Origin of the sequence: Yokenella regensburgei, assembly GCF_003634235.1 — a bacterium.
Lineage (GTDB): Bacteria > Pseudomonadota > Gammaproteobacteria > Enterobacterales > Enterobacteriaceae > Yokenella > Yokenella regensburgei.
Genome location: NZ_RBIZ01000003.1, coordinates 1,085,664 through 1,316,349 on the forward strand (window position 1 = coordinate 1,085,664; position 230,686 = coordinate 1,316,349).

The window sequence follows — 230,686 nt, forward strand, 5'->3', positions numbered from 1 at the left end:
GGCGTGATGCTGACCTGCTCGGCGCGGACTTTCCCGTCGCGCGTCCAGGGGGATTGCATGTAGTAGTTCCAGACCAGCCAGATAGCGATGATAGCGACGGCTGCAACCAAAAGCGTTGAGAAGTATTTTATTCTTTTCATTAAGTTAGTATCACCAGGAGACGATTAAAACCAGCGCCAGACAAACGGAAAGCGCAAACAGGGAGAGATCCATCAGCATGGGATGCCAGATTTCACCGGCGTACATCCAGTCACGTAGCTGACGATGCGCTACCAGCCAGATAAGAAATCCGAGCAGAACCGCTTTAAAAATGGGGGGAAAGTAGATGGACGCGCCTACCACCAGATCCTGAAGGGGTAAACCAGAGGCGTTCAGAATCGACTTCACGAGCAAGTTTCCTTTGCATGGGAGGAGTAATACGCAAAATGTGAGATCCACATCGGCGAAACGGTCTTATCGTTACTAGTAGTGTAAATCATTGCCTCGATTTGCGAGTTTTTGGCAATACAATTGTGTTGATATGTTAAATACTGCACACTATTCTAAAATCAGCATAATAACTTAGCAAGCTAATTATAAGGAGATGAAATTGGAATCGCCATTAGGTTCTGATCTGGCTCGGTTGGTGCGGATCTGGCGCGCTTTGATTGACCATCGCCTGAAACCTCTGGAATTGACGCAGACGCACTGGGTAACGTTGCATAACATTCATCAACTTCCCCCTGAGCAGTCGCAGATTCAACTGGCCAAAGCGATCGGCATTGAGCAACCGTCACTGGTTCGTACACTTGATCAACTGGAGGAGAAGGGACTCATTTCTCGCCAGACATGTGCGAGTGACCGACGCGCCAAGCGTATCAAACTCACCGAAAAGGCTGAGCCGCTGATTGAAGAGATGGAGACCGTCATTCGTAAAACGCGCGGCGAGATCCTGGCCGGGATCTCGGCAGAAGAGCTTAACATTTTGCTGGATCTTGTTTCGCGTCTTGAACAAAACATCAATGAGCTTCAGTCCCGCGATTAATCGTTGTCGGCGCCGAACAAAGAAGGGCCCTGCAAACGCAGGGCTTTTTTTTATCCCCAGACGACGACACGGTTACGCCCGGTCTCTTTTGCCCGGTACATGGCCTGATCGGCTCGCTGAACACACTCTTCGGCGCTAAGAGCGCTGCTGGTGGTCGTAAAGACCCCCATACTGATGGTCACCGGCTCCGGCAGGTGGTCGTTACTGCTCTGGGCATCCTGCTTTTCGATAGTGACGCGAATGCGTTCGGCAATGCGCTGTGCCTCTTCAGAAGAGACGTTCATCAATAGCAAAGCAAACTCTTCTCCGCCAATTCTGGCAGCGACGTCTTCCACACGAGCAGCGTTCTGCAGGACACGTGCGACGTACTGAATCACCTTATCACCCTGTAAATGCCCGTACTGGTCGTTGATGCGTTTGAAACGATCGAGGTCGCTGACTATAACGGATATCGGGGTGGCGGGGGTCGTGGCGCGCAGCTGGCTGGTCAGCGTGTCGTAGAAGAAGCTGCGGTTATACAGGCGCGTCAGTGAGTCACGAATCGAGTTCTGATAGGAATCCAGATACTTATCGTGAGAAGTGCGATAGAGGTGGAACACATCGCACAGCAGCACGAAGAACAGGAACAGGGTACAAAGGGTTTCAAAGAAACGGGCCTGATACCAGGAGTAACCTGCGCTGTGATCGGCAGTGAGTAGAATAATCAATGTCACAATATAGCAGGCGCAAAAGAAACCGCCGCTGAACCAAAATATATTCTTAAGCCGAGTAATACGTAATAAAACGTAGAGCGTCAGGAACCATAGTGAGACCAGCGCCCAACCAATGATATATCGCCATAAAGGCGTAAAGGTCAGCGTCAGATTATCAATAAAGCTGAGGTGGAATAACTCGTGGCCGCTGGCGTAAAGCCACGCCAGAATAATCATTGATGCCGTGAATGCACCAATGGAAATTAATATGGATGCATGTATTTTTCTTACGTGCATCGTACTCTTACGATAATAGTATAATACGGCAGCAGTAGTAAAAAGCGCCGCCATCATGATGTTGCGGAAGAAGTAGTAGATGATGGCATTGTTATAATTGACGAGTCGCCCTGAAGTGCACATATACCACTCGGGGTAAGTGCTCAGGGTTCCTGCCAGTAGCAGGGCAGAACCGGCAAAGGCGCACGCAATGGGCATCAGGTACAGACGTCGCTTTTCGCAGATATACTTCATTATCATGAAGGCTGCGATCATCATATGAAAAACAAATAAAAAAATGGTCATCACCGGGAATGCGACAGGACCAGTGCCGGGCATTGCTTTAAACAATATGTGCGACGTGTAATAAATTAAAGAAATGGCAAACGCACAAATTACAAAGAATATGAAAAGGTTGCGCGTAACGCGTGGTGATTTTGCAAGCATAATCTACGTCTCAATATCAGTAGGCTACAAAAAGAGAGCCCAAAAGTTGCGGTTGTTAAACGTAATATTACTGAGTGTAATTCAGAAAAATGTGTCAAATATTGCGCCTGAACAAACAACTGTGGCGGTTTATATTTGCGAGGTAATTATGCGTTAATTAGATGAGAAGAAAGGTTACCAAAAGTCAGTTTTTGTCAGGGAAGGGTAAAAATATATCGCGTAACGCAGAGCGCGTTACGCGATAAGAAGATTAACGCGGGGAAACGGTAACCTGCTGGCCGTTGCTGGCAATTGCTACACGCTGGCCTTTAGAGAAGCGAGTATCGCCCTGTTTCTGCACAACCATAATGGTGTTGCCGTCGTCTTTGCGGATTTCCAGCTCAACACCCTGGGTTTTGTTCATCGCGCTCTGTACGCCCTGACCGGCTACGCCGCCTGCTACAGCACCTGCTGCGGTAGCGAGAGAACGACCGGTGCCGCCGCCTACGGTATTACCGAGGAAGCCACCTAAAACCGCACCGCCGATAGCACCGATCACGTTAGAATCGTCGCCGCCCTGGATTTGTACCGGACGGGTATTCACGATTGTCCCGTAGGCCACGTTCTGAACCTGTTTTGCTTCGGATGCGTTATATACGTCCCCGGACAGGCCACTGCTGCTGACACATCCCGCCAGCGATAAACCGATCATAGAAACGGCCAATACACGTAACATCATTTACGACTCTCCTGTTCACCATGAAACGCTCACCTGAGCATCCGTCATGATGCAATTATATGGCATTTACCTTACGCAGGTCATTTGTTCTGCATCGATAAGGCGAAAATTATATTCAGAAAAGGTTTAACCGATGTTAAACCATTGTCAAAGTCGGAGCGTGGCCGGAGCTGTCAACTTTTGTGGTCTATTGTTAAAATTTATTAGTACCTCATAGAATTGGCGCGAGCTTTATGGTGGAGTGTGGGGTCCGGAATGCCTAACCTCAGGAAAACATATGAAATCGGGTCGCTTTATTGGTGTTATGTCAGGAACCAGCCTTGATGGTGTTGATGTCGTGTTGGCCGCGATTGATGAACATCGCGTCGCGCAGTTGGCAAGCCTGTCGTATCCCATTCCCGCTCCGCTGAAAGAGGGAATTCTGGCTATCTGCCAGGGGCAGCAACTCACACTTTCCCAACTGGGAAGGCTCGACACCCAGCTAGGTCGCCTGTTTGCCGATGCGGTACTGGCGCTGATGAATCAGGAACGCCTGCTGGCGGAAGACATTGTCGCCATCGGCTGCCACGGACAGACGGTGTGGCACGAACCGACGGGAGCGGCACCGCATACCATGCAGATTGGTGACAACAACCAGATTGTGGCGCGGACCGGTGTTAGCGTGGTCGGCGATTTCCGCCGTCGCGATATGGCTCTGGGGGGCCAGGGCGCACCGCTGGTGCCTGCGTTTCACGATGCTTTACTATCGCATCCCGCCGAACGGCGAATGGTGCTGAACATTGGCGGTATTGCCAATCTCTCGCTGCTGGTGCCAGGCCTGCCGGTTCGTGGCTACGACACCGGGCCGGGCAACATGCTGATGGATGCCTGGATCTGGCGTCGCCGTGGTCTGCCTTATGATAAAGACGCGGAATGGGCGAATAGTGGCAAAGTGAACCTGTCGCTGCTGCAGGATATGCTGAGCGACCCGTGGTTTGCGCTGCCGGCGCCGAAGAGCACCGGCCGGGAGTACTTCAATCTGTCGTGGCTCGAAAGGCAGCTCGCCCGCCACCCGAATCTGCAGGCGCAGGATGTGCAGGCAACGCTGACGGAGCTTACCGCCGTCACGATTAGTGAACAAGTGTTGCTGAGCGGTGGCTGTGAACGTCTGCTGGTCTGCGGCGGCGGTAGTCGCAATCCGCTCCTGATGTCGCGTCTCTCTGCGCTGTTGCCCGGCACCGAGGTGACAACCACCGATGAAGCCGGGATCAGCGGCGACGACATGGAAGGGCTGGCATTTGCCTGGCTTGCCTGGCGAACCATCAATGGTCTGCCTGGTAATCTGACGTCGGTAACCGGCGCCAGCGAAGCGTCGGTGCTGGGCGCCATTTTTCCCGCCAATCCACTGCAGAATCAGAGTTAACTGAAATCCGGGCGAATTATCTGTCGCTAGAATAGGATCATTACGGAAGGGCGGATTGCCCTTCTGGCCCGGAAAGTCACCAGGAACGACTATGAAAAAGAAACTACTGATTGCCGTAATCCCTTTCATGCTCGCCGGCTGTAGCTACTACAACCAGTTTGTCGAACGTATGCAGACCGACAAGCTGGAATATCAGTGTGATGAGAAACCGTTGACCGTGCAGCTGAACAATCAGCGCCAGGAAGTCAGCTTTATCTATGACAACCAACTGCAGCATCTGAGGCAGGGTCTGTCCGCTTCCGGAGCGCGTTATACGGACGGGGTATACGTCTTCTGGTCGAAGGGTGATAGCGCCACCGTTTACAAACGCGACAGTATTGTCCTGAATAACTGTCAGTTACAGAATCCGAAGCGTTGAGATTTTTGGTCGGGCGGCGCACAATAACGCCACCCGATGACAATAAAAAAAGCTTACGCCATGTCTGATAACGATGATTTACAAGAACAAATCGCGCAATCGCGCCGTGAATACATCCGTGGCGGTCTCCGCCGCCGCGACCTTCCTGAACAACCGCTAGATCTTTTCGAACGCTGGTTACGCCAGGCCTGCGATGCAAAGCTGGCTGACCCGACCGCCATGGTGGTCGCGACCGTCGACGAAAACGGCCAACCGTACCAGCGTATTGTCTTGCTCAAGCACTACGACGAGAAAGGCCTGGTGTTTTACACCAACCTTGGCAGCCGTAAAGCCCATCAGCTTGAGCAGAACCCGCGCATCAGCCTGCTGTTCCCGTGGCATATGCTCGAGCGTCAGGTGATGGTGACGGGTAAAGCTGAGAAGCTTTCCACCCTCGAAGTTGTGAAATACTTCCATAGCCGCCCGCGCGACAGCCAGATTGGCGCATGGGTGTCAAAACAGTCCAGCCGCATTTCCGCGCGCGGGATCCTCGAAAGCAAATTCCTCGAACTCAAGCAAAAATTCCAGCAGGGTGAAGTACCGCTGCCGAGTTTCTGGGGCGGTTTCCGCGTCAATATCGAGCAAATGGAATTCTGGCAGGGCGGTGAACATCGCCTGCATGATCGTTTTTTATACCAGCGTGATAACGGTTCGTGGAAAATTGACCGCCTGGCACCGTAATCCCCACAAAATGTTGTTTTAAGCGCTGGCGCAAGGCGGGCTGGCGCTTTATTCTATGAAGCTTTCGTATCTGACGAAAAGTCGTGTACCGGCAGAGGTGCAGTCCGTATATATATGGAGAATTTGATGGCAAGCAGTAACCTGATTAAACAATTGCAAGAGCGGGGCCTTGTGGCTCAGGTGACGGATGAGGAAGCGTTAGCAGAGCGACTGGCGCAAGGGCCAATTGCACTCTATTGCGGCTTCGATCCGACCGCTGATAGCTTGCATTTGGGGCATCTCGTTCCCTTGTTATGCCTCAAACGCTTCCAGCAAGCGGGTCACAAGCCGGTAGCCCTGGTCGGTGGTGCCACCGGTCTGATTGGTGATCCGAGCTTCAAAGCCGCGGAGCGTAAACTGAACACGGAAGATACCGTGCAGGAGTGGGTAGATAAAATTCGCAAACAGGTCGCGCCGTTCCTCGACTTCGACTGTGGCGATAACTCTGCCATTGCTGCCAACAACTACGACTGGTTTGGCGGCATGAACGTGCTGACTTTCCTGCGTGATATCGGTAAGCACTTCTCCGTTAACCAGATGATCAACAAAGAAGCGGTGAAGCAGCGTCTGAACCGTGACGATCAGGGGATCTCGTTCACTGAGTTTTCCTACAACCTGCTGCAGGGTTATGACTTTGCCTGCCTGAATAAGCTGCACGGCGTGTCGCTGCAGATCGGGGGTTCCGACCAGTGGGGTAACATCACCTCCGGTATCGATTTGACCCGTCGTCTGCACCAGAACCAGGTATTTGGCCTGACCGTACCGCTTATCACCAAAGCAGATGGCACCAAGTTCGGTAAAACCGAAGGTGGCGCAGTATGGCTGGATCCGAAAAAAACCAGCCCGTACAAGTTCTACCAGTTCTGGATCAACACCGCCGACGCCGACGTCTATCGCTTCCTGAAGTTCTTTACCTTCATGGACATTGAAACTATCAATGCGCTGGAAGAAGAAGACAAAAACAGCGGTAAAGCACCTCGCGCTCAATACGTCCTGGCAGACGAAGTCACTCGCCTCGTTCACGGCGAAGAGGGTCTGGAAGCGGCGAAACGCATTACCGCAAGCCTGTTCAACGGTACGTTGAGCGACCTGAGTGAAGCTGATTTCGAACAGCTGGCGCAGGATGGTGTACCGATGGTTGAGCTGGAAAAAGACGCCGACCTGATGCAGGCGCTGGTGGACTCCGAGCTGCAGCCGTCCCGCGGTCAGGCACGTAAAACCATCGCCCAGAACGCTATCACCATCAACGGTGAAAAACAGTCCGATCCTGAATATACCTTTGCCGACAGCGATCGCCTGTTCGGTCGTTACACCTTACTGCGTCGCGGTAAGAAGAACTACTGTCTGGTCTGCTGGAAATAATCCAGTCAACCGTGAAGGGCGTGGGAAACCACGCCCTTCTTACTTTGTGCTCCAGGTAAGATATAACAAATGAAGAACATCCTCGCCATCCAGTCTCACGTGGTCTTTGGTCATGCCGGTAACAGCGCGGCAGAATTCCCGATGCGTCGTCTGGGGGTAAACGTCTGGCCGTTAAACACCGTTCAGTTTTCTAACCATACGCAGTACGGCAAATGGACCGGCTGCGTGATGCCGCCGTCCCATCTGACGGAAGTTGTGCAGGGTATCTCGGATATTGGTCAGCTAAAACGCTGCGATGCGGTGCTGAGCGGCTATCTTGGCTCGGCCGAGCAGGGCGAACATATTCTCGATATTGTGCGCCAGGTGAAGGCGGAGAACCCGCAGGCGAAATATTTCTGCGACCCGGTCATGGGACACCCGGAAAAGGGCTGCATCGTGGCACCCGGCGTGGCGGAGTTCCACGTGAAGTACGCGATGCCGGCAAGCGATATCGTGGCCCCCAATCTGGTCGAACTTGAGATTCTCTGCGGTCACGATGTGCATAACGTTGACGAAGCGGTACTGGCGGCACGTGAGCTTATCGAACAGGGTCCGGATGTGGTGCTGGTGAAGCACCTGGCGCGCGCGGGCTACAGCGTGGATCACTTTGAAATGCTGCTGGTGACCCGCGACGAAGCCTGGCACATCAGTCGTCCTCTGGTCGATTTCGGCACCCGTCAGCCGGTTGGCGTCGGAGATGTCACCAGTGGACTACTGCTGGTGAAACTGCTGCAGGGAGCTACGCTGCGTGAAGCGCTGGAACACATTACCGCCGCGGTTTACGAAGTGATGGTGACAACACAGCAGATGGATGAATACGAGCTGCAGGTGGTTGCGGCGCAGGATGCTATCGCGAAACCAGAACATTTCTTCAGCGCCACGCGGCTGTAAGAAAGGACCGGGCGGTTATTCCGCCCGGTTATTGCGTTACTTCAGACCTTCCGCGGCCATGGCCGCAGCAACGGCCGGACGCGCCGCAACGCGCTTCATATACGCTTCGATATTCTTAAACCCGTCCATATTCAGTTTAACCGCATACGCCCAGCGCAGTACGGTGAACAGATAGGCATCGGCAATGGTGAATCGGGTGCCACTCAGCCACTCGCCGCTTTTCAGCGAGTCGTCGACATACTGCATTTTCTTTTCGAGCTGTGCGCGAGCCGTTGGCTTGTAGTCTTCCGGCGTATCTGGGCGGAACAGCGGCGTAAAGCCCTTGTGCAGCTCGGTCGCAACATAGTTCAGCCACTCCAGCGTATGGTAGCGACCAATGCTGCCAACCGGCGCCAGTAGCTGCCTGTCGGGCACGCTGTCGGCGATGAACTGCATGATGGCTACACCTTCGGTCAACAGGCTGTTGTCGTCCAGCAGCAGGGCGGGAACCTGACCTTTCGGGTTGATAGCAAAGTAGTCGTCGCCGTTTTCCAGCTTCTTCTTCATTAAATCTACGCTATCGAGCGTGAAGTCTTTGCCGCTTTCGCGCAGCGAGATGTGTGAGGCAAGAGAACAGGCGCCGGGCTTGTAGAACAGTTTCATGACAAACTCCTGGTTGCAGGTATGTGGTTCTATCCTGGTACAAGTGGGTCTAAAAAAAAAGCCGCTAACATAAGGTTAGCGGCTTAAATTTATCTGTTTCCCGAAGACATTACGCTGTTGCGGTATCTTTCGCGGCAGCGCTCTGATCGTCGTCCTGAGTCATGCGGTTCAGTTTCGGCGCCAGCAGGATCATCAGCACAGCAATGACTGCGGTGGCGATACCGATCTGCAGGAACACGTGGCCGTATACTTCCAGAGACATCAGCGGGTCAGTAACGTTTTCCGGAACCGCCATCAGGTTAGCAATCTTACCGGCGATAATCGCCGCACCTGCGGTGGTCAGGAACCAGCTACCCATGATGAAGCCCATCAGACGCTGCGGAACCAGCTGTGCCACCATCGCCAGACCCAGACCAGAGATCATCAGCTCACCGATGGACTGCAGAGCGTAGCTCAGGATCAGCCAGTTAACGGAGACGATACCGGCGTCGCTGGCAAATTTGGTACCCAGCGGCAGTACCAGGAAGGCACCGGAGCACAGCACCATACCGATAGCGAACTTGTGCGGCATCGGCAGACGGTCACCCATCTTGTTATAGATAGCAGCAAGAATCGGGCTACCAATCATGATCCAGAACGGGTTCAGGGCCTGATACTGTTCCGGCTCAAAAGCGATACCCAGAATGGAGTGCTCAACGTTACGGATTGCGAAGAAGTTCAGAGACGTCGGCATCTGGCTGTACAGAACGAAGAAGACGATAGCCTGCAGCATCAGAATGAAGGCCACAATCATCTTACGGCGCGCCGCACCCTGCATTGCGAATGCTTCTTTACCGAAGATGCACACAATGATGAACGCAATCACGCCCAGCGCCATACGTGCAACACCCTGGTTATGCAGCAGCCAGGTCGCGATAGTGGCCAGGATGACAACACCGACGATAGTTGCCAGCAGTTTGCCAACGTGAACCGGCTCGAAATCCGGCTTAGAACCATACTGTTTTACCCACTTCTGGCAGAACGCGAAGTTCACCACGGTAATCAGCATACCTACAACGCTCAGTGCAAACGCCACGCTCCAGCCAAACTTCGCCGCAAGCCACGGCGTCGCCAGCATGGAGAAGAAGGAACCGATGTTCACGGACATGTAGTACATGGTGAATGCACCGTCCAGACGCGGGTCATCTTTCGCATAGCAGGTAGAGAGCAGGGAAGACGGGTTAGCTTTGAACAGACCATTACCAACGGCGATGGTTGCCATACCCATATATACGATTGCGGCATCGTGACCAGACCATGCGACCAGCGCATAGCCGATTGCCAGGACGATTGCCCCCAGCATGATGACGCGTTTAGTACCCAGAACTTTGTCGCCTAACCAACCGCCAATGGCCACGAGGCCATACACCAGCGCACTAAAGGAGGAGAACAAGGTGATTGAATCCGCTTCAGACATACCCAGTTGTTTTACCAGGTAAACGGCCATGATCCCTTGCAGGCCGTAGTAACCAAAACGCTCCCATAATTCTATAGAGAAAATGAGATAGAACGCTTTTGGCTGTTTGAAAGCGTTCAAACTGACGCTTTCTGCTGGTTTATTGTTTGCAGTTGACACATATACCTCTTTTTTTTCGACCCATATTAATGGGGAAGTTCTGGGCGTGGTGCTTAAAAAATGCACCCGCCTTATTGTTATATTTGGAGGGGAAACGCGGGGTAATGTTCACTATCCTGACCAGTCAGGCAAGGGGTTTGTAATATTCTGTTACACATAAACAGGGCGGTATAATTAGCCGGACATCTAAATGTTATTTAGCGTTAAATTTCACCGTTTAGCGGTTGTTGGTTTTTTCCTCTGAAAGATGGGGGTGAAATTGCGCTATTGGCGATATGTTCTGCTGCTGGCGTTAAAACATAGTGATATGACCTATGTTCTGAAAAATAGCCAGTGTATTGTCCGGTGGAAGTGAGAAAAGCCGCTGATGCAGTGGGTAAAATGTACCTTTTGCGCAACATGAAATTAACACCGTGTTGCGCCGGTGATCATGATCACAGAGTTATAGAATTTTTTCCGTGGAAAAAAATGATTAACCTGGCTGAACGATTAATAGCCAGTGAATGCGGCGGTATAAAAAGAGATCTATGGCACAAAAAATGGACGGACAGGGAGGGACGGGCGCCAGACGCGATAAAGATGCGCGTCCGGCGAGTTGTCAAATATCGACCTTCTCTTTGAATTCGCAGAGATCTTCAATCAGGCAGGAGCCACAGCGTGGTTTACGGGCGATACAGGTGTAGCGACCGTGCAGAATAAGCCAGTGATGGCAGTCGACCTTAAACTCGGCGGGGACCACTTTAAGCAGCTTCTCTTCTACCTGCTCGACATTTTTACCCGGTGCAAAGTTCGTACGATTACAGACGCGGAAAATATGCGTATCAACGGCAATCGTAGGCCAGCCAAAGGCGGTGTTAAGCACGACGTTAGCCGTCTTACGCCCCACGCCCGGCAGAGCTTCCAGCGCGGCTCTGTCTTCCGGCACTTCACCACCATGCTGCTCAAGCAGGATGCGGCAGGTTTTAATCACGTTTTCCGCTTTGCTGTTAAAGAGTCCAATGGTCTTGATGTACGATTTCACGCCATCGACACCGAGCGCCAGCATCGCCTGAGGGGTATTGGCCACCGGGTAGAGCTTTGCGGTGGCTTTGTTGACGCTGACGTCGGTAGCCTGAGCGGAGAGCAGCACCGCAATGAGCAACTCAAACGGTGAACTGAAGTTCAGCTCCGTGGTGGGGTGCGGATTGTTGTCCCGCAGGCGGGTGAGGATCTCAAGGCGTTTGGTTTTATTCATGACGCTTTCCCTGCGGTATCAGCCTGTGCCGGGCTGGCGACCACTTCTGCAGTCTGTGCTTTACGTTGTTTGGATCGCTCATCAATCAGATATTTCAGCGCGAGCAGCATCCCGAGGCCGATGAAGGCTCCAGGGGGTAGCATGGCCAGCAGGAACGGGGTGTCGGTATGGAATACCTCGATACGCAGCACTTTTGCCCAGTTACCCAGCAAACCGTCGGCACCGTCAAACAGCGTTCCGTTACCAATGATTTCACGCATTGACCCAAGTACAAACATCGCGCAGGTTGCCCCCATCCCGATGGAAAAACCATCCAGGGCGGAAAGGGCCGGTCCCTTTTTAGCCGCGAAGGCTTCAGCACGTCCTACAACGATACAGTTGGTCACAATAAGGGGAATAAAGATCCCCAGTGACTGATACAGGCCAAACGCGTAGGCGTTGATAAGCATTTGCACGGCGCTGACCACCGAGGCAATGATCATCACGTATACCGGAATACGGATCTCGGCTGGCGTCCAGTGACGGAGTGCTGAGATGAACAGGTTAGTGAGAGTCAGCACCAGCGTGGTGGCAAGCCCCAGGCCAAGGGCATTGGTTGCCGTCGAGGTGACAGCCAGCAGCGGGCAAAGCCCCAGCAGCTGGACCAGCGAGGAGTTGTTTTTCCATAACCCCTGAACAATAACGTCTTTTATTTCGCTCACGGTTTATTCTCCACAGGCACTGAGTTCAGGAAGCTGCGCAGGCAACGTTTGCGCAAAGATCCCGGCGCGTCTGACCGCATTGACCACCGCGCGGGGGGTGATCGTGGCGCCGGTAAACTGGTCGAAGTCGCCGCCGTCTTTTTTCACCGCCCAGTGGCTGTCATCAGGACCGTTGATTTTTTTACCCGAGAAATGGGTTATCCAGTCCGACAGGCGTAGCTCTATTTTATCACCTAATCCCGGCGTTTCATGGTGTTCGATAACGCGGGTGCCAAGCACCGTGCCGCTGAAGTCGGCACCGACAAGCAGACGAATAGCGCCTGAGTAGCCGTCCGGTGCGGTGGCTTCAATGACCGCTGCTACCGGGGTATCACCGTTACGGGCGATATAGACTTTGTGAGCACCTTTGCCCAGCGATGCATCGGTCACCAGATAGCAGCTGCCCTGCAGATTATTGGTGTACAGATTCGGCGGGATGACCTGATCGAACAACGCCTTTTGCTGCAGCGCGGCCTGATCGGCAATAGTGCTTTTGGTTAACAGGTTAATGGCGGCCGTTAATCCCGTTGACCCCGCGGCGAACAGCGCCAGGATAAGACCGTGTTTCTGCATTGTCTTTAACATGGGCGTTCCTTAACGGTGACCGTACGGGCGAGGACGAGTGTAGTAGTCGATAAGCGGTACCGTAATGTTTGCCAGCAGCACGGCGAACGCCACACCATCCGGATAACCGCCAAAGCTACGAATAAGCCACACCAGCAGGCCGGCGAGGGCACCGAAGATCAGGCGGCCACGATTTGTCGTGGAGGCCGTAACCGGGTCCGTCAGAATAAAGAAAGCACCAAGCATGGTAGCACCGGAGAGCAGGTGCATTTGTGGTGAAGCCAGCGTCTGTGGAGAGAACAGCCAGCCAAGCGTCGCGCAAACCGCAAGGCTTACCAGGAAACTCACCGGGATGTGCCAGCGAATGGCACGCTGCCAGAGCAGGAACAGGCCTCCCACGAGCCAGGCCACGTTCACCCACTGCCAGCCGATACCCGCCAGTGCACCACCGAAAATCGGTAATTTGAGGATATGTTCGACGTTCTGCCCGGCATGCAGCGAGGTTTTGAACGTATCGAGCGGCGTCGCCTGGCTTATTCCATCAATGCCCATTCTGAGGCTGGTCATATCATGGCCGGAAGCAGCATGTCCGGTGAAGATGATTTGCACTGCATCGAGCAGGCTCGGCGTGGATGACGCAATCTCGTGCGGCGGCAGCCAGGAGGTCATCTGCACCGGGAAGGAGATAAGCAATACCACATAACCGATCATCGCCGGATTAAACGGGTTATGCCCGAGCCCGCCGTACAGCTGTTTAGCGATGATCACCGCGAAGGCGGTACCCAGCACCACCATCCACCAGGGGGCGAACGGTGGAATGCTGACCGCAAGCAGCAGCCCGGTCAGCAGGGCGGAGTTATCGGCGAGAGTACGCAGCGCATTCTGTTTGCGCAGGCGTAAAATAGCGGCTTCGGCAGCCCAGGCGGTAACGGCGGCAATCACTATCTGAATGAGGGTACCCCAGCCAAAAAACCAGCTCTGCACGGCGATGCCCGGGAGCATCGCAACCAGCACCAGCAGCATAATTCGTGAAGTCTGACGCTGGTTGTGGGTATAAGGGGAGCTTGCGATTCTGAAAACCATTTAATCCTCGTTCACTGCCTGCTGAGCGGCTCTTTTCGCCTGCGCGCGCGCGATAGCGGCGGCAATGGCGGCTTTGCGCGGGTCATCATTGGCCGCCGGAGCGGAAGGGGCGGCAACCTGTTGTTCTGCTTTACGTGCTTTCGCGCGGGCAATCGCGGCTTCTACCGCCGCTTTGCGCGGATCGATAGCCGTGGTTGCCGCCGCAGTCGATGGCGCTTGAGCTTCGTGATTGTCGGTCGGCGCAGTCGCTTTACGTGCTTTGGCTCTGGCGATAGCCGCTTCGACGGCGGCTTTACGCGGGTCAACCGCAGCTGGTTCAACGGTGGCTTCCTGCTGTTTTTCGGCCTGTCGCGCTCGGGCCTCGGCTTTGCGGGCCTCGCGAGCCGCTATCACTTCGCTGTTATCCGGAACCGTTCCGGCTTTGATAACCACTGGCTGCGTGGCCTGCTGCTGCTTTTCACGTACACGAGCGAGTGCAGCATCGATAGCCGACTTGTCGGTTTTACCAGGCTGAGCAGCAGACTGCTGATGGCGTGCCTGACGTGCGGCTTTATCACGCTCGAGCCGAGCCTGGCGAGCCTCAAAGCGGATTTTCGCCTCGGCTGCGCGTTTTTCTTCGTCAGCGATGGCTTTAATTTCTGCTTTTTCCTCACGGAAATACTGCACCAGCGGGATGTTGCTGGGGCAAACCCACGCGCAGGCGCCGCATTCGATGCAGTCAGCCAGGTTGTGGCTGGTCGCTTTGTCATGCTGCTGCCCTTTACTGAACCAGTAAAGCTGCTGGGGTAGAAGATCGGCCGGGCAGGCATCGGCGCAGGCGCTGCAACGAATGCAGCCTTTTTCTTCTGATGTCTCACCCATTTCGGTTGCTGAAGGGGCCAGCAGGCAGTTGGTTATTTTTACCACCGGAACGTCGAGCCACGGCAGGGTAAAGCCCATCAGCGGACCGCCCATGATGACCAACTGTTCGCTGCTGGCACAAAAGCCGGCCTGCTCCAGCAGATGACGCACCGGAGTTCCCAGTCGCGCCCAGACGTTGCCCGGATGGGCAACTGCCTCGCCGGTCAGGGTGACGACGCGTTCAGTGAGCGGTTCACCGTCGATAACCGCCCGTTTAACGGCGTAGGCGGTGCCGACGTTTTGCATCAACACGCCGATATCCGAAGAGCGTCCGCCGTGGGGAACCTGTTTGCCGGTGAGGATCTGCGTGAGCTGCTTCGCACCGCCGGAAGGATATTTGGTGGGGATTACCCGCAGGCTGATGCCGTGATGATGAGCCAGTACTGCACGCATCATCGAAATGGCCTGCGGTTTGTTGTCTTCGATGCCAATCAGCACTTCACGCGGCTGTAAAATATGCGCAAGAATGCGCACACCCTCGATAATCTGAGCGGCACAGTCCTGCATCAGCCGATCGTCGGCGGTGATGTAGGGCTCGCACTCGGCGGCGTTAATAATGAGGGTTTCGATTTTATCGCCACCGCCGTTGAGCTTGCTGCCCGTCGGGAAGCCTGCGCCACCGAGCCCCGCTACGCCAAACTGATGAATACGTTCAATCAGCTGCTCGCGGGTTTTATTCTGGTAATCGCTCCAGCCATCGCGCTCTGCCCAGCGGTCTTCGCCATCGGCATCAATGATGATGCTGAGCTCTGCCAGCGCTGAAGGATGCGCGGTTGAGTGGGGGGCAATTGCCACCACTTTGCCTGACGTGGGCGCGTGAACCGGCAGCATGCGCCCGCGACCACGGGTCAGTGGCTGGCCACGCAGCACGGTATCGCCAACGCTGACGCACAGCTCGCCTTCAGCACCAATGTGCTGTTTTAACGGCATGATAAAACGCTGCGCCAGAGGGATCTGCCGCAGCGGGGTGCCGTTAGACTGGGTTTTCATCTCAGGAGGATGAATGCCGCCGTCAAAGTCCCAGATCTTATCTTTGCGGAAGGCAGAAAATAGCTTAAACATGTTGTTCCACGGGAATGATGTGTACCGGAATGGTCTGCAGATTCCATTTCCAGCTTTCTGTGGTGGTCGCGACCGGACGCAGGTCAATACAGCGCGTCGGGCAGGGATCCACACAGAGATTGCATCCGGTGCAAAGGTCGCTCATGACGGTGTGCATAGCGCGAGTGGCGCCAACAATGGCATCAACCGGGCAGGCCTGAATACATTTGGTGCAGCCAATACAGTTGGCCTCGTCAATGACCGCCAGCATGCGCACCGGTTCGGCAGCGGCAACGTCGCCATCAATAGGCTGCGGATCGACGTTAAGTAAGGCGGCAATTTTCAGCATCACGGCTTCGCCACCCGGCGCACAGCGGTTAATCTTTTCGCCCTGTGTCCCTACCGCTTCGGCGTAGGGGCGGCACCCAGGGAAGCCGCACTGACCGCACTGACTCTGCGGCAGCAGTTCATCAATTTTCTCGACAACGGGATCGTCCTCAACCGCGAAACGGCGTGAGGCATACCCCAGAATGACGCCGAAAATCAGCCCTAACAGGCTGATGGCGGCGACAGCAATCCACACAGCATTCATTACAACTTCACCAGACCACTAAAGCCCATAAAGGCCAGAGACATTAAGCCTGCGGTAATCAGCGCAATCGCGTTACCACGAAACGGGGCAGGTACATCAGCAACCACCAGGCGTTCACGGATGGCGGCAAACAATACCATCACCAGCGAGAAACCGACGGCGGCGGAAAATCCGTACAGCGCCGACTGCATGAAGTTATGCCCAAGATTGATATTCAGCAGCGCGACACCGAGCACTGCGCAGTTGGTGGTGATAAGCGGCAGAAAAATCCCCAGCAGGCGATACAGCGCCGGGCTGGTTTTGCGCACCACCATTTCGGTGAACTGTACCACCACCGCGATAACCAGAATAAAGGCCAGCGTGCGCAGATAAATCAGATTAAGCGGAATGAGGATCCAGGTATCGATGAGCCAGGCGCAGATAGACGCAAGCGTCATCACAAAGGTGGTCGCCAGTCCCATTCCCATCGCGGTTTCGAGCTTTTTGGACACGCCCATAAATGGGCATAAGCCCAAAAACTTCACCAGAACGAAGTTATTAACGAGGACGGTTCCAACAAATAGCAGTAGATAATCAGTCATTGTTCGACCTGAAAAAACAAAGCCGCCTATTATCCTTCATCTGGACGGCGGCGACAACAGAGTAATCGTGTGGATATTACGGGTTTACAAAGGTCCGTTTTACCCGCGCAGAGCGCTTAAAGTAAGGCACCAGCAGGGCGGTTGCCAGCAGCGGGAATACCAGCTGACGCAGGGCCATGGCGTCCGGAATGGGGGAAAAAGCAAACGCTTTAACCGCAAGCAATACCGAAATAAGCAGCCAGATAATATAGTGCTTAGGCACCAGTGCCCGGCGTTTAAAGAAGGCAATGGTGAGCCATAGGGTGTAGTACCACATGGCAATAGCAAACAGGCAGGACAAAACCCACAACCCAATATGTCCGGCGCTTTGGGCACGCAGAAGGGTGAAAGTTTGCGGTGAAGCCAGCGCGCTGGCATAAAGCACCACGGCTAAAGACGCGCTCAGCAGCGCGACTAATAACCAGGCAAGCGGGGCAAGAAGCCATCCACCAATTCGTTCAGCGGTTTTATCGGACATTACCTCTCCTGAAAATCAGCGCCAGTTTGTCTGCAAAAATGACAAGCCGTGAAGTATAAAGCAACTGGCGCCAGAGAGGACAGTATTTATTGTACGTAGCGCCAGACGGATTTAGGGACCTGGCCAACATCGAATAAACGGCCGCCGGAGACCAGCTCCGCGCGACGATGATCGGCTGCGCGATACATATTCACAATGTCGTTAGTGTCTGACAGGGAGTAATTCAAATGATCAAAGAGCTTTTCCAGACTTTCGAGTGAGTTGATCTTACGAAACTTCAGCAAATAGTCCTGAACGGTCATGTTTACACGTATCCATTTTATAATGTGAGTAGCATCGGTAAAGATGTTTTAAATATGAAACAACAATGGGTATGGCAGGAGTCAAAGGGCCTGATGGCGCCTGGGAGGGAAGGTTAACGCGCTTCACGACGGCTGGCAATAACGTTATGGTGCCAAAATAAACTCTTTTTACATTTTCTGTTCAGTTATTGATGGCGATCGACATTATCCTGCGAAATGTTTTCATATATCCACGACTATCACCTGATGAAATCAATAAGCGAGTAGCAAAAATATTACCGGATATTATCAGAACTTTCGCATTTTGAGCTTTTCCGTAAAGATATTTCAGATTATTGCCGTAGCTTTTTTAAGCTATTTCATGCGGGGATAACAAAATGGAAAGGGGGTGGTTGAAAAAGAATCAAGCAACCGGGGGTATCCGCCGGCTGCGTCCTTGCGGTGACGTTCAGAGAACGTTTATTTTTTCATGACTGCTGCGGTAGGTTCCGGAGACTGGTAGTTATCGATATGGTGAGCCGCAATCAGCAGCAACACAGAAATCCCCAGGATGACCCAACCAATCAATTCAACGATGCGAGTTAATACGGACGACATGATTTTCGAAGTAAAAGTGATAACAGGTGGCAAATCTTACTCATCGCGAGGCCAGATGCAAGTGTAACGTTTCAGCTCGCATTGTGAATGCCTTGCTATTAATCTGTTGTTACGCTCCCGGAGTTGTTGTGAAATAGAGAGACGTAATCGATGAGAGGCACTGTAAGATGAGCGACAATATCCGTGTAGGATTAATTGGTTATGGTTACGCAAGCAAGACGTTTCATGCCCCGCTGATAAGCGGGACACCAGGGATGGAGCTGGCTGTTGTCTCCAGCAGCGATGAGGCTAAGGTAAAAGCCGACTGGCCGTCCGTGCAGGTGGTGTCAGAGCCTAAACATCTGTTTACCGATCCCAGCATTGATTTAATTGTCATCCCAACCCCTAACGATACGCACTTCCCGCTGGCGAAAGCCGCGCTGGAAGCGGGTAAGCATGTGGTGGTGGATAAACCCTTTACCGTGACACTGTCACAAGCTCGTGAGCTTGATGCACTGGCAAAAAGCGCGGGTCGCCTGCTGTCGGTGTTCCACAACCGCCGCTGGGACAGCGACTTCCTGACGGTGAAAGCGCTCATCGCTGAAGGGGCACTGGGTGAGGTGGCGTTCTTTGAATCGCACTTCGACCGTTACCGTCCACAGGTGCGTAACCGCTGGCGTGAACAGGGCGGCCCGGGGAGCGGTATCTGGTACGATCTGGGACCACACCTTCTCGATCAGGCGGTTAATCTGTTTGGGCTGCCGGTCAGCCTGACCGTTGATCTTGCACAGTTGCGGCCTGGCGCGCAGTCAACCGACTACTTCCATGCCGTGCTGGCCTATCCACAGCGCCGGGTGGTGCTTCACGGCACGCTGTTAGCCGCGGCAGAGTCTGCACGTTATATCGTTCACGGGTCGCGCGCGAGCTATGTGAAATACGGTCTCGACCCGCAGGAGGAACGCCTCAAGAATGGTGAACGTCTGCCGCAGGAAGACTGGGGCTACGATATGCGTGACGGCGTTATCACCCGTGTTGACGGCGAAGAGCGCGTGGAAGAGACCTGGCTGACCCAGCCGGGGAACTATCCGGCCTATTACGCAGCCATTCGCGACGCTCTTAACGGTAACGGTGAAAACCCGGTTCCGGCAAGCCAGGCGATTCAGATTATGGAGCTTATCGAGCTTGGTATTGAGTCGGCGAAGCATCGTTCTACGCTCTGCCTGGCCCGCTAAAAAAGTAAAGCCGCTGATTCAGCGGCTTTTTAGGGTTACTTTTTGGTGACAGTGTCACGCAATGCTTGCTTCTCTTGCGGGCTCAAGAACGCCATTTCCAGTCCGTTTTTCTGCGCCTGGCGAATCTGTTCGCGGCTCAGACCGGCGGCCGGGGCGGCTACGGTGTACTCGTGAATAATATCGATGCCCTGAACCGCCGGATCGTCGGTGTTGATGCTTGCCATCACGCCGTGTTCCAGGAAGGTTTTCAGCGGGTGACCAGCGAGCGACGGAACCGTGCTGGTCTGAATGTTGGACGTCAGGCAGGATTCAATACCAATACGCTGGCTTGCCAGGAAATCCATCAGCGAGAGATCTTCCACCGCTTTTACACCGTGACCGATACGCTCAGCGCCCAGCTCACGAATCGCCTGCCAGATACTCTCCGGGCCAGCCGCTTCGCCTGCGTGAACGGTAATATGCAGACCCGCATCACGGGCGCGGTTAAAATGGCTCAGGAACAGGCTGCCCGGAAAACCAAGTTCATCACCGGCCAGGTCCAGCGCGGTAATCCCGTCGCGGTGTGCCAGCAGGGCATCGAGCTCCGCCAGGCAGGCGGTTTCACCAAAAGTACGGCTCATGATGCCGATGAGATTGGCCTTCACGCCGAAATCACGGCTACCTTCACGCACACCGGCGATAACGGCTTCGACCACGCCGTCGACAGGTAATCCATGGGTCATTGCCATATAGCCTGGAGAAAAACGCAGCTCTACATAGTGCAGGCCGTTACGTGCGGCATCTTCGATGTTTTCGTACGCCACGCGGCGGCAGGCATCAAGGGTTGCCAGCACTTTCACGCCCCAGTCAAGCTTCGACAGGAAACTCACCAGATCGGGTTCGTTGCTGGTGACCTGAACGTGCGGACGCAGGGCGTCCAGCGTATCAGCCGGAAGAGTCAAATTATGCTGACGGCCAAGATCGAGAATGGTTTGTGCGCGGATGTTTCCATCAAGGTGGCGATGGATGTCAGTTAATGGAAGGGATGTATCAATCATGGTCGCACTCTTTTTTAGTTAAAGTGCGGACCATTATAAAAACAAATGCGGGTAAAAAGCTATTTTGCGCAACGATTTTCACCGTTGCGCAAAATGTCAGCTCAGAGAACGGATGGCGGCAATCAGCCGCTGTACGCCCTGTTCGAGCTTGACTCTGGGACAACCGGCATTCAGGCGTACAAAACCGTTGCCTTCTTCACCGTAGGTGTAGCCCGGCATAATGGCCACTTTCTGCTGCTCAATCAGCGCTTTTTGCAGTGCACGGTCATCAATGCCTAACGGGTTGAGATCGATCCATGCCAGATAGGTCGACTCCGGCGGCTGCCATTCCAGCGCCGGGAAGGCCTGATTCAGCTCCTGTGCAATATACGTGAGGTTGTCCTGTAAATAAGCGCGTAATGCGTCGAGCCAGGGAGCGCCATCGCGATAGGCGGCAATATGTGCCACCAGCGCCGGAACCGACGGGGAAGAGAGCCCATCGCGGCCTTTCAGCGTGTTCAGATAGCCGAGGCGTGAAGTCTCGTCACCAATCAGGCCGTAAGCGCCGGTAAATGCCGGAATATTGAAGCTCTTGGAACCGGAGGTAAACAGCGACCACGGACCGCGAGCCACTTCGCACCACGGCGTATGGCGGTGATTTCCCCAGGCCATATCCATGTGGATTTCATCGCTAATGACTTTCACGTCGTGTTTTTCACACAAGGCAGCCATGGTTGCAAGCTCCTCACGCGTCCACACTTTCCCGGTCGGGTTGTGCGGGCTGCAGAGTAGCAGAATACGGTTTTGCGGCTGTGCGAGCACCTGCTCAAGGCGAGACATATCGCAGCTCCAGCCTTCCGTCGTTTTGCTGAGCGGAACCGCAACGATTTGGCGATCGTTACCTTCAATGGCTTTGTAAAAGGCATCGTAGGCTGGGGTATGTACCACGATGCCGTCACCCGGGGCAGACCACTGGCGGATCATTTCTGAAACCATGTAGATAACCGACGGGCCATAGACAATAGATTCTTTATCGATGGCACTGTTGAAACGGGTCGCGAACCAGTGGGCAATTGCACCGAGAAACTCGTCGTTCTTCCAGCGGCTGTAGCCGAATACACCGTGCTGCAAACGCTGGCTTACGGCATCGATAATGCAGGGGGCGGTGGCAAAATCCATGTCGGAGATGGTGAAGGGCAGCAGATCGGCTGCGCCAAAACGATCGGCGACATAATCCCACTGGGTGCACCAGGTGCCGTGTCTGTCGATGGGAGTGGAGAAATCAAACATCAGAACGTCCTTTACGTTGCACAAAAAACAGAACCCCCTTCAGGCGAAGGGGGTTGTGCGTATCAGGCCTGAACGGTGTTCATCAGGGTGGCCATTTCATCTTTCACTGACTGTACCTGCGGGCCAATGACCACCTGCAGGTTGTGCTGGTTAAGCTGAACGACCCCGATTGCACGGTTCGCTTTCAGCGCGTTGCTGTCGACCTTCGACATGTCATTTACCGACAGACGCAGGCGGGTAATGCAGTTGTCCAGGGTCACGATGTTCTCAGCACCACCGAGGGCGGCAAGGATAGCAGGCACGTTGTAACCCGATTTGCCAACGGTACCGGCCACTGCCTTCTCAACCGGGTTGGTGTCGATATCACGGCCCGGGGTCTTCAGGTTAAAGCGGGTGATGGCGAAGCGGAAGATACCGTAGTACACCGCAAACCAGATAGCCGCCACCACCGGCACCAGATACCATTTGGTAGACAGACCGTGCAGGATCCCGAACACCACGAAGTCAATAATGTTACCGTCGGTGTTGCCGATGGTCACGCCGAGAATAGCCATCACGGTGAAGCCCAGACCAGTCAACAGCGCGTGGATAACGTACAGCACCGGCGCGACGAACAGGAACAGGAACTCCAGCGGTTCAGTGGTGCCGCCGATAACACAGGCCACCACGCCGGAAATCAGCAGGCCTTTAATTTTATGACGGTTTTCAGGACGGGCGCAGTGGTACATTGCCAGGGCTGCACCCGGCAGACCGCCGAGGAAGGCGGGCATTTTACCCTGAGACAGGAAGCGGGTCGCGCTCTCAGAGAAACCGTGCGTGCTCGGGCAGCTCAGTTGGGTCTGGAAAATGGTCAGCGCGCCGCTGACGGTTTTACCACAGACGTCCATGGTGCCACCGGCTTCGGTGAAGCGGATCAGTGCCACGAGGATATGGTGCAGACCAAACGGCAGCAGCAGACGTTCACCGGTACCGAAGATCATCGGGCCAAAATCGCCGGCGCTGTTAATCAGCCAGCCGAGGGCGTTGATGCCTTTGGCAAAGATTGGCCAGATAAGTGGGATAGCCAGACCGACCAGACCCATCACCACGGTGGTGATGATTGGCACGAAGCGGGTACCGCCGAAGAACGCCAGCGCGTCCGGCAGACGAATTGAGTGGAAACGCTCGTGCAGCATCCAGACAATCACACCCGCGATAACCGCGCCGAGAATACCGGTGTCAATGGACTGGATCCCGAGGATATTCTGAATGTTGTTAGCCTTCAGGATCGCCGCGTCGGTGGTTGGAAGAATTCCTTTCGCCGTGAGCCAGAAGTTCACCGCCAGGTTCATTACCGCATAGCCGACAAAACCGGCGAAAGCCGCGACGCCTTTGTTCTCACGCGCCAGTCCCAGCGGGATAGCGATACAGAACATCACCGGCAGGAAGCTGAAGGCGAAGGAGCCGACTTTGCTCATCCAGATGAAAATGGCCTGCAGGATCGGGGTATCGAGCCACGGCAACAGGGTGGTGACATCATGGCTACTCAGCGAACTGCCGATACCCAGCATGATGCCGCAGAAGGAAAGCAGCGCCACGGGTAACATGAATGTTTTCCCTAGCTGCTGAAAAAACTCCCACAGAGTAACTTTTGGTGCTGCTTTGGTCGTCATAAAACGACTCCTTGTTGTAAAAATAATCGTTAGTGATGATGCAGCAGAAAGATAAAACGTTTTACCAAACTTTAGTGCGAAGCAAATCACAATTTCAAATGAAGATAAGGTTTATAACTACGGGGCGTTGATAAAACGTTTTATCTGACAATTTTACAGGGAGCCGGATGCCACCCATGGCAATCGCAAAGAAGATAACCATTAACGATGTCGCGCTGGCCGCGGGTGTTTCGGTCAGTACGGTCTCGCTTGTCCTCAGTGGCAAAGGGCGCATCTCTTCCGCGACGGGGGAAAAGGTCAATCAGGCGATTGAACAGCTGGGGTTTGTGCGCAACCGCCAGGCTGCGTCGCTGCGTGGCGCGGCAACGGGTGTGATTGGTCTGATAGTCAGCGATCTGCAGTCGTCGTTTTATGCTGAGCTCACCTCCGGGATCACCAACACCCTGGAGTCACAGGGCAAAATGGTCTTTCTGACCCAGGCCGGGCGGGAAGGCGAAAACATGGCGCAGCGCTTTGAAACGCTGATCTCGCAGGGTGTGGATGGCGTGATTATCGCCGGTGCCGTCAATCGTGGCGTTGAGCTTTGTGAGCGGGCGGAAGAGGCGGGTATTCCGCTGCTTTTTGCTTCGCGAGCCAGCTGCCAGGATGAAGTCGAGCTGATTCGGCCAGACAATATGCAGGCGGCGCAGATGGTCACCGAGCATCTTATCCGTCGGGGCCACCAGCGGATTGCCTGGCTCGGTGGTCTGAGTTCATCGCTCACCCGTGCCGAACGCGTGGGAGGCTACTGCGCCACGCTGCTCAAATATGGCTTACCTTTCCACAGTGAATGGGTGCTGGAGTGCGGCACCAGCCAGAAGCAGGCTGCAGAAGCCATGACCGGACTGCTGCGCCAGTATCCGATGATCACCGCGGTGCTTTGTTATAACAACGTCATCGCCATGGGGGCGTGGTTTGGCCTGATGCGCGCCGGGATGCAGAGTGGGGAAGCCAGCGTCGAGAGTTACTTTGAGCAGCGCGTTACTCTGGCGGCCTTTGCGGAAGTGTCGGAAGAGGCGCTCGACGATCTGCCGCTGACATGGGTTACCATGCCCGCACGCGAGATGGGCAAAAGTCTGGCAGAGCGCATTCTCCAGCGTATTGATACCGGCAGAGTAACCCTCAACAATCAGATAATGCCTCCGCGATTGATTACCCGGAAATAACGCCTTCTGGTATCACCAACTGACGCAGAAACAAAAATGCCAGTCAGCGGGCTGACTGGCATTGTCGGGGCAAGGGCGTTGTTACTGTGCCGGAGCCGGAGCCGGAGCCGGAGCCGGAGCTTCAGCTGGTGCCGGAATACCGAGATCCGGCATACCAAACATCCCGACGAAATCTTCCAGCGGCATTTTCTGCCCGTTCAGTGTCACCTGGCCGTTCGCATACTGCAGGCTGGTGCCGATGGTGTCGTTCTCAAGCGTAGTCAGACGGAACATCTGTCCCATCGCCGCAAGGCCTTTCACCTGCTGAACCGCAAGCTTCGCGGCTTCATCCTGCTGGTAACCTTCGATACGTGCCACCTGGGTCATGAACTCGGTGGCCATATCCATCGGGATTGCCAGTTTGCCATCCAGCGATTTCAGGGTGCGATCCAGACTCTCTGCGAGCGTTTTCGGCTCTCCGGTTGCCTTAGACGGATCTTTGAGCAGTATTGACAGATTGAAGCTGGTTTCGCCTTTGCTGTTTTTCCAGCTCAGCGGCGCAATGGTGATAGACGGATCGCCTTTCAGCAGGAGCGGCAGTGCGCCAAAGAAGGCGTCAGCGAGTTTCTGCTGGTAGAGTTCCGGGTTCTGGGTCAAATCAGGCTGTGCTAACAGCGCCTGAGCCTGCGCATTGTACTGCTGGCTGAACTGGTGCCAGGCCTGACCGTCAATCTGGCCGATTTTCAGCGTCAGTTTACCGGTGCCCATATCCTGACCCTGCAGCTTAAGGCTGTTGAGGGTGTAATCGAGCTGGGTGTTGACAGTTTTACCATCGTTAACCAGATCGGATTTGCCGTCGAGGGTCATGCCTTCCAGTAACGCCAGCTCTTTGCCTTCAACAGAAATCGCCAGTTTTTCCAGATTCACTTTCTGGTCACCGACGAACTCGTCAAAACCGGTCAGGGAACTGTTACCTTCGGTTTTCAGATTGTTGAAAGTTAGCTTAACCTTCTGGTTGTATTCGTTAACGGTGTCGATAAGGCCGCTTTGCGCTTCACCACTGAGGGCATAGGTTTTACCATCACCGCCGGCTTCGAAGACAAAATTGCCGCCGCTGAACGCAACTTTCTCGCCTTCAGATTCATAGTTCAGCGCTTTCAGGTCGATAGCAGAACGCGTGTCACCGTTGTAGCTGATGCGCGTGTTGATGTCGAAAGGTGACTGACCTTTAGCGAGATCAAACAGGTGTTTCGTCACGTCGTTATTCACCAGCACCGTGTGGACGGAAGCCATTGCCGGGATCAGGTTGAATGATTTCAATGACGCCAGCGGGAACGGACCGTGGTCGACATCTTCTTTCAGGATGACGCTTTGTCCGGGCTGCAGCCAGCTGTTAGCGGCTCCGGCGACAGGTTTGACGACCAGATCCAGCTGGCTCGAGAAGACACCACGCTGGTAGTTTTGATACCCAAGCTCTACTGCAGATTCCGGCGCGGTGCGTTTAATCTGCGCGTTAGCTTGCTGCACCATCTCTGAAATACGGCTTTCGAACTGTTTTCCGGTATACCAGGCACCGCCTGTCCATACCACGCCCAGAGCGATAATCACTCCGGCTGCTACCAGCGATTTTTTCATAGCGTTTATCCATAAAAAAGAAAACAGGCGGAACCGTCCGCCTGTGATGTCATGAGGCTGCTTTTCAGCTTAGCAATACTGCGGCAAAACTTCAGTATTTACTTCAGCTTATTGAACACCCTTGCCAGACGTCCGGTGCCGCTGACGCAGACCGGGGATTCTGCCGCGCTGACGAACGCGGATTCACCCGCTTTCAACGCCAGGCGTTTTTCGCCCTTACGCAGCACCGCTTCGCCTTCCACGCAGAAGAGAATTGCTGCACTGTGTTGGGCAATCTCGCTCTCCCGGGAGGAGAGGTCGTGCAGGGAGAACGCAAAGTCATCAACCGGGATTGGGAAATCCAGCTCGCTGCCATGTTTTTGCGGCTGCGTCAGCAGTTCTGCCGCCGGTTTGGCGACGAACTTGACGTTGGCTACGAGCTCAGGGATGTCGATGTACTTCGGCGTTAATCCGGCGCGCAGCACGTTGTCGGAGTTGGCCATTACTTCCAGCGCCACACCCTGCAGGTAGGCGTGCGGAGTTTCGGCGAACAGGAACATCGCTTCACCCGGGTTCAGTTTCACCACGTTCAGCAGCAGCGGAGAGAAGAGGCCGCTGTCGTCCGGGTAAAATTGAGCGATCAGGCGAATAGTCTGCCACGGCTCACCCTGCTGGCTGTCTACGGCGGCTTTCAGAATAGCCAGCGCACGGGATTTTTCTTCCCCCTGCATATTGAGGAGGCTGGCGAACAGTTCGCTCAGACGCTCAGCGTCAGGTGCCTGCAGGAAATGCGCAATCGCGGTGTGCGCTCCGGCAACGGGCTGCAGCAGAGACACAATTTCTGAGAATTCGCGGAAGGCGTTCATCGCAAGGAATGGGGTGAGGGCAAAGACCAGCTCCGGTTTGTGGTTCGGATCTTTGTAGTTACGCTCTGCGGCGTCGAGTGGGATCCCGGCGGCATTTTCTTTGGCAAAACCGATTTCAGAGGCGCGCTTATTCGGGTGAACCTGAATAGACAGCGGCTGTGCGGCACAGAGTACTTTGAACAGGAACGGCAGTTCACCAAAGCGTGAAGCGACTTCCTGGCCGAGTAAACCGGCTTTATCGGCATCAATCACCTCGCGCAGGGAATGCACCTGGCCATCGGCGCCTTCTATCTTCGAACTGCTTTTCGGATGCGCACCCATCCACAGTTCTGCCATCGGCTGGTGGTCAGGATTGGCGATACCGTAGAGTTCCGTTAACGCAGTTTGACTTCCCCAGGCGTAGTTCTGCACTGAGTTGATGAGTTTTTGCATTATCAAGCCCTGTATTCATATGGTTAATCTACGTCTATTAAACCAATAAACCGCCGGGTAAGTCACCTGTGTCGATAAAAAGTCGTCCTTGTCTCAGTTTTTGTTAAAAAATTGTGTAGGATATGCAAACTCGCTTTTGAACAGGGCAAATGGAAGATTTGCCGTAACCATAATTAGCCACGGTAGCAAGTGAGAGCATAATGTCGAACAAACCCTTTCATTATCAGGATCCTTTTCCCCTCAAAAAGGACGAAACCGAATACTATCTCCTCAGCACTGATCACGTTTCTGTAGCAGAATTTGAAGGTCAGGAAATTCTGAAAGTCGATCCGCAGGCGTTGACGTTGCTGGCGCATCACGCCTTCCACGACGCTTCCTTTATGTTGCGCCCGGCGCATCAGCAGCAGGTGGCCGATATTCTCAATGATCCGGAGGCCAGCGAAAACGACAAGTACGTGGCGCTGCAGTTCCTGCGTAACTCTGAGATTGCGGCCAAAGGCATTCTGCCAACCTGCCAGGATACCGGCACCGCCATCATCATGGGTAAAAAAGGACAGCGCGTGTGGACCGGCGGCGGCGATGAAGCTGCGCTGGCGCGCGGGGTGTATAACACCTATATCGAAGATAACCTGCGTTATTCGCAAAACGCCGCGCTGGATATGTACAAAGAGGTGAACACCGGCACCAATCTGCCGGCACAGATTGATCTCTACAGCGTGGATGGGGATGAATACAAGTTCCTCTGCGTCGCCAAAGGCGGCGGTTCCGCAAACAAAACGTACCTGTATCAGGAAACCAAAGCGCTGCTGACCCCGGATAAACTGAAAGATTACCTGGTGGCGAAGATGCGCACCCTCGGCACCGCGGCGTGCCCGCCGTATCACATCGCTTTCGTAATTGGCGGAACCTCGGCGGAAGCGACGCTGAAGACCGTGAAACTCGCCTCCACGAAATATTACGACGGCCTGCCGACGGAAGGTAATGAGCACGGCCAGGCATTCCGCGACGTACAGCTTGAGAAAGAGTTGCTGGAAGAGGCGCAGAATCTCGGCCTCGGCGCGCAGTTTGGCGGTAAGTACTTTGCCCACGATATCCGCGTGGTGCGCCTGCCGCGTCACGGAGCTTCCTGCCCGGTAGGCATGGGCGTTTCCTGCTCAGCTGACCGTAACATCAAAGCTAAGATCAACCGTCAGGGGATCTGGCTGGAAAAACTGGAAGATAACCCGGGTAAATTCATTCCGGAATCGCTACGTAAGGCGGGTGAAGGTGAAGCGGTACGGGTGGATCTTAACCGCCCGATGAGCGAAATCCTCAAACAGCTGTCGCAATACCCGGTTTCGACTCGTCTGTCGCTTTCCGGCACCATCATCGTTGGCCGCGACATCGCGCACGCCAAGCTTAAAGAGCGGATGGATAACGGCGAAGGGCTGCCGCAGTACATCAAAGATCACCCGATCTACTACGCTGGCCCGGCCAAAACGCCGGAAGGGTACGCCTCCGGTTCTCTGGGGCCAACCACCGCCGGGCGTATGGATTCTTACGTCGATCAGCTGCAGTCCGAGGGCGGTAGCATGATCATGCTGGCGAAAGGTAACCGCAGCCAGCAGGTGACGGATGCCTGCCACAAGCACGGTGGTTTCTACCTCGGTAGTATCGGTGGCCCGGCAGCGGTGCTGGCGCAGGGCAGTATTAAGAGCCTGGAGTGCGTTGAGTATCCGGAGCTGGGGATGGAAGCTATCTGGAAAATCGAAGTGGAAGACTTCCCGGCGTTCATCCTTGTCGATGACAAAGGAAATGACTTCTTCCAGCAGATCCAGTCTTCGCAGTGTACCCGCTGCGTGAAGTAAGACCCAGGCCGCCCTTCGGGGCGGTTTTTTATTGCTCCTCTTTAGCCGCCATCAATGGCGAGTGTCAGGCACAAACGCGATCGTTCCATGAATCACGATAGCTAATATTTCCATCCGTGTACTTCCAGCCGATCGCTTCATAGCGCAGCTCGAGCGTTTCCTGGTGAGTGCTGTAACGGTGGTGGATTTGGTGGGATTAAAGTTTACCCGCACGTCCTGACAACCCAGAACAAAAAAAAGAGCAATACTTAAACCTGATTGCAGGTGAGCAATGTCGAAACCATCACTTTGTATGTCAAGGAGAAAGTAATGACCACGATACGTCGCGAGAAAGACTCTATGGGCGCGATTGACGTCCCGGCAGATAAACTATGGGGCGCGCAAACCCAGCGTTCGCTGGAGCATTTCCGCATCTCAACGGAGAAGATGCCGGATGCGCTGATCCACGCCCTGGCGCTGACCAAGCGGGCGGCGGCGAAGGTAAATCAGGATCTGCATCTGCTGTCTGATGAGAAAGCCGGGGCGATTATCGCTGCCGCCGACGAAGTGCTGGCAGGCAAACACCCGGGTGAATTCCCTTTGGCTATCTGGCAGACCGGCTCCGGTACCCAAAGCAACATGAACATGAACGAGGTGCTGGCGAATCGGGGGAGTGAGCTTCTTGGTGGTGTACGGGGGATGGATCGTAAAATTCACCCGAACGATGATGTGAATAAGAGCCAGAGCTCGAACGATGTGTTCCCGACCGCGATGCACGTGGCGGCGGTACTGGCGGTGAATGAGCATCTGATCCCACAGCTGAAGGTACTGAAGCAAACCCTGGATCAGAAAGCGAAAGCCTTTGCCGATATCGTCAAGATTGGTCGTACTCACTTGCAGGACGCCACGCCGCTGACGCTCGGGCAGGAGTTTTCCGGCTGGGTGGCAATGCTTGAGCATAATCTTAAGCACCTGGAGCTGAGTTTGCCGCACCTGAGTGAACTGGCGCTGGGGGGGACGGCCGTTGGTACCGGGCTTAACACTCATCCGGAATATGCTGTGCGGGTGGCCAAAGAGCTGGCGGCGATCACCGGGCAGCCTTTTGTGACCGCGCCGAATAAGTTTGAAGCGCTGGCGACCTGCGATGCGCTGGTTCACAGTCACGGTGCCCTGAAGGGGCTTGCTGCTTCGTTGATGAAAATTGCCAACGACGTGCGCTGGCTGGCGTCCGGTCCGCGTTGCGGCATTGGCGAAATCGCTATCCCGGAAAACGAGCCCGGGTCGTCCATTATGCCGGGCAAGGTGAACCCAACCCAGTGTGAAGCGATGACCATGCTCTGCTGTCAGGTGATGGGGAACGATGTGGCGGTCAATATGGGCGGAGCGTCAGGTAACTTTGAGCTTAACGTCTATCGACCGATGGTTATCCATAACTTCCTGCAGTCCGTGCGTTTACTGGCTGACAGCATGGAGAGCTTTAACGAGCACTGCGCCGTGGGCATCGAGCCGAACCGCGAGCGGATTAATCAGTTGCTGAATGAATCTCTGATGCTGGTGACGGCGTTGAATACCCATATCGGCTACGACAAGGCTGCCGAAATTGCCAAAAAAGCGCACAAAGAGGGGCTTACCCTGAAGGCTTCCGCGCTGGCGCTGGGGTATCTCAGCGAAGCGGAGTTCGACCTCTGGGTACGCCCGGAGGAGATGGTGGGCAGCCTGCCGGTTAACCGTTAGCGAGATACAGGTGCAGCCGGGGGATCAGCAACGTCAGCGGCTGTGCCTGGGGTTTGTAACGGTACTGCACGTTATCTTCATCATAATTGAGTAGCTCACCGATTTCCGGCACGCTGACGCCACGAGTGCCGGAAATCAGTGCAATCAGCGGGCTTGGGCAGGCATGTTGAACCTGTTTTTGTTCTCCGGCATACCACACCCGGGCTATCGGCTGTACTTTCACCGGCCGCTTGATCTTCAGCGCGGCACGCTGCGGCAGGGCGGCGATATCCTGATACTCTCGTTCAAGCTTCGCCTGCCACTCTTCCCGGGTCCACGGCGGTACGGCGCGCGGCGAACGCAGGCTGTTTTCCAGCTGCTTTAACACCTCATCGCGGGTCAGATTTTTCATAAAGTGTTTATTTGCCCATCCGAAGCGCAGGGTGGCCGGGTCGTGCAGCAGCGTCAGCGAACGATAGGCTCCGAGCGTCATCAACCCTGGAAGATGACGATGTACCCACTCGAAGCGGGCGGCAGAAGGGAGACCCGACTCTACGGTGACAATCTTTTCAAAGGCCGCCTTGAGCTGGTTTATCTGCGCAACTCGTCCTGCAATCGCTTCCTGCTCGTGGAGCGTAGTTTGAAAACAGATAACGCCGGGCAGGCGCACCGCGGCCTTGCTGCTGCGCTTCTCGGACTGCTGCTGAATAAACAGATGACTGAAGTGTTTGAGAGCACGTTCAAGCGCCTCCTGTCCCACGTGCTGGGTTACCTCAATACGTGACAGCGGGCTGTGTTCCTGTTCTTTGCTGACCTCAGGCAGGGTAAAAGTCCGTGCGGCCAGCAGTCGACACTGGCCCAGTTCATCCTTCAGTAACTGGAGTTCGCGCTCGAGCTGACGGAAGGTGCCCGTCAGGCGTTCAATCGTATCGTACTGTGCCATAACCCCTCGTATTAGTTACAACATACTAATTTTTATTTTATCATACGCAGAGGTCAGCTTTTGTGCAAATCCTCGTCAGGACAGGGCGGTAAAGGAGATATTGTGGTACACCGGCCAGCTAAAACAGAAGCTGGCGCCACCAGACTCGCTGGCATCGCAGGAGACTTCCCCGGACATCGCCTGCGCGATTGAATGGACAATCGCCAGACCCAGCCCACAGCCCCCGGTCGCGCGGTCGCGGCTGGGATCCAGGCGCACAAACGGTTCGAAAACGCGTTCACGTTCGTCCTCGGCAATTCCCGGGCCATCGTCTGCCACACGCAGTACGGCGCGGGAGCCCTGGAGAGTCAGGCTAACATCCACGCGCGAGGTGCTGTAACGCAGAGCATTGTTCACGAGGTTATCAACAACGCGTTCCATGAGACGCATATCCAGCGCGCCATAATCACCCTGACTCAGTTGCGAAAGCGCCACGGTCCGTTGCGGGTTGACCGTCTGAATATCTTCCACATGGGCGGTTATCCATTGCGGTAAATCGGGTGTTGTCAGGGTGAGCTCGTTCTGTGGACGATCGAGGCGAGCATAGGTCAGCAGCTCTTCAATCAGAGCTTCCAGTTGGCTGATGTCGCGGTTAAGCGCCAGAGACTCCGCTTCACTCAGGTTCTCGCTCATTTCCAGCCGGTAGCGCAGGCGCACCAGCGGGGTTCGCAGCTCGTGGGCGATCCCATCGATAAGCTGCTTCTTGCTGGCGATCAGCGCATTGATATTGTCGGCCATCTGGTTAAACGCCACTCCCAGACGCTGGAAGCTGGACATACTGTCAAAATGTATCCGTTCGGTCAGGTGACCGTCACCGAAACGCTGTGCGGCGGCTTCCAGCCGTAGCATGTCCTCCCAGTGCGGACGCATCCAGACAAACACCGGAATGGCGAGCGAAAAGGCAATCAGCGCCATCAGCGCCACGTCCAGCAGACGCATTTCGTGCAGGAAGTAGAGATAGGGAACCGGTCCGACGGATAACACATAGTGGCTGCGGGGGATCCGCTGGATAAACGTATACTGATCTTCCAGCGCCACGATGTCACCGGCTTTCAGGTGTTTCATGGCGCTTTCGGAGAGCTGGTACTTATTCATCGGCTCAACCCGCAGGTCGAAGGAGAGGTTAAAATCCATCGCCTTGAGGGTTTTGCTCCAGTCCCGCGGTGGGATCTCGCGCAGTTCTGCACGCATCAGGAACAGTGAGCTTTTCATCAGGTCATCAAGAGACTGGCGTCCGGCGCGTTCGGCGGTGAATTTATAGACCAGACCGACCAGCATGGTCATCACCAGAAAACAGACAAACAGCAGCAGGTAAAACTGGACGAACAGCTTTTTCATAACATGACCTGTAAAAGGACCTTAGGATCAGTTGTCCCAGGCGTGTGGGGCAAAAAGGTAGCCTTTATTGCGCACGGTTTTAATGCGATACGGCTCCGTCGCGCTGTCGAGCAGTTTCTTACGCAGGCGAGAAATGGCCACGTCGACGCTGCGATCCATACCATCGTAGCTCACGCCACGCAGATTTTTTAGCAGCGCATCGCGATCCATAATCTGCCCGGCATGGGTGGCAAGTTCCCAGAGCAGGTCAAAATCGGCGGTGGAAAGGGCAACGATATCGCCGGTAAGCGTCACCTGACGGTTAACCGGATCAATTGATAGTGAGCCAAAGCGAATGGCTTTATGCGGCGTCAGTGGGGTTGCGCCAGACGGTTGAGGTGTAGCGCTTGTGGCAACATGCTGGCGTAAATGCAGACGCAGACGGGCCAGCAGCACCGCTGGCGGTGTGGTTTTCAGGATGTAATCGCTGGCACCCATCTCGAGCGCCAGAATATGGTTCATGTCGCTGTCGAGGGAGGTTAGCAGGACAATCGGGCCCTGCCACTGGCTGCGCAGGTCGCGGCACAGGGTCATCCCGTCTTTACCTGGCAGCATGATATCCAGCAGCACCAGGTCAGGCTTCTCACGAAGGATCACCGCTTCGGCGGTGTCGCCACGCGGTTCTACTAAGACATCGATATCATGCTTGCCCAGATAGGCGGCGATTAACGTACCGACTTCCGGATCATCTTCGACAAAAACGATCTTGCTCATATTGCGTCTATGCATTACCAAAAGGATAAACATACACCGGGCGCAGTCTGGCTTCCATTAATCTTTTATAAACAGTCAGCTTTCCGCTAAGCTGCATGCCACGAGTGACTGATTTATAAAGGTTGAAGTAATGGCATTGTTGATTAAGGCGGCGCTGGGTGCTCTGGTGGTGGTGTTGATAGGCATCCTGGCAAAAACAAAAAATTACTATATCGCCGGACTCATCCCGCTATTTCCAACCTTCGCCATGATTGCGCACTATATCGTTGCCAGCGAGCGCGGTATTGAAGCGCTGCGGGCAACGATTGTCTTTGGCATGTGGTCGATCATCCCGTACTTCGCCTACCTGTTGTCGCTGTGGTATTTCACCGGGTTTATGCGTCTGCCGCTGGCACTCGGCGGGGCGGTTGCCTGCTGGGGGCTCAGCGCCTGGATCCTGATTCTCATCTGGAGCCGTTTCCACTAGCAGAGCGGGCGGCCACCGTCGACGGCAAAGCTACGGCCGGTGACATAACAGCTCACCAGTAAATAATCGACCAGCTCGATGACCTCTTTTTCGCCGGGCGCGATTTTCATCAGGGATTTATTCAGCGCCTGCTGGCGATACTCTGCATCATCTTCTTCGTTAAACAGAATCAGCGCTGGCGCAATCGCGTTGACTTTGACCTCTGGCGCCAGCTTACGGGCGAAAGAACGGGTCATGTTGTCGAGCGCAGCCTTACTGGCGGCGTAGGCAATGTGCTTGTCACTGCCGCGCTCCACTACGTAATCAGTGAAATGGATAATATCGCCAGCGGCATGGCCATGACCGCGCAGCAGCGGCTCCAGAGCGTGGTTGAGGAGATAGGGGGCGTTGACGTGTATTTGCATCATCGCATTCAGCGTTTGTGCAAGCGAAGTACCCGGCTTTTCAGGAACCCAGGCACTGGCGTTATGCAAGATTGCCCGCAGGCCGTCGGTGTGGGCCTTAACCTGGTCTGCAAAGGCAAGAATACCTTCGTCAGTAGAAAAGTCGGCCTGAATGCAGTGCGCACCAGCTTCACGCAGGCCGTCTATCGACGGATAGTGGCTACGATAGCTAACGATAACAGGCTGTTTTTGATTGAGAAAATGGTGGGCAAGGGCGAGGCCGATTCGGCGGCCTCCACCGGTAATGAGGACTGGTAGCTGTCGGGTATTTCCCATCGTTGTCTCCTTGGGGTCAGCGATGGGGTTTTCGGAATATTACCCCACCAGCATCCATGTTGCCGGCACGGCGGCAACCAGTAAAAATCCAATTAACGCCATTTCACGGCGTTTCAACACCTGATCGAGCTGGTGCGTCCGGCGCGCATAGATGAAGACCAGCAGGCCTGGCGCATACAGTACGACGGACAACAACAGATGCATCGGTCCGGAGGCGTACAATAACCATAAGCCATAAATGCAGGCACCGATACCCACCGCCTGATGCAGAGGGCGGGTGGCAATCTTCAGCAGGAACGCGCCCACCAGGAAGTACGGCACCAGAATCATCTCTGAAGCGATGGTCAGTAGCGTATTATAGTCAGAACCGGTCAGCCAGATAAGTACCAGACAAACCTGGACACTGATGTTGGTCAGCCACAGAGAAGCCGAAGGCGCACTGTTCTTGTTCTGACGGGCGAAGATACGCGGGAACGCTTTATGCGTTGCGGCCAGCAGCGGAACTTCTGCCGCCATGATGGTCCAGCTCAGGTAAGCCCCGCACACGGAAACAATAAGCCCGGCCGCGATAACAATCTCACCCCAGCCACCCATCATTTTAACCATCAGGCCCGCCATGGATGGGTTACGCATTCCGGCGAGCTCCGGGCGTGCGACCACGCCTAAAGAGAGCAGGGTTACCAGCAGGTAAACGCACAGTGCGGATACCACGGCCAGGAGCGTCGCGCGCCCAACGTCTTTCTTGTTACGGGCGCGAGCGGAAACCACCACGGCACCTTCCACGCCGATGAAGACCCAAAGGGTGATCAGCATGGTATTTTTCACCTGTTCCCAGACCGGCACACCGAGTTCAAGACCGGTGAAGTCGAGCTTGAAGACGTCCAGACGGAACGCCATCACGGCAAGGATAACGAATAAACCCAGCGGAACCAGTTTCGCCAGCGTCGCAACCAGGTTGATGCTGGCCGCCGTCTGTACGCCGCGCAGGACGAGGAAATGCACCACCCACAGCAGCACCGAGGCCCCAATGATAGACTGCCAGGTATTGCCATCGCCGAAAAGACGCAGCTCCGGTGTGTCAGTAAAGAAACTCAGCGCCGAGAAAACGATAACCAGGTATGAGACGTTCGCAATAACCGCACACAGCCAGTAACCCCAGGCGGAGCAGAAGCCAATAAGCTCACCAAAGCCTTCGCGCGCATAGGTAAAGATACCGCCATCCAGATCCGGACGAATGCGGGTCAGGATAAGCATCGCGAAGGCGAGGAACAGGATCCCAACGCCGGTAATGGCCCAACCAATCAGCAGCGCAGCGGGGCTGGCAACGGCTGCCATGTTCTGCGGCAGGCTAAACACGCCAGCACCCAACATTGAGCTCAGTACCAATGCCGTTAATGCGCTAAGGCCAAGTTTTTTTTCCATGACAATCCTGTTGGTTAACGTCGGGATGGAAGAATATTTATTGTGCGAAATCGCATAAACATGGTGGATTACGCTAAGGCGCGGGATTTTACGAAGAGAGTGGCGGGCATGCAATGATGTATGCATAAAAAAATGAAAAAAGGCGGCAAAAAGCCGCCTTTTCTTGATGCGTATTGCTTATTTATACAAGTCGGCGCTGATCGTCATGTTACTGCCGCGTTCCTGCCACTGGCGGGTAATATGATAATATTTCGCGCCTTTCTTCGCGGCGCGCTTCGCAACCTGATAAGAAATTTCGGTCATGTTGCCGAAGTTTCCAGTGAACTGTACGCTGTCGAACGGCACCATCTGTGCAGCAGCAGCTTTATTCAGTTCTTCAATCTTGGTGCCATCAGGAAGCGTGACACTGTAACGACCACCTTTTGACGACTGAGTCTCGAAGAAGTTACCTACGCCAGTCCCCAGACCAACGGATGCTGAAGAGGCAACGCCTGGGATCTCAACTTTCTTGGCGGCGTCACCACCTTTGGCGAGAGCTGCGCGACCTGCATCAGAGTCTGCCGGAATGGCATCCGGGCTCTGCAGCGCACGTTTTTTAGCATCGGCTTTGTAGATGTAAGCCGTGACGCGCTGGTTACCGCCGCTGTTGGCATCTACCTGGCGCACGATGAAGAAGGACGCGGCACCTTTAGCTTTCGCGGCACGGGTGATGGCATCGTTAACGTCCGGCTGGCTACGGAAGAAACCCTGAACGGTAACGGTGTCGTAAGGTATCAGCGCCACGGCCTGATCTTTTGGTAATTCCACTACGCCATTAATGACGCGGTTTTTCGGCGTATCTGCTTTTTGTGCGTTTTCTTTATAGAAGTCAGCAGTGACGCGTTGGTTGCCGCCATTGCCGTAATCAGACATATCGACAACATAAAAAGACGCTGCGCCTTCTTTATCCGCTTTGCGGGAAACTGCCTGTACCGCATCACCGATGGCGTTAAAACGCCCGGTTACCACCACACGATCGTAGGGCTTCAGCGCCGCTGCTTGCTCCGGAGTCAGCTCGGTTGCTGCATTGGCAGACAAGGCCGCTGCAGAAAGGAGTGCTGACGCCAGGAGTGTATACTTAAGCTTCATAAAAATAATCCTTCGCCTTGCGCAAACCAGATACTGGTAATGTTGTTGAGTAAACTGGTTGATTATTGCATTTAATTTGTCTTGCTGTCTGCGGCATTTTTCACTTCCTGTGCGAACTCGATATCAGGGGAGGTACACTTTTAGGGATATGTTGAAAAAACAGCCGCTTGAACAGCGAAATCGATAATTGTTATCACTTTTATAAGTTAATGTAATGTTAAATCGGCTTTATTCACAGGCGATTGATCACGTTTTACCGCTTTACTGGAGCGAATTATCAGGCATCGCCATAAAATAGAGGGAAATAACGCTGCTGGAACGGCGAGCGATGACTTTTCCTCAATAAATTCATAAATACTTTTTTATCCCAGTAGATCACGGCCGTCATTTTCAGTAGGTTATAGCAAGTTTGTTACTGTTTTATTTTGTCAGGTTGATGTGCGATAAGCGGCAAGGGCCGCGAGCGTACTCAGCCGAAGAAAAATAAACCATCATCAAAAACCGATGGAAGGGAAAACTATGCGTATTGGTGTACCAAAAGAGAGGGTGGCGCTGGAGACCCGGGTTGCCGCGACGCCGAAAACGGTGGAACAGCTGCTCAAACTGGGTTTTGCGGTCGCGATTGAAAGCGGTGCCGGGAAGCTTGCCAGTTTTGAGGATTCGGCGTTTACCCAGATGGGCGCAGAGATTGTCACCGGAGATGCGGTGTGGCAGTCAGACGTCATTCTGAAGGTTAATGCGCCAACGGACGAAGAAATTGCGCTGCTCAACCCGGGAACGACGTTGATTAGCTTCATCTGGCCTGCGCAAAATCCAGAGCTGATGGAGAAACTGGCCGCCCGCAATATTAACGTGATGGCGATGGACTCCGTGCCGCGTATTTCCCGCGCGCAGTCATTAGATGCGCTGAGCTCGATGGCAAATATCGCCGGCTACCGCGCGATAGTAGAGGCAGCGCATGAGTTCGGCCGCTTCTTTACCGGCCAGATAACCGCTGCGGGTAAAGTGCCGCCGGCGAAGGTGGTGGTGATCGGTGCCGGCGTTGCTGGCCTTGCTGCCATCGGTGCAGCCAACAGCCTTGGAGCCATCGTTCGCGCTTTCGACACCCGTCCGGAAGTGAAGGAACAGGTTCAGAGTATGGGGGCTGAGTTCCTTGAGCTGGACTTCGAAGAAGAAGCGGGCAGCGGCGACGGTTATGCCAAAGTGATGTCCGAAGCCTTTATTAAAGCGGAAATGGCGCTTTTCGCCGCCCAGGCGAAAGAGGTGGATATCATCGTGACCACCGCGCTCATTCCAGGGAAACCGGCACCGAAGCTTATTACCCGTGAAATGGTGGATTCCATGACCCCGGGTAGCGTGATTGTTGACCTCGCGGCGCAAAATGGCGGGAACTGTGAATACACCGTCCCCAATGAAGTGGTCACCACCGCCAGCGGCGTAAAAGTTATCGGCTATACCGATTTGCCAGGACGTCTGCCCACGCAGTCCTCCCAGCTGTACGGTACTAACCTGGTTAACCTGCTAAAACTGCTGTGCAAAGAAAAAGACGGCAACATCGTTATCGATTTTGATGATGTGGTAGTACGTGGTGTGACCGTTATCCGTGAGGGTGAGGTCACCTGGCCTGCGCCGCCGATTCAGGTCTCCGCGCAGCCACAGGCGGCAAAAGTAGAAGCCGCACCGGTAGCGCCGAAAGCACCGGCTTCGCCATGGCGTAAATACGCGCTGATGGCGCTGGCGATCATCCTGTTCGGCTGGCTGGCGAACGTCGCGCCGAAAGAGTTCCTCGGACACTTCACCGTCTTTGCGCTCTCCTGCGTGGTGGGTTACTACGTGGTGTGGAACGTCTCCCATGCGCTGCATACGCCGCTGATGTCGGTGACAAACGCCATTTCGGGGATCATCGTGGTGGGGGCGCTGCTGCAGATTGGGCAGGGTGGCTGGGTCAGCTTCTTCAGCTTTATCGCGGTGTTGATTGCCAGCATTAACATTTTTGGTGGTTTCACCGTCACTCAGCGCATGCTGAAAATGTTCCGGAAGAACTAAGGGGTAACAAATGTCTGGAGGATTAGTCACAGCTGCATACATTGTTGCCGCGATCCTGTTTATTTTTAGCCTGGCGGGGCTCTCAAAACATGAGACCTCTCAGCAGGGCAACTACTACGGTATCGCCGGGATGGCGATTGCGCTGATTGCAACCATCTTCGGGCCTGACACCGGTAACGTCGGTTGGATCCTGGTGGCGATGGTCATCGGCGGTGCTATCGGGATTCGTCTGGCGAAGCGCGTAGAAATGACCGAAATGCCGGAACTGGTGGCGATTCTGCACAGTTTCGTGGGTCTGGCGGCGGTTCTGGTAGGCTTCAATAGCTATCTTTACCACGAACCAGGGATGGAACAAATTCTGGTTAACATCCACCTGACCGAAGTGTTCCTCGGCATCTTCATCGGTGCGGTAACCTTCACGGGTTCTATCGTGGCGTTTGGTAAACTGCGCGGCAAAATTTCATCTAAACCGCTGATGCTGCCTAACCGTCACAAAATGAACCTGGCCGCGTTGGTGGTCTCTTTCGTGCTGCTGGTTGTGTTTGTCCGTACCGAAAGCGTCGGGCTACAGGTGCTGGCGCTGCTTATCATGACCGTTATCGCGCTGGCGTTTGGCTGGCATCTGGTGGCGTCTATCGGCGGTGCTGACATGCCGGTGGTGGTGTCAATGCTGAACTCCTACTCAGGTTGGGCGGCAGCGGCGGCAGGCTTTATGCTGAGTAACGATCTGCTGATCGTAACCGGTGCCCTGGTGGGTTCTTCCGGTGCGATTCTGTCCTATATCATGTGTAAAGCCATGAACCGTTCCTTTATCAGCGTTATTGCTGGCGGTTTTGGTACCGATGGCTCCTCAACGGGCAGTGATGAAGAAGCCGGTGAACACCGTGAAATCAGCGCTGAAGATACCGCTGATTTGCTGAAAAATTCGCACTCGGTCATCATTACCCCGGGCTACGGTATGGCCGTTGCACAGGCTCAGTATCCGGTGGCGGAAATCACGGAGAAGCTGCGCGCACGTGGGATCAAAGTTCGCTTCGGTATTCACCCGGTTGCCGGCCGTCTGCCAGGCCATATGAACGTGCTTCTGGCAGAGGCGAAGGTCCCGTATGACATCGTGCTGGAAATGGACGAAATCAACGACGACTTTACCGATACTGATACCGTTCTGGTCATCGGCGCAAACGACACGGTTAACCCGGCGGCGCAGGACGATCCGAAGAGCCCGATTGCCGGGATGCCGGTACTCGAAGTATGGAAAGCGCAAAACGTTATCGTGTTTAAGCGTTCTATGAACACCGGTTATGCCGGCGTACAGAACCCGCTGTTCTTTAAAGAGAACACGTCAATGCTGTTTGGCGATGCCAAAGCCAGCGTAGATGCGATTCTGAAAGCCTTGTAAGGCTTGAAAGGTTAGTTAAAGCCGCCTCTTAGCAGGCGGCTTTTTTATACATTTAAATTGTTAACGCTCAAAAAATGTTCAGTCCGGTGTGCTATACTGGTCAGGTTTTAAACACTAAAGAGGATGATATGGATACCGAATTAACACCGGCACAGTTAGCCATCGAATACCTTCGCCGCGACGCCACCGTTTTGACGCCCGCTAAATACCTCAAAAAACTGAAACAGCTGGAGCTTGAGTTTGCCGATCTGATGGCGCTCTCTTCTAATGAGCTGAAAGAGGAAATTTATTTTGCCTGGCGTGTGGGTATCCATTGACGAATAGACGAAAAAAAGCCGCTTCGAAAAGCGGCTTTTTTGTGTTTGCAGGTTAGTCGTCTTCGTCATCCAGTTCGACCGGGGTCTGATAGGCTTCTGGCTTGATAGCCAGCAGATCGCAACGCAGGTGATCGATAACCTGCTCGGCGGTGTTACCAAGGAACGCCGCAGACAGGCCGGTACGACCAACGGTTCCGAGTACGACGATACCGGCATCAAGATGTTCGGCAAGATCAGGGATAACTTCTTCCGGCAGACCTTTCTCAACGTGAGTAAAGTTCTCGGCAATACCAAATTTTTGACGTAGCGCCTTCATGGCCAACAGGTGCTGACCGCGAATAGCATCGTTATAAACGCTTGGATCAAAATCGGGAAGTTCGATGGCGATATTGATAGGGGTGACAGGGTAGGCGCCGATAAGATGCACTTCGGTGTGGTTCACCTGTTCTGCAAGCTGTAGCGTCTCCTTCACCAGTTTTTCGTTCAGCGGGTCGTGGTAGCCTTCTTCACTGGCAAGGTTCACCGCCACCAGCGCACGACCACCTTCCGGCCACGGCTGGTCTTTCACCATCCACACCGGGCACGGGCATTTACGTAGCAGGTGCCAGTCTGTCGGCGTAAAGATAACGGCCTCAAGCTTGTCGTGCTGGTGTGCCATTTTCAGCATCAGGTCATGTTTGCCCGCGATCACTTCCTGAATGATCGCCTCGAACGGACGGTTATGCCAGACCACCTTTATATCAATGGGGATACCGGACTCGATGTAGTATTTAGCCTGCTCGCGGATCCACGCGGTACGCTGGCTGATAACACCCTGACGCATTGCGGTGCGCTCGTCCGGGGAAAGAAGCGTGGTCATCTCATACGAAAAATCGTAGATCGGCAAAAAGGCTTTAATACGTCCGCCAATGCGTTGATGCAGATAAACAGCACGTCGTAATGCAGGCTGGTCGTCCTGGTTTGGGTCGATAGCCACGAGCATGTTCTGATACTTTGCCATACAGGGTCTCCTTACAGCTGCAACCACAGTCTTTAGTAAAAGATAACTCATTGGGATGAAATGAAACAGTGAAGAGCCTTCGTCAGATCAACAAATCAGAAAAAATCTCGCGCAGGCTGTGCGGTATGCCGATGAACGGGAGTGCCGGGTGAATTCACCTCACCCGATGCACCTTCAGGTTACAAGGCAAGGAGTATTATGCGGAACGCCATACGGACAGTAGGGGAAGAGGCAGCGTGCTTCACAAGGACAATTAGTGAGGAGCTGGTTATTATTACCCGGACACTCTGTCCTGACCTGAAAATATAACCACAATGAGTTAGTATAGGGGAAGCAGCTAATTAGCTCGATATCCCGCTGGCGGCCATTGACAAATAAACCGAGATCGCTGGTTGTCAGCATGTTACCAGGGCGTAGAAAGTAAGAACCTTTATACCAAACAATGATATCAAGATCGCCTGGACTGGCGGCCACAGCGTATGCGGTACCGCTATCAGGACAAACGAGCATATTCTTAATTTCCCAGTTCATTTCTCCTCCTGTATTCACACCCCGAGATTAACACCTCGTTTTTTGCTGAGCTATAGGAAATTACATATATCTTTTTGAGGTCGACCGCTTTCGACGGATTATCATTCTTTTATCTGCGGGATGTAATATTAATTACGTATTGCTGATGCATTAAATATTAATGTATTGTCGGAGATGTTATGCGGGATTAAAAAAACCGGAACGTGATTGTTCCGGTCTGGGATTTAAGCTGCCGTTAAAGCATCAGGCAACGTTGCGCGCCTGGCCTGCGAGCGTGGCCAAAGCATCGCTGTTTTCGATGGTGATATATTTGCCTTTCACCGCCAGCATACCGCTTTTCTGGAAGCGGCCCAGCAGGCGGCTGATGGTTTCAACCGTCAGACCAAGGTAGTTACCAATATCACCACGCGTCATGGTCAGGCGGAACTCACGAGGGGAGAAGCCACGCTGTGCAAAACGACGGGAGAGATTATAGATAAATGCCGCCAGACGCTCTTCAGCGTTCTTTTTCGACAGCAACAGGATCATATCCTGATCGCCTTTAATTTCACCGCTCATAAGGCGCATCATCTGCTGGCGCAGATTAGGCATTTTGCCTGACAAATCATCCAGCGTTTCGAACGGGATCTCGCACACCATTGAGGTTTCAAGCGCCTGAGCAAAGCTCGGGTGGTGCCCGGTACCGATGGCGTCAAAGCCAACCAGGTCACCAGCCAGATGGAAGCCGGTAATCTGTTCGTCACCTTGTTCGGTGATGGTGTAGCTTTTGATGGTGCCAGAACGAATCGCGTACAGTGATTTAAGCTCATCACCTGCTTTGAACAGAGTCTGTCCTTTCTGGATTGGCTTTTTGCGCTCGATAATATTATCCAGCTGATCAAGCTCGTGCTCGTTCAGCGTGAACGGGATACAGAGCTGGCTGATGCTGCAATCCTGACAATGGATGGCGCAGCCGCCAGACTGAATGCATCGTATAATTCGCTTTTCCGGGATCATAGGTCTGCTCAAGCCGTAATTGATATTGGTCAATTTTAACATCTTTTTGGCGAGCAGGTAAGTCTGTTGATCCCGTTTCATACGATATATAAACGAGAAAATGCAAAAACCTTCATCTTTATGAAAAAGCTGAAGTTATTTGTGCCTTTTCTCGCTCGGAAATTGCCAGTCAGTTCCAGAAAGGCACGGATGGTCAAAGCAAAAGATAACCTTCGTGACGGAGCAGCCATTCTTTACGCTGAACGCCGCCGGCATAGCCGGTCATCGTGCCGTTGCGCCCAATAACCCGGTGGCAGGGAACCACGACGCTGACCGGGTTTGAACCGTTGGCGGCGCCGACGGCGCGTGCTGCGCCTGGTCTGCCGAGTTGCTCGGCAAGTTGGCCGTAATGCATCACTTGCCCACAGGGAATTTCACGCAACGCTTGCCAGACTTCGCGCTGAAAGGCGGTGCCGCCGGTTGCTGTTTTGAGCGTATCAATGATGGCGAGATTACCGGAAAAATAGTCATGCATAATATCGGAGAGGCCGCCTGGATTAGTCGCACTAATACGTTCGTAGCCATCATTACGATAATGAATATTCAGTAGCTGTTCCATGCGGTCGCTATGTTCTTCCCACTCAATAGCGCGCAGGGCAAACTGTTCATCGCAGAGGATCCATAATGGGCCGAGCGGGGTGGCAATTTTATCTTCAAGTAATCTCAGCATCGCTTGCTCTTGTACAGTCCAATAACGTAGCAACACGATACCATGTCCGGGAATACTTCGACATACCTAAAGAGAAGCAGGGAAGAATGGCAAGAAAAAATCGGGACCTGTCGACATCCCGGCAGGCCCCGCAGTACACACAGCTGTTCATTCCATAATTTGTGTCCACTTGTTACTCCATATGTGGATATATATAGTTATAGCGGCGCTGAAATTAATTTCCAGCGATTTTGATCGATTTATTTAGAATAAGCGTAATATTTATTCCGAATATTAACGTTGGTTAATTTTAGTTAAGTAGAGGTTAATTCATGAGTTGCGCTTATTCGATTACCCCTTCTGATAGTGTCTGTTTAATATGTGACCGCTAACAGGATATATCAAAACGCATTGAGCCTGTCCGGGAGCGCCGCTATAGTAGTGCGTCAGCAGTAGCCGGAGAAATCATGATGGGCATTGACGATAAATCACTTTTTCTTGAGGCAATGGAAGACGTCCAGCCGCTGAAACGAGGAAACGACGTGCTCTGGCAGCACAACCGCAATTCACGGCCACTTCAGCACATCGATACGTTGCAACTCGATAACCCATTAACGCTGGGGGGACTGGATATCGTTCCGCTCGGTACCCCGCTTGAATATAAAGCCGAAGGTGTGCAGAACGGCGTGCTGGAGAAGCTGCGGCAGGGAAAATACAGCCAACAGGCGAGTCTGAACCTATTGCGCCAGCCGGTGGAGCAGTGCCGCCAGCAGCTTTATGCCTTCATTCACCACTCGTCAGAGGCAGGGCTGCGCAATGTGCTGATCGTTCATGGCAAAGGCAAAGCCGATGAGTCTCATGCCAATATTGTACGTAGCTATCTGGCGCGCTGGCTGACGGAGCTTAGCGATGTACAAGCCTTTTGCGCCTCACTACCGCACCACGGCGGGGCCGGCGCCTGTTATGTTGCCCTGCGAAAATCGGCCCAGGCGAAACTGGAGAACTGGGAGCGCCACGCCAAACGTAGCCGATAAAATCTTCACAAAAATAGAGCATTACCTCTTTTCCGTCACTTAAGCATCGCTATACTGGATTACGATTGCACCTAAGTGATGAGTGAGTGGAGGCAGTGCTCCTCGATGATAAATTCATTTCCCCGCGCTGGCGTTGTGCTCACTACCTTACTGCTTTGGCAGACGGGTTATGCCGCTGATGGTAGCAACCTGAAACGGCGCGCCGATGCCGTGCTTGCGCTCATGAGCTATACGGTCGTTCCTGACGTAACCGCCAGCGACCTTAATATTGGTAGCGGAAGTAACGAGCAGAACAAGCTTTCGATTACTCAGTTTGGCGGCGGTGCCACGCTCAGTGAAGCGTTTCCTCTTTATCTTGAAGGAACGATGGGGTACAGCCGCTACGATCCGCAGTTTATTCTCTCTGACGGCAGCGAAAGCCGCCGTATTCCTACCAAATGGAACAGTCTGACAACCACCGGTGGCGTGGGCTGGGATTTTCATCTCTACAAAGACCGCTGGGGCGGTAACCTGGTGCTGCGCCCGATTGCTAACTTTATGCTCGGCACCATGGCAAGCGATCTGCGTATTGGTACCAGCGTTATCAAACACCGCACAGACAGCTCACTGGATTTTCTGGATGGCGGCAGGCTCAATGCTTACGGGCTGGGTGGTTCGCTGATGCTCGACTATGAGCTGTTCTCTGAACCCCGCGATATTGACGTTGAGCTTCGTTATTCAGCCATGAATCTGCAAACTTTTGGCAGCACTGCAGACGTGGTTAGCGGGCAGGCAAACGCTGAAAACCTGGGGCTGTATATGCGCTACCGGGCGCCTATTCTCGACTGGACGCTGCTGAAAAGCCCGGTGCGCTACGTGGTTGAAGGCGCGCATACGGAATATCTCGGCGTCCAGCGCGGTCAGCTTGGGTTCGACAATCTGAGTTCGCTCGGGCTGGGCTTTGAGCTCGACAGCAGTAAATACAACGTATTTGTCACCCGAACTCGTATCGTGGCGCGCTATATGTTCGGCGCCAACACCAGTGGGTATGGTATCGGCCTTGCGATGAGCTTTTAATTCCCCAATACGCAAGGCCTGCTCGCTTAGCTACCCCAGCGCGTACGCAGGTAGTTCACCGCTTCCTGCGTTTGCGGCTGGTCAAGGTAGTTTTCCCGGAACAGAATGGTTCCGCTGATTTGCGGCAGCGAATCATTCAAATCGAGCTGTTTCTTCAGCTCAGGAACACCGCCATTCACCGTCCAGTCGGGCTCTTTCTTCGACGGCTCACCCACTTTATACAGCGCCACGCCAATATACAGACGGGTATTGGTCGGTTTCACCACGTCAGCCCACCATTTCGCCAGAACGTCATAGCGGGCTTCATCGCGGGCAAACGGCCAGTACAGCTGCGGCGCAATATAATCCAGCAGCCCTTGCTGTACCCAACCGCGGGTATCGGCATAGATTTCATCATAGGACGATAATCCCCGGGTATCGGAACCCATCGGGTCATGGGAGCGATTTCGCCAGACGCCGACCGGACTGATACCAAACTCGACGTTTGGGCCAGCCTGTTTTATCGCTTTCGACACCTGAGCAATCAGCAACTGCGTATTATGCCTCCGCCAGTCCGCTTTCGAGGCATAGCCCTGGCCATACTGCTGGTAGGTGCGGTTGTCGTTGAGCGGAGAGGCGGCGGTTTCCGCATAGAAGTAGTCGTCAAACTGCACACCATCCACCGGATAATGGGCAACCACCTCGGCCACAATGTTAGTTATCCAGTCACGCACTTCCGGGATCCCCGGGTCCAGCACATGGCGGTCGCTAGCGGTACGGATCCAGTTGCGATGCACCACAAACACGCTTGCCGGCTGTAATGAGGCGGTGGCGTTGAGCGCCGCTACGGTTGAGGCATTTGTGTTCACCGTAACGCGGTAAGGGTTGAGCCAGGCATGAACTTTCATGCCGCGTTTATGGGCTTCATCAAGCATAAACTGCAGCGGATCGTAACCCGGATCTTCACCAATCTTGCCGGTCAGCATATCGGACCAGGGCAGAATTTTAGAGGGCCACAGCGCGGTTCCATCAGGTTTAATCTGGAAAAAAACGGTATTGATACCAAGGCGCTTGAGGTTATCCAGCTTATCGGTCAGCGCCTTTTTCTGCAGGAACATGCGAGTGGCCGGATCGGCGTTGACGGAGTTCTGCGGAGGCCAGTCCAGACGGGAGACGGTCGAAAGCCAGACACCACGCATCGGACCCTGTAACGATTTATCCGGCTGCGGGTGCTTCACCAGCGGGGGGAGAGGCGTCACCAGTGACTTAGGGGGCTGGGAGGAGCAGCTGACCAGTAACCAGGCACAGCCTGCCAGTGCCCCCAGCGTCAGGCGAGTCAGGGTTGATTTTTTTAGCATCATGAGTGGTTAGCTTTTCTTTGCACGGCTGTTTGCCCACGGGTCGAAGGCGGTGGCGTCTGGTGCCGAAGCGGGATGGTCTTCCAGTATCTCCAGATATAACGCTTCGACTTCAGCGCGCGCCCACGGGGTTCGACGCAGAAATTTTAGACTCGATTTGACGCTCGGGTCGCTGTTAAAGCAATTAATTTTTATGCGCTGACCGAGTTGTTGCCAGCCAAAATGGGCAACGAGGGCATTAACCTGCATTTCCAGCGTGATGCCGTGCAGAGGATCTTTTGAAGCGTGTGCTGACATGGGAAATCCGCGTAGTGTGAAGTTGTCATCCGAAGCTTGTACAGGGGAAGAGTACAAGAAAGCAGGAACGCCAGCAATGACCCGGTTCTGATGGGGGATAGCAGTAAAGATGCGGACCGCCGGGGATCCGCATTCAGGGTGTGCATTTTGTCAGGATCAGACTTTGTCTGGTGCAGTACCTTCAGCGTGAGAGACCACCGCTTCAATTTGGACTAACGCACCATCCGGTAGCCAGGAGACGCCGATCGTTCTGCGTGCGGGGGTCCCGGTAGGGAAGAAAGTGGCGTAGACATCATCGACGGCGGCGATATCACCGAGGTTTTTCAGGCAAATGTTGATTTTGACGATGTCCGCCAGTGAGTGATCAATGCTCTCCACAATGGCTTTAATGTTCTGCAGACATTGACGGGCCTGATCGTTTACGCCACCGGCCACCAGCTTGCCGTTTTCCGGCAGGTACGGGAGCTGTGCAGTAATATGGTTATAGTGTGAAAACGCAACGGTCTGCGTGGAGAAGGCATCTTTCGGCGCTTTGGCGGTGTTATGTGGCTTAATGACGATGCCATGGCGATCTTCGATGGCCTGCGGCGGAGTGCCGTCGCCGTGCGAGATAATCGCTTCTACCTGCACCTGCGCATCCATTAACAATGCCGGAACCACCGTAATACTACGAGCCGGGAAATAACCCACGGCTCTGGCAATGGCGGAGTCCGGGAAGAAGGTGGTGTACACCTCATTAAAGGCGGCGATATCGGCGGCATTGGTCATATAAACGTTGATTTTGACGATATCATCAAACGGCGCGTCAATTTTTTCCAGAATGGACTTAATGTTTTTTAAACACTGTGTCGCCTGTTCTTTAATCCCACCCGCAACCAGCTTTCCGGTTTCCGGCACAATCGGTAATTGCGCAGACAGGTTGTTGTAGTGGGAGAACGCTACCGTCTGAGTGGAGAGCATATTCCGCGGCGCATTTTCGGTGTTACGGGCAATTTTAATTAAATCTCCCGCCTGAGGCGCATCAGGGATCGTACCTTCGCCATTCGAGACCAGCGCCTCAACCTGAACCAGTGCGCCCATCGGCAGCGCCGCCGCAGAAATAGTTGTCAGCGCCGGAACATAGTCAGGGAAGAACGCGCTGTACACCCGGCTAACGGCGTCGAAATCGGTGATGTTTTTCAGAAACAGCGTGACTTTAACGATGTCATCCATCGGATGATGAATGTTTTCAAGGATGGCCTTAATATTTTTGAAGCACTGCTCAGCCTGAGCTTTGACGTCTCCGGTCACCATTTTACCGGTGCTGGGATCGATGGGGAGCTGTGCGGAAAGGTTATTGTAATGGGAGAAGGCGACTGCCTGAGAATAGGGACCGATGCTTTTTGGCGCGCTATCGGTATTAATGGCCAACACGCTGTTAAAGTTACTCATAGAAATGCTTACCCTTACGTTTTATTAAGTGTTAAATGGGCCGCAGAGCCGGGAACGCTGGCGGCGCTTATTAACCCTAAGCAATCAGTGTGCCAAAAAATAAAAACGTGACAGGTGGGCCTTCTCGCGTGAAAAGCCGCATATTTCAGCCGCTTTTACACTCCAATATGATAAGCATTACGCTAATTTTCTCATCATGAGAATGGGGATGTCTCACCAGCGGATTCACTTTCTGTGTAGGGGAGAGGGTGTCGACGCTGCTGGCTCAACTTGCGGTACTGCTGGGGTGGCATACCCACGTATTTGCTGAAGGTGCTGTAGAACCGGCTACTGGAACGAAAGCCCGCGGTCAGGGCAATATCGAGGATGGTTTTGTCGGTATCACTCAGCAGAGCGCGCACGTGGTTAATGCGCATCGCGGTGATGTACTGCTTCATCGTTTGCTGCATCACACGTTGAAAGATGCCCATCGCATAGTTAGGGTTCAATTTCACATGCTCGGCAACGGCATCAACGGTCAGAGCCTGATCGTAGTGTTCGGCAATAAACTCCAGCATCTGGCTGACATAAAACTGCGCGTGCCGTGAGACGCTGTTCTTTTGCGTTCGTGAGGTTTTGTTCACCAGAATCGGCTGCCAGCCCGCAAGGCATAGCCTTTTCAGCATCAGGGCAATTTCATCAATTGCCAGCTGGCGGATCTGCGGGTTGTCGCTGCTGAGCTCATGCTGCCAGCGCTGAACCTCAAAAGCGCTCAGCTGCTGTGCTGCCAGCGATTTAATTACCATTCCGTGGGTGACGTAGTTGATAAGCTCCCTGTCCAGCGGCCAGGTAAGAAACAGGTGCATTGGCAGGTTGATAATGGCCATCTGTTTGCAGTTGCCGGGGCGGGTGAGTTGATGCGGGGTACAGGCCCAGAACAGCGTGATATAGCCTTGTTTAATGCGCACTTGTTCGTTGTTAATTAAGTACTCAACGTCACCGTCGAACGGCACATTAATTTCTATCTGACCATGCCAGTGGCTGGCGGACATCGCGTGAGGTTGCCTCAGTTCGATATCCATCCGCTGATATTCCGAATAGAGCGTCAGCGGGCTGCGGGTTTGCTTCTCATCGCTGCTGCACATATGCGGGTCCGGAGGCAGCGGCGGCGTGGCATTTTCCTTCATCATCCTGTTCCTGAATCGTCAGATCGGGCGCTATAGCGCATCACTTAGGCCTGAGCTTAGATTAATCGACGGCCCATTTCCTGCACTTTTTCCGCGATTTACTCCCGAAAACTCAGATCGTTGACCTGAGGCGAGCCTATCTGAGTTTTCGGGAATGCTCCCACGGGAACAGGGCAGCGCAGCAAGGGAAGGGTATGCCACTCTGCAGGGGTTCAATGACCTGATGGAGTAATGATGATGTCTGCCCCCAAAATTACCTTTATTGGTGCCGGTTCAACGGTGTTTGTTAAAAACATCCTCGGCGATGTGTTTCAGCGCCCGGCCCTGAAATCAGCGCATATCGCGTTGATGGATATTGATGAGACCCGGCTTGAGGAATCGCACATTGTGGTGCGTAAGCTGATGGAATCGCTCGGTGCTAACGGTGAAATAACCTGTCATCGCGACCAGAAAGCCGCTCTCCAGGGCGCGGATTTCGTGGTAGTCGCGTTCCAGATTGGCGGCTACGAGCCCTGTACGGTAACTGACTTCGAAGTGTGTAAACGACACGGACTGGAGCAAACCATTGCCGATACCCTTGGCCCTGGCGGGATCATGCGCGCACTGCGCACTATTCCGCACCTGTGGCGAATCTGCGATGACATGACCGAGGTGTGCCCGAATGCCACGATGCTGAACTACGTTAACCCGATGGCGATGAATACCTGGGCGATGTACGCCCGTTACCCGCATATCAAGCAAGTGGGGCTGTGCCACTCCGTGCAGGGAACGTCGGAAGAACTGGCGCGCGACCTGGATCTGGATCCGGCGGACCTGCGTTATCGCTGCGCCGGCATCAACCATATGGCGTTCTACCTCTCGCTTGAGAAGAAAGTGGCCAACGGCGAGTACGTCAGTCTTTATCCCGAGCTATTGCAGGCCTATGCCGAAGGCAGGGCACCGAAACCGAATCTGCACGGCAACCCGCGCTGCGAAAATATCGTCCGCTACGAGATGTTTAAAAAACTGGGCTACTTTGTGACCGAATCCTCTGAGCATTTTGCTGAATATACGCCGTGGTTTATCAAACCCGGTCGAGAAGATCTGATTGCTCGCTATAAAGTCCCACTGGATGAATATCCAAAACGCTGCGTTGAGCAGGTGGCAAACTGGCATAAAGAGCTGGAGCAGTACCAGAGCAGCGAGCGCATTGAGGTCAAACCTTCCCGCGAGTATGCCAGCACCATCATGAATGCCATCTGGACCGGAGAACCGAGCGTAGTCTACGGCAACGTACGCAATGACGGGCTTATTGATAACCTGCCGGAAGGGTGCTGCGTGGAGGTGGCCTGTCTCGTGGATGCCAACGGTATTCAGCCAACGAAAGTGGGTAAACTTCCGGCGCATCTGGCCGCGCTGATGCAAACCAATATTAACGTTCAGACGTTGCTGACTGAGGCCATTCTGACGGAGAACCGTGACTATGTGTACTACGCCACCATGATGGATCCGCATACTGCGGCGGTGCTTGGGATCGAGGAGATCTACGCGCTGGTGGACGATCTGATTGCCAGCCACGGGAAATGGCTACCGGACTGGCTGTAGTAGCTGCGCCTCGCCGTCGGGTCCATGGGCCCGATGGTTTTCTGTCACTATCCCTGGAGGAGGCGCTGGTTGCAGCGGCCTTGAGACTATGAGTATTTCACTAACAACAAAACTCAGCTATGGATTTGGCGCTTTCGGCAAGGATTTCGCGATCGGTATTGTTTACATGTACCTGATGTACTACTACACCGATGTGGTTGGGCTCTCGGTTGGCGTGGTGGGTACGCTGTTTCTGGTGGCGCGTATTCTGGATGCTCTGGCAGACCCGTTAATGGGGTGGTTGGTTAACTGCACCCGCTCGCGCTGGGGCAAGTTTAAGCCATGGATCCTGATTGGCACCATCACGAACTCGATAGTCCTGTATATGCTGTTCAGCGCCCATCATTTTTCCGGCGTGGCGCTGCTGGCCTGGGTGTGGGTCACTTATCTGCTGTGGGGATTTACCTACACCATTATGGATGTTCCGTTCTGGTCGCTGGTGCCGACCATCACGCTTGATAAGCGCGAACGCGAGGAGCTGGTGCCGTACCCGCGCTTCTTCGCCAGCCTTTCAGGGTTTGTGACCGCAGGGATCACGCTGCCCTTTGTTAATGCCGTCGGCGGCGGGGATCGTGGTTTTGGCTTTCAGATGTTCACGCTTATCCTGATAGCCTTCTTTGTGGTCTCGACCATCGTGACGCTGCGTAATGTACATGAAGTCTATTCCTCCGACAGCGGAGTGAGTGAGGACTCAGGCGATCACTCTCTGAAGCAGATGGTCTCTCTTATCTATAAAAACAAACAGCTGGCATGCCTTCTGGGGATGGCACTTGCATATAACACCGCATCGAACGTGATCTCTGGCTTTGCTATCTATTATTTTACCTACGTCATTGGCAATGCGGAGCTGTTCCCGTACTACATGTCTTATGCGGGCGTCGCCAATTTGCTGACGCTCATCCTCTTTCCTCGGCTGGTGAAAGGATTGTCACGACGAGTGCTGTGGGCGGGGGCTTCAATCATGCCGGTACTGGGTGGCGGGGTCCTTTTTGGGATGGCACTTAGCGGGAGTTACCCGGTGGTGCTGATTGCCCTTGCGGGTATGTTGCTCAATGTAGGTACCGCGCTGTTCTGGGTGCTGCAGGTTATCATGGTGGCGGATACCGTCGATTACGGCGAATACACCATGAACATCCGCTGTGAGAGTATTGCGTATTCCGTGCAGACCCTGGTGGTGAAGGCCGGGGCGGCGTTTGCGGCCTGGTTTATTGCCGTGGTTCTGGCGGTGATTGGCTATGTGCCAAATACGGTGCAGTCAGCCCAGACTATCTTTGGGATGCAGGCGATTATGATTGTGCTGCCGACGCTGTTCTTTGCCATCACGCTGTTCCTGTATTTCCGTTATTACACGCTGAACGGCGACATGCTGCGTCGTATTCAAATTCATCTGCTCGATAAATATCGCAAAATCCATGAGAGCGAACCCGGCGAGGCGCTGCCGGTGGCGAGCCCAGCACAGGTGAAGGCATAAACATGGAATGGGTGAAAATCATTGGTTATCTTGCTGCGATGCTGACTACGCTCTCTTTTTTGCCTCAGGCGATAAAAGTGATAAGCACCCGTAATACGCAGGGGATCTCGCGGTTAATGTATATCATGTTTGTCACCGGTCTGGCGTTATGGCTGGTGTATGGCCTGCTGATAGGTGACCGGGCGGTCAGTATGGCGAATTTGCTCACACTTATCCTGGCATTACCCATTCTGCTGATGACGCTGCGTCGTCAGTAGTTATGATGAATCTCCCCGGCTGCCCGGGGAGAATTTTACCAGTGATAGCTTATTCCGGTATCCAGTTTGTCCGCACAATCAATGCCAGAAGCCTTATCCCGCACATTGTTAAATTTATAATCGACGAAAACCTGCACATTTTTATTGAAGTAGTAGCTGAACCCCAGCTCTTCGTAATCGAGGATTTGGGTACGCCTGCCAGCAACGGTTTGTGTCAGCCGGGTATAGCTGATGTCTGGCTGTAATTTGTCGGTCAGCATATATTTCGCCAGCGCTTCGTAGCTGACGGAGGAGGTGTTGTTATCACGGACCTGAGGATTAACGGCATTATTACTCTGCGTCAGGACGGCGGCCAGATACAGCTTTCTGCTGTTGTAATTAAGCCCCTCTGCGAAGGTACGAATGTCTTTCTGATAGCCCGCATTCTGTTGTTGATAAAAGGTGGTTGCGGAAGATGAAAGCGAAAATAGTGCACTCAGCTCGGGGGTAAAGTACCACACCAGCGAAGCACCAATGCCGTTGCCATTCTGCTGTTTTAAGGTGTGATAGTCGTTATTGCCTTTGAACTGGTACTGCAGGGCGACCTTCAAGGGATGTTGAAAGAGAGAGAACCTTTTACGCCATGTCATAAGATTAAGCGCCCGGCCGCGCATAAAATTATCAATATAGTTATATGACATCTCACGAAAGAAGGGTGAACGGTCGGTTAATGAGGTTACATCGTATAGCACTCCCCAGTTACGTCCGATATCCAGACTTCCCCAGTCGGGGTTGTCTATCCCGAGAAACGCCAACCGGGTTGCGTTTCTGCTGGCATCTGAAGCGCTGACCGTATATTCCCAGTGGGCGTAGGCCTGCCAGTGTCTGGCGAGATCTTTTTTCCCAATCAAACCAAAATAGAGATAACTTCGATCGCCATCGTCTTTCACGTTATTGCTGGTAAAACGTCTGGCGATAATTGTGCCGTAAAAATCGAGTTTTTTGCCGTCCTGGTTCACAAGATTAACCGCCAGAACCGCTGGCGAAAACAGTAGTGAGATGGCTACAAAGCAGTAGCGCGGAAATTGCAATGTCATGATAAATAGCCCTAAAGAAGATCTGACACCCAAATGGTGACAGGGGATAGATTTACCGGGACATATGCTCACTGCTGCATTCCAGTAGAATGAGCGGGTTATTATTATGCGGAAACGATTTGTTTACGACCAAAGTAGCTGACAATGCCATTGGTAATGGCGGAAGCAATCTTGTAGCGAAATGCCGTTGTGCCTAAAAGTCTTTCCTCCTCAGGGTTAGTGATAAACGAGGTTTCTACCAGCACGGAAGGGATATAAGGTGACTTCAGTACCACAAAAGCGGCCTGTTCCGTTTGCCGTGAATGCATAGGGTGAACGGGGGAGATATGGCGAACAATATGCGACCCCAGCAGCAGACTTTCCTTAATGGTTTCCGTCTGCTCGAGATCAAAAATGATCCTGTCCAGATATTTGTCTTTGTGCATAGCCCTATTGCCGGCAACTTCATCTGCCGCATTTTCACTTTTCGCAAGGTATTTTGCCATTGCGCTGCTGGCTCCCCGGGTTGAAAGGGCAAAGACGGAAGCCCCGTGAGCGGCAGGGCTGGTGAAGCCATCGGCGTGAATCGACATAAAAAGAGAGGCATTATGCGCGTGGGCGATCTGGACGCGGTCGTAGAGTGGAATAAACGTATCATCTGTGCGCGTCAGGAAAGCATCAATGCCGTGACCTTTTAAGAGGTTTTTAACGTTATTGGCAATCTCCAGCACAACATGTTTTTCCAGCGAACCTTCATGGCCCACCGCACCTGAATCAATGCCGCCGTGCCCGGGATCCAGCATGACCGTATATTTCCCACGACCATGAGTCGGGGAGGGGGAATGAGGATGTATTAACCGTTTTTGTGCCTGCGCATGAGCAAATGGTGTAACTAACGCATTGGCGGCGAGAGTCGCTAAACCAGCAAGAATGATCTGCCGGCGTGTCGTTTTCCTGTCCAAAACAATCACCTCGTTGTTGCATTTATTGTGATGTTATAACGTTTACCCTGGCCGGGATCGAGGCTTTGAATGTTATTTATTGTTGCTGTGGGTTACCTCGTGTTTTCACATAGCCTGCTAACCCGGTGGAAGCGCTAAAAATAAATAGCTTCGGAAAACCATATACTTCCCACCGAAACATATTGATATAGATCCTTTCAAAAGATAATTATTCTCATTTGAGAGTGTTATGTTATAACGTTTTTACTCATTGCAAACCCACACAACAGGTGATGATTACCCCATTGTTCAATGACTCATCCTGGGGAGGAATTATGTCTACCGAACTCGCTAAAGAAGAAAAATTAAATGTTGCTGCCGTACTGGCGGTTTCACTCAGCACCGTTATTGCCATGCTGGATAGCACGATTGCCAACGTAGCTCTACCGGTGATCGCCAAAGATTTTGCCGTTTCTGAATCCTCTTCCATCCTGATAATTAATGCGTACCAGTTTGCGGTTATTGCTTCGTTACTGGTTTTTGCAGCCCTGGGGAGAAAAGTCGGGAACAAGCGAATCTTCATTATGGGAGCGATTCTTTTTGCCTTCTCATCCCTTGGATGCGCGCTCTCTGACACGCTGAATATGCTCACCGTATTTCGTGTGGTTCAGGGATTTGGTGCGGCGGCGATTCTGAGTGTGAATGCGGCGCTAATAAAAGATATCTACCCGCCGAGGCTACTAGGGCGAGGGTTGGGGATTAATGTCATGGTGGTCTCTGTTTCCGCCGCCGCCGGACCTTCAATTGCCTCTGCCATTATGTCCGTGGCGAGCTGGAACTGGCTGTTTACCATTAACGTACCCATTGCCTGTATTTCGCTCGTGCTGTGTATGGTGTCGCTAAAATCGACTCAACGCATGGAAACCCGCTTTGATAAAGCAGGCGCCGGGTTGGTGTTTCTGACGTTTATTTCGTTTTCAACGCTGATGCTCGGAGTAACGAAAAATAACCCTATTGAAGTGGTTCTGAGTGCAATAATCCTGGCCGTGCTGGCGACAATTCTCTATGTCGATCAGAAAAGGAAGCATGATAGTGCATTGATACCGGTAGAAATATTCCACAGTAAAACCTTCTCATTGTCGTTACTGATGTCGACGCTGTCGTACAGCACACAGCTACTGGCCTTCGTCTCCCTACCGTTTTATTTCCATAACGTGCTGCACCGCAATGTTGTGGAGATCGGTATGTTGTTGACCGCATGGCCCCTGGCAACGATGTTGACCTCGCTGGTGGCCGGGGATCTTATTAAAAAACATGACCCTAACCTGGTCGCGCTTTCAGGGCTATCGCTGCTTCTCGTAGGTACGCTGCTTATGGTATGGCTTCCGGGCGAGCCTTCGAATCTGCAGATCCTCTGGCGAGTGGCCATTTGCGGGTTTGGTTTTGGGCTATTCCAGTCTCCTAACAATTATCTCATTATGACGTCGGTCTCGCATGAGAATAGCAGTATTGCCAGCGGGCTACTGGGGAGCTCCCGACTTGTCGGACAAATTATTGGTTCCGCGCTGGTGGCTGTTTTCTTCAATCTCTATGCAAGCCATGGCACAAATATTAGCCTGCTCGCAGGAGCATTTTTCTCGTTGCTGTCTTTGACCGTAAGTTATCTTCGATTCAAATCTGGCCATCAGGCACAAAATTTTAGCAATAAAGCAGTATGAGGTTATTAATGAAAATAAAGTCTATTAAGGTCATATTGTTTATGATTATTTTTTCAGTACTTTCTGGTTGTTCAACATACAATCCGGTCAATCTGCAGAAAAAAAGTATTGCACCAAAGAGCAGTTACTACGATTTTCAGCCAGCGATATACGTGGGTGACCATCTTAAATATGGTTTGCTGAACGGCGATCATGGAGAAATAACGGTAGCAAAAATTGAACCCAATCGCATCACGGGTGATAACGGTAGAGTGATCACTTTGTCAAAGTTATCATTTCTGGAGCGAAAAGATATTTCAACAGGTAAAACGGCGGCATTAGTTGGGGGTGGGGTGGCAGCGACAACGGTCATTGTCTTCCTGGCTGGTGTGACTATTATCGGCTTAGGCGCAGTAGCCGCCATTACATCATAATCAACAAATATCATTGAGGGATTAACTATGGCTAATACCAGAGCATTACCAGCTTTTATTGTATCATCGTTGCTTATTTTTCCGGTAATAAGTCATGCAAGTGATTTTATTCAGAACAAAAACACAACCAATACGGCACATGATCAGAAAGCTACAACATTAAAGTTCAACCGCATTGTTATTACCGGGAACTGTCCCTTCGGTGTGATTATGGCTAATAATCTTGCATATCAGCATGTTATTGGTGTAGGTCCGTGGGCGTTTCTGCATTCCAACATGAAGCTCCTCAGAGATATGAAACCAGATATAGATCGTATTACGACTGACTTTATTAATAAGGATTATGTGGTGAATATGGAGTCGTTGCTTAATCTACAGCCAGATATTATTTATTATTACGGTAAAAGTCAGGATGACAATCTGGAGCGAGCAGGGGTACCTACCGTAAATTTAGACGCCGGTGGCGATACGAAATTTGAGCCCATAGAGACACAGCTCTATTGGGAAAACACATTTAACCAGACGCTGGGTTTGCCACACAGCCATAAGTTTGCGGATGCGTGGAAAACAACGCTTGCTGAGGCAAAGCCGTATGTTGAGAAGATGAGAGGGCAACACATTCGCGCACTTTATCTGGAGCAAAGTGATGGTAAACAGCTTAAAGTCAGTGGACCTAAGACCTATGGTGATACATATCTTAAAATGGCGGGGATGGAAAATGTAGCCAGTAACCTGACTGTCAAAGGGGATGCTGGCAGGTATATAAATGTATCGATGGAACAGATCATTCAGTGGGATCCTGATATTATTTTTGTGGTTTTTGGTAGTGCGAAGGATATTCTTAATAATAAGAACCCTGGGCAGGACTGGAGTAATGTAAAAGCATTTAAGAATAAGAAGATTTTTTCCACTCCTGTTGGCCTGCATAACTGGGGAGGGCTGTCAGCTGAAACCGCGCTGTTGCCTTTATATATGATTAATAAATTTAACCCTGATTATATTAGTGATCAAAAAATGAAAGAGTTAACACGGCTACATTATAAAAAAATGTTTAATTATGCTATCCCTGATGCACTCCTTGATGACGAGCTCAGTCAACATTAATTAAATTAATTCTGGCAGGCTTACTATGCAGAAAAAAGAAAGATACCTTCTGGTGATGGGAGTGCTACTGACTTTATTATTATTAATGGCAATAGCATCACTGTTTATCGGGCGTTATACCATACCTTTTAGCGAGATGTTAAGAGAACTGCTGCATCATGATAGCCAGCATTGTTTGCACACCGGACTGTCCGTTATATCCAACCTCCGGTTACCAAGAGTGGTGGCGGTCATGATGGTTGGGGCAGGGTTATCGGTTGCAGGCTGTACCTATCAGGCAGTACTACGCAATGCGCTGGCGAGCCCGGATGTTCTTGGTACGTCATCAGCAGCGGCGTTCGGGGCGGCTTTAGGCATTTTGCTCGGCCTCCCGCTACAGCTCAGCGCATTTTCCTCCTTCATTTTTGGCATTGTCAGCCTCTGTTGTGTCATGGGGCTTTGTTATCTCAAGAAAAATAGCGGCGAGCTGACAACCATACTTTCTGGGATTATTGTCGCTTCGGTATTCATGTCTTTTGTTTCCATCATCAAATATGTAGCCGATCCTCAGGATCAGCTTCCGGCCATTGTGTTTTGGCTGATGGGGAGTTTTGCATCGCTGATAAAAGAACAGGTTTATGGGCTGATCCCACTGTTTGCGATTTGTTATCTGATAATTTACAGATTGCGATTTAAAATCAATGTGTTATCACTCGGTGATGATGAGGCGAAAATAGCCGGAATAAACCCGCAATGGCTGAAGGCGATATTGCTGATTACTGGTTCCATTCTGGTGGCGGCTTCAGTCACTATCGCCGGGGTAGTCGGCTGGGTTGGTCTGGTGATCCCACACCTGGTTCGAACCCTGGTCGGCTACAACCACGGAAAGCTGATCCCGGCATCTGCGCTGTGTGGGGCGGTGTTTTTACTGCTGATCGACGATATTGCCAGGACTGTGACGTATGCAGAAATTCCCATTGGTATTCTCACCGCGCTGATTGGCGCTCCTCTGTTTGCCGTGCTGTTCATTATGAGTAACCGTTATGATCGAAGTGAATGAACTGACGTTTGCCTTCAAAGGCAGCAAAAATACGTTTGAAAATGTAAGCTTTACTCTGGAAGATGGAGAAATCCTGTGTGTACTTGGGCCGAACGGCGTCGGGAAAACCACGTTACTTAAAACAATCGCGGGTTTGTATCAACCCGTCAGCGGCACCTGTCGGATCGGCAGAGTAGGGAACAGAGAGCCCCGTCTGGCTTATGTTCCGCAGGCGAAACGCGTTCACTTTTCTTATAGCGTACTCGATTTCGTCTCTTTCGGATGCCCGCTTCGCGGCAGAATGATGGCGTCGCCGGGAAGCAAAGACATTGAAAAATCATCACAAATGCTGGCTGATCTGAGTGCCAGCTACCTTGAGACTAAGGACATCAACCAGATTAGCGGCGGTGAACTGCAGATGTGTTATATCGCTAAAGCGCTGGTTTCCGAACCCGATGTTGTGGTACTCGACGAGCCAGAATCTAATCTGGATTTCAACAACCAGGCCCGTATCATTCGGTTATTGCGTCAGCTATCGCGTGAGAAGAATGTCACCGTTATCCTGAACACGCATTTTATTAACCATGCCAACAGCATCGCAGATAAGTGTTTGCTGATGAGTAGAAAGGGTTACTTTTATGGCGACAAGAAGACGGCTCTGGATGAGGATTTTCTGACTGAATACTTCCATGTTCCTGTAAAACGATGCCATTTTGAGCACCGAGGAGTGCAGGAAGAGTCATTCGTCATCGCAGCACCATGAGACACCGGGCAATAGGCACAAAATAACGTTCTTATCATCTGATAACCGTGGTATCAGCTGATTGTATAATTGCGCCTTATACGTTGATTTTTCTCAGGGATTATAAAATGAAAGCAGGAATCTGCTTCGCGCTGGCGATCGTGATAGCTGGGCCGGTGTACGCCATGGAACCCATCCAGTTTAAACCGGCAATTCTTAATGCCGCGTTGTTGTTCAGCCACGATCCAAGCGTTGGGCCGGTCAAGCAGAGTCTGCAATGGATCCGCAATAGTGAAGGGGAGTTAGTTGCCACGACCGACGTCCGCTACGATCGCGAGGGTTGTTTCAATCGCGCGAATATGGTCGATAAGCTTAACGGCGTTGAATTCCATCTGGAAAACAAGAACGGTGTTTTGAGTTCTCGCAACGGACAGCATATCTCCGGCAAGGTCAATCAGGCCTGTCAGATCACAGAACTGCATAATGACAGCGGGAGTTATACGCTCAGCTACAATGCTCGTGGATTACTCGAATCAATGACTAACACAAAAACAGGTGAAGTCAGCCAGCGTTTTGAGTATCGGTTTGGCCAGTTCCCGGTGCGCATACGAGAGTACGACAAACAGACAGATAAGGTTATCGCGTATCCGGCGGGGAATCCGCAGTTCCTCGATTTCGAATCGGCGATTGGTACCGACAAAGTGAACATCTGGCTGAAGCAGAGCTGTGCATACCGAAAAGACGGTAACGCAGGATTATGCTCATTAGTCACCGCGTATGATGAGAACTACCGGGAAGGTGCAACGGTCATGTTTTCAAATCATCAAACGCTGTACTACCAGGATTGATGCCGCCGGGCGGTGAAAAAGCAGGGAAGATGAGCAGGAACAACGAGGCGTCAGGCGTGTCGTTGCTCCTGATGTCTAATTTAACATAATATACATTATGCGCACTAACGTAGAATCAGACAGATTCCGGCGTTTTGTGGTCATGATTGCCCTGGTCGTTCAGTACCTCTGAAAGTTCTTTTTCCAGTGCGGAAACTAACAAACTCGCCATTTAGTAATGATGGCTTCCACCACGGTATATGGTACGTCTCCTGATAAGTGGCGGTTTCAATCGCCTCTTATCAGTTTCAAATTAGCCTGAAATTTTGCGCATGCGCAAATTAAGTAGGATCAGGCGCACTCATCCTGAGAAGTGTAGTGATAACCTCCACTACGATAGCCATAGCAATAGTCACTCACTTTGTTCTGTCGAATCCCGTTAAGCACCACGCCTGCAATGTCCACGCCGTGAGTCGCCAGCTTTTGCACGCTGAGCGCGGTCTCTTTCAGTGAAGTTTGCCCTGCTCTTGCCACCAGCAGCGTCAGGCATTGCTGTTTGCCAATAATTGCTGCATCGCTAACCGCCAGTACCGGCGGCGTATCGATAATCACCACATCATAGTGTGCTTTTGCCCATGCGACGATCTGAGCAAAACGTGATTCCACCAGCAGTTGGGAAGGATCCAGTTTGTGCATACCCCGGGTGATGACATCAAAGCCCCCCGCCGGAAAACACCGAACGATATCCTGTACCTCATGAGTACCGCTCAGTAGTGCGGAAAGTCCTTCCCCGCGATCCATCTTAAACAAGGTATGCGCATCACCGCGCCGCAGGTCGGCGTCAATAAACAACACCTTTTGCCCTGTCTCTGCCATCAGTGCTGCCAGCGAGGTACTTAAAAAGGTTTTACCGCTGTTTTCCGTTGCACTACAAACCATCAGCAGATTGTTGTTTCTCTCCTGCATTTCAAAATACAGGCTGGTTCGCAGGCCACGGATCGCCTCGACCGAAAGATCGGCAGGATTTGCCAGGCATAAAAAAGGACGCGGACCCTGTGCTGTCTGTTGACCCGACGGCCACAGAGCGCGAATCGACCGGCGTGAGCGTCGTTCAAGCCACCCCGAATGTGGTACGGCGGCACAGACCTGTAACCCTAAATCCTCGAGCTGCTCGGTGGTATCAACGGTCTGTTTTAGCATCCGTCGTAACAGTACAAGCCCGCAGGAAAACAGCGCTCCCATCAGCAATCCCAGCACAACGATCAGCGTTTTTTTAGGTCCGATCGGGACAACCGGTACGGTGGCGGTATCAATAATGCGGACATTCCCCGTCACGCCAGAGCGAGTGATACTCAGCTCCTGCTGACGGGTCAGTAGTTGGATATACACCTCGCGTCCCGATTCCACTTCCTGACTCAGGCGGAAAATCTCCTGCTGCACAGAAGGCATCTCAGAGACACGCTGATCAAGCTTGCGTTTCTCTTTTTCCAGGGTACGGCGTTTTTCCGCCAGCGCCCGATAGGTCGGGTGCTCTTTTTTGTACAACTGAGAGAGTTCAGCTTCTTCAAAAGTCAGCATATTCAACTGACTGTCAACGCCCGCCACCTGTTCCAGAATCGCTTTGGTTTCCAGACTAAGATCGATAGAGTCATTCCGCTGTCGGTAGCCGTTGAGTTTGTTTTCCGCTTCCGTCAGATTTGTGCGCACTTCCGCCAGCAGTTCCTGCAAAAAGGCGAGGCTTTTGGCTTCTTTATCGGTCTGACGAGCCACATTTTGCTGCAGATAGTTTTCGGCAATGATGTTCAGGGTCTGTGCAATTGCCACAGGCGATACCCCTTTCATCGTCAGGTCGATCATGCCGCTATCCCCTTTACTGGCACCGATCGTCATGTTTTTTTTCAGCTCCTGAATCGCTTCCTGCTCTGTCAGCCGGGATAGCGTAAACCGGCTTCCCGCCGGAGCATTCAGCGCACTAATCTCAAGAGTCAATCCTCCGTCCTGCAGCGGTTGCCCGACTTTCCCATCCAGGCGCGTTGTACCTTTCGTCAGGGTATAGTGTTTGCTATCAACAACCTGCAGAACCCTCGGTGACTGATCCGTTGTGATGTACTGGTGAATAGTCGGAAGTTTCACCATGTTATTCGTTAGCCTCGCCCATGCGTGTCCAACGACCGGGAAATAAACCGGATTCACTACCGTCTGCAATCCGGCATCACGTACCGTTTTGCCGAGGATCATTCGCGATCGCAAAAGCTCAGTCTCCGAGGCCGTACCAGTAGATAGCTCAGGCATGAGTGAATCTAACCCGCCCGGCAGCAGGCCGTTTTGTTTTTTCTCGACCTGGATCAGCACATCTGCCTGGTACTGCGGTGCTGCTGTCATGGCGAACAACAAAGCCATCAGGCCGGAGAGCAGGCTCAGCGCGACTATCTGCTTCCAGTGACTCAGTAACGTCACTACCAGATGAAGTAAATCGATCTCTTTGTCAGGTAACGACGTGGATAACGGGGTATTACTATTGGCAAGCATGAAGAGAACTCGGTAGAGAATAAGTATTAAGACGTCTGGCCCATTGCAGAGCATCCTGCTCCAGCAGACCAAACACAGATTCGAAAATGGCCACGCCACGTCGGTATGGGTCAGGAATGGTGCGGTGCTGGGACCAATGGCCAAACAGCATTGTCTTGCCCCTTGCCCAGGGAGCCAGTGCGCTAACCTGGCGGAGGTGCTCTGGTTCCATTACCAGCAAAAGGTCATACTGGCGTGCCATCTCCTGCGTCAGACTTCGGGGAACATGCCCCTCCAGCGTCAGGCCGCGCCCCAGCGATACATGCTGCGCCAGCGGATCCGCCTGGTCGGCGGCTACGGCGACAGTGCCAGCCGAATCCACCCGCAGATTGCCGCACGCGCGCCGCAACAGACGCTCTCCTACCGGTGAACGACACAGATTTCCGCTACAAATAACTAAGACTGACCTCACCATCAGTTTTCCCAATGATTCAGGCTACTCAGATCGCGCAGGCCGATGACAGAAGGCAGCATCTGTGAAATGACCCGGTTCCAGCGAGAGACGGGTGCCGTAGTGACCCAGACAATATCGTAAGGCTCAAGCCAGAACTCGGTGCCCAGCGCCATCGCCATCGCATCCTTCGCATCCAGTTGATACACGCTGGCAATTTTTCCCGCCGGACGATCTTTAAGCGCACGGATAACGAAAATACCGCTGGCATCCGCCACTTCCTGACGTACGCCATCGGCATTGCCGAGCGCCTCAGTCAGCGTCATACCGCTACGATCCATTTTCAGGGTACTTTGTTTACCCACTTCACCCATCACGAACACTTTCCGGGCGTCGTTACGCGGGACATACAGCAGATCGCCGGCAGCCAGCAGATGGTTTTGCGAAAGATCGCCCAGCTGAAGTAACGCGTATAACGACAGACGACTGTCCTGCCCGTTGCGTGTAAGGACGACGTTATGCCAGTCGGCGTCATTCGTCAGCCCGCCCGCAGCATTCACCGCATCCATTACCGTCAGCGGAATATTGGTTAACGGCTGTTGCCCGCTGCGTGCAACTTCACCGGTGATATAGACTTTTTGCGAACGAAATGCGGCCACGCTGACATCCACCTGTGGACTCTCGATAACGCTCTCAAGTCTGCTGGCAATAAGGTTGCGGACCTGCGACATCGTTTTCCCCGCCACTTTTATCCTCCCCAGATAAGGGTAAAAAATCGTGCCATCAGCCGCGACCCAATTCCCTGCTTCGCTGGCACTGCGGTATTGCCCGGCGGGGGTCGTCAGCTCTGGGTGCGACCAGACAGTGACAGTCAGAACGTCGCCAGGGCCAATGCGGTATTCGTAACGATTGAGTTTTTCATCAAGTGTTGGATTCGCTTGTGAGGTAATTACCTGCGGGCGAAGGGTTTCAACTAACGACGGTGTGATAGCGTAGACATTAACCTGCTGGCTGAGCTCGTCTGTCTGTGAAACCTCATTAGAGGAATGAGTAACAGAAATATGTTGGCCGGGAACAACCGTACAACCTGCCAACAAAATGATAAATAACGTCATCAGAGATGTACGAGAAAAAAGGATATTTTTCATGTCAGATAATAGTAAAGTAATATATAAGAGTGACTTAGTGCCTGTCCCATTAGGCTATGTTATTTGTCAGTTTGTCCATGCACAGCATTCAGTTTTTCCGTGCTGTCCGTGTCCAGTCTGCCTGTAACAATGAGGCCTTATGGGATAAGCCATTAATCTTTAATATTACAGAATACCCTTACCATTATTTAGTGGAAAATATAGTGAAAATAAGACATTCGAGACCAAAGCCGGGCGATTTTTTAACTTGCATTAACCCGCAGCAGATTTTCATGCGCCATTTCGTGATAATCCATAATCAAGTTCATCGCCAGGTTTAATGCTAATACATCGGTTGGTTCAATCTGCTCAAGACGGTTGTAGTAAGCATACATTTGAGGCAACTGACTGGTGTTTCTGACGCTGGATCTCAACTGGTGAAACACTTCTCTTCGTAGGCATGTTATTAACGCTCGCCGGGTTACTGCTTGTGAGTTATCCGGGAAAATGAGAATGACCAGATATCCAATCAGGCTCCCAATGAGTTGTCCCAGGGCTGCATCAATGAAGGCATTGAAGTTGAAAACCATTGGGTTGCTGAGCACCAGAAGATTCAGCACTCCCATCAGCGTCCCCATTGCACCGATGCGTTTTTTTTGCCCTTCCCAACCTATCACGAAGATGAGCAAAACCATGCTGATTAACAGCAACATCAGGTTTTGTTGCGTCATGGGTAATACGACTAAAAAATAGAACATTCCCAGCGGGAGTGCGATTAACATTCCCAGTACAAAATCCAGTCCTGTTTTTTGAGGGTTGGTTGTCCGCATCGCCAGTGAACACATCACGGCGATCACGACCATAAATCCGCTGGCTGAAGTCCAGCCGGTCCATCCCCAAATTGCAACGCATGTCATACTGGCGACAAATGCACGCAGTCCATTTATTGCCGATGAAAATTGCTCTGCACTTTTCACTATCGCGGGTTCAGTTTTTCGTAGCAATTTGCTCTCAACTGGAAGATACGCGCAATTACTGAAAATACCCCGAACCAATAGCCGATAGCGAATCATACCGCCTAGCCAGTACAGGATTTTCAGTTGCAGCGGGTTTGATTTGCTTGATAAGAGACTGTGATGTAACGATCTGAGTTGATGCCTAATCCCTGGGCTTTCATAGATTTTTGTCTCAAACTGACTGGACAAAGACTCTGCGAGTATCATTTTATTTTGTGACAAATCCCGCTGTACTTCATGTGAACAGGTCAATATAGACAGTGACAATGCATACAACTTTTTCCCACGATGCGCGCATTTTTCCCAACGCGAGGATTCTCGTGCCAGTAAGTTTAATGTCGACTCCAGCTTAATATGTAACTGATGAAGTACCAGCCACTGTTCTCGTGGTACATTTCCACCGAGAGATAAGCAAAGCGAACGCATTATCTGATAGTGTGATATGAAAATCTGCTCAACCAAATCATCAATGTCTGCTTTTGCGGATCGGGGCATGAATATAACCTCGGCGATAAAAGCACAGCAGATCCCAAACATAACCTCGCTAATACGTTCAATAACGAACTCTGGTGCCAGCGATAACGTTCCGGGTGTACTTGTTACTGTGACTATCAAAATAAGTACTGTATATCCTGATAGCGCCCAGGCGTATGCATATTCAACGCGTACCAGAGAGGAGCGCCAGGTGCAAACACCAATCCATAGACAACAAAGCAATAACATTACCACAGGAGCACGGGCTGCAAGGAACATAATAAGCAGCCCCACCATTCCTCCGAGCAGAGTGCCCACTACACGTAGTAAACTGCGATGAAATATTGCTCCAGAATAGGGTTCTTGCCCCGCAACAAAAGCTGGCCCCGCAATAACAATGACCGCAGTGACAACAGCCCAGCGAGGAATCTCTAGCTGAAAATAGAAGCCTGATGCTAAAGCTAGTGCGACAGCAAAACTGAGCTTCAGGGCACTGCGAAGTCTACATAATTGCACTACTCTCATTTATATACCACCAACACTTAAAATATTTATTTATATCTTATTGCTGATACAAGCAACATAAAAAAAGAAACTTAACATGTCTGAGTGTAAGCAAGTTAATTAATGTGATAAAACTGAATGCAGTATGATAACAAAATAAAGCGATTGCTAACGTGAGCTAATTACACTGTAGAGATAAAATGGTCATTTACAAAAATGTAATTCACCCTCCCCCTACTCTACTCAAGCCAGACTCGTCTCAATCTTCTTGCATAAATAAGTAACCGTGATTAACAGTTGCATTAAATAATATAATTGTTCGGTGCGGGTGTTTTTTGATGGTTATTTCGTAAGCTTGCACTCTGTTACACCGAGCTGATTCATTATCTGAGGCTATCTAATTAGATTACCGATTCCACTTTTTCATTTTAACTTTTGAGAAAGTAAACAGCAGTGGATAATGACATCGAGGTTTAACTATGAAACGTTCAATTCTTTTGTACCTGGTGCCGGTGATGTTAATACCGGGAGCCGTAAACGCAGCTGAGATCTATAACAAAGACGGCAATAAGCTAGATATATATGGTAAAATCGATGGCCTGCACTACTTTTCTAAAGATAAAAACGCTGACGGCGATCAGTCGTACGTCCGTGGTGGCTTTAGGGGAGAAACGCAGATCGATAACCAGATCACAGGCTACGGTCAGTGGGAGTACAACGTTCAGGCGAACAATACTGAAGGGTCCAGTAACCAATCCTGGACTCGCCTGGCATTTGCAGGCCTGAAATTTGGTGATGCCGGGTCGTTCGACTATGGCCGCAATACCGGTGTGGTCTACGATGTAACCTCATGGACCGACGTGCTTCCTGAGTTCGGAAGTGACGGGAGTAACGGCACCTATGATGCTGATAACTTCATGCAGTCTCGTGCTAATGGCCTTGCCACCTACCGTAATTCTGATTTCTTTGGTCTGATCGATGGCCTTAATTTTGCTCTGCAGTATCAGGGTAAAAATGGCAGTGCAGGTGGCGAAGGTGCAACCAATAATGGTCGGGACGCACTCAGTCAGAACGGTGACGGATTTGGTACTTCCGTCACCTATGACATTGGCGATGGCGTCAGCGCAGGTTTCGCATACTCGCATTCCCGACGTACTGACGATCAGAACAGGCTTGCGGTCGGACGTGGTGATTATGCCGAAACCTATACGGGCGGGCTGAAGTACAATGCCAACAACATCTACCTTGCCACACAGTTCACGCAAACCTACAACGCCACTCGTCTGAGCGGAAATGGCGCGCAGGACTCCATTAGTGGATTTGCGAACAAAGCGCAGAATCTGGAAATGGTTGCTCAGTATCAGTTTGACTCGGGTCTGCAACCTTCCATTGCGTACCTGCAATCTAAAGGTAAGAATATTGAAGGTTTCGGGGATCAGGATCTGTTGAAATATATCGATGTTGGTACGACGTATAACGTCAATAAAAACATCTCGACTTATGTTGACTATAAAATAAACCTGCTTAAAAACAATGAGTTCACACAACGCGCTGGGATATCAACGGATAATATTGTTGCCCTCGGGTTAGTATATCAGTTCTGAGTGCTTAACCTCCCAGTTCAACGACTCAGAGACCGGACTGGGGGGATTTTTGTAGGCCATCAAAGGATGAAAGGAAGAAGATGAGAACGCAGAAAAAATGTCTGGCGTATGTGTCTATTGTGGTTGATGACTATGATAAGGCTATTGACTACTACACCGGGAAATTGGGTTTCACTCTCATAGAGGATACGCCTCAGGAAGGTAAGCGCTGGGTTGTTGTGTCACCTAATCCGGAAAGCGACTGTAACCTGTTGTTATCCCGGGCGTCTAATGAAACGCAGAAAGCCTTTATCGGTAATCAATGTGGTGGCCGCGTCTTCTTGTTTCTGCAAACTGATGATTTTTGGCGGGATTACCACGCCATGAAGGCTGCTGGCGTACAGTTCTGCGAAGAGCCCAGAGTAGAAGAATACGGAACTGTCGTTGTCTTTGAGGATCTCTACGGCACGCGTTGGGATTTATTGCAAAACACCTAACCGTTGTAATATCACAGGCATGGATTACGCCATGCCTGCCTGCGAACTCTACCTCTACCAGTCATACCCCATACTGACAGATTCTTCTTCTTTCTCACCGGTGTACGGGTTGAACTTCGACGTGCCGCTAACGCTTACCTTGCCGTTTCTCGTCGTATAGGTTTCTTCCTGATTAAAATTACCGAACATCGATCTTTTTTCGGTAAACTCCGGTGAGCCCGCATTTTCATCATGCCACTTAAGCTCGTTCTTTTTATATTCAGTGACCGATGAAGATGCCGTGCTGGTTGGTTCAGGAGCAGTATAACCATATCGACCAGCAGGAAGATCGGCAATTGCGCCCGTCGCAAATGACCCTAAAATAATGGGGATAAGGATGTTGAAAATGTTCCTTTTGGTGTTGTGCATATCTGCCTTCCTTCCCAGAAGATTAAAACTAAAACACTGCATTGAATGAGTTGGCTTATTTACCAGCCGAAGCGTGCACCTCCATCAGTGCTATTATCCACGCGACCTCTTTCCTGGAGACGTTGCGCACGTTTCTGCCTGAAGTACTCTTTCTTCTGCTCTGCGCTCATGTGGTCTGTTTTGTTAGGACCGTAGGGGAAAGGTGAACAATTATATATATAAGTACAGGGACGGTTTCTGCTGGCATCCGTATTATAGGATCCTGTCTCACCTGAGTTACAGGCTGCCAGCATAAACAGAGGGATAGCCAAAAATCCCTTTCGTAAAACGCTCATGATGTGAGCTCCTTGTTAGTGTGCTGATTTGTATGTGAAAATCAGTATTGTCCAATCCCCTTTTTTAGGATGTTAACACCATCATCAGGTGATAACAATAATCATTACCAAATTTATAGCCCTTTAGAGATGAGGTCAGAGCAGTTCGCCCTACTCAATCGTCAATATTATCTGGTATTGGGTATCCTGCGCTGTTCAATACTTCATTTAACGTCAGAGATTCGCCGATATCAGGCCATTCGATGCCCTCTGGCGTAATTTTGTAATTTTTTAAATCAGCGATCCGTGCCTGCTTTAGCAATGGAAACCAATAATACGGAATCGACAGAATCAGTCCGTTTTTCAACTCCAGACAAATATGATGAGCAGTATAACGAGCTTTTTTCATTTCCAACATAGAATTTCCCTCAATAAAATATCAACAAAAATGGAAAAGTTCTGGAAAGCACTGTGACTCGTTAGATGCTACAAGGAAATATCGCCATGGTCAGCTTAAGATACTAAACGGGTGTTTTTTGATTAAAAACCGAATCCTCACAGCAGGATATTATCCCCTGCACTACCTTAGCGCTGAGGCGCTTATCCTTCGATATCGCCGTTTCTCACTGCCATTCTGATTGCCTCTACGGTCGTGGCGACGCCTAACCGCTGCCGGGCCGCACGAAGATGATTTTCCACCGTACGTGGAGAAATTCCCAGCGTCACTGCAATGTCCGCCTGTCTCCGGCCGGCTGCCGTCCATGCCAGAACTTCGCGCTCACGCTTCGAAAGCGTCCCTTCAGTTTGTTCACGTAAGTGGCCCTTCATCCTGCGCAACGTATAGAACGCCGTAACCGCTACCAGCTGGATGCTGAGGCGAGCCTCCGACGAGGTGTCGATTTTCTCTCCACCGAAACTTGCGGCCCCTTCCAGCCCATGCAAGCCAAAAACAGGGATTTGCAAACCGTGAACGCCACTTCCCTGCGGTTTGCGCACCACCCGATACTGCTCGCCGGTTTGTCCTGAACATTTGCTCCAGTAAAATGGTTCGTCGGTTTCTAATATATGCTGTGTTACCGGACAACGGTGCATATAGGTTAGCTCATCGACTTTTTCGCCGTTAAACCAGTCGCCTTCGACCCAAAAAATCCTGTCAATAATAGCGTCATGGTTAACAGAGGCGGAGTAAAAGACATAGCGGTTATAACCATACGATGTCGCGAACTGACGCACGGCAACCTGGACTTCCAGCGGATTTTTGCTGCTTTCGATCGTGATTGCCGTACGAATTGCGTTATTTTCCAGCATGAAGGCGCTCTTAACTGATTGCATCCAACAACGCTTTCGCGGCCAGTTTACCTAATGCGTTGCCGGCGAGTGGGCTGTCGCCGGTGAGCATTCTCCTGTCCTGATGCGTGGCGCCGCTGATATCCTTGTTTACTATCTCAAAACCGATGTTTTTCAACTGTTCGCCAAATTGCCAGGTTAAGTGTCCAGGCATATAACCAATATCCGGTGTCTGGGCATCCAGCGTATCCGGGAATGCGCAAATTTTATAACCGGCAAACAGGTCGTTACGCTCAACCGAAAGAAACGCGGCGGGTCCGTGGCAAAGCGAAATAATGAATTTGTCATTGGCCATGGCCCACTCGAGCACATTTTTCACTTCGGCGCTTGCGGGAAGCCCAATAAGCGCGCCGTGACCACCAGGTATAAATACGGCGAGATAATCAGAATCGTTGCCCAGCTCGGCACTGATGACATCCGCGAGTTTTAGCGGTGCTTTAAAGTGCTCATGGTATCTGGTAAACAGACCGGTAATCTCTTCATCCTCGGTTGGCATAGCCCAATATTCAAACTTCACTGGGTTACCAGAGAGTGTCGCAATGTCGAAGCTAAAACCCGCTTTATCAAGGTGATACATAGGCAACAGCGTTTCTACCGGATGGTTTCCCGTCGAGAAGAAAGTCCCGTTGTCCATCTGCAGATAGCGCTCATCGGCACATAACATCAGGATCTTCCAACGTCCTCCCGTGTAAGGCGAAGGATAGCTGGCACCGCTAAGATTTGACCGGGGGGAAGTAAACTGGCTGAGTGAGTATGGTGAAGGGAAAAAAGCATCATATTCAGCCGGATCTGGCGTTGGACGTTTATCATTGGAGGTATTCACAGTCATGGTATTCTCCTGTAATTAACGAGATGGCCTTCCCACTATAGAATGTTAACAATACATGTAAATAAGGGATTTCCCTCAGAGTCACGGTATCATGCTATTTAAGGCTGCGAATAACTCATTGTTTTACATTACACTCAGTGTTGTTACCGTCAGAAATAGATATCCATGACAACTGTGATGATTAGCTCGTCCATGAGCTAATCCCTACCCTCTTAAATTATGCGCAGGCGGCAATACGGTCATTGAGCGTGTCGCTTATCTTCTCAACCATCGGAGAAATACTTTCCTTGGTTCGTTGATTGCGCTCGATATTAATGTTGAAAATATCCGTTATTGTGCTGGGATGCCCGCCAAGCAGACATACACGGTCTGAAAGCATTACTGCCTCCTCAACGCTGTGTGTCACCAGTAGCATCGAGCGTGTTTTAATGACCCGGTTTTCCCACAACTCGATAAGATCCTGACGAAGTTTATTGCCCGTGAAAATATCCAGCGCTGAGAACGGCTCATCCATCAGTAAAAGGTCAGGCTCTACCGCCAGCGCGCGGGCAAAACCGACTCGCTGGCGCATTCCTCCTGAGAGCTCTCGCGGATAGGCTTTCTCGTAGCCGGAAAGACCGATGAGATCCAGCATATCCATCGTTCTTTTCCCAACTTCGTCTGAAGAAAGTCCCTGAGCCTGTAAGCCAAATGCGACGCTATCGAACACATTTAACCATGGAAAAAGCGCAAACGACTGGAAGACCATACTGGTATTTTTTCCCGGTCCGTTAACAGGCAGGTCACAGCAAACAATAGAACCGAAATCGGGTTCGACAAGGCCGGCAACCATACGCAGAAGCGTTGATTTTCCAGAGCCGGAACGGCCGAGTAACGCCACAATCTCATTCTCTTTTATCTCAAGGTTGATATGCTCCAGCACGGTGACTTTTTGCTTCCGCTCTTTATTAAAAAATTTAGAGACGTTTTTAACTTCTAATACCAATGGTGATTTTTTCATAGTAAATCCTGCGATCCGGTTATTACTCATTAGTCGAATTTGAAACGGTTTTCTGCGTAACGGTACATAGGTTGCCAGACGAAAATAATGCACAGCAGCACCATGAAGCACATTGCCAGACATCCCAGCGCTTGTTGTGGATTTTGGCCGGCGTCACCGGCAAGGGAAATAAAGGCACCGAGCCCATTGGTTTGTAGGGTGATTTTTCCCCAGTTCAGTACTTCGGCAGCGATAGCCGTATTCCAGGCCCCCCCGGCAGCAGAAATTACCCCTGTCACGATGTAAGGGAAGACAGCCGGAAGCGTGAATTTTGTCCACCACAGCCACCCGCGCAGATGAAAGACTTTACTCGCCTCCACCATCTGGCTGGGGATCATTGATGTCCCGGCAATCACATTAAAAAGTACGTACCATTGTGTTCCCAACATGATCATCGGGATGGTCCAGCTCCCCAAATCCTGGTGCCATGCCACAATCATGAAAGCAATCAGCGGATAAAAGACGTTGGCAGGAACCGCGGCTAATACCTGGATAATGGGCTGGAACAAACGTACCAGCTTGGGTCGCAGACCAATCCATACGCCCAGAGGCGTAAAGATAACCACGCTGAGTACCATAGCGGCAATCACCCGCGCGGCAGTTAATCCCATCCAGCCCGGGAGTGACGACAAATACTCCCGGGGAATGAACAACCACAGCTGGTGTCCGTAATAAATACAGCCAACGACGATTGCCAGATACCACAAACTGGACCACAGCCAGTTCATCTGGCTCAGGAAAGCAAAAACGCGATGCAACTTTAATCCGTACCATGCTTTCGGTAGTACAAACAGCCAGAACAAAGAGAACTGCTTACAGGCGCGACCCAGACCTTGCCCTATCATTGAATGGCTCAGGCATTGATAGAACCACGAGCTGGGCACTTTTCTGTCACTAACATCCTCATATTTAAACTGATGGGCGTAGCGAACCAGCGGGCGAAATAGCAGTTGGTCAAAGATAACGATATTAACGATAAGCGCTAACACACCACGGAGTATGCCTGGAAGGCTGCCGTCCTGTAGCGCAATACCAATATAAGAACCAACACCTGGTAAATTCGTACTGCCGTCCCCTACCGTCAGCATCTCTGAGGCAATCAACGCGAACCAGGCGGCAGACTGCGACACCATGGTATTCCACAGCAAACCCGGAAATGAATAGATGAACCCCAGTCGCCAGAATTTCTGCCACGGGTTATAGCGGAACGCTTCCGTCGCTTCTGCCAGCTCGTTGGGCACAACTCTGAGCGTCTGGTAGAGCGTCAGCATCATGTTCCACGCTTGCGCGGTAAAAACGGCAAATATTGCAAGCCCTTCCAGTCCCATTACGCTATGAGGATAAAGCCCAAGGAAAAACGCAGTGGTAAAAGTCAGGAAGCCCACTAACGGAACGGATTCCATAAAGTTAACGAAGGGCAAAATGACACGTCTCATCGGAACATATTTTGCTGCCAGTACCGCAAAGACGATTGAAAATATCATTGAGTAAAACAGCCCGATAATCAGGCGCATGGTGGTGCGAAGCGTGTAGTAAGGAAGAAAATGATAATCGAGGTTTAGCGCGGGTAAATCACGCCCATTGAATGCGCTATGCATCCCCTGCCAACCGTAGATAAATAAAAGAATACTTGCCACAAGAATAAATCCGACAACCACATCGTTAAGCACAGAAGTTGTCTTGCTTCTGTGATTTGTCAAAGCATGCATAATAAGAGTCTCCGCTCATTAATTCATGCGCAGGGAAAAATCTTCACTGAACATGAATGAATAATGCAAGATGAGAGTTACAAACCCAAATTAGCCATAGAGGAATGCAGGCGTCACCTGCCCTCTATGGCATATTACGAATTAAGGCAGCAGCGTGTCGATATAATCCTCAACAGCGCGCTGTCTTTTTTGCGCTAGTTTTTGCAGGAAGCCACTGACGAGATTTTTCCCATCAGAGAGCGTTTTATTAATGGAGAGTGGTGATGAATTTCTCGCTGGCTGACAGGTATCCGCCAGCGCTGAAAAATGAATTGTGCTATTAGCATCAACGTAAAACATATAGCGTTTGGTTGTGAGCAGCATGCTACACCTCACCTAAGTGCATAAAATGAAAGGTCAATATCTGACAGCTTTAAGGCAACTGCCGTGACCACCTCCATTGCATACACCTGATTTCAATGCAGATAGTCAGCCTGTGCTTAGCCCTCTCGATGGAGGTTCATCAGAAATGTTATGCGTCATAACGCTTCTCCTCTTGGAAATATGGGGTTAATTCGGGGATACCGGGATGATTCCGATGAGAACATCACGCTACCTCAATGTTTATTTTGAGGCGCAATCACATGATAAGTGGGATTGCTGCCCGCCGGGACCGGCAAGCAGCGACAGGAATTTTTGCGCTAGCTCGCCTTATTATTAAGTTCAGGATAACTGTCCAACGCATGACTCCTGTTTGAAAGATGCCTCATTATAGCTATGCGGCTTCAACGGTAAATTAAAAAATCACTTCCAGTTATGAATTGTTTAGCTATGACAAGATAAGAGTTAATGTTTCAAAACAATACGGCTTGTGCCTTTTCATGTATCTACCGTCGCCAGTTATCGGAACAGCGATTGTCGACGATAAATAATTACAGGGTTAAACGTGATGATACAGACTTTCACTGAAAATCGATTAAATAACAAAGTTAGGTAAAGTTAAAAGTAACCGTACAATATCTTACGCAATCTGTCTTTGTCACAAAGAAAAATTGTCATAGGTTTATCCGTCATCGTGTTTAAAACGGAGAGTAATATGACAGATAAAATGAAAGTTTCACGTCGAAAATTCTTGCTAGGATCCGGTGTCATTACGGCAGCAACGTTAGTCACTGCGCCAGAAGCATTAGCAAGGAATATAGTGACAGCGTCCCCTGAAGGTGCACCTCAACAACAAGGAGCTGCGTTATCTAAAAAGTATCACTATCAGTTTAGCGGAGAAATGCCCGATAAAATCCCCGAAGGCTATAATATCCTTTTCATCACATCGGATCAGGAGCGTCACTTTGATCCTTATCCGTTCCCCGTACAGGGCCGTGAGCGCTTAATGGAATCGGGAACAACATTCACCAACCATCATATTTGCAGTAGTGTTTGTACACCTTCTCGTTCGGTGTTATATACCGGCTTGCATATGCCAGAGACTAAAATGTTTGATAACCCCGGTTTTCCGTGGATGCCGGACAGCCTTGATCCTGAATTAGGTACCATTGGTAATATCATGAGCGAAATAGGTTATTACCCTGCATATAAAGGAAAGTGGCATTTAAGTACTTTAATGGAGGATCCTGTTGCTAAAAACGCTGATGGCAATACCGATATTGGCATGATCCCCAGAGTTAAGCTTCATGAAATCATGGAGGGTTATGGTTTTCACGATTATAGCGGAATTGGTGACATTATCGGACATAGTCATGGCGGATATTTATATGATGAACTTACGGCGGGAGAAGCGATAAACTGGTTGAGGGATAAAGGCAGTGAACTGCAAAGTAATAATAAGCAATGGTTTCTGGCTGTTAATCTGGTTAACCCACACGATACCATGTACATAGATACTGACACCGACGATGATAAAAACCAATGGCGCGGTGCTCTGATTCTGAACAGTAACTCTTCAACTCCCAATAAAGCGCCGCAGAACACGATTTATCGGGATTCATGGCCCGAAGTTCCGCTGGCTCCTTCCAGACACCAGGCGTTCAGCGAGCATGGCAGGCCACCAGCGCATCTTGAGTATCAGTTGTGTAATGGTTTGCTGGTTGGGAATATTGCCGATCAGGACCGTCGCTGGAGAATTCTTCAGGATTATTACTTTAACTGCATCCGTGATAACGATACTCAGCTGGTCAGGATCCTCGATGAGCTGGATGCGCTAGATTTAACCAAAAATACTATTATTGTTTATACTGCCGATCATGGTGAGTTATGCGGTGCTCATCAGATGAATGGCAAAGGTACCTGCACTTATAAAGAGCAAGTTCATGTGCCAATGATAATCAGTCATCCCGCATTTCCCGGTGGCAGAAAATGTGCTGCTCTGACCTCTCATTTAGATATCGCCCCCACTCTGGTGGGCCTGACGGGAAGTGCAAATAAATCCAGGAGTACCACCCTAAAAAACCGTAAAGGATATGACTTCAGCACTTTGCTATTTAATCCGGAATCATCCCCGATTGACGCGATTAGAAAGGGTATCTTGTATTGTTATGACATGTTGTTGTTTTCTGATGCTACCTACGTTGGCAACATGTTTAAAATAATCAGGAATGAAGCGCTAAGCCGAGAAGAAAAACAAAAACGCTTTTCTGTCCTCTCTCCGGACCTCAGCAAAAGAGGCGGTGTGCGGATGATGTATGATGGTCGATATAAATTTACGCGCTATTTTTCATTACAACAACATCATACCCCTCACACCCCAGATGAACTTTTTAGTCTTAATGATATTGAACTGTATGATCTGAAGTCGGATCCCCATGAGATGAACAATCTGGCAAATAACCAACAAAACGTGCCGTTGATTATGGCCATGAACGACAAACTCAATACTCTATTTTCAAACGAAATAGCGGGAAATGATGATGGAAGTTGGATCCCTCCCCTTCATGGGATTCAGTGGGATCTCGATCCAGAAAGAGTACATCGTTTGATGAGAGATTAATTCTATTGGGGGGAGAATATCATGTATCGTCAATGCCATGTTATGGCTAAACCAGGTGGTGCAAAATGCAATATTGATTGCAAATATTGCTTTTACCACGAAAAGCAGTCGTTGTACCCGCAGCGTAAGCAACACTGGAAAATGTCTGAGGAAACTCTGGAAGCGTATATTAAGCAGCATATTGCGGCACAGCATTCCCATCCGGTAACGTTCTCCTGGCAAGGAGGTGAACCGCTTCTCTTAGGCCTTCCCTTTTTTCAGCGAGTTATCCGACTGTGTCAGCGTTATGGTCAGGGGATGAAAATAACTCACACGTTACAAACCAACGGGATCCTGCTCAACGAAGAATGGGCGAGCTTTCTCTCGCAACATCGCTTTATGGTCGGGCTCTCTGTTGACGGGCCCGAAGACTTGCACGATCGTTATCGCGTCAGCCATTCAGGTAAAGGTAGTCATCGGTTTGCAATGAAAGCGCTGTCGCTGCTACGCCGCTTCCAGATAGATTTCAACACATTGACGGTTGTAGGACGGCATAACGTCGCTCACGCCGGTGAGGTCTATGAGTTCCTGCGGCGTAACGGCTCACGCTACATGCAATTCATTCCGCTCGTTGAACGAGTGAGTAGCGAACCGGATCCAACGCTCAGGCTGGTACCCCCCGAAATACAGCACGCGCGTCTGGCCCCCTGGTCAGTCCCTTCAAAGCAGTACGGTGAGTTTCTTAGTCAGATCTTTGACATCTGGATCCGTCGGGATATTGGCCATATCTCTGTGCAAATGTTCGATGTTGCCATGGCTGCCTGGTCCAGGCAGCCAGCCGTTTTATGCGTTCACGCCGAAACCTGCGGTCATGCTTTTGCATTAGAGGCGAATGGCGACCTGTATAATTGCGATCACTATGTGTATCCGGAGCATCTTCTGGGGAATATCCATCAACGTAGTATCGATGTCATCAACAACAGTGAAGCCGCAATCTCGTTTGGCCTGGCAAAAAAGTTAACCCTCACCGACGACTGCAAGGTCTGTCAGTTTCGCTTTGTCTGCCAGGGTGGGTGTCCAAAGCACCGCTTTGCGCGCTCGTCATCGGGAGCGGCGGGTCATAACTATCTATGCGCGGGCTATCAACATTTTTTCAAGCATATCCAGCCCGTTATGAATCTGTGGGCTGCATTACTGGCCCGTGGTTGCCCACCAGCGTCGCTGATTCAGTATTTGCGTGAGCAGCACCGATTCTCACTTCGTCGAGTGCGGTAAAGAATTGCTGCAATAGCCGTGAACGAGACTCCTGGCGGTGGAAAACCACCATCGGGACGGTGAGGGTTTCTATCAGTGGTACATAGGCAATCCCGGGCATTGAAATCAAACGGGCGGATGCAGGTGCCACGGTCATTCCGTAACCTGAGGCAATGAGCAGCAACGCTGAGTCGTACTGCTCTACCTCAATGATTCGCTGAGGTTTAACCTCGAGTGAGGTCAGCCTGGCGAGTAACTCATCGGCAAGACTGGGTCTTTTTTGGTTGGTATAAACGATGAATCGCCCCTCGCTAAACGCTGCTAATGGGACAGCACAGCCGCGTTGGGCCAGCGGATTCGTCTGCGGCAATACGGCGATAAGCTGTTCCTGATACAGCGTAGTTTGTTCTATGTCATCGGCAATAACATTGATTCGGCCAATACCGACATCGATATGTCCAGCACGTAGCGCCTCTACCTGCTGCACACTGTTCATCTCCACTATCTGCACTTCCACGTCAGGGCACATCTGCATGAAGCGCCTGACAACGGAAGCCAGGTGTGCATGAAAATTGGCTGAAACAAAGCCAATTTTGATAACGTTATCCTCCTGGTTGAACATGCGCTGTGCATACCCTTGCATCCGCTCTGCACGCTGCAAAATCTCTCTCGCTTGCTGATAAATGAGTTCTCCCGCTACGGTTGTCTTTAATGGCCGGGAACGTCTGTCGATGAGCAGTCCCCCCATTTCATGTTCCAGCTCCTGGATCCGCTGGCTTAATGGTGGTTGCGATATGCAAAGAAGTGCGGCGGCTTTGGAAAATGATCCTAATTCCACCACGGTAACAAAATACTTTAAACGCCGTAGATCCATCTATCCCTCCTGGGTCAGGCAAAATGATGAGGCTCTATATCAAGCTGATATTCTGGAGACCACAATGGTATTTCCTCTTGGGATTTTTTTAAAACATACTTTGAAGGTCGTTTAATCTCGGTATAAATATACGTAAGAGTATTTCAATATGAAAAATAAAATTGCATTAGAGGAACATTTCGCCATTCAGGAAACTACTGAAGACTCCCATGAGTATATCTACCCTGATAAATGGGAAGATATAAAACGTAATATTCAGGGAGTGGGTGAGCAGCGACTTCGTCAGATGGATAACGCGGGAATCGAGATGGCAATTGTATCATTAAATGCGCCCGCCATTCAGTGTATCCGCGATCCTGTTCGAGCCGTAGAGGTGGCCCTCAGAGCCAATGATGCGCTGGCGGAACACATTGAAAAACATCGTGACCGCTTTCGTGGGTTTGCCGCTCTGCCGATGCAAGTCCCGGATGCGGCCATTGAGGAAGTGATCCGATGCTTTGTGGATTTGGGGTTCGTGGGTGCACTGGTCAACGGCTTTTCCCAACATGAACGTGAGGATTCAGCCCTTTACCTCGATGATGCTCGTTATCATACATTTTGGGAGACATTTGCCGCCTTCCAGCGCCCTTTTTATCTTCACCCACGTAACCCACTCCCATCCCGGGCGCAGGCATATCAGGGGCATCCCTGGCTTCTGGGATCTGCGTGGGCGTTTGGCGTTGAAACATCGACACATGCTTTGCGCCTGATGGGCTCGGGATTGTTTGACCGGCATCCAGAGCTGCAGGTAGTGCTGGGTCACCTGGGCGAAGGCTTGCCAGCGCTTATCTGGCGAGTTGATCACCGGGTTGAGAATGAGCCCAGAGGCTATTCATGCCAACAAACGTTCCAGCACTATTTCAGCCATAATTTTCACGTCACCACCTCGGGGAATTTCCGTACCTCCGCCCTGCAGGTTGCCATCCAGGAACTGGGCGTCGAGCGCATCATGTTCTCTACGGATTTTCCCTTTGAAGAGATGGCGTGGGCATCGGAATGGTTTGATTCTGTCCCGCTCAGTGATAATGATAAATTGAAAATTTCTCGTCACAATGCGCTGAACTTATTTAATCTTCCTGACTAATAAAAGGGTGATGAGGTCTATGCGGGCCTCATTTTTAATATCCTCCGTTAACGTTTTATTGAGTTAATCAGGCATACCATCGGGCTAGTGTGACTTTTGTTTAAAGGATGAACTATGTCAATGATTCGGCTTGTCGGGATACTTTTAATTCCCGGGTTATTAGCGGGCTGTGTCGATTTGGACCAAATGGGTATTCATCCGGAACTGAGGACCACCTGGATTGACAGGCCCCGCCCGGACGTTGAGCAGTGCCTCATTAATGCGGCTAAAGCGCAGCAGTTAAACTTAACACCAGGCGGTACCCTTCCCGGTAATACCGACAGGTATCTGCTGCAGGGGATCCAACAGAAAAATATTGCAGAAGTCGATATCAGAGCGGGGGATAATAATGTAACAGGAATTGACTTCTATTACTTCCCCGATACAGAAAACCGCTGTGAGGATATTGAATCAATGCTCGCTGCATGCAAAACGTAAAGGAAAACGGAATATTTATGAAATTATTTACCCACTGTACCCTACTATCGGCACTCTGCCTTTGTGCCACTCAGGCTATGGCTTTTCAGAGCACATCGCCAGAGCTGCCCTTTTCTGCCGGACACCCCGTGCGTTCAGAGCAACAGCTTCAGCAGTATAGCTACTCTGAACGGCATGAGCCGCTGCACAAAACGCCGCTGGGGGGCTGTCACGCGAGTCCTGTACCGGGTTGTAACTATCCCGTCGCCCCCGTGAAGGAGTAGAGACCACCGCTTTCTGACATTAACCGGCGGTGGTCGCACAGCAGTTATTTTGCGGTCACCGGGTCGGGTGCAGGAAGTGCATCGTTTTCTCCCGGGTCGATCCCCGTACCGTTACGCTCCGCCAGCAGGCGGCAAATTTCCGCATGCTTGTCTTCGGTAAAGGTAAAACGCGACATGATGGCAAGACGCAGCACGGAACCCACGGCAGGCAGCAGACAAATGCCGAAGAAAAGCCCCTGCAGCACCCCTCCCGTCTGGCTCGTGGCCTGCGGAATATAGCCAATGAGCGTCAGAAATACGCCAATCAGCCCCCCACCGACGGCCACCGACATTTTGCCGGTAAAGGTCTGCCCGGAGAAGGTGATCGCCGCGCAGCGTTTATGCGTGTGGTACTCCGCGTATTCGATGGTATCGGCAATCATCGAAGAGGTCAGGATATTGGTCATCATCACGAAGATATTGCTGAGACCAAGCAGCAGGAACAGCAACCATGTGAACTGATATCCGGCAAACCACATCACTATACGCACCACGATATCGAGCCCGCAGAGCAGGATAAACAGTTTTTTCTTCTGCATCCTGCGGGTCAGCATCGGCCCCACCAGGCATACCACCGCGGCAACGATCCCCATCAGGCCTATCATCATCTGCAGGCTGCCATCGCCCATGTTGTAGATGAAGAAGTAGATATAAAGCCCATTGGCGACGTTGTGGAACACGCAGAAAAAGAACGACAGCAAAATAACAAACAGCGGTTTGTTATGCCGAAGATTGCGGAAGGTATCGCGAATAGTGACCTTCTCGCCGCTGGTTGGCACCCGCTCCTTTATCTGGAAAAAACCGTTAATCATCAACGGCAAGCCTGCCAGCATCATCACCAGCGCGGCCATGAAATAGCCTTTATCGTCACTGAACCGGGAGAAGAATGCCGCCAGTTTCGGAAAGAAAATGCTGGCGCAGGCGATACCGGCGTTAACCCCAAGCATAGCGGCGGTAACCGCACGGGTGCGTTGCCCGGAGTCGTTAGTCATTACCGAGGACATCGACCAGAATGGGATATCGGAGATAGCGTACAGCGTTCCCCATAAAATGTAGGTAACGCCGGCATAAAGGATCTTGGTGGTCGTGTCGGCTTCAATCTTATAAAACGACAGCAGCGTGGCGGCGGTTATCAGCAGCGGCGCAATCAATAAAAAGTGACGAAACTTTCCGAAGCGGCTGTTGATGGTGTCCATAATACTGGCAAACAGCGGATCGTGGACGGCATCCCAGGCTCGGGCAATCAGGAAAATAGTACTGGCGGCAAGCGCGGAAATGCCCAGCACATCGGTATAAAAATAGTTAATAAAAGAACCCACTAAACCAAAGCTAAAACACTGACCGAGCCCGTAGCCAAAATAGGACCACAGTTCGCGTGACGGTATGTTCATTGAATTTGCCATAGCGTGTACCTTCCGCAGATCCGGCAGCGCACTGCCGGATTTCCGGTTATTAATATTATTATCAACGTGCCGGGTGCAGACCAATCCGGCTAAGTTTACCCACCAGAGCCATTTCAGCCCGCGAGAATGGGATCCCGTTCTCTTCGAAGACGTCGTGGAACCACAGACGGCAGTAATCCGGAGAATTCACCATGACCACCGGCCACGGCAGCCAGGTTTGCGTTTTACCCCGTACCAGGCCCCACTGATAGGGTGCGACGTTGGCGGCGTGCATCAGCGGTAGCTGCTCCTCAATGGTGCTGCCCACGTGACGGGCCAGCCATTCGGTGCAGAACAGCGGCCTCCCCAGTTGCTCCAGCTGGTGAATAATCGCCACCATACGCGCGGTATTGGTGTAGGCATGGAAGCTGATGACGTCGGAAAGCGCCAGCGCCGTCTGATCCAGCGGGTGCTGGTAGAACACCTCGTTCTCCTGTTCCGGCGGCAAACGCCAGGCGCAGACGGTTAACGGCTGTTGTGGATCCTCATTCCGCACCCATTCGAAGGCGTTCTGCATCAATTCGTGGGCGTAGCGCTCCAGCTTTTCGTCGTACTGTACTTCAACGGTACCGGTCGCGAAAATACCGCGGTTGCCCGGCTCGTTATACAGATCCCACAGCAATACGCGCGAGTCGGTACGAAACTCGCGAACGATGTCGCGCACGTAGCGCTCGATCTGCGGCCAGTCGTCCCGATTACAGACCTTTGCCCTGCCCGGGCTCGCCGCCGCCTGGCTGTTGTGTTTGCCCGGCACCGGCGCCTTTTGCGGACCCAGGTACGGTTCATCGCCGGAAAAACCGCAGTCATCCATCAGCGTCAGCATGGTCCGAATGCCATAGCGGTCGGCAATCGTCAAAAACTGGTTAATACGCTGAATCAGTCCGTCGCGATCGGCCTCCCAGACGATAAACGGCAGGTTAATGCGCAGACTGTTATAACCTGCTTTTGCCGCCCAGCCCAGTTCGCGTTCGATGGTTGGCGCATCGAAGGTCTCCTGTTGCCAGATATCCGTCCAGTTCACCGCCGTTGATGGCAGATAGTTAAAACCGCACAGCCAGCCTTGCTGCTGATACCACGCCTGTGCCTGCTCCCGACTCCACTGTTTTTTCATTACTTGTCCTCACTGATAATGATTAGCTAATAATTATTAGCTGGTGATGAAATGAGCAAACACCTTTGTGGTGAAAAGCGATAGCAATCACAAAGAACATCAGCAATGACCAAAAATTGTGACTGTTAACACAGCCTTATCTCTGTGTGGTTTTTAGTAATGCAGAGTATGATGTGGCTAAGATAAGCCTTAAAGGTGAGGAAGTATGAAGCGGAAGAGCAAGGTCACGATGAATGATATTGCGCGCAGTGCGGGGGTCTCACAGGCCACTGTCTCCCTGGTGCTTAATGAGTCCCGCAATATCAAACTCAGTGAAGAGACCCGCCAGCGGGTGATTGCTATTGCCACCGAGCTTGGCTATGAGCGTCTTCCCGGCGTTCATACTCCGCGTAATCAGGAAGAAATTGCCCTGCTGGTAAGTTCCCTGCAAAGTTACGATCCGTTTATCGACGCCATTAGCCAGGCGCGGGAAGCGGCGTGGCGTAATGAAATTTTGCTGACGCTCTATGAATACGGTGACGATGCCGAGCTGGCGCTGAACATCATTCGCCAGCTGGAAAAACGTAATTGTGTGGGGCTTATCCTCGCCTCTCCGGTAACGACTCTTGTGGATATGACGGCATTTCTCGACTGTACCGCCATCCCACTGGTGCTGTTAAACCAGCAGGATCCGAACAACCCGCTGTTGCCGTCATTTATCCCGGATGACTTCGCTAACGCCTACCAGGTGACAAAGCATCTTATTCAACAAGGTGCCACGCGCATCGCCCACATCACCGGTGAAAGCTGGATGGAGGCCACTCGTCAGCGGCTGGCAGGTTATCAGGCTGCGCTGGAGCAGTTCGGCATTCCCCCCCGCGATGAGTGGGTTCAGCAAACTAACTGGCAGTTTAATGAATCCTATCAGGCCACCCTTTCGCTGCTGACGCTTGCAGAACGACCGGATGCGATATTCTGCGCCAGCGACTGGCTGACTATCGGCTGTTACCAGGCGCTGTCGACCCGTGGGGTTCAGATACCGGAATCGATGCTGGTAGCCGGTTACGACGACCAGAAGATCTCCGAGCAGCTGAACCCACCGCTGACCAGCGTTCAGCTCCCTTACGGTGAGCTTGGCCGTCTGGCGGTGGAATATCTCTGCCGTGCCGAAGATGCCCCCGCCCAGCTCAAACTGGCTGGCCGGTTGAAGGTCCGGCGTTCAACGAAGGCGGACTAGCGCAAAAAATCTTCGTCGCTGACTTTTTCAAGCCAGGTGACCGGGCTGCCGTTGAGGGATTCTGCAATCGCGATGTGAGTCATCGCGGTCGAGGCCGTTGCGCCATGCCAGTGACGAACATCCTCCGGGATCCACACCGTGTCTCCCTGATTGATGGTCTGCTTCTCTTCGCCCTCACATTGGATCCACCCCTGCCCGTGGACAACAATCAGGGTTTGTCCCAGCGGATGCGTATGCCATGCGGTGCGGGCGCCGGGTTCAAACGTTACCGTTGCGCCGCCCACCCGTGCAGGTGGTGTGGTGCTGAACGGCGAATCAATACGTACCTGTCCGGTAAAATACGCTTCCGGGCCTTTGGCGGAAGCAACGGTCGCGTTACGAATAATTTTCATCAGGGTTAACTCCAGGCTTATGAGGGAATGGCTAAAGTGTAGCGCCGCTACGCCTGGAGTATTAGTCGCTCAACGTGATTAGGACTTATGAGCTGTGCTCATGAATGCACTGACTGTTGAACACGCTTTTTATACAATACGTGCAGCGCCAGAGGGTGCTGCTCCGGTAGCGCCGGATGGAGAAATGTCCCCTGCCGCTGGAACCCCAGTCTTTGCATCAGCGTTTCCGACGGCGCGTTGTGGATAGAGGTAAAGGACACCACTTCCGCGAGTTTCAGGGTTGTGAAGGCATAGTTGAGCGCAGCTTCTGCCGCTTCGCGCGCCAGGCCCTGGTGCCAGTAACGTTTCTGTAAACGCCAGCCAATCTCCGTACAGGGGGAAAAGGCGAAACGGTCCGGCTGAGACAACAATCCAACGCCGCCAATAAAATCCCCGCTCTCCTTGTGCTCCACCGCCCAAAACCCCCAGCCCTGATTTTGCGCCACGATGGTTTTGAAGCGGTGGGCGAGCTGGTCACTCTCTTCTCGGTTCAGCGTGGCAGGGAAATACTTCATCACCTCGGGATCGGCGTTAAGCGCGGCGAAGGGTTCGAGATCGCTCTCCTGCCACTGGCGTAAGATTAAACGTGGGGTTTCAATCACTTTCCGTCTCCTTTAGCTGACTTTTACTATCCATAACACAATCATTTCTATAAAGAAATTGTACAGTCACTATGATTAAGATACACCGTGGTTTATTGCTCAGAACATTCATCACGTCTCAGGAGGAAGTATGGCCCCGGAATTATCAGGTATTGATGTCATGTTTGTCGCCGGCTTTGGCCCGATTACGCAGAGTACGCAGGCCAGTAGCGCTTTTTACAAAGAGACTCTGGGACTGCCGCTGAAAGCGATGGATGGCAACCCCGACTATCTGCTTACCGGGCACGATGCGCTGGGCGGCGTTAAGCACTTCGCGCTCTGGCCGCTCAGTCAGGCGGCTGAATCCTGCTTCGGGCAGGCGCAGTGGCCGGATTCTCACCCGCGGCCGCAGGCGTGGATAGAGTTTGAAGTCAGGGATATCACGCTGGCGACCCAGGCGCTGCTGGATAAGGGTTATGTGCTACTGGTGGCGGCCCGCGAGGAGCCATGGGGGCAAACGGTCACCCGCCTGCTGAGCCCGGAAGGCCTGCTGGCGGGCGTCACCGTGACGCCGTGGTTACGTGATAACACGCCATAACCACAGCGTCACGGTGGCGGTGAATTACAGCGCTTTGTCCTTCGAGGTTTTACGTAACCACCATGAAGAGGTGCTTCTTGTCAGCGGCGGCGCGTTATTAATCTCCTCCATGCTGAGGTGGGAGGTTTCGCGCAGCTGACGCGTACACCAGGCGAGTAATGCCAGCGCCAGTGCGCCATAAATCGCTACCCCGGTCGGATTCTGGTTACTCATGATAAGAATCGAGGTGGCGATACTGGACGCGGTCCCCCCTCCCAGCGCTGCACCAATCTGGTAGCTTGCCGAAATCCCCGAATAGCGCATCTCCTGTGGGAACTGCTCGCCAAGAAATGCCGGGATAGGCCCCTGCGTCGCCCCCATCAGCGTCCCGATCATCGCATAGGCAATAAGTGACATTGTCACGTGCATCGTGCGAACCACCGGGAAGAAGATAAAGAAGCCGATGGCCATGATAAAGCCGCCAAATACCATCACGTTACGCCGCCCGTACTTGTCCGACAGATGGCCAAACAGCGGGGCTGAAAGAATAATGGTGACCGAGGTCATAATGTCGAACAGCAGCGCGGTGTTATTGCTGTAACCCAGCTGCGTGGCGTAGGCCAGAAAGAAGGTACTGCCAATATAGGCGATGGTGACATAACCGAAGGCAATCCCGGTGCACAGCAACAGTTCGCGCGGGCGCTGGCGCCAGGCGGCGACAATCGGAAAGGTATCGTGTTTGGGGCCTTTCTGTACATCGTCGGTCATGTTACGCATCCTGGCATACAGCCCGAACAGCACCAGCACGCCGCCCAGCCAGAACGGGATACGCCAGGCAAACTCCGCCAGATTACCCCCCGAGGCGAGGCTGACCATGCCGAAGACCGCAGAACCGAAGATCCCGCCAATACCTATCCCCATGCTGGTAAAACTACCCCACAGCCCCCGGCGACCCTTTGGCGCGGATTCAATGCCAAACAGCGCGGCGCCGCCCCATTCCCCTCCGGCGGCCAGGCCCTGCAGCAGGCGCAGGAGAACCAGCAGCACTGGGGCCATAATGCCGAGCGTGGCGTGTCCCGGCAGGCAGCCAATCATAAATGTACTGGCGCCCATCAGGGTCATGGTGGTCATCAGCACCTTTTTACGGCTGAACTTATCACCGAAATGACCAAACAGGATCCCCCCGACGGGACGCGCGAGGAAGCCCGCGCCAAAGGCGCTGAGGGAAATCAATGTCCCCATCAGGCGGTCGATTTCCGGGAAAAACACTTGAGGAAACACTAATGCGGCAGCCGTGCCATAAATAATGAAATCATAAAATTCGAGGGCAGTTCCCAGCCCCGAAACGCAGAAGGTCTTAAGCGCCGTCAGTGACGACACCTGAGAGGATGATTCAGACATGGCTGGCTCTCTTCAGAAATGGATGGATCCGTTGTCGGCGAAGTATTGCGGGTGACCGGCGGCGTATTCGAGCTCGCCGCTCCTGCAATCTATCGCGATGGTCAACAGCGTTTCCCAGCGTTCCGTATCGGGTAAAGACATATCCGGAATGAAGCAAATGGGCGCTTCACTTCCCGCCATGCCGCACATGGCGGCGGCTCTCTGCCGCGCAGGACGGTTCTCCATGCTGTGCTGCGTCGCCCGCACATGCGCCAGTCGCTCATAGGTGGTCGAGACATCCGGCGTCCGCTCGCCGGGTTCCAGCTCCGGGGCCAGGAAATGGTTGGTATGCAGCAACCAGCTGTTCTGATTTGGTGGCACCACCGCCACGCGTGCCGGGCACATTTCAATGCTGGCGGCCCGCAGAGGTGCATCTTCGGCCGAAAACACGCTCAGCACCGTCGAGGCGCTGACGGCCGCGCTTCTGGCGATGTCGATGGCCTGCTGCACGCTGCTGGCCTCTTCGAGAATACGCCGGGCGATAGCATGCACCGGTACCCCGCCGCTGCCGTTGTCGCTTTCGTGATGCAGAATGTTGAAATGCAGGCCAATCCCGGCGCTATTCACGCCAATTTTCCCCAGGATGCCAAACTCGGTGAACAGTTTTACGTTAAATCCCGTGCGGGCGATAAACTGCAGCATCAGGCCGTGTGGCGTCAGGCTGTCGTGCCAGTCCCAGGTCTGAATGGTCTGCGGCGCGGCGCTACCTGCGGGCGCATAGATAGCGGTGGAACACTCGCCTTCCTGAGAGGCCGGCATGATGGCCATAATCTCGGTACGCGCATTGAGGCTCGCCAGCTGCCAGGTCGGCAACCCGGCACCAGCGGCAGTGGCAATCACTTCGCTTGCCAGGTGCGGACACCAGGCTTCAAGCGCCGATAGGCTGTCTTCCCCGATCCTTCTGACCTCTCTGGCATCGATACCGGTACGGGAGAAGAAGTCCAGGTACAGCGCGGTGGTGTGCTGGATCTCCTTCGCCCAGCGCTCACCGATGGCTTTACCTAACGCATGGGCAGACTGCTGTTCACTTCTGAACTCATAAACTTTCATTTTTTGCTTCCTTATTATGTGGTTGTGGCGCGGTATAGACTTCCTGTCCCGCGAAGTAGGTTTTGATGACCTGGGTATCACGTACGGCTTCGGGTGAAACGGTAAAAATATCGCGATCGAGGATCACCAGGTCCGCTTGTTTCCCTTTTTCCAGCGAGCCGATTTGCTTATCGAGACGCATCGCTTTGGCGGCATTAATGGTGTACGCCTGGAACAGGTCCATCCGATCCAGCTTTTCTGCAGGATCCAGCACACCTTCCGGCCCTTTGCGGGTCATCCCCTGATAGATGGCTTTCCACGGGCTTGGCGTGCTGACCGGCCAGTCGCTGGCGCCCGCAATCACCGCACCATCGGCAATCATCGAGTGCACCGGGTACTGATTTTCAAAGGCGGTGGTGCTGACATAAGGTTTAAACAAATCGACAGAGTTGGGATCGGCCGCCGCCCAGAACAGCTGCATCACGGCAATCACCCCCAGCGACTTAAATCGCGGGAAATCTTGTGGGTTGACGGTCTGCATATGGGTAATAGAGTGTGGGATCTGGCTGTCGCCCGCTTTTCGGGCTTCTTCTATGCCGTCGAGCGACGCGCGTACCGCCCGGTCACCAATCGCGTGAATATGTACCAGCCAGCCGCGCTTATCCGCCGCCGTCACCAGCTTGCCGAAGGTTGCCGGATCCAGCAGCAGTTCACCGTATTTACCGGTATTACGGTACGGCTCCAGCATTGCGGCCGTTTGCGCCGGGTATTCCGCCACCCCGTCGGCAAAGACTTTGATACCCGGAATTGTTAAATTCGGGACATTCAGATAACGCTGGCGGACTTTATCCAGCTCGTCGAGGTCGCGCGGGGTCGCTTTTGATGGGGCGAGCATCAACGCCGCCACGTGTGCGGTCAGTTCGCCTTTTTCCGCCAGCGCCTGATAAATTGGCAAGACGCCCACCGACGCGTTGGTGAACTTCACTCCCGGTGCATCGTTAGCAATAGGATCCATCCAGCCGGTGACGCCAAGTCGGTGATATTCACTGAGGGCTTCCCGGGCACCCTTCAGCAGTTTTTGCTGACTGTACGGTGGCAGGCGCTCCATCAGGCTGTACAGCCCGGCATCGGCCAGAAAACCGTTCGGCGTCCCGTCCTGGTGATGCCCAATGGTGTTGACGGCCTCGCCCTTCAGCGCTTTAACCTGCTCCGCCGTTACGCCATAGCGTTTCAGCAGCGTGTTATTCGCCCAGCCGGTATGCTGATCCCAGGCGACGAAAATGATGGGGCGGTCTTTCCACTCCCCCTGGTTAAAATGCTTATCAAGCTCATCGAGGTGACTCCAGTACGAAGAGGGAAAGCCGTTAACCAGCAGAATGTCTCCGCGCCGGGCTTTACCGCTTTTATCCCCCTCCCGCATCACGCTTTCCAGCGTAGCAATGCTTACCATCTGGCTGTCGATATCGGTAGAAAGCAGCTGTAACCCGCCGCGAATGGCATGCGAGTGCGCATCCAGAAGCCCCGGCATCATCACTTTTCCCTGTAAATCCACCACCCGGGTGCCGGGCTGTTTTAGCCGCAGAATATCCTTATCATCGCCCACGGCGAGGATCTTGCCGTTTTCAATAGCGATGGCTTCCTGCAGGGATTGTTTATCCTCAGCGGTATAAATTTTGCCACTGTGGAAAATGAGGTCGGCGCTGGAGAGCGCGGGTAAAGATGAGGTCATGCAACATACTGAAAGTACACAAGGAAAGAGAAAACGCATGGGCTAGAGTTCCTGGTTGGCGGGAATGCGATTTCCTTAATCTAGCGCATGTTAAAAAAAACACACGGGCGTTCAATTTTTTGATCATTTAATGTGAGTTTTTTGTGAACGATTTAGTGCGTTGATTTTTAAAGATAAAAAGTGAGGTTTTTTCAGAAGGTTTAGCAGCGGTGAAATATTGGTTCTTTGATAGCTTTCACAAATCATCGTGCAAAAAGAAGGGAAAACCGAGTTATGACGACATTTGCGCTAGTTTTTCGGCAGCGTTTGTGGCAACGCGCAGGCGCGCGGTAGCACTCCGCGTTTCACCATCCTCAAGAAACCAGACGGCGGAAAGACCACTCCAGGCGATAATCCACTGCAACAACCGGGAAGGTTCCAGTCGGGCCTGTTTTGCCACCAGCATGACCTGAGACGCGAGTCTTTCTGCTGAGCCAGACAGCACATCAGAGGGATTACAGAACAGATTAGCGTAGTCAAAACCGCGTTCGCCAAAGAGCCCTTTGGGGTCGATAGCAAGCCAACCCCGCCCGCTAAAATCGAGAATATTGCCGTGGTGAATATCACCGTGCAGTGCGATTTCCTCTTCCGGATTTTGCAGGAGCTGTGCCGCGGTGCGCGCACAAAGCGCGAGTATACCGTGCTGGGGTGTCGCCAGTAACGCCTCAAACCAGACGTTTAGCGGAGTGAGTTCTGGGATTGCGCCAGGTCGACTATGGTGAAGTTGAGCGACCGTCTGGCAGATAATGACACTGGCCTGCGCATCCTGACCTTGTTCAACCATCGTGACAAGCGATCTCCCTCCGGTGGCGCGCTCGAGCAGGACCGCATTGTCAGCCCGTCTGAATACGCGTGCCGCGCCGTTGCCCTGCCACCCCTGGAGCAATCGTGATCCGATTATCTCCTCATCGGTATGCGCCACTTTCAACATCGCCTTCTCTCCGGCATAAATGACCGGTAAGAGCGAACTGGAGTGCGTGGCGATCGCCGCGCCATCAGGCGTGAGATGCCAGCATTTCAGATAAGGGGTGAAGTCGAACGGTACCGGAGTCATTCTGAGATAATACCATGATGTGCCCTGCTTTTTGACTTTCCCCCATGCGCCACTAACAATTATTCAGGTACGTCTACTGAGGTAATAATGATGAGTATCATGCTGGATCCCGAAACCGATCTGAAACTTGAGTGTATTGTCGATGTGCCGCGCCAGCTGGTGTGGGAGTGCTGGACAACGCCGGAACATATAAAGCAGTTTTTTGTACCGCTACCGCATCGGGTCAAACATTGCGAAATCGACCTGCGCGTGGGGGGCCGCTTTAACACCCTGTTTGAGGTCGACGGCAACGAAATGGAAAATAATGGCGTCTGGCTTGAGGTGGTTGACGGTAAAAAACTCGTGTTTACTGATACCTATACTGAAGGCTGGAAACCGAACCCGGAGCCGTTCATGACGGCAATACTGCTGCTGGAAGATGCGGAAAACGGCACCACCCGCTATACCGCCATTGCCCGTCACCGCAGCGCCGAAGCGCGCAAACAGCACGAAGAAATGGGCTTTCACGAAGGCTGGGGAATTGTGGTGAAACAGCTTGAAGCCTATGCGCACAAATTAATGAAAAAGTGACATTGTCACTGAAAAAGGGAGTAAAAAATGGCTGACTGGGATCCTTCGCTCTATCTGCAGTTTGCGCAGGAACGTACCCGTCCGGCAGCAGAGTTGCTGGCACGCGTGGCGAAAACCGAGGTGAATTATGTTGCGGATTTGGGCTGCGGCCCCGGCAACAGTACGGAACTCCTCCACCGCCGCTGGCCGCGTGCCCGCATTACCGGCGTCGACAACTCCCCGGCGATGCTGGAGAAAGCCCGCCATGCTCTGCCAGACTGCGATTTCGTGGAGTCGGATATTTCAAACTTCGCCCCCGAACAACCTCTTGATGTGCTGTACGCCAATGCTTCGCTGCAGTGGGTAACCGATCACCACGCACTACTACCGAAGCTGGTGGCTCATCTGGCGGTGGACGGGGTTCTGGCGGTACAAATGCCCGACAACTGGCAGGAGCCGTCGCACACATTGATGCGCGAGGTCGCGAAAACGCTGGGACTTGCTGAAAGTGGCAGGCAGGCATTGCCGGATGTTTTAAGCTACTACGATATTCTGAGCAATGCAGGATGTGAAGTGGATATCTGGCGGACGACTTATTTCCACCCGATGGCATCACATGAAGCCATCATCGACTGGCTCAGCGCCACCGGCCTTCGCCCTTACCTGCAACATCTCGACGATGCCGGGCAGCAGGCATTTTTATCACGCTATCTGAAGCGGCTGCAGGAAACCTACCCACGCCAGCAAAACGGCACCGTCCTGCTGGCGTTTCCTCGTCTGTTTATGGTTGCCAGACGGGTTTAGGGTAACCAGCGCATCAGGGATAAGTCCCAGGCCGTCGCCACCAGGGAAATGAACAGCACCAGGGTGATGACGGTCTCCACTCTTTGTTCACGTCTTTCCATCTCGCTCCTCCTTCTGGTTCTCTGTGCCATTAGACCCGGAAAATCTTAACAATAACTTAATCCTGGTCTGAAAGACGCGCATCAGGTCAGTTGGTAGTGTTTGTCCGGCATCATTTTAGCAGGTACCGGCGTCTGGTCGTTCATTTGCAGCAGATCTATCTCAATCGCGTTGCAGATCGAGTCCAGCGGCAGGTCGTTGTTTTCTGTGCCAAAAGGCTCTTCTAACTCCTCTGCCAGCGCATCCAGTGAAATAAAAGTGTACGAGATAAGCACCGAGACAAACGGCGTCATATAGTGCAGATCGCTCACCAGCGCGAACGGCAGCATGATGCAAAACAGGTACACCGTGCGGTGCAGGATAAGCGTGTAAGCAAACGGGATCGGCGTGTTGGCAATCCGCTCGCAGCCCGCCAGCACCACTGACATATCGTTCAGACGGTTATTCAGGCTGTGAAACAGAATATCGGAAAGCTGTCCGTTCGCGCGACGCTCAGCCAGCCAGTTTCCCATCAATAGCAGAATACGGTTTGCCGGTGAATGGGCGGTAACGACCTGAGCCAGATCCTTTTCCGAAAGGTATCGGGCAAGAATTGCCGACTGCGGTAAGCGTCGTAGGGTAAGGCGCAGACTGTGGGCAAAAGCAATTTGCAGATGAACAAAATCGGCCATTGCCTTCTCTTCCGGCAGCGTGTTTTTCACCTCGCGTAGCAGCGAGCGGGAGGCAATCATCAGCTGCCCCCAAAGCTGGCGTGCTTCTACATAGCGCGAATAGCAGGCGTTATTACGAAAACCAAGGAAGATGGCGATCGCGACCCCGAGGATGCTGAACGGCGCGAGGGTGAATTTGATACCCAGGGTAGAAAACCAGGGCAGCATCCAGATAACGCTGACAGAGAGTGCGAAGTTAAGTAGCAGCCGGGAGAAGACTTTCGACAGCACAGAGCCGTGCCAGACAAAGATTTGCGACAGCCAGTGCTGATGCGGGCGAAGAATCATGATCTTTTTCAATAAGGTTGGAGACATGTAAATTAAACGTGAATGCGCTCACACTTTCAAGTTACATGACAGAATTTTCCCACCCTTCTCCTCTTCTCACTCCTCTCTGAACTGCGAAGCACATCACAATCCAGGAAACAACTTAACAGGTTAACCGGTTAAGTTGCGTTGGGCGGTTGATCGTGCAATCTGGTACGGGTATCGTAAGCCTACGAAATAAAATAAATGCAAACAGAAACTGGCGAAACAATGAAAGCAACGGCACAGTCAACGAAATACCAGGTGATAAAGGCAGCACTGTTAGATGAAATAAGGAACGGTACCTTTAAACCAGGTGAAAAGTTCTACAGTGAATCGGAATTAAAAGAACGTTACTCCGTCAGTTCCGCCACGGTTATTCGTGCTATTCACGAAATGGTTAATGAAGGTTATCTGATTCGTTATCAGGGCAAAGGCACTTTTGTGTCGAAAGCCAAACGCAATGAGAGCATTATTTTCTCTGAATCAGATAACGATTTAAAAGGCATGCAGTCTGTTAAAGTTATCGCCTGTGAACTGGAAAACGATCTGAGTATTAAAGAAAAACTCGGATTAAATGATGACGAAAGATATTATCGTATTGCCCGGTTGAAGTTTGACAGTAACAAACCTTATGCATTACAGATTTCACATATTCCGGCCCGCTATTTCGCCAGTAAATTAACGGTCAAGAATTCGGCACTCAGCTCTATCTATGAGGCCTTTAAGGTTAACAATGGTCTGGATATGTACACCATGCCCTATCGACAGACCATCTGCGCCCTGACCGATGCTGCGCCAGAGGTACTGCAGCACCTTGAGCTCGCCGATCATCAGCCCGTTATCATGATGAAGCGCTATACCCACGACGAGCAAGGCCAGGTGATTGAATATATTGAGACCTGGAAACGGTTAGAATCATTTTATATTGAAATAAGAACACCAGATAAGGGGGCAGGATGAACCAATTATTATTAATCTCTCATGGGGGTTTCGCCAGCGGTGCCAGACAGGCCACAGAATTGATTCTCGGCGCACAGCCTAACCTCCATGTAGTTGAACTGGATGGTGAGAAAGGCATAACAGTATTTAAACAGGAACTTCGCGATAAAATTACCGCCCTCAGTACAGCAGAATCAAACATTATTATTCTTTCTGATTTAAAAAGCGGTTCGCCGTATAACTCCGCAATGGAGATTATTGTCAGCAACAACCTATGGGATAATATCACCCTGCTCTCTGGGATGAATTTAAACTTAATTCTCGAAATAGCGATGGCGATTGATGAAAATCATACTCCTGCCTCGCTGAATGAAATAATAACAACGGCGCGTGATGGTATTTACCATTTACAGCAGGCAGCGCTTGCCGCGCAAACAGATGACGGAGACGAGTAAAAAATGGAGCACATTGCGGTCTGGCAGATAGCGTTACTGACGCTCTATTCAGGGCTGGCGATATATGACGGCAACAACACGACGCTTGGGCTGGTGAAACCGAGCATGGCGGGCTTTTTTGCCGGGCTGATTATGGGTGACATGACCACCGGCCTTATTGTTGGCGGCACCCTGAACCTGCTGGTGCTGGGCGTGGGTAACTTCGGCGGTGCATCGATTCCGGACTACATGACCGGCGCGGTGCTGGGAACCACCTTTGCCATCATCAGCGGCCAGGGCGCAGCGTTCGGTGCCACCATTGCCGTACCGATTGGGCTCTTAATGGTGCAACTGGATATCCTCGCGCGCTTTACCAACACCTTTATTCATCATAAGGCCGATAAGCTGATTGAAGACGGTCAGGTGAAGGCGGCAGCAAGAATGAACCTGCTGGGCCAGGTGCCGATCTCGCTCTCGCGGATGCTGCCGGTGCTGTTAGCGCTGATCCTCGGGGCAACCTTCGTTAATGACGTCGTGACCTGGATCCCTGCTTCCATCATGAACGGTCTGAAAGTCGCTGGCGGCGTACTGCCTGCATTGGGTATCGCCATCCTGCTGCGTTATTTACCGATTAAGAAGAACATCTCATTCCTGATTCTGGGCTTCTTTCTGTCGGCCTATCTGAAAGTGCCGGTGCTGGGTGCCGCACTGCTGGGACTGGCGATTGCGCTTTACGTCTTCAACTCAGAAAAACAGGCAACGCAAACCACCGAGTCCCCGGCAAATGGAGCAATGGGCGATGAATAAAGTACTAAAACGCGTGTTCTGGCGCTGGTTCCTGTTCGGCCAGTCCGGCTGGAACTACGAAAAAATGCAGGGTCTGGGCTATCTGTACAGCATCTACCCGTTCCTTGAGAAGAAATACACCAGGCCTGAAGAGCAGAAGGAGGCGGCTAAGGTACACAGCCAGTTCTTTAACACCAACAACACCATGGCGCCTGGGATCCTCGGGGTAAATATCGCCCTGGAAGAGCAGACCGGGCTTGCGGGTAAAGATGCCGTTGCCGGGATCAAAACCGGTCTGATGGGGCCGCTGGCGGGCATCGGAGATACGTTGTTCTTCGTTATCCCGACCACCATTATCGGTTCCGTTGCGTCATACCTCGCGCTGCAGGGCAACCCGGTGGGGCTTATCCTCTGGCTGCTGTTCGCTCTGGTTCGCATGTTGTTTATGCGCTTTAGCATCAGTAAAGGGTATCAGGAAGGGGTCAACCTGCTGGGATCTTTGACCAACAGCCTCAACAAAATTACCCGTGCGGCCAACATTCTCGGGCTGACGGTCATCGGGGCGCTTATTCCCTCGGTGGTGAAGGCAAATCTTAACTTCGAGTTCAGCTACGGCGAAGTGTCGCTCAAGCTGCAGAGCATTGCCGACCAGATTATGCCGGGGCTTATTCCACTGCTGGTTGTGTGGTTCACCTGGTGGCTACTGGGGCTCAAAAAGATGAACTCAACTCGCGTCATTTTCGTCCTGATTGCTTTAGGTATCGTTGGCTACAACCTGAATATTCTCGGTTAAGCAACACATTGATTTAAGGAAGTTATTATGAAAGGTATTGTTCACATCCGCGTCGACGACCGACTGATCCACGGCCAGGTGGCGACCCGCTGGGTAAGCCATTTCAACGCCAACCGCATTATGGTGATTGACGACGCCGTTGCTGCAAACGATGTCGAAAAGATGCTGCTGCGCAGTGCGGCACCGGAAGGCTGCAACACCTCTATCCTCTCTTTTGAGAAAGCGAGCGCCAATATCCTCGCCGGGAACTACGACGGTCAGCGCGTGCTGATCCTGCTGAAAACGCCGGAGCTGGCGCTGAAGCTGATGAACTGCGGGGCTGCCCTCACCCAGCTCAATATCGGCAATATGTCCAACAAAGACGATCGTCGCCAGATTAAGCGTTCGGTAAGCGTTAACGATGCTGAGATTGCTGCCATCAACGCGTTACTGGAAAAAGGCGTGGCGGTCACGGCACAGATGACCCCGGAAGAACCAAACGCCTGTATCACCACGTTTCTAAAAGCCGATAAGGGATAAGGAATGTCACCACATCAGCAGCAGTATTATCAGCATGTATTAGCGACGCTGGATCAGGTGTTTCTTACTCAGAGTGCTGAAGTTGAGCAGGCGGCGGCGCTGTTTGCCGAGTGCGTCAAAGCCAACGGCATTATTCACGGTTTTGGCTCCGGCCATTCGTTTGCCGCGGCGGTCGAGCTGGCCGGTCGTGCGGGTGGCCTGGTCAACACGAAAGCCATCGACCAGTTCTATGGGCCAACCGGCTGGTTTGATTCGCTCAAAGGGATTGGCGATATCTTTTCCGGGCTGCTGGATCTGCGCGAGGCAGACTGCTTTGTGATTATCTCCAACTCCGGCACCAAGCCGCTGCACGTTGAGCTGGCACGCAAGGTAAAAGAGATGGGACTGAAGCTGGTCGTTATCACCCGCTACAGTGGAGAGTCGGCATCAACGAGCGAGAGCATTCGCGACTATGCCGACGTCATTCTTGATAACGGCTGTCCGGCCGGTGACTGCACGCTGAGTATGGATAACGGCAACATTATGACCGGTCCGGTGTCCTCGCTTTCTGCGGCCTTCATCATCAATAACGTAGTGATCCGCTGCATCGAGATGCTGCTGGAACAAGGTATCGCGCCGCCGGTGATGCGCAGCATCAATCTGTCCGGTGGCAAAGAATACAACGATGCGCTGATGAGCCAGTACAAAGAGCGCGTGTTTACGCTGTAGGGGAAAAACATGAAAGAGACTCTGTCGAATCGCCTCGCGCCGCTGCCTTTTCCTGCTATCACGCCCGACGACTGTCGGGATGCGCTGGCGGCATGTGTGCAGCGCATCACGCGCAACATGGGCCTGTATGGCGAGAAATTCCCCTCCGCCTGCACGCACAACAATCGCTATCTCCTGAAAGAGAATAACGACTGGACCAACGGTTTCTGGACCGGAATGCAGGCCATGGCCTGGGAGTTCAGCGGCGATACGGCATACCTGGACGGCGTTGAACGTAACGTCGCCAGTTTTAAAGCGCGCCTGGCGGCACACCATGTCCTTGACCATCACGATATCGGCTTCCTTTATAGCCTGTCAGCGGTCGCGCACTGGAAATTGACGGAGCGCGACGAGTTAACCCCGCTTATCGTGGCGGCGGCCGATCTGCTGGTGAACCGTTTTCACGACAGCGCCGGTTTTATCCAGGCCTGGGGAACGCTGAATGACCCGCAGGAGTACCGGCTGATTATCGATTCACTGATTAACCTTCCCCTGCTCCACGTGGCGGCGAAGATCAGCGGTGAGTCGCGTTATCGAATCGTTGCTGAACGCCACTATGCGGCGGTCATCAACAACATTTTTCGCGAAGACGGCTCCACTTTCCATACCTTCTATTTTGACCCGAAAAGCGGTGCGCCTTCACACGGGAAAACCTTCCAGGGGTACAGCGATAACTCCTGCTGGGCGCGGGGTCAGGCGTGGGCCATTCTCGGGATCCCACTTCACTGGTCTGCCACCGGGGAAACCGACCACTACGAGCGCTGGCAGCAGGCCTGCGAGTACTTCTTCCGCTACCTGCCGGAGGACGGTGTTCCGGCCTGGGATCTGCTGCTTGCCGATGATCCGGCGGCGCCAAAAGACAGCTCCGCGCTGGCTATTGCCGTGTGCGGCCTGCTCGAAGCGCACAAGCACTTCCCGGATGCCGGGTACGAGAAACTGGCGCGTCAGCTTCTGCAGGCATTAATGCGCGGCGCTTCTGCCCGCGATGACGACGCCTGCGAAGGCTTACTTAAACACGGTGTTTACGCCTATGCCCTTGGTAAAGGCATCGATGAATGTAATCTCTGGGGGGATTACTTCTATATGGAAGCGTTATACCGAATCTACCAACCGCAATGGTCAGGATACTGGTTATGACAATGATTCAAAGTTATTTAAATATCGTCCAGAAGAAACTTAACGACATTACCCAACAGCAAAGCCATAAAATCACCTCCGCCGCCGGGGAACTGGCAAAGGTCATTAACCAGGGTGGCGTGGTTTATATTTTTGGCTGTGGTCACTCACATATTTTCGCTGAAGATATGTTTTATCGTGCCGGCGGTATCGCTCCAGTCCGGCCGATATTTATCGAGCCTTTAATGCTACATGAAGGTGCGGCAGCTTCATCGCATTATGAAAAGCAAAATGACTATATCGCTGAGCATCTGGAGAAGTTCGAGATAACCAGTAAAGATGCATTAATCGTTATTTCAACTTCCGGGATCAACCCCGCGCCGGTGGATGCGGCATTATGGGCAAAACAGCACGGGGCATATACCCTGGCGCTGACCAGCTTCCTGTATGCCGAGACCCAGCCGTCGAAGCACAAGGCTGGCCTCAAGCTGCGCGACTGCGCCGATATCTCAATAGATAACCAGGTGCCCATCGGTGATGCGGTGCTGTCGCTTGCGGATCATGCCACGCCGTTTGCGCCAGTCTCCTCGATGACCGGGCTCTTTATTATGCACAGCCTGTTTGCAGAAATCATCGCGAAGCTGGGGCGTGATAATAAATGTCTGCCGGTATTTTTGAGTGGTAATATTGCTAATTCGGCGCAACATAATGAGTATCTCCTGGAGAAATATGGTACGCAGATCCCGGAGCTGATAAATAACAATAATTTTAAATAAGTAGTACGTCCCCTCGCCCTACAATACAGGGTTTTATAAGGTATATAATAATGACAAGTCATAAACTCAGAGTTTCTCTGTGTGCACCGCTGTTGCTTTTTATTGCCCCAAATGCCTTTGCGGAAGAAGAAACGGATTATGAAGCGCCTTCGCAGTTTGAGAAAGCGTTTTATGATGAAGGCAAATTAAACCTCAATACCTCGTTATACATTCGTCATCGTGCAGTCAAAGATCCTACTACCGGTAAATACGGACTGGGTCCAGCCGGGATCCAGAACCAGACCGGTAACGTGGCGATTAGCTATATTTCTGGCTATTACAAAGACGTCATTGGCTTTGATTTCTGGGGCAACGCCAACATCAAACTTGGGCATACCGTCGGTCAGTCGGAGATCCTTTACTACGACTACGAATGTGGCCAGCCAGGCAAGTTCAGCCCGTGCGAGAAGTCCTACATGAGCGTGTCGGTTGCCGCACTCAAGCTCAATCTTGGCGATGCAGGTACCAACTTCAAGCTGGCGGCGGGTTATACCCCCATCAACTCCGGTACCGTTAAAAGCAGTTGGGGTCTCAACCCCCACGCTTTCCGTGGGTTTGACAGCGCCCTGACCCTCGACAAACTGCGGCTAACCTACGCCTGGGCCGACCGCTTCAAGAACGACTGGAGCCGTGATTTTAAACCGATGACCACGGCCTGGCACCAGAACAACGCCGCCGGGCTTGATGACAACGGCAAAACCATTAAAGCCGGTGAAATCATCGATTACATTCACACGGTGGGTGCGGTCTATAACTTCGGCAATACCGTTCTCGACGTGGGCTACGGCGAAGGTAAAGGCTATCGTCGCAACTGGCAGGCGCTGGTTGAACGGAACGATACTTTGACCAAAGATGTCTCCCTGCAAAGTAAGCTCTTCTATCAGGGCGCGCGCTACATCGAAGATCTGTCGAAGATTAAAGATCCTTCAACGGAATACTATATCGGGGTCGGTTTTAACCTGAGCCACAACAACACCGTGTGGTCACTCGGCTATAGTCAGAACTACGCCCCTAACACCGGGGATTACAACTTCCGCTTAACCCCGTGGGCGAACTCCGATAAGCGGGATTATCAGCCAACGCTGTCACAGCTGGAAGACTTTAACGTCTCCGGCGCCCACGCGGTTCGTTTTGGCGTGAGCTACAACTTTGCTGATTTCAATCTACCGGAGCTCACCCTGGGCGGTGCCGGAACCTACGGCTGGCACGTAGTGACTGATGTCAGTAAAACTGGTTCGGCGAGAAAATACGACGGTAGTATGGTGTCGTTCGATCTTTCCGCCCGCTATCTGGTGGCAGACGGCATGGCAAAAGGACTCTCCTTTACCCTACTCCCGGCGCTCTTCCGGGCAACAGACAGCAACTATAAAACCGATCGTAACGACGTGAAGTTTATCGTCGGTTACAGCATCAGTATCTTTTAAGCCCAGCGCCCCTTGCCGGACAGCGAGGGGCAGAAAAAATCAGGCCACCAGTTTATCTTCACTGGTGGCGCATTTTTTTCCGCGATGCGCCACGTAATACCCCAGCAGTTTCATCGGTACCATGCAAAGCATCATCGATGTCGTCCCGATAAGCGGGTTTTGTACCAGCACAGAAACCAGCAGCGTGGCGATGAAACAACCTGTCAGCTGAATAGCATTAAACAGCGCCGAAGCCTTTCCGGTGTTGTTCGGGAAGATAGCCAGCGCATTCGCTACCACCAGTGGGAAGATAGCGGCATTCGCCATCGCCATCAGACTGAAAACGCCCAGCAACATAGACAGCGCAGGGTTCCCCACTACCGCAATGCCAAACAGAGCCACCAGAGATACACAGAATAAAACCACAAAGGCGGTTAATACGGTTTTCTTATCAAAATAGTTCACCAGAATTCGGCAACCGTAACCTCCGATCAAAAAGGCAATGGTTTGTGGCAGAAAACTTAAACCGATAACATCGGCACCGTAACCCATTTTCGTCAGAATAAACGGCGAACCGCCCAGCCAACAGAAGAATGCGGCGGAAGACGACGAGTACATCATGACGTTACCAATAAAGACGCGTGATCTTAAAATATCAGCCAGCGGCAGCTTAATTCTGCGGGTATTACTTTCAGCACTTTGTTTGTTTTTATTTTTCAGTAACGCGGTGAAAACAATTAATGCAAACGTAATGGCAGTCAGTACCAGGAAAATAGCGCGCCACGGATAATGTCCTGTTAACCATGCACCAATAATCGGCGCCAGTGCCGGAGATAATGCAACCAGCGGCATCACCACGGCAAACACCTTATGAGCGTTCTCAGAACCATAGCGGTCGACAACCAGTGCCTGCCAGATGACGGCGGTAGCGCATACCCCGAGAGCCTGCAGGAAGCGGCAGAACAGCAGCCCGGCGGCACCGTCGACGAACAGTACACCGATACAGCCAACAATAAACACCAGCAGCCCCATCAGTAATGCTCTACGGCGACCTAAATTATCGGAAAGCTCCCCCCATATTAACTGCCCAAGCGCAAAACCACCGAGATAGATACTTAAACTACCGCTAATAACAGAAGCTGAAGTATTTAAATCATCCTGCATGATTGAAAATGCGGGTAAATACATATCTGTTGCCAGGTAGCCCAACATACTCAAGCCACTCAGGTACAGAATAAAGAATGGATTCTTATTTTTTATCATTATGAAAACTCCTGACCAATGATTAAGAACTGAAATATAACACGAGGTGAATTGATTTCAAGTAAAACCCTATGTAATAACGGCTGGTAAATAATCACCACGCCGTTATTATCCCCACAGGGTTATTATTTATATTTTAAATTAACGAAATAAAAAAGCGGAAGATATATCGCGATATCTTCCGCGGGTAAAAATAGGCGCTACATCAGCACAGCGGCTGAACGGCGCGCTTCATTCCCTGGGTCAGAATGGTATCCAGATAACCGCTAACGCTGTCGATAAGTCCGGGCACCACCGTCAGATCCTGCTCCCAGTGGCTCTCCACCGCCAGCACCTGGCTTACCAGCTCGCGGGTATTAATCAGACGATCGCTATGCTGCGCCCACAGCTGCTGGTAGCGCTCAATCCAGTGAGCGTCATCCTGCACCGGATACGCTTCGCCCTCGCGTTCACCGCGATAGAACGCTATCAGCGCCGCCAGGGCAAACGTCAGACGCGGAGGAAGCTGCCCCTTCTGCGCCACCCCTGCCAGCAGCTGCGGCAGAATGCGGGTGCGGAATTTGGTCATCCCGTTGAGTGAAATCGATAGCAGCTGATGTTTGATATAGGGGTTGCGGAAGCGGCTGGTGACGGCACTGGCGAACGATTCCAGCTCATCTTTTGGCAAATCGAGTACCGGAATGATCTCTTCGTGAATCGCTTTCTCTACAAACGCACAAATTTGCGCATCGTTCATCGCCTCACCGACCGTATCCAGCCCGGCCTGGAACGCCACCGGTACCAGCGCGGTATGCGCACCGTTCAGAATAGCGACCTTCCGCTCTTTATACGGCTTGATATCGTCAACAATACGCACATTAAGCGGGTATTGATCGAGATGCAGCTCGGCTGCCAGCGACTTTGGTCCCTGAATGACAAACAGATAGAAATGCTCGGCGGTATCAAGGAAACCATCTTTATAGCCCAGTTCCGCTTCAAGCGCGGCAACTTCGTCACGCGGATAGCCGGTCACAATCCGGTCGACCAGCGTCGAGCAGAAGGTGTTGGCATTTTGCAGCCAGGCTTTAAATTCTGGGCTAAGCGCCCACTTGTCAGCATAGCGCAGCACCAGCTCGCGCAGCGCTTCGCCGTTGTAGTCAATTAATTCGCACGGAATGATGACCCAGCCTTTATCGGCGGCCCCCCTGAAATGCTCAAAACGCTCAAACAGCAAACGGGTCAGCTTCGCCGGATAGCTCACCGCCGGCGCATCTTCAAAACGATCGTCATCGTTGTAGCTGATGCCTGCCTCGGTGGTGTTAGAGAAAACAAAGCGGATATCCGGGTTGTGCGCCAGCGCCAGGTACTGGTCGTACTGGCTGTAGACGCTGATTTCACGGTTGACCGAGCGGATAAGGCGCGCATCGCTTACCGCTTCACCCTTCTCATTCAGGCCTCGAATAATTGTGGTGTACAGGCCATCCTGAGTACTGAGTGACGGAGGGAACGTGCTGTCGATAGGCCGTACCACCACGATACCGGCATTTAACCCGGCATGTTCGTTGAGCAGGTCAATCTGCCAGTCTACGAAGGCACGCAGGAAGTTACCTTCACCAAACTGAATAATGCGCTCAGGGTACTGAGCACCGGGAAAATCACGGCGGTTTAATGTTTTCACAAGAGGTTCCCTTGGTTGTTGGTCATACAGCATTTCTTTATTGGTATGACAACTTATCAGATATCTAAACCAGGGAACCCTGTTTTGATCAATAACAGGCCGGTATTACGGTGAAGATTGAGTCTGAGTGCCGGAAGGCGGGATCATCAGCGCCATGTGCGTCGCCGCCGCACGGATCCAGGTGCGTAAGTCCGGGAATACGGCGTGATCAAACTCCTTAACTCCCCAGGTAAAGCCCAGTTGCCAGGGCTTGCCGGAAAGGAGATTCTGTTCCTCCACCACTTCAACCAGATGTTGAATCGCTATCCAGGCGCCGGTTTCATCGGTATCAGGTAGCAGGACCGCGAACTGGTTAGTGTCGTAACGAACCAGCAGATCTGTGTCGCGCAGGGTACTGCGCAGCAGGGTCGCCATAGCGCAACGTGCGGCATCGCCTTCTGCGTTTCCGTATTGACTGGCAATGAGATTGAACGTGTTGCAATCAAGCCAGGCCAGCGTCAGGGGCTCTGCCCGTCGGTGGGAGGAGAGGATGGCGTAGTTGGCTAAGTTTTCGAATCCGCGGCGGTTCAGTAATCCGGTGAGTGGATCAGAAGTTGATACGCTCACCGACGCCAGTTCGTCCCCGGCAATGGCCGAGAGATCTTCAAGCGCCGCCGTTTCTTCTTCATTAAACGTCCGGGGCTGGTCAGATGCGACGCAAAATGACCCGGCGATTGTGCCGTCCGGCAGGCGCAGCGGTACGCCGGCATAGAAACGCAGCTGCGGCGGCCCTACCACCAGAGGATTATCGCTAAAACGCGGGTCCTGAAGGGTATCTGTCACGATAAGCGGTTGTGCATTGAAGACGACGTGACCACAAAACGAAAGCTGGCGCGCCAGCCCATTCCAGTCCACCCCGTCGCCGGATTTCTGCACCAGGGTTGTATCATCCACCAGACTAATAACCGCAACAGGCACATCAAAAAGCCGACGAGCAAGCCGGGTCAGGCGGTCAAAACGGCGAGCGTCACCGGCGACCAGTAGCCCGGAGTGATGCAGCGCCGCCAGGCGTTGTGCTTCGTTGGCGGGTATTTCAGGCGTCTTCATGACATCTCCTGCGTGGGGAAGTTATTCAATTTTAGCGTAAATTGAACGAATCGCTTCCGCGCGCGTATGTTCAGCGTGGTGTCCTTGATTCAGCCTCAGGCATGGCCGCGCAGTGTCTTCGCCGCGGGTCACTCACCCGCAATCCACCGAGTCTTTTGAACAGACCTGTGCCAATGCGATGCTACGCTGCCCAAATTTCCAACGCCTGCTGCGGGCGGAACGACTTGCCGATGCAGGGCTGGTTGAGCCAGGAAAGATCGGCTCGGCATTTCATCAATGGCGCGCAGCCAGGCTGCCCTCTTCCGAGGCGCTGCCGTTGGTGGCGATTGCCTTCCTTGAACACATGCTGATGTCTATAGATACTGTTCCTACATCGCCACCAGCGAATCTTGCGGGTCATCGCTCTGTCGGGAGCTGGTCCGGTTACGGCCCAATTTCTTAGAACGGTACAGGTGCTCGTCGGCTTCCACCAACAGCGGGCTGAACAGTTCTGATACCGGATGACGACCAATGAGCTGGCTGCCCACGCCGATACTGACGGTTAAACGCAGCGTCTGCTGGCGCCACTGGAAGGTGAACGACTCGATAGCGGAACGAATTTTCTCGGCCAGATCGTGACTCTCATGTGGGTTTACCACCAGCGCGGCCACCACAAACTCTTCTCCTCCCATACGTGCAACCAGCCCTTTTTCACCGACCGCCGTTTTCACCTGCTGGGCAAACGAAGCCAGCACGTAGTCGCCGCATTCATGGCCGAAGGTATCATTCACGCTTTTGAAATAGTCGATATCCAGCAGCATCACGGCGAGATGACGATCCTCCTGCCCCTTAAAGCTTTTCAGCGCTTCATAAAGGCCGGAGCGGGAATAGACCCGGGTGAGAAAATCGAAATCAGCACGCAGCGAGACCTGTTTAACCAGTTTGCCAATCGCCTCGACGCTGGCGGCAACGATAACCGGACTCACCGCTATCGCGGCAATTCCCAACCGGGTAGAGAAAAGCTGCGGCGTTTGCAACGGCGCCGCAACGGAGAGGTTGATGATGTTATTGGCCATCAGAATGATTTCTGCGGTGCCACAGACAAAGGTCAGCAGACAGGTTAACGACATCGGATAACGGATGGCACACCAGATAAGCGCGGGAAGCGGGAAAGCAAGGCTCCCTGCTCCACCCACGGCAACAGCGGCCGCCAGCGACAACCCCAGCGCCACCACCGGCGTCAGCTGGCGTAAATGAAACCCTTTGAGCGTTGAGGGCAGACTCAGCGTCATGATGCACGGCAGGATCAGCATGCCGGTAGAGAACTGCTCGCTAAACCAGTCGGCAAAGAGCGGCATGAATTGCTGACGGTCGATACCCACCGAGGCAACCGCGCCTAATAAAGCACAAAGTATGGCGGCAAGCAGGCAATAATAAAATAAATGCAATGCACTTATTGGCCCAGGCATATAATTCGTCTGTTTTTTATCGCGTAATACCAGTTGGGCAACCACCACGATAAATACCATATTCGACAAATTAATCAGCAACGATGCCATTCCCCATTGGGTTGTGACGGCATCGTAAATGAGCATGGCAGCAAAACAAACGAGGTAATGGCAGGCGCGGTTCAGAAAAGCGTAACGGGCGAAAACCCCCGCCATCACGGCGTTTAGCGGCCAGAACAGCGACAACTCCTGCACCATTCTCAGCTTTGCGCCGACGAAATAGAACAAGGTGGTCAGAATAAATATCACCAGCGCATCCCGCACGGGTTGTTCTTCACGAAATAGCGTGAAAGACGATAGAGAGAATGAACGCATTAAATACTTATCCAATAATTACGGTTGCAATTATTTCATTAATAACCTGTTGGAGGTTCATACTAACATGAATAAATCGCGGGCGGTAATGCGCAGGCTGATTGATCAGCGAGAATTCATCTGAATAACTAACCAGTGATGGATGACGCTGACGATGTACTGCTGCTGGCTTTCGCTGAGCGAAATACCTTGTGGGATATGATGCCACTTCTCCAGGCAACCACGACAGCAGGTTGCCGTGGCGTGCTGGGCGATAAACACCGGATGGCCGCGCATCGGCGTCTGTTTGCCGTCATTTTGTGGATGGACAGGCGCCAGACGCTGGGCAACAAAATCGGCGGCGTGGCTGTCGATAAGCGGCGCCCCTTTATCCCAGCAGTACTGGCGCTCTTTAACGCCGAGACGAAAGCGCGAGCGAAACGTCGAACGCTGCAGACGGGCAAACAGCGAATCCAGTGAGGAACTCATCAGTAGACCGAGCGCCCCAGCCGTTGGGTGAGTTTTTCCAGTACTGCGACGCCTGCGAGCGAGTTGCCGGCCTCGTCGAGCTCCGGGCTCCAGACCGCAATCGCCATCTCGTGTGGCACAATCGCCACGATCCCGCCGCCAACGCCGGACTTCGCCGGTAACCCTACCCGCCAGGCAAATTCCCCGGCGTTCTGATACATCCCGCTAGTCGCCATCAGCGCGTTCACCTGCCGCGCCTGCATGGGAGAGATAACCGGGGTGGCAAGATGCGGGGCTTTGCCCTGGTCGGCGAGGAACAGGAACGTTTGTGCCAGTTCACTGCAGCTCATGGTCATGGCGCAATAATGGAAGTAGTTTTGCAGCACCGTCGCTACGTCGTTGTGGAAATTGCCGAACGACTTCATCAGCCAGGCAATCGCGGCGTTACGCGCCGAGTGCTCGAACTCAGAGCGGGCGACGACGGCATCATAGCTGATATTTGCTTCGCTGAGCTTACGCACGATTTCCAGCATGCGCTGGCGCGGTGCGCTTAAACGGCTTTGCAGCATGTCGCACACCACCAGTGCCCCGGCGTTAATAAACGGGTTGCGTGGAATACCTTGTTCAATCTCCAGCTGCAGCAATGAGTTGAATGGCTGCCCGGAGGGATCTTTCCCGACCCGTTGCCAGATCTCCTCTTCCTGATAGTGGTTCATCGCCACCACCAGGCTTAAGACTTTGGAAATGGACTGAATGGAGAAACGCTCGTCGGCATCGCCGGCAGAGAAATGCTGTCCATCGATGGTACTGATGGCAATCCCCAGCTTGTCCCCTTTAACGCAGGCCAGTGCCGGAATATAGTCGGCGACTCTACCACGGCCGATGAGTGGCCTGACTTCCGCCAGAATCGCTTCCAGCATATTGTTATTGATGACCGCTGCCACTGACGACTCCTTGCCCACAGGCCATTTTCGGCCTGCGAGTATATCAGAGTGTGTGTCCCGTCGTCAGGCCTGGGAGAACATCCCGGACTTAAACGTCGCTCTCACTGCGTCAATCTCCTTTTCCTGCGCCGCATTTAATGCCGCAAGCATATTGCAGGTGAAATCGATAAAGCCGACACCATTGGCGGTGACCAGATTACCATCACGAACGGAAGGGACGTCCCGGTATCGTGCTGCTCCGCTATAGGCGGCTCCCGCCCTGCTCTGCAGGTAAGCCAGTCCGTTTGAGGTATGGTCGACATCATTGAGAAAACGGTTTGCCCCAAGGAACGCTGAAGCATCGCAAATAGCGCCGACCACAACCTGCCGCGCCAACGCGTGTTCAACCAGAGGCACCACACGCTGCGCTTCCTCTCCCCACCAGTTCGAACCGCCAACCAGCACCAGGGCAGCATAATCATCAGGTATGGTCTGGAAGGTGTAATCCGGCAGACAGCGTACCCCACCGATTGACATTACAGGTCCCTCATCCGCCGCTACGGTCCTGACGTCATATTGCGGCTCCCACATACCAAACCCACGGCGCAGTCCTGGGGCCAGCAAAGCAAATTCCCAGTCGGCATACTCTGGGATCAGCACAAACAGCACTTCTTTACGGCTATCCATAGACATCGTCCTCTCTTCAACCGGTTGTGTCATTGAGTTGTACATTGCATTACATTTTTGCAATACACAAGGCGGCATGGCGTTGGGACAGGCGCGAGGGTGCGGAATAAAAATGACAGGGTATCCATGCGGATACCCTGAAGGAGAGGAAACTTAGCGGCGGTTTTTCCACACCGTCTGCACGTTGCAGAACTCATGCAGGCCGAAGTGTGACAGCTCGCGGCCGAAGCCACTTTTCTTCACGCCGCCGAAGGCCACGCGGGCATCGCTGGCGCTGTAACCATTGATAAACACCCCGCCCACTTCAAGCTCGCTGGCAAAGCGCTGGGCTTCCTGCTCGCTTCCGGTAAACACGGTGGCGGACAGACCAAACTCGCTATCGTTGGCAAGCGCCAGCGCATGGTCTGCGTCGCGGGCGATGGTGATGGCGGCAACCGGGCCGAACATCTCCTGGCGGAACGCGGTCATTTCAGGCGTGACGTTACCAAGTACCGTCGGGGTGTAGTAGTTACCGGCACCACTGATTTTTTCGCCGCCGAGCAGCAACGTTGCGCCTTCCGCCAGCGTCGCCTGCACCTGGTAATGCAGTTCGTCACGCAGGTCATAGCGCGCCATCGGGCCGAGATAGTTCTGCTCATCTTCCGGTGACCCCATTTTCAGCGCTTCGGTCGCGGCAATGAATTTTTGGGTGAAGGCTTCGGCAACGCCAGCTTCAACGATAAAACGCTTGGAGGCAGCGCAGACCTGCCCGGTATTCTGATAACGACCGGTCACCGCCGCCGGGACGGCAAGCTCGAGATCGGCATCGTTCAGGACGATGAACGGATCGGAGCCTCCCAGTTCCAGCACGCATTTTTTCAGCGCGGCCCCCGACTGGGCACCGATGGCTTTCCCGGCGCGCATGCTGCCGGTAAGCGTCACGGCGGCAATGCGCACGTCGTTAATCGCCTGGCTCACGCCATCATTGGTAGCATTCACCCAGCCAAATACCCCTTCCGGGATCCCGGCTTCGTTGAAAATTTTGCCGATGAGCGCCGCGCTGCCCATCACGTTCGGGGCGTGTTTGAGCAGATAGCTGTTCCCGGCGAGCAGAATCGGCACCGCGCCGCGCACAACCTGCCACAGTGGGAAGTTCCACGGCATGATGGCAAGAATGGGCCCCATCGGACGGTATTCGATCACCGCGTTGTTGTTTTCCACCATCGTGGCTTCGGTTGAGAGCATCACCGGGCCATGTTCAGCGTACCAGTCAAACAGCGCCGCCGATTTTGCGACTTCACCGCGCGCCTGAGCGATGGGCTTGCCCACTTCGCGGGTGATCATCAGCGCCATTTCGTCGGCATGACGGCGCAGAACGGCACCTACCGCGCGCAGCGCATCGGCACGTTCGGCGACGGTTTTCTGACGCCACAGGCGATAGCCGCTGTCGGCAAGGGCGATGGCCTGGTTAACCTGAGCAGCGCTCGCCCATGGCAATGACGAGAGCACTTCGCCGTTCGCCGGGTTGACGGAAATTGCGTGGGTTGCAGGTGAAGTCATGTTTTTTCTCTCTCTGTCGATTGCGTTATGTTCTCATCCTGGCTTACTCTGCTGTTTATGAAAACTGAATAATATTAACCATCATATTCACGAATCGAGAATGCCATGGATCTGACTCAGCTTGAGATGTTCAACGCCGTTGCCCAGACCGGCAGCATTACCCAGGCGGCGCAGAAAGTGCATCGCGTCCCTTCTAACCTCACCACGCGCATCCGCCAGCTTGAGGCCGATCTCGGCGTGGAACTGTTTATTCGTGAGAATCAGCGTCTGCGGCTTTCTCCTGCAGGGCACAGTTTTTTACGTTACAGCCAGCAGATTCTGGCGCTTGTTGATGAGGCGAGAATGGTCGTGGCGGGCGATGAACCGCAGGGGCTTTTTACCTTAGGCTCGCTGGAAAGCACCGCCGCGGTGCGGATCCCGGAGACGCTCGCCCGCTATAACCAGCGCTATCCGAAGATCCAGTTCGATCTGGCTACCGGCCCTTCCGGAACGATGATCGACGGCGTGACCGAAGGACGCCTGAGCGCCGCTTTCGTTGATGGCCCGGTGATGCATCCGGGGCTTGAAGGCATCCCGGTTTATCGCGAAGAGATGATGATAGTCGCCCCGTTCGGCCATTCACCAGTCACCCGGGCAAGCGATGTGAGTGGTACCAGTATTTATGCCTTCCGCTCTAACTGCTCTTACCGCCGCCATTTTGAGAGCTGGTTCCATGCCGATCGCGCAGCGCCGGGCCGAATTCACGAGATGGAGTCCTACCATGGGATGCTGGCCTGCGTGATTGCCGGAGCAGGTCTGGCGCTGATCCCGCGCAGTATGCTGGAAAGTATGCCCGGACATCATCAGGTGGAGGCCTGGCCGCTGGCGGAGAAGTGGCGCTGGCTGACGACCTGGCTTATCTGGCGTCGTGGGGCAATGACCCGCCAGCTTGAGGCGTTTATCGAGCTGCTGAACGAACAGCAGCCCGTGGTGAGCGATTAACGTAGCGTGATTTTGCCGATGAGATAGGTGGTCGCCTGGCCGCCCATCAGCACTCGGTCGCCCTTCAGCTCACAGCGAATATCGCCGCCACGGCGGGAAACCTGGCGGGCAAAGAGGCGCGTTTTACCAAGCTTTTCACTCCAGTAAGGAATGAGCATCGTGTGCGCCGAACCGGTAACCGGATCCTCCCACACGGCTTCACCCGGAGAGAAGAAGCGGCTGACAAAATCGTACTCCCCGTCGCCGCGGGCGGTGACCGTTACCTTATGCTCACCGGGGATCATGGCCCCAATGTCAGGCATCAACGCCTCTACCGCTTCGCGGCTGGCAAGTTCAATCAGCCACGCACGGCCTTTACGCGCGGCCACATATTCACGAACGCCTAGCGCGCGGAGCATTTCCGCCGGCGGCGTCTGCGCGTCGGTATGACCTGCCGGGAAATCCAGCGTCATCCAGTCTCCGTCGCGGGTAACGGTGAGTGGACCAGAGGCCGTCTGAAATACGATGTGGTCTTGCGGGTAGCCGAGGTGGTTGAAAATCACCTGCGCAGTAGCAAGCGTTGCGTGGCCGCACAAATTGACTTCATGACGAGTGGTAAACCAGCGCAGCGCAAAGCCTTCCGCTTCAGGCATAAAGAAGGCGGTTTCTGACTGGTTATGCTGCTGCGCCATTTGTAGCATCCGCTCATCAGGCAGCCATTCCCGCAGCGGACACACCGCAGCCGCGTTGCCTCCGAACGTACTGCTGCTGAACGCATCAACCATATAAAAATCCACTTCCTGCATAGCGCAACCCCATCATTTGATTATTTATCCGAGAAATTAACAGGTTAGTGATATTCACGACAGAAATAAAAATGAGACTTACATCACAAAGTGATTGTCTTTTCACCAGCGATGGTCGTAAGATCGGCTTCTCTCCTTTTGCTATTAATCCAGAATAACGTTTATGACAACGAACACGGTCTCACGCAAGGTCGCGTGGCTTCGGGTGGTTACGCTTGCTATCGCCGCTTTTATTTTTAACACCACCGAGTTTGCCCCGGTCGGACTGCTGTCAGACATCGCCGCCAGTTTCAATATGGAAACGGCGCAGGTCGGCATTATGTTGACCATCTACGCGTGGGTGGTGGCGCTGATGTCGCTGCCGTTTATGCTGCTGACCAGCCAGATAGAGCGCCGCAGGCTGCTTATCGCCCTGTTCGTTGTGTTTATTGCAAGCCACGTACTGTCATTTCTGGCGTGGAGTTTCCCGGTGCTGGTGATTAGCCGCATCGGTATCGCCTTTGCGCACGCGATTTTCTGGTCAATCACCGCCTCTCTTGCCATTCGTATGGCTCCGGCGGGAAAAAAAGCGCAGGCGCTGAGCCTGATTGCCACCGGTACCGCGCTGGCCATGGTGTTCGGCATCCCGATTGGCCGCATCGTCGGCCAGTATTTTGGCTGGCGCACCACCTTCTTTGCTATTGGTATTGGCGCCCTTCTCACCCTGCTGGCCCTGATTCGCCTGTTGCCGCCGCTGCCAAGCGAGCACTCTGGTTCGCTGAAAAGCCTGCCGGTGCTGTTCCGCCGCCCGGCGCTGGTGGGGATCTACGTATTGACCGCCATTGTGGTGACCGCGCACTACACCGCATACAGCTATATTGAGCCGTTTGTACAAAACGTTGCCGGTCTGAGCGGCAGTTTTGCCACCATGCTGCTGCTGATCCTCGGCGGTGCCGGGATCATCGGCAGCGTGCTGTTTGGTAAACTCGGCAATCAGCATGCCTCCACGCTGATTATTTCGGCGATTGGGCTGCTGCTCGCCTGCCTGCTGATGCTGCTTCCGGCGGCACAAAGCGATATGTCGCTCGCTACGTTAAGCGTTTTCTGGGGTATCGCAATCATGATTATCGGTCTCGGCATGCAGGTGAAAGTGCTGGCGCTGGCGCCTGATGCAACCGACGTCGCGATGTCGCTGTTTTCCGGAATTTTCAATATCGGTATCGGCGCCGGAGCACTGGTGGGGAGCCAGGTCAGCCTGTGGTGGTCAATGTCGTCGATTGGCTACGTGGGCGCCGTACCGGCCCTTGTGGCGCTGGTGTGGGCGGTAGTGGTTTTCCGCCGCTGGCCTACGGCATCGCTGGAACAGCCGCAGCACGGATAAAACAAAGGGCCCGCAGGCCCTTTTTTTACGCATGGAAGTTAGTAATAATTTCCAGTACGCCGTTAATGATGAACTGCACGCCCATACAGACCAGCAGGAAGCCCATCAGACGGGAGATGGCTTCAATCCCGCCCTTGCCCACCAGGCGCATAATTGCGCCAGAACTGCGCAGACAGCCCCACAGAATTATCCCTACCAGGGCAAAAATTAGCGGCGGTGCGACCAGCACCACCCAGTCCGGGAAGCTGACACCGTGTTTTACGGTGGAGGCGGAGCTGATAATCATCGCAATCGTCCCCGGCCCTGCGGTACTTGGCATTGCTAATGGCACGAAAGCGATATTAGCCCCAGGTTCCTCTTCCAGCTCTTCTGATTTGCTTTTCGCCTCCGGGCTCTCATGGGCTTTTTGCTGCGGAAACAGCATACGAAAACCGATGAACGCCACGATAAGACCACCGGCGATACGCAGACCGGGGATAGAAATACCAAAGGTGTTCATCACCACCTGACCGGCGTAGTACGCCACCATCATGATGGCAAAGACATAAACCGATGCCATCAGCGACTGGCGGTTGCGCTCTGCGCTGTTCATGTTTCCGGCGAGACCGAGGAACAACGCCACCGTGGTGAGTGGGTTCGCCAGCGGCAGCAAAACCACCAGACCCAAGCCTATTGCTTTAAAAAGTTCCATCATACGTCGTTAAGATCCCGTCGATATCGAATTAAGTTCAGCGGGAAGTATATCGGTTTCGCCGCCAATTGTTACCCCGTAACACAGTAAGTAAACGTTGCCACGCGTGCAAAAAAACAGCACACGAAACGTTTTAGCATTTCGTGGCATCGCGCGATCCATTCAGTTGACTTATGGTTGCCTGGGCAATAATATCCAACGCAACTAAACTACTTGCCAGGGCAACCATTGTGAAAACCACAAGCGATCTGTTCAACGAAGTGATACCGCTAGGACGCTTGATTTACATGGTTAACCAAAAAAAAGACCGTCTGCTTAACGACTATTTGTCGCCGCTGGACATCACTGCCACTCAGTTCAAGGTGCTGTGTTCTATTCGCTGCGCCACCTGCATTACGCCGGTTGAGCTGAAAAAGGTGCTGTCGGTCGATTTGGGTGCCCTGACCCGGATGCTCGATCGCCTGCTGTGCAAAGGCTGGATTGAGCGTCTGCCGAACCCGAATGACAAGCGCGGCGTGCTGGTACAGTTAACGCCGGAAGGTGCCGCTATCTGCGAGCAGTGCCATCAACGGGTTGGCCAGGATCTTCACCAGGAACTGACGAAAAACTTAATGGCAGACGAAGTTGCGAAACTCGAACTGCTGCTTAAAAAAATTCTGTCATAAACAGAAGAGGTATGACGATGTCCAGACGCAATACTGACGCCATTACTATTCATAGCATTTTGGACTGGATCGAAAATAACCTTGAATCGCCGCTGTCGCTGGAGAAAGTGTCGGAGCGTTCCGGTTATTCCAAATGGCACCTGCAACGGATGTTTAAAAAAGAGACCGGCCATTCATTAGGTCAATACATCCGCAGCCGTAAACTGACTGAGATTGCGCAGAAACTCAAACAAAGTAACGAGCCGATTTTGTATCTGGCCGAGCGTTACGGGTTTGAATCGCAACAGACGCTAACGCGCACGTTTAAGAACTATTTCGACGTGCCGCCGCATCAGTACCGCATCACCAATATGCCTGGTGAATCGCGCTATCTCTACCCATTAAAACACTGTAACTGTTAATCGCCTGCAGCAAGACGTATTGAGGAAATCATGAAACTATTCGCCTCCGCCGCCCTCACCTTACTGGTGCTGGTCTCCGGCCAGAGTTATGCGGAGCAATCAACCACCATGGGCAATCAGACCGAGCATGACGCAAAGATCATGGTGTCTGCCCATAGACAGCCGCCGTTTGATTTTAACCATATGGGCGCTGGCAGCGATAAATCCGATGAACTGGGTGTGCCTTACTACCACTAGTCTACCCGGTTACTCTTTTTGCCCCGCGACTGCGGGGCTTTTTTTTATCGCTATCCTCTGACCGTCTTTACCCGCCGCCATTTCAGACCAAAAACATTAATGTAGAGACCCGCCATAATCAGTACGGCCCCCACCAGTTGTAAAGCGGAGAGGGTTTCCCCCAGCAGCAGCGCGGCGCTGCCTATTCCGAATACCGGAACCAGTAAAGAGAGCGGCGCTATCCGCCAGGTTTCGTAACGTCCGAGCAATGAACCCCAAATTCCGTAACCGATGATGGTCGCCACGAACGCCAGATACACCAGCGAGAGAATGGTGGTCAGATCGATATGGATAAGGCTCTGAAACATCAGCTGTGGGCCATCGAGTACGTATGAGGCCAGCATAAAAGGAACGATCGGTATCAGTGCGCTCCACACGATGAGCGACATCACCGGTGGACGCGTTTCGTGCTGCATAATGAGCTTATTGAAGATGTTACCGCAGGCCCAGCTCAGCCCGGCCGCCAGCGTCAGGAAGAAGCCCAGTAGCGCGACGTGTTGACCATTAAGGCTCGCTTCAATCAACACCAGCACACCAAATACCGCGAGCGTAATGCCCGCCAGCTGTTTCCCCTGCAGCCTTTCGCCAAATACAAAGGCACCGAGAATAATGGTGAAGAATGCCTGAGCCTGCAGCACCAGTGATGCAAGCCCGGCAGGCATACCGAACTTAATGGCACAGAAAAGGAAGGCAAACTGACCGAAGCTGATAGTCAGGCCATAACCCAGCAGCAGCCGAAATGGGATCCGGGGACGGGCGACGAAAAAAATCGCCGGGAAGGCAACCAGCAGAAAGCGTAGCCCCGCCAGCATCAACGGCGGCATGTTGTGCAGACCCAGCTTTATCACCACAAAATTCAGTCCCCACACGACCACTACCAGCAGCGCCAGCAGCCCATCTCTGCGCGTCATATCCCGCTCCCCAATTATTAAATTTTTGTAAACACAACCAAGGTAACGAAAAAATCCAGTTCGTCATAGATCATTATTTTTGGCAGGGAGAAAAAGCATTTACCGACACGAGTTCATCTGTACAACACCCGGGGAGGCGTGATACTCCTGAATGACATAACATTATTATTACAATCAATGTCGGGCAGAAAAATGAACTTAAGTACCAGGCGCTCTACCGCAGCGCTGCTGGCGTCGTCGTTGCTGTTAACAATTGGCCGTGGCGCCACCCTCCCTTTTATGGCTATCTACCTCTCGCGTCAGTTTTCACTTGGTGTGGATGCGATTGGCTATGCCATGACTATCGCGCTGACCGTTGGCGTGGTATTCAGCCTGGGGTTCGGCATCCTCGCCGATAAGTTCGACAAAAAACGCTATATGCTGTTGTCGATTGCCGCGTTTATCGGCGGTTTTGTGGCGATTCCGCTGGTCGACAGTGTACCTTTAGTGGTGCTGTTCTTTGCCCTTATCAACTGCGCTTATTCGGTGTTTGCGACCGTGCTTAAGGCCTATTTCGCCGATACTCTGGCGTCGACGGCGAAAGCGCGGATCTTCTCGCTCAACTATACCTTCCTCAATATTGGCTGGACGGTCGGACCGCCGATTGGCACCTGGCTTGTGATGTACAGCATCAACCTGCCGTTCTGGCTGGCCGCTATCTGCGCGGCGTTTCCGCTGGTGTTTATTCAACTCTGGGTGCAGAAGATTGCCGTCGTGGACCATCAGGATCCGACCGCAGCATGGTCACCTTCGGTGCTGCTGCGCGATCGGGCGCTTTTGTGGTTTACCCTCTCTGGCCTGCTGGCATCGTTCGTTGGCGGATCGTTTGCCTCCTGCCTTTCGCAGTATGTTCTGGTCGTGGCCGACGGTGAGTTTGCCGAGAAAGTCATCACCGTTATTCTTCCGGTGAACGCCGCCGTCGTGGTGTCGTTGCAGTACGCAATAGGCCGTAAACTGACGACCACTAACCTTCGTCCATTGATGGCGCTGGGTACCCTCTGTTTTGTCCTTGGATTAGTCGGCTTTATGTTTGCCGGCTCCAGTCTCTGGTTCTGGGGGATTGCCGCCGCCATATTTACCCTTGGGGAGGTGATTTACGCGCCTGGCGAATATATGCTCATCGACAATATTGCTCCCCCGGGGTTGAAAGCGAGCTATTTCTCGGCTCAGGCCCTCGGGTGGTTAGGCGCGGCGTTTAACCCGATGTTGACCGGGATGATCCTCACCAATCTGCCGTCGTGGTCGCTGTTTGCTATTCTTATCACCGCCATTGTGGCGGCGTGGTTAATGATGATTCGCGGCATGAACGTTGGCCCGGGTGAAGGTCAACTGAGCCCGGTGTAAGGCGCTGTCAGCGGTCTGTCGCCTCCGTGTCGGGCTGCTGTCGGGTTAAGATCGTGTTGTTTTCGCGGGCCTTGTTCGAGAATAACCACCGGATACCTGATTCGGAGAAAACTCATGAACACCATTAAAGCGCTGCGTCTGCAGCATGCCTGGTCCCAGGAGCAGCTGGCAGAAATGGCGGCGGTCAGCGTTCGTACCATTCAGCGGATTGAGAACGGTGAACGCCCGGGGCTGGAGACCTTAAGTGCGCTGGCAGCCGTATTTGAAGTCAGCGTGGCGGAACTCAGTGGGGAAGTGGAAAACCGTGATGCAACGCTCGACAAACGCATCGAGGATGCCCGCCAGCAGGTGCATCACGAGTCGCGCTTCTGGCGGTCGCTGCTGACCGCCGTGGTCGTCTGCGCCCTGCTGTTCGCCATCAATCACTTTACCTCACCGGCAAACCTCTGGTCATTGTGGGTCATGGCTATCTGGGGCGCGTTACTGTTCGTGCGTGGGCTGCGGATTTTCCTCTTTGCCGGCGCCATTGAACGCTGGCGAAAAGCGCGTCTGCAAAAGCTGCTGCGGAAGTAATCAGCTAATTTGCATGCTGTCTGCGGGTTTCAGCCACAAATAGAGCAGCGTGGCGACGCAGACGGCGGCACCGGTAAAGAAGGTGTATTCCGCCCCCCACGTCTCCCAGATAATGCCAGCCCCGAGGCTCGCAATAAGCAGACCCATTCCGCTGACCATACTGAATATACCAAACGCCGTGCCGCGCAGATCCTGCGGCGCAGTATGTGCAATCATCGCCGCCAGCAGTCCCTGCGTCATTCCCATATGCAGCCCCCAGAGCGCAACGCCAACGAGGATGCCGCTCCAGTGAGCACTGAATGCCAGTACCAGATCGGCCGCGATCAGCACCACCAGGCCAAGCTGCAGTAGTCGGGTATGGCTCATCGCATCTGAAAGTTTGCCAAAGGGGTAAGCTGAGAAAAAGTACAGCAGGTTCATCGCCACCATCACCAGGGGGATCAGTGCAAGCGGAATAGCCGCCTGCTGGGCGCGCAGCACCAGGAAGGCCTCGCTGAAACGCGCCAGAGTAAATACCGCACCAAGGCCTATCACCCACCAGCAGCCGCGCCCGAGACGCTGTATATTTTCACGTTTAATCGGGTTAGTGCGCTTATGCGTCACCGGGGTCCGCGGTTCTTTCAGACCGAAGAACAGCAGCGCTACGGCCAGCACGCCGGGGATCACCGCCACCCAGAAAATGGTACGAAAGTCGTTGTCCCACAGCAGCATCAGCACGACCGCCAGCAGTGGGCCTAAAAATGCCCCCACGGTGTCCATCGACTGGCGCAGCCCATAGGCCGCGCCGCGAATTTCCGGCGGCGTGACGTCGGCGACCAGCGCATCACGGGGAGCTCCTCGGATGCCCTTCCCAACCCTGTCAATAAGCCGGGCGCTGAGGATCATGCCCGAGCTGGAAGCTATCGCAAACAGGGGTTTGCTGAGCGCGCCAAGTCCATAGCCAAGCAGCGCCAGCCCTTTGCGTTTCCCCAGATAATCGCTAATTGCGCCAGAAAAGACTTTGATGATAAGCGCGGTGGCTTCTGCCAGCCCTTCGATGAGACCAATCAGGATGACGCTGGCGCCCAGGGTGGTTGCCATAAACAGAGGTAGCAGGCTGTGGATGAGTTCAGAGGAAATATCCATCAGCATGCTGACACCGCCGACGACCCAGACGCCCTGAGGAATACGGCTTAAGGTACTGAACCGGGATAACATACCGTGGCGCTCCTGCTAGCAGAAAAATCGCATTAAACCTTACTTTTACCACAATATAAATGCGAATGAGTGTCGTTTAATCAAAATGTTAGCAGAACGCCGCGCGTTGTTGCATTTTGTCAGCCACTCTTTACCAGACAGGCGAAATTATTCACATAGTTAATGATTTGTTTAAGTTCACCAGGGTATTATTTGTGCAATTACAGCGCATTTCACAACGGTAGTCAGAGAGGTAGTACAGCGTACTTAAACATAACGGAGGTTAATCATGCTGGGAAACATGCATGTATTCATGGCGGTACTGGGAACGATCCTTTTTTCCGGTTTTCTCGCTGCGTATTTCAGCCATAAATGGGATGACTAATGAACGATAATCCCCACCCGTAAAAGCCCCTTGTTGCATCACGCACAAGGGGCTATTTTTTTGCCCAAATTCCATGAAAAAGGCAAAAAAAAACCGCCAGAGACTGGCGGTAAATGCTTGCATGGATAGATTTGTATTATACCTGAAGCCCTTATCTGGCCATTCCATGTCCTGACTCAGGCTACTGAGGCTAACCTATCACCCACAACTTCAATGGGGCCTAAACGGTCGGATGTTACCCCAATAAATCACGTACTTGCCTGGCGCTAAGAAACTGGTTATCTGCTCAGCGCACAACTCCCGAAGCCATTTCCCCCATCAATGAGAAGCCCGCTGACCGCTTTTCCTATGGAAAATCAGCCATAAACCACTATATTTCGTGACATGGATCGCTAAATCGGTGACATCATGAGATATAAAGGACTGAACAAAGGCTTTTTCATTTTAATTTTGCTGGTGGTGACACTGGCCTTCTTCCAGGTACTGGGCCAGTGGTACTCTGCCATTCTGTGGGCCGCTATTCTGGCCGTGATTTTCCATCCGCTCAAAACCCGCCTACGCCACCGACTGGGCGATCGCAACGGGCTGGCGTCGTTTTTGATGCTGGTCATCATCTGCCTGATTGTCATTACCCCACTGGCGATTATCGCTTCGTCTCTGGCGATCGAAATGAACCTGGTTTACACCCGTTTGCAGGGAAACGAGACGCAGTTTCCAACGGCGGTGGCCCAGGTCATTCATCACCTCCCTGGATGGGCGAGACAACTGCTTGCCGAGCATAATCTCAATACGGCCTCGGAGATCCAGAAGCAGCTTTCCGAGATTACCCTTAAAGGTGGTCAGTACATCGCGGGCAGCGTATTCATGATTGGTAAAGGAACCTTCAGCGTTACCGTAGGTTTCGGCATCATGCTGTATCTGCTGTTCTTCCTGCTCAAAGACGGGGCTTATCTGGTGACGACTATCCTCGAAGCGATCCCGCTGTCCGATTATGTAAAACACCACCTGTTTATGAAGTTTGTCGCCGTTTCCCGGGCGACGGTAAAAGGCACTCTGGTGGTCGCCGTGGTTCAGGGGGCGCTGGGCGGGCTGGCATTTTACTTTACCGGCATCGATGGCAGCCTGCTGTGGGGAGCGCTGATGGCTTTCCTGTCGCTTATTCCGGCGGTGGGCTCGGCGATCGTCTGGGTTCCTGCGGCAATTTACTTCTTTGCAAGCAGCATGCTGTGGCAGGGGCTGTTCATCGTCGGCTTCTTCGTCATTGTGATTGGCCTTATCGATAACATTCTGCGTCCGTTACTGGTTGGCAAAGACACCAGAATGGCGGACTGGCTTATCCTGATTGCGACGCTTGGCGGTATGGAAATCTACGGCATCAACGGCTTTGTGATTGGACCATTGATTGCAGCGCTGTTTATCGCGTGCTGGAACCTGCTCTCCGGGCGTGACCATCAGGGTAACGTAGATGAAATCGACGAAGAGTTTATCGAGGAAGGTAACAAACACCCCGGGCGCGAACCCTAAAAAACAGAAGGCCCCGCGGGGCCTTTTATTTTATGGCGCAGTGGGAGCTAAGCGTTTCTGAATGGGCGCAAATTCTGCCGTGGCTTTTCGTGGTACGGGATCCGGCAGATTCTGCTCCATCGCCTGCCAGTATTTCCATGGCACTTTACCACTACCCAGTTCGTAATCCATGCCGTCCCAGGCGTCCTCGCGGAAGCTGTAAAACGCCCAGTGAGACTGGCGCTCGTCGAGAACCTGCAGCACATCCTCCAGCCACTGGGTGCAGCCTTTCAGGGTGCGAATACAACCAAACTCCCCGGCCACAACGCGGTTTTGCGGCACCTGGTGACGTTCCGCCCAGTCGTAGGGTGCCGCCATCCATTTAGCAACGGTCCCGGCATCCCAGTTCACCAATTCCCCGCCAAAAGGGACGTTGCCTGGGTACACATACGGTGTTTTACGGCGAACGTTAGGCGTACTGGTAAAGGCATAGGGTTCATACATGTGGAAACTGTACAACACGCGATCGTCTTTAAGCCGCTCAGGCCAGCCGGAAAAACCACGCGCAGAGCCATACCAGCCACCGTCAACCATCACCGGCGTCACCTTATCCACTTCGCGGATAGCCGCGATGACCTCATTGTAAAACTGCGGCAGATTACGGGCGGTTCCCTGCTGCTGTTGGTACCAGTCGCTCAGGGCGGCAACCGTTGCCTGCTCGCTCAGTCCGGTGGTTTTTTCCGGGGCCGGTTCGTTAATGAGATTGTACGCGGCAATCGCCGGTTTATCTTTCAACGCCTGCGCCAGATCGCGCCAGAAGCGAATGGCTGAGTCCCAGCGCTTTTTGTCCTGCCACAGGCGGTCATCAAACTTGCCGCCGTTATTTTGCGACCAGCGCATCCACGGCAGAGACAGCGGCGCAATAACCACTTTCAGCCCCGCCTTATCTGCCCGCGCCAGCACCTGTTTGAGCGTAGCCAGATCCTGCGGCGAAAGATGCTGATAATTATCGGCATCGCCAATCAGAAAATCCCGCCCCTCCGGTTTCCATTTATCCCAAGAGAGACGCACCCAGGTCGCGCCGTAGCCGCGCAGGCTCTGGAAATAGGCCTCATCAGGTGGCAAACGGTTAAAGCTGTTGCCGCCGTGCTGCGGTTGATCCCAGAAGTGAATCTGATCGGCCGCCTGAACCTGCGCTGCCATCAGCAGCGCTACACAAAGTGAGAATCGTTTTTTCATCCCTGTCCTGATTGCTTATTAGCGGTTGAATTACTGTAAGCCCCGATTCACCAGCATTGGCTCAATGTACGGATCGTGCCCGCGCCAGTCACGGTACAGCGCCTCGAGTGGGCTACTATTACCACGAGAAAGCACCGCATCGCGAAAGCGCTGCCCGTTATCGCGATTCAGACCACCCTGCTCAACAAACCACTGATAGCCGTCGTCGGCGAGCATTTGCGTCCATAAGTAGGCGTAATACCCCGCCGCATAGCCACCACCAAAGATATGGGCGAAATAGCTGCTGCGGTAACGTGGAGGCACGGCGGCCAGATTCAGATCCTCGGCGGCCAGAGCCTGTGCTTCGAACTGGTCAACGTCCTGCGGTGTCGCCGAGTCCCCAACGCTGTGCCAGTGCATATCCAGCAGCGCGGCGCTCAGCAGTTCGGTCATGTCATAGCCTTTGTTGAACGTGGCGGCGCGGAACATGCTGTCGCGCAGCGTTTCCGGCATCGGTTCACCGCTTTCAAAATGACGCGCATAGTGGGCAAATACCTGCGGGTGGCTGGCCCAGTGCTCGTTAATCTGCGACGGGAATTCGACGAAATCACGCGGCGTGCGGGTACCGGAAAGCCCCGGATAACGCTGGCTGGCGAACAGGCCGTGCAGCGTATGGCCAAACTCATGGAACAATGTGATCACATCATCCCAGGAGAGCAGCGCCGCCAGCCCCGCAGCCGGTTTTTGATAGTTGCAGACGTTGTAAATGACCGGGCGGGTGCCAAGCAGCGTGGACTGTTGTACCAGGTTATCCATCCACGCGCCGCCGGATTTACTGTCGCGAGCGAAGAAATCGCCATAGAACAGCGCCATGCCTTCGCCGTTGTTATCGAAGATCTCCCAGACGCGCACGTCAGGGTGCCAGACGGGAATATCAAAGCGTTCGATAAAACGAATGCCAAAGAGCTGCGACGCCGTCCAGAACACCCCGTCCTGCAGGACGCGGTCGAGGGCAAAATAGGGTTTGATTTGCGACTCATCGAGGGCATAACGCGCGCGGCGAACCTGTTCGCTGTACCAGGGCCAGTCCCACGCTTCGGCGTTAAAACCGCCCTTTTCTGCGTCTATCATCTGCTGGATGTCGGCAAGCTCCGCTTCGGCACGGGCGCGCGCGGCTGGGGTAATCTCGCGCATGAACTGATACGCGGCGGCCGGCGTTTTGGCCATCTGGTCAGCCATGCTCCAGCTTGCATAATCGGCAAAGCCCAGCAACGCCGCCTGGCGGGCGCGAATAGCCACTATGCGCCTGATAAGCGAGCGGGTATCGTTTTCATCGCCCTTTTCGGTGCGCTGCCAGCTGGCTTTGAACAGCTTCTCACGGGTTGCGCGATGGCTCAGCGCCGACAGCGCCGGTTGCTGGGTGGTGTTCAGCAGCGGCAGCAGCCAGCGCCCGACAAGCCCTTTATCGCGGGCGGCACCGGCAGCGGCCGCTATCTCATCGGCGGAAAGCCCCGCCAGCTGTTTTTCATCGTCAACCACCAGGCCGCCGCTTTTCGCCGCCCCCAGCAGATGTTGGTTAAACTGGCTGTTTAAAGTGGCGATTTCAGCGTTGAGTGATTTCAGTTCACGCTTCTGCTCTGCCCCGAGGGTGGCTCCGGCCAGCAGGAATTGCTGATAGACAACCTCAACTAAGCGCAGCGATTCTGCATCCAGCTCCAGGGACGCTCTTTGTTGCCACAGCGTCTGAACGCGTTCAAACAGCGCATCGTTAAGATAAATATCGCTGCCAAGCTCCGCCAGCGCGGCAGAGAATAATGGGTCGAGCTCCAGAATAGCGTCGTTGGTATTCGCCGAGGCCATCGAGAAAAACACCGTGGTCACCCGCGTCAGCATGTCACCGCTTTTTTCCAGCGCCTCAAAGGTGTTGGCAAAGGTAGCAGGAGCCGGGTTGTTGGCAATGGCGGCGATTTCTTCGCGTTTACGTTTTATCGCTTCATCAAACGCCGGGCGGTAGTGCTCATCTTTAATACGACCAAACGGGGGGGCCTGATACGGCAGCAGGCTGGATTCAAAAAATGGATTATTGGCGGACATCATCTTCTCCCGACTTTTCAGCGTATTGCCCAGAGTAGGCGCAGGCCCGCAAAACCGCAATCCTTAAAGCCTCAGCAATCATTTTTCGCAGACCGAGATCGTGCTATGGTAGTCAGACATGAAAAGCGTTGAGGAACAGTGAGATGATTATCCTGGTTACCGGGGCGACCGCCGGTTTTGGTGAGTGCATCACCCGTCGTTTTATCGCTAATGGCCATAAAGTTATCGCGACCGGCCGTCGCCACGAGCGTCTGCAGGAGCTGCAGGAGGAGTTCGGTGACCGCATTCTGACCGCGCAACTCGACGTCCGTAACCGCGCCGCTATCGAAGAGATGATGGAAGGTCTGCCTGCCGACTGGCGCAGCATTGACGTACTGGTCAACAACGCTGGTCTGGCGCTGGGGCTTGAACCCGCGCACAAAGCGAACCTCGAAGACTGGGAAACCATGATCGACACCAACAACAAAGGTCTGGTATATATGACCCGCGCTGTGCTGCCGGGCATGGTTGAGCGTAACCGTGGCCACATCATCAATATTGGTTCCACGGCAGGAAACTGGCCGTATGCCGGTGGCAACGTCTATGGCGCCACCAAAGCCTTCGTGCGCCAGTTCAGCCTGAACCTGCGTACCGATCTGCACGGTACCGCCATTCGCGTGACTGACATTGAACCCGGTCTGGTTGGCGGCACCGAGTTCTCCAACGTGCGTTTCAAAGGCGACGACGAGAAGGCGGGCAAAGCCTATGAGAACGCTAACGCCCTGACGCCAGAAGACGTCACCGAAACCGTCTGGTGGGTGGCGACGTTACCTGCGCACGTCAACATCAATACCGTTGAAATGATGCCGGTCAGCCAGTCGTTTGCGGGTCTGAGCGTGCACCGCTCCTGATCCCCCCTCTTCCCGGCCCACCGTGGCCGGGTTGGGCGTACTGGCAAAAAATGTCTAAAATCATGTCGTTAATCCGTTAAAAAGTAAGAGCCAATGGCCGCTGAATCGCAATTAAACCCAACACAGCCTGTTAACCAGCAGATCTACCGGATCCTGCGCCGGGAGATCGTCCATTGCCTGATCCCGCCGGGAACCCCGCTTTCCGAAAAAGAGGTCTCCGTACGTTTTGACGTCTCGCGTCAGCCGGTGCGGGAGGCATTCATCAAGCTTGCGGAAAACGGCCTTATCCAGATCCGCCCGCAGCGCGGCAGCTACGTGAACAAAATATCCCTCTCCCAGGTGCGCAACGGCTGCTTTGTTCGCCAGGCCATCGAATGCGCGGTGGTTCGCCGTGCCGCAGGGCTTATCAACGACGCGCAGTGCTACCAGCTGGAAAAGAACCTGCAGCAGCAGCGAATCGCCATTGAGCGTCATCAGCCGAACGATTTCTTCCTGCTGGATGATGAGTTCCACCAGACGCTGTCGGGTATTGCCGACTGCCAGCTGGCGTGGGACACCATTGAAAACATCAAAGCCGCTATCGACCGGGTGCGCTACATGAGCCTCGATCACATTTCCTCCCCGGAAATGTTGCTGCGCCAGCACTACGATATCTTCAATGCGCTGGAAAAACGCGACGCCGATGCGGTGGTAAAAGCGATGACCCTGCATCTGGATGAAATCAGCGAGTCTGTCTTATTAATTCGTCAGGAAAACAGCGACTGGTTTAGCGAAGAATAAGACCTGAGCCCCCGACTTTTCACCTGAATCATACGGCTAAGGACAACATCATGAACACGCTTCCCGTTATCGGCATAACAGGCTCCAGTGAACCTTTTGACGGCGGGCTTAAGCGGATGGGCCTGGTGATGAATACGCTGACGGACTGGGTGACGTTTAAACCCATTAGCACTCCGTTACTCCCCTTACAGACTGATGTATCAGGCGTGATTGTCGCAGATGCTTCATCGGCGGCGGAGCTGTTGCAGCACTCTCCCTGGCTGCCGGTCGAAGAAGACCGCCGCCTGCAGGAGCCTTCGTTGCGGGAAAACTTTATCGAACGCGTTTTTGCTCTCCACGACGTTAATCGCCTGCAAGCTCATGGCATCACCCGGCATGCCCTGCTGGCTTTTCACAGCCGCTATAAGCTGCAATTGCTGGCACACCACCAGCCGGGTTATCGCGAGATTGGTCCGCTCGTCGCGTCACTGCATGAATGGGAAGATCTGGAGACTTTTTTCGTGATGTACCGGGAAAAGCTGATGGCTATTCTGCAGAAGGTCGCGACGCGACAGAATCACACTAACGTACTGATGCACATTCAGGGCTACTTCCGCAATCAACTGAACGCCAGGCAGCGCGCTGAACTGCGCGAGTCAATCCTCAGCTATCTCGCCGGGCAGTTACCGCTTCTCGCCCCGGTCACGCTTCTGAAGCGCTATCTGGATGAATATCCAGACCACTATCTGCTGACGCAAAACTATTTTACGCCGTATCCGGAAGATTTAGGTTTGCGGCTGCTGGTGAACTGAGACTTCCCCCTCGTTAACGAGGGGGAACAGGACGGGATTACAGAGATCCGGCGGCGGCAGCAACGGTGGCTTTCGCGCCGTTTTCGAGCAGTGACAGATAAGCCTTCGTGACTTTGCTGACAAACAGATTCTCCAGCGGCAGCTCTTTGCCGAAGATCGCTTCAATACTCAGCAGCGCCTGTACGCGCGCTTCGCCTTCCGCGCTGTGCCGCACCGCCGCCTGAATTTCAGCGAGTAGCGGATCGCACACTTCAATGGCATTGCCCTGTTCATCCACGCCGCCGACGTAGCGCATCCAGCCCGCCACGCCCAGCGCCAGCAGATCAAACGGAGTCTGATGCACCAGGTGCCAGCGCACGGAATCCAACATCCGCTGCGGCAGCTTCTGGCTTCCGTCCATAGCAATCTGCCAGGTACGGTGGCGCAGCGCCGGATTGCTGTAACGATCGATGAGCAGCCCGGCATAACGGCCGAGATCCACCCCCTTCACCTTCAGCGTGGGTGCCTGCTCTTTCAGCATCAGGGCATGTGCGGCACGGCGATAGTTATCATCTTCCATGCAGTCGTTGATGTGCTGATACCCCGCCAGATAGCCGAGATACGCGAGGAAGGAATGGCTGCCGTTAAGCATACGCAGCTTCATCTCTTCAAACGGAATAACATCGCTGACCAGCTCCGCCCCCGCCTTTTCCCACTGCGGACGACCGGCGACGAAGTTATCTTCGATCACCCACTGGCGGAACGGCTCGCAGGCCACACCTGCCGGGTCGCGCACGCCGGTCAACTGCTCAATTTTATCAAGCGTATCGGCGGTGACGGCCGGAACGATGCGGTCAACCATCGTCGACGGGAAGGTGACGTGTTGTTCAATCCAGGCTGCCAGCCCGGCATCTACCGCGCGGGCGTAAGCGCAGACCACCTTACGCAGCACATGGCCGTTCTCCGGCATATTGTCGCAGGACATCACGCTGAAGGCGGCAAGCCCGGCGGCTTTACGCCGCGCCAGCGCTTCGACGATAACGCCCGGCGCAGAGCGCGGATGGTGCGGATCCCGCAGATCGGCAGCAATGAGCGGGTGATCGAGCATAAGTTCGCCGGTGGCCGGTGAATGACAGTAGCCCTTTTCGGTGATAGTCAGGGATACAATCGCCACCTGCGGCTCGCACATGGCGCTGAATACGGTTTCCAGGCCATCCACTTCGGCATGCAGCGCGCGTTTTACCACCCCAACAACGCGGGCGGTCCAGGCATCGGCGGACATTTCCGCCACGGTATAGAGGGTGTTTTGTTGATTCAGGTCGGCAATCTGCTGTTCGCCGCCAATCAGGTTAACCTCGGTATAACCCCAGTCGCTGCCGTGTTCAGCGGCCAGAATATCGGCGTATACCGCCTGATGCGCGCGGTGAAACGCGCCAAAACCCAGGTGCACAATGCGCGGTACCAGCGCATTGCGGTCGTATACGGGAAGCGTTGCTTTCGCGGTCAGTAGCTTGTTTTGCATCGTTGTACTCACTGTGTAGAAAACTGATTGCCATACTAGATTAACGAGTGTTTTCACCGATGTTTTGATTTACGTTAATTTATACGCAATTGGTATGACATCATTCTAAAGTTGTGTGACACCCGTAATAACCGCTTCCTTTCCTGGCTTGTCTGCAGCGTCGTAAGGCAGGCTCAGGTCGCGGTCGCATACCTCAGGCATGAAGAGCGCAGAAAGCAGGCCAATGACCGAGTAGCAGACAATCATCACCACAATTGGCAACCACGAACCGGTGATGTTGCAGAAAATCCCCGCCAGCAGTGGGCCAAAACCGACGGCAACCAGTCCCCCCACCTCCTTGGAGATCGCCATGCGTGTAAAGCGATTACCGGAGCCAAACATCTCCGCCATTGTGATGTTTTCAAGAGCAAACAGACCCAGCACCGCCACGTTATGAATAATGATGATCGAGGCCATAATCGCACCAGGCGCATAGTTTTTATCGACCACAATAGACAACATCGGGTAAGCGAGGACGATCGCCGACAGGCTGACGATGATGTACGGTAACCGGCGGCCAAACTTGTCGGACAACCAGCCCAGCAGCGGAATGGTGATGAATCCGAGCACCGAACTTATCATCAGCGCATCCGTGGGAATGGCTTTATCGAACATCAGTTGCTGTACCAGGTAGCCCGCGAGGAACGTCTGAATAAGCCCGGAGTTCCCCGCCTGACCAAAGCGCAGCCCGGTTGCCAGCCAGAAGGATTTGCTTTTGAACATTGCGCCAAGGCTGCCCGCGTTTGATTCCTGTTGCACCGCCGAACCGCCCGCTTCGCTTACCTTTTCGAATACCGGGCTCTCTTTCAGATTGAGACGCAGCCAGATAGCGAAAACCATCACCACGACACTTGCCAGAAACGGTACGCGCCAGCCCCAGGCAACCAGCTCTTCGCGATCGAGGGCGAAAAACATCACCGCCCAAATCGCCGTAGCGCTGAGGGTGCCACAGTTGGTGCCCATGGCAACCAGAGAAGAGATAATCCCGCGCTTCCCTTTCGGTGCATATTCAGCCAGCATGGTCCCGGCACCGGAGATTTCCGCTCCGGCACCCAGCCCCTGAACAATACGCAGCGTCACCAGCAGCACCGGCGCAAAAATACCAATCTGTGCGTAGGTGGGCAGCACGCCTATCAACGTGGTACAGATCCCCATCATGGTGATAGTGATAAACAGCACCTTCTTGCGGCCAATGCGGTCGCCCATTTTGCCAAAGATAAAAGCGCCAACGATGCGGGCGATATACCCGGCACCGTAGGTGCCCATGGCGAGGATCAGTGCCATCGCCGCAGACTGTTCCGGGAAGAAAATTTCATGGAATACCAGCGCCGCACCAAGTGAATACAGCTGAAAATCCATAAACTCCAGCGCGGTGCCAAGCCAGCCCGAAACCGCCGCGCGGACCAGGTCTTTCGTACTTCTTTCATGTGTAACGTCTGTCATGGTAGCTATCTCTGTGAGGTAAGATGCGTACGACGTAATCGCATAAATAAAAACCCATTGGGTTGAACAATTAATCCGCGAAAGTCAGCAAAACTTTGCAGCAGTGTTGTTGGTCTTGTTCGAATTTGGTCAGGGCATCAACGACGTTTCGATAATCAAAGCGGTGGGTGACCAGTTTTTCCGGTTGAATCAGGCCCTGCTCGAGCCACTGCAGCACCTGCGGGAACTTGTTCGCATTTAACCGCGAGGAGAAAATCGACAGCTCTTTGCCGGTGATCGCCTGCTGGGTAATGCTGCTCGGCTCACTGGAAAAGCCCATGATGACAATCCGCGCCGCCGGAGAAGCCAGCGCAATGGCTTCGGCCAGAATGGTCGGATGGCAAGCTGCATCAACAATCAGCGTGGGCTGGAGCCCCTGTTCGTTCAGCCATTCCGGGAGCGACCGCTGCGCATTATTGAAGATGAGATCGGCGCCGCAGGTTTTCGCCAGCGTCAGTCGCTCATCAATACGATCGACAACGATAACCGTTTTGACGTGGTACACGTGCTTTAGCACCTGAACGGTGGTGAGCCCCATCGGACCTGCACCATAAATCAGGGCAACATCCTGTTCATTGGGCGCAACCTGCCCGGTTACGTTGGCCGCAATGGTGAACGGCTCCGTCATCACACCCTGTTCGTCGGTCACCGAATCGGGGACAACCCAGGCATTTTTAGCCGGTACCACGGTGTATTCACTGAACCCGCCGTCACGGTGTACGCCCAGCACAACCAGCGAAGTACAGACGTTCGGTTTGCCGACTTTGCAGGGATAGCAGTGACCACAGCTGATCACCGGATCAATACAGACCCGCTCCCCCAGACGTTTATGGTCAACCCCCTCACCCACGGCATCTATCACCCCCAGGAACTCATGGCCAATCACGCGCGGGTAGCGGGCAAATGGGTTATGCCCACGGTAGATATGGCTGTCGGAGCCGCAGATCCCCGCAAGTTTTACTCTGACACGCACTTCCCCGACGCCCGGCTGCGGTAACGGACGAACGCTGATGTTCAACTGATTCGCCTGCTCAATCACAATGCTTTTCATCTTATTCTCCTGTTACCAGTTCCAGAGGGTGCCATCTTCCAGCCGTGCTATCGGCAGACAGGCCGGATCGTAGGGGTATTTCGCCGCCAGTTTTTCATCGAACTCAATGCCGATGCCGGGTTTTTCACCAGGATGCATATAACCGTTATCAAAGCGCCAGCTGTGCGGGAACACTTCCAGCATTTGCTCCGAATAGCCCATGTATTCCTGCACCCCAAAATTCGGTACCCACAGGTCGAAGTGCAGCGCGGCGGCCATACACACCGGGGAGAGATCCGACGGGCCATGAGCGCCGGTACGCACCTGGTAGAGCGCGGCAAAATCAGCAATTCGCCGCATGCCGGTAATCCCCCCGGCGTGAGTTAAGGTGGTGCGGATATAGTCGATGAGCTGCTCTTCGATAAGCTGCTTACAGTCCCAGATACTGTTAAACACTTCACCTACCGCAATGGGTGTTACCGTATGCTGGCGAATCAGGCGGAAGCAGGCCTGGTTTTCTGCCGGCGTCGGATCCTCCATCCAGAACAGACGATAATCCTCCACGCTTTTGCCAAAACGCGCGGCTTCTATCGGCGTCAGCCGATGGTGCATGTCGTGTAACAGATGTTCGTTAAAGCCGAATTTCTCCCGCACGCGGGCAAACAGTGAGGGAGTGAAATCGAGATACTTCTCGCTCGACCACAGTTGTTCTTCCGGCCATAAGCCTTTAGTGGCGGGTTCATACGCCAGTCCCTTGCCTTTTGCCATACCGTAGGTGGTTTTCATGCCCGGGATCCCGCACTGGACACGAATCGCTTTAAAGCCCATCTCTTTATGCCGCGCGTAGTCGTCGAGCACCTCATCAATAGAGTGCCCGGTGGTATGGCAATAGACCATCACCCCTTCCCGCGAAGCGCCGCCCAAAAGCTGGTACAGCGGCATCCCTGCTGCTTTAGCTTTGATATCCCACAACGCCATATCGACAGCAGAAATCGCCGACATGGTGACCGGGCCGCGCCGCCAGTAGGCGCCTTTATAGAAGCATTGCCAGATATCCTCGATGCGCCGGGCATCGCGGCCAATCAGCTGCGGGCACAGATGATCCTGCAGATATGAGGCAACCGAGAGTTCACGTCCGTTGAGCGTGGCATCGCCCAGCCCGGTAAGACCGTCTTCGGTGGTGATTTTTAGCGTGACGAAGTTGCGTCCAGGACAGGTGACAAAAACTTCTGCACCAGTGATTTTCATGAGTTCGATCCTTTTCTCTTTACGGGTATGCCACAACCATAATCAATCACCCTACTACCATACAAGTATATTGATCACAAAATCAGCACAACAGAGAAAAGAATATATTGCGGCCGAAGCCGCAGAAATTATGCGCGTCCCCACCCGGCAACGATGATGAGCATGCCGCACAGGGCAACGCCAGCGCCAACCCAGTCGTAGGCACTGAGGCGTACTCCGTCCACCGCGCGCATCCAGATGAGTGCGGTAAAGACATAGACACCGCCATAGGCGGCATATACGCGCCCGCTGGCCGCCGGGTGAAGCGTCAGAAGCCAGACAAACAGCGCCAGCGAAAGCGCCGCCGGGAGAAGCAACAGCGGTGTTGCCCCCCGCTTCAGCCATAGCCAGGGCAGATAGCAGCCAATGATTTCACACAGGGCGGTGGCGAAAAAAAGCAGAGAGGTTTTAATCATCGTTTGGTAACTATTCAATAAAGTTGAACTATCTTACGCGAATACCGTCTGTATGGCAGTGGTATGACGTAGAAAAGGAATATAGTAAACTCACCGTTGGGTTTACCGTTTTCATCATCGAAAGGATACTGAAATGAAAATTACACTTAGCAAACGCCTGTGCCTGACGGCTATGCTGACGCTGGGTGCCATCGTGTACACTGCTTCTGCTAGCGCCGAGACCAGCAAACTGGTTATTGAATCCGGCGATAGTGCCCAGAGCCGCCAGCATGCCGCCATGGAAAAGGAACAATGGAACGATACCCGCTCCTTACGCAACAAAGTGAACACCCGCGCTGAGAAAGAGTGGGACAAAACGGACACCGCCTTTGATGCCCGCGACAAGTGCGAGCAAAGTGCTAATCTTAACGCTTACTGGGAACCTAACACCCTGCGTTGTCTCGATCGTAGCACCGGCCGGGCTGTCGCGCCGTAATTCAACCAGGTGCCAAATGCTGGCACCTTTCATGACTCTCACCAAAAGGACTTTTCATGGCTGATGCGCCAACCATCAAGCTACGCCCGCTGGAGCGCGAAGATCTGCGCTTCGTCCATCAACTCGATAACAATGCCAGCGTTATGCGTTACTGGTTCGAAGAACCCTACGAGGCATTTGTTGAACTCTCCGACCTGTATGATAAGCACATTCACGATCAGAGCGAACGACGTTTTGTGGTGGAATACGCAGGCGAGAAAGCCGGGTTGGTCGAGTTAGTGGAAATCAACCACGTCCACCGCCGCGCAGAGTTCCAGATTATTATTTCCCCGGAGCATCAGGGTAAAGGGCTGGCCTCTAAAGCTGCAAAGCTTGCGATGGACTACGGGTTCACCGTGCTGAACCTGTATAAGCTGTATCTCATTGTTGATAAAGAGAATGAGAAGGCTATTCATATCTACCGTAAACTCGGTTTTATGGTGGAGGGGGAACTCATCCATGAGTTCTTCATCAACGGTGAATACCGCAACACGATTCGGATGTGCATCTTCCAGAACCAGTATCTGGCGGTTCACAAAGCGCCAGCGCCGACCCTGCTGAAGCCCACGGCTCAGTAATATTCGATAGTGTTCTTGATAGTGTAATTCCGCACTACCGGCGGTTTTACACTGTCATCGGTCATTTTCAGTTCGCAGCTCACCGGGTTATCGTGACGGTCGTATTTACACTGCTGGGACGCATCCCCTATTTTCTTATCATTGAGCAGGCTCACCGCCGTGTAGTCCATGCGCTTACGCAGATCTTTTGAAGGGGTTAACGCAACCGCCAGCTTTTCGTCCTGGGCCGCCGTGGTTTTCCCCAGCGGATACCCGTCTTTGGCATAGCTGTAGGTCATCTGTACATCTTTGCTATGCGCCGCAACCACAAACCCGTTGTCGTCGGTCTCCCAGGTTAATCCTGCCGCCGGCAGTTCCGCCAGTTGGCATTTACCCTGCAACTTAATCCGTTTTTCGTCAGTCGTGGCATCAACATAGTAGTTGGCATCCAGTACCAGCGCTGCGCCGGTGTTGTGCTCCACGTCTTTCAGTTCGAGCAGGTCAAAACACCCCTCTTCTGACATTTTGGCATTGACCTGCTTGCTTGTTTTGCCGTCTTCATCCATCAGCGTCTGGCTGAAGGCTTTGACCGGGCCACGCAGCGGATCGAAATCAAATTCGTTTGAGAAACTGGCCATTTCCGGGGTAAAGCTTGCCGGAGCCGTGGCGTTATCACATCCGGCGAGCACGCACGCCATCGACACCATTATCAGCGCTTTCTTCACACAATCTTCCTGTTCAGGGATTTTTCTCATTCATTTTAGCAAATACAGTTATTTACACTAGCTCTGCTATGCTGAGATGATGAACGCGTGACAAGGAGGCAAAGATGAAATCAGCAAAATGGCTACTGGCTTTACTGGTGGTTGCGGCAGCGCCCGCGCTGGCGGCCCCGGAGTCCTGTGAAAGGGTAAAAAGCGACATTGAGCAGAAGATTATCGGCAATGGCGTTCCGGAATCAGGTTTTTCCCTGAGCATTGTGCCTAACGATCAGGCCGACCAGCCTGGTGCCCAGGTCGTAGGCCACTGCGCCAACGACACCTTCAAAATTCTTTATACCCGCACCTCTGGCGCACAAGACGCTTCTGGCGAAGCGCAGTAACCGCTTTCAGCCAGATTATCCCCGGTTTGACCGGGGATAATGTTCTCATACCTCCCAATAAGTACTATTCCCCCCATCTTGCGAAAAATGGGGGTAGTCATGTCCGAAATCGAACATTCAGGCGGGATCAGCCGTCGATCGCTGCTAAAAAATTCTGCGATTGGATCGCTGGCGCTGGCCGCGGGTGGCATGTCGCTCCCGTTTCGTCTGAATGCAGCAGCGGAGGCGGTGCAACAGGCGAAAGATAGCGTGGTCTGGGGCGCCTGCTCCGTTAACTGCGGCAGCCGCTGTGCGCTGCGCCTGCACGTGCGGGACAACGAAGTCTACTGGGTAGAAACCGACAACACCGGCGACGACGTTTACGGCAATCACCAGGTGCGTGCCTGTCTGCGCGGTCGTTCAATTCGTCGGCGCATTAATCACCCGGAACGCCTGAATTATCCGATGAAACGCGTGGGCAAACGCGGCGAAGGTAAGTTTGAGCGCATCAGCTGGGATGAGGCGCTGGATATGCTGGCGGACAACCTGCAGCGCACGGTTAAAGAACACGGCAATGAAGCGGTGTATATCAACTACGCCTCGGGGATCGTCGGCGGCAATATAACCCGTTCGTCACCGTCGGCCTCGCTGGTTGCGCGATTAATGAACTGCTACGGCGGTTATCTGAATCAGTACGGTACTTATAGTACCGCGCAGATTGCCTGCGCGATGCCGTACACCTACGGCACTAACGAGGGCAACAGCACTTCGGATATCGAGAACAGCAAGCTGGTGGTGATGTTCGGTAATAATCCTGCCGAAACGCGGATGAGCGGCGGTGGCATTACTTATTATCTTGAACAGGCGCGCGAACGCTCTAACGCCAGGATGATTGTCATCGACCCGCGCTATACCGATACCGCAGCCGGACGTGAAGATGAGTGGATCCCTATCCGCCCGGGTACCGACGCCGCGCTGGTCGCGGGGATCGCCTGGGTACTGATTACGGAGAACCTCGTCGATCAGCCGTTCCTCGACACATACTGCGTCGGCTACGATGAGAAAACCCTGCCGGAAGGCGCTCCGGCAAACGGCCATTACAAGGCTTATATTCTCGGCCAGGGTGACGACGGTGTGGCGAAAACGCCGGACTGGGCAGCGCGCATTACCGGTATTCCGGCTGAAAAAATCACCCAGCTTGCCCGCGAAATTGGCATGACCAAACCGGCGTATATCTGCCAGGGCTGGGGGCCACAGCGTCAGGCCAACGGCGAGCTCACCTCCCGCGCCATTGCAATGCTGCCCATTCTCACCGGCAACGTTGGGATTAATGGCGGCAACAGCGGCGCTCGCGAGTCCACTTATACCATCACCATTGAACGCATGCCGGTGCTGAAGAACCCAGTGAAAACGGCGATATCCTGCTTCAGCTGGACCGACGCCATCGATCGCGGTACTGAAATGACCGCCCTGCGCGACGGCGTGCGCGGTAAAGACAAACTCGATGTCCCGATTAAGTTCTTCTGGAACTACGCGGGCAACACCATCATCAACCAGCACTCTGATATTAACCGCACCCACGACATTCTGCAGGATGAATCAAAGTGCGAAACGATCGTGGTGATTGAGAACTTTATGACCGCGTCGGCGAAGTACGCCGACCTGCTGCTCCCGGATCTGATGACCGTTGAGCAGGAAGATATTATCCCGAACGACTACGCCGGTAACATGGGCTATCTGATATTCATTCAGCCCGCGACCACCGCGAAGTTTGAACGAAAACCCATTTACTGGATCCTGAGCGAAGTTGCGAAACGTCTGGGGCCGGACGTCCATCAGGCGTTCACCGAAGGCCGCAGCCAGGCCGAATGGTTACAATACCTGTACGCTAAAATGACCGCCAAAGACCCGGCGCTTCCGGCTTATGACGAGCTCAAACGGATGGGGATCTACAAGCGCAAAGATCCGAATGGTCACCTTGTCGCTTACAAAGCGTTTCGCGATGACCCCGCCGCCAATCCGTTGAAAACGCCGTCAGGAAAAATTGAGATCTACTCGGGCCAGCTTGCTGATATCGCCAGCCGCTGGGATCTGGATAAAGATGAGACCATCAGCCCGCTGCCGGTATACGCTTCCACCTTCGAAGGCTGGGACAGCCCGCTGCGCGCCCATCTTCCGCTGCAGCTGTTTGGTTTTCACTATAAGGCCCGCACCCACTCAAGCTACGGCAATATCGACGTGCTGCAGGCCGCCTGTCGTCAGGAAGTGTGGATGAACCCCGTCGATGCGCAAAAACGGGAGATCCGCAATGGCGATATGGTTCGGGTGTTTAACGAACGTGGCGAGCTGCGCATTCCGGCAAAAGTGACGCCACGCATCATGCCGGGCGTCACCGCCATGGGCCAGGGGGCCTGGCACGATGCCAATATGACCGGAGACCGTATTGATCACGGAAGCTGTATTAACACGCTGACGACGCACCGCCCTTCGCCGCTGGCGAAAGGTAATCCGCAGCACACTAATCTGGTAGAGATTGAAAAGATCTCCTGATACTGAGGGTATACTCCTCGTTATTGCCACGCCCATTAAAGGAATTATGTGATGATTGATGAGCAACAGCGCGAGTCCTTCGCTTTTGCCACTCGCGTACTTGGCGCCCTGTTTTACTTTGCGCCGGATAATGCACAGACCGCGCCGCTGGCTAACGCTTTCCAGGACGGCACCTGGCTTGCACAGTGGCCGGACGCCACGCCGGAAGTGGCGGCGCTGACGGAGGGCTTTGCGGCAACCAACGACGAGACGCTGCCGGAGTCGTATCAGCGCCTGTTTGTTGGACCCTGGGCGCTGCCAGCACCGCCGTGGGGTTCGGTCTGGCTCGACCGTGAGAACGTGCTATTCGGAGACTCCACCCTCGCGTTGCGCCAGTGGATGCGGGAAAAAGGCATCGCCTTTGATGTGTCGCAGAACGAGCCGGAAGACCATTTTGGCACGCTGCTGATGCTTGCCACCTGGCTTACCGACAGCCAACGGTACGACGATTGCGACGAGCTGCTGGCCTGGCACCTGCTGCCATGGTCATCGCGCTTCCTTGAGGTCTTTATCGCGAACGCTGGCCATCCGTTCTATGCGGCGCTGGGTAAGCTGGCACAGCTGACTCTGGCGCAGGCGCGCGAAACGCTGCTTATCCCGGTTGCCGAGAAAAAGCTCTACCGCTAACCCATCGGGTTTTAGGGGGAGAGTTTTCTCCCCTTAATTTTATTCACTATTCACCATCGGATTTTGCCTCAACACCATTTTCGTCGCACAATACGGTATCACCCTGAAAATCCCGGTAAATCATGCAACGACTCCCTGCCTGGCCAGACCTTCATGCGATGTTCCGCCGTCTGCTGATTGCCATGCTGATTGGTATTCTCGCGGCGCTGGCGGTATCACTGTTTCGTCACGCGATGCTACTGCTGGAGTGGTTGTTCCTCAGTAACAACAGCGGAAGCCTGGTGAATGCGGCAAACTCGCTGGTCTGGTGGCGTCGACTTCTGACACCTGCGCTAGGAGGGCTTGCCGCGGGCGCCCTGCTCTGGGGCTGGCAGCGCCATACCCGGCAGCGCCCTCATGCGCCAACCGACTACATGGAAGCGCTGGAAACCGGCGATGGCAAGTTCGATTACGGTGCCAGCCTGGTTAAATCATTAGCCTCGCTTCTGGTCGTGGTCAGCGGCAGCGCCATTGGCCGGGAAGGCGCAATGGTGCTGCTCGCCGCGCTGGCCGCATCGTGGTTCGCTCAGCGCTTTACCCCTAAATCGGAGTGGAAGCTGTGGGTCGCCTGCGGGGCCGCTGCCGGGATGGCCAGCGCTTATCATGCCCCCCTTGCCGGAAGCCTGTTCATCGCCGAAATTCTGTTTGGCACATTGATGCTGGCTTCGCTCGGCCCGGTGGTGGTCGCCGCCGTCGTGGCGCTGCTCAGTACGCAACTGCTGAACGGGGATGCCGCGCTGCTCTATAAGGTGGACGCCATTGCCCACGTCACCCCTGCCGAATATGGACTCATCATCGCCACTGGCCTGCTCGCCGGGCTGTGCGGCCCGCTGTTTATCTGGCTTTTCGGCGTCGTTCACCAGCAGTTTGTCCGTTTACATCTGTCACCGCCGTGGCAACTGGCGCTTGGCGGGCTGATCGTTGGCCTGCTGTCGTTGTTGACGCCAGCGGTCTGGGGAAACGGATACAGTACGGTGCAGGGTTATCTGCTTGCACCGCCGGTGCTTAGCGTTATTGCCGGCGTGTTTATCTGCAAACTGCTCGCCGTGCTGGTCAGCAGCGGCTCCGGCGCGCCGGGCGGTGTGTTCACACCGACGCTGTTCGTTGGCCTTGCCGTCGGGATGTTGTTTGCAAATCTGTGTGGCTTGTTGATGCCGGAAAATACGCAGATGGTCGTGTTGATGGGGCTTACCGGAATGGCGACGCTGCTGGCAGCAACCACGCATGCGCCGATTATGTCGACGCTGATGATCTGTGAAATGACCGGGCAGTATACGTTACTGCCCGGATTATTAATGGCGTGCGTGGTGGCGTCGGTACTCTCGCGAACCCTACGCAAAGACTCTATCTACCGCCAGCACACTGCCGAGGATAGATAAATCAACGTAATGTGCCAGATCACGCTGTTCAGCGCGCGGCAGGTACGGCAGTTCGCCAATCAGCGGGGCCGGCAGTTTCTTGCTCAGCACCTCGATGATTTCGGCGTAATGCGCCAGACCCGGGTTGATGCGATTAGCGACCCAGCCGATGAGTGGCAGACCATCGCTGGCAATGGCCTGAGCCGTCAGCAGCGCATGATTGATACACCCTTCCTGAATGCCCACCACCATCACAACAGGCAGCTGCTCCTGCACCACCCATTCAGAAAGCGGACGCAGATCGTTCATCAGGCTGCGCCAGCCGCCGGTACCCTCAACCACAACATGTTCAACCTGGCCACTCAGCTGCGAAAGGCCGTTCGACAGCAGCGAATAGTTAACAGGGCAACTGTGCGCCACGCTGCTCTCATCTTCGCTGAGCGCCAGCGGGTTTACGGCCTCGTAGGGTAATTCCGGCGTTGAGACGCTCTGGAGCACCAGCGTGTCCCGATTGCGTAGACCATCAGGCGTCTCTTTACAGCCCTTGGCAACCGGCTTGTATCCTGCCACGCTTTTACCGCTGGCCGCCAACGCCTGCAGTAGCGCGCGGGAAACCACCGTTTTCCCGACAGAAGTATCAGTACCCGTTACAAAGAAACGCTTAAGCATTACTTACTCCACAGCTATGCTGGTGAAATTGAAGACACCCATTCCCGTCAACCCATTCATTAATTGGGCTTTCACGTGAGTCGTCTATAACCAAAGGAAATAATTAAGAAGAGTGAAAGTCTACGCGATGGGCGTTATGCACAGCTTGAGATAGCGCAATTTTTTTGTCGACAATCAGAATTTGTTAACCCTGTAACAGTCGTATCAACAAAGATCCATTATACAGCGCATCTTTTACCAGCGCGGCGCCCGCCATGGTTCCCCGATTGGAGAACTGGGTGCTTTCAACCGAAATATGACGGCTGTATGCAGGCAAAGACTGGCGGTGAATGCAGTCGCTAATGGCCGGGAACAGGATGTCGGCGGCCTGATTGAACGGCGAGCCAATCAGTATTTTTTGCGGGTTGAATAAATTGACCATAATCGCGAGGATGCGGCCCACGTTGGTGCCGATACCGCTGATAATATCTTTCGCCAGCAGATCCCCCTGCAGCGCCGCCTGACAGAGCGACTCCACGCTTAACGGTTTCTGGTGCAACAACGAGCTCATCGATTGCCCCATTCTTACCTGCGCCAGCTCAAGCACGCTTTCAACGCTGGCAATGGTCTCAAGGCATCCATGATTACCGCAGTAGCAACGCTTACCGTAAGGATCGACCTGAGTGTGGCCAATCTCCACCAGGCTGCTGCTGCCCGCATGCAGCAGACGACCGTCAGTAATAACCCCTGCGCCAACGTTATGGTCAATAACCACCTGAATCACGTCGCGCGCCCCGCGGGAAGCGCCAAACAGCGATTCCGCCATGGTCCAGGCGCTGATGTCATGCTGAATGTATACCGGTACGCCGGTGTGGGACTCCAGCGCTTCGCCAAGCGGCATTTCTTTAACGTCGTCATAGAACGGCATGCGATGAATGATGCCGTGCTCGGTATCAATAATCCCCGGCAGGGTGATGGCAATGGCGGTCAGACGTTCCAGCTGCTTCTGGTGGCGGATAAAAAACTGGTCAATATGCGTGATGATGCGGTTGAGGAAAGGCTGGGTATCCTGCTCGGGCAACGGGAGTTGTTCTTCAACGACCACTTTGCTGCTGAGATCGCGCAACGCGAGATGGATCTCCCCCCGGTTGATGCGCAACGAAAGATAATGCCAGGCTTCGGTTTCCACCATCAGCCCTACCGCCGGGCGGCCACGGCTGCCGGGCTCCTGGATTTCCGTCTCCTGCACCAGGTGCGCTTCCAGCATCTCGCGAACAATTTTGGTGATACTGGCGGGTGCCAGTTGCGCAAATCGGGAGAGGTCAATGCGTGATATCGGCCCGAGCTGATCGATCAGGCGGTATACCGCCCCGGCGTTAGTCTGCTTTATCTGATCAATATGCCCTGGCTGACTGTCGGCTACCACCACTGAACTCCCTTTATTTTCGCGCTTCGAAATAAACTTATGTCTATGGTGAAACACTTCAATACCACCCGTCAAATATTTACTTAGCCTTGTGATTTACCGCACATTTTTACCCCTTTTGTTGGCGTTTTTTAGTGCGTTGCGGCGGTAATTAACTGTTCCCGGAAACGCAAGGCAGACTGACTCGGCTCATGGTGCTTCGACCATACCAGCCACATTTCTGATAACGCCTGCTTTTCTTTTATGGGTAGCCAGCACATTTCCTGCAGCTGAACTCGCTTAAATGACGCCGGCAGAATCGATACGCCAAGGCCAGCCGCCACCAGGCCGATAATGGTCATCGCTTCCCCCACCTCCTGAGTGATAGTTGGCGTCAGATTGAATTCACGCATCAGTCCGAGAATATCGTCGTACAGCCCGGTGCCGACATGTGGATCAAAAAAGACGAACGGCTCCTGGGCCAGAGCGTGCAAACTCACGCTCTCCTGCTGCGCCAGCGGATGGCTGCGCGGCACCATTGCCATCAGCGGTTCACGGCGAATAACCTGCCAGGTCAGGTTGTCCGGGAGCTGGGTATTACGCATTAAGCCTAAGTCGAGAGTACCTTCGCTGAGCGGCGTGATTTGCTCGCGAGTGTTCATTTCACGGGTCTGTAGATGGACATCCGGGTACTGGTGACGAAACCGCGATAACGTGGAGGAAACGGCCTCGATAAACGGTGCTGATGAGGTAAACCCGATACGCAGCTCACCCGTTTCGCCATGATGAAGCCGGGACGCACGGGCGGAAGCCTCTTCCACCATACCGAGAATTTGTCGACTGTCGGCCAGAAACTGCCTCCCGGCCGCCGTAAGGCTAACGCTGCGGTTGGTGCGCGCCAGCAGGCGGGCATCAATTTGCTGCTCGAGGATCTGAATTTGCTGGCTCAGCGGGGGTTGAGAGATGTTGAGCCTGGCAGCGGCGCGGCCAAAGTGAAGTTCCTCAGCAACGGCAATGAAATAGCGTAGATGACGCAGCTCGATATTCATATTTAAAACGTATCATTTGAGATTATTAATATATTAGACAGAATATTTACAATTTCATACTCTTTGAGTGTGACCTGAGTCGCATTATCTACACCCTATTAGCAAGGATCTCTCGTGAGCCGTACAACGACCGTTGACACCGCCCCGACTGGCGTCGTCATCGAAAAACCTGCACTTCAGTCGAATGAATTTATCCGTCGCGGCACCCCCGCGTTTATCCGCGTGACGCTCGCGTTGTTTTCTGCAGGCCTTGCCACCTTTGCCCTGCTGTATTGCGTGCAGCCCATCCTGCCCGTGCTGTCGCAGGAATTCGGTGTTTCACCGGCAGGCAGCAGTATTTCTCTGTCGATTTCTACCGGGATGCTGGCCGTTGGTCTGCTGTTTACCGGCCCGCTTTCTGACGCGATTGGCCGCAAGCAGGTGATGGTCACCGCCCTGCTGCTGGCCTCCTGCTGCACCCTGCTCTCGACAATGATGACCAGCTGGCAAGGGATCCTCATTATGCGTGGCCTGATCGGCCTGTCGCTGAGCGGCGTTGCGGCGGTCGGCATGACCTATCTGAGTGAAGAAATTCACCCGAGCTTTGTGGCATTCTCGATGGGGCTGTACATCAGCGGCAACTCGATAGGTGGGATGAGCGGACGTCTGCTTACCGGGGTGTTTACCGATTTCCTTGGCTGGCGCATTGCCATCGCGGTTATCGGTTGTTTTGCCCTGGCGGCCGCGCTGATGTTCTGGAAGATCCTACCGGATTCGCGCCACTTCCGTCCGACGTCCCTGCGCCCCAAAACCCTTTTCATTAACTTCCGTCTGCACTGGCGCGATCGCGGGCTTCCGCTGCTGTTCCTTGAAGGATTCCTGTTGATGGGGTCGTTTGTTACCCTGTTCAACTACATCGGCTACCGCCTGATGCTCTCGCCGTGGTCCCTGAGCCAGGCCGTGGTCGGCCTGCTGTCGGTTGCCTATCTCACGGGCACCTGGAGTTCGCCAAAAGCGGGCGCCATGACCACCCGCTATGGCCGTGGCCCGGTGATGCTGTTCGCTATTGCCGTAATGCTGTTCGGTCTGCTGATGACCCTGTTTGCTTCCCTGTGGCTGATTTTTGCCGGGATGCTGCTGTTCTCCGCCGGGTTCTTCGCCGCACACTCGGTTGCCAGCAGCTGGATAGGCCCACGCGCCCGCCGCGCCCGCGGTCAGGCTTCCTCGTTATACCTGTTCAGCTATTACCTTGGCTCCAGTATCGCCGGTACGCTGGGCGGGGTGTTCTGGCATAACTACGGCTGGAACGGCGTGGGCGGTTTTATCGCCCTGATGCTGATTGCCGCCCTGCTGACCGGCTCGATGCTGCACAATCGTCTGCACGATACGGTTAAATAGCGACCCGTCGACCGATCTCCACCACCTGATCGCCCGGCAAACGATAATAGTTGGTGATATGGGTGCTGTTTCTCACCATAAAGGCATAGCAGTTGCGCTGCCACGAGGCCATCCCATCCCTTTCACGGGCGATGATGGTCTCGTGCCCCAGATACCAGGTAATTTCATCGGCAATAAACGGGGCTGGCGCACCGGAGACGCTCTGCAACAGCTGCGGAATATGCGGCTGCTCCATAAAGCCATAGCGCGCCACGCCCTGCCAGTATCCCGGCGCACGTTCGCAAAACACCAGCCTGTCGCTGGCCTTTACGTACGGGAAGTTCTGTATTTCGATGGTCAATGACACCACTTTCTGCTGTAGCGCACGGTTGCGCGCCACATGCCAGCGCATCACCGGTGGAACACCATTCTGCATACGGGTTAAAAACAGTGCGGTACCCTGCACCCGGGGGATCTGCATGTCGCTGAGTTTCTGGAAAAACTCATCAACACCGATCACTTTCTCGCTAATGGCGCGTGACGTCGCCTTCACTCCCCGGTTCCAGATAAGCATAATGGCGCAGATAATCGCCGCCAGGGTCAGCGGGATATACCCCCCCTCCATCACTTTCACCAGGTTGGCAATCAGGAAGCTGCTGTCAATGACCAGGAAACAGGCGGCGACCAGACCGCTGGCCAACAAGCTCCAGCCCCAGATCTGCCGCATGGCCATAAACAGCAGTCCGGAGGTCATCAGCATGGTCAGCGACACCGCAATGCCGTAAGCCGCAGCAAGATTCTCCGACGATTTGAACGTCACGGCGAGGCCTACCGTCACCACCATCAACAGCCAGTTAATGGTACCGATGTAAATCTGGCCATAGCTTTCCGCCGTGGTTTGTTTGATGCGCAGACGCGGGAGCCAGCCGAGCAGAATGGCCTGTCGGGTCATCGAAAATGCGCCTGTGATAATCGCCTGGCTGGCAATTATCGTGGCAAGGGTGGCAAGAATCACCAGCGGAATTTGCAGGAACGGCGGACACAGACGGAAGAAGATATTGCCCGTAATGTCAGCGCCGGAAAGTATTATCGCTGACTGCCCCGCATAGTTGAGTAATAACGCAGGAAACGCGAGAGCAAACCAGGCCAACCAGATAGGTTTTTTACCAAAATGCCCCATATCGGCGTATAGCGCCTCCGCACCGGTAACGCACAGGAACACGCCGCCCAGCACCAGGAAACTGCTGAAGCCGTTAGAGAATAAAAACGAAATTCCATAGGCCGGATTAATCGCCAACAGTACCGCCGGATGTTTGACGATGCCCGATATCCCCAGCACGGCAATGGCGATAAACCACAGAGTCATCACCGGGCCAAAGATTTTGCCTATTCTCGCGGTGCCGAAGGGCTGAATAGCAAATAAGGCCACCAGAATCACAACCGTCGCAGGCAAAATATAAGACTGAGCTTCCGGGACGATGATGTTAAGACCTTCAAGAGCCGAAAGAACGGAGATAGCGGGAGTAATGGCACCATCACCATATATCAGAGCGGCACCTGGCAACGCGGCAAACATCACCCACTTGCTGTGTTTCCCTTTATGCACCAGCAATGACATTAATGCCATAATGCCGCCTTCGCCATTATTGTCGATACGCATAGCGAAGATGGCGTATTTTACCGAAGTGACCAGGATTAGCGTCCAAAAAATAAGCGACAACAAGCCCAGAATAACCTCAGGTGTGGGATTATCCCCGGACAATAGTAATATTGTTTTCAGGGTATAAAGCGGGCTGGTGCCGATATCACCAAATACAACGCCCAGTGCTCCGCCTGCTAACATGAGCTTTCCCGACGTTCTGTGGCTTTCTACGCTGTTGCTGTCCATTTTTATCCCACGCGCTTAGTTGTTTGGCTTAACATCCTGAGTCTGATGTTGGGCAAGCTGCAGCGTTAATTTTTCAATACGTTCAGCCATTTGCCGCGTCAGATCCGTTAATTCCGTATTTTGCTGCAATAACTTGAATAATTGTTCTGACTGTCGCTCGGCGAGCTCCTGCCGTTGGCTCATAGCATCCGCCAGATCTTCCCGGTGCTGGGCATCGGCTAACGCATGCGCCCCGTCGCGCTCTGCCTGTCTGGTTTGCGCCAGTAAAATCAACGGTGCGGCATAGGCGGCCTGTAGACTGAAGGCCAGGTTAAGCAAGATAAAAGGATACGGGTCAAACTTAGTCCAGCCGACAATGTTAATCAGGATCCAGACCCCAACAATGATCGTCTGCGCGACCAGAAATGTGGGTGTGCCGAAAAATCGAGCGAACGCTTCTGCCTTCAGCGCAAACCATTCATCGCCAAAAGTATGCGAGTAACGAGATAATGGTCGATGAAACCGAAAAATATCTTTTTTATTCATATGGCACCCATCAGATAAAATTTCACTCCTGGAATAGAGAAGTACTTGTTCTGAATTAAGAATATAGCCAAATATGCAGCTCGCAGCCAGAGGTTGAAAATCAACCAGTTGTAAAAATATATTCTTCCGAAGCCGCCTGGTGGAGGTCACATTTCTATAAATGAAGCGTCGTTGTGAATCAAAATATCTGTTAGCCTTAATGCATCGACGTTGAATTTTAAGCAGGTTATCTATGGAGTGGCTGGTTATTGACGCCATTTTTCTGAGAACTACTGGCTGTTATGCCCTGATCCTCCAGTCCGCAAAATTAAAGATGTTGGCGGAAGTGACTTCTGTAATCCCTATCAAAACAGGCGACAGGCTTTATCCGGTTAAAGACGCCATTTATCTGCTCAACAGGAATGCCCAGCATAAAGTGAAGGCCGTCAGTGCAGGTGAATTCTCTGGCGCGCAATGGCTTTCCTTAAAAGCGCTGACACAAACTGTGACCGCATAACACCATCCTACGTCTGAGTATCCCCCTTCTTTCTCTCTCGATACCCCCGGTACACCGCGCCACGGCGCATGTACTGTGGTTTTTGTACATTGTACAAACGGTTACACGCCGAAACCAAACACTCACGGAAAGCGAGTAAACACAAGGATATAGTTATTTCAACGGCCCCGCAGTGGGGTTGAAATGAAGAAACCAATTTCGAGGGTATGAGAATGAAAAAAGTATTAGCTCTGGTTGTTGCCGCTGCTCTGGGTCTGTCTTCTGCTGCTGCGTTTGCAGCTGATGCTGCAAGCACCACGACTCCGGCTCCTGCTGCTGCCGCAACTCACGCAGCACCGGCGAAAGCCACTACTCATCACAAGAAACACAAGAAAGCAGCTGCTACCACTGAAGCCGCTAAACCAGCCGCTCAGAAGGCGCAGGCTGCTAAGAAACACCACAAAAAAGCCGCTTCCACCGAAGCCGCTAAACCAGTAGCTCAGAAGGCGCAGGCTGCTAAGAAACACAAAAAAGAAGCCGCTAAACCGGCAGCACAGAAAGCCCAGGCTGCTAAAAAGCACCACAAAACTGCCGCTAAACCAGTAGCGCAGAAAGCCCAGGCTGCTAAAAAGCACCACAAAACTGCTGCTAAACCAGTAGCACAGAAAGCTCAGGCTGCTAAAAAGCACCACAAAACTGCTAAACCAGTAGCTCAGAAAGCTCAGGCTGCTAAAAAACACCACAAAGCAGCAGCTAAACCGGCTGTGAAACCAGCTGCATAATAATTGCCTGGTAGTACAGACCTTATGATAAATCGGCGCTGGTTCAGCGCCGTTTTTTTCTGGAGAGAGCAATGATGTTGCGGCGCTATCGTTTTGAGCTCATCCTTATATTGCTAATCATCTGCGCGCTTATTGCCACGCGGTTCTTTTTCTACTGAGTGTAGCACGCTGATTTTACTCCCACTTTTCTACCGTCCCGTCTATAGTAGTGTCATTGGGTTTACATTTTATAATTCTAATTGCCCCATCAGAGTGTGATATGCATAAAACCGTAGCGCTATTTCTGGGTTCATTTTGTCTGTTTTCTGCCATCGCTCATGCAGACGACGCCAGCGATGACGGCCTTAGCGCCAGTGACCAAAAGACACTATTTTTCGGCCATGACGACCGTACTCGCGTCAGCAATCCAACAGATTCACCGTGGGACGCTATTGGTCAGCTGGAAACCGCCAGTGGCAATCTGTGTACCGCCACACTTATCTCCCCGCGTCTGGCATTAACCGCCGGGCACTGCCTGTTAACACCGCCAAATGCCAAACCGGATAAAGCGATAGCATTGCGCTTTGTGTCGAAAAAAGGCGTCTGGCGCTATGAAATTCACGGGATCGAAGGGCGTGTTGAGCCCTCTCTCGGTAAACGATTAAAAGCCGATGGCGATGGCTGGATAGTTCCGCCTTCTGCCGCGCCCTGGGATTTTGGTTTGATTATCCTGCGCTACGCCCCATCAGGGATTGAGCCATTGCCCATTTTTGAAGGTGATAAAGCCGCGCTGAATGACGCGCTGAAAGCCACGGGGCGTCAGGTTACCCAGTCGGGCTATCCGCTGGATCACCTTGACTCGCTGTACACCCATAACAACTGTCTGGTGACCGGCTGGGCGCAAACCTCGGTAATGTCGCACCAGTGCGATACTCTGCCCGGCGACAGTGGCTCCCCGCTGCTGCTGAAAACCGACAGTGGCTGGCAGGTTATCGGCGTACAAAGCTCAGCTCCTGCGGCGAAAGATCGCTGGCGGGCAGACAACCGGGCTATCTCTGTCACGGGATTTCGCGACAAACTCGAAGCGCTGGCGCAAGAATAACCTAGCACTGGCGCTGCTGTCGCAGTTGTAATAGCGAGTCAATTGGCATTGGCTCGCTAAAATAAAATCCTTGCAGCTGGTCACACCCCGCCAGACGCAACAATTTTACCTGCTTCTCATTTTCAACACCTTCGGCAATCACCGTCATCCCCAGCGCACTGGCGATGCGAATGGTACCGCTCACCAGCGCAGCGGCTTGTTCATCGTTATCCACCAGGCCCGCCAGCGATTTATCAATTTTGATAGAGTCGAAATTGAAACGACGCAGATAACCAATGCTGGAATAACCGGTACCAAAATCATCAAGCGCCACGGCGGTGCCCAGTGCTTTGAGATTGTAAATGGCCGTACGCGCCCGTTCCGGGCTTTCCAGCACGTAGGTTTCCGTCACTTCCAGCTGCAGGCGATGCGCCGGGAAGCGGCAGGTTTCCAGTACGTTTGCTACCTTCTCCTCAAACTCCGGGTCACGGAACTGCGCCGGAGAGATGTTGACTGACAGCTTCAAATCGTCCAGCGCCTGCAGGTCCTGACAGGCTCGTCGCAGCACAAACTGGCCCAGCGCATAGATAAGCCCCCCGGTCTCGGCAATGGTAATAAACTCGTCCGGGGTCAACGCACCTTGAGGGCGGCGCGGCCAGCGTACCAGCGCCTCAACGCCTATCATTACCTGGGTTCGTGCATCGACGATCGGCTGGTACCAGACGTCAAACTCATCATTTTCCAGCCCCTGACGAATATCATTTTCGATCATCAACTGATATTCACGTGCGCTGTTTAGCTCGGTGTCGTAGTGCGTAATACGCCCTTTTCCGGTAATTTTTGAGTGATACATCGCAATGTCTGCCCGGCGGAACAGTTCAGTACGGGAACACTCCTCCGCCGTACCGCTGGCAATACCGATGGAAGCGCCAATATGAATAGTTCTCTCGCCAATGCGAATCGGGTTGTTGAGAAACTCCAGTACACGTCCGGCGAAGGCAGATGCCTGCGCCAGTGAATGTTTCCCTTCAGTGGACATGGCAAACTCATCGCCGCCGAGGCGTGCCAGCATACCGCCAGGCGGCACAATGCTTTGCAGCGTATGGGCTATGTGTACGATAAGTTCATCACCCACATCGTGGCCGTAGATATCGTTAACGTCCTTAAAGCCATCAAGATCGATAAACACCGCCGTTTTGACACCGTTATCCGGCCGGCCTTTCACCGACTCAAGGCGCTCAATCAGCGCTCTGCGATTCGGTAAATGGCTGAGCCAGTCGGTGAGCGCTATTTCACGGGCAATTTTTTCGTTACTGGCAAGCTTAAACAGGCCGACGCTGCTGAAAAGAATAAAGGCAAGGATGATCGCCGCGGCCAGCAGAACAATCTGGCGAATTCCGCTCGACGCTGCTTTTGCCGCCTCCGCCCCCGGCAGACGCGGTTCCCAGTTCAGATACCCCACTACCGTACCGCCAGAGGTTTTCATCGGAACGCTGAACTTACTGGTTCGTTCTGCCGTGAGGTTAAGATTGGTAATCTGGAAAGTATTCCCCAGCTCACGCAAAATTTGCGGATTGAGGTGACGGGTGATGACCAGATAGCGGCGGGTGCTGTCATAAACCTGCAGGCGGCCCATCATCGGACGAATGAGCCCTATGCCAACAAAAGCAATTCCCTGCCGCGTTTTGGTGATCCCGGCGTAGATATTTTTCCCGGTTTTTAGTCCGTCACCATGCTGACGGATAATCGATTGCAGGCCGTCGCCAAAAAAATTGAGGTCCGTTTCATTGAACGGGCTACTGTGAAACGATCCCCACAGCACGTTGAAGCCCTGGTCGAGGACAAAGGTGCCGTCGTAGAGGTTATTGATCTTGAAACCCGCCCCCCAGGTGTTGAACAGCCACTCTTTATCGAGTTCCGGCGGGTACACTTTGTGGACCGCATCGTCCCAGATAGCGTTATCAATAACCAATGAAAGCACCCGATTAACCGAGGTCTGTACCGCGCCCTGCACGGAGAGCGCCGTACGATGTTCATCGATTTCATTCGCTTTGGTACTGATGAGGTGTAAAGAGAGGTACAACAACGCCACGACCGAGATAATAAGACCTATCCCGGCCATGAAAATCATGACGAACAGCGTTCGTGCGGTGGGAATATTACGCCAACTTAATGGATTGAACATTCACTACCCTCATGGTGGCAGATGCCGGGAGAGTTCCCAATCTTTTTGTTAAGCGTAATACAGAGGGTGAATTTCGCTGCCCGGAATTACGGGCAGCGATCACATCAGGCGAGTTTTATCATTACCATGCCGATAATCAGCAGGACCAGACCGGCCCAACCTTTATTATTGAGGCGCTGACCAAACAGCACCCAACCGGCAGCCAGGGTGGCGGCGATACCGAAACCGCCCCACAGTGCATATGCCACTGACAGGTCGATTCCTTTTACCGCCTGCGACAGCGAACTGAACGCTGCCAGTACGGCCAGTAATGAGAGAATGCCGTAGGTTTTACGACGAAAACCGTCGGAAAGTTTCAATAATACGTTGGCGGCGATTTCAAGAACGATCGCCAGAGCCAACCAGGCGCCGTGGACCCACTCAAACTGTTGCATGAGCTGGCTCCTTGGTCATCGACGCTTTTTTGGCTTTGCGGGTACCTGATTTAATCAGCACAATCCCCAGAACCAGCGTTGTCAGACCCGCCACTTTCATCGGTGTCAGCGCTTCGTCAAATAACAACACGCTGAACAAAGTAATTAACAGAATACCAATACCTTCCCACAGTGCATAGGCTACACCCAGGGCGATTTTTTTAACGGCAAATGCCAGGAAAATATAGGACGTGGCAATCATCGCCAGCATCAAAATATAGCCAGTGTTGCCACCGCTCACGCTTGCCCATTTCATCGACAAGGTACCGGTAATTTCTGCAACAATTGCTAAACCTAAAAGGATCCAGTAAAACATCATTCTTCTCCTGCTTGAGAATAAAAATCCATCGCGGTAAGCCAAAAATGGGGCGAACCGAAAAAAAACTATGTTAGTGCCGTGCGCAGTGCGCCAGCGAATGCAGGGGAAGAAAGACTATAGCTCAGAGCGCCAGTGCTGTTCACCAGAGAGCAGGTTGTATGGGGATAGTAAAACGATGTATGTAGAGATGAAAGTTCTGAACATATTGTCCATAAAATTACAATTATCCGCGGTATTGCTTCTCGTCATTGCGGATCAAAATTGTCCTCGGTAGTTAAACACACTATATATTTAGCACAGCGGCACATTTTACTCAAAAGATTTTCAAATCTTTACTAAATGTGACTGGCACGGATAAGTTTATTCTTAATTCGATCGCCATTATGATGTTCTCCGGAAAAGTACAGGAGTCACTATGGTCAAGCCCATCATCACATTTAACGGATTAAAGATAGTCATCATGCTGGGCATGCTGGTCATCATTTTCACCGGTATTCGCCTGGCGGCGGATATCATCGTCCCCTTCATCCTCGCCCTGTTCATTGCCGTGGTGATAAATCCGCTGGTTAACCTGCTGGTGCGCTGGCGCGTCCCCCGGGTACTGGCCATTTCATTGCTGATTGGGCTGATTATTCTCATTGCCGTTCTGCTACTCGCGTCTCTTGGCACTTCGCTGAACGAGCTAGCCCGCACTCTGCCCCAGTATCGTACGTCACTGGTGGTGCCGTTGCAGGACATCCAGCCCTGGCTCACCCGTTTTGGTTTTGGCGTCTCGGCGGGAGAATTGGGGAAATATCTCGACCCTAACGCCGTCATGTCGATGGTAACCGGCATGTTAACCCAGCTCTCAAATGCCATGTCCTCCATTTTTCTGCTGTTGCTGACCGTCATTTTTATGCTGCTTGAAGTCCCGCAGCTGCCGTCCAAACTGCAGCAATTGATGGCGCGCCCGGTTGAGGGCATGGCCGCCATTCAGCGCGCCATCGACAGCGTGTCTCACTACCTGGTGCTCAAAACGCTCATCAGCCTGTTCACCGGCCTGGTGGTCTGGGGCATGCTGGTGATGCTCGACGTTCGCTTCGCCTTTATCTGGGGAATGCTGGCCTTTGGTCTGAACTATATTCCCAACATTGGCTCGGTACTGGCGGCTATCCCCCCTATTCTCCAGGTGCTGGTGTTTGGCCGACTCTATGATGCGCTGGTCGTGCTGGCAGGCTATCTGGTGATAAACCTGGTTATCGGTAATATGCTGGAGCCGCGTGTGATGGGCCGGGGGTTAGGTCTCTCCACCCTGGTGGTGTTCCTGTCGTTGATTTTCTGGGGCTGGCTGTTAGGTCCGGTGGGCATGCTGCTGTCGGTTCCGCTCACCATCATCGCCAAAATTGCGCTTGAGCAATCGGAAGGCGGCAAAAGCATTGCCTTCTTGCTGGGTGATGCCAGTAAATAAACTGAAATAGGCATACAAGCGCTTTGCCCAAAGGGTTTACGGTGGTTACTGCTGCTCAAGAATAAGTATCGCACTGGCGCTGAAAGGACCTGTATCGACGGCGCCCGGTGCCACCGCGGGGTTACGAGTAACCGTAGCCGTCAGCGTATCGTGCCCCTCGCCGTCCTGAAGGCGAGTAGAGAACTTTCCTCCAGGGCTGAGCGGTAAACCGTTTCGGGTTAGCGAGACTCCTACGGCAGGATTAGTGCTGGCAATGACCGCGTCAGAAAAACTTGCGTGCCCGGCCAGGAGATGAATATCCACCGGCAACGTTTTTGCCGCATTGCATCGATAGTCCAGCGTAATGGTCTGCCGGTTTTCGCTTTCCCGCGCCGGAGTCAGAGAGTCAGTAACAATATTTCCGAAGTCAATATGTTCTCCTCCAGGGATGTTAATTTTGCACAGTACCGACACCGGGATAAGACCACTGGTGCTGATAAATATCGGGAGAAAAACAGAACTTTCATCAGGTCTAGGCCAAAAACCTGGAGTACCAATGGCTGGATAAGCAAACATAAGGGGGATTTCGGTTGGGGTAATAATACCCCCACCAATAACATCCCGTGCTAACTCCAGCGTTATGCTGCCCTTTATATGTATATTGGCAGTGAACTGTCCGCTCCTGGCTGGCGGTCGAAAATTCAGCCGGAAAGGGTCATAAGTTGACATGTCGACTCTCACGAACTCAGAGTCTTCAATACTAAACCCGACCAGGTTTAGATCATCGTTTATCTTTCTTTTCCATCCGTCCACACGGGGAAGTCTGATATAAGCATGGGAGTAAGCGATATATAAATCCTTTGGGCTGAGGTAAGAAAACTGATAATGCACGGTCGGATTAAAGGAATGGTCAAAGTTAACCGTAAGCGTTGCCCCTTTGGTATAGCTGGGAAAACGGGCCGAATCGACGCTGATGACCATTTTATCTGTGCTATCGGTCCATATTGCGTCGCCCCGGCAAACGGCGACAAAGCACACGGCAGTCATGCTAATGAGGAAACTGGCCATCCGTTTCAGGGTTAATATGTTTTTCATCATCCATATTCCTGGTCATTAAGGTTAGGGATACCGGAGTACAAAGCTGGCCGTTGAGTGGAAATCACCCATACGAATCGTTTTATTTTTTACGGCATCGTTCGCTCCTTTCAGGGAGGCGAAAACCCGGATTTCGTTGTTTCCTGGTTGCAGAGCGATGCTGACCTTATCCTGATTTATTCTGAGCAATTGCCCCTGCTCGTTTGTCAGCATAATCGCAAAACCTCGTGCCGCTCCGGTAACGGCCAGCAGCCCAGGCTGGTCCCCATCTTCGTCGCCGTAAAAGCGAACATCGAGGCGCTGGCTGTGCCTGAAGGTGCAGTTAAGCACCCGAATAATGATTGTCCGACGGCTGGTCGTGTCGTAATCGTAGAAGTTTTTAACCGGTATGCTCTGGAAGTCCACCCGTTGATGCGCCGAGGCAATATCCAGCTTGCAGGGGGCATGGCTCAGCACGCCGGAAAATGTCAGTTGCGCATATCCCTCATTAGCAGCGCGAGCCGCCGTCACCGCAGCTACCCCTGCGAGGACGCCCAGCGCCAGGATGGAATACCAGCGAAAGCGGCTCTGAATGGGCGCCAGGTTACTGCACTTTGGCACGACAGATCCCCTCCAGGCAGTGGAATATGATCTCAGGCTGGCCCCCGTAGTCGTTGATATAGGAGATAATCGGCTCGGCCAGACGAGGGGCCTTAAGCCTGGATTTGCCCTCCGGAGCAATCATCACAGGAGTCATATCAGAATAACCGCCGTCCCGGTTTTTCAGGCCAGTTACGGTAATGTAATACGGCGTTGGGTTATCGATTTCATAACCGTCGTCGATGCGGTGCAGGATCATTTTACTCTGCCAGACCGAACCGCGGCTTGCCCGAATAGAGGCGGGTCGATAGAACAGTTTGATCCGAGTCTGAAGCGCAATTTGCAGCGCGTTAGCACCGTTGTCCCGGGGCGGGATGCCGCGCAGGTTGAAGTAAAATAGTGATTCTTTATCCTCGGGAAGCCGATGCGCGGCATGCGTCGCGACGATTCGGACCAGGCTGCTGGCGCCGGGTTCAATGCGCTGTACCGGTGGGATGGCAACCAGGAACTCGCTGTTTTTCTTTCCGGCCGCATCCTCCACCCATGCCTGAGCCAGAAAAGGTCGGGTCGGATCATCATTCGTGGCGGTCAGGCTGACGGACGACTCTCCCGCATTCAGAATAATACGGGTGCGGTCCAGGTTTATCGCGGCGTGCGCAGCGCCCGCTATTAGCAGGGTAGCACCGAGAACGACATGGATATCTCGCATTACTTCACTCCTGTTTATCAATAGATTGGTCACAGCCCCTCCCCATTCGTTAAGGAGTGCCATCACTCAGTCGCCGAAGTATGGCGCAGCGGAAACACGTAGTTCCGCGGATCGAAAGTACGGATCATGGTCACCCGCACGGGCAGCGATCCATCCTGCGCCGCCTTCTGCACAACCGTCACGGCACCACCGTACCCGGCCTGCGCTATCGCTTTCTGCCATGGAATGGGCAGATCGCCCAGCGCTGCATTGAGTATTTTCTTCTCCGCCTGCATATCGCGAATAACTGTCCCGTCCGCCAGCATTTCCCTGGCCACCAGGGGGATCACGCTGTGGCGTGTCAGCCCGGAGCGACGACCGGCCTGATCCACGCGGTACCAGACCCCTTCTCCCCCCGCGTGCACTCCTCGCCGCTGCCGGAAATCCATCACAAAGCGGTTTTCTGACGCCAACTGATGTTCATGCGCTTCCCTGCCAGCTCGCCGTACTTCAACGATGGCTCGTTGCTGTGCGTTCTCCAGCTGACGTCCCCGCAGACGAACCTGTCGCAGGAAAACGTCTCTGATCCCCGCGAGCATCAACGCGCGATCGTGCTTCACGCCAGATAACGCCAGCACAGCTTCATTTTGAAGAATCGCTGTGCCAGCCATCACTCCGCTCGCATAGGCGACTTCATCTGCCTGTCCGTGAATGGATGGCCTTGTTTCACCGGGCCTCAGAGCCAGAAAGCCCAGCAGAACCTTCCGGCTCCGTGCCAAAAGTTGTCGCATTTTTTCTGCCCCCCGGTATATCTGGACGCTCCCGTTCCGGCCAGGGCCGCGAGAAACAGGCACACGCTCAGGGATCGATGCTTTTGCACGACCATGATTGTCATCGACACGTTTTTTGTCCTGAAGACGTGGATGCGCGGGTCGGACATCGCGGTCAGAGACCGGGTGTTGAAAAGCTGGCTTAGGGCGAGCGACGGGGTGGTTTCCGGCAACTGGTCCCTCTTCCGCCAGGGACCAAAGCCCGTTCAGTGAGATTTCCGACTCCGGACGCAGGATATCCGCCACCGGCGCCGCCGCCAGAGGCGTGCCAGCAGTGGCCACCCAGATGAGGCCCCCCACAATGCCTGCCAGCCTCATTCCTGTTCGACCTGCTGGCTTAGATTATTTAGCAGAGTGTGGCGAATGTCGGCGCAGACCTTGTTCACCCGGTAGCGGTATAGCGCGTCGATAGTCTCCTGAAGTGGTGGAGACAAGGTGTCGCGAACTCCCGCGTACTGGTGCATTCTCTGCATCAGTACCGTGAAATGACCGGACAGCGGGGATGCCGCCCCCGGGGCTATCGTATTCAGAACCGTGAGCTCCTGCCGACATCGACCGGGCAGCCCGTTATCATCTGCCTGCCGCGCCGGGCGACGATTTTCTTGCTTCGCAGAGGTCGCATTTTTATCTGTCGCGGCCGGCATGCTGCTTTTACGGCTCTGAGCACCGGACATCAGGCTACAACCGCTCAGACACAGCGAGAGCACGGCGAGCAACAGGCAGCAATTACGACTGACTGACATGACAGACACTCCCGTGACAGGAAAAGGTCAGCTCGGGCCGAGCCCCATAGTCGTCGATATACGTCAAAACCGGCACCTGCAGTGTCGGGGACACCATCCGGGTACTGCTCCGTGGCGCAAGCGTCCGTGGAGCGATATCCGCGCTGCGGCCACGCTTCGCCTTCAAATCGACCAGCGTAACGTAGTAAGGGGTCGGGTTATCCAGCCGGTATCCGTCATCCGTCCGGGTCAGAACCAATTTTGTCATCCAGGGGCTGCCGGAGCGTACCGCGAGAGCCGCGGGACGGTAAAAGAGCTTCACTCTGGTCTGCACTGCGAGTTGCAGGACGTTGGGTTTGTCCGCACGCGGGGGAATACCGCGAAGGTTAAAATAGAACAGACTCTCCCTGTCGGCTGGGAGTGTTGATGCCGTCGGGAGTGAGGTGATCCTGACAAGACTGCGGGCGCCAGCTTCCAGGCGTTGCACCGGTGGAACGACGGCCAGGGGAAGCCCTGTTCTGGCGCCTTTTTCGTTTTCCAGCCAGGCCTGCGCCAGCGCCGGACTAGTCGGGTCATCGTTAATCACCGTAAGACTGAGCGACGGTTGACCGGCATCGAAGATAACGCGTGTACGATCAGGGGTGACCGTGGCGTCAGCCGTGGGCCCAAGTAGCCACAAAGCCCCACCCAATGCCGCAGAAATCACCTGCCCTCTGAGTTTCATGTTGTTTTATCCTGTGATTATGGTTATTGAATGCAGCGTAAAATTAGCGTGTCCAGACCCCTGGCAATGCTTGCGGGAACGCGCAGCCGGCATCGGGTCTTTCCATCCCACATGACCCGAAGCCGTTCGCCTTCACGAAGGCCGGCAACCCAGGCCTGACCACCGTCTCCCACGATCCCCCGCTCCCGCCCCCCGTCATCCTGTACGCTGGCCCCGAAAGGCGGCGGCAGTTTTCCGCGCCGGTCGATGGTGACCATTCCCTTCCATCCCTTCAGGACGTCAAATCGGTGGTAGCCAATAGCGCCCTCCGTCAAGGTGGCATCGTTGACGGGGTCCTGCACCTCCACACCCGACGGCAGACGATCGACATCAATGCGGGTATGCAGGCGGTAGTAGCTGCTCTGATTGGTCAGAACCCCCTTCCCCCACCGGTTGGTGACGATTTCGCCACCATTAACCGGGATGCTCCCCGCCGGAGATGTATCAACCATCAGTCGGGTTCCACCGTTACCGTTACCCGGATGCAGCGCCGCCCCCCGGGCGGTGGCGGTAAACCCACCTTGCAGCGTCAATCCAGCGGCCTGGTATCTGTCGTGGGACCAGGCTGCGGTCAGGGACATCTCGCTCCAGTCGCCGGTATGGTTGACATAACCGCTCACAAATGCCGGTGCCGTGGATCCACTGCCTCCCCCGGCGGTCAGCCGCCAGGCGTTGTGCGCGTCCACGGTCCGAAGCCAGGATGCGCTTTGCGTCAGGGAGCGACCATCACGCTGCAGGTCGTAGCTTATAGTGCCTTGTTCCAGCGGCAGGGAGAGACTGACAAAAAGCATGTCATCGCGGCGATGGGCCAACTGTGTTCGGGTAGCAGAGAGACTGAGCGCAAGGTGTTTCAGGCTGAACAGATCGAACAGGCGGCTGACGGTCAGGGTATAGCTGCGGGTGGAGGGACGATCCCAGTAGTTTTGATGGTTGTAGTTGAGGTACATGCTAACACCCGCACCAGAAAAACTTTTATTTATCATTACATTATACATTGACTTGCTGCGTCCCTGCAGAGACTGCGGGTGGTCCTGCAGGCTCAGAAACTGATCCATCGATAAGAAATTACGCTCAGAAAACCGGTAGCCGGCAAAAGTTATGCCTCCGTTCAGCGAGGAAAAGTATTTTGAATAGTTGACGCGCCATGACTTTCCGGCCTCCCGCTCTCCGTTCTGCAAACGGGCTAGTGACTGGGTGACATCTGCAGACAGCGCCCCAAAACCAAACAGATCGCGTCCTACACCAATAGCCATTGCCTGGTAGAGGGTTGAGAGTGTACTTCCGCCATAGAGCGTCCACGCACTGGTGACACCCCATGAAAACTCCGCCATGGTAAACAGGGGGCCGCGCAGACGATGATTGTCCCGGGAAGGCCGGCCGGCGGCGATTTTATAACGTAAACGTCCAGGCCGGGTCAGATAGGGAACGGCGCTGGCATCCACGTCAAAGCGCTGAACCTCTCCGTTCTGCTCCTCTACCCTGACGTTCAGCTTGCCGGTTAATACTGAGCTCAGCGTCTGAATCCGGAAAGGCCCTGCCGGCACCGTGCTCTGGTAGATGACCTGTCCCTGCTGTGAAATAATGACTCTGGCATTGGTATGGGCTATTCCACTGACCTCTGGGGCATACCCCCGCTGATCGGGTGCCAACATGGCATCATCGCTGGAGATACCGAACCCGGTATAGCGCCAGGACTCGAAGATTTCGGTATCAAGGTAGCCTTCCCCCAACGTCGCGCGCGCGCGCAAGGACGGGAGGGGACGGTAGGCATAAAACCGCGCCCAACGGAAATCACGCTGCTCCTCCCTGCCCGATTCACGAGACATCGTGCCCTGATAATCGCCACGGAAGCGCCATGCACCAGCGTTAGCTCCCACGGTACCAAACACGTCTGCACGGGTTTCGGACGCACTCTGCTCCGGCTTGTTCACCGTCGTGCTGAAGTTATAATCGATAAACGCACCAGGGATGCCGTTATCCCAGCGGGAAGGCGGATCCCAGTCCGGATTGCGTTCATCAAGATACGCCTGAGGTAGCGTGATGTTGAGCTCAGCCTGGCTCAGATCGATACGGATGCTCTCTCCCTGAAGCGCAGCCAGGCTAATACATTGATTCTGATGCCATGCGTCCAGCCTGGCCCGCTCAGCCCGACGTAGTCCCAGCAGATCTATGATCCCGGCGGTCAGGCAGACCGTCGGCGTGTCTGATTTTTCAGCACCCTCAGGGTAGACATCCACGTTCTGCGTGCCCAGTCGACGGTCATTCAGGACAATGGTCAACGAGTAGCGTCCGGGCATGACATAACCTGCTGTACTAAAACGGGAAAAATCAACATTACGCGCGTCTTTGGCATCCAGCATGTCGGTATCAAACTCCACGGCCCTGACCGCAGAGGAAGTCGCCAGCATAAAAAGAAGGAAAAAACCGGGCAGGAAATACAGCGACGGTGATGACATATCGACACGTACCATATATTCCTGCTCCGGATCCGAATCACAGATAGGTCAGCGTAAAATTAGCGGTACTGAAGAATTGTCCCGGAACGGGGTCTGCAGTTCCAACCCGTGTCACATAGGCTGCAAACGGAAGATCCTGGTTGCCGTTCTTTATTTCGCGGACGGGGAACGTTTTTCCCAGCGTAATTTGCTGAGAGGAACCATTCTGCAAAATAATCCCGACGTTTTGCGCCGATCCGGTCACTCCCAGAATATTGGGATTATTACCCGTAGGCTCATAGGCGCCGCTGCCAGTAAAGGTGATATATACCGTTTTTGACTTCGTGGCATCGCCAATATTGCAGTTTTTCAGGTTAATGTTGAAGCTTTTCGGGTTCGTTACACCATCCTTCAGGGACTGGAGTGAAGTACTGCCGAGATCAACAGGTTTCCCGTCGTTAGCATCGACTGAACAGGGTGCATCAATGACCGAGCCGGTAAAGTCTACCTTCCCACTCCCCTGGTCGACGACGCCCGGTGACGGATCTGGCGTCGGGTCTGCGGCATACACCGATGACAGCCCTGTGCATAGGGTTGCCACGGCACTCATTAGCATCATTTTTTTCAACATAATATTGGCCTTAATGACAAAATTACAGATTTTATTATTTCTGCTGGGTAACTCCCTAAGTAAACACGATAAACATCAGGCCCTCAGGGATAATACAGGGATAACGGATATTCCTCCTTTAATTATAAGGTGTATTTTTGCAGTACTTTTAATAACAAACCAAAGGCAAGAAATGGCCTTCCTTTTCGTTATTACCAGGAAGCTACTTGTCTCAAGAAAATATTAATTCACACTATATTATCGGCTTAATATTCAGCAGGACCGGGGTCGTTAATATTTTTCATGCCCAATCTGGCCAGCCCGCTTTTTCGCAGTCGGTAGATACTTTTAACAGACAGCCCAGCCTTGTGAGCCTGTACCCCTGCCGGTTCGCCCTGCAGATAACCGCTCAGAACCCATTTTTCCTGCCCCGAAAGCCAGACTGAACCGGTCCGCGACCGGCGAACCACAGGCGGCGTGCAAAGCGCGCTGGCGATGTACTCCGCCGGGTCACGGTCATGGACGACACTCATTGGCGCACAGAACAGACGATGTGCCAGACGGCTCTGCCAGGACTGGCGGTCGTCGAGAAGCATTACCACCCGCCCGGTAGCGACATCACAGACCGGAAGCAGTGCGCTCAGCCAGGCAACAATCCCCGACGAACAAGGGGGGCAGCAGACGAGAAGCGAGGTGACGGTGGTCGGTCTGATGCGGCAATCGCGTTCATCACTGATATGAAAGAAAGGGAGAAGATGGCTGGCGGCATATCCCGCCGTCAGCTGGTACATCCCTTCATTCTGAACACATCGCACCCCTGCAAACGCGACGGCATCGTTCGCCATCCTTAATCCTTCAACACGCATTACATCTCCTTGTTCGTCTTATCGTCGGGATTAGCTCATACCCTTAACCAGATGCGCCTGCATTACATCTGTACTGCCGGAAAAAACAGCAAAATATGTACATCTGGTGAACCTATGTTACTGCCACAGCCCCTTATGATCAATATAATCGATCGATAAATCATTATTAATCGATTTTATCAATTAAACATAATGAAATTGATCGTTACATCTAATCGAGAATAATTATCATTTATTGATTTTGGTCAAAGAAATATCGCATCACTCTGTTTTTAAAGGATGGAAAATTGCTGTATATCAAAACAACGCCGGGAACCTATTTACGCAAATTATGGGTTAAAGCGCCCTATCGGCACGAAGAGAATCGCTATCAGGAGCAAAACATTTGGGAGGATACTGAAGTTTTCCGCCACGCAAGCTACATCCTTATGGCGAACAAAGGGCTGCCACGTTTTACCAGCTGGATTTCACAGGGTAAAACGTGGCGATCGATCAGGCATCAATAACAATATCGCTGACAGGAATACACTGGCAGGCAAGACAAGTGCCGTCACCACGATTATCAGATTCACCGAGTGACTCTACCGCCCCTTCGGTCAACTTCACCGCACAACATTCGCACTGCCCGGCGCGACAGCCTCCGGCCATGCGGATCTTATGTTTTTCTCCCAGTTCCAGCAGCGTCCCGGCAGCCGGAGTCCAGTCAACGGTAACGCCCGACCGGGCGAACACCACTTTGTGGTGGGTTTTGTGCGACGTGATGCGTGGTTTAGGTGCTGCAAACAGCTCCTTAAAGATATCAAAGGCAAAAACACCCCGCTCCCTGAGCCCATTTTCAAGCGCCCGGGTCATGGCTTCCGGGCCGCAGAGATAGAAACGGGCGCGCTGAGAGATCAGCGCCTCATCAAACATTGCAGCATTAATCATCCCTTTCTGCTGATAATCTTCACCCGGTAGCTCGGATGCCAGGGGAGTGTCGTAAACATTCACAATCCGCAGGCGCGGCAGCCGTTGCTCCAGCATCTGCAGCTGCTCGCGGAAGGCATGGCTCTGGCCGTTACGGTTACCGTAATAGAGCCACAGACAGGCCCCCTCGGTGTCGGGCTCCAGCGAAGACAGGAAGCTCATAAACGGGGTGATCCCAATACCGCCGGCAATCATCACCACCGGGGCCTTGCTCTGCGCCGGGATCACAAAATTACCGTCCGGCGCCGTCAGCATCACTTCATCGCCAGGCTGCAGCTGCTGGTGGATCCAACCCGACATCTGCCCCTGCGGCTGCAGGCGAACTGACAGCGTAAAGTGTTGGGCATTACCCGGCGCGTTACTGAGGGTATATGCCCGGCAAATGCCCTGCGGAATATCTTTCGGGAACACGCGGATGAGTACCGCCTGGCCCGGCTGCCACTGCGGTAGTGGCGTACCGTCCAGGGGTACCAGGCTGACGCTTTTCACCCCTGCGGTTTCATTAATCACCTGGCTTACGACAAAGCGTTTCTCCCCCGGCCAGGCAAGCGCACCAGCGGTACGGCGTACCGAGCAGTGCATCATACGCAGCGGCACCGAGCCGCTAATGGCATCCACGCGCTGGTAGTTGCACAAACCGTTATAGTTGCTGGCACCGGCGCCATAAACCGGGCGCTCCGGGAGATTCAGATCGGCGCAGCCCTGCCACCAGCCGTATTCTGCCACCACCACATCATCGTTCATGGCATCATCAATTCTGGCGCGGAACTGCCCGGTTCCGGAGGGGGTTTTGACTTCAATCCAGTCTTTGTTAGCAATCCCCTGCTGCTGTGCCAGGGCACGGCTGACGATCGCTTGTGGATCCGGTGATTTACGGCGCAAAGTGACCAGATGACGGTGCTGGCTATGGCAAAACAGCGGATTTTTCATGGTGGTCAGGCGCAGCGGGAAGTCATCGCTGTGCGGCTGTTCTTCCAGGAATACCGGCAGCGGAGAGTAGCCGTGGCGCAACAGCTTTTCACTGTAGATCTCCGCTTTCCCGGTTTCGGTCGCAAATCCGCGCGGGCGAGCAGCCTCTGCATCACGCAGGGCGTATTTACGCTCATGGTTTGAGAGATTCAGATTGATGCCGCGAGGTTCGGCGCGCAGCATCGCCATCGTCAGGCCGCTCGGTGCCAGAATATGATTGAATCCAGCTTCAATATCGCCGTTAAAGAAGTGCTCACCCATACCCATTTTGCAGGCCAGGCGGAAGGCTATCTCATAGTCCGCCAGCGACTCACCGCGCGGTTTCACCAGCTGCGGGCGCAGCTGGACGTGAGAATCCGCTCGCGCGGAAATTTCAAAACCCACCTTCAGCGCTTCACGCTCCCACAATGTGTTCGCAGGCAACAGAATATCTGCAAAGCGAGAGGTTGGATTTTCAAAATGATCGCAATGAACGTGAAACTCCAGCGCCTTCAGGGCTTCGATACCCGTTTCTACGTTACCGTGGCTTGAAAGCATGTTCGACCCGAAGCAGAACAGCCCTCGCACTTTATAGGGGACCCCTTCCAGCACCGCGCGCTGCAAATCAGCGGTAGCAATATAGCCGCTGGCCGGTGGCCCCAGCGGGCGCTCCTTCACTCCCAGTGCTTTTTGACGCTGGGCTTCAGGCAATAACGACAGTGGGTTCATGACGTTGCAGAGCGGTTTGCTGTAAATCCGGTTGCCACCTTCGGTATCAAACGCGCCGGTCAGCGCGTAAAGGACAGCAATCGCCCGCTCGGTTTGGGTCGCATTCTGGCTTTGGGCGATACCAATCCAGGCATGATAAGCAATACGTGATGAGCCACGGATAAGCGTTGCCGCGGCCAGCTGTTTTTCTGCCGACACGCCGGTGATGTCACTGACATAATCCAGCGTGTACTGCGAGGTGGCCTGGCGTAGTTTTTCCAGCGACGGGGAGACACTTACCTTCTGCCCGTCAGCCAGGGGGATAACGTATTCCCCCGCCAGCGCCGCACGCTGATAGAACGCCTCATCCCCGGCAAGCGTATCGGTACAGGCTCGTGGCTGGTTGTCGAAGGCATCCCAGAGAAGATAATGATTGGTTTTGGCGCTGGCATCGAGATCCTGCTCGCGCAGGAAGAATCCGGTAGTGTTATTCACTAACAGCGGCGCATTGGTCCAGGTTCTGACGAAGGTGTCATCATAGGCCTGCGCCTCAAGCAACTGGCGGATTAAGCCCATCGCCAGCACCACGTCGGTGCCGGGGTTCACGTTAAGCCACAGATCCGCATCGCGGGCAAGTTCGTTCTGGCGCGGGTCAACGACCAGCAGACGCGCTCCCTTTTTACGCCCTTCGCCAATCGCATTTGCCTGAGCAAGCCAGGTAGACGACGGATTATTGCCCCACAGCATAATAAGTTCGGCGTTGCGGTAGTCGGCGGCCGGGGTTATACAACCAAATGTGAACATATGCGCCCCGTCCTTGTGCCAGTTGCACACTTCGGCGCTGTAACACGTGTTCGGGCTGCCGTAGAGGCGAATAAAGCGTTCAATCCACTCGGTACTGTCGATAATCGGCGTCCCGCTCGGGGTGGTTATCGAGAAAGCAACGGATTCCGCCCCACTTTCCGCTTTGAAGGTAGTCAGCTTCGCGGCAATGTCATTCAGTGCCTCTTCCCAGCTAATACGCTGCCAGCCTGGATCCGCCGCCCCTTTTGGCTGCGTACGGCGCATCGGCCAGAGAATACGATTTTCACTGTAGATGAGTTCAGGCGCCGCGCGCCCTTTCATACAGACCGCCCCGCCGGTAGGGTGCTCAGGATCGGGGTGTACTGCCATAAGGCGACCATCTTTGATTTCGTTCAGAGTACCGCAACGGGAACGACAAAGCGCGCAATAACCGGGAGTAAGATGTTGAGACATAACGGGTAACACTCCTATGTCTGGTAAACATAGCAGGATGCCTGGCACGGGTATTCGACAATATTTTTTGGACAGGATGCCGCTGGTTTAGACTGATTTAAACTATTTTTGATAGATTCAAAAAATACACTAAACCAACCTGGGCAGATTGATTCACGTCAACAATGTATCCGGTTGCGACTGAGGGGAAATGGAAAGTGGATGTTTAAAGAAAAAGCCCCTGCATTTCTGCAAGGGTGTGGTGCTTTTTTTCTGCGGTTTTTACAGCGCCATGTCGTGCTGCGGGGAGGATTCCATCGGCTTCGCCTGGGGGATCGCTGCCTGCGGCTGCGTGTTCATCTGCAGAACCGGCGGTTTGGTCAACTGCAGCGTGGCAGCGGTGTCGTCCCATACCTGCTGAGTCAGCGCCACGTTGCCGTTCAGCTTCTGACCGTAGCTCGGCACGATAGTATGGATCTTGCTCTGCCACTCCGGGGAGTTGAACTGCTGCGGGAACATCTGCTTCAGCACGTTCAGCGTGATCGGCGCGGCGGTTGAGGCACCCGGTGACGCACCCAGCAGCGCGGAGATGGTTTTCTCTTTATCTACCACCACTTCGGTACCCAGTTTCAGTACCCCGCCTTTTTCGGCATCTTTCTTGATGATCTGCACGCGTTGACCGGCCTGAATCAGCTTCCAGTCCTCTTGACGGGCGGCCGGATAGTACTCTTTCAGCGCCGCGAAGCGGTCTTCATCGCTCAGCATGACCTGGCTAATCAGGTATTTCACCAGATCAAAGTTATCCAGACCGACGTCGGTCATCGGCATAACGTTGCTGGTGGTCGTGGTGCTCAGCAGGTCAAAGAATGAACCGTTTTTGAGGAATTTGGTGGAGAACGTTGCAAATGGTCCGAACAGAACCACACGTTTACCGTCGATAAAGCGGGCATCCAGGTGCGGAACCGACATCGGCGGAGCGCCCACAGACGCCTGACCATACACTTTCTCGAGGTGCTGTTTGGTCACTTCCGGGTTTTCGGTCATCAGGAAGGAGCCACCCACCGGGAAGCCTGCATAGTTGTCCGCTTCGGCAATACCGGTTTTCTGCAGCAGCTTCAGCGCGCCGCCGCCGGCACCGATAAACACGTATTTCGCATCAATCGCGTGGGTTTCACCGCTTTTCACGTTCTGAATGGTGACGTGCCAGGAGTTATCGTCGTTACGTTTGAATTCGGTCACTTCAGCAGACGTTTCCAGGCTGAAGTTGTTGCTCTTTTTCAGGCTACCGATCAGCTGACGGGTAATTTCACCGTAGTTAACGTCAGTACCCACCGGCGTCCAGGTTGCTGCAACTTTCTGCTGCGGGTCGCGCCCTTCCATCACCAGCGGTGCCCACTGTTTGATTTGCTGATGGTCGGTGGAGAATTTCATACCCTGGAACAGCGTGGTCTGCTGCAGCGCAGCATAACGTTTGCCGAGGTAATCGACGTTTTTATCGCCCCAGACAAAGCTCATGTGCGGCGTAGAATTAATAAAAGCGTGAGGATCGTTCAGAATGCCGCGCTTGACCTGCGCTGACCAGAACTGGCGGGAGATCATAAACTGTTCGTTGATATCCAGCGCTTTGCTCACGTCGATGGAACCGTCCGGGCGTTCCGGCGTGTAGTTCAGTTCCATATTCGCCGAGTGACCGGTCCCGGCGTTATTCCAGCCGTTTGAGGATTCCAGAGCAACACCGTCGAGCTTTTCAACCATCACCTGTTTCCACTCCGGCTGTAATTCCTGCAGCCAGGTGCCCAGAGAGGCGCTCATAATTCCCCCGCCAATCAGCAGGAAATCGGTTTTTTGTGTGGTTTCAGCATTAGCGTAGGTGGCTGAACTTACCAGCATAGCTAATGAAGTCAGCGACAGAATAGTCTTTTTAATTGCAGGCATGATAATGATATCGCATCGCAAAAGTGAAGTGTGAAGCTATATATTAACTCACTTTTACTTTATTTTAAAATTTCATTCACAGATTCGTTAAACCACAGGAAAGGTGTAACAATATTTTTGCTTTTTTTAATTAAAAAAAGCAGCCAGGCTGCTTTAATTGGATGATTAATTGAGGTGGCCGCCCCACCGCGCGTGCGGCGGCAATTTAACTTAAATACCCAGCGTATATTGGGCAATTTTAAAGTAAATAATCAGACCGGTGCCATCAATAAAGGTGGCAATAAAGGGTGCAGAAACCACCGCCGGATCAATACGTACTTTTTGCAACAGCATGGGAATAATAGAGGAAACAATCGCACTCCAGATGGTGATAGCCACCAGGGTCAGACTGACGACGATGGTTATTTCAACACCCACGCCCATCATCCACGCACGGATCCACGCGGCAACACCTATCGTTATCGCAATCAGCAGCGAGGTAGAGACCTCTTTGCGTATGACGCGGCCAAGATTACTGAGATTGGCTTCACCGAGGGCCATGGCACGGACGATGGTGGAGGTTATCTGCGTACCACTGTTACCACCGGTACCAATCAGCAGTGGAATGAAGAACGCTAGTGCGATGGCCGCCTCAAGCTGTTCTTCGAACGCCTTTAATACCGTACCGGTATAGGCTTCCGCCACAAACAGTAATAACAGCCAGACGCTACGTTTACGCCACAGCTCCCAGGGGCTGGTTTCCAGATAAGGCTTTTCCAGCGGTAACGATGCCCCCTGCAGCTGTGCATCTTCAGTATTCTCATCACGCACCAGGTGAGCAATTTCTTTTTCACCCAATACACCAACAATAATACCGTCCTTGAGGACCGGGAAAAACGTCAATGGATGTTTAACATACATATCGCAAAAATCAGTGCGATCGTCTTCTGGTTTTACAGATATAAATTTGCGGTTCACAATGCCACGCACAAATTCATCTGCTTCGTTCATTCTCAGCAATTCTTTTACTGATAATACACCGTGTAAAAAACCCTCTTCGGTGGTAACACAAACGTGGGAAGGAATACGCTCGTCGGTAATTTGTGACAACAGAGTATTGCGCGCTTCCGCAATGGTCATGCTGGCACGCAGGCTGACGTAATCCTGAGTCATGTATTCGCTGATATCATCCGCACGCGGATGGTTAAGTACTAATGGGGTCATAAAAACCTCGCAAGATGTTTAACGGATTAACCGAGCATCACGAGGGCGGTAAACCAGAGCAGGGGTGCAGATAAATCTATCTCCACGTACAGGTTTTGGCACTATACAACGTATCCAGATAACTGGAAGTTACTTTGGGCTGAACCTTAATCCGATAAAGCCTGTCCTAACCTTGGGCATCTCTCGATGTCGTCAGATCAGTAACCTATGTTTGTACAGGAGCCTCGCCAAACGAGATACTGCATAAAGCGAGGCGAATATAGCGATTGCTATAAAAAATAAAAACTGCGGCGAAACAGTTGTTTATTGAAGGTTTAAATAAATATGTAAAATTATAACAAAATACACTATATAATTGCGGTTTAGCTTCGATTTAGGATTAAGAAAAAGAAAGCTGCTATGTTAAAAAGTCAGCCAATGAATAATAAAGAGGAATGGTATATTTTATATTCAGCGAAGCCAGAGCCTCATCTGTAAATATATGTAAGCAACAGTCAGCATCTTATTCCCCACTTAATAGCGTCAACCTGCGCTGCACCTCATCAAGAAATAACGGTAATCCTCCGGGTTGATAGTCCCGGGACATATAGATGCCATAAACAGCCAGCGTCTTCGGCAGCCAGCCTGACAGCAGCGGCTGCAGCAAACCGCGCTCCAGCGCCTGGTGTGCTTCTATTTCCGGTAACATCGCAATACCGCATCCCGCCACAGCGGCTTCCAGTAGTAATGAAGAGATCCCTGCCCCAAGATTTCCACCTACACTAACGGAAACCGACTCCCCTGAACCATCGCTGAAGTGCCATGAAGGCGCGGTGAAATGGCTGTAGTGCAGGCAGTTGTGCTGCGTAAGATCCTGCGGCGTTTGTGGGACGCCGTGCTGCTGCAGGTACGCAGGGGAAGCACAAAGCACCGAGCGGCATACGCCCAGGCGGCGCGCAATAGCGCCTGGCTCAGGATCGTTGGTTATCCGAATCGCCACATCGATACGCTCACCCACCAGGCTCACTGGATGGTTGTTAATATCCAGTTCGAGGCGTAATTGCGGGTAACGACCTAGAAAATCAGGTAATAACGGAGAAACCAGATGCATGGCGGTGAAATGTGCGCACGCTACGCGCAGAGTACCAGAGGGAGTACTGCGCTGGTTCTGCCCTTCTATCTCTTCAGACAGGCGAAGAAGGCTACGCGTTTTTTGCAGAGTATTTTCACCGGCTGCCGTCAGCGTGAGTTTGCGCGTCGAGCGATGGATGAGCCGCGTTCCTGCCCACTGTTCCATCTGTTCCAGATAACGGCTGACCATCGGGCGCGACATGCCCAGCGCCCGCGCCGCCGCGCTGAGGCTCCCCAGTTCACAGATCCGATTGTAAACCCGTGCAGCGATAATCCGGTCCATTTTGCTCTCCATCTGCTCGATTTATGAAACTCAGCATCTCCTTTTTCAGGAATTCTGGCAAATGAGATTTTCCGTACAATAACGCTCATTCACCTGACAATGAGAAACGAACATGAAACTGACAACTCTGGCCCTGCTGACCGCGACCTTTGCTACCACCGCTATGGCGGCCCCGCTGAAACTGGAAACCTACAACCCACAGGAAAACGGTATTTTTCCGGTTTCTTCTACGCTTGTGAGCGGCCCGCACGAAGCGGTGCTGTTTGATGCCCAGTTCAACGTGAAAGACGGCGAAAAACTGGTAGAGATGGTGCGTAAAAGCGGAAAGAAACTGACGCAGATCGTCATTACCTCCGGCGACCCTGATTTCTACTTCGGCCTCGAGCCGCTGGTAAAAGCCTTCCCGGAAGCGAAGATTGTCGCTACCCAGAAAGTGGTCGATCACATTAAAGAAACCAGCAAAGCTAAGCTGACCTACTGGGGCCCGCAGATGAAAGACGGCGCGCCGCAGGTGCTGTACACCCCTCAGCCGATTGCCAGCACCCACTTCAGTATTGATGGTGAAGCGGTAGAAATTAAACAGCCGGAAAGCTACGCCGCTTATGTCTGGATCCCGGGTAACAAAACCATCCTCGGCGGTACCGGCGTTGCTTCAGGTATTCATGTCTGGACGGCTGATACTCAGTCGGTTGAATCCCGTAAAGACTGGCGCGAAACCCTGAAAGGCATGGCGGCCCTGCACCCGCAAAAAGTGATCCCGGGCCACTATCTGGGTGAACTGCCGCAGGGTGACAAAGCCATCACCTTCACCAGCGAGTATCTGTCCCAGTTTGAGCAGGCGCTGAAATCACAGAAAACCGCAGCTGGCGTCATTGCAACCATGAAACAGCAGTATCCACAGCTTAAAGAAGAAAGTTCGCTTGAGCTGAGTGCGAAGGTAAACAAAGGCGAAATGGCCTGGTAAACATTCCTGGATTCAGTTTTGTGGTTTGCTATTTCGCCAGATATGACCGAGTATCAGTACTGCATCAAAATTAATCGATGCGTATGTGGTTAATTTCGTCCGGTTTTTTCCGGGCTAGTCCTTGAAACCAGCAACAGGATTGAGGAGTAACAATGAAATCGAACCGTAAAGCACGTCATATTCTCGGCTTGAGCTACAAACTGTCTAACCAGACGAAAGTGGTACGCGAAGGCGGCCAGGAAACCCAGGTCAACCACGCACATGCCACCGGACGTAAGCGCCGCGCAAAATAAGTTTGCCTGAATCGTGACCGACACCATCTTCCTGGAAGATGGTGTTTTTTTATTTTCTTAAGACCGCCATTTCCCCTTTTTGACAGCACTTGCTTTATACTTTGCCCGCCGCTGTACCCGCCAGCCTGAGGCAGCCTCACCTGCCGGGACTGGAGTGATGACAAAGGAGTGAGTGAGATGTTATTAAATCATAAGAAAAACCGTTCTCTTTATATTCCCTACGCAGGCCCGGTTCTGCTGGAATTCCCGCTGCTGAATAAAGGTAGCGCCTTCAGTATTGAAGAGCGTCGCAACTTCAACCTCCTCGGCCTGCTGCCAGAAGTCGTGGAAACTATTGAAGAACAAGCCGAGCGCGCCTGGATCCAGTATCAGGGCTTCAAAACCGAAATCGATAAACACATCTACCTGCGCAATATTCAGGACACGAACGAAACCCTGTTCTATCGCCTGGTGGGAAATCATCTTGAAGAGATGATGCCGGTTATCTATACCCCGACCGTGGGTGCCGCCTGTGAACGTTTCTCGGAGATCTATCGCCGCTCGCGCGGGGTGTTCATCTCTTATGAAAACCGTCACAACATGGACGATATTCTGCAAAACGTGCCGAACCACAACATCAAGGTGATTGTGGTGACCGACGGCGAGCGTATCCTCGGCCTTGGCGATCAGGGGATCGGCGGGATGGGCATTCCTATCGGCAAGCTCTCCCTCTATACCGCCTGTGGCGGAATCAGCCCGGCATACACCCTGCCGGTAGTGCTGGATGTGGGGACCAACAACCCGCAGTTGCTGAACGATCCGCTGTATATGGGCTGGCGTCACTCGCGTATTACCGACGACGAATACTATCAGTTCGTCGATGATTTCATTCAGGCGGTGAAACAGCGCTGGCCGGATGTACTGCTGCAGTTTGAAGACTTTGCGCAGAAAAACGCGATGCCGCTGCTGACCCGCTATCGCGACGAGATTTGCTCCTTCAACGATGACATTCAGGGAACTGCGGCGGTCACCGTCGGGACGCTGATTGCCGCCAGCCGCGCCGCCGGTAGCCAGCTCAGCGAGCAGAAAATCGTCTTCCTCGGCGCCGGTTCCGCCGGTTGCGGTATCGCTGAACAGATCATCGCCCAGATCCAGCGTGAAGGTCTGAGTGAAGAGCAGGCCCGCGCCCGGGTATTCATGGTTGACCGTTTCGGCCTGCTGACCGATCAGATGCCAAATCTGCTTAATTTCCAGACCAAACTGGTGCAGAAACGCGAGAACCTGAGCAACTGGGATAGCCAGAACGACGTGCTGTCGCTGTTAGACGTTGTGCGTAATGTGAAACCGGACATTCTGATTGGCGTATCCGGCCAGACCGGGCTGTTCTCAGAAGAGATCATTCGCGAGATGCACAAGCACTGCCCGCGTCCGATCGTGATGCCGCTTTCCAACCCGACGTCGCGCGTTGAAGCCACCCCGCAGGACATCATCAACTGGACCGATGGCAATGCGCTGGTCGCTACCGGCAGCCCGTTTGCGCCGGTGGTGTGGAAGGACAAAGTCTTCCCTATCGCCCAGTGTAACAACGCCTATATCTTCCCGGGTATTGGCCTTGGGGTGATTGCATCCGGTGCCCGACGCATTACCGACGAGATGCTGATGTCGGCAAGCGAAACCCTCGCCAAGCATTCACCGCTGGTGAATAACGGCGAAGGCCTGGTATTGCCAGAGCTGAAAGACATCAAAACCGTGTCGCGGGCGATTGCCTTTGCGGTGGGTAAAATGGCTCAGCAGCAGGGTGTTGCGGTGAAAACTTCTGCCGAGGCGCTGCAGCAGGCGATTGATGAAAACTTCTGGCTGCCGGAATACCGCAGCTACCGCCGTACTTCTATCTGACCAAAGCGGCGCTCCAGAGGAGCGCCATGCTGAAAAAGTCTGTCAATAATCTGGTCGCTTATCGTCGCCGCGCGGGAGTGAAGCTTTACCTGCGCGGCCATTCGGATGAGCTGATTTCAGGGGTGGCGAAACCCCATTCATCACGCTACACTGCACTCACCTGTCAACTTACTGAATATATAAGGAGGATCCCCATGCTGTACTGTGAAATTTTCAATGTTTCACATACATTTGGCGATCGTGCCAGCTCAAGCGTTATCCGTATCGTGCTGCGATAACTTTGGCTTGAGCGAAGAAACACACCTTTAATCCCTTCTCTCGGGCTTACCGGGTTATCGTCAGCGATGTTTGACGAGGCACAGCTGTGCCTGTAACTCTTGAGTAAGCAATGAGCACATTACTAACTGCACAATCTCTGCACGTGGACACTCCTTTTGGTCCGCTGTTTTCTGACATCTCTTTCACCCTGAAAAAAGGCGATCGGCTGGGCCTCATTGGCTATAACGGCTGCGGCAAAAGTACGCTGCTAAAGGTGCTGGACGGCAGTGTCGCCCCGACATCGGGCAACGTGGCGCTGGCCAGTCACTGCCTGATGGCGCGCGTGGAGCAGCATTTACCGGACGACGTTCTGGTTCTGACGCTCATTGACGCCGTCTGCGCGCAGCTGCCAACGGCTGAACGCGAGAGTCAGCGCTGGCGGGCAGAAGCATTGCTGGCAGAAATGGGTTTTCGCGACAGCGACCGGGAACTGCCGGCGGCAAGCCTCAGCGGCGGTCAGCACACTCGCCTGCTGCTGGCGCGGGCGCTGATGCACCAGCCGGACCTGCTGCTGCTTGACGAACCCAGCAACCACCTCGACCTGCCGACCCTCCTGTGGCTGGAAGACTTCCTGAAAACCTGGCAGGGGAGCTTCATACTGGTTTCCCATGATAGCCAGTTACTGGATGCTGTAACTAATGGCAGTTGGATCCTGCGCGACCGCACCCTGCACGGCTTTTCCCTGCCCGCAAGCGCCGCACGCCAGGCGCTGACGGTCCAGGATGAGAGCGACGCCCAGCGACACAATGCCGAGCAAAAGGAGATTGACCGTATCACCGCCAGCGCCAAACGGCTTGCCGTCTGGGGACGGGTGTACGACAACGAAGATCTGTCGCGAAAAGCCAAACAGATGGAAAAGCAGATTGACCGTCTGAAGGAGAGCCAGACCGAGGTTACGGCAGGTACGCACTGGCAGCTACAGCTGCACGGCGATGCGCTGCGTGCCGACCGGCTGCTGGAGATGCAGGCGCTGAGCGTTTCTCCGGCACCTCATGTCCCTTCCCTGTTTACCGCCCCGCTGGCACGGCTGAAAAGTGGTGATCGGGTAGCGATAATGGGGCGTAACGGCTTCGGTAAATCGACGCTGTTGAAGCATATCTGGCAGCACTACCCGAACGGTGACGGCGAACAGCTTAAGATCCACCCGCGCGTAAACCTCGGATACTACGACCAGACCCTGCATCAGCTGGCTGATGATGACACGCTGTTTGACGCGCTGGAGCGTTTTGCTCCGGCACCGGAGGCGCGCAAAATGGCGTTAATCAGTGCCGGGTTCCCATGGGCTCGTCACGGGCAGAAAATCAGCACCCTCAGCGGCGGCGAACGTTCGCGGCTGCTGTTTGTCGGGTTATCTCTCGCCCGCTACAGCCTGCTGATGCTCGATGAACCGACTAACCACCTCGATATGGAGGGCAAAGAGGCGCTGGCAGAAACGCTGCAACAGTATGCCGGCGGCGTCCTGCTGGTGAGTCACGATCGGCAGTTAATCAGCCAGAGCTGCAATCGCTTCTGGCTGATTGAGAACGGCGAACTGACGGAATGGCACGACCTTGATGCCGTATATGCACGTTTGCGTGACGCGAGCATGCCGGCTGTCCGCGACACGATAACCAGCATCACCGCGCAGACCGCGGAGGTTCATCATGAAGAGCAGTTACTGGAGCGGCTCGTTGAGCTGGAGACGCGGCTTGCCGACGATCTGGCCCGCAAGCCGAAGCATCAGAAACCCGCGCTGCAGGCGCAGTGGCGGGAAGAGATAGCGCAGTTAACGGCAAAACTGTAGGGCAATAACATAAGGCGGCGCGAGTCGCCGCCTTATCTCCCGACCCGTCGGTCAGCGATCCACTCCTGCACTTCCACCACAAAGGTGTCCGGCGCTTTGCGATACATTTTGCGCGCCAGGTCGAGAATGGTGTGGCGAGCCAGCTCCTCTTCCATGCGCTGCTGTGCGCTGTCCATAACTGAACGCACGCCGCAGGGACCATCGCACACCCACTCCGGTGGCTGTTCGTCAAACAGCGCCAGCCGCTGGCGCACTTCCCGGCACTCAAACATATTCTTCTCGCCGTCGATGGCGTGAACCACATCCAGCACGGTGATAAGCTCCGCGGCACGGGCGAGTTTGAAGCCTCCGCCCTTACCTTCGCTGCTGGAAACCAGCCCCCCGCGCGACAAACGGGTAAAAATCTTCGCCAGGTAGTCATAGGGCACACCCTGCAGCTCGGCCATCTCGCGCACGCTCATTTCGCGGGCTTCTCCCCGCGCATCCACCATGCACATCAGGCTGTGGATCCCGTACTCCACGCCGGAACTGTAAAACGCCATAAAAAACTCCGCTTGTCGACTGTCAGCCGCATTATACAGATTTTAACTCAGAAAAAACTTGTCGGAGTTAACTCCGACTAGTATAGTCCGTGTTAATTCGAAAGCACACGCCTTAAGTCAAAAAAGGATCTCTCATGAAACAACGTATTCTTATCGTCGGTAGCGGCTTTGCCGGAATGTGGGCCGCCGTCAGCGCCGCGCGTCTGGCGTGGGTTAATCAGAACGACACGCTGGAAATTACCGTACTTTCGCCGCAGCCTGAGCTGCGCGTACGTCCGCGTTTTTATGAAGATAACGTAGCTTCCCTGGTGGCACCGCTGCAGCCTTTGTTCGACGAGCTTAACGTTAACTATCTTGAAGGCTACGCTGAACGCATTGATGAAAAAGAGAAAATTGTCTGGTATCGCAATTCTCTGCAGGAGATAACACACGTTGACTACGATCGTCTGATCCTCGCCAGCGGCAGCCACACCCAGCGTGCAAACGTTCATGGCATCAATGAATTCACCTTCGACATTGACCAGCTCGCCAGTGCTCAGGTGCTGGAAAAACATCTTCAGTCGCTGCCGCAACAGCCGGAAAGCGAAGCGCGTAATACGGTGGTGGTGTGCGGCGGCGGTTTTACCGGCATCGAGCTGGCCACAGAGCTTCCTGCTCGTCTGCGCCAGATTTTTGGTGATGATACGAAGACTAAAGTAATCGTAGTTGAACGAGGTTCAGTGATTGGAGGACGTTACAGCGAAGCGCTGCGTGACACCATTCGTGAGGCGTCTGATAGCCTCGGTATCGAGTGGATGCTCAATAGCGAAGTAGAAAGCATCACCCAACACGGCGTGACGCTGAAAGACGGCACAGACATCGCCTCCTCCACGGTAATCTGGACCGCAGGGGTACGAGCCAGCAGCCTTGGTGAGCAACTCCACGCCGAGCGCGACGCGCAGGGTCGTTTCATCGTCGATGAAAACCTGCAGATTGCAGGTCAGCAGGATATCTTTGCCACCGGTGATATGGCACACGCCAGAACCGACGATGCAGGCAACGTTGCTCTGATGACCTGCCAGCACGCCATTCAGTTGGGTAAATTTGCCGGTCACAACGCGGCGGCCAGCCTGCTCGGCATTGCGCCGCTACCGTATCGTCAGGTGAACTACGTAACCTGCCTCGATCTCGGCGGCTGGGGGGCGGTGTATACCGAGGGCTGGGAGCAGGAGGTAAAACTGGTACGAGAAGAAGCCAAAAAGCTGAAAATCGCCATTACCAATGAGCTGATTTACCCGCCAAAAGCCGACCGGGAAGTGGCCTTCGCCGCCGCCGATCCGCTGGCAAAATTCGTCTAGCATTGCTTTGCCGCTCCTTTCATGGAGCGGCTTTTTATCCCCTCTTCCCGGCAATCATGCTTGCCCGCGCAAGGTAGATTACACTTCAAAGTACGGCCCCCTGCCGCGACCGGACAATAAGAGGATGACAATCATGGTCAGTAAGAAGAAAGCCAGCGTCGTTGTTGATGTCGTAAAAAAGCCTCCGCTTAAAACCAAAGAGTATGAAAAAGAGCTGCGCCGGCTCCACGTAGAACTGGTGAAGCTGCAGCAGTGGGTCGTCAGTAAAGGGTTGAAAGTCTGCATTGTGTTTGAGGGCCGTGACGGCGCCGGTAAAGGCGGCACTATCAAAGCGATCACCGAGCGCGTCAGCCCCCGCGTCTTTCGCGTGGTTGCGCTTCCCGCACCGACCGATAAAGAAAAAACCCAGCTCTACTTCCAGCGCTACGTGCCGCATCTGCCTTCCGCAGGGGAAATCGTTATCTTTGACCGCAGCTGGTACAACCGCGCGGGGGTGGAACGAGTGATGGGGTTCTGTACCCCGGAGCAGGTGGAAAAGTTTCTGGATGGTGCCCCGGTAATGGAGAAATCAATGGTCGACGCCGGGATAATCTTGCTGAAATACTGGCTGGAGGTGACGCCTAAAGAGCAGGAACGTCGTCTGCGCGATCGCATCAACGACGGGCGTAAAATCTGGAAACTTTCACCGATGGACGTGAAATCATTCAATTTATGGGACGAATACACCGTGGCGCGTGACGCCATGTTTGCCGCCACAGACACCGCCTGGGCACCGTGGTTCGTCGCGCGATCGGAAGACAAAAAGCGGGTGCGGTTAAATATTATTTCGCACCTGCTGACGCAGATCCCGTACAAAGAAATCCACGTTGATCCGGTAGAGTTACCGAAACGCAAAATTGGTAAGGTGAAACCGACCAACTACCCGTTCCGCTTTGTTGCTGAGAAGTTCTGAAAACAAAAGCGCCGCCGGACAATCCCGGCGGCAACTGACTTACTTAATTCCTTCCGTACTCTCTTTTTTGGCTTCCATACGCTCAACGTCACGGTACCAGCGCGGATGGTGTTTCTTCGCCCAGCGGCGGCTCACCTTCCCTTCAACCATGCCTTTAATCGAGCCTTTCACCCAGAACGCCATATACATATGAATCAGGATGGCGTGGATCAGAATGATCGCCGAGGTCGCATGAATCAGCAGGCTATAGCGGATCACCTGAATCGGGAAGTAGTGGGCAAAATACGGTCGCCAGATAATCACGCCGGTCACCAGCAGCACAAAAATCATGCTCATGATGGTCCAGAACATCATCTTCTGTCCGGCGTTATATTTACCGACATACGCCACTTTATGCTCGTTGCCCTTCAGAACCTCAACAATGCCCTTGAGCCAGGGAATGTCCTGACGATCCGGGATGTTGTGATGCACAAAGCGCACAAACATAAACATCAGCGCGATAAAGATAACCACGCCGAAGAACGGGTGCAAAATGCGCCCCATCTGCGGCGTCCCGAAGGTTTCCGTCAGCCACTGTAGCGTCGGGAAGAAGAACGAAATGCCCGACAGCGACACGAGGAAGAAGCAGATAACTACCGTCCAGTGACAGGCGCGATCGATAAACTTCGTGCGCACGATCATCTTCGATTTATTCATCATGCTTATCTTCCTCCTCGTCATCCACTTCCTTGTTCGGGCCAATTCCGATGTAGTGATAAATCAGGCCCGCGAAGGTGGCGATAAATCCGACCGCCGACAGCGGTTTCAGCGCCCCTTTCCACAGATTGATGCTGGTATCGATCTGCGGATCTTTCGGCAGGTCATGATAAAGCCCCGGCCTGTCGGCGTGATGCAGAACATACATCACGTGCGTACCGCCCACGCCCTGCGGGTTGTAAAGCCCGGCCTGCTGATAACCTCGTGCTTTGAGTTTCTCAACCCGCTCGTTGGCCACGTCGAGCATCTCTTTTTTGCTGCCGAAGTGAATAGCCCCGGTCGGACAGGTTTTCACGCACGCTGGCTCCTGGCCGACGCTAACACGATCGACGCACAGGGTGCATTTGTACACCCGGTTGTCCTCTTTATTGAGGCGCGGCACGTTGAACGGACAGCCGGCGATGCAGTAGCCGCAGCCGATGCAGTTATCCTGCTGGAAATCGACAATACCGTTGGCATACTGGATGATGGCACCGGCAGACGGGCACGCCTTCAGGCAGCCCGGATCTTCACAGTGCATGCAGCCATCTTTGCGGATAAGCCACTCCAGTTTGCCGTTCTGGTCGGTTTCGCTAAAGCGCATCACCGTCCAGGACTTGGCGCTCAGATCCGCCGGGTTGTCATAAACCCCGACGCAGTGCCCCACCTCATCACGGATATCGTTCCACTCCGAGCAGGCCACCTGGCAGGCTTTGCAGCCCACGCAGGAGGAGACATCGATAAGCTTCGCCACTTCCTCTTTGTAGTCACGCGCGCGCGGGGCGGGCGTGGCCGAATTGGTGGCGGAGCGCTTGATGATGTCCTGTGTTTCCATTGACATAATTTCGCTCCTTACGCCTTCTCGATGTTAACCAGAAACGCCTTGTACTCCGGCGTTTGCGAGTTGGAATCGCCGACGTTTGGCGTCAGGGTATTGGCGAGATAGCCTTTCTGCGCGACCCCTTCAAAGCCCCAGTGCAGCGGAATACCGACGGTTTCCACCTGCTGGCCGTTAACGTTCAGCGCCTGCAGACGACGGGTCACCACCGCCACCGCGCGAATAAAGCCACGTTTGCTGCTGACTTTAACGCTGTCACCGTTGGCAATACCTTTGGCTTTTGCCAGCGTTTCGCTGATTTCCACAAACTGCTGCGGCTGAGCAATCGCGTTCAGGCGCGCGTGCTTGGTCCAGGTGTGGAAGTGCTCGGTCAGACGATAGGTGGTCCCCACGTACGGGAATTTATCCTTCTTGCCCATACGAATGGCATCTTCTTCATACAGACGCACTACCGGGCTTGACACCACGTTCGGGTGCAGCGGGTTGGTACCGAGCGGCGTTTCCATCGGCTCGTAGTGCTCCGGGAATGGCCCTTCTGCCAGCTTATCGATGGCAAAGAGACGCCCCAGCCCTTCCGGCTGCATGATGAACGGCCCGGTCGCGCTACCCGGTGCGGCGGTATTGAAGTCAGGAATATCGTTGCCAGACCACTTCGCGCCGTCCCACTGGATAAGCATGCGCTTCGGATCCCAGGGTTTACCCTGCGGATCGGCGGAGGCGCGGTTGTACAGCACGCGGCGGTTCAGCGGCCATGCCCAGGCCCAGCCCAGCGTATTGCCCAACCCTGACGGATCGGCGTTATCGCGGTTGGCCATCTGGTTGCCTTTTTCGGTCCAGCTGCCGGTGTAGATCCAACAGGATGAGGCCGTGGTACCGTCGTCACGCAGCAGCGCAAAGCTGCTCAGCAGCTCGCCTTTCTTCGCCACCAGCACCCCGTTGGCGTCGTAAAGATCCGCCAGCGCCACGCCGTTGTTTTCTTTCGCCACTTCTTCCGACTCAGGGCTATCCGGCTGTTTATACGCCCAGCGCATTTTCAGCAGCGGCTCTGCCCCTTTACCACCTTCGGTGCGGTACATCTCGCGCAGACGATGGTAAATGCCAGCGAGGATCTCGCCGTCGTTGCGCGCTTCTCCCGGCGGCTCGCCGCCCTTCCAGTGCCACTGCAGCCAGCGTCCGGAGTTGGCAATTGAGCCGTCCTCTTCCGCAAAGCAGGTCGACGGCAGGCGGAACACTTCGGTCTGAATCGAAGCGGTGTCCACGTCGTTCATCTCACCGTGGTTCTGCCAGAAGTTAGAGGTTTCCGTAACCAGCGGGTCGATAACCACCATGTACTTCAGCTTGCTGAGGCTGCGCACCACCTTGTTTTTGTCCGGGAACGACGCCACCGGGTTAAAGCCCTGGCAGAAGTAACCGGTGACCGCGCCTTTATCCATCATGTTGAAATACTTAATGACGTCGTAGGCCTGATCCCACTTCGGCAGCCAGTCAAAGCCCCAGCTGTTTTCTTTTTGCGCCTCGTTGCCGTAGAACGATTTCATCAGGCTGACGAAGAACTTCGGATAGTTCCCCCAGTAGTTCACCTGATCGGCCATCGTTGCTTTCGGCGTATTGGCCGTGAGATAGGTCTGCAGATCCGTCTGTTTTTCTGACGGCAGCGTCAGGTAGCCCGGCAGGCTGGTCGAGAGCAGACCAAGGTCGGTCAGCCCCTGGATATTGGAGTGTCCACGCAGGGCGTTCACCCCGCCACCGGCCATCCCCATGTTGCCGAGCAGCAGCTGGATCATCGCCATGGTGCGAATGTTCTGCGCCCCGACGGTGTGCTGCGTCCAGCCGAGCGCGTACAGGAAGGTGGTGGTACGGTCTGCGGCGCTGGTTGAAGCCAGCACTTCGCACACGCGCAGGAAATCAGACTTCGGCGTACCGCAGATATTTTCGACCACGTCCGGCGTGTAGCGGGAAACGTGCTGTTTCAGCAAGTTCCACACGCAGCGCGGATGGCTCAGGGTGTCGTCGCGTTTCGCAAAACCGTTTTCGTCGAACTGATAGTTCCACGAGGATTTGTCGTACTGCCGTTTTTCGGCGTCATAGCCGCTGAACAGACCATCGTCGAAGCTGAAATCATCGCGCACCAGCAGGCCAGCATTGGTGTAATGCCTGACGTACTCGGCGTTGATTTTGTTGTTCTGAATCAGGTACAGCAAAACGCCCGACAGGAAGGTAATGTCGGTACCGGAACGGATCGGCGCATAGATATCGGCCACCGACGCCGTACGCGTAAAGCGCGGGTCGACGACGATAAGCGTCGCATCGTTGTTGTTTTTCGCTTCCATCGCCCAGCGGAAACCCACCGGATGGGCTTCAGCGGCGTTGCCGCCCATGACCACCACGACGTTGGCGTTTTTGATATCAACCCAGTGGTTGGTCATCGCACCGCGACCAAATGTTGGAGCAAGACTTGCTACCGTTGGTCCGTGTCAGACGCGCGCCTGGTTGTCTACCGCCAGCATACCGAGCGAGCGCACAAAGCGCTGGGTCAGCATACCGGTCTCATTACTTGCGGCCGATGCGCACAGCATCCCGGTGGACAGCCAGCGGTTCACCTGAACGCCCTGCTCGTTCTTTTCAATGAAGTTGGCGTCACGGTCGGCTTTCATCAGCTTCGCGATGCGGGTAAAGGCTTCATCCCAGGAAAGACGCTGCCACTTATCCGAACCTGGGGCACGGTATTCCGGGTAGCGCAGGCGGTTTTCGCTGTGCACATAATCAAGCAGACCCGCGCCTTTCGGGCACAGCGCCCCGCGGCTGACCGGATGATCGGAATCGCCTTCAATATGGTAAATCGCTTCTCTGGTGTTTTTTGCACCGTCTCCCAGGCTATACATCAATAACCCACAACCCACGGAGCAATATGTGCAGGTATTACGGACTTCCTTAGCGCGCAGTAATTTATAATTACGCGCCTGGGCCAGCGCCATTTTGGGTGCAAAACCCAGCGCCGCGACCGTGGTTCCTGCCATACCGCCCGCGCAGATTTTAAAAAACTGTCTGCGGCTGACGTCCATTGTTTTCCTCGTTATTGGCAATCACTTCGCGGGGAAAACTAACAGCACTACCCTGACATTTTTTGCGTCAAATCAAGAAGCCATTTCGATGCCCCCTTAATAGTCTGCGGTGGCGAGTTTTATTAATCCTAAAGAGTTAGAATTTGAAAATAATTCACCCCACTGGGGCACCAAAAAATGATATAAATTCCCACATTACAGCAACGGATGACTGCGTTCCCCATGACTAAACAACGAGCAACACTGACGGGTTTAATTGCAATTGTGCTCTGGAGCACCATGGTAGGTTTGATTCGTGGCGTCAGCGAAGGGCTCGGCCCGGTGGGCGGCGCGGCGGCAATTTATACCCTGAGCGGTTTGCTGCTGGTGTTTACCGTGGGATTACCCAATCTCCGTCAGTTTTCGCTACGCTATTTTCTGGCGGGTTGCCTGCTGTTTGTCAGCTATGAAATCTGCCTTGCGCTGTCGCTCGGCTACGCCGCCACCCGCCAGCAGGCGATTGAAGTCGGGATGGTCAATTACCTGTGGCCCAGCCTGACGGTGTTGTTTGCTATTTTGTTTAACGGTCAAAAATCAACCTGGGTAATTATTCCCGGACTGTTACTTTCACTGTTTGGCATTAGTTGGGTGCTGGGCGGTGAACAGGGGCTGGATATTGATGAAATCGTCAGCAACGTTATTTCGAGCCCATTAAGTTATTTCCTCGCCTTTATTGGCGCTTTTATCTGGGCGGCCTATTGTACGGTGACCGCAAAATACGCCAAAGGTAAAAACGGTATCACCTTTTTCGTATTGTTGACGGGTCTGAGTCTGTGGGTGAAATATTTTCTGAGCGATCAGCCCCCAATGCTGGTGAGCTGGCCGGTCATTATCAAGCTGGTGCTGTGCGCCCTGTCACTCGGGTTTGCCTACGCGGCGTGGAATATCGGTATCCTGCACGGAAACGTCAGCCTGCTGGCGGTGGGCTCCTATTTCACGCCGATCCTCTCCTCCGCCCTCGCCTCATTTTTGCTGAACGCCCCGCTATCGTGGTCGTTCTGGCAAGGCGCCGGGATGGTGTGTATGGGATCGCTGTTGTGCTGGTATGCCACCAGGCGGGGATAAAAAACGAAAGGGCTGTGGATTGGTTATGTACATTAAGTCTGATTTTTGACCTGTCATTCATTAGTAAGATTACAAACCAAATTGTCATCATTAACTGTGCACTGGTGCTTCAGCTCAGTAAAATATCCGTCAGCCAGGTACAGAACCCGGTCTGCAGAGGCAATGGTTTCCGGGCGATGGGCAATCAGCAGGCCGGGGGTTTTGCCTGTCAGCTGGCGCAGCCGAATTTTCTTTCTTTCATCCCTGACCGTGAAATCGCTGGCTGGCATCAGCTCCAGCGCGACACCGGTGAAGTGCTTCCCTGCGTCCGGCAGGGAGATTGTTACCTTCCCCTTATCGGGATCATGTATAACCAGCCTGCTCCCACGAACCTTATGAAGCACAACGAAATGATTCATGTTCCAGTGGAGAATACAGGGAAGAGAAAGGGACTTCAGGTCTTCCGGCTCCAGCCTGACGGCGCGGGAAGACAACCGGATACCGGCCGCACACTCAATCAGCCTCTGTAGGGTCATTCCCTGAGTACTGATACTGAAGCGTTCACGAAGCGTGGGTAGATCCGTCTGCAGACCGTGCCAGCTGGCCATCATTGCCAGACACGCCAGGCCACACTCCGCTGATTCTGTCTGGCGAATGAGGGGAAGCCGTCTTCTTCCCGTCCAGTTCAGTGATCCCATTACAGTTTTCCTTTAAGGCTCCAGAGCGGTTCTGTCAGCCACTCCCATAAATGACGTGTATCCAGGCTGACGTCCCCTTCAAGGGTCATACCAGGTCGCAGAGGTTCTTTTTTCCCATAAGCCAGGATAAAGGTATTCTCAGGTTCGACGATGACACGGTAGTGCCCTTCATTCTCTTTCCAGGTTACCGGGGATACGGAGAGTAAATCCGAAGGGGTCAGCGTCGTACGGCTGATTTCACTGATAGTCCCGTACTGAACGCCAAATTTTTGATAAGGGAAGGCGGCAAACCGCAGTGCTACCCGCTGCCCCGGCTGGATGAACCCTGCATTCTGACTGGTGGCATAGAGCTCTATCTGCAGGCTGGCGTTATCCGGCACTACCGTCATCACCGACTCCGACGCTCTGACGGATTGTCCCTGCCTGACCAGCACCGCCGCAACGGTACCGGATACCGGTGCCGTCAGCGTGAAGTTCTCCTGTCCGGCCAGTTCGTCCTGCTGTTGCCTGATCCCCTGCAGCTGTCTGTCCAGTTCAGCTCTCCGGCTTTCCCCCTGGACAATGAGATGATTAAGATCGTCTTCAGCGGCTTCTATCGTGGAATGCAACTGCAGAAGCCCCTGCCGCTGGTCCTCAACGTTTTGCTGTGCCGTGGAGACGTCGATTTGTTTCTGCTGATATTCGATATCCGAAACATAATGTGTGCCGGCCAGTTTTTTATAACGTCCCATGACGGCGGTGGTCAGCCCGACCTGGCGTTCAGCCAGCCGCAGGCGTTGTTCTGCACTTTTAACCTGTGGCTGCAGGGAGGTAATTCTCTGCCTTACTGCTTCCTGCTGCTGCCGGTTGTCACGCGACTCCAGCATCTGCTGAGAGGCCAGCATGGCATATTGTGTTTTCAGGGAGAGACTCATAGCCGCCAGCGTCCCGGCTCCCTGCCCGTTAAAATGTTCGCCGCTGATATGATAGAGAGACTCACCCGCGACAACGTGCTGACCTTCTGAGGCCGTCAGTCGGGTGATATATCCGGCATATTGCGGTGTGATTTTTACCAGCCCGGATGAGGGCATAACGATTCCGGTCAGATGAGCCTTACGGGTATATTTTCCGGAATAAATAAACAATGCAATACACAGGAACAAAATTAGCGTAATGGCAGCGCTGAATGTAATTCCAAAAGGTAAAGGAATGAGAATATCCCCATGTATAAAATCATTCTGGTGTTCTACTGCTTCCTTTCTGAATAACGCCATCATTAATATCAACTTAATATTTGAATGGAAATAACAAAGACATTCATGCCTGAATGAATAGCAATTGGCGCAAGCAATCCTTTCGTTACAACTCTGGAATATGATATAATTACACCAACAACAAACATAAGCACATACTCAAGGACGGAGACAAATTGAGTATGCATCAATGAAAACACTAAAGAAGAAAATATTATTGGTATTATTATGTGCTTTCTAAAAACAGAGCAAAGCCCCCCAAACAAACAGCCACGATAAAATATCTCCTCATAAAACGGTATTATTAACGTGAGCATAAGAATAGACCTCACGTCAAAAATAAGATTCTCAGATGCGCCATTGAACTTGCTGTTAAAATAGATATAACCAGCCTGAATCACTATTATCAGAGATAATGGCAGTATAAAATCAATCTTCTTAAACTTTGAAAACCTGAATTCGGATAATTTTCTTAAATAAACCAGGTAGACTGTGAGCGCCATCGAGAACTCGATTATCACCATAGCCTCAATGGCGCTGTCCACACCATATTGTCGGACAACTAACGATGGAGAAAAAGTCAACAACAATGACAATATAAACACACTGAACAATACACTTGTTGTTATTAATCCATGTGAGAACAAGGCTATATTTTCATTTATTCTTTTCATATTGTCATGTTGTTGATTATTATGAAATTCAAAGCCTAATCAGTTAATTTTTGCTTTATCTTTCCAAATATGAAAGATGATATTTTCATTGATGAATATAAAACCATTAAATAAACAGCAGCTGAAGCTATATACTTAGGAATTAAGAATGGTTTAAGTACATTTTCTGGGCCGCACCCCCAAAGTCCGATAGAGACAAGTAGTGAAGTAACCAGTAGTACACTTACACAACCCTCAGCTATTTTCATAAGCAACGATGTTTTTTTTGAAGTCACAAAATCATCCTGTACGTTCTTTTTTTTGATTAAGCATACATAAATGTATGCTTAACATATTTAACGGAACGGCGGGCTGTTTTTTGTGCTTGGTTTATTGCACGTGGAAGCAATGCCAATTCCTGCTGCTGCCACAGCAGACCCAATTGATATTGCGTTTCGTGATGGAATGCTTCCTATGACACCTAATGCACCAGTTGCTATACCCGCCGCACATTCTTTTGATATACCAGAACCGACAGCTGCAGCTCTATTAGGAAGAAAACCGTTTGCTTGCGCTCCATAGCCAATGCCACCAGAATAGCTACTACTACTACGCCCATCACCATAATTAAACTGATGCTATTTCATCAAAACTCAATTCTCTGATGTTTGACATAAAAATCCCTCTTATAAATTTTAACATAAAGTGCTCTTTCACTATCACATGACTGAAATGTATGCATAAAGTGAATTTATGTAAATAAGTGTAAATCTGCTTCTACAATATGCCCCGCGCATGTTGCCCGCTTTACGGTTAGTCGCCCCCCGGCAGCGCAGCCCCTGCCCGTCTCTGCTGATTATAATGAGTACATTACCATCCGTTTGCCCCTGCTTCAGTCCAGACATGAAGAGGTGAATTTTGCTGCTGAGTAAAAGCGCGGGTGGTGGAGTGCTGGCTGGTCCGGCTGAAAATTGCCGACGTGTTTCCGCGGGGCCGGGATTGTTAAGGGCGCGGCGACGAGCGCCCTTAACACGTTCACCGGGTATCAGAACACCAGAGAAGTGATAAATTCGATGTGAACGGAACCTGTTTCGGCGTATCTATTCTTCGATACGCCCAACTCAAAATGACAAGTAATTACGCCTCTACCCGCGTGGCTTTCGACAGACCAAACCAGATGCCAATTGCCAGTACGACCAGCATGGCGCCCGCGCTAAACAGCGCCACGCTGTGCGAGGTGATGAACGCGGTTTTGGCCGCTTCCACCAGCGCATCGGCAACCGAGGATGGCAGATGCTGCGCCACCTGCATCGCCTCACCGATTGACGAAGCCGCCTGGCTTGCCACCGCGCCATCAAGCCCGGTCGGCAGCACGATGGAATCGTGGTAGCTGCGCGTCAGAATCAGGCCGAACAGCGCGATACCAAGACCGGCGCCCAGCTCATAGGCCATGGTTTCAATCGCCCCCGCCGCCGCGGCTTTTTCTTTGGGTGCCGCCGCCATGATGGCCGCCGTCGACGCCAGCAGCGCACTGGCGGCGCTGAAGCCGAGCAGCGTCATCAGGATCCACGCCTGGATCTGCTGGGTGCTGAACTCGGTTTGCGACAGGCCGAGGAAGCTGAAAGCACTCAGCGCCATACCGGCTGTAGCCACCCGACGCAGGCCAAAGCGGGAGACCATCACCCCGGCAATCGGTCCGCTAAAGCCGCTAGCCAGCATAACCGGCAGCATGAAAAGCCCGGCCTGGAACGGCGTCTTACCGTGAACAAACTGCAGCTCCTGGGCCATCAGCAGCTCAAAGCCGACCAGGGTAATCATCGAGGTCATCGCCATCATCACCCCGCTCAGAATGATGGGATGCGTGAACAGACGCATGTCGATCATCGGGGTACGCGCCGCCAGCTGAATGCGCACAAAACTCACCAGCAGTCCGGCACCGACAACCATCACCAGCCCCACTATCCACAGCGACTGCTGTCCCTTCAGCGCGGTTTTCGCGCTGTACACCAGCATCAGGATCGCCACAATCAGCATCAACGCCTGGTTGATGTTCATCGGCTGCTCGCGACGTCCCTGCTGCGGTGGCACCACGCGCCAGCTCAGGGCCAGCACCGCCAGCACGATAGGTACGTTAATCAGGAATACCGAACCCCAGTAGAAGTGCTCAAGCAGCATCCCGCCAATCAGCGGACCAAACGCGGCCCCGCCGGAGCCGACGGCGGCCCACAGGCCCAGCGCCATATTGCGGTGACGGGCCTCAGAGAAGGTATTACGGATCCCGGCAAGCGTTGCGGGCACGATCATCGCGGCACCAATCGCCAGCAGCGCACGAGCGGCAATCAGCAGCATCGCACTGCTGGCCATGGCTGCCGCCAGGGAAGCAAGACCAAACAACGCGCTGCCGGTTAACAGCAGACGTTTAAACCCGATCCGGTCACCCAGTGCTCCCATCGGCAATACCATACCGGCCATAACCAGTGAATAGATATCAATGATCCAGAGTAATTCATTGCCGCTGGCCCCCAGCGACACGCTCAGCGTCGGGGCGGCTACGTGCAAAACGGTGGCGTCAATTGCGACCGGGATATACACCAGTACGATTGCAACTAACGTTAGCCATTGACGAAACATACAACTTTCCTTTAGTGATAAATTCTGGACGCTCGTCCAACATCACAATTCTCATGGAAATTTGAACATATGTCCAACTCTTTGTTATTATCGCAGCACTACCATTCAGGACGAGGACATCATGAGCTATCTGAATCGCGAGGAGCGCCGTGAGGCCATTGTGCAGGCGGCGATGCGGGTCGCCCTCTCCGGCGGGTTCACCGCCATGACGGTAAGACATATTGCTAAAGAGGCCGAGATGGCTTCCGGGCAGGTCCACCACCACTTTACCTCTTCCGGCGAACTTAAAGCCGAAGCCTTTATCCGCGTTATCCGTGAAATGCTTGATGTCCCCCTCACCGCCGACTGTGCCAGCTGGCGCGAGAAGCTCTTTTTCATGCTCTACAGTGAAGAAGGCAAGCTGGGTCCGCATCTGCGGCTATGGCGTGAAGCGCAGATCCTCTCCGACAGCGACAGCGACATTAAAGCCGCTTATCTGTTAACCATGAGTATGTGGCACGACGACACCGTCGCCATTATTCAGCAGGGCGTGGAAGCCGGAGAATTTACCCTCAACGACGAGCCTTCCGGCATTGCCTGGCGTTTAATTTCTATGGTCTGCGGCATGGACGGGGTTTATGCCCTTGGGCTTGAAGAGGTCGATGACGAAGCCTTCATCCACCATCTGCACCGCGCTATCACCCTGGAGCTGTTTTCTGCCCCTCGCCTCTAGTTACATTCAGTAACACATAAGCCACATTTACTTTACAGCGCTGCCAACGGGTTAGCGCTTTTTTAACTATCCTTGCTTTTAAAACTTCCAATAATTTCGACAGTTTACAGCGCGACTCCCCGCGAGCCGACCTTTCTCCTGTGTGTAGCATTGGTATTTGTGAGGGCGATATGTCACAACAAAGTGAGAAGAAAAATCATTATCTTTTAACTAACTGGAAACCTGAAAATCCTGATTTCTGGGAAAACAAAGGAAAACACATTGCCAGACGGAACTTATGTATTTCGGTTGCCTGTCTGCTACTCGCCTTCTGCGTGTGGATGTTATTCAGTGCCGTTGCGGTAAATATCAATAAGGTCGGCTTTAATTTTACCACTGACGAACTCTTTTTATTAACCGCGCTGCCTTCGCTCTCCGGCGCAATATTACGCGTGCCCTACTCCTTTATGGTACCTATATTTGGCGGCCGTTACTGGACCGTTATTAGTACCGTTATCATGATTGTGCCTTGCGTGTGGTTAGGTATTGCCATTCAAAACCCATCTACCCCTTATGGCGTATTTATTACCATTGCGCTGCTGTGTGGTTTTGCCGGAGCCAACTTCGCCTCCAGCATGGGCAATATCAGCTTCTTCTTCCCGAAAGCCAAACAAGGTAGCGCCCTCGGTATCAACGGCGGGCTGGGTAATCTCGGCGTCAGCGTGATGCAGATGGTCGCACCGCTGGTGATTTTCCTGCCCATTTTCGCCTTTCTCGGCGTTCATGGGGTGCCGCAGGAAGACGGCTCAGTGATGTCGCTTGCCAACGCGGCGCTGGTCTGGGTGCCGCTGCTTGTCTTCGCGACCCTCGCCGCCTGGATTGGGATGAACGATATCGCCAGCTCAAAGGCCTCGGTGCGCGATCAGCTACCGGTGCTTAAGCGCCCGCACATGTGGCTGCTGAGCCTGCTTTATCTCGCCACCTTCGGTTCATTCATCGGCTTTTCCGCCGGTTTCGCGATGCTTGCGAAAACCCAGTTCCCGGACGTCAACATTCTGAAGCTGGCGTTCTTTGGGCCGTTTATCGGTGCGCTGGCGCGTTCATTTGGCGGGGTTATTTCTGACCGCCTGGGCGGCGTGCGGGTGACGCTGGTGAACTTCATCCTGATGGCCGTATTTACCGGTCTGTTGTTCCTCACCTTGCCGGGCAGCGGCTCCGGCAGCTTCCTCGCCTTCTATATCGTGTTTATGGGGCTGTTCCTCACCGCCGGTCTCGGCAGCGGATCGACCTTCCAGATGATCGCCATTATTTTCCGCCAAATCACCATCGACAGCGTGAAAAAACGCGGCGGCAGCGATGAGCAGGCGCAGCAGGAAGCCGTGACCGATACCGCCGCGGCGCTGGGCTTTATCTCCGCGATTGGCGCCATCGGCGGCTTCTTTATTCCAAAAGCGTTCGGTACCTCGCTTGCCATGACCGGCTCGCCGGTTGGGGCGATGAAAGTGTTCTTTGTCTTCTACGTCGTCTGCGTGCTGGTGACCTGGCTGGTCTACGGCCGCCGCAAACCGACCGCTAAATAAATACAAAAATGTGAGCAGTGTAACCACGGGGGCTCAGGCTCCCGTCAGGAGAAATGTCATGAGCAAACTACTGGACCGCTTTCGCTACTTTCAGCAAAAAGGCGAAAGCTTTGCTGACGGTCACGGTCAGGTATACAACACCAACCGCGACTGGGAGGACAGCTACCGTCAGCGCTGGCAGTTCGACAAAATTGTGCGTTCCACCCACGGCGTGAACTGTACCGGTTCCTGTAGCTGGAAAATCTATGTGAAAAACGGCCTGGTGACCTGGGAAACCCAGCAGACCGACTACCCTCGCACGCGTCCCGACCTGCCGAATCATGAGCCTCGCGGCTGCCCGCGCGGCGCCAGCTACTCGTGGTATCTCTACAGCGCCAACCGCCTGAAGTATCCGCTGGCGCGTAAAAAACTGATTGAACTGTGGCGCGAGGCGCTGGCGCAAAATCCGGACCCGGTGGTGGCCTGGGACAGCATCATGAAGGACGCGGAAAAGACGCAGCGCTATAAGCAGGCGCGCGGCAAAGGCGGCTTTGTCCGTTCGTCGTGGAAAGAGCTGAACCAGCTGATTGCCGCCGCCAACGTCTGGACCATCAAAAACTACGGCCCGGATCGGGTGGCCGGCTTCTCGCCGATCCCGGCGATGTCAATGGTTTCTTATGCCGCCGGTACCCGCTATCTGTCGCTGTTAGGCGGCACGTGTCTTAGCTTCTACGACTGGTACTGCGACCTGCCGCCCGCCTCGCCGATGACCTGGGGCGAACAGACCGACGTCCCGGAATCCGCCGACTGGTACAACTCCAGCTACATCATCGCGTGGGGTTCGAACGTACCGCAGACCCGCACCCCGGACGCCCACTTCTTCACCGAAGTGCGCTACAAGGGCACCAAGACCATCGCCATTACCCCGGACTACTCCGAAGTCGCCAAACTCTGCGACCAGTGGCTGGCGCCGAAGCAAGGCACCGACAGCGCGCTTGCCATGGCAATGGGCCACGTGATCCTCAAAGAGTTCCACCTCGACGAACCCAGCGAGTATTTCATCAACTACTGTCGCCGCTACACCGACATGCCGATGCTGGTCATGCTGGAAGCCCGCGACGACGGCAGCTATGTCACCGGGCGTATGTTACGCGCCTCTGATCTGGTCGACAGCCTCGGCGAAAGCAACAATCCGCAGTGGAAAACCGTCGCCATCAACCAGGCGGGCGAACTGGTTGCCCCGAACGGCTCTATCGGCTTCCGCTGGGGTGAAAAAGGTAAATGGAACCTCGAATCGCTGGCCGCCGGGCAGGAAACCGAGCTGGAACTGACCCTGCTCGGTAAGCAGGACAGCGTGGTCGGGGTGGCGTTCCCCTATTTCGGTGGCAACGAGAATCCGCATTTCCGCAGCGTGAAGCAGGATCCGGTGCTGGTGCGCAAGGTGCCGGCGAAACAGCTTCATCTTGCCGACGGCAGCCCGTCACTGGTGGTCAGCGTCTACGATCTGGTGCTCGCTAACTATGGTCTGGACCGAGGGCTGGACTGCCCGAACGCCGCGAAAGACTACAACGACATCAAAGCCTACTCACCGGGCTGGGCCGAGCAAATCACCGGCGTACCACGGGCACACATCGAGAAAATTGCCCGCGAATTTGCCTATACCGCGCACAAAACCCATGGTCGCTCGATGATCATCCTCGGGGCGGGCGTCAACCACTGGTATCACATGGACATGAACTACCGGGGGATGATCAACATGCTGGTGTTCTGCGGCTGCGTCGGGCAAAGCGGCGGCGGCTGGGCGCACTACGTAGGCCAGGAGAAATTGCGTCCGCAAACCGGCTGGCTACCGCTGGCGTTTGCCCTCGACTGGAACCGCCCACCGCGCCAGATGAACAGCACCTCGTACTTCTACAATCACGCCAGCCAATGGCGCTACGAGAAGCTCACCGCCCGCGAGCTGCTCTCTCCGCTGGCGGATGCCAGTAAGTTCAGCGGTCACCTGATCGATTTCAACGTGCGCGCTGAGCGCATGGGCTGGCTGCCTTCCGCACCGCAGCTCAACCGCAACCCGCTCGGCATTAAAGCGCAGGCCGAGGCCGCCGGGATGTCGCCGGTGGATTACACCGTGCAGGCGCTGAAATCCGGCGATATGCGCATGGCCTGCGAGCAGCCGGACAGCGGCAGCAACCACCCGCGCAACCTGTTTATCTGGCGTTCGAACCTGCTTGGCTCCTCCGGTAAAGGGCATGAGTACATGCTGAAATACCTGCTCGGTACCGAAAGCGGCATTCAGGGCGAAGCGCTGGGTTCAACGGACGACGTGAAGCCGGAAGAAGTGGAGTGGCAGACCGCCGCGATTGAAGGCAAGCTCGACCTGCTGGTGACGCTGGATTTCAGGATGTCGAGCACCTGCCTGTTCTCGGATATCGTGCTGCCGACCGCCACCTGGTATGAAAAAGACGATATGAATACCTCGGATATGCATCCGTTTATTCATCCGCTGTCGGCGGCGGTCGATCCGGCGTGGGAGTCGCAAAGCGACTGGGAAATCTACAAAGGCATCGCCAAAGCGTTCTCTCAGGTCTGCGTTGGCCATCTCGATAAAGAGACCGACGTGGTGCTGCAACCGCTGCTGCACGACTCCCCGGCGGAGCTGTCGCAGCCGTTCGACATTCAGGACTGGCGCAAGGGTGAATGCGATCTGATCCCCGGTAAAACCGCCCCGGCTATCGTGCTGGTTGAGCGCGACTATCCGGCGGTGTACGAGCGCTTCACCAGCCTCGGCCCGCTGCTGGATAAGCTCGGCAACGGCGGCAAGGGGATCTCCTGGAACACCCAGCAGGAGGTCGATTTCCTCGGCAAACTGAACTACATCAAACTCGATGGCCCGGCAAAAGGCCGTCCGTGCATTGAAACCGCTATCGACGCTTCAGAGGTTATTCTCGCCCTCGCCCCGGAAACCAACGGCCAGGTGGCGGTGAAAGCCTGGGAGGCGCTTGGGGAGTTTACCGGTCGCGAGCATGCGCATCTGGCCATCAACAAAGAAGATGAGAAGATCCGTTTTCGCGATATCCAGGCGCAGCCGCGCAAGATTATCTCAAGCCCCACCTGGTCTGGCCTTGAAAGCGAGCATGTCTCTTACAACGCCGGTTATACCAACGTGCATGAGCTGATCCCGTGGCGCACGCTCTCTGGCCGCCAGCAGTTGTATCAGGATCACCCGTGGATGCGCGCGTTCGGGGAGAGCCTGGTGGCCTATCGTCCACCTATCGATACCCGCAGCGTCAGCCACATGAAGGAAGTGCCGCCGAACGGCTTCCCGGAAAAAGCGCTCAACTTCCTGACCCCGCACCAGAAATGGGGCATCCACTCCACCTACAGCGAAAACCTGCTGATGCTGACCCTTTCGCGCGGGGGGCCTATCGTCTGGCTGAGCGAGGCCGATGCGAAGGAGCTTGGCATTGCCGACAACGACTGGATTGAAGCCTTCAACGCCAACGGCGCCCTTACCGCCCGCGCGGTGGTGAGCCAGCGCGTACCGCCGGGCATGACCATGATGTACCACGCCCAGGAGCGCATCATGAATATCCCGGGCTCTGAAGTCACCGGGCTGCGTGGCGGGATCCACAACTCCGTCACCCGCATCTGCCCGAAACCCACGCACATGATTGGCGGCTACGCCCAGCTGGCGTGGGGCTTTAACTACTACGGAACCGTCGGCTCCAACCGCGACGAGTTCATCATGATCCGCAAAATGAAGAACATTGACTGGCTGGATAACGAAGGTCGGGATCAGGTCCAGGAGGCGAAAAAATGAAAATACGCTCACAGGTTGGAATGGTTTTAAATCTCGACAAATGCATCGGTTGCCACACCTGCTCGGTCACCTGTAAAAACGTCTGGACCGGTCGCGAAGGGATGGAATACGCGTGGTTTAACAACGTGGAGACCAAACCCGGCATCGGCTACCCGAAAAACTGGGAGGACCAGGAGCAGTGGCAAGGCGGCTGGGTGCGCGGCATCAGCGGTAAGCTGACCCCGCGTCTCGGCGGGCGCGTCGGCGTGCTGGCAAAAATCTTCGCTAACCCATCGCTGCCGGGGATCGACGACTACTACGAGCCGTTCACCTACGACTATCAGCACCTGCACAATGCGCCGGAGGGCAAACACCTGCCCACCGCCCGCCCGCGCTCGCTGATTAGCGGCAAGCGGATGGATAAAATTGAGTGGGGTCCGAACTGGGAAGAGCTGCTCGGCGGCGAGTTTGAAAAGCGCGCCCGCGACCGCAACTTCGAGGCGATGCAAAAGGAGATGTACGGTCAGTTCGAAAACACCTTCATGATGTACCTGCCGCGCCTGTGCGAACACTGCCTCAACCCGAGCTGCGTCGCCACCTGCCCGAGCGGCGCCATCTACAAGCGTGAGGAAGACGGCATTGTGCTGATTGACCAGGACAAGTGCCGCGGCTGGCGCATGTGTATCAGCGGCTGCCCGTACAAAAAAATCTACTTCAACTGGAAGAGCGGAAAATCCGAGAAGTGCATTTTCTGCTACCCGCGTATCGAATCCGGCCAGCCAACGGTGTGCTCGGAAACCTGCGTCGGGCGCATTCGCTATCTCGGCGTACTGCTGTACGACGCCGACCGCATTGAAGAAGCCGCCAGCACCGAGCATGAAACCGATCTCTATGAGCGCCAGTGCGACGTGTTCCTCAATCCCCACGATCCGGCGGTGATTGAAGAGGCGCTGAAGCAAGGCATTGCGCAGAACGTGATTGAGGCCGCGCAGAAATCGCCGGTCTACAAAATGGCGATGGACTGGAAGCTGGCGCTGCCGCTGCACCCGGAATACCGCACCCTGCCGATGGTCTGGTACGTGCCGCCGCTGTCGCCGATCCAGTCCTACGCCGATGCCGGTGGCCTGCCGCAGACCGACAGCATTCTGCCCGCCGTCGAAAGCCTGCGTATTCCGGTGCAGTATCTGGCGAACATGCTGAGCGCCGGTGATACCGGCCCGGTGCTGCGCGCGCTGAAGCGTATGATGGCGATGCGTCACTACAAACGCTCGCAAACCGTCGAAGGCGTAACCGATACCCGGGCGATTGAAGAAGTGGGTCTGAGCGTTGAGCAGGTGGAAGAGATGTACCGCTATCTCGCCATCGCCAACTACGAAGATCGCTTCGTGATCCCGACCAGCCACCGTGAAATGGCCGCCGACGCCTTCCCGGAGAAAAACGGCTGCGGATTCACCTTCGGCGACGGCTGCCACGGCTCTGACACCAAGTTCAACCTGTTCAACAGTCAGCGCATTGATGCTATCAACATCACCGAAGTGCGCGACCGTGAGGAGGGACAATAATGGAGATCCTGAAAGTTATCGGCATGTTGCTCGAATATCCCGACGAGTTTCTCTGGGAGAACCGCGACGAGGCGCTCTCGCTCGTTGCGGAGCGCGCCCCGGCGCTGACGACGTTCGTCAGCGAGATGCTTCACGCCCCGCTGCTGGATAAACAGGCCGAATGGTGTGAAATCTTCGAGCGCGGGCGCGCCACCTCGCTGATGCTGTTTGAGCACGTCCACGCCGAGTCGCGCGATCGCGGCCAGGCGATGGTCGACCTGATGGCGCAGTACGAGCAGGCCGGGTTACAGCTGAGCTGCCGTGAGCTGCCGGACCACCTGCCGCTTTACCTTGAGTACCTCAGCATTCTGCCACCGGCCGATGCCCGCGAAGGCCTGCAGAACGTGGCGCCGATCCTGGCGCTGATTGGCGGGCGGCTGAAGCAGCGCCAGAGCGAGTATTACCAACTGTTCGACGCCCTGCTGGCGCTGGCAAATAGCCCACTCAGCAGTGACAGTGTCACTAAACAGGTGGCGGGTGAAACGCGCGACGACACCCGCCAGGCGCTGGATGCGGTCTGGGAAGAGGAACAGGTGAAGTTTATCGAAGATAACGCCACCGCCTGCGACAGCTCCCCGCTGCAAAACTATCAACGACGCTTTAGCCAGGACGTCGCCCCGCAGTACGTCGACGTCAGTGCCGGAGGCCCGAAATGATCCAGTATCTCAACGTCTTTTTTTACGATATCTACCCCTATCTGTGCGGTACGGTATTCATCCTTGGCAGCTGGCTACGCTACGACTACGGCCAGTACACCTGGCGCGCGTCGTCGAGCCAGATGCTCGATAAGCGCGGGATGGTGCTTTGGTCGAACCTGTTCCACGTGGGGATCCTGGGGGTGTTCTTCGGGCACTTCTTCGGCATGCTGACCCCGCACTGGATGTACGAATCGTTTCTGCCGATTTCGGTGAAGCAGCAGATGGCGATGATCCTCGGCGGCGCTTGTGGGGTGATGACGCTGGTCGGTGGCGCAGGTTTGCTGGTGCGTCGGCTGTTCAACCCGCGTATTCGCGCGACCTCAAGCACGGCGGATATCCTCATCCTCAGCATTCTGCTTATTCAGTGTATTCTCGGGCTCTCGACCATTCCGTTCTCGGCGCAGCATCCGGACGGCAGTGAGATGATGAAACTGGTGGGCTGGGCGCAGGCGGTGGTCACGTTCCAGGGCGGCGCATCGGGCCATCTTGACGGCGTTGCGTTTGTGTATCGCGTACATCTGGCGCTGGGAATGACCATCTTCCTGCTGTTCCCGTTCACCCGTCTGGTGCACGTCTGGAGCGCGCCGGTGGAGTACATCACCCGCCGCTATCAGGTGGTGCGTTCACGGCGTTAATTCCACGCCAGGCCGGGTAGCGACAACGCCTTACCCGGCCTGTCATTCAGACTATTTCCCCGCCTCCGGGTGAGTATCAAACGCCGCCATCACCGCCGCCAGCTCGGCAACGCTGAAGCCGTTTTTCGGGTCGTCCACGCCCAGGCCAAAGCGGGTCTGCATCACTTCATACAGCGCATCGACGTCAGGCAGGTCAATTTTCTCCAGCACCCGGTTATTCTCCCAGTGGGTGAAATGGAAGTTGGTCAGCGTCATCTTGCCGCCATCCGGAAGATGACGACACATCAGCAGATGGTGGCGGAAATGCGACTGCGGCCAGTGCGCCGACCAGAAGTTCCCCATCACGTAATCGTTGAAATACTGCTTTGCCAGATCGAACTGATACATTGACTGCCAGTGCTCATGGTGGCTGAACTGCAGCGTCCAGTCGTTGCCTTCATTGAGCAGACGGTAGACGCCGTGCGGCGTCTCCTGCGGCACTTCCGCCAGCAGGCGAATCGGCGCGGTCAGCGTCTGTCCACCAAAGCCGACGTCGGCAATCCAGCGCTCTCCGGCAATCTCGACCAGCAGCAGACGGTGCGTGCGCGGCGGCATCTGTGGCGGGTTCGCCAGAATCACGCGGCCCAGCACGCTCTGAACGTTGAAGCCAATCTCACGCAGCGCACGCTCAAACAGACCGTTTTGCTCAAAGCAGTAGCCGCCGCGACGGGCGGTCAGCAGCTTATCTTCAAGCGCAGCGTCATCAAGGTGAATTTCGCGGGGGAGCAAAACGTCCAGGTTTTCAAAGGGAATAGCGCCGTTGTGCAGCAAATGCAGTTTACGCAGCGTTTCAATGGTGGCTGTTGCAGTTTCCGTCCAGCCCAGACGGGTAAAATAGGCAGTTAAAAACGGGCTCATCAGAGTCTCCTGCGGTCGATGTCCTCTTTTTATAACGCATTTTTTCCCCGGCAACGGTGAATTTGTGCGATATGCTAATTGATAGAACATTTCCCCAGCAGGAGCCGCTATGAGCCGTTTTGTTCCCGTCGAGTTAAAACATGCCAGCCGGTTGTTGAATCATGGCCCGACGGTGCTTATCACCACCCGCGATGAGCATATTGACCGGCGCAACGTGATGGCGGCAGCGTGGTCGATGCCGGTGGAATTTGAACCGCCGCGTATCGCCATTGTAGTGGATAAAAGCACCTGGTCGCGCGAGCTCATCGAGCGTACCGGCAAGTTTGGCATTGTTATCCCCGGCGTCGCGGCCGCAAGCTGGACCTACGCCGTCGGCAGCGTCAGCGGGCGTGAAGAGGACAAATTTAACGCCTATGGTATCCCCGTGGTGCACGGTCCACAGCTGGGTTTGCCGCTGATTGAAGAGAAATGTCTGGCGTGGATGGAGTGTCGTCTGTTACCCGCAACGGCGGCGCAGGAGAAATATGACACCCTGTTTGGCGAAGTGGTCTCGGCGGCCGCTGACGAAAAGGCGTTTGTCGCCGGGCGCTGGCAGTTTGACGACGATACGCGCAACACCCTGCATCATCTCGGCGCAGGCACTTTCGCCAGCACCGGCAGGCTGGTGCGGGCGAATATCAGTTCAGACTAACCAACAAAAAGTGACAGTGTCACAATGATTAGTATTTGATATCACGTGCCTTTTCGCGTCCGTTTTGCTTCATCTGACGCTTATCCTGACGACATTCGTGATTGCTTTGATTGTTGTTCGACATACAGGTGTGTTTGACGTCTCTCGCCTGATCGCGGGTATCCTGACGGGTGTCACGCGCCTGCTGGCGTTGACGCCCCTGTTCGGTCGCGTAAGCGCTCGTGGCGCACAAGGAGGTGAGTAACAACGCAATGAATGCAGATTTAATGTTCATAGTAACCACTCAATCAATACCGTCTGGACAAATTATAGCGAAAAAAAGGCCCGAGGAGATTCGGGCCAAGTATCATTCATACTAACTTTCGTGTGCCTGATTAACTGCCTGGTCAGTGTAACAACACCACCTTCCCGGCCGACAGCACGAGTTTGTTCAATTCTGGATATTGCGCCTGGCGGCACGCTACATGCTGTAACCCGGTTTTTTAATCAACGTCTCCATCTGCGGCGCAATCTCGCGCTCCCAGACCTGCTGCCAGTCGGCTTCCTGCACCTGATTGAGGGCAATGCTCACCGAGCGGTCTTTGCTGTTCAGGTGGCGCACGATCACTTCGGTAATCTCCGCCGCCAGCGCCTCTTTTTGCTCATCGTTCAGATCGCGGGGAAAACATTTAATGTCGATATGTGGCATTGCAGGGCTCCGGTTATGATGTTGTTTTGCAGTGAACATTACCCTATCACAGCGCCCACCGCGCCGTTATCCGTTTGTGCTCCGCGTGTAGCCATTACGCGCTAACACCTCCTGCAGCTCGGGGCGTTCACCCACGCTTTGCGCAATGGCGTAGAGCTTCGGGGTATGCGTTTGGAACCACGCCTCACGCGGCCCCCAGTGATAAATCACCACCAGATACGCATCGAACAGCGTCAGCTGCTCACCAAAGCTGTACGGCGTCAGGCTCAGCTGGCTCTCAAGCCACTGATAGAGGGAGTTTCGGTAGGCAAGGCAGTTCGCTTTCAGCTCGTCAGCGCCCTTTTCCGTCCAGCGTTCCGGGTAGTCGGCATAGGTAAAAGTGGGATACACGTTAGCCACAAACCACGCCAGCAGGCGCTGAAACTGCCGCCGCTGCGGCGTATCGACAGGCGGTGCCAGCGCCGGACATTCATCGAGGATCATCAGCGCAATGGCGGCGGTTTCGGTCATGATGCTGCCGTCGGTCATTTTCACGGTCGGCACCTGACACAACGGGTTAAGCGCGGCGAGGGAATCATTCTGCGGGCCGGGGCGGTCGAATCCATCCACATCAACGAAACGGTACGGGATCTTCGCCATGGTCAGCATCACTTCAGCAATTGCTGAACCCCAGCCGGGTACACCATACAAGGTCATCATCGTCTGACTCCGGCGGTAAAAAATAAAGTATAGGCCGGGTTATGCCTTCTTACCGTTAGCAACCTATTGATTTTCAATTCTGGTCGTCACGGTGCGTTACGTGTAGGATGCTGCGCGGCGCGGATTTTATCTCAACCTCAGAATGATGAGAAAAACCGCCCATTGGTTGAATAAGACAGGAATAACAGGACATTACATGAGCACAAAACACCAGGATGCGGCGGAGCAGCATGCTGCCAGACGCCGCTGGCTAAATTCCCAGGAATCCGGCTACCACAAGGCGATGGGCAACCGTCAGGTGCAGATGATCGCCATCGGCGGCGCTATCGGCACCGGCCTGTTCCTCGGCGCGGGCGCCCGTTTACAGATGGCGGGGCCGTCGCTGGCTATCGTCTATCTGGTCTGCGGTATCTTCTCTTTCTTCATTTTACGCGCGCTGGGCGAACTGGTTTTGCATCGCCCTTCCAGCGGCAGCTTCGTCTCCTACGCCCGCGAGTTTCTGGGTGAAAAAGCGGCCTACGTTGCCGGATGGATGTACTTCATCAACTGGGCGATGACCGGGATCGTCGATATCACCGCCGTGGCGCTGTACATGCACTACTGGGGCGCGTTTGGCGACGTACCGCAGTGGGTCTTTGCGCTTGGCGCGCTGGCGATTGTCGGCACCATGAACATGATTGGCGTGAAGTGGTTCGCCGAAATGGAGTTCTGGTTCGCGCTGGTCAAAGTTCTGGCTATCGTGGTGTTTCTCGTCGTGGGTACCGTTTTCCTCGGCAGCGGCAAACCGCTCGATGGCAACACCACCGGCTTCCACCTGATAACCGATAACGGCGGTTTCTTCCCGCACGGCCTGCTGCCTGCGCTGGTGCTGATCCAGGGCGTGGTCTTTGCCTTTGCCTCGATTGAGCTGGTCGGCACCGCCGCCGGTGAATGCAAAGATCCGCAGACCATGGTGCCGAAGGCCATCAACAGCGTTATCTGGCGTATCGGCCTGTTCTACGTCGGCTCCGTCGTGCTGCTGGTGCTGCTGCTGCCGTGGAACGCCTATCAGGCAGGACAAAGCCCGTTTGTCACCTTCTTCAGCAAGCTTGGCGTGCCGTACATTGGCAGCATTATGAATATCGTGGTGCTGACCGCCGCCCTCTCCAGCCTGAACTCCGGCCTGTACTGCACCGGACGTATTCTGCGTTCAATGTCGATGGGCGGGTCTGCGCCGCACTTCATGTCGAAGATGAGCCGCCAGCATGTGCCTTACGCGGGCATTCTGGCAACGCTTGCGGTGTACGTGGTTGGGGTATTCCTCAACTACCTGGTGCCGTCGCAGGTGTTTGAAATTGTGCTCAACTTTGCCTCTCTGGGCATTATTGCCTCCTGGGCCTTTATCATGGTGTGCCAGATGCGCCTGCGTAAGGCTATCAAGGAAGGTAAAACGGCTGACGTCAGCTTCAAACTGCCTGGCGCACCGTTCACCTCGTGGCTGACGCTGCTGTTCCTGCTGGCGGTACTGGTGCTGATGGCGTTCGACTACCCGAACGGCACCTGGACCATCGCCTCGCTGCCGCTGATTGGCATTATGCTGATCGCCGGTTGGTTTGGCGTGCGTAAACGCGTGCATGAGATCCACAGCGCCGCGCCCGGTAAGCACTAAGCATAAAAAAGCCCGGCCGTTCGGCCGGGCAATGTGCATAAGCGATACTACGTTATTATTAGAATGTCTTCTTAAAGTTCAGCATCAGCCCCTTGTCGCTGACCCCGTCCTCCTTCCAGTGATAGGCATCAAGCTGCAGCGCGCTGTCCTTGCCGCTGTACTTCACGCCGGTGGTCGCCAGGTGGTTCACCCCGCCGCCGGTCTGACCGTCGTCAATCGCAAAGCGCTGGTTACCCGCACCCGCCACCGTGGCGCTGCGCTGGCTCTTCGCGTAGCTCAGGTTCGGCCCGCCTTCCAGCGTCGCCGTCGCGCTCCAGCCGTCTTTACCCGCATAGTCCACTTTCATCCCGACGATGCTGTCTACCGCCGTTTCGCTGCCGCTGTTCATGTTCAGGTTGAAGTCGCCCGCGTTGCGCTCCTGGTAGCCATCTTCCAGGGTATGGCGCAGCTTCACACCCGCATACGGGGTGACCGTCAGCGCCTCGCTCAGTTCGAATTTCTTCGCCCCTTCGCTGCGGAACTCCAGGTACTGCTGCTTCGCGCTGCTGTCCGCCGATTTGCTGACGTCGCCGTAGGCCACCGAGCGGTTGCTGTCGAGGTTGTGCACGTCGTAGCGCAGGCCGTTGTTCCAGCTCATGCCGTTTTCAAACGCCATCTGGTGCTTCAGGCCAAAGAACTGGCTGTAGCCGCCGGTGATGCCGTTGTTACCGGCGCTCTGGCTGCCGTTGCCGTCGAGGCGCGCGATACCGTACTCCATGGTCAGGTTCTGGCTGCCGGTCAAATCCAGCGTCTGGCGCAGCGCCAGCATGTCGTAGTCGGTGTTTTTGTCGAGCTGCGCCCGCTGGTCGCCCTTCGCCACAACGTTGAACGCCAGACCGTTGCCCACCTGCGGGGCGGCGTCGGCCAGCATATCAAAGCGGTTGCTCAGCACCCGCGCCTGGCGGAAGACGTTGGTCGCCTGGCTGCCGCTCACCTGCTTCAGCGCGCTGTTCAGCTCGGCCTGGCTGCCGACGTTGAGGCTGCTGTACAGCTCGTTGTTGGTGTAGCCCGCGTCCAGCGCGTTCGCCACGCTGCTGACGCTGCCGTCGGTCGCCACGTCGGCGTAGGCGTTTTTGCTCATGGTGACGTCAACGTTGCCGCTGGCGTCGGTGCTGCCCTGCGCGTTCCACACCACCGAGGTGGAGGCAATGGCTGACGCATCCGTCAGGTTGCTGCCCTGCACCACGTTGTCGAAGGTCACGCTGGTGGCATCGGTGCCGGCGGTAAAGCCGGTGTTGACGCTCACGCCGTTCATGCTGGCGTTGCTCACCATCAGCTTCCCGGCGCTGCCGTCGGCGCTGGTGCCCACCACGTAGCCAGTCAGGTCGTTGGTCGTCGACGCTGAACTGCTGCTGGCGGTGGTCGGTGCGGTGTAGTGGGTGTAGTCGGTGGTATCACCGTCTGCGCCGTCACCCGTGCCTGAGAGGGTCTGGTTGGTGCTGGTCGGCGCCATAATCGCCGAGCCGGTAACCGTCGGGTCGATGTAGACGGTGCCGTTGTTCACCACGTGCCCGGCCCCCATATTCGCAAAGGCATAGGAATTGCTGGCATAGATGTTGATGGTGCCGTCGTTCTGGATAACCGAGTTAGCGTTGGCCTCGCTGCTGAACTGCATGCCAATCATGTTGGTTTTCGTCGTGCCTTCGGTGCCGACGTTAATCACCCCGGTGCTGCTGTTGATAAGCTGCGCCCCGGCGCCGCCGCGCATCGCCATCGCCCCCTTGCCGTCAATGGTGATGGTGCCGTCGTTGATTGCCACGGTGTTGTTGTAGCGCATGTACACCGCAGAGCCCGTTCCCTCGTAGTTGATTTCCGCACCCGCCTGGTTCCAGAAGGTACTCTGGGTCGCCGCCGCGCCGGTGGCGTACACCAGGTTCGCCGAACCGCTGCTCTGGTTGATGGTCCCGCTGTTGACGATAAGGTTGTTATCCCCCGACATCGATACCGCGCCCTTGGACGTTTGCTTGCCATCCGTCGTGATGACGCCGGTATTGTTCAGGGTCGCGCCGCTGGATAATGCCACCGCCCCGCTCAGCGTTCCGGCGTTGTTCAGCGTGCCCGCCGCCAGGGTGACTGCACTGCTGATGCTGCCGTCTGCCTGGTTGGTTAACGTGCTGTCGGCGTCCCAGAATTTAATGGTGCCGCCGGAAACGCTGCCGTCGTTGCTGACGTTGCCGCTGATCATCTGCGTGCCGGTCAGCGCGGTGCTGGCACCTGCGGCGGCAATAATATCGCCGTCTATATAGGCTACCGCGCTGTCGGTCGGGTTATAAGTCTCCGGGTCTTCGCAGCTGCCGTCGGCGCAGATTTTACCGTAGTTGATGATCAGCCCGCTGCCGTCGTTATAGAACGCCTGGCCGTAGTCGGCGTCGATGTTAATGACCCCGGTTTTATCGTTAATCGCGGTCCCGCCGTAGGCTACCGCCATACCGATCAGCTGGTTGTTTATGCTCCCCTCAACGCCTTCATCCGCCGTCAGGTTGATGGTGCCCTGGTTGGTCACCGTGCCGCCGTGCAGCGCGAACATGCCGGTGCCTTCGTTGTTGACGTTAATGGTGCCGGTGTTCACCCCGTTGGCATTGGCCGGGAAGCTGCTCATATCGCTGCCCATCACCATCCCGGCGCCGTGCAGCACGATGTTGCCGTTGTTATAGAGGCTGGTACTGGCAACAGAGCCGTCGTCATTGAGTACCGGAATAAAGCCGTCGAGATTGATAGTGCCGGCGTTAGTGGCGGTGCCTTTCACCGCCCCCATGCCGAACAAACCGGCGCCCTGCAGGTTGATGGTGCCGCCCGCGTCGTTAACGATCGTGCTCGCCGTCGAGCTGGCATCCGCCAGCATCGCATAGCCCACCCGGATACCGCCCCTGAGCGGAAGATCTGAGTACCCGCCACTGCTGCCAGCCGGCGTCAGGGTGTTGGTCAGGTTAACCGTCCCCCCATCGGCGTTGATGACGGTACCGCCAGCTGTGGCATACAGCGACCCCCAGCTATTGGTGGTACTTTCCGCCTGGCTATTCACGGTGCCGTGGTTGGTCACCGTCGCGCCATTAGCCGCCTGCATCAGCGAAAGGTCAAAGGAGTCGCCGTTGATAACGCCGTAGTTATCGACCGTCGAGCCCTCACCGGAGGCCTCAATCACACTTGATTTACCAAATACTGAACGATCAATGTTCTCAAACGCGACGTTCAGCACCGAGTCTTCATCCAGCACCAGGTGACCACCGTTATTGACCTGGGCAAACGTGACGTTGGTACCGAAAACGCCGACAATATCCAGCGAGGAATCACCGGTGACGGACAGGGTGTTATCGCCGTCGATGCGGATCCCGGTGACTTCATGCCCGTATTTAGAGTCGGTATCGCTGGCGTAAATATTGACCCCGCCCTTGAGCTCCACGGTGTTGCCGCTGCCGGTTACCGTCACGCCATTCGCCACAAACTCGGTGTCACCCTTGCCCTGCGAATCCAGCGCCATCGACAGCGCGCCATCCACTAAGACCGTATTGTTTTCCCCGCTGACCGCCACGCCGGTGAGTACGCCTTCCGTCGTGGTGCTGTCATCGGCGGCATAGGTGCCGGAAATATTGACGTTGCCGGTGATTTCCGTCACACCGTCATTCCCGGCAACGCTGACGCCGGTGCCACCCTGATAAACACCGTCGGCGTCTTTTTCTGAATGGACGTTAACCGTACCGTCAAGTAGCACGCCAGCGCCGTTGCCCGCGATGCTGACCCCGGTGGCGTTCAGGCTGCTGTCAATGGTGCCCTGGTTAGTGAACGCCGCGCCGTCACCGTTGATAATCACCCCGGTGGAACCGGCATCGACGGCGGTGATTTTACCAATGTTGGTAAACTGGCTGTCGAGGCCGGAGAGGTACAGCCCGGTGGCGCCGCCGGAGGCATAAATATCGCCGATATTGGTGGTTTTGGTGTCGTCGCCGGAGACCACCACGCCAGTGGCGCCATTGCTGGCGGTGGTGTCACCTTCCAGGATCGTTTCGGTATTGTCACCAATAATCAGCGTGCCGATTTGGTTCTCGCCGTCGGTGGTGGTATCGCCAAGGGTGGTATTTTTACCATCACCCGCAATCACGTTAGTATCGGCATCCGCGAACCAGAAGGTGCCGGTGCTGTCATATTTCCAGGACAAATCGTCGCTGCCATACGTGCCGTCGATCACCGCGTTACTTTCGTCGGTGACGTATTTTTTATCGATAACCAGGGTGCGCCCGTCCGGCGCCGTCAGCACGTAGTTGTCACCCTCTTCCACATAATTAAAAGTGACGTTATCCCAGCTCTCGCCGTTAACGGAGACGGTGTCGAAGGTCAGGGTGTTGGCATCGGTATCCAGCGTGACGCCGTTGTCGTAGTAATAGATTCCGGTTACCGGATCGGTGCCGGAATCTCCACCGTCATCCGGAATAGTGCCAGAATCACCGCCGTCATCAGGAAGAGTCCCGGAATCACCGCCATCGTCCGGCGGCGCCGGTGAGTGGTTATCGTGGTGCGCATAGCCGCCACCATTGTCGTGGTACATCGCCACGCCAATAGCGGCCGCCACGGCGGCGGCACCGCCGAGGACCCAGCCCGTCAGGCTGTCGTCATCGGTTTTACATTCTGCCGGCAGCGCCGCTTTTTCGGCTTCCGTCAGCTGGCTGACCTGGGTTGGACATTTAACTTTTGAATCGTTGACGTCGTCCGTATCTGTCGCCCAGGCATTACTGCTTAATGCCATTGCAATACACAATGGAAGTATCTTCCGCTTATGCATATTCCATCCTCCATTTAGGGTAATTTTATTTAGATAAATATTGTTTCATGGGAGGAGAGAATACATTTAGCGGAGTAATAACAATACGGGGTGGCAATAGCGCAATAACAAGAAAAATACCAGGCAAAAAGCCAGGTTGTTATTTTAAAAGGAAAAAATAGTTCATTTTACTGGTGTTATATTTACTTAAATCTGAATTAATAAAAACTAATAAATACAATAGATGAATTTATAAAAATAAATCATTTATGATACTTATAAATAACATTCCGGTATTTTGTCGAATAAAAAATAACAAAGCGGCATCATTTATTAATAAAAAAACCTCACCGTGAGGGTAAAAAATGCTTCACGGTGAGGGGATTATCGCACGACGGAGGTTTTAATCTTCAACCAGCTGCGCGACGTCGCTGCTGTTGATCTGGCGTTCATCGCCGTTCTGATCGGTGTAGCTGGTCATACCGGTGTCTTTATCAAGCTTCGGTTTGCCCTGGGTGACGATGGTCTGGCCGCTTTTGGTGGTCATTACATAGTTGCTGCTGCAGCCCGCCAGGGTGAACAGCGCCACACCCGCACAGAGGCAAATTAAAGACTTTTTCATAACAACTCCCTTCTAAAATAGTCCCTTAAGTGTATAGCCACGCGCGAGGCGTGGCTAGCAGCGGGTTGTAACAGCGGATGATTACAGGGCGATACGGATAACGTCGTCCGGCTGGGTCGCCTCTTTCTGGCGGCTGGAAGCCTGCTTCACGGTCACGAAGAGGGTTTTACCGTCGGCAGAAAGCGTCAGGCTGTTCGGATGCGTCGGTGTATCCAGCGTTTTAACCACTTTGTAGCTTTTCGCATCAATGACGCTGACTTTGCCGGCCTGCCGATGCGTTACGTACACTTCATTACGCACCGGGTTAAACAGCACCGCCAGCGATTCCGGCGCGGCGATTTTTTCCAGTACTTTGCCGTCACGGATGTCCACCACCAGCACTTCCGGCTGTTTGGAATCGGTAATGAACGCGCGGTGGCCTGCGGTATCGAGACTCAGGTTAAGGAAGAAGTGCTCTTTACCGTCGTCCAGCAGCTTTTTACGGCTCAGCACTTTGTTGCTGTCGGTATCGATGGTAACCAGTTCGCCGTCACCGTTGGTCAGGTACAGACGTTTGGCGTCAGCATCCAGCGCCAGGCCGGTGCCAAAAGAACCGGTTCCGGTAATGGTGGATTTGAGCTTCAGGTTCGCACCGTCAATCACCCACACCACGCTCTCTTTACCAATGCCGGTCACGTAGACAGTGTTGGTTTTGTCGTTCGCCACCAGCTCACGCGGCTGCAGCGGTTTTACCGTTTCGCTACGAACGCGGTCATCCAGCACAATGCGCCCTTTCACATCGCCGCTTTTGGCATCGATGGCGGTGATGGCGCTGTTGGTGGTGTTACCAAACCACAGCGTCTGGGTCTGCTGGTTGATGGTTGCGCCAAACGGTTTGAGATCGTTGTGAATAATCTGGGTGACATTGAGCGTCACCGGATCCAGTCGATACACAATGCCGCCTTTATCCAGGCTGCGGCTCTGAGAGGTAGCCACCCACAGCGCATTTTCCTGCTGGCTGAAGGCCATTTCGTAAGCCCCTTTCCCTACCGCTTTGCGCAGCATTTCGTCGGCGGCATGGGCGCTAAAGCTCCCCGCCAGCAGCAACGTGCTCAGCAACAGTGAACGGCGCAGGCGTGGTGCGGACAGATGACGTAAAGACATGACGACTCCCTTGTTCTACAGAATTGTTTGCTGCTCCACAGCACTTCCGGTTCGCAAACTCGTGGTTTTGCGTTTTTTAGATGCGAATAGTAATCATTATTCAGTTAAAAGTGGAGCACTATTCCGCAGATTGTGCTCTGTATCGCCACTCAGTTGCCTGGCATTAACCAAATGTGCCGTTAAACTTTTCAATTAATTAACATGACCATTAACATGTTCAAATAAATTCTTAGATTTGCTTTCTATTGAGTGCGTGACATGAAAATTTTTGCGGTTCGCAGGGTGGCGCTTCCGGCTCTTCTCTTCCCTTTTGTTGCTGTCGTGCAGGCTCAGGCCGCCGATGAGCAAACCATGATTGTGACGGCAACGCCGCAGGTGGTTTCCGAACTTGATACCCCGGCGGCGGTGAGCGTGGTGTACGGCGACGACATGCGCCACGCCCAACCGCGCGTTAACCTTTCAGAGTCGCTTGGCAGCGTGCCTGGCCTGCAGGTGCAGAACCGCCAGAACTACGCCCAGGATCTTCAGCTCTCGATTCGCGGTTTTGGCTCGCGATCCACCTTTGGCGTGCGCGGGATCCGCCTCTACGTGGACGGGATCCCTGCCACCATGCCCGACGGCCAGGGGCAAACCTCGAACATTGATATCAACAGCGTCGAGAGTATCGAGGTGCTGCGCGGCCCCTTCTCTGCCCTCTACGGCAACGCCTCTGGCGGTGTGATGAACATCACCACCGAGACCGGTCAGCAGCCGCCAACCATTGAAGCCAGCAGCTACTACGGCAGCTATGGCTCCTGGCGCTACGGGCTGAAAGCCACCGGCGCCGTCGGCGATGGCAGCCACGCGGGTGACGTTGATTACACCGTTTCCACCAGCCGTTTTGTCACCGGAGGCTATCGCGACCACAGCGGCGCGCGTAAAAACCTCGGTAACGCCAAACTTGGCGTGCGTATTGACGATGCCAGCAAGCTGACGCTGCTGTTTAACAGCGTGGATATCAAAGCCAACGATCCGGGTGGACTCAGCTACAGCGAATGGCAGGCCGACCCGCGCCAGTCGCCGCGCGGTGACCAGTACAACACCCGCAAAGATACCAAACAGACCCAGGCCGGGCTGCGCTATGAGCGCCAGCTGACGGAGCGCGATGCGCTCAGCGTGATGATGTACGCCGGAGAGCGACAAACCACCCAGTACCAGTCGATCCCGATGGCGCCGCAGCTCAATCCGGCGCATTCCGGCGGCGTTATCGCCCTCGACCGTCACTATCAGGGCATCGACAGCCGCTGGACGCATCAGGGGCAGCTCGGCGTACCGGTGACCTTCACCACCGGGCTCGATTACGAAACGATGAGCGAAAAGCGGAAAGGCTACGAGAACTATGTGCTGGTCAACGGCGCACCGCAGTATGGCGAAGAAGGCGCGCTGCGCCGCAACGAACGCAACCTGATGTGGAATCTCGATCCGTACCTGCAATCCCAATGGCAGTTGACGGAAAAGCTGTCGCTCGACGCCGGGGTGCGCTACAGCTCGGTGTGGTTCGACTCGAACGATCACTACGTCACGCCGGGCAATCCTGACGACAGCGGTGACGCCAGCTACCATAAATGGCTCCCGGCAGGCTCGCTGAAATACGCGATGACCGATGCCTGGAACCTGTATCTCTCAGCCGGACGAGGGTTTGAAACCCCGACGATTAACGAGCTCTCTTATCGCTCCGGCGGCCAGAGCGGCCTCAATTTTGGTCTGCAGCCTTCGACCAGCACCACCTATGAAACCGGCAGCAAAACCCGCATCGGCAACGGTCTGCTGACCGCCGCCCTGTTCCAGACCGATACCGATAACGAAATCGTGGTCGACAGCAACAGCGGTGGCCGCACCAGCTATAAAAACGCCGGGAAGACCCGCCGCCAGGGCGCCGAGCTGTCGCTCGATCAGCGGTTTGCCGAAAACTGGAAGATCAACGCCGCCTGGACCTGGCTCGACGCCACCTACCGCAGCAACGTGTGCAATACCGGCGACTGCAACGGCAACCGCATTCCTGGTATCGCACAGAATATGGGCTTCGCGTCGCTTGGCTGGCAGCCGGAAAAAGGCTGGTACGCCGGGGCGGATATTCGCTATATGGGCGATATTATGGCCAACGATCAAAACAGCGCCAAAGCCCCTTCATGGACCATCGTTGGAATGAACACCGGCTATAAATTTGATTTAGGGAAGTGGCAAATGGATCTGTTTGGTCGAATAGATAACTTATTTGACCGGGAATATGTCGGTTCGGTTATTGTTAATGAATCTAACGGCCGCTACTACGAACCCGCGCCGGGCCGCAATTATGGTGTTGGCCTGGCTATTGCGTATCAATTCGAGTAAATTCGAGAAAGTAACTTTTCCGGGTCTGTAAACCCGGAAAAGTTAATAACAGATAAGATAGTTAACGCGATAATTAATTCAGGTACTGACGTTGTAACACCGCCGCACCCTGATCAATAGCAGTGCAAATGGCCTGATAACTCGCCGTCTCGTCCTTTTTCTCCAGCGCCGCCAGTAATTCCTGGTAAAAGTCAGAACCGTGGAAAACCATTTCCGGCTGCGGATGAAGGTAATTAAAGCTGGGTCCGATTCGCACCCATAATTGCTCGATGAGTGCGGTCAGGGTTGGCATTTCAGCATAGTGATAGAGACGGAAGCGGAAGCGGTAATTCGCCTGCAGCGTCTGTTCAATATCACTGTTGCCGACTGCCCGTTGGAACTCATCAGCCAGGCCGCGCAGCTCACGCAGCTTGTCTGCAGTCATCAGTAACGCGGCCGCCGAAGCTGCCATTCCCTCCAGTTTCTTACGGATCGCGTTAATTTCACGGTAACGCTCCAGCGTGACTTCCGGAACTAAAAACGCCTGTGCAGGAGTGGCTTGCAGTGCGCCGGAAGATACCAGACGCAGCAGGGCCTCACGGACGGGCGTAATACTGGTGCCAAGCTGTTCAGCAATGTCTTTGGTCACTAATCTGGCGCCCGGCTTTAAGGCACCAATGATCAACGCACTCTTTAAGTTTACCTCGACCTGGGTGGTCAGACTCATTCGCTGCGCTTTCTCAAAATCAAGCATGTCTACTTCCTGTTGCCTAATCATCGTTATCGTTGTTACAGGACAGTAAAGATATATCCTGTATCTTACTCTGGCGTGGGAAATAAAAAATAAAACAAATTAACGCATCTAAATTATTAGTTTACTTATTGATATAACACTGCACGTCCTTTCACGACGTTCGTCCGTTAATTAAAGACGCAATTTCAGAAATTTGCACGTAGAACTGCGGTGTTTATCACACCGCAGTGCATAAATTAAGCATCAGGCGCTACGCGAATAACCAGCTTGCCGAAATTTTGTCCTTTCAGTAAGCCAATAAAGGCCTGAGGTGCATTTTCCAGACCGTCAACAATCTGTTCGCGGTACTTAATTTTTCCTTCCTGCACCCAGCGACCCATTTCCTTCTGGAATTCATCAATCCGATGACCATAATCCTGGCCAATGATAAATCCCTGCATGCGAATTCGTTTTCTGAGCAGGGTCGCCATCAATAACGGCAGACGATCCGGCCCTGCGGGCAGTCCGGTGGCGTTATAGCCGCTGACCAGGCCGCAAACCGGCACACGGGCAGAGGTGTTCAGTAGCGGCAGCACCGCGTCGAACACTTTCCCGCCGACGTTTTCAAAATAAACGTCGATCCCCTGTGGACAGGCGGCACGCAGCTGTTCGGCAAAGTCGTCGGCATAGTGATCGAGGCAAACATCGAAACCCAATGTCTCTACCGCATAGCGGCATTTTTCTGCCCCCCCAGCCACGCCCACCACCCGGCAGCCTTTCAGTTTACCGATTTGCCCCACCGTCGCGCCCACCGGCCCGGTCGCCGCGGCGACCACCAGCGTTTCACCGTGCTTCGGTTGACCAATGTCGAGCAGCCCCATATAGGCCGTGAAACCCGGCATGCCGAGTACGCCCAGCGCCCAGGAAGGATGCGGTGGATGAGCGCCAAGCGAGACCAGTCCCTCACCGTTCGACACCTCATACGCCTGCCAGCCGCCGTAGCTCAGCACCCAGTCGCCGGGTTTAAAACCGGCGTGGTTCGAAGAGACGACGCGGCTCGCGGTGCCGCCCACCATCGTCGCGCCGATCTCAACCGGTGGCGAATACGACGGGGCATCGCTCATGCGTCCACGCATATAGGGATCGAGGGATAAATAGACCGTGCGCAGCAAAAGCTCACCGGCCCCAGGCGTGGGAATGTCGCCCTCTTCAAAACGAAAGTTTGCCGCCACCGGTTCACCGTGCGGACGTGATGCGAGTACCCAACGACGTTGTTGTAAAGTCATCTGATTCATTATGCGCTCCTTATCGTGGTCAATAGCCTAAAGCGTAGCCCGTTTCAGCTGGCGGCCTGATTTAAGCGCACAACCAGATAAACACAGGGCTCGTCGGTTTCATTGACGAAGCGACAATCGTTGGGCGGCCCGAGCTCCAGGCAATCCCCGGCCTGCATCTGATGATGGGTATCGCCTTCGATAAACAGCAGCTTCCCCTCCTGCAGCCAGATAAGCTGACGCGCCAGCGCGTAGGAAGAGGCCGGCATGGGAATATCACTCCCGGCGGGAAGTTCGACCTGCACCAGATCGATAGGCAGATCGCTGCGCGGCGAGACGTGCCGCCGCAGATAGTGCGTTTGCGGGTCGCGCCACACCGGCTGGTTTTCCCGGCGCAGCAGTTTGCCTTCCTGCATTTCGGCGCGGGCGATAAGCGTGGACATACTGATACCGAACGCGCCGGAGAGACGGCCCAGCATCATCGCCGTGGGGCTGCTCTCTCCGCGCTCGATTTTGTGCACCATCGCGCGTGAAACACCGGCCCGCTCAGCCAGTTCACTGAGTGACCAGCTACGGGATTCCCGCTCGATGCGGATACGTGCGCTGATGCGCTGATTGAGATTGTCTTCGATAGTCGTCATGACGTATCACTATAGTGTATGACGTTTCATTAAGGAAGCGCTTGCGCGCCGGGTGTATAGTATTGTAATAATGTCGTACTACTATAGTGTACACCGCTGAGGTTTCCCTGATGATTCGCTATGCCTGTAAAGATGACTGCGGCGCTATTGCTGAAATTTATAACCACGCGGTGTTGCATACCGCCGCTATCTGGAACGATAAAACCGTCGATATTCACAACCGCCTGGCCTGGTTTGAGGCGCGGGAGATGGCCGGTTATCCGGTGCTGGTGAGTGAAGAGGAGGGTGAGATCACCGGCTATGCGTCCTTCGGCGACTGGCGCGCCTTCGATGGATTTCGCCATACCGTCGAGCATTCCGTCTATGTTCACCCTCTGCATCAGGGTAAAGGCCTTGGCCGCGCCCTGCTCACCCGGCTGATTGCCGAAGCGCGCCGCGCCGGAAAACACGTGATGGTCGCGGGTATTGAATCGCAAAACCACGCCTCGCTTAAACTGCACGCCCAGCTTGGTTTTATCACCACCGGCGAAATGCCGCAGGTCGGCACCAAGTTTGGCCGCTGGTTGGATCTCACCTTCATGCAGCTACAGCTCGACGATCGCCAGGATCCGGACGCTATCCCATGAACCAGTCGCTGACGCTGGCCTTTCTTGTCGCCGCCGGGATTGGCCTGGTGGTGCAAAACACCATTATGGTGCGCATCACCCAAAGCTCGTCCACGATCCTTATCGCTATGCTGCTCAACTCACTGGTGGGGATCGTGCTGTTTGTCTCTATTTTGCTGATAAAGCACGGGTTGACGGGCGCACAGGAGCTGTTGCACAGCATCAAGTGGTGGACGCTGATTCCCGGCCTGCTGGGCTCGTTTTTTGTTTTTGCCAGCATCAGTGGCTATCAGTACGTTGGCGCCGCCACAACCATTGCGGTACTGGTGGCAAGCCAGCTGATTGGCGGTCTGGTGATGGACGTGGTGCGCAGCCAGGGGATCCCGTGGCGGGCGCTGGTCGGGCCGGTATGCGGTGCGGTATTGCTGGTGATTGGCGCCTGGCTTGTGGCCAGACGCCAGTTTTAAGGCTACAGAATAGTGCCACCTTTGGTGAGCGCTTCGTGGCGCGCTTCCGTGTCTTCTTTATGCTGACGCCCGTGGTGGGCAATCGCATTGCGCAGCCGTTGCTGCTGGGTGTAGCGCTCTTCGCGACTGATTTCAGTATCATCACTCAGCGCCACCAGCAGCTCATTCATGTGCGTAATCACGCTTTCATGAACCGCCGCATCCACGCGGGCAATGACCTCATCCAGATGTGACATACCTGCTCCTTAGTTAATCTTTACTTTCGAGAAATCGCTGCCCATCAGGCTGACGCTGAAGCCGCTCACGTTGCTGCGGGTGGCGTAGAAGGTTTTCCCGTTGGCGAGCGCAATCCACGGCGCCTGCTGGTAGAAAATCTCCTGTGCCTCACCGTACAGCTTCGCGCGGGCCGCCGGGTCACTGGTCAGCTTCGCTTTCTGTACCAGCGCATTGTACCCCTTATCACACCAGCGCGCGGCGTTCGATCCGGTTTTTATGCTGTTACAGCCCAGCAGCGTGTCGGCAAAGTTGTCCGGATCGCCGTTGTCCGACATCCAGCCGAACAGCGCCGAGTCATGCTCGCCTTTGCGCATTCCGGAGAGATATTCGCCCCACTCGTAGGTGACAATTTTGGCTTTAATGCCTACTTTCGCCCAGTCGTTCTGGATCATCTCAGCGATGCGACGCGAATTCGGGTTATACGGACGCTGCACCGGCATTGACCATAGCGTCACCTCCGCGCCCTTCTCCAGCCCCGCTTTTTTCAGCAGATCTTTGGCTTTTTGCGGATCGTAGTCATAATCCGGCAGATCTTTCTTGTAGCCGAGCATGTTCGGCGGCAATGGCGATTTGGCTACGGTGCCAGAACCCATAAACACGGCGTTGACGATGGCTTTTTTGTCGGTGGCGTAGTTCAGCGCCTGACGCACCAGCACGTTATCAAACGGTTTTTTCTCGGTGTTAAACGCCAGATAGCCGACGTTCAGCGCTTCTACCGCATGCAGGGCTAAATCTTTGTTCTTTTTAATGGCATCAAACTGCACCGGCGATGGTGCCGGGATAATCTGACACTCGTTGGTCTGCAGCTTCGCCAGGCGGGTCTGGACATCCGGCGTGATGGAGAAGATCAGGTGTTTGGTTGGCACCTCGCCGTCCCAGTAGTTCGGGTTCGCCACGTAGCGGATGAGTGAATCGACCTTATACTGCTGCAGCACGTAGGGCCCGGTGCCAATCGGCCAGGTATCGACGTTCTCCGGAGTGCCCTTTTTCAGCATTTCGTCGGCATATTCCGCCGAAAGAATAGAAGCAAAGTCCATGCCCCAGTCGGCGAGGAAGGCGGCGTTCGGCTCACTCAACACAAACTGGACGTGATAATCGTCAATCTTCTTCACATCGGTAATCAACTTGTCGAGGCCGACATCGTTGAAATATTCATACGTCCCCTGCGAGACCTTGTGGTACGGGTTCGCCGGGTCTTTCTGGCGCATCACCGAGAAAATCACGTCGTCGGCGTTAAAATCGCGCGTCGGTTTAAAGAACTTGTTGCTGTTGAATTTCACCCCTTTGCGCAGGGTAAAGGTGTAGGTTTTGCCGTCCGGGGAGATAGTCCACTCGGTCGCCAGCGACGGTACCGGGGTATTTTTCACCGGGTCGAAGTTAATCAGGCGGTTGTAGAGCGTCTGCGAGCTTGCCACAAACGACGGGCCAGAGCTGGCAATCTGCGGGTTAAACGACTCGGGAGAAGCTTCCGAACAGTAGATGAGCGTGTCGTGGTCTGCCGCGAAGGCGCTTGCCGAAAAGAGCGTGCCGAGCGCCAGCGCCAGCAACGTTTTCCCTGTAGACATGGTTATAAGCCTTTATCTTTAATTATATGGACTTTAATAACAGCACAGCCCTGAATAACTGACAAATAACCAATCCGCATCAGGTTATGCGAAAGCAGATGTTTTCGCTGCTTTCTTCACCAACGCCCTGCACCTCGTTTGACTTAAGTAAATCCCAAAAGGTCAAGCGTAATTTGCCGTCTCAATAGCACGAGAATTCCCGTTTTTTAGCCTGTCTTTCACCGTTTAGATGCAAAAGAGGTGGCGTAAAGTCATGGTGTGAAGAAGTCTATGGGATGACAACGTGACAAAAACTCTATTACGCAGCGGCAGCCTCGATGATTTTCAGGCGGTCGGCGGCGGTGGCCAGGCCGTGTTTGACTCCGCCCTGCAAATCCGCGAAACCCTGCGCCTGCGCAAACAACAGGCGCTGGTCGATTGCCTCGCCATACCGCAGGTTAATGACGAAGGCGACCGTGTGGCCTGGTACTCGCCCGTTGAGGGGAGCGCCAGCAGCTGGAAAGCTGCCGATGAAGCGGTTCGTGAACGCGCCCGCCGCTACCTGCGCAGCACCTTCGACAGTGCCCTGACGCTCAGCCGTAAATCGCTCGCCTCCGGTAAAACCACCCAACAGCTGTTCGGCGCCCTGCTGGAAAAAGCGCTGCAGTTCCCCGGTGAGAACCACGTTTTCCTCGTCGACGGCAAGCCGGTTATCACCTTCTGGGGCTTTATCAACCTTAACGACAGCGTGCGCGACGACATTCTCGACTGCCTGCGTGAGCCTGAGCCGGAGCCGCCGGTAATTGAAGTCATCCCGCCAGCCCCTGCCGAAGCCGAGCCAGAGCCGGTGGTATTCGTCGACGAAGAGCAGCCTCTGCTCACGCCTGAACCCACTCCCGCAGCGGTGAGTAAGCTGCCGGATACCGTGATGCAGGCCTACGCCGTCGCCCAGCCGGAAGCCGAAGAACCGGAAGCAGAGCCGGAAATCAACACCGTTGCGGACCCGGCTCCGGTTAAGCGCGCGAAGCGCCGCCTCCCGCTGTGGAGCGTGCCGGTCGCGGCTATCATCGTTGTTGCCGTCGCCGCACCGCTGTTATGGAAGCAGAGCACCACTGTCGCCGAGCCAGTTGAAACCGTGGCTGCCGCCCCGGTGCCAGCGCCTGTCGTTCAGCCTGTCCCTGCCCGCCCGGCGCTGCCGCAGGTTGCCGCCAGCCTGCCGCTGCATCGCGCCGACGTCATAAAGACTAAAGAAGAAGAGAAACCCGCCGCGCCTGCCGAACCGGTGGTGATTGCCGCGATCCCAAAAGATGCGCTGGTGATGGAAGCGGCACAGATGCGCGCTGGCACCACCAAATTCCTCAACGGGAACTGGCGTGTCCTGATCGACATTAAAGATCCGGTCACCGGTAAACCGCCATCGCTGCGCTACCAGATGCAGAACAACAAGGGCACCGCCCGCCTGGTGCATGGCGACAACATCGTCTGCCGCGCTGAGATTTTCTCCGGCCTGCATCAAAACGGTGAGCTGATGATCAAAAGCCGGGGCGCCGCCCGCTGCAGCGACGGTTCGCGCTACCCGATGCCCGAAATTACCTGTAAAGCCGGTACCAGCGATATCGCGGAATGTACTGGTCGCTATGATGCCAACACCGTCGTCCCGCTGACGTTCAAGAAAACAGGTGCCTGATTTATGCTGGTTACACTTTGCGATTACAAACAGAGCGTTACGCTTATTGCCAACAGCGGTGTGCAGTTTCTCGACTTCGGCCTGACGCCGCAGGAGTCGCTGCACAGCGGACGCTTCGTACGTAAAACCGCCAACGGGCCGCTGCTGCGCCTCGACTATGATCTGGTCAACGGACGCTATACGCTGCCCGCCCGCAACGGCGAACAGGCGGAAGTCGTGAAACCGGAAACCACCCTGACGCTTGAGCAATCGCTTGGGGTGCTGGACGGCCTGTGGCTGCCGCTGCCGTTCTTCCGCTTTAATCCACCTCGCACCTTCGTGGAAGGCCCGGACAACTGGGCCAGGATGCAGATCCGCAAACTCGCCGAGCCGGACAGCGCCGGGCACACGCACCGCGTCACCCTCGCCTTCGACAGCCAGATGAGCAGCGAAAGCCCGGCGGCGCTGGCCCCGGTTGAGAACGATATTCTCAACGGCACCCGCTTCGCCCTCGCCTGGCGCGACGAGGAAATTGCCGATTTCCTCGACCAGACGTGGATTGACGGCTGGCTGCGGGAAGTCTTCACCCAGCACGTCAACCAGCAGGAAGACCGTACCGATCGCGAAGTAACCCAGGCCCTGCGCAGCTTCGAGTACCAGGGTCACTGGCTCAATGTGCTGACTCTGCTCGGCGAACAGCTGGCGGTACCGGAAATTAAAATCGTCACCGCCACCCTCAGCACGCCGGCTATTCCGGTCGATCTGATCCTCGACGTGGGTAACACCCATACCTGCGGGGTGATCATTGAAGATCATGGCGATGCCAACGACGGCCTGCGGCAGACCGCCGAACTGCAGGTCCGCTCGCTGACGGAGCCGCAGTATCTGAACGAGCCGATGTTCACCAGCCGCGTGGAGTTCTGCGAAGCACGCTTTGGTAAACAGCACTGCTCGGTAGAGAGCGGCCGCGACGATGCCTTCGTCTGGCCCTCTATCGTTCGCGTCGGTGACGAAGCGCGCAAGCTCGCCATGCAGCGCCTCGGCACCGACGGTTACAGCGGCCTTTCCAGCCCGCGCCGCTACCTGTGGGATGAAACCCCCACCGTGCAGGACTGGCGCTTTAGCCAGATCAATGCCAAAACGCAGCGCGAACCGCTGGCCACCGCCTTCCCGCTGATGAACCTGATGAACGACGACGGTCAGCCGCTGTTTACGCTGCCGCCGGAAGACCGCCTGCCGGTGTTCTCACCGCAGTACAGCCGCAGTACGCTGATGACCCATATGCTCTGCGAACTGCTGGCCCAGGCGCTGGGGCAGATCAATAGCGTGGCCACGCGTCTGCGTCTTGGGTTCCCCTCTTCACCGCGCCAGCTGCGCACCATTATTCTGACGCTGCCGTCAGCAATGCCGAAGCAGGAGCGCGAGATTTTCCGCCGCCGTATGTTTGAAGCGATTGCGCTGGTGTGGAAATCACTCGGCTGGCACCCGCAGGATGACGACTTCGCAACCCCCTCGCAGCAACGTAACAGCGTGGTGCCGGTTCCACGCATCCAGATGGAATGGGACGAAGCCAGCTGCGGCCAGCTGGTGTGGCTGTATAACGAAGCGGTTTCCCACTACGGCGGCCAGACCGAAGCCTTCTTTGCCGCCCTTTCTCGCCCGGATCGCACCGAGGCTGAGGGAGAGCGTCCGGGGCGCACCCTGCGAGTGGCTTCGGTGGATCTTGGTGGTGGCACGACCGATATGGCCATCACCCAGTACCAGCTCGACGACGGTACCGGCAGCAACGTAAAAATCACCCCACAGCTGCTGTTCCGCGAAGGGTTTAAGGTCGCCGGGGACGATATCCTGCTCGATATTATTCAGCGCTGCGTGCTGCCAGCGCTGCAAACTCACCTGCAGAAGTGCGGCATCCCCGATGCGCCTGCGCTGATGGCAACGCTGTTTGGTGATTCCGGGCGTATCGATACCCAGGCGGTGCTGCGCCAGCAAACCGCGCTACAGCTGTTTATGCCGGTGGGTCACGCCATTCTTGCGGCCTGGGAGCAAAGTGACACCAGCGATCCGCTCGCCGGGCTGTACGCCACCTTCGGCGAACTGCTGAAGCAGCAGCCGACCCGCAACGTCATGAACTACATCACCCACGCGGTTGAACATGCGCTTCCGGCCAACGCCGAGCCGTTCTCGCTGCTGGACGTGCCGCTGCAGGTGAACTTCAGCACCCTGCAGCAGGCCATGCTGAAAGGTGAGTTCACGATTGCTTCACCGCTGCATGCGGTGTGTGAAGCCATTTCGCATTATCACTGCGACGTGCTGCTGGTGACCGGACGCCCTGGCTGCCTGCCCGGCGTGCAGGCGCTGATCCGTCATCTGCAGCCGGTGCCGGCAAGCCGGATGGTGTGGCTGGATAAATATCATGTCCATGAATGGTATCCCTTCAACCAGCAGGGCAAGATTGGTAATCCGAAATCGACGGCGGCCGTGGGAGCGATGCTCTGCAGCCTGGCGCTGGATCTGCGTCTGCCGCGCTTCAACTTTAAAGCGGCGGATATTGGCGCATATTCCACGGTGCGTTACCTTGGGGTGCTCGACAACGTGGTGAACACCCTGCGCGAGGAGAACGTCTGGTATTCGGACATCGACCTCGATATGCCTGGCGCGAAAGTTGATGCCAGGCTGCACTTCCCGCTGCGCGGTAACGTCACGCTTGGCTTCCGCCAGTTGACCAACGCCCGCTGGCCCGCCACGCCGCTGTACACCCTCAGCATCAATAGCCCGGAGCTGGCAAAAGCCATTGCCGGAGACGGCGTGCTGCACGTGCGTTTAACGCTGGCAGGCGGCGGCAAGCACCAGGCCCCGGAGTCCTTCGAACTGGCCGATGCCTGGCTGCAGGACGGCACGGCGGTGGCCCCCGATGCGTTGACCTTAAAACTGAACACCCTGGCCGATCGCCGACATACCGGCAGCCACTACTGGATTGATAGCGGGAGCGTATACCTGAAATGAGTGCTTTACAGAAGGTCATTACGTGGACCGAAACCACACGCAGCCACGCCTTGCTTCTGAACAACGATGCCAACGCCCTGCTCACACGCCTGCTGGCGCTGCGTCATCGCGAGCAGGCGGTACAGCACGCCCGCACGCGTCCCCTGACCATTGGCCTGTATGGTCATTCTCAGGAAGCAAAAGCGCATCTGCTGACCACGCTGTGCGACAGCCCGAGCGGACATCTCAGTATTCATGTTGGAGTGAAAACCCTCGACTGGTTTACCCACATCAATCCGGGCCACGGCGTAACCCGCATGGCGCTGCGTTTTAGTCCGCACGCGGCGCCTCCTGACGACGCCTTCCCGCTGCGCCTTACGCTCTTAAGCGAGGCGGAGCTGGTGCAGCTGTTTATCGCCCAGGCGCAAACCCAGACGGAGATCCGCCCGGTCAGTAAAAGCGCCATTGTCGCCCGTATTGCAACCTGGCAATCGCTGCGCCAGCCGCAACAGGTGCCCGGCATCACCCGCGAGGAAGTGGCCGCCATTGCCCGCTTCTGGCAGGAGGCCGTACCCACGTCTCGCCAGCAGATGGATGACGACCTGTGGTTCCAGTTTGCGCAGCTTATTCCGTCGCTCGATCTCAGCGCCCGCGCCAGCGCATGGTCTCTGCTGTGGGGAGAACACCAGGGCTTAACCCAGCAGTGGCTGAGCCTGGCACACACGCTGCATCAGGCGGGAAACGCCCGCGAGATTGCCGCGCCGCTGAGCCTGCTGGTAGACAGCTTCGCCCTGCCAGCCGAAGGTTTTCTGACCCCGGAGTTCGAGCTGGACGATGAAGTGGTCGTTCATCCCCTGCACAACGGTAAACTGCTCAACGCCATCAGCCTGCCGCTTGCAAAGCTGGCACTGCTGACCCGCGAGCTGACTCTGCCGGTAGAGGCCGGTAGCCTTGGCAATATCGATATCCTCGACATGCCGGCCGCCGCTCCGGGAGCCAACGCGCCGCTGTGGCAAACCAAGTGCCTGTGGCTGCTAGATAGCTACCGTCAGCAGCTGCAGCCGGACGTGCTGCTGGTGTGCAACGCCAGCGTGCAACGTTCACAAACGCCGTCCATTGCCCGAACGCTGGTGCAGTGGGTCACGGAAACGCAGCCGATGCAGGAAAGCGCCCTGCCGGGCCTGGTGTGGGCGATCACCCCGCAGGATCACCGCTTCACCCGTAAACAAAACCTCGATGAAGCCGTGCAGCAGCTGATTAAGCACCCGGGCCAGCGCTGGGGAACGTTACAGGCGCTGGACAGTAGCAGCCTGCAGCGTTTAACCGAATGGCTAATGCAGGCGCTGAACCCGACGCTGCGTGATGCGCGTTTACAGCTGATTGAACGTGAACTCCACGGCAATGCCCGCGCGCTGCTGAGCCAGTATCTCAACCCGGCACATCAGGACGCTGCCACCATGCAGACCCAGGCGGAAAACATCGTGCGTCAGCTCCAGGCGCGGGCGGCGGTGTTAGGTGAAATGCTCGAAGGCCTGCTGCCGCCGCTACAGGCGTTTGAAGCGCTGTGTCAGGCGCAGCAGCCGCGCGAAGAGAAAGTCGCCGGGCTATTCAGCGAAAGCGTGGATCTGTTTGCTCAACCGGAAGACGGCGCGCTCGCCGCCGCCGACGACCAGGATACCGGTACCCTGGCCCATGCGCTGTGGGTGCGTTATCTGCGCCAGTGGAGCCGCCGCCAGGAAATTGCCGCCCAGAGTGGGCTATCGGCGGACGTGCTGCATCAGCTGGCTGAAAGCATTATCGTCACCAGCTACCGTCTTGGCCTGCCCGCACGGCTGCAGCAGGTGATGCGCAGCGAAAATCCGAGCGCCGCGCAGCTGCGCGCCACTATCGGTAACTTTATTGCCTGGTTTGATTATGCCGGAATGCCCGCGCAAACGCGTCCGGCGAGCCGTATTGCGAAAGGTAGCCCCATTTTTGCTCTGAAGGCGCCGGATACCCGCACACGCCTGACGCAGCTTGGAGAACAGCCGGTCCACGCCGCCACCCGCTATGTCTATGACTGGCTGGTAGCGCTGTACAGCCGCGCCACTGAAAACGCCGGCTGGCAGCATCCTCATGATATTTCTCCCGAGGCACGCCGCCAGCTACAGGGCTATTTTTCCTGATGCCTGACCTGTCTTACCGTCACGCGGTAAGACAGGCCCTTCTTGGCGTTACGCCCCTTCGAAGTGGTATTTCATGTCCGTGGCGTGCGTCATTTTGCTGAACACCTGATTTGTCAGGCTGTCGGTAAGATTCAGCGCGTCCTGCATGGTTTTATCTTCAAAACTCTGCAGCAGTTCCTGCGCTTTTTTCGGCTGCGATTTATACAGTTTCAGATACTCCTGCTCCATCGTTTTCTGCTTCTCGGCGGTCTGCTGCTCAAACGCCAGATACGCGCGCTGCACGTCCGGCGCATAGGCGTTGTAATCCTGCATTACCAGGGTTTGCAGTTTGCGGAATTTCCAGTTCACCGAGTCGTCGCTCGCCTGATCGGTGCCTTTGTCATAGCCCGGCAGATAATGGCTCATCCCCTGATAATAGGGAACGTACACCCCAAGCGTCGACATGCCGTAGGCCACGTACTGCACTTCGCCAATCGCCTTCGGCAGATTCGGTCTTACCTGCAGAATATGCGATTCCTGCGTGCGGAAAACGGAGATCGGCCGCCATAGTTCTTTCGGATTGTTGTTGGCATACGGATCGTGAGACGTGCCCTGATAGTGGTTACGCAGAGCCTGTTTGACATCCGCGACGCTGATTTTTTTCTCAGGTTTGAGGAATACCGGGAAGTTTTTCCCGTCTTCAACGGTGGTTTTCAGCGCCGGGTTGAACATGTGCTGTAACGTCCAGACGCGCGGATAGTTATAAACCACATCGTTTTCGACATCCTGGGAATAGGCTTTATGGAAATCAAACGCGCCGTCTTTCGGGTTATACAGCCCGTGTTTTTCCGCAAAGCTCAGCAGCGTAGGCGAGGCCATATAGTTGGCGGTGTCTGCGGGATCGTACTGGCGTAAACGTCCCTGATTGGCAGAGACAAAATATTCATCGGCCGGTAAACGCACCGCCAGCCACTGATGGCCGCTGCCGGTTTCGAGGTACCAGACCTCTTTGCTGTCGACAAACGCAACGCCGAATCCTTCACCGGCACCCTTCTGCTCGATAATCTTACCGAGCATTTCCGCCCCTTCGCGCGCCGTTTTCACCACCGGTAGAATCACCGTCTGAATGGAGTCTTCGGTGATCCCGGTTTTCTCGACGTAAGGATCGGCCGTCAGCGCAGGCTTACCGTTATAGATGGTTTCCGTGGCGCTCATCCCGACTCCCGCCGAGTTGAAGCCCACTTCCCCCATCGATTTATCCTGGGTATCAAAATCGTGAATGGCGGTGTAGCGCATGGCGGATTTCGGCAGCGGCCAGGTGAAATCGTTGCTGTGGGATTTGAATTCGCCCTGTTGGTTATCTACCGCCTCGTGGATAACCATATGCTTGGCGTTCGTTGCCGAATAGTCTTCGTTACGGGCAACAATAAACGATCCGTCGTCCGAGGCTTTATCGCCGACCAGAATGGTGGTACACGCCATTGCCTGCCCCATACTTAACAACGCTATGGCTGAGGCAAGTACTGAGATTTTCATAGACAGCTCCATTAAAGTTTTGTTTCAGAAAACAAAACCACCATAGACCTATCGAAATCCAGTTACAAATACCATAAGGAACATGTGGAATAGTTTTTGTAAGCAGAGATTGCCGCCATCACTGGAATATTTGACTACCTTCGTCAGAACAGAGAGAGCAGCAGCGCAACCGGAAAGCTAAAAGGCCAGGTCGCCCCTATCAGCAGAGCAGCAATCAGACGAATGCACAGGGATTCTTTGGTCAAAAACCAGGTAATAAAGGCGCAGATCGCCGCCATGATGGCGTAGAAGATCAGCATTTTTTGGTACAGCGTCATGGGGGAAGTGCCATTCCTTGGAGATAAAACGGCCGCACTATGCCTCTTTTTTTGACAGCCATCAAGTAAAGCCGGGGAAAAATGTTAAAAAGTGTAAGAAGTCTGATTTTAATCAATCTCACCCTTTGTCCGATTGCGCAACCCGGAATACACGACTATATAACAGGAGGTCAAATCAAAGAGGTGATGTTATGGACGTCTCCAGTAAAACCGTAGCGGTAATCAACGTCGTCGCGGCGCTCCTGCTGATTAGCATGCTTTGCTTCAGATTTAACGTGTTCAGCTAACACACATTGGTTTCCCCCCATCGCCATTGCAGCTTTGGGGGGAGCGGTCTTAGTGCTTAATCATCACATGGCGGATCACGGTGTAATCTTCCAGACCGTACATCGACATGTCTTTGCCGTAACCAGAGAGCTTCTGCCCGCCGTGCGGCATTTCGCTTACCACCATAAAGTGGGTATTCACCCAGGTGCAGCCGTACTGCAGGTGCGCGCTCATGCGGTGCGCGCGGCCTACGTCGCGGGTCCACACCGATGACGCCAGGCCGTACTGGCTGTCGTTCGCCCACTCCAGCACCTGCGCTTCGTCGTCGAATACCGTGACGCTCACCACCGGGCCAAACACTTCACGCTGCACAATTTCGTCATTCTGGCGCGCACCCGCCAGCAGCGTCGGTTTGTACCAGTAGCCTTTGCCTTCCGCTTTGCTACCGCCGGTAACCACGGTGATGTGGCTTAGCTGACGCGCTTTATCCACGGCGGCGCTTACGCGCTCAAGGTGAGCCAGCGAACTCAATGGGCCCAGTTCGGTGGATTCGTCATCCGGCGCGCCAATTTTCAGGCTGGAGATAGCGGTGCCGAGTTTTTCCACCAGACGATCGTAAATGCCCTTCTGCGCGTAAATACGACATGCGGCGGTACAATCCTGCCCGGCGTTGTAGAAACCAAAGGTACGAACCCCTTCCACCACCGCATCGATATCGGCGTCGTCAAAGACGATGACCGGCGCTTTGCCGCCCAGCTCCATATGGGTACGTTTAATCGATGATGCGGTATGGCGAATGATGTGTTCGCCGGTGGCGATGGAGCCGGTCAGCGACACCATGCGCACTTTTTCGTGACCGGTCAGCGGATCGCCCACGGTTTTACCACGGCCAAACAGGACGTTCACGACCCCTGCCGGGAAGATATCTTTCGCCAGCTCAGCGAGGCGCAGCGCGGTCAGCGGCGTAATTTCAGAGGGTTTAATCACCACGCAGTTACCGGCGGCAAGCGCAGGCCCCAGTTTCCAGGCCGCCATCATCAGCGGATAGTTCCACGGCGCGATAGAGGCGATAACGCCTATCGGGTCACGGCGGATCATCGAGGTGTGGCCTTCAAGGTATTCTCCGGCCGCCATGCCGTTCAGGCAGCGCGCTGCCCCGGCAAAGAAGCGGAATACGTCGACCACCGCCGGCAGCTCGTCGTTGCGCGCACAGTGCAGCGGTTTACCGCAGTTCAGCGATTCCAGTTCGGCAAATTCATCGGCGTGTTCTTCGATAGCGTCAGCCAGTTTCAGTAACAGTTCAGCACGTGCTTTTGGGGTGGTTTGCCCCCACTCAACAAATGCCCGGTCGGCGGCGCGTACCGCCGCATCTACCTGTGCGGCGGT

General features: G+C 54.1%; 213 protein-coding genes, 2 pseudogenes and 1 riboswitch (2 of these 216 only partly in view). Of the genes and pseudogenes, 91 read left to right on the forward strand and 124 right to left on the reverse strand.

What is annotated here, in order from left to right; translation table 11 throughout:
- Together C7387_RS05450 and C7387_RS05455 are read right to left on the reverse strand one after the other, a co-directional pair.
- Positions 1 to 140, reverse strand: partial view of an efflux RND transporter periplasmic adaptor subunit gene (locus C7387_RS05450; RefSeq protein ID WP_006820112.1) — the start only. The gene continues 715 nt to the left of window position 1, outside the view; 140 of the gene's 855 nt are visible here — the first part of the coding sequence; its start codon is at positions 138 to 140; its stop codon lies beyond the left edge, outside the window.
- A 10-nt stretch (positions 141 to 150) separates the two neighbouring features.
- Positions 151 to 387, reverse strand: coding sequence for a DUF1656 domain-containing protein (locus C7387_RS05455; protein WP_038257315.1), 237 nt, complete (start codon positions 385 to 387; stop codon positions 151 to 153).
- A 196-nt stretch (positions 388 to 583) separates the two neighbouring features.
- Between C7387_RS05455 and slyA the strand changes: the two genes are divergently transcribed.
- Complete coding sequence (gene slyA / locus C7387_RS05460; protein WP_006820110.1) at positions 584 to 1,024, forward strand: transcriptional regulator SlyA; 441 nt, start codon at positions 584 to 586, stop codon at positions 1,022 to 1,024.
- A gap of 50 nt (positions 1,025 to 1,074) precedes the next feature.
- On the opposite strand, the gene C7387_RS05465 is transcribed toward slyA, so the two are convergent.
- Together C7387_RS05465 and slyB are read right to left on the reverse strand one after the other, a co-directional pair.
- Complete coding sequence (locus C7387_RS05465; protein ID WP_120816247.1) at positions 1,075 to 2,439, reverse strand: sensor domain-containing diguanylate cyclase; 1,365 nt, start codon at positions 2,437 to 2,439, stop codon at positions 1,075 to 1,077.
- Positions 2,440 to 2,689: 250 nt separating this feature from the next.
- Complete coding sequence (slyB, locus tag C7387_RS05470) at positions 2,690 to 3,157, reverse strand: outer membrane lipoprotein SlyB (protein ID WP_006820108.1); 468 nt, start codon at positions 3,155 to 3,157, stop codon at positions 2,690 to 2,692.
- 277 nt (positions 3,158 to 3,434) lie between these two features.
- On the opposite strand from slyB, the gene anmK reads away from it, so the two are divergent.
- The 5 genes from anmK (at position 3,435) to pdxY (ending at position 8,028) form a co-directional block, all read left to right on the forward strand.
- Positions 3,435 to 4,559, forward strand: a complete 1,125-nt coding sequence (gene anmK, locus C7387_RS05475) for an anhydro-N-acetylmuramic acid kinase (RefSeq protein ID WP_038257321.1) — start codon at positions 3,435 to 3,437, stop codon at positions 4,557 to 4,559.
- A gap of 91 nt (positions 4,560 to 4,650) precedes the next feature.
- Positions 4,651 to 4,977: a C-type lysozyme inhibitor gene (mliC, locus tag C7387_RS05480; protein ID WP_038257324.1), complete on the forward strand. Its 327-nt coding sequence runs from the start codon at positions 4,651 to 4,653 to the stop codon at positions 4,975 to 4,977.
- A gap of 60 nt (positions 4,978 to 5,037) precedes the next feature.
- On the forward strand, positions 5,038 to 5,697 hold the full coding sequence (gene pdxH, locus C7387_RS05485) for a pyridoxamine 5'-phosphate oxidase (RefSeq protein WP_087943273.1): 660 nt from the start codon (positions 5,038 to 5,040) through the stop codon (positions 5,695 to 5,697).
- A gap of 126 nt (positions 5,698 to 5,823) precedes the next feature.
- Positions 5,824 to 7,098, forward strand: coding sequence for a tyrosine--tRNA ligase (tyrS, locus tag C7387_RS05490; protein ID WP_040903582.1), 1,275 nt, complete (start codon positions 5,824 to 5,826; stop codon positions 7,096 to 7,098).
- Positions 7,099 to 7,167: 69 nt separating this feature from the next.
- Positions 7,168 to 8,028: a pyridoxal kinase PdxY gene (pdxY, locus tag C7387_RS05495; RefSeq protein ID WP_120816248.1), complete on the forward strand. Its 861-nt coding sequence runs from the start codon at positions 7,168 to 7,170 to the stop codon at positions 8,026 to 8,028.
- Between the two features lie 36 nt (positions 8,029 to 8,064).
- On the opposite strand, the gene gstA is transcribed toward pdxY, so the two are convergent.
- The 12 genes from gstA to blr all read right to left on the reverse strand — a co-directional run bounded on the left by gstA (position 8,065) and on the right by blr (position 18,436).
- A complete protein-coding gene (gene gstA, locus C7387_RS05500) occupies positions 8,065 to 8,670 on the reverse strand; it encodes a glutathione transferase GstA (protein ID WP_006820102.1) in 606 nt (201 codons plus the stop codon).
- 109 nt (positions 8,671 to 8,779) lie between these two features.
- Entirely contained in the window at positions 8,780 to 10,285 is a 1,506-nt protein-coding gene (gene dtpA / locus C7387_RS05505; RefSeq protein WP_038257333.1) for a dipeptide/tripeptide permease DtpA, read from the reverse strand.
- Positions 10,286 to 10,883: 598 nt separating this feature from the next.
- The gene (nth, locus tag C7387_RS05515; protein WP_120816250.1) at positions 10,884 to 11,519 is read right to left on the reverse strand and encodes an endonuclease III; all 636 of its coding nucleotides are present in this window, start codon (positions 11,517 to 11,519) and stop codon (positions 10,884 to 10,886) included.
- The gene (locus tag C7387_RS05520) at positions 11,516 to 12,220 is read right to left on the reverse strand and encodes an electron transport complex subunit E (protein WP_006820099.1); all 705 of its coding nucleotides are present in this window, start codon (positions 12,218 to 12,220) and stop codon (positions 11,516 to 11,518) included. Before C7387_RS05520 ends, nth begins: the two co-directional genes overlap by 4 nt.
- 3 nt (positions 12,221 to 12,223) lie before the next feature.
- On the reverse strand, positions 12,224 to 12,844 hold the full coding sequence (rsxG, locus tag C7387_RS05525) for an electron transport complex subunit RsxG (RefSeq protein ID WP_006820098.1): 621 nt from the start codon (positions 12,842 to 12,844) through the stop codon (positions 12,224 to 12,226).
- A 9-nt stretch (positions 12,845 to 12,853) separates the two neighbouring features.
- A complete protein-coding gene (gene rsxD, locus C7387_RS05530; protein ID WP_006820097.1) occupies positions 12,854 to 13,906 on the reverse strand; it encodes an electron transport complex subunit RsxD in 1,053 nt (350 codons plus the stop codon).
- The gene (rsxC, locus tag C7387_RS05535; protein WP_120816251.1) at positions 13,907 to 15,868 is read right to left on the reverse strand and encodes an electron transport complex subunit RsxC; all 1,962 of its coding nucleotides are present in this window, start codon (positions 15,866 to 15,868) and stop codon (positions 13,907 to 13,909) included.
- On the reverse strand, positions 15,861 to 16,439 hold the full coding sequence (gene rsxB, locus C7387_RS05540) for an electron transport complex subunit RsxB (protein ID WP_006820095.1): 579 nt from the start codon (positions 16,437 to 16,439) through the stop codon (positions 15,861 to 15,863). Before rsxB ends, rsxC begins: the two co-directional genes overlap by 8 nt.
- A complete protein-coding gene (gene rsxA, locus C7387_RS05545; RefSeq protein ID WP_006820094.1) occupies positions 16,439 to 17,020 on the reverse strand; it encodes an electron transport complex subunit RsxA in 582 nt (193 codons plus the stop codon). Before rsxA ends, rsxB begins: the two co-directional genes overlap by 1 nt.
- A 76-nt stretch (positions 17,021 to 17,096) precedes the next feature.
- Positions 17,097 to 17,537 (reverse strand): DUF2569 domain-containing protein, encoded by a 441-nt coding sequence (locus C7387_RS05550; protein ID WP_006820093.1) that lies wholly within the window; start codon positions 17,535 to 17,537, stop codon positions 17,097 to 17,099.
- An 86-nt stretch (positions 17,538 to 17,623) separates the two neighbouring features.
- Positions 17,624 to 17,839, reverse strand: coding sequence for a transcription modulator YdgT (gene ydgT, locus C7387_RS05555; RefSeq protein ID WP_006820092.1), 216 nt, complete (start codon positions 17,837 to 17,839; stop codon positions 17,624 to 17,626).
- A gap of 459 nt (positions 17,840 to 18,298) precedes the next feature.
- A complete protein-coding gene (gene blr / locus C7387_RS05560) occupies positions 18,299 to 18,436 on the reverse strand; it encodes a division septum protein Blr (RefSeq protein WP_006820091.1) in 138 nt (45 codons plus the stop codon).
- Positions 18,437 to 18,603: 167 nt separating this feature from the next.
- Between blr and C7387_RS05565 the strand changes: the two genes are divergently transcribed.
- Positions 18,604 to 19,647 carry an oxidoreductase gene (locus tag C7387_RS05565; protein WP_006820090.1) on the forward strand — a complete coding sequence of 348 codons (1,044 nt, stop codon included), beginning with the start codon at positions 18,604 to 18,606 and terminating at the stop codon, positions 19,645 to 19,647.
- 35 nt (positions 19,648 to 19,682) lie between these two features.
- On the opposite strand, the gene add is transcribed toward C7387_RS05565, so the two are convergent.
- The 3 genes from add to malX all read right to left on the reverse strand — a co-directional run bounded on the left by add (position 19,683) and on the right by malX (position 23,605).
- Positions 19,683 to 20,684: an adenosine deaminase gene (gene add / locus C7387_RS05570; protein WP_038257352.1), complete on the reverse strand. Its 1,002-nt coding sequence runs from the start codon at positions 20,682 to 20,684 to the stop codon at positions 19,683 to 19,685.
- 96 nt (positions 20,685 to 20,780) lie between these two features.
- Positions 20,781 to 21,953, reverse strand: a complete 1,173-nt coding sequence (locus tag C7387_RS05575) for a MalY/PatB family protein (protein ID WP_120816252.1) — start codon at positions 21,951 to 21,953, stop codon at positions 20,781 to 20,783.
- A gap of 62 nt (positions 21,954 to 22,015) precedes the next feature.
- The gene (gene malX, locus C7387_RS05580; RefSeq protein WP_006820085.1) at positions 22,016 to 23,605 is read right to left on the reverse strand and encodes a maltose/glucose-specific PTS transporter subunit IIBC; all 1,590 of its coding nucleotides are present in this window, start codon (positions 23,603 to 23,605) and stop codon (positions 22,016 to 22,018) included.
- A 176-nt stretch (positions 23,606 to 23,781) separates the two neighbouring features.
- Between malX and C7387_RS05585 the strand changes: the two genes are divergently transcribed.
- Positions 23,782 to 24,810, forward strand: a complete 1,029-nt coding sequence (locus tag C7387_RS05585) for a Mal regulon transcriptional regulator MalI (RefSeq protein ID WP_006820084.1) — start codon at positions 23,782 to 23,784, stop codon at positions 24,808 to 24,810.
- Between the two features lie 81 nt (positions 24,811 to 24,891).
- Here the strand turns inward: C7387_RS05585 and C7387_RS05590 are convergent, their stop codons facing one another.
- Both C7387_RS05590 and manA read right to left on the reverse strand, forming a co-directional pair.
- Positions 24,892 to 26,424, reverse strand: coding sequence for a YdgA family protein (locus tag C7387_RS05590; RefSeq protein WP_120816253.1), 1,533 nt, complete (start codon positions 26,422 to 26,424; stop codon positions 24,892 to 24,894).
- Between the two features lie 98 nt (positions 26,425 to 26,522).
- Positions 26,523 to 27,701 carry a mannose-6-phosphate isomerase gene (gene manA, locus C7387_RS05595; RefSeq protein ID WP_006820082.1) on the reverse strand — a complete coding sequence of 393 codons (1,179 nt, stop codon included), beginning with the start codon at positions 27,699 to 27,701 and terminating at the stop codon, positions 26,523 to 26,525.
- Positions 27,702 to 27,901: 200 nt separating this feature from the next.
- Between manA and fumA the strand changes: the two genes are divergently transcribed.
- On the forward strand, positions 27,902 to 29,548 hold the full coding sequence (gene fumA / locus C7387_RS05600; protein WP_120816254.1) for a class I fumarate hydratase FumA: 1,647 nt from the start codon (positions 27,902 to 27,904) through the stop codon (positions 29,546 to 29,548).
- 64 nt (positions 29,549 to 29,612) lie between these two features.
- Here fumA and C7387_RS23105 read toward each other — a convergent pair.
- Positions 29,613 to 29,720: pseudogene (locus tag C7387_RS23105) on the reverse strand (type VI secretion system tube protein Hcp); the annotation flags it as partial.
- Between the two features lie 137 nt (positions 29,721 to 29,857).
- Here C7387_RS23105 and fumC point away from each other — a divergent pair.
- On the forward strand, positions 29,858 to 31,261 hold the full coding sequence (gene fumC, locus C7387_RS05610) for a class II fumarate hydratase (RefSeq protein WP_120816255.1): 1,404 nt from the start codon (positions 29,858 to 29,860) through the stop codon (positions 31,259 to 31,261).
- Here the strand turns inward: fumC and tus are convergent.
- From tus to rstA, 3 genes are all read right to left on the reverse strand, one after another.
- A complete protein-coding gene (gene tus, locus C7387_RS05615; protein ID WP_006820079.1) occupies positions 31,251 to 32,183 on the reverse strand; it encodes a DNA replication terminus site-binding protein in 933 nt (310 codons plus the stop codon). The two genes, fumC and tus, sit on opposite strands and share 11 nt — an antisense overlap.
- Before the next feature lie 75 nt (positions 32,184 to 32,258).
- The gene (gene rstB, locus C7387_RS05620) at positions 32,259 to 33,560 is read right to left on the reverse strand and encodes a two-component system sensor histidine kinase RstB (protein WP_006820078.1); all 1,302 of its coding nucleotides are present in this window, start codon (positions 33,558 to 33,560) and stop codon (positions 32,259 to 32,261) included.
- A gap of 27 nt (positions 33,561 to 33,587) precedes the next feature.
- Positions 33,588 to 34,313: a two-component system response regulator RstA gene (rstA, locus tag C7387_RS05625; protein WP_038257397.1), complete on the reverse strand. Its 726-nt coding sequence runs from the start codon at positions 34,311 to 34,313 to the stop codon at positions 33,588 to 33,590.
- Positions 34,314 to 34,443: 130 nt separating this feature from the next.
- On the opposite strand from rstA, the gene C7387_RS05630 reads away from it, so the two are divergent.
- Positions 34,444 to 34,779 carry a GlpM family protein gene (locus C7387_RS05630; RefSeq protein WP_006820076.1) on the forward strand — a complete coding sequence of 112 codons (336 nt, stop codon included), beginning with the start codon at positions 34,444 to 34,446 and terminating at the stop codon, positions 34,777 to 34,779.
- Here C7387_RS05630 and folM read toward each other — a convergent pair.
- The 3 genes from folM to ydgH form a co-directional block, all read right to left on the reverse strand.
- The gene (gene folM, locus C7387_RS05635) at positions 34,776 to 35,498 is read right to left on the reverse strand and encodes a dihydromonapterin reductase (protein WP_038257400.1); all 723 of its coding nucleotides are present in this window, start codon (positions 35,496 to 35,498) and stop codon (positions 34,776 to 34,778) included. The two genes, C7387_RS05630 and folM, sit on opposite strands and share 4 nt — an antisense overlap.
- 39 nt (positions 35,499 to 35,537) lie before the next feature.
- Positions 35,538 to 36,920, reverse strand: coding sequence for an amino acid permease (locus C7387_RS05640; RefSeq protein WP_038257403.1), 1,383 nt, complete (start codon positions 36,918 to 36,920; stop codon positions 35,538 to 35,540).
- A 177-nt stretch (positions 36,921 to 37,097) separates the two neighbouring features.
- Entirely contained in the window at positions 37,098 to 38,048 is a 951-nt protein-coding gene (gene ydgH / locus C7387_RS05645) for a DUF1471 family protein YdgH (RefSeq protein WP_006820073.1), read from the reverse strand.
- A 519-nt stretch (positions 38,049 to 38,567) separates the two neighbouring features.
- Here ydgH and pntA point away from each other — a divergent pair.
- The 3 genes from pntA (at position 38,568) to C7387_RS05660 (ending at position 41,810) form a co-directional block, all read left to right on the forward strand.
- Positions 38,568 to 40,094 carry a Re/Si-specific NAD(P)(+) transhydrogenase subunit alpha gene (gene pntA / locus C7387_RS05650; protein ID WP_038257409.1) on the forward strand — a complete coding sequence of 509 codons (1,527 nt, stop codon included), beginning with the start codon at positions 38,568 to 38,570 and terminating at the stop codon, positions 40,092 to 40,094.
- A gap of 10 nt (positions 40,095 to 40,104) precedes the next feature.
- Entirely contained in the window at positions 40,105 to 41,493 is a 1,389-nt protein-coding gene (pntB, locus tag C7387_RS05655; protein WP_006820071.1) for a Re/Si-specific NAD(P)(+) transhydrogenase subunit beta, read from the forward strand.
- Positions 41,494 to 41,621: 128 nt separating this feature from the next.
- Positions 41,622 to 41,810: a YdiH family protein gene (locus C7387_RS05660; RefSeq protein ID WP_134436788.1), complete on the forward strand. Its 189-nt coding sequence runs from the start codon at positions 41,622 to 41,624 to the stop codon at positions 41,808 to 41,810.
- A 52-nt stretch (positions 41,811 to 41,862) separates the two neighbouring features.
- On the opposite strand, the gene uspE is transcribed toward C7387_RS05660, so the two are convergent.
- From uspE to ogt, 4 genes are all read right to left on the reverse strand, one after another.
- Positions 41,863 to 42,810 carry a universal stress protein UspE gene (gene uspE, locus C7387_RS05665; RefSeq protein WP_006820069.1) on the reverse strand — a complete coding sequence of 316 codons (948 nt, stop codon included), beginning with the start codon at positions 42,808 to 42,810 and terminating at the stop codon, positions 41,863 to 41,865.
- A 174-nt stretch (positions 42,811 to 42,984) separates the two neighbouring features.
- Positions 42,985 to 43,341 (reverse strand): hypothetical protein, encoded by a 357-nt coding sequence (locus C7387_RS22865; protein ID WP_071777536.1) that lies wholly within the window; start codon positions 43,339 to 43,341, stop codon positions 42,985 to 42,987.
- A 243-nt stretch (positions 43,342 to 43,584) separates the two neighbouring features.
- Complete coding sequence (gene fnr, locus C7387_RS05670) at positions 43,585 to 44,337, reverse strand: fumarate/nitrate reduction transcriptional regulator Fnr (protein ID WP_147424894.1); 753 nt, start codon at positions 44,335 to 44,337, stop codon at positions 43,585 to 43,587.
- A gap of 193 nt (positions 44,338 to 44,530) precedes the next feature.
- Positions 44,531 to 45,046, reverse strand: a complete 516-nt coding sequence (gene ogt / locus C7387_RS05675; protein ID WP_006820066.1) for a methylated-DNA--[protein]-cysteine S-methyltransferase — start codon at positions 45,044 to 45,046, stop codon at positions 44,531 to 44,533.
- A gap of 449 nt (positions 45,047 to 45,495) precedes the next feature.
- On the opposite strand from ogt, the gene smrA reads away from it, so the two are divergent.
- Both smrA and C7387_RS05685 read left to right on the forward strand, forming a co-directional pair.
- Positions 45,496 to 46,059, forward strand: a complete 564-nt coding sequence (smrA, locus tag C7387_RS05680; protein WP_120816725.1) for a DNA endonuclease SmrA — start codon at positions 45,496 to 45,498, stop codon at positions 46,057 to 46,059.
- A gap of 105 nt (positions 46,060 to 46,164) precedes the next feature.
- Positions 46,165 to 47,115 carry a hypothetical protein gene (locus C7387_RS05685; protein ID WP_006820064.1) on the forward strand — a complete coding sequence of 317 codons (951 nt, stop codon included), beginning with the start codon at positions 46,165 to 46,167 and terminating at the stop codon, positions 47,113 to 47,115.
- Positions 47,116 to 47,141: 26 nt separating this feature from the next.
- Here the strand turns inward: C7387_RS05685 and C7387_RS05690 are convergent, their stop codons facing one another.
- The 4 genes from C7387_RS05690 to melR all read right to left on the reverse strand — a co-directional run bounded on the left by C7387_RS05690 (position 47,142) and on the right by melR (position 51,346).
- Positions 47,142 to 48,455, reverse strand: coding sequence for a glycoside hydrolase family 10-like protein (locus tag C7387_RS05690; RefSeq protein WP_120816257.1), 1,314 nt, complete (start codon positions 48,453 to 48,455; stop codon positions 47,142 to 47,144).
- Positions 48,456 to 48,461: 6 nt separating this feature from the next.
- The gene (locus C7387_RS05695; RefSeq protein ID WP_120816258.1) at positions 48,462 to 48,749 is read right to left on the reverse strand and encodes a VF530 family protein; all 288 of its coding nucleotides are present in this window, start codon (positions 48,747 to 48,749) and stop codon (positions 48,462 to 48,464) included.
- A gap of 156 nt (positions 48,750 to 48,905) precedes the next feature.
- On the reverse strand, positions 48,906 to 50,180 hold the full coding sequence (locus C7387_RS05700) for a RidA family protein (RefSeq protein ID WP_120816259.1): 1,275 nt from the start codon (positions 50,178 to 50,180) through the stop codon (positions 48,906 to 48,908).
- 194 nt (positions 50,181 to 50,374) lie between these two features.
- Positions 50,375 to 51,346, reverse strand: a complete 972-nt coding sequence (gene melR / locus C7387_RS05705; protein ID WP_120816260.1) for a transcriptional regulator MelR — start codon at positions 51,344 to 51,346, stop codon at positions 50,375 to 50,377.
- 234 nt (positions 51,347 to 51,580) lie between these two features.
- On the opposite strand from melR, the gene melA reads away from it, so the two are divergent.
- From melA to C7387_RS05720, 3 genes are all read left to right on the forward strand, one after another.
- Positions 51,581 to 52,930, forward strand: coding sequence for an alpha-glucosidase/alpha-galactosidase (gene melA, locus C7387_RS05710; RefSeq protein WP_134436794.1), 1,350 nt, complete (start codon positions 51,581 to 51,583; stop codon positions 52,928 to 52,930).
- An 88-nt stretch (positions 52,931 to 53,018) separates the two neighbouring features.
- A complete protein-coding gene (gene melB, locus C7387_RS05715; protein WP_120816261.1) occupies positions 53,019 to 54,440 on the forward strand; it encodes a melibiose:sodium transporter MelB in 1,422 nt (473 codons plus the stop codon).
- 2 nt (positions 54,441 to 54,442) lie between these two features.
- Positions 54,443 to 54,697, forward strand: coding sequence for a SemiSWEET transporter (locus tag C7387_RS05720; RefSeq protein WP_006820057.1), 255 nt, complete (start codon positions 54,443 to 54,445; stop codon positions 54,695 to 54,697).
- Between the two features lie 35 nt (positions 54,698 to 54,732).
- Here C7387_RS05720 and C7387_RS05725 read toward each other — a convergent pair whose 3' ends face one another.
- The gene (locus C7387_RS05725; RefSeq protein ID WP_006820056.1) at positions 54,733 to 55,773 is read right to left on the reverse strand and encodes a porin; all 1,041 of its coding nucleotides are present in this window, start codon (positions 55,771 to 55,773) and stop codon (positions 54,733 to 54,735) included.
- 104 nt (positions 55,774 to 55,877) lie between these two features.
- Entirely contained in the window at positions 55,878 to 56,723 is an 846-nt protein-coding gene (gene amiA, locus C7387_RS05730; protein ID WP_120816262.1) for an N-acetylmuramoyl-L-alanine amidase AmiA, read from the reverse strand.
- A gap of 305 nt (positions 56,724 to 57,028) precedes the next feature.
- Between amiA and C7387_RS05735 the strand changes: the two genes are divergently transcribed.
- From C7387_RS05735 to C7387_RS05760, 6 genes are all read left to right on the forward strand, one after another.
- Positions 57,029 to 58,411, forward strand: coding sequence for an MFS transporter (locus C7387_RS05735; protein ID WP_038257443.1), 1,383 nt, complete (start codon positions 57,029 to 57,031; stop codon positions 58,409 to 58,411).
- Positions 58,412 to 58,452: 41 nt separating this feature from the next.
- A complete protein-coding gene (locus C7387_RS05740) occupies positions 58,453 to 58,824 on the forward strand; it encodes a hypothetical protein (RefSeq protein WP_112471457.1) in 372 nt (123 codons plus the stop codon).
- A gap of 27 nt (positions 58,825 to 58,851) precedes the next feature.
- Positions 58,852 to 59,928: an ABC transporter substrate-binding protein gene (locus tag C7387_RS05745; RefSeq protein ID WP_120816263.1), complete on the forward strand. Its 1,077-nt coding sequence runs from the start codon at positions 58,852 to 58,854 to the stop codon at positions 59,926 to 59,928.
- 25 nt (positions 59,929 to 59,953) lie between these two features.
- A complete protein-coding gene (locus tag C7387_RS05750) occupies positions 59,954 to 60,967 on the forward strand; it encodes a FecCD family ABC transporter permease (RefSeq protein ID WP_038257449.1) in 1,014 nt (337 codons plus the stop codon).
- Positions 60,951 to 61,709 (forward strand): ABC transporter ATP-binding protein, encoded by a 759-nt coding sequence (locus C7387_RS05755; RefSeq protein ID WP_006820050.1) that lies wholly within the window; start codon positions 60,951 to 60,953, stop codon positions 61,707 to 61,709. The genes C7387_RS05750 and C7387_RS05755 overlap by 17 nt, the downstream gene beginning before the upstream one ends.
- A 107-nt stretch (positions 61,710 to 61,816) precedes the next feature.
- Complete coding sequence (locus C7387_RS05760) at positions 61,817 to 62,536, forward strand: YnfC family lipoprotein (RefSeq protein WP_120816264.1); 720 nt, start codon at positions 61,817 to 61,819, stop codon at positions 62,534 to 62,536.
- A 330-nt stretch (positions 62,537 to 62,866) separates the two neighbouring features.
- Here the strand turns inward: C7387_RS05760 and C7387_RS05765 are convergent, their stop codons facing one another.
- From C7387_RS05765 to C7387_RS05780, 4 genes are all read right to left on the reverse strand, one after another.
- Positions 62,867 to 65,044: a polysaccharide biosynthesis tyrosine autokinase gene (locus C7387_RS05765; RefSeq protein WP_244922344.1), complete on the reverse strand. Its 2,178-nt coding sequence runs from the start codon at positions 65,042 to 65,044 to the stop codon at positions 62,867 to 62,869.
- A complete protein-coding gene (locus C7387_RS05770; protein WP_071777535.1) occupies positions 65,031 to 65,510 on the reverse strand; it encodes an arsenate reductase/protein-tyrosine-phosphatase family protein in 480 nt (159 codons plus the stop codon). Before C7387_RS05770 ends, C7387_RS05765 begins: the two co-directional genes overlap by 14 nt.
- Positions 65,498 to 66,622 carry a polysaccharide export protein gene (locus C7387_RS05775; protein WP_120816266.1) on the reverse strand — a complete coding sequence of 375 codons (1,125 nt, stop codon included), beginning with the start codon at positions 66,620 to 66,622 and terminating at the stop codon, positions 65,498 to 65,500. The genes C7387_RS05770 and C7387_RS05775 overlap by 13 nt, the downstream gene beginning before the upstream one ends.
- Before the next feature lie 242 nt (positions 66,623 to 66,864).
- Entirely contained in the window at positions 66,865 to 68,616 is a 1,752-nt protein-coding gene (locus tag C7387_RS05780; RefSeq protein WP_120816267.1) for an FUSC family protein, read from the reverse strand.
- A 458-nt stretch (positions 68,617 to 69,074) separates the two neighbouring features.
- Here C7387_RS05780 and ompC point away from each other — a divergent pair, with 458 nt between their 5' ends.
- Positions 69,075 to 70,199, forward strand: a complete 1,125-nt coding sequence (ompC, locus tag C7387_RS05785; protein ID WP_006820044.1) for a porin OmpC — start codon at positions 69,075 to 69,077, stop codon at positions 70,197 to 70,199.
- An 80-nt stretch (positions 70,200 to 70,279) separates the two neighbouring features.
- The gene (locus C7387_RS05790; RefSeq protein WP_120816268.1) at positions 70,280 to 70,675 is read left to right on the forward strand and encodes a VOC family protein; all 396 of its coding nucleotides are present in this window, start codon (positions 70,280 to 70,282) and stop codon (positions 70,673 to 70,675) included.
- 54 nt (positions 70,676 to 70,729) lie between these two features.
- On the opposite strand, the gene C7387_RS05795 is transcribed toward C7387_RS05790, so the two are convergent.
- The 7 genes from C7387_RS05795 to C7387_RS05825 all read right to left on the reverse strand — a co-directional run bounded on the left by C7387_RS05795 (position 70,730) and on the right by C7387_RS05825 (position 76,684).
- Positions 70,730 to 71,083, reverse strand: coding sequence for a hypothetical protein (locus tag C7387_RS05795; RefSeq protein WP_038257475.1), 354 nt, complete (start codon positions 71,081 to 71,083; stop codon positions 70,730 to 70,732).
- A 489-nt stretch (positions 71,084 to 71,572) separates the two neighbouring features.
- Entirely contained in the window at positions 71,573 to 71,815 is a 243-nt protein-coding gene (locus tag C7387_RS05800; RefSeq protein WP_006820041.1) for a DUF2442 domain-containing protein, read from the reverse strand.
- A 182-nt stretch (positions 71,816 to 71,997) separates the two neighbouring features.
- A complete protein-coding gene (locus C7387_RS05805; RefSeq protein ID WP_244922345.1) occupies positions 71,998 to 72,705 on the reverse strand; it encodes a PA1136 family autoinducer-binding transcriptional regulator in 708 nt (235 codons plus the stop codon).
- A 10-nt stretch (positions 72,706 to 72,715) separates the two neighbouring features.
- Entirely contained in the window at positions 72,716 to 73,567 is an 852-nt protein-coding gene (gene hchA, locus C7387_RS05810; protein WP_373896516.1) for a glyoxalase III HchA, read from the reverse strand.
- A 223-nt stretch (positions 73,568 to 73,790) separates the two neighbouring features.
- The gene (locus C7387_RS05815) at positions 73,791 to 74,573 is read right to left on the reverse strand and encodes an ABC transporter ATP-binding protein (protein ID WP_244922346.1); all 783 of its coding nucleotides are present in this window, start codon (positions 74,571 to 74,573) and stop codon (positions 73,791 to 73,793) included.
- A gap of 29 nt (positions 74,574 to 74,602) precedes the next feature.
- Complete coding sequence (locus C7387_RS05820; protein ID WP_237723268.1) at positions 74,603 to 76,282, reverse strand: ABC transporter permease subunit; 1,680 nt, start codon at positions 76,280 to 76,282, stop codon at positions 74,603 to 74,605.
- A gap of 180 nt (positions 76,283 to 76,462) precedes the next feature.
- Positions 76,463 to 76,684, reverse strand: a complete 222-nt coding sequence (locus C7387_RS05825; RefSeq protein ID WP_006820036.1) for a hypothetical protein — start codon at positions 76,682 to 76,684, stop codon at positions 76,463 to 76,465.
- Between the two features lie 712 nt (positions 76,685 to 77,396).
- Here C7387_RS05825 and C7387_RS05830 point away from each other — a divergent pair.
- Together C7387_RS05830 and C7387_RS05835 are read left to right on the forward strand one after the other, a co-directional pair.
- Positions 77,397 to 79,301: a sulfatase family protein gene (locus tag C7387_RS05830; protein WP_120816271.1), complete on the forward strand. Its 1,905-nt coding sequence runs from the start codon at positions 77,397 to 77,399 to the stop codon at positions 79,299 to 79,301.
- A 21-nt stretch (positions 79,302 to 79,322) separates the two neighbouring features.
- Positions 79,323 to 80,555, forward strand: a complete 1,233-nt coding sequence (locus C7387_RS05835) for an anaerobic sulfatase maturase (protein WP_120816272.1) — start codon at positions 79,323 to 79,325, stop codon at positions 80,553 to 80,555.
- Here the strand turns inward: C7387_RS05835 and C7387_RS05840 are convergent.
- Entirely contained in the window at positions 80,452 to 81,408 is a 957-nt protein-coding gene (locus C7387_RS05840) for a LysR family transcriptional regulator (RefSeq protein ID WP_006820033.1), read from the reverse strand. The genes C7387_RS05835 and C7387_RS05840 overlap by 104 nt on opposite strands.
- Before the next feature lie 148 nt (positions 81,409 to 81,556).
- Between C7387_RS05840 and C7387_RS05845 the strand changes: the two genes are divergently transcribed.
- Positions 81,557 to 82,531, forward strand: a complete 975-nt coding sequence (locus C7387_RS05845; protein ID WP_120816273.1) for an amidohydrolase family protein — start codon at positions 81,557 to 81,559, stop codon at positions 82,529 to 82,531.
- A 114-nt stretch (positions 82,532 to 82,645) separates the two neighbouring features.
- Complete coding sequence (locus C7387_RS05850) at positions 82,646 to 83,008, forward strand: hypothetical protein (RefSeq protein WP_040903557.1); 363 nt, start codon at positions 82,646 to 82,648, stop codon at positions 83,006 to 83,008.
- Positions 83,009 to 83,315: 307 nt separating this feature from the next.
- Here C7387_RS05850 and C7387_RS05855 read toward each other — a convergent pair whose 3' ends face one another.
- Both C7387_RS05855 and C7387_RS05860 read right to left on the reverse strand, forming a co-directional pair.
- Positions 83,316 to 84,713 carry an MFS transporter gene (locus tag C7387_RS05855; protein WP_038257502.1) on the reverse strand — a complete coding sequence of 466 codons (1,398 nt, stop codon included), beginning with the start codon at positions 84,711 to 84,713 and terminating at the stop codon, positions 83,316 to 83,318.
- Positions 84,714 to 84,774: 61 nt separating this feature from the next.
- A complete protein-coding gene (locus C7387_RS05860; protein WP_120816274.1) occupies positions 84,775 to 85,863 on the reverse strand; it encodes a cellulase family glycosylhydrolase in 1,089 nt (362 codons plus the stop codon).
- Between the two features lie 205 nt (positions 85,864 to 86,068).
- On the opposite strand from C7387_RS05860, the gene C7387_RS05865 reads away from it, so the two are divergent.
- Positions 86,069 to 87,079 (forward strand): LacI family DNA-binding transcriptional regulator, encoded by a 1,011-nt coding sequence (locus C7387_RS05865; RefSeq protein WP_006820027.1) that lies wholly within the window; start codon positions 86,069 to 86,071, stop codon positions 87,077 to 87,079.
- On the opposite strand, the gene C7387_RS05870 is transcribed toward C7387_RS05865, so the two are convergent.
- Entirely contained in the window at positions 87,076 to 87,471 is a 396-nt protein-coding gene (locus C7387_RS05870; protein ID WP_006820026.1) for a (R)-mandelonitrile lyase, read from the reverse strand. The genes C7387_RS05865 and C7387_RS05870 overlap by 4 nt on opposite strands.
- A gap of 98 nt (positions 87,472 to 87,569) precedes the next feature.
- On the reverse strand, positions 87,570 to 88,112 hold the full coding sequence (locus tag C7387_RS05875; protein WP_120816275.1) for a GNAT family N-acetyltransferase: 543 nt from the start codon (positions 88,110 to 88,112) through the stop codon (positions 87,570 to 87,572).
- A 130-nt stretch (positions 88,113 to 88,242) separates the two neighbouring features.
- Here C7387_RS05875 and C7387_RS05880 point away from each other — a divergent pair, with 130 nt between their 5' ends.
- Positions 88,243 to 88,689 (forward strand): VOC family protein, encoded by a 447-nt coding sequence (locus C7387_RS05880; RefSeq protein ID WP_120816276.1) that lies wholly within the window; start codon positions 88,243 to 88,245, stop codon positions 88,687 to 88,689.
- 24 nt (positions 88,690 to 88,713) lie between these two features.
- Here the strand turns inward: C7387_RS05880 and C7387_RS05885 are convergent, their stop codons facing one another.
- The 4 genes from C7387_RS05885 to C7387_RS05900 all read right to left on the reverse strand — a co-directional run bounded on the left by C7387_RS05885 (position 88,714) and on the right by C7387_RS05900 (position 93,959).
- Positions 88,714 to 90,069 carry an MFS transporter gene (locus tag C7387_RS05885; RefSeq protein ID WP_120816277.1) on the reverse strand — a complete coding sequence of 452 codons (1,356 nt, stop codon included), beginning with the start codon at positions 90,067 to 90,069 and terminating at the stop codon, positions 88,714 to 88,716.
- A 12-nt stretch (positions 90,070 to 90,081) separates the two neighbouring features.
- Complete coding sequence (locus tag C7387_RS05890) at positions 90,082 to 91,158, reverse strand: C45 family autoproteolytic acyltransferase/hydrolase (RefSeq protein WP_120816278.1); 1,077 nt, start codon at positions 91,156 to 91,158, stop codon at positions 90,082 to 90,084.
- Positions 91,145 to 92,866: an amidohydrolase gene (locus tag C7387_RS05895; RefSeq protein WP_120816279.1), complete on the reverse strand. Its 1,722-nt coding sequence runs from the start codon at positions 92,864 to 92,866 to the stop codon at positions 91,145 to 91,147. Before C7387_RS05895 ends, C7387_RS05890 begins: the two co-directional genes overlap by 14 nt.
- A 271-nt stretch (positions 92,867 to 93,137) precedes the next feature.
- On the reverse strand, positions 93,138 to 93,959 hold the full coding sequence (locus tag C7387_RS05900; protein ID WP_120816280.1) for an aminoglycoside phosphotransferase family protein: 822 nt from the start codon (positions 93,957 to 93,959) through the stop codon (positions 93,138 to 93,140).
- A gap of 96 nt (positions 93,960 to 94,055) precedes the next feature.
- Here C7387_RS05900 and C7387_RS05905 point away from each other — a divergent pair, with 96 nt between their 5' ends.
- On the forward strand, positions 94,056 to 94,529 hold the full coding sequence (locus tag C7387_RS05905) for an SRPBCC family protein (protein WP_038257593.1): 474 nt from the start codon (positions 94,056 to 94,058) through the stop codon (positions 94,527 to 94,529).
- Positions 94,530 to 94,556: 27 nt separating this feature from the next.
- Complete coding sequence (tam, locus tag C7387_RS05910) at positions 94,557 to 95,312, forward strand: trans-aconitate 2-methyltransferase (RefSeq protein WP_120816281.1); 756 nt, start codon at positions 94,557 to 94,559, stop codon at positions 95,310 to 95,312.
- A gap of 182 nt (positions 95,313 to 95,494) precedes the next feature.
- Here tam and C7387_RS05915 read toward each other — a convergent pair whose 3' ends face one another.
- Entirely contained in the window at positions 95,495 to 96,409 is a 915-nt protein-coding gene (locus C7387_RS05915) for a bestrophin family protein (protein ID WP_038257524.1), read from the reverse strand.
- Positions 96,410 to 96,634: 225 nt separating this feature from the next.
- Here C7387_RS05915 and C7387_RS05920 point away from each other — a divergent pair, with 225 nt between their 5' ends.
- From C7387_RS05920 to C7387_RS05960, 9 genes are read left to right on the forward strand one after another with little or no spacing between them, the layout of a single operon-like run.
- A complete protein-coding gene (locus C7387_RS05920; RefSeq protein ID WP_244922347.1) occupies positions 96,635 to 97,390 on the forward strand; it encodes a GntR family transcriptional regulator in 756 nt (251 codons plus the stop codon).
- Positions 97,387 to 97,824 (forward strand): PTS sugar transporter subunit IIA, encoded by a 438-nt coding sequence (locus tag C7387_RS05925; protein WP_120816282.1) that lies wholly within the window; start codon positions 97,387 to 97,389, stop codon positions 97,822 to 97,824. The genes C7387_RS05920 and C7387_RS05925 overlap by 4 nt, the downstream gene beginning before the upstream one ends.
- Before the next feature lie 3 nt (positions 97,825 to 97,827).
- Positions 97,828 to 98,610: a PTS mannose/fructose/sorbose/N-acetylgalactosamine transporter subunit IIC gene (locus C7387_RS05930; RefSeq protein WP_006820013.1), complete on the forward strand. Its 783-nt coding sequence runs from the start codon at positions 97,828 to 97,830 to the stop codon at positions 98,608 to 98,610.
- Complete coding sequence (locus C7387_RS05935; RefSeq protein ID WP_040903555.1) at positions 98,603 to 99,382, forward strand: PTS system mannose/fructose/sorbose family transporter subunit IID; 780 nt, start codon at positions 98,603 to 98,605, stop codon at positions 99,380 to 99,382. The genes C7387_RS05930 and C7387_RS05935 overlap by 8 nt, the downstream gene beginning before the upstream one ends.
- A gap of 27 nt (positions 99,383 to 99,409) precedes the next feature.
- A complete protein-coding gene (locus C7387_RS05940; RefSeq protein WP_006820011.1) occupies positions 99,410 to 99,901 on the forward strand; it encodes a PTS sugar transporter subunit IIB in 492 nt (163 codons plus the stop codon).
- 3 nt (positions 99,902 to 99,904) lie between these two features.
- Positions 99,905 to 100,609, forward strand: a complete 705-nt coding sequence (locus C7387_RS05945) for a sugar isomerase domain-containing protein (RefSeq protein WP_120816283.1) — start codon at positions 99,905 to 99,907, stop codon at positions 100,607 to 100,609.
- 9 nt (positions 100,610 to 100,618) lie between these two features.
- Entirely contained in the window at positions 100,619 to 101,785 is a 1,167-nt protein-coding gene (locus C7387_RS05950) for a glycoside hydrolase family 88 protein (protein ID WP_120816284.1), read from the forward strand.
- Entirely contained in the window at positions 101,782 to 102,540 is a 759-nt protein-coding gene (locus C7387_RS05955; RefSeq protein WP_120816285.1) for an SIS domain-containing protein, read from the forward strand. Before C7387_RS05950 ends, C7387_RS05955 begins: the two co-directional genes overlap by 4 nt.
- A gap of 50 nt (positions 102,541 to 102,590) precedes the next feature.
- Positions 102,591 to 104,003, forward strand: a complete 1,413-nt coding sequence (locus C7387_RS05960; RefSeq protein ID WP_120816286.1) for an OprD family outer membrane porin — start codon at positions 102,591 to 102,593, stop codon at positions 104,001 to 104,003.
- Positions 104,004 to 104,042: 39 nt separating this feature from the next.
- Here the strand turns inward: C7387_RS05960 and punC are convergent, their stop codons facing one another.
- From punC to sad, 8 genes are all read right to left on the reverse strand, one after another.
- Entirely contained in the window at positions 104,043 to 105,245 is a 1,203-nt protein-coding gene (gene punC, locus C7387_RS05965) for a purine nucleoside transporter PunC (RefSeq protein WP_120816287.1), read from the reverse strand.
- 205 nt (positions 105,246 to 105,450) lie between these two features.
- Positions 105,451 to 106,902 carry a tagaturonate reductase gene (locus C7387_RS05970; RefSeq protein ID WP_120816288.1) on the reverse strand — a complete coding sequence of 484 codons (1,452 nt, stop codon included), beginning with the start codon at positions 106,900 to 106,902 and terminating at the stop codon, positions 105,451 to 105,453.
- Positions 106,903 to 107,007: 105 nt separating this feature from the next.
- Entirely contained in the window at positions 107,008 to 107,988 is a 981-nt protein-coding gene (locus tag C7387_RS05975; RefSeq protein WP_120816289.1) for a sensor domain-containing diguanylate cyclase, read from the reverse strand.
- 368 nt (positions 107,989 to 108,356) lie between these two features.
- Positions 108,357 to 109,790, reverse strand: a complete 1,434-nt coding sequence (locus C7387_RS05980; protein WP_120816290.1) for a sensor domain-containing diguanylate cyclase — start codon at positions 109,788 to 109,790, stop codon at positions 108,357 to 108,359.
- A gap of 105 nt (positions 109,791 to 109,895) precedes the next feature.
- A complete protein-coding gene (locus C7387_RS05985) occupies positions 109,896 to 110,258 on the reverse strand; it encodes a DUF4186 domain-containing protein (protein ID WP_120816291.1) in 363 nt (120 codons plus the stop codon).
- Positions 110,258 to 111,181 (reverse strand): glutaminase B, encoded by a 924-nt coding sequence (gene glsB, locus C7387_RS05990; RefSeq protein ID WP_038257543.1) that lies wholly within the window; start codon positions 111,179 to 111,181, stop codon positions 110,258 to 110,260. The genes C7387_RS05985 and glsB overlap by 1 nt, the downstream gene beginning before the upstream one ends.
- Positions 111,182 to 111,244: 63 nt before the next feature.
- Positions 111,245 to 111,847: a DJ-1/PfpI family protein gene (locus tag C7387_RS05995; RefSeq protein WP_038257545.1), complete on the reverse strand. Its 603-nt coding sequence runs from the start codon at positions 111,845 to 111,847 to the stop codon at positions 111,245 to 111,247.
- Between the two features lie 153 nt (positions 111,848 to 112,000).
- Entirely contained in the window at positions 112,001 to 113,386 is a 1,386-nt protein-coding gene (gene sad, locus C7387_RS06000; protein ID WP_120816292.1) for a succinate-semialdehyde dehydrogenase, read from the reverse strand.
- Positions 113,387 to 113,491: 105 nt separating this feature from the next.
- Here sad and ptrR point away from each other — a divergent pair, with 105 nt between their 5' ends.
- Positions 113,492 to 114,367 (forward strand): putrescine utilization regulator PtrR, encoded by an 876-nt coding sequence (gene ptrR, locus C7387_RS06005; RefSeq protein WP_006819995.1) that lies wholly within the window; start codon positions 113,492 to 113,494, stop codon positions 114,365 to 114,367.
- Here ptrR and C7387_RS06010 read toward each other — a convergent pair.
- Complete coding sequence (locus C7387_RS06010; protein WP_120816293.1) at positions 114,364 to 115,152, reverse strand: PhzF family phenazine biosynthesis protein; 789 nt, start codon at positions 115,150 to 115,152, stop codon at positions 114,364 to 114,366. The two genes, ptrR and C7387_RS06010, sit on opposite strands and share 4 nt — an antisense overlap.
- A gap of 163 nt (positions 115,153 to 115,315) precedes the next feature.
- Between C7387_RS06010 and C7387_RS06015 the strand changes: the two genes are divergently transcribed.
- Entirely contained in the window at positions 115,316 to 116,512 is a 1,197-nt protein-coding gene (locus C7387_RS06015; protein ID WP_006819993.1) for a sugar transporter, read from the forward strand.
- Positions 116,513 to 116,537: 25 nt separating this feature from the next.
- Here the strand turns inward: C7387_RS06015 and C7387_RS06020 are convergent, their stop codons facing one another.
- Positions 116,538 to 117,206 (reverse strand): MarC family NAAT transporter, encoded by a 669-nt coding sequence (locus C7387_RS06020; RefSeq protein WP_006819992.1) that lies wholly within the window; start codon positions 117,204 to 117,206, stop codon positions 116,538 to 116,540.
- 227 nt (positions 117,207 to 117,433) lie between these two features.
- Between C7387_RS06020 and marR the strand changes: the two genes are divergently transcribed.
- Genes marR through marB form a run of 3 tightly spaced genes read left to right on the forward strand, consistent with a single transcriptional unit; the run spans position 117,434 to position 118,506 of the window.
- On the forward strand, positions 117,434 to 117,868 hold the full coding sequence (gene marR / locus C7387_RS06025) for a multiple antibiotic resistance transcriptional regulator MarR (RefSeq protein WP_040903551.1): 435 nt from the start codon (positions 117,434 to 117,436) through the stop codon (positions 117,866 to 117,868).
- A 17-nt stretch (positions 117,869 to 117,885) separates the two neighbouring features.
- Positions 117,886 to 118,269: an MDR efflux pump AcrAB transcriptional activator MarA gene (gene marA, locus C7387_RS06030; RefSeq protein ID WP_146748686.1), complete on the forward strand. Its 384-nt coding sequence runs from the start codon at positions 117,886 to 117,888 to the stop codon at positions 118,267 to 118,269.
- Between the two features lie 30 nt (positions 118,270 to 118,299).
- Positions 118,300 to 118,506, forward strand: a complete 207-nt coding sequence (marB, locus tag C7387_RS06035; protein ID WP_006819989.1) for a multiple antibiotic resistance protein MarB — start codon at positions 118,300 to 118,302, stop codon at positions 118,504 to 118,506.
- A gap of 50 nt (positions 118,507 to 118,556) precedes the next feature.
- On the opposite strand, the gene eamA is transcribed toward marB, so the two are convergent.
- Entirely contained in the window at positions 118,557 to 119,456 is a 900-nt protein-coding gene (eamA, locus tag C7387_RS06040; RefSeq protein WP_006819988.1) for an O-acetylserine/cysteine exporter, read from the reverse strand.
- A gap of 192 nt (positions 119,457 to 119,648) precedes the next feature.
- Here eamA and ydeE point away from each other — a divergent pair, with 192 nt between their 5' ends.
- Both ydeE and C7387_RS06050 read left to right on the forward strand, forming a co-directional pair.
- On the forward strand, positions 119,649 to 120,839 hold the full coding sequence (gene ydeE, locus C7387_RS06045) for an efflux MFS transporter YdeE (RefSeq protein ID WP_040903549.1): 1,191 nt from the start codon (positions 119,649 to 119,651) through the stop codon (positions 120,837 to 120,839).
- A gap of 114 nt (positions 120,840 to 120,953) precedes the next feature.
- Positions 120,954 to 121,412, forward strand: a complete 459-nt coding sequence (locus C7387_RS06050) for a helix-turn-helix domain-containing protein (protein ID WP_120816294.1) — start codon at positions 120,954 to 120,956, stop codon at positions 121,410 to 121,412.
- Here the strand turns inward: C7387_RS06050 and C7387_RS06055 are convergent, their stop codons facing one another.
- Positions 121,413 to 122,609 (reverse strand): MFS transporter, encoded by a 1,197-nt coding sequence (locus tag C7387_RS06055; protein ID WP_120816295.1) that lies wholly within the window; start codon positions 122,607 to 122,609, stop codon positions 121,413 to 121,415.
- A 268-nt stretch (positions 122,610 to 122,877) separates the two neighbouring features.
- Between C7387_RS06055 and mgtS the strand changes: the two genes are divergently transcribed.
- Together mgtS and C7387_RS06065 are read left to right on the forward strand one after the other, a co-directional pair.
- Positions 122,878 to 122,973, forward strand: coding sequence for a protein MgtS (mgtS, locus tag C7387_RS06060; RefSeq protein WP_087943270.1), 96 nt, complete (start codon positions 122,878 to 122,880; stop codon positions 122,971 to 122,973).
- A 408-nt stretch (positions 122,974 to 123,381) separates the two neighbouring features.
- Positions 123,382 to 124,497 carry an AI-2E family transporter gene (locus tag C7387_RS06065; protein WP_038257554.1) on the forward strand — a complete coding sequence of 372 codons (1,116 nt, stop codon included), beginning with the start codon at positions 123,382 to 123,384 and terminating at the stop codon, positions 124,495 to 124,497.
- Positions 124,498 to 124,527: 30 nt separating this feature from the next.
- On the opposite strand, the gene C7387_RS06070 is transcribed toward C7387_RS06065, so the two are convergent.
- Positions 124,528 to 125,715, reverse strand: coding sequence for a glycoside hydrolase family 5 protein (locus C7387_RS06070; RefSeq protein ID WP_120816296.1), 1,188 nt, complete (start codon positions 125,713 to 125,715; stop codon positions 124,528 to 124,530).
- Between the two features lie 30 nt (positions 125,716 to 125,745).
- A complete protein-coding gene (gene dcp / locus C7387_RS06075; RefSeq protein WP_120816297.1) occupies positions 125,746 to 127,788 on the reverse strand; it encodes a peptidyl-dipeptidase Dcp in 2,043 nt (680 codons plus the stop codon).
- A gap of 143 nt (positions 127,789 to 127,931) precedes the next feature.
- Here dcp and ydfG point away from each other — a divergent pair, with 143 nt between their 5' ends.
- The 3 genes from ydfG to C7387_RS06090 all read left to right on the forward strand — a co-directional run bounded on the left by ydfG (position 127,932) and on the right by C7387_RS06090 (position 130,249).
- Positions 127,932 to 128,678 (forward strand): bifunctional NADP-dependent 3-hydroxy acid dehydrogenase/3-hydroxypropionate dehydrogenase YdfG, encoded by a 747-nt coding sequence (gene ydfG, locus C7387_RS06080; RefSeq protein WP_006819980.1) that lies wholly within the window; start codon positions 127,932 to 127,934, stop codon positions 128,676 to 128,678.
- A 93-nt stretch (positions 128,679 to 128,771) separates the two neighbouring features.
- Entirely contained in the window at positions 128,772 to 129,458 is a 687-nt protein-coding gene (locus C7387_RS06085) for a GntR family transcriptional regulator (RefSeq protein WP_006819979.1), read from the forward strand.
- A 50-nt stretch (positions 129,459 to 129,508) separates the two neighbouring features.
- The gene (locus C7387_RS06090) at positions 129,509 to 130,249 is read left to right on the forward strand and encodes a YbgA family protein (protein WP_120816298.1); all 741 of its coding nucleotides are present in this window, start codon (positions 129,509 to 129,511) and stop codon (positions 130,247 to 130,249) included.
- Between the two features lie 37 nt (positions 130,250 to 130,286).
- Here C7387_RS06090 and C7387_RS06095 read toward each other — a convergent pair whose 3' ends face one another.
- The 5 genes from C7387_RS06095 to C7387_RS06115 form a co-directional block, all read right to left on the reverse strand.
- Positions 130,287 to 131,750, reverse strand: a complete 1,464-nt coding sequence (locus C7387_RS06095) for a mannitol dehydrogenase family protein (protein ID WP_120816299.1) — start codon at positions 131,748 to 131,750, stop codon at positions 130,287 to 130,289.
- A 105-nt stretch (positions 131,751 to 131,855) separates the two neighbouring features.
- On the reverse strand, positions 131,856 to 133,307 hold the full coding sequence (locus C7387_RS06100; RefSeq protein ID WP_258521985.1) for an MFS transporter: 1,452 nt from the start codon (positions 133,305 to 133,307) through the stop codon (positions 131,856 to 131,858).
- Positions 133,303 to 134,322: a Zn-dependent oxidoreductase gene (locus C7387_RS06105; RefSeq protein WP_120816300.1), complete on the reverse strand. Its 1,020-nt coding sequence runs from the start codon at positions 134,320 to 134,322 to the stop codon at positions 133,303 to 133,305. Before C7387_RS06105 ends, C7387_RS06100 begins: the two co-directional genes overlap by 5 nt.
- 12 nt (positions 134,323 to 134,334) lie before the next feature.
- A complete protein-coding gene (manD, locus tag C7387_RS06110) occupies positions 134,335 to 135,549 on the reverse strand; it encodes a D-mannonate dehydratase ManD (RefSeq protein ID WP_038257563.1) in 1,215 nt (404 codons plus the stop codon).
- A 128-nt stretch (positions 135,550 to 135,677) separates the two neighbouring features.
- Positions 135,678 to 136,004, reverse strand: coding sequence for a YnfA family protein (locus C7387_RS06115; protein ID WP_006819973.1), 327 nt, complete (start codon positions 136,002 to 136,004; stop codon positions 135,678 to 135,680).
- Between the two features lie 133 nt (positions 136,005 to 136,137).
- Here C7387_RS06115 and C7387_RS06120 point away from each other — a divergent pair, with 133 nt between their 5' ends.
- Positions 136,138 to 136,479: a DUF1283 family protein gene (locus C7387_RS06120; protein WP_006819972.1), complete on the forward strand. Its 342-nt coding sequence runs from the start codon at positions 136,138 to 136,140 to the stop codon at positions 136,477 to 136,479.
- A 56-nt stretch (positions 136,480 to 136,535) separates the two neighbouring features.
- Positions 136,536 to 137,096, forward strand: coding sequence for a spermidine N1-acetyltransferase (gene speG, locus C7387_RS06125; protein WP_006819971.1), 561 nt, complete (start codon positions 136,536 to 136,538; stop codon positions 137,094 to 137,096).
- Here speG and C7387_RS06130 read toward each other — a convergent pair.
- The gene (locus tag C7387_RS06130) at positions 137,090 to 137,800 is read right to left on the reverse strand and encodes a YnfC family lipoprotein (protein WP_081874679.1); all 711 of its coding nucleotides are present in this window, start codon (positions 137,798 to 137,800) and stop codon (positions 137,090 to 137,092) included. The two genes, speG and C7387_RS06130, sit on opposite strands and share 7 nt — an antisense overlap.
- Before the next feature lie 104 nt (positions 137,801 to 137,904).
- On the opposite strand from C7387_RS06130, the gene C7387_RS06135 reads away from it, so the two are divergent.
- From C7387_RS06135 to clcB, 4 genes are all read left to right on the forward strand, one after another.
- Positions 137,905 to 138,177 (forward strand): DUF1161 domain-containing protein, encoded by a 273-nt coding sequence (locus tag C7387_RS06135; protein WP_006819969.1) that lies wholly within the window; start codon positions 137,905 to 137,907, stop codon positions 138,175 to 138,177.
- Between the two features lie 99 nt (positions 138,178 to 138,276).
- The gene (gene ynfE, locus C7387_RS06140; RefSeq protein ID WP_120816301.1) at positions 138,277 to 140,706 is read left to right on the forward strand and encodes a selenate/tellurate reductase subunit YnfE; all 2,430 of its coding nucleotides are present in this window, start codon (positions 138,277 to 138,279) and stop codon (positions 140,704 to 140,706) included.
- Between the two features lie 51 nt (positions 140,707 to 140,757).
- Positions 140,758 to 141,372: a Tat proofreading chaperone DmsD gene (gene dmsD / locus C7387_RS06145; protein WP_120816302.1), complete on the forward strand. Its 615-nt coding sequence runs from the start codon at positions 140,758 to 140,760 to the stop codon at positions 141,370 to 141,372.
- A gap of 122 nt (positions 141,373 to 141,494) precedes the next feature.
- Positions 141,495 to 142,790: a voltage-gated ClC-type chloride channel ClcB gene (clcB, locus tag C7387_RS06150; RefSeq protein ID WP_006819966.1), complete on the forward strand. Its 1,296-nt coding sequence runs from the start codon at positions 141,495 to 141,497 to the stop codon at positions 142,788 to 142,790.
- Here clcB and bioD read toward each other — a convergent pair.
- The 3 genes from bioD to C7387_RS06165 all read right to left on the reverse strand — a co-directional run bounded on the left by bioD (position 142,743) and on the right by C7387_RS06165 (position 145,871).
- Positions 142,743 to 143,438 carry a dethiobiotin synthase gene (bioD, locus tag C7387_RS06155; protein WP_120816303.1) on the reverse strand — a complete coding sequence of 232 codons (696 nt, stop codon included), beginning with the start codon at positions 143,436 to 143,438 and terminating at the stop codon, positions 142,743 to 142,745. The two genes, clcB and bioD, sit on opposite strands and share 48 nt — an antisense overlap.
- Positions 143,439 to 143,622: 184 nt before the next feature.
- Complete coding sequence (gene mlc, locus C7387_RS06160; RefSeq protein WP_038257598.1) at positions 143,623 to 144,843, reverse strand: sugar metabolism global transcriptional regulator Mlc; 1,221 nt, start codon at positions 144,841 to 144,843, stop codon at positions 143,623 to 143,625.
- A 131-nt stretch (positions 144,844 to 144,974) separates the two neighbouring features.
- Complete coding sequence (locus C7387_RS06165) at positions 144,975 to 145,871, reverse strand: LysR family transcriptional regulator (protein WP_006819963.1); 897 nt, start codon at positions 145,869 to 145,871, stop codon at positions 144,975 to 144,977.
- 114 nt (positions 145,872 to 145,985) lie between these two features.
- Here C7387_RS06165 and C7387_RS06170 point away from each other — a divergent pair, with 114 nt between their 5' ends.
- Positions 145,986 to 147,248 (forward strand): MFS transporter, encoded by a 1,263-nt coding sequence (locus C7387_RS06170; RefSeq protein WP_006819962.1) that lies wholly within the window; start codon positions 145,986 to 145,988, stop codon positions 147,246 to 147,248.
- Here C7387_RS06170 and C7387_RS06175 read toward each other — a convergent pair.
- Together C7387_RS06175 and C7387_RS06180 are read right to left on the reverse strand one after the other, a co-directional pair.
- Positions 147,241 to 149,115, reverse strand: coding sequence for a potassium transporter Kup (locus tag C7387_RS06175; RefSeq protein ID WP_006819961.1), 1,875 nt, complete (start codon positions 149,113 to 149,115; stop codon positions 147,241 to 147,243). The genes C7387_RS06170 and C7387_RS06175 overlap by 8 nt on opposite strands.
- 15 nt (positions 149,116 to 149,130) lie before the next feature.
- Positions 149,131 to 149,640 (reverse strand): DUF1003 domain-containing protein, encoded by a 510-nt coding sequence (locus C7387_RS06180; protein WP_006819960.1) that lies wholly within the window; start codon positions 149,638 to 149,640, stop codon positions 149,131 to 149,133.
- A 232-nt stretch (positions 149,641 to 149,872) separates the two neighbouring features.
- On the opposite strand from C7387_RS06180, the gene C7387_RS06185 reads away from it, so the two are divergent.
- The 4 genes from C7387_RS06185 (at position 149,873) to C7387_RS06200 (ending at position 151,978) form a co-directional block, all read left to right on the forward strand.
- Complete coding sequence (locus tag C7387_RS06185; RefSeq protein WP_006819959.1) at positions 149,873 to 150,136, forward strand: signal transduction protein PmrD; 264 nt, start codon at positions 149,873 to 149,875, stop codon at positions 150,134 to 150,136.
- Positions 150,137 to 150,348: 212 nt separating this feature from the next.
- Entirely contained in the window at positions 150,349 to 150,897 is a 549-nt protein-coding gene (asr, locus tag C7387_RS06190) for an acid resistance repetitive basic protein Asr (RefSeq protein WP_038257600.1), read from the forward strand.
- Positions 150,898 to 150,971: 74 nt separating this feature from the next.
- On the forward strand, positions 150,972 to 151,055 hold the full coding sequence (gene ydgU, locus C7387_RS23430; protein ID WP_455685177.1) for a small membrane protein YdgU: 84 nt from the start codon (positions 150,972 to 150,974) through the stop codon (positions 151,053 to 151,055).
- Between the two features lie 101 nt (positions 151,056 to 151,156).
- Positions 151,157 to 151,978 carry a trypsin-like serine peptidase gene (locus C7387_RS06200; RefSeq protein WP_038257570.1) on the forward strand — a complete coding sequence of 274 codons (822 nt, stop codon included), beginning with the start codon at positions 151,157 to 151,159 and terminating at the stop codon, positions 151,976 to 151,978.
- A gap of 1 nt (position 151,979) precedes the next feature.
- Here C7387_RS06200 and C7387_RS06205 read toward each other — a convergent pair whose 3' ends face one another.
- The 4 genes from C7387_RS06205 to C7387_RS23350 all read right to left on the reverse strand — a co-directional run bounded on the left by C7387_RS06205 (position 151,980) and on the right by C7387_RS23350 (position 155,183).
- The gene (locus C7387_RS06205; protein WP_038257572.1) at positions 151,980 to 154,142 is read right to left on the reverse strand and encodes a bifunctional diguanylate cyclase/phosphodiesterase; all 2,163 of its coding nucleotides are present in this window, start codon (positions 154,140 to 154,142) and stop codon (positions 151,980 to 151,982) included.
- 104 nt (positions 154,143 to 154,246) lie between these two features.
- Positions 154,247 to 154,576: a multidrug/spermidine efflux SMR transporter subunit MdtI gene (mdtI, locus tag C7387_RS06210; protein ID WP_006819954.1), complete on the reverse strand. Its 330-nt coding sequence runs from the start codon at positions 154,574 to 154,576 to the stop codon at positions 154,247 to 154,249.
- Entirely contained in the window at positions 154,563 to 154,931 is a 369-nt protein-coding gene (gene mdtJ / locus C7387_RS06215) for a multidrug/spermidine efflux SMR transporter subunit MdtJ (RefSeq protein ID WP_038257574.1), read from the reverse strand. Before mdtJ ends, mdtI begins: the two co-directional genes overlap by 14 nt.
- A gap of 117 nt (positions 154,932 to 155,048) precedes the next feature.
- The gene (locus C7387_RS23350; protein WP_087943268.1) at positions 155,049 to 155,183 is read right to left on the reverse strand and encodes a protein YdgV; all 135 of its coding nucleotides are present in this window, start codon (positions 155,181 to 155,183) and stop codon (positions 155,049 to 155,051) included.
- A gap of 166 nt (positions 155,184 to 155,349) precedes the next feature.
- Here C7387_RS23350 and C7387_RS06220 point away from each other — a divergent pair, with 166 nt between their 5' ends.
- Positions 155,350 to 156,381: an AI-2E family transporter gene (locus C7387_RS06220; RefSeq protein WP_120816304.1), complete on the forward strand. Its 1,032-nt coding sequence runs from the start codon at positions 155,350 to 155,352 to the stop codon at positions 156,379 to 156,381.
- A gap of 45 nt (positions 156,382 to 156,426) precedes the next feature.
- Here C7387_RS06220 and C7387_RS06225 read toward each other — a convergent pair whose 3' ends face one another.
- From C7387_RS06225 to C7387_RS06290, 13 genes are all read right to left on the reverse strand, one after another.
- The gene (locus C7387_RS06225; protein ID WP_120816305.1) at positions 156,427 to 157,458 is read right to left on the reverse strand and encodes a fimbrial protein; all 1,032 of its coding nucleotides are present in this window, start codon (positions 157,456 to 157,458) and stop codon (positions 156,427 to 156,429) included.
- 21 nt (positions 157,459 to 157,479) lie between these two features.
- Positions 157,480 to 158,055, reverse strand: a complete 576-nt coding sequence (locus tag C7387_RS06230) for a fimbrial protein (protein WP_158592517.1) — start codon at positions 158,053 to 158,055, stop codon at positions 157,480 to 157,482.
- A complete protein-coding gene (locus C7387_RS06235; protein ID WP_038257580.1) occupies positions 158,039 to 158,743 on the reverse strand; it encodes a fimbrial biogenesis chaperone in 705 nt (234 codons plus the stop codon). The genes C7387_RS06230 and C7387_RS06235 overlap by 17 nt, the downstream gene beginning before the upstream one ends.
- 62 nt (positions 158,744 to 158,805) lie before the next feature.
- Positions 158,806 to 159,870: an FKBP-type peptidyl-prolyl cis-trans isomerase N-terminal domain-containing protein gene (locus C7387_RS22955; protein ID WP_120816308.1), complete on the reverse strand. Its 1,065-nt coding sequence runs from the start codon at positions 159,868 to 159,870 to the stop codon at positions 158,806 to 158,808.
- A complete protein-coding gene (locus C7387_RS06245) occupies positions 159,867 to 160,295 on the reverse strand; it encodes a hypothetical protein (RefSeq protein ID WP_038257584.1) in 429 nt (142 codons plus the stop codon). Before C7387_RS06245 ends, C7387_RS22955 begins: the two co-directional genes overlap by 4 nt.
- Positions 160,279 to 160,998 carry a fimbria/pilus periplasmic chaperone gene (locus tag C7387_RS06250; protein ID WP_120816309.1) on the reverse strand — a complete coding sequence of 240 codons (720 nt, stop codon included), beginning with the start codon at positions 160,996 to 160,998 and terminating at the stop codon, positions 160,279 to 160,281. The genes C7387_RS06245 and C7387_RS06250 overlap by 17 nt, the downstream gene beginning before the upstream one ends.
- Positions 160,999 to 161,021: 23 nt before the next feature.
- On the reverse strand, positions 161,022 to 163,508 hold the full coding sequence (locus tag C7387_RS06255) for a fimbria/pilus outer membrane usher protein (RefSeq protein ID WP_120816310.1): 2,487 nt from the start codon (positions 163,506 to 163,508) through the stop codon (positions 161,022 to 161,024).
- A gap of 22 nt (positions 163,509 to 163,530) precedes the next feature.
- Positions 163,531 to 164,103, reverse strand: coding sequence for a fimbrial protein (locus C7387_RS06260; RefSeq protein ID WP_006819944.1), 573 nt, complete (start codon positions 164,101 to 164,103; stop codon positions 163,531 to 163,533).
- Positions 164,104 to 164,348: 245 nt separating this feature from the next.
- Positions 164,349 to 164,948 (reverse strand): hypothetical protein, encoded by a 600-nt coding sequence (locus tag C7387_RS06265; protein ID WP_134436796.1) that lies wholly within the window; start codon positions 164,946 to 164,948, stop codon positions 164,349 to 164,351.
- A 492-nt stretch (positions 164,949 to 165,440) separates the two neighbouring features.
- Positions 165,441 to 168,827, reverse strand: a complete 3,387-nt coding sequence (locus C7387_RS06275) for a molybdopterin-dependent oxidoreductase (protein WP_120816313.1) — start codon at positions 168,825 to 168,827, stop codon at positions 165,441 to 165,443.
- 261 nt (positions 168,828 to 169,088) lie between these two features.
- On the reverse strand, positions 169,089 to 170,741 hold the full coding sequence (gene mqo, locus C7387_RS06280) for a malate dehydrogenase (quinone) (RefSeq protein WP_120816314.1): 1,653 nt from the start codon (positions 170,739 to 170,741) through the stop codon (positions 169,089 to 169,091).
- A 210-nt stretch (positions 170,742 to 170,951) separates the two neighbouring features.
- Positions 170,952 to 171,944, reverse strand: coding sequence for a magnesium transporter (locus C7387_RS06285; protein WP_006819937.1), 993 nt, complete (start codon positions 171,942 to 171,944; stop codon positions 170,952 to 170,954).
- Between the two features lie 73 nt (positions 171,945 to 172,017).
- A riboswitch (M-box (ykoK) riboswitch) is annotated at positions 172,018 to 172,187 on the reverse strand.
- 259 nt (positions 172,188 to 172,446) lie between these two features.
- The gene (locus C7387_RS06290) at positions 172,447 to 173,337 is read right to left on the reverse strand and encodes a LysR family transcriptional regulator (protein ID WP_120816726.1); all 891 of its coding nucleotides are present in this window, start codon (positions 173,335 to 173,337) and stop codon (positions 172,447 to 172,449) included.
- Between the two features lie 112 nt (positions 173,338 to 173,449).
- Between C7387_RS06290 and C7387_RS06295 the strand changes: the two genes are divergently transcribed.
- The 5 genes from C7387_RS06295 to C7387_RS06310 all read left to right on the forward strand — a co-directional run bounded on the left by C7387_RS06295 (position 173,450) and on the right by C7387_RS06310 (position 178,570).
- The gene (locus tag C7387_RS06295; RefSeq protein ID WP_120816315.1) at positions 173,450 to 174,301 is read left to right on the forward strand and encodes a Vmh family MBL fold metallo-hydrolase; all 852 of its coding nucleotides are present in this window, start codon (positions 173,450 to 173,452) and stop codon (positions 174,299 to 174,301) included.
- Between the two features lie 152 nt (positions 174,302 to 174,453).
- Positions 174,454 to 174,594 (forward strand): stationary-phase-induced ribosome-associated protein, encoded by a 141-nt coding sequence (gene sra / locus C7387_RS06300; RefSeq protein ID WP_006819934.1) that lies wholly within the window; start codon positions 174,454 to 174,456, stop codon positions 174,592 to 174,594.
- A gap of 177 nt (positions 174,595 to 174,771) precedes the next feature.
- On the forward strand, positions 174,772 to 176,469 hold the full coding sequence (locus tag C7387_RS06305; protein WP_006819933.1) for an NAD-dependent malic enzyme: 1,698 nt from the start codon (positions 174,772 to 174,774) through the stop codon (positions 176,467 to 176,469).
- Between the two features lie 26 nt (positions 176,470 to 176,495).
- Positions 176,496 to 176,747, forward strand: a complete 252-nt coding sequence (locus C7387_RS22870) for a hypothetical protein (protein ID WP_134436798.1) — start codon at positions 176,496 to 176,498, stop codon at positions 176,745 to 176,747.
- 110 nt (positions 176,748 to 176,857) lie between these two features.
- Positions 176,858 to 178,570 (forward strand): ABC-F family ATP-binding cassette domain-containing protein, encoded by a 1,713-nt coding sequence (locus C7387_RS06310; RefSeq protein ID WP_120816316.1) that lies wholly within the window; start codon positions 176,858 to 176,860, stop codon positions 178,568 to 178,570.
- Positions 178,571 to 178,602: 32 nt separating this feature from the next.
- On the opposite strand, the gene C7387_RS06315 is transcribed toward C7387_RS06310, so the two are convergent.
- Complete coding sequence (locus tag C7387_RS06315; protein WP_120816317.1) at positions 178,603 to 179,112, reverse strand: RrF2 family transcriptional regulator; 510 nt, start codon at positions 179,110 to 179,112, stop codon at positions 178,603 to 178,605.
- A 134-nt stretch (positions 179,113 to 179,246) separates the two neighbouring features.
- Between C7387_RS06315 and C7387_RS06320 the strand changes: the two genes are divergently transcribed.
- Entirely contained in the window at positions 179,247 to 180,449 is a 1,203-nt protein-coding gene (locus C7387_RS06320; RefSeq protein ID WP_120816318.1) for an NAD(P)/FAD-dependent oxidoreductase, read from the forward strand.
- Between the two features lie 133 nt (positions 180,450 to 180,582).
- The gene (gene ppk2 / locus C7387_RS06325; RefSeq protein ID WP_038257620.1) at positions 180,583 to 181,401 is read left to right on the forward strand and encodes a polyphosphate kinase 2; all 819 of its coding nucleotides are present in this window, start codon (positions 180,583 to 180,585) and stop codon (positions 181,399 to 181,401) included.
- Between the two features lie 39 nt (positions 181,402 to 181,440).
- Here ppk2 and fdnI read toward each other — a convergent pair whose 3' ends face one another.
- The 3 genes from fdnI to fdnG are packed head-to-tail and all read right to left on the reverse strand — an operon-like array spanning position 181,441 to position 186,036.
- Entirely contained in the window at positions 181,441 to 182,097 is a 657-nt protein-coding gene (gene fdnI, locus C7387_RS06330) for a formate dehydrogenase-N subunit gamma (RefSeq protein ID WP_038257643.1), read from the reverse strand.
- Entirely contained in the window at positions 182,090 to 182,977 is an 888-nt protein-coding gene (fdxH, locus tag C7387_RS06335; RefSeq protein WP_038257622.1) for a formate dehydrogenase subunit beta, read from the reverse strand. The genes fdnI and fdxH overlap by 8 nt, the downstream gene beginning before the upstream one ends.
- Positions 182,978 to 182,988: 11 nt before the next feature.
- Positions 182,989 to 186,036, reverse strand: coding sequence for a formate dehydrogenase-N subunit alpha (gene fdnG / locus C7387_RS06340; protein WP_112471405.1), 3,048 nt, complete (start codon positions 186,034 to 186,036; stop codon positions 182,989 to 182,991).
- A 222-nt stretch (positions 186,037 to 186,258) separates the two neighbouring features.
- On the opposite strand from fdnG, the gene yddG reads away from it, so the two are divergent.
- Entirely contained in the window at positions 186,259 to 187,140 is an 882-nt protein-coding gene (yddG, locus tag C7387_RS06345; protein ID WP_038257627.1) for an aromatic amino acid DMT transporter YddG, read from the forward strand.
- Positions 187,141 to 187,325: 185 nt separating this feature from the next.
- On the opposite strand, the pseudogene C7387_RS06350 reads toward yddG, so the two are convergent.
- The 4 genes and pseudogenes from C7387_RS06350 to C7387_RS06365 form a co-directional block, all read right to left on the reverse strand.
- A pseudogene (locus C7387_RS06350) lies at positions 187,326 to 187,817 on the reverse strand (cysteine peptidase family C39 domain-containing protein); the annotation flags it as partial.
- Entirely contained in the window at positions 187,817 to 189,070 is a 1,254-nt protein-coding gene (locus tag C7387_RS06355; RefSeq protein ID WP_120816727.1) for an HlyD family secretion protein, read from the reverse strand. The pseudogene C7387_RS06350 and the gene C7387_RS06355, both read right to left, overlap by 1 nt.
- An 8-nt stretch (positions 189,071 to 189,078) precedes the next feature.
- A complete protein-coding gene (locus C7387_RS23355) occupies positions 189,079 to 189,723 on the reverse strand; it encodes a CPBP family intramembrane glutamic endopeptidase (RefSeq protein WP_120816319.1) in 645 nt (214 codons plus the stop codon).
- Positions 189,724 to 190,839: 1,116 nt separating this feature from the next.
- Complete coding sequence (locus C7387_RS06365; protein WP_006819916.1) at positions 190,840 to 192,333, reverse strand: MFS transporter; 1,494 nt, start codon at positions 192,331 to 192,333, stop codon at positions 190,840 to 190,842.
- 121 nt (positions 192,334 to 192,454) lie between these two features.
- On the opposite strand from C7387_RS06365, the gene C7387_RS06370 reads away from it, so the two are divergent.
- The 6 genes from C7387_RS06370 (at position 192,455) to narI (ending at position 201,316) form a co-directional block, all read left to right on the forward strand.
- Entirely contained in the window at positions 192,455 to 193,045 is a 591-nt protein-coding gene (locus C7387_RS06370) for a TetR family transcriptional regulator (protein ID WP_038257633.1), read from the forward strand.
- A gap of 170 nt (positions 193,046 to 193,215) precedes the next feature.
- Positions 193,216 to 194,604, forward strand: coding sequence for a NarK family nitrate/nitrite MFS transporter (locus C7387_RS06375; RefSeq protein ID WP_120816320.1), 1,389 nt, complete (start codon positions 193,216 to 193,218; stop codon positions 194,602 to 194,604).
- A gap of 58 nt (positions 194,605 to 194,662) precedes the next feature.
- Entirely contained in the window at positions 194,663 to 198,403 is a 3,741-nt protein-coding gene (locus C7387_RS06380; RefSeq protein WP_120816321.1) for a nitrate reductase subunit alpha, read from the forward strand.
- The gene (gene narH / locus C7387_RS06385) at positions 198,400 to 199,944 is read left to right on the forward strand and encodes a nitrate reductase subunit beta (protein WP_038257639.1); all 1,545 of its coding nucleotides are present in this window, start codon (positions 198,400 to 198,402) and stop codon (positions 199,942 to 199,944) included. Before C7387_RS06380 ends, narH begins: the two co-directional genes overlap by 4 nt.
- Entirely contained in the window at positions 199,944 to 200,639 is a 696-nt protein-coding gene (narW, locus tag C7387_RS06390; protein ID WP_120816322.1) for a nitrate reductase molybdenum cofactor assembly chaperone, read from the forward strand. The genes narH and narW overlap by 1 nt, the downstream gene beginning before the upstream one ends.
- Positions 200,636 to 201,316 carry a respiratory nitrate reductase subunit gamma gene (gene narI, locus C7387_RS06395; protein ID WP_120816323.1) on the forward strand — a complete coding sequence of 227 codons (681 nt, stop codon included), beginning with the start codon at positions 200,636 to 200,638 and terminating at the stop codon, positions 201,314 to 201,316. The genes narW and narI overlap by 4 nt, the downstream gene beginning before the upstream one ends.
- A gap of 51 nt (positions 201,317 to 201,367) precedes the next feature.
- On the opposite strand, the gene nhoA is transcribed toward narI, so the two are convergent.
- Positions 201,368 to 202,213 (reverse strand): N-hydroxyarylamine O-acetyltransferase, encoded by an 846-nt coding sequence (nhoA, locus tag C7387_RS06400; protein WP_038257651.1) that lies wholly within the window; start codon positions 202,211 to 202,213, stop codon positions 201,368 to 201,370.
- A gap of 109 nt (positions 202,214 to 202,322) precedes the next feature.
- Between nhoA and C7387_RS06405 the strand changes: the two genes are divergently transcribed.
- The gene (locus C7387_RS06405) at positions 202,323 to 202,904 is read left to right on the forward strand and encodes a flavin reductase family protein (RefSeq protein WP_006819907.1); all 582 of its coding nucleotides are present in this window, start codon (positions 202,323 to 202,325) and stop codon (positions 202,902 to 202,904) included.
- A gap of 28 nt (positions 202,905 to 202,932) precedes the next feature.
- Here C7387_RS06405 and C7387_RS06410 read toward each other — a convergent pair whose 3' ends face one another.
- The 3 genes from C7387_RS06410 to C7387_RS06420 form a co-directional block, all read right to left on the reverse strand.
- On the reverse strand, positions 202,933 to 203,178 hold the full coding sequence (locus C7387_RS06410) for a hypothetical protein (protein WP_006819906.1): 246 nt from the start codon (positions 203,176 to 203,178) through the stop codon (positions 202,933 to 202,935).
- Between the two features lie 186 nt (positions 203,179 to 203,364).
- Positions 203,365 to 203,592 carry a tautomerase PptA gene (pptA, locus tag C7387_RS06415; protein WP_006819905.1) on the reverse strand — a complete coding sequence of 76 codons (228 nt, stop codon included), beginning with the start codon at positions 203,590 to 203,592 and terminating at the stop codon, positions 203,365 to 203,367.
- 66 nt (positions 203,593 to 203,658) lie between these two features.
- On the reverse strand, positions 203,659 to 204,291 hold the full coding sequence (locus C7387_RS06420) for a glutathione S-transferase family protein (protein ID WP_120816324.1): 633 nt from the start codon (positions 204,289 to 204,291) through the stop codon (positions 203,659 to 203,661).
- Positions 204,292 to 204,487: 196 nt separating this feature from the next.
- On the opposite strand from C7387_RS06420, the gene ansP reads away from it, so the two are divergent.
- A complete protein-coding gene (gene ansP, locus C7387_RS06425; protein WP_038257657.1) occupies positions 204,488 to 205,939 on the forward strand; it encodes an L-asparagine permease in 1,452 nt (483 codons plus the stop codon).
- Positions 205,940 to 205,997: 58 nt separating this feature from the next.
- Here the strand turns inward: ansP and C7387_RS06430 are convergent, their stop codons facing one another.
- The 3 genes from C7387_RS06430 to yncE form a co-directional block, all read right to left on the reverse strand.
- Complete coding sequence (locus C7387_RS06430) at positions 205,998 to 210,716, reverse strand: beta strand repeat-containing protein (RefSeq protein WP_420855497.1); 4,719 nt, start codon at positions 210,714 to 210,716, stop codon at positions 205,998 to 206,000.
- A 418-nt stretch (positions 210,717 to 211,134) separates the two neighbouring features.
- Positions 211,135 to 211,353 (reverse strand): YgdI/YgdR family lipoprotein, encoded by a 219-nt coding sequence (locus C7387_RS06435; RefSeq protein WP_006819900.1) that lies wholly within the window; start codon positions 211,351 to 211,353, stop codon positions 211,135 to 211,137.
- 81 nt (positions 211,354 to 211,434) lie between these two features.
- Complete coding sequence (gene yncE / locus C7387_RS06440) at positions 211,435 to 212,496, reverse strand: 7-bladed beta-propeller protein YncE (RefSeq protein WP_120816325.1); 1,062 nt, start codon at positions 212,494 to 212,496, stop codon at positions 211,435 to 211,437.
- Between the two features lie 258 nt (positions 212,497 to 212,754).
- Here yncE and pqqU point away from each other — a divergent pair, with 258 nt between their 5' ends.
- Positions 212,755 to 214,866 carry a TonB-dependent receptor PqqU gene (gene pqqU / locus C7387_RS06445; RefSeq protein WP_120816326.1) on the forward strand — a complete coding sequence of 704 codons (2,112 nt, stop codon included), beginning with the start codon at positions 212,755 to 212,757 and terminating at the stop codon, positions 214,864 to 214,866.
- Positions 214,867 to 214,939: 73 nt separating this feature from the next.
- Here the strand turns inward: pqqU and C7387_RS06450 are convergent, their stop codons facing one another.
- The 3 genes from C7387_RS06450 to C7387_RS06460 all read right to left on the reverse strand — a co-directional run bounded on the left by C7387_RS06450 (position 214,940) and on the right by C7387_RS06460 (position 217,493).
- Positions 214,940 to 215,599: a GntR family transcriptional regulator gene (locus C7387_RS06450; RefSeq protein ID WP_038257669.1), complete on the reverse strand. Its 660-nt coding sequence runs from the start codon at positions 215,597 to 215,599 to the stop codon at positions 214,940 to 214,942.
- Between the two features lie 236 nt (positions 215,600 to 215,835).
- Positions 215,836 to 216,873: an NADP-dependent oxidoreductase gene (locus C7387_RS06455; protein ID WP_120816327.1), complete on the reverse strand. Its 1,038-nt coding sequence runs from the start codon at positions 216,871 to 216,873 to the stop codon at positions 215,836 to 215,838.
- 44 nt (positions 216,874 to 216,917) lie between these two features.
- The gene (locus C7387_RS06460) at positions 216,918 to 217,493 is read right to left on the reverse strand and encodes a helix-turn-helix domain-containing protein (RefSeq protein ID WP_006819895.1); all 576 of its coding nucleotides are present in this window, start codon (positions 217,491 to 217,493) and stop codon (positions 216,918 to 216,920) included.
- A 107-nt stretch (positions 217,494 to 217,600) separates the two neighbouring features.
- Here C7387_RS06460 and C7387_RS06465 point away from each other — a divergent pair, with 107 nt between their 5' ends.
- Together C7387_RS06465 and C7387_RS06470 are read left to right on the forward strand one after the other, a co-directional pair.
- Positions 217,601 to 218,119, forward strand: a complete 519-nt coding sequence (locus tag C7387_RS06465) for a GNAT family N-acetyltransferase (RefSeq protein WP_120816729.1) — start codon at positions 217,601 to 217,603, stop codon at positions 218,117 to 218,119.
- The gene (locus C7387_RS06470; protein WP_120816328.1) at positions 218,116 to 218,565 is read left to right on the forward strand and encodes a DMT family transporter; all 450 of its coding nucleotides are present in this window, start codon (positions 218,116 to 218,118) and stop codon (positions 218,563 to 218,565) included. Before C7387_RS06465 ends, C7387_RS06470 begins: the two co-directional genes overlap by 4 nt.
- A gap of 2 nt (positions 218,566 to 218,567) precedes the next feature.
- Here the strand turns inward: C7387_RS06470 and C7387_RS06475 are convergent, their stop codons facing one another.
- Together C7387_RS06475 and C7387_RS06480 are read right to left on the reverse strand one after the other, a co-directional pair.
- A complete protein-coding gene (locus tag C7387_RS06475; RefSeq protein WP_006819892.1) occupies positions 218,568 to 218,801 on the reverse strand; it encodes a YdcY family protein in 234 nt (77 codons plus the stop codon).
- A 9-nt stretch (positions 218,802 to 218,810) separates the two neighbouring features.
- Positions 218,811 to 220,406, reverse strand: coding sequence for an ABC transporter substrate-binding protein (locus C7387_RS06480; protein WP_006819891.1), 1,596 nt, complete (start codon positions 220,404 to 220,406; stop codon positions 218,811 to 218,813).
- Between the two features lie 283 nt (positions 220,407 to 220,689).
- On the opposite strand from C7387_RS06480, the gene C7387_RS06485 reads away from it, so the two are divergent.
- The 3 genes from C7387_RS06485 to C7387_RS06495 are packed head-to-tail and all read left to right on the forward strand — an operon-like array spanning position 220,690 to position 227,201.
- Positions 220,690 to 222,072, forward strand: coding sequence for an SrfA family protein (locus C7387_RS06485; protein WP_120816329.1), 1,383 nt, complete (start codon positions 220,690 to 220,692; stop codon positions 222,070 to 222,072).
- Between the two features lie 3 nt (positions 222,073 to 222,075).
- Positions 222,076 to 225,057 (forward strand): virulence factor SrfB, encoded by a 2,982-nt coding sequence (locus C7387_RS06490; RefSeq protein ID WP_038257671.1) that lies wholly within the window; start codon positions 222,076 to 222,078, stop codon positions 225,055 to 225,057.
- The gene (locus C7387_RS06495; RefSeq protein WP_120816330.1) at positions 225,054 to 227,201 is read left to right on the forward strand and encodes a virulence factor SrfC family protein; all 2,148 of its coding nucleotides are present in this window, start codon (positions 225,054 to 225,056) and stop codon (positions 227,199 to 227,201) included. Before C7387_RS06490 ends, C7387_RS06495 begins: the two co-directional genes overlap by 4 nt.
- Before the next feature lie 48 nt (positions 227,202 to 227,249).
- On the opposite strand, the gene C7387_RS06500 is transcribed toward C7387_RS06495, so the two are convergent.
- Both C7387_RS06500 and C7387_RS06505 read right to left on the reverse strand, forming a co-directional pair.
- Positions 227,250 to 228,716: a C69 family dipeptidase gene (locus C7387_RS06500; RefSeq protein WP_120816331.1), complete on the reverse strand. Its 1,467-nt coding sequence runs from the start codon at positions 228,714 to 228,716 to the stop codon at positions 227,250 to 227,252.
- Between the two features lie 143 nt (positions 228,717 to 228,859).
- Positions 228,860 to 229,033, reverse strand: a complete 174-nt coding sequence (locus C7387_RS06505) for a GhoT/OrtT family toxin (RefSeq protein WP_006819886.1) — start codon at positions 229,031 to 229,033, stop codon at positions 228,860 to 228,862.
- Positions 229,034 to 229,224: 191 nt separating this feature from the next.
- Between C7387_RS06505 and yncL the strand changes: the two genes are divergently transcribed.
- Entirely contained in the window at positions 229,225 to 229,320 is a 96-nt protein-coding gene (gene yncL, locus C7387_RS23360) for a stress response membrane protein YncL (protein ID WP_071777529.1), read from the forward strand.
- Between the two features lie 49 nt (positions 229,321 to 229,369).
- Here yncL and patD read toward each other — a convergent pair whose 3' ends face one another.
- On the reverse strand, positions 229,370 to 230,686 hold the 3' portion of the coding sequence (patD, locus tag C7387_RS06515) for an aminobutyraldehyde dehydrogenase (RefSeq protein ID WP_006819884.1). Its footprint extends 108 nt past the window's final position; the window shows 1,317 of its 1,425 coding nt (coding positions 109-1,425); its start codon lies beyond the right edge, outside the window; its stop codon occupies positions 229,370 to 229,372.

Coding starts and splice junctions, on each gene's coding strand:
- slyA (WP_006820110.1), top strand. CDS start 584: ATGAAATTGGAATCGCCATTAGGTTCTGATCTGGCTCGGTTGGTGCGG.
- C7387_RS05465 (WP_120816247.1), bottom strand. CDS start 2,439: ATGCTTGCAAAATCACCACGCGTTACGCGCAACCTTTTCATATTCTTT.
- slyB (WP_006820108.1), bottom strand. CDS start 3,157: ATGATGTTACGTGTATTGGCCGTTTCTATGATCGGTTTATCGCTGGCG.
- anmK (WP_038257321.1), top strand. CDS start 3,435: ATGAAATCGGGTCGCTTTATTGGTGTTATGTCAGGAACCAGCCTTGAT.
- mliC (WP_038257324.1), top strand. CDS start 4,651: ATGAAAAAGAAACTACTGATTGCCGTAATCCCTTTCATGCTCGCCGGC.
- pdxH (WP_087943273.1), top strand. CDS start 5,038: ATGTCTGATAACGATGATTTACAAGAACAAATCGCGCAATCGCGCCGT.
- tyrS (WP_040903582.1), top strand. CDS start 5,824: ATGGCAAGCAGTAACCTGATTAAACAATTGCAAGAGCGGGGCCTTGTG.
- pdxY (WP_120816248.1), top strand. CDS start 7,168: ATGAAGAACATCCTCGCCATCCAGTCTCACGTGGTCTTTGGTCATGCC.
- gstA (WP_006820102.1), bottom strand. CDS start 8,670: ATGAAACTGTTCTACAAGCCCGGCGCCTGTTCTCTTGCCTCACACATC.
- nth (WP_120816250.1), bottom strand. CDS start 11,519: ATGAATAAAACCAAACGCCTTGAGATCCTCACCCGCCTGCGGGACAAC.
- rsxG (WP_006820098.1), bottom strand. CDS start 12,844: ATGTTAAAGACAATGCAGAAACACGGTCTTATCCTGGCGCTGTTCGCC.
- rsxD (WP_006820097.1), bottom strand. CDS start 13,906: ATGGTTTTCAGAATCGCAAGCTCCCCTTATACCCACAACCAGCGTCAG.
- rsxC (WP_120816251.1), bottom strand. CDS start 15,868: ATGTTTAAGCTATTTTCTGCCTTCCGCAAAGATAAGATCTGGGACTTT.
- rsxB (WP_006820095.1), bottom strand. CDS start 16,439: ATGAATGCTGTGTGGATTGCTGTCGCCGCCATCAGCCTGTTAGGGCTG.
- rsxA (WP_006820094.1), bottom strand. CDS start 17,020: ATGACTGATTATCTACTGCTATTTGTTGGAACCGTCCTCGTTAATAAC.
- C7387_RS05550 (WP_006820093.1), bottom strand. CDS start 17,537: ATGTCCGATAAAACCGCTGAACGAATTGGTGGATGGCTTCTTGCCCCG.
- ydgT (WP_006820092.1), bottom strand. CDS start 17,839: ATGACCGTTCAGGACTATTTGCTGAAGTTTCGTAAGATCAACTCACTC.
- blr (WP_006820091.1), bottom strand. CDS start 18,436: ATGTCGTCCGTATTAACTCGCATCGTTGAATTGATTGGTTGGGTCATC.
- C7387_RS05565 (WP_006820090.1), top strand. CDS start 18,604: ATGAGCGACAATATCCGTGTAGGATTAATTGGTTATGGTTACGCAAGC.
- add (WP_038257352.1), bottom strand. CDS start 20,684: ATGATTGATACATCCCTTCCATTAACTGACATCCATCGCCACCTTGAT.
- C7387_RS05575 (WP_120816252.1), bottom strand. CDS start 21,953: ATGTTTGATTTCTCCACTCCCATCGACAGACACGGCACCTGGTGCACC.
- malX (WP_006820085.1), bottom strand. CDS start 23,605: ATGACGACCAAAGCAGCACCAAAAGTTACTCTGTGGGAGTTTTTTCAG.
- C7387_RS05585 (WP_006820084.1), top strand. CDS start 23,782: ATGGCAATCGCAAAGAAGATAACCATTAACGATGTCGCGCTGGCCGCG.
- C7387_RS05590 (WP_120816253.1), bottom strand. CDS start 26,424: ATGAAAAAATCGCTGGTAGCAGCCGGAGTGATTATCGCTCTGGGCGTG.
- manA (WP_006820082.1), bottom strand. CDS start 27,701: ATGCAAAAACTCATCAACTCAGTGCAGAACTACGCCTGGGGAAGTCAA.
- fumA (WP_120816254.1), top strand. CDS start 27,902: ATGTCGAACAAACCCTTTCATTATCAGGATCCTTTTCCCCTCAAAAAG.
- fumC (WP_120816255.1), top strand. CDS start 29,858: ATGACCACGATACGTCGCGAGAAAGACTCTATGGGCGCGATTGACGTC.
- tus (WP_006820079.1), bottom strand. CDS start 32,183: ATGGCACAGTACGATACGATTGAACGCCTGACGGGCACCTTCCGTCAG.
- rstB (WP_006820078.1), bottom strand. CDS start 33,560: ATGAAAAAGCTGTTCGTCCAGTTTTACCTGCTGCTGTTTGTCTGTTTT.
- rstA (WP_038257397.1), bottom strand. CDS start 34,313: ATGAGCAAGATCGTTTTTGTCGAAGATGATCCGGAAGTCGGTACGTTA.
- C7387_RS05630 (WP_006820076.1), top strand. CDS start 34,444: ATGGCATTGTTGATTAAGGCGGCGCTGGGTGCTCTGGTGGTGGTGTTG.
- folM (WP_038257400.1), bottom strand. CDS start 35,498: ATGGGAAATACCCGACAGCTACCAGTCCTCATTACCGGTGGAGGCCGC.
- C7387_RS05640 (WP_038257403.1), bottom strand. CDS start 36,920: ATGGAAAAAAAACTTGGCCTTAGCGCATTAACGGCATTGGTACTGAGC.
- ydgH (WP_006820073.1), bottom strand. CDS start 38,048: ATGAAGCTTAAGTATACACTCCTGGCGTCAGCACTCCTTTCTGCAGCG.
- pntA (WP_038257409.1), top strand. CDS start 38,568: ATGCGTATTGGTGTACCAAAAGAGAGGGTGGCGCTGGAGACCCGGGTT.
- pntB (WP_006820071.1), top strand. CDS start 40,105: ATGTCTGGAGGATTAGTCACAGCTGCATACATTGTTGCCGCGATCCTG.
- C7387_RS05660 (WP_134436788.1), top strand. CDS start 41,622: ATGGATACCGAATTAACACCGGCACAGTTAGCCATCGAATACCTTCGC.
- uspE (WP_006820069.1), bottom strand. CDS start 42,810: ATGGCAAAGTATCAGAACATGCTCGTGGCTATCGACCCAAACCAGGAC.
- C7387_RS22865 (WP_071777536.1), bottom strand. CDS start 43,341: ATGAACTGGGAAATTAAGAATATGCTCGTTTGTCCTGATAGCGGTACC.
- fnr (WP_147424894.1), bottom strand. CDS start 44,337: ATGATCCCGGAAAAGCGAATTATACGATGCATTCAGTCTGGCGGCTGC.
- ogt (WP_006820066.1), bottom strand. CDS start 45,046: ATGCTGAGATTACTTGAAGATAAAATTGCCACCCCGCTCGGCCCATTA.
- smrA (WP_120816725.1), top strand. CDS start 45,496: ATGGGCATTGACGATAAATCACTTTTTCTTGAGGCAATGGAAGACGTC.
- C7387_RS05685 (WP_006820064.1), top strand. CDS start 46,165: ATGATAAATTCATTTCCCCGCGCTGGCGTTGTGCTCACTACCTTACTG.
- C7387_RS05690 (WP_120816257.1), bottom strand. CDS start 48,455: ATGATGCTAAAAAAATCAACCCTGACTCGCCTGACGCTGGGGGCACTG.
- C7387_RS05695 (WP_120816258.1), bottom strand. CDS start 48,749: ATGTCAGCACACGCTTCAAAAGATCCTCTGCACGGCATCACGCTGGAA.
- C7387_RS05700 (WP_120816259.1), bottom strand. CDS start 50,180: ATGAGTAACTTTAACAGCGTGTTGGCCATTAATACCGATAGCGCGCCA.
- melR (WP_120816260.1), bottom strand. CDS start 51,346: ATGAAGGAAAATGCCACGCCGCCGCTGCCTCCGGACCCGCATATGTGC.
- melA (WP_134436794.1), top strand. CDS start 51,581: ATGATGTCTGCCCCCAAAATTACCTTTATTGGTGCCGGTTCAACGGTG.
- melB (WP_120816261.1), top strand. CDS start 53,019: ATGAGTATTTCACTAACAACAAAACTCAGCTATGGATTTGGCGCTTTC.
- C7387_RS05720 (WP_006820057.1), top strand. CDS start 54,443: ATGGAATGGGTGAAAATCATTGGTTATCTTGCTGCGATGCTGACTACG.
- C7387_RS05725 (WP_006820056.1), bottom strand. CDS start 55,773: ATGACATTGCAATTTCCGCGCTACTGCTTTGTAGCCATCTCACTACTG.
- C7387_RS05735 (WP_038257443.1), top strand. CDS start 57,029: ATGTCTACCGAACTCGCTAAAGAAGAAAAATTAAATGTTGCTGCCGTA.
- C7387_RS05740 (WP_112471457.1), top strand. CDS start 58,453: ATGATTATTTTTTCAGTACTTTCTGGTTGTTCAACATACAATCCGGTC.
- C7387_RS05745 (WP_120816263.1), top strand. CDS start 58,852: ATGGCTAATACCAGAGCATTACCAGCTTTTATTGTATCATCGTTGCTT.
- C7387_RS05750 (WP_038257449.1), top strand. CDS start 59,954: ATGCAGAAAAAAGAAAGATACCTTCTGGTGATGGGAGTGCTACTGACT.
- C7387_RS05755 (WP_006820050.1), top strand. CDS start 60,951: ATGATCGAAGTGAATGAACTGACGTTTGCCTTCAAAGGCAGCAAAAAT.
- C7387_RS05760 (WP_120816264.1), top strand. CDS start 61,817: ATGAAAGCAGGAATCTGCTTCGCGCTGGCGATCGTGATAGCTGGGCCG.
- C7387_RS05765 (WP_244922344.1), bottom strand. CDS start 65,044: ATGCTTGCCAATAGTAATACCCCGTTATCCACGTCGTTACCTGACAAA.
- C7387_RS05775 (WP_120816266.1), bottom strand. CDS start 66,622: ATGAAAAATATCCTTTTTTCTCGTACATCTCTGATGACGTTATTTATC.
- C7387_RS05780 (WP_120816267.1), bottom strand. CDS start 68,616: ATGAGAGTAGTGCAATTATGTAGACTTCGCAGTGCCCTGAAGCTCAGT.
- ompC (WP_006820044.1), top strand. CDS start 69,075: ATGAAACGTTCAATTCTTTTGTACCTGGTGCCGGTGATGTTAATACCG.
- C7387_RS05790 (WP_120816268.1), top strand. CDS start 70,280: ATGAGAACGCAGAAAAAATGTCTGGCGTATGTGTCTATTGTGGTTGAT.
- C7387_RS05795 (WP_038257475.1), bottom strand. CDS start 71,083: ATGCACAACACCAAAAGGAACATTTTCAACATCCTTATCCCCATTATT.
- C7387_RS05800 (WP_006820041.1), bottom strand. CDS start 71,815: ATGTTGGAAATGAAAAAAGCTCGTTATACTGCTCATCATATTTGTCTG.
- C7387_RS05805 (WP_244922345.1), bottom strand. CDS start 72,705: ATGCTGGAAAATAACGCAATTCGTACGGCAATCACGATCGAAAGCAGC.
- C7387_RS05815 (WP_244922346.1), bottom strand. CDS start 74,573: ATGAAAAAATCACCATTGGTATTAGAAGTTAAAAACGTCTCTAAATTT.
- C7387_RS05825 (WP_006820036.1), bottom strand. CDS start 76,684: ATGCTGCTCACAACCAAACGCTATATGTTTTACGTTGATGCTAATAGC.
- C7387_RS05830 (WP_120816271.1), top strand. CDS start 77,397: ATGACAGATAAAATGAAAGTTTCACGTCGAAAATTCTTGCTAGGATCC.
- C7387_RS05835 (WP_120816272.1), top strand. CDS start 79,323: ATGTATCGTCAATGCCATGTTATGGCTAAACCAGGTGGTGCAAAATGC.
- C7387_RS05840 (WP_006820033.1), bottom strand. CDS start 81,408: ATGGATCTACGGCGTTTAAAGTATTTTGTTACCGTGGTGGAATTAGGA.
- C7387_RS05845 (WP_120816273.1), top strand. CDS start 81,557: ATGAAAAATAAAATTGCATTAGAGGAACATTTCGCCATTCAGGAAACT.
- C7387_RS05850 (WP_040903557.1), top strand. CDS start 82,646: ATGTCAATGATTCGGCTTGTCGGGATACTTTTAATTCCCGGGTTATTA.
- C7387_RS05855 (WP_038257502.1), bottom strand. CDS start 84,713: ATGGCAAATTCAATGAACATACCGTCACGCGAACTGTGGTCCTATTTT.
- C7387_RS05860 (WP_120816274.1), bottom strand. CDS start 85,863: ATGAAAAAACAGTGGAGTCGGGAGCAGGCACAGGCGTGGTATCAGCAG.
- C7387_RS05865 (WP_006820027.1), top strand. CDS start 86,069: ATGAAGCGGAAGAGCAAGGTCACGATGAATGATATTGCGCGCAGTGCG.
- C7387_RS05870 (WP_006820026.1), bottom strand. CDS start 87,471: ATGAAAATTATTCGTAACGCGACCGTTGCTTCCGCCAAAGGCCCGGAA.
- C7387_RS05880 (WP_120816276.1), top strand. CDS start 88,243: ATGGCCCCGGAATTATCAGGTATTGATGTCATGTTTGTCGCCGGCTTT.
- C7387_RS05885 (WP_120816277.1), bottom strand. CDS start 90,069: ATGTCTGAATCATCCTCTCAGGTGTCGTCACTGACGGCGCTTAAGACC.
- C7387_RS05890 (WP_120816278.1), bottom strand. CDS start 91,158: ATGAAAGTTTATGAGTTCAGAAGTGAACAGCAGTCTGCCCATGCGTTA.
- C7387_RS05895 (WP_120816279.1), bottom strand. CDS start 92,866: ATGACCTCATCTTTACCCGCGCTCTCCAGCGCCGACCTCATTTTCCAC.
- C7387_RS05900 (WP_120816280.1), bottom strand. CDS start 93,959: ATGACTCCGGTACCGTTCGACTTCACCCCTTATCTGAAATGCTGGCAT.
- tam (WP_120816281.1), top strand. CDS start 94,557: ATGGCTGACTGGGATCCTTCGCTCTATCTGCAGTTTGCGCAGGAACGT.
- C7387_RS05915 (WP_038257524.1), bottom strand. CDS start 96,409: ATGATTCTTCGCCCGCATCAGCACTGGCTGTCGCAAATCTTTGTCTGG.
- C7387_RS05920 (WP_244922347.1), top strand. CDS start 96,635: ATGCAAACAGAAACTGGCGAAACAATGAAAGCAACGGCACAGTCAACG.
- C7387_RS05925 (WP_120816282.1), top strand. CDS start 97,387: ATGAACCAATTATTATTAATCTCTCATGGGGGTTTCGCCAGCGGTGCC.
- C7387_RS05930 (WP_006820013.1), top strand. CDS start 97,828: ATGGAGCACATTGCGGTCTGGCAGATAGCGTTACTGACGCTCTATTCA.
- C7387_RS05935 (WP_040903555.1), top strand. CDS start 98,603: ATGAATAAAGTACTAAAACGCGTGTTCTGGCGCTGGTTCCTGTTCGGC.
- C7387_RS05940 (WP_006820011.1), top strand. CDS start 99,410: ATGAAAGGTATTGTTCACATCCGCGTCGACGACCGACTGATCCACGGC.
- C7387_RS05945 (WP_120816283.1), top strand. CDS start 99,905: ATGTCACCACATCAGCAGCAGTATTATCAGCATGTATTAGCGACGCTG.
- C7387_RS05950 (WP_120816284.1), top strand. CDS start 100,619: ATGAAAGAGACTCTGTCGAATCGCCTCGCGCCGCTGCCTTTTCCTGCT.
- C7387_RS05955 (WP_120816285.1), top strand. CDS start 101,782: ATGACAATGATTCAAAGTTATTTAAATATCGTCCAGAAGAAACTTAAC.
- C7387_RS05960 (WP_120816286.1), top strand. CDS start 102,591: ATGACAAGTCATAAACTCAGAGTTTCTCTGTGTGCACCGCTGTTGCTT.
- punC (WP_120816287.1), bottom strand. CDS start 105,245: ATGATAAAAAATAAGAATCCATTCTTTATTCTGTACCTGAGTGGCTTG.
- C7387_RS05975 (WP_120816289.1), bottom strand. CDS start 107,988: ATGAAGACGCCTGAAATACCCGCCAACGAAGCACAACGCCTGGCGGCG.
- C7387_RS05980 (WP_120816290.1), bottom strand. CDS start 109,790: ATGCGTTCATTCTCTCTATCGTCTTTCACGCTATTTCGTGAAGAACAA.
- C7387_RS05985 (WP_120816291.1), bottom strand. CDS start 110,258: ATGAGTTCCTCACTGGATTCGCTGTTTGCCCGTCTGCAGCGTTCGACG.
- C7387_RS05995 (WP_038257545.1), bottom strand. CDS start 111,847: ATGGATAGCCGTAAAGAAGTGCTGTTTGTGCTGATCCCAGAGTATGCC.
- sad (WP_120816292.1), bottom strand. CDS start 113,386: ATGACTTCACCTGCAACCCACGCAATTTCCGTCAACCCGGCGAACGGC.
- ptrR (WP_006819995.1), top strand. CDS start 113,492: ATGGATCTGACTCAGCTTGAGATGTTCAACGCCGTTGCCCAGACCGGC.
- C7387_RS06010 (WP_120816293.1), bottom strand. CDS start 115,152: ATGCAGGAAGTGGATTTTTATATGGTTGATGCGTTCAGCAGCAGTACG.
- C7387_RS06015 (WP_006819993.1), top strand. CDS start 115,316: ATGACAACGAACACGGTCTCACGCAAGGTCGCGTGGCTTCGGGTGGTT.
- C7387_RS06020 (WP_006819992.1), bottom strand. CDS start 117,206: ATGATGGAACTTTTTAAAGCAATAGGCTTGGGTCTGGTGGTTTTGCTG.
- marA (WP_146748686.1), top strand. CDS start 117,886: ATGTCCAGACGCAATACTGACGCCATTACTATTCATAGCATTTTGGAC.
- marB (WP_006819989.1), top strand. CDS start 118,300: ATGAAACTATTCGCCTCCGCCGCCCTCACCTTACTGGTGCTGGTCTCC.
- eamA (WP_006819988.1), bottom strand. CDS start 119,456: ATGACGCGCAGAGATGGGCTGCTGGCGCTGCTGGTAGTGGTCGTGTGG.
- ydeE (WP_040903549.1), top strand. CDS start 119,649: ATGAACTTAAGTACCAGGCGCTCTACCGCAGCGCTGCTGGCGTCGTCG.
- C7387_RS06050 (WP_120816294.1), top strand. CDS start 120,954: ATGAACACCATTAAAGCGCTGCGTCTGCAGCATGCCTGGTCCCAGGAG.
- C7387_RS06055 (WP_120816295.1), bottom strand. CDS start 122,609: ATGTTATCCCGGTTCAGTACCTTAAGCCGTATTCCTCAGGGCGTCTGG.
- mgtS (WP_087943270.1), top strand. CDS start 122,878: ATGCTGGGAAACATGCATGTATTCATGGCGGTACTGGGAACGATCCTT.
- C7387_RS06065 (WP_038257554.1), top strand. CDS start 123,382: ATGAGATATAAAGGACTGAACAAAGGCTTTTTCATTTTAATTTTGCTG.
- C7387_RS06070 (WP_120816296.1), bottom strand. CDS start 125,715: ATGAAAAAACGATTCTCACTTTGTGTAGCGCTGCTGATGGCAGCGCAG.
- dcp (WP_120816297.1), bottom strand. CDS start 127,788: ATGTCCGCCAATAATCCATTTTTTGAATCCAGCCTGCTGCCGTATCAG.
- ydfG (WP_006819980.1), top strand. CDS start 127,932: ATGATTATCCTGGTTACCGGGGCGACCGCCGGTTTTGGTGAGTGCATC.
- C7387_RS06085 (WP_006819979.1), top strand. CDS start 128,772: ATGGCCGCTGAATCGCAATTAAACCCAACACAGCCTGTTAACCAGCAG.
- C7387_RS06090 (WP_120816298.1), top strand. CDS start 129,509: ATGAACACGCTTCCCGTTATCGGCATAACAGGCTCCAGTGAACCTTTT.
- C7387_RS06095 (WP_120816299.1), bottom strand. CDS start 131,750: ATGCAAAACAAGCTACTGACCGCGAAAGCAACGCTTCCCGTATACGAC.
- C7387_RS06105 (WP_120816300.1), bottom strand. CDS start 134,322: ATGAAAAGCATTGTGATTGAGCAGGCGAATCAGTTGAACATCAGCGTT.
- manD (WP_038257563.1), bottom strand. CDS start 135,549: ATGAAAATCACTGGTGCAGAAGTTTTTGTCACCTGTCCTGGACGCAAC.
- C7387_RS06115 (WP_006819973.1), bottom strand. CDS start 136,004: ATGATTAAAACCTCTCTGCTTTTTTTCGCCACCGCCCTGTGTGAAATC.
- C7387_RS06120 (WP_006819972.1), top strand. CDS start 136,138: ATGAAAATTACACTTAGCAAACGCCTGTGCCTGACGGCTATGCTGACG.
- speG (WP_006819971.1), top strand. CDS start 136,536: ATGGCTGATGCGCCAACCATCAAGCTACGCCCGCTGGAGCGCGAAGAT.
- C7387_RS06135 (WP_006819969.1), top strand. CDS start 137,905: ATGAAATCAGCAAAATGGCTACTGGCTTTACTGGTGGTTGCGGCAGCG.
- ynfE (WP_120816301.1), top strand. CDS start 138,277: ATGTCCGAAATCGAACATTCAGGCGGGATCAGCCGTCGATCGCTGCTA.
- dmsD (WP_120816302.1), top strand. CDS start 140,758: ATGATTGATGAGCAACAGCGCGAGTCCTTCGCTTTTGCCACTCGCGTA.
- clcB (WP_006819966.1), top strand. CDS start 141,495: ATGCAACGACTCCCTGCCTGGCCAGACCTTCATGCGATGTTCCGCCGT.
- bioD (WP_120816303.1), bottom strand. CDS start 143,438: ATGCTTAAGCGTTTCTTTGTAACGGGTACTGATACTTCTGTCGGGAAA.
- C7387_RS06165 (WP_006819963.1), bottom strand. CDS start 145,871: ATGAATATCGAGCTGCGTCATCTACGCTATTTCATTGCCGTTGCTGAG.
- C7387_RS06175 (WP_006819961.1), bottom strand. CDS start 149,115: ATGGACAGCAACAGCGTAGAAAGCCACAGAACGTCGGGAAAGCTCATG.
- C7387_RS06180 (WP_006819960.1), bottom strand. CDS start 149,640: ATGAATAAAAAAGATATTTTTCGGTTTCATCGACCATTATCTCGTTAC.
- C7387_RS06185 (WP_006819959.1), top strand. CDS start 149,873: ATGGAGTGGCTGGTTATTGACGCCATTTTTCTGAGAACTACTGGCTGT.
- asr (WP_038257600.1), top strand. CDS start 150,349: ATGAAAAAAGTATTAGCTCTGGTTGTTGCCGCTGCTCTGGGTCTGTCT.
- ydgU (WP_455685177.1), top strand. CDS start 150,972: ATGTTGCGGCGCTATCGTTTTGAGCTCATCCTTATATTGCTAATCATC.
- C7387_RS06200 (WP_038257570.1), top strand. CDS start 151,157: ATGCATAAAACCGTAGCGCTATTTCTGGGTTCATTTTGTCTGTTTTCT.
- C7387_RS06205 (WP_038257572.1), bottom strand. CDS start 154,142: ATGTTCAATCCATTAAGTTGGCGTAATATTCCCACCGCACGAACGCTG.
- mdtI (WP_006819954.1), bottom strand. CDS start 154,576: ATGCAACAGTTTGAGTGGGTCCACGGCGCCTGGTTGGCTCTGGCGATC.
- mdtJ (WP_038257574.1), bottom strand. CDS start 154,931: ATGTTTTACTGGATCCTTTTAGGTTTAGCAATTGTTGCAGAAATTACC.
- C7387_RS23350 (WP_087943268.1), bottom strand. CDS start 155,183: ATGACGAGAAGCAATACCGCGGATAATTGTAATTTTATGGACAATATG.
- C7387_RS06220 (WP_120816304.1), top strand. CDS start 155,350: ATGGTCAAGCCCATCATCACATTTAACGGATTAAAGATAGTCATCATG.
- C7387_RS06225 (WP_120816305.1), bottom strand. CDS start 157,458: ATGATGAAAAACATATTAACCCTGAAACGGATGGCCAGTTTCCTCATT.
- C7387_RS06235 (WP_038257580.1), bottom strand. CDS start 158,743: ATGCGAGATATCCATGTCGTTCTCGGTGCTACCCTGCTAATAGCGGGC.
- C7387_RS22955 (WP_120816308.1), bottom strand. CDS start 159,870: ATGAGGCTGGCAGGCATTGTGGGGGGCCTCATCTGGGTGGCCACTGCT.
- C7387_RS06245 (WP_038257584.1), bottom strand. CDS start 160,295: ATGTCAGTCAGTCGTAATTGCTGCCTGTTGCTCGCCGTGCTCTCGCTG.
- C7387_RS06250 (WP_120816309.1), bottom strand. CDS start 160,998: ATGAAACTCAGAGGGCAGGTGATTTCTGCGGCATTGGGTGGGGCTTTG.
- C7387_RS06255 (WP_120816310.1), bottom strand. CDS start 163,508: ATGGTACGTGTCGATATGTCATCACCGTCGCTGTATTTCCTGCCCGGT.
- C7387_RS06260 (WP_006819944.1), bottom strand. CDS start 164,103: ATGTTGAAAAAAATGATGCTAATGAGTGCCGTGGCAACCCTATGCACA.
- C7387_RS06265 (WP_134436796.1), bottom strand. CDS start 164,948: ATGCGTGTTGAAGGATTAAGGATGGCGAACGATGCCGTCGCGTTTGCA.
- C7387_RS06275 (WP_120816313.1), bottom strand. CDS start 168,827: ATGTCTCAACATCTTACTCCCGGTTATTGCGCGCTTTGTCGTTCCCGT.
- mqo (WP_120816314.1), bottom strand. CDS start 170,741: ATGCCTGCAATTAAAAAGACTATTCTGTCGCTGACTTCATTAGCTATG.
- C7387_RS06285 (WP_006819937.1), bottom strand. CDS start 171,944: ATGACCCCATTAGTACTTAACCATCCGCGTGCGGATGATATCAGCGAA.
- C7387_RS06290 (WP_120816726.1), bottom strand. CDS start 173,337: ATGGACCGGATTATCGCTGCACGGGTTTACAATCGGATCTGTGAACTG.
- C7387_RS06295 (WP_120816315.1), top strand. CDS start 173,450: ATGAAACTGACAACTCTGGCCCTGCTGACCGCGACCTTTGCTACCACC.
- sra (WP_006819934.1), top strand. CDS start 174,454: ATGAAATCGAACCGTAAAGCACGTCATATTCTCGGCTTGAGCTACAAA.
- C7387_RS06305 (WP_006819933.1), top strand. CDS start 174,772: ATGTTATTAAATCATAAGAAAAACCGTTCTCTTTATATTCCCTACGCA.
- C7387_RS22870 (WP_134436798.1), top strand. CDS start 176,496: ATGCTGAAAAAGTCTGTCAATAATCTGGTCGCTTATCGTCGCCGCGCG.
- C7387_RS06310 (WP_120816316.1), top strand. CDS start 176,858: ATGAGCACATTACTAACTGCACAATCTCTGCACGTGGACACTCCTTTT.
- C7387_RS06315 (WP_120816317.1), bottom strand. CDS start 179,112: ATGGCGTTTTACAGTTCCGGCGTGGAGTACGGGATCCACAGCCTGATG.
- C7387_RS06320 (WP_120816318.1), top strand. CDS start 179,247: ATGAAACAACGTATTCTTATCGTCGGTAGCGGCTTTGCCGGAATGTGG.
- ppk2 (WP_038257620.1), top strand. CDS start 180,583: ATGGTCAGTAAGAAGAAAGCCAGCGTCGTTGTTGATGTCGTAAAAAAG.
- fdnI (WP_038257643.1), bottom strand. CDS start 182,097: ATGAATAAATCGAAGATGATCGTGCGCACGAAGTTTATCGATCGCGCC.
- fdxH (WP_038257622.1), bottom strand. CDS start 182,977: ATGTCAATGGAAACACAGGACATCATCAAGCGCTCCGCCACCAATTCG.
- yddG (WP_038257627.1), top strand. CDS start 186,259: ATGACTAAACAACGAGCAACACTGACGGGTTTAATTGCAATTGTGCTC.
- C7387_RS06355 (WP_120816727.1), bottom strand. CDS start 189,070: ATGGCGTTATTCAGAAAGGAAGCAGTAGAACACCAGAATGATTTTATA.
- C7387_RS23355 (WP_120816319.1), bottom strand. CDS start 189,723: ATGAAAAGAATAAATGAAAATATAGCCTTGTTCTCACATGGATTAATA.
- C7387_RS06365 (WP_006819916.1), bottom strand. CDS start 192,333: ATGTTTCGTCAATGGCTAACGTTAGTTGCAATCGTACTGGTGTATATC.
- C7387_RS06370 (WP_038257633.1), top strand. CDS start 192,455: ATGAGCTATCTGAATCGCGAGGAGCGCCGTGAGGCCATTGTGCAGGCG.
- C7387_RS06375 (WP_120816320.1), top strand. CDS start 193,216: ATGTCACAACAAAGTGAGAAGAAAAATCATTATCTTTTAACTAACTGG.
- C7387_RS06380 (WP_120816321.1), top strand. CDS start 194,663: ATGAGCAAACTACTGGACCGCTTTCGCTACTTTCAGCAAAAAGGCGAA.
- narH (WP_038257639.1), top strand. CDS start 198,400: ATGAAAATACGCTCACAGGTTGGAATGGTTTTAAATCTCGACAAATGC.
- narW (WP_120816322.1), top strand. CDS start 199,944: ATGGAGATCCTGAAAGTTATCGGCATGTTGCTCGAATATCCCGACGAG.
- narI (WP_120816323.1), top strand. CDS start 200,636: ATGATCCAGTATCTCAACGTCTTTTTTTACGATATCTACCCCTATCTG.
- nhoA (WP_038257651.1), bottom strand. CDS start 202,213: ATGAGCCCGTTTTTAACTGCCTATTTTACCCGTCTGGGCTGGACGGAA.
- C7387_RS06405 (WP_006819907.1), top strand. CDS start 202,323: ATGAGCCGTTTTGTTCCCGTCGAGTTAAAACATGCCAGCCGGTTGTTG.
- C7387_RS06410 (WP_006819906.1), bottom strand. CDS start 203,178: ATGAACATTAAATCTGCATTCATTGCGTTGTTACTCACCTCCTTGTGC.
- pptA (WP_006819905.1), bottom strand. CDS start 203,592: ATGCCACATATCGACATTAAATGTTTTCCCCGCGATCTGAACGATGAG.
- C7387_RS06420 (WP_120816324.1), bottom strand. CDS start 204,291: ATGATGACCTTGTATGGTGTACCCGGCTGGGGTTCAGCAATTGCTGAA.
- ansP (WP_038257657.1), top strand. CDS start 204,488: ATGAGCACAAAACACCAGGATGCGGCGGAGCAGCATGCTGCCAGACGC.
- C7387_RS06430 (WP_420855497.1), bottom strand. CDS start 210,716: ATGGCATTAAGCAGTAATGCCTGGGCGACAGATACGGACGACGTCAAC.
- C7387_RS06435 (WP_006819900.1), bottom strand. CDS start 211,353: ATGAAAAAGTCTTTAATTTGCCTCTGTGCGGGTGTGGCGCTGTTCACC.
- yncE (WP_120816325.1), bottom strand. CDS start 212,496: ATGTCTTTACGTCATCTGTCCGCACCACGCCTGCGCCGTTCACTGTTG.
- pqqU (WP_120816326.1), top strand. CDS start 212,755: ATGAAAATTTTTGCGGTTCGCAGGGTGGCGCTTCCGGCTCTTCTCTTC.
- C7387_RS06450 (WP_038257669.1), bottom strand. CDS start 215,599: ATGCTTGATTTTGAGAAAGCGCAGCGAATGAGTCTGACCACCCAGGTC.
- C7387_RS06455 (WP_120816327.1), bottom strand. CDS start 216,873: ATGAATCAGATGACTTTACAACAACGTCGTTGGGTACTCGCATCACGT.
- C7387_RS06460 (WP_006819895.1), bottom strand. CDS start 217,493: ATGACGACTATCGAAGACAATCTCAATCAGCGCATCAGCGCACGTATC.
- C7387_RS06470 (WP_120816328.1), top strand. CDS start 218,116: ATGAACCAGTCGCTGACGCTGGCCTTTCTTGTCGCCGCCGGGATTGGC.
- C7387_RS06475 (WP_006819892.1), bottom strand. CDS start 218,801: ATGTCACATCTGGATGAGGTCATTGCCCGCGTGGATGCGGCGGTTCAT.
- C7387_RS06480 (WP_006819891.1), bottom strand. CDS start 220,406: ATGTCTACAGGGAAAACGTTGCTGGCGCTGGCGCTCGGCACGCTCTTT.
- C7387_RS06490 (WP_038257671.1), top strand. CDS start 222,076: ATGCTGGTTACACTTTGCGATTACAAACAGAGCGTTACGCTTATTGCC.
- C7387_RS06495 (WP_120816330.1), top strand. CDS start 225,054: ATGAGTGCTTTACAGAAGGTCATTACGTGGACCGAAACCACACGCAGC.
- C7387_RS06500 (WP_120816331.1), bottom strand. CDS start 228,716: ATGAAAATCTCAGTACTTGCCTCAGCCATAGCGTTGTTAAGTATGGGG.
- C7387_RS06505 (WP_006819886.1), bottom strand. CDS start 229,033: ATGACGCTGTACCAAAAAATGCTGATCTTCTACGCCATCATGGCGGCG.
- yncL (WP_071777529.1), top strand. CDS start 229,225: ATGGACGTCTCCAGTAAAACCGTAGCGGTAATCAACGTCGTCGCGGCG.